This window comes from Mycobacterium sp. (genome assembly GCF_965229105.1).
Classification (GTDB): Bacteria; Actinomycetota; Actinomycetes; order Mycobacteriales; family Mycobacteriaceae; genus Mycobacterium.
On sequence record NZ_OZ245858.1, the window covers coordinates 6,110,134 to 6,337,568 of the forward strand.

Here is a 227,435-nt window from a genome sequence, read left to right on the forward strand (position 1 = left end):
TCTCGGCCATCCCCAGCGCCACCGACACCACCGACGCACCTGCGGCGTCGATCCCGGTCTCGGAATGCACCCGCTTACCCACCGAGAGCGCGCGTTGCGCCAATTCGTGCAGGGTTCGTCCCACGGTGTGGTTGGCCTCGGCCGTTGCGTAGGCCCTGCGGACCTGGCCGAGTACCTGCGCTTCACCGATGACCGCCGAATCAAGGCCGGCCGTGACGGCGAACAGATGCTCGACAGCCGCCTCGGCGTACCGCACGTAGGCGTACTTGGTCAGGTCACCCAGCGGCAGGCCGCAGTGATCGGACAACACCTGACCGATGACGGAAAGACCACCGTGGAATGCCTCGACCACCGCGTACACCTCGACCCGGTTGCAGGTAGAGAGCACCATGGCCTCGGTGACCAACGGTGATTGCAGCACCTGGTCGACGATCTTGGCTTGATCGGACTCATCGGTGGACAGTTGCTCCAGAACGGAGACCGGCGCACTGCGATGCGACACCCCGAACAGCAGGACACTCACAGCGCCATCACCTAGCCCGCTCCCTTGCCGCTAAGGGTGAAGAAATATTCAGTGAAACCTGGAATCCACGGTAGCCGTTTACCAGCAACGACACCAAATTGATCGGTTCAGATTCACTCGACGTCGGGCCGCGCGGCCAGATCAGCCCGCAGCCGGGGTTCGTCGACCTCCCAATAGCTGTGCTCCACACCGTCGAGCAGCACCACCGGTAACCGGTCACCGAACTCAGCCCGTAGGGCCTTGTTGCCCGCAGCAGCTTCGGCGTCAACGTCGCGCGTGCTCAGACCGAAGCCCAGCTCATCGGCGAGGGTGACCAACTGCTCGTAGACCCGTTGACAGATGCTGCACCCGCCGCGGGTCAACAGCTCCACATGCGCGCGGCTCACGGGAAACAGTCTGTCACTTCGTGCTGACGGCCCGGCCTTAGTTAGGGTTGGAGCGCAGCAGCACTGCGCCCAGGCCGGAACGGGAGGGGGTCCGCGATGTCTTCGATTTTTGGTAGCCATACCGATGACGCGCACGGCCTCGCCGGCGAGGCCAGCGCGCGCAAGGCCTTAGAAGGGTTGGAACGCCTGGAAGACGGTGCGGCCGAACCCGAGGCACCGCCCGCCGACCTGACGGCAGCGGCCTTTTTCGACGTCGACAACACCTTGGTGCACGGATCGTCGATGGTGCATTTCGCCCGCGGGCTGGCCGCGCGCAAGTACTTCACCTACCGCGACGTCCTCGGATTCATCTATGCCCAAGCCAAATTCCAGCTGACCGGCCGGGAGAACAGCGACGACGTCGCCGAGGGCCGGCAGAAGGCGCTGGCCTTCATCGAGGGACGCCCCACTGCGGAGCTGGTGGCGCTCGGCGAGGAGATCTACGACGAGATCATCGCCGACAAGATCTGGCAGGGCACCCGCGATCTGGCCCAGATGCACCTCGACGCCGGCCAGCAGGTGTGGCTGGTCACCGCCACGCCCTACGAGCTGGCCGCGACGATCGCCCGACGCCTCGGGCTGACCGGAGCGCTGGGCACGATCGCCGAATCCGTCGACGGGGTTTTCACCGGACGACTGGTCGGCGAGATCCTGCACGGTCCGGGCAAAGCGCACGCGGTACGGGCGCTGGCGATCCGGGAAGGTCTGAACCTGCGTCGCTGCGCGGCCTATTCGGACAGCTACAACGACGTGCCGATGCTCACGCTCGTCGGTACCGCTGTCGCGATCAACCCCGACGCTGACCTGCGCGATATCGCCCGACAGCGCGGCTGGGAGATCAGGGATTTCCGGACTGCCCGCAAGGCCGCCCGCATCGGCGTGCCGTCGGCGCTGGCACTCGGTGCCGCCGGTGGCGCGCTGGCCGCGATCGCCTCGCGGCGTCACGACGGCTGAAAACCGCCCGCCGGGCCCATTCGCGATTTTTGGTAGGCTGCCGGGCTGAACAGCACTTGAAGTGTCGATCAAGGGACCACACCAACAGCATGTCCATTGCCCAAGAGATCATCGGGACGCATTTCCGCCTCGACGACCACTTTCTGGTCGGCCGGGAGAAGATCCGCGAGTTCGCGCGATCACTCAAGGACGACCAACCCATCCACCACGACGAGGCGGTGGCTAAGGAGTCGGGCTATCCCGGCCTAGTGGCATCGCTCACATTCATCGCGGTCGCCGGACGTCGGGTGCAGTTGGAGATGTTCAAGAATTTCGACGTCGGAATCAACATGGCGCGGGTGATCCACCGCGACCAGAAGCTGAAGTTCCATCGGCCGATCGTCGCCGGCGACAAGCTGTACTTCGACTCCTACCTGGATTCAGTGACCCAGTCCCACGGTGCGGTGATCGCTGAACTACGCAGTGAGGTGACCGACGAAGAGGGCAAGCCGGTACTGACCACTGTGGTCACCATGCTGGGCGAGGCCATCAGCGATGAGCACACCGATGCACAGGTTGCCGCAATTGCTTCCAGGATCGGCGGAGCATAGTGTCGGCCCCTATGACCCAGGCCAACGAGCAACCGACTGACCGCGATATGACGCCGCGGTTTGAGGATGTTCAGACGCATTACGACCTGTCTGACGACTTCTTTCGGCTCTTCCTGGATCCCACGCAGACCTACAGCTGTGCGTACTTCGAACGCGACGACATGTCGCTGGAAGAAGCGCAGTACGCGAAAATGGATCTGTCACTGAGCAAATGCGATCTCAAGCCCGGAATGACGCTGCTGGATATCGGCTGCGGCTGGGGCGCGACGATCCACCGCGCGGTGGAAAAGCATGACGTCAACGTGATCGGCCTGACGCTGAGTGAAAATCAGCATGAGCATGTGCAGAAGAAGCTGGCTAACTCCGAGGTGGTCCGCAGCTCCGGTCGCAGCGCCGAGGTCCGGCTGCAGGGCTGGGAAGAGTTCAGCGAACCCGTCGACCGAATCGTGTCCATCGGCGCCTTCGAGCACTTCGGCGATGACCGCTACGACGCCTTCTTCGAAATGGCTTATAACGCACTGCCTTCCGATGGTGCGATGATGCTGCACACCATCGTCAAGCCCAGCGACGTTGACTTCAAGGCGCGCGGGCTGCCGCTGACGATGACGAAGCTGAAGTTCTTCAAATTCATCATGGACGAGATTTTCCCCGGCGGCCGGTTACCGTTCGTATCCGACGTCGAAGAGCATGCGCGCAGGGCCGGTTTTCGCGTGGAGCGGGTTCAGCCATTGCGCCTGCACTACGCCCGCACGTTGCAGATCTGGGCGGCGGCGCTGGAGGCTCGCAAGGACGAGGCGATCGCGATCCAGTCACAAGAGGTCTACGACCGGTACATGCGCTATCTGACCGGTTGCGCCGAACTCTTCACCGAGGGCTACACCGATATCTGCCAGTTCACCCTGGTGAAGGGCTGAGCTTTCCGCCGCCCGTTTCACCTCGAACGTGAAGCTGGGCCAACCCTCGCCGCCGAATGTTCGCCTAGTTTCATTCTCGGCGATGAAAAGTTCGCCGAGGGCACCCGTCGTCGCCTCAGTCAGCCGAGGAACATGTTCCTGCGGTTGGCCAGCAGCTGGTACAGCGTCTGCTGAATGGTCTCACGCACCTGGTCGGTCAGCTCGAAGGTGACCATCGGGTCGTCAGCCGCGGAATCGTCGTAATCGGCCGTCTCGATGGGCGTCCCGAATGCGATATGCCACTTCGACGGCAACGGCACCAGCCCAAGGGGCCCGGCCAGCGGGAACATCGGTGTGATCGGGAAATATGGCAGCCCCAGCAGTCGGGCCAGCAATTTCACGTCAGCCATCATCGGGTAGATCTCTTCGGAGCCGACGATCGAGCAGGGCACGATCGGCGCCTTGGTCCTCAGCGCGGCCGAGACAAAACCACCACGACCGAATCGCTGCAGTTTGTAGCGGTCCGCGAAGTTCTTGCCGAGCCCTTTGTAACCCTCCGGGAAGACCGCGGTGAGCTCGCCACCGGCGAGCAGTCGATGCGCGTCAGCGGTGCAGGCCATGGTGTGGCCTGCCTTGCGCGCGGCCTGGCCGAGCACCGGCATGTCGAAGACCATGTCGGCGGCCAGCAGACGAAGGTCACGCTGGGTCGGATGGTGATCGTGCACAGCTACCGATGCCATCAGGCCGTCCCACGGCAACACCCCGGCATGATTGGCCACCACCAGAGCCGCACCGGTCTCGGGCAGGTTCTCGATACCGCTGACCTCAACCCGGAACCAGGATGTGAAGAAGAACCTCAGCAAAGGCAAGAAGACCGCATTGTTGAGGTGTTGGTCGAAGCCGAATTCGTCGACGACGTAATCGCCGGTGAGTCGTTTGCGTGCGAATTCAGCAACTGCGGCGATACCTAGGGCGAGGTCGTTGGGGCCGGCGTCCTCAGCGGAGGCAAAGCTTGCCGCGTTGCGGTGCTGATCGATCTCGCGGACCACCGCAGCCATCTGGTCAGCCGAGGCATGCGTATCCGGATCGGAGAGAAGTGAGGGATGCCGACGGGCCGCGTCGGCTCGCTGGCCCGCGCGTCGCGCTGCCGCCGCTCGGCTCGAATTGCCATGCAGCGGAATCACTTTCGCCTTGGACTCACCTGCCATGGCCACTCTTCCCACACCCGTTTGTATTCATTAGCTACCCACCCCAGCGCTGCGCTGCCGACACCGCGCGTTGCTCCACCGAGCGTACCCACCGTGGATCGATTATCGGAGTCAAACCACGACCGCGCACGTAATCGTCGAACGCCTCCATCGTGGTCCACTTCGGCTGATAACCCAATTCGGTGCGCATCCGAGAGGTGTCCATCACCCGGCCGTAACTCATATAGGAGAGTTGGTCGCTGTTGAGATCGGTGCCCCGAGCCTTCCTCGTCAGCGAATTCACCAGATACACCCCGAAGGTCGGCAGGGGTACCGCAAGACGGCCTGCCCGCCGGACCGCCTGGGACATCATGATGATTCCCGAGGCACCCACATTGAACGTGCCCGCCTTACCGGCGATCGTGGCCCGCTCCAGCACCCCAAGGGCATCCTGCTCGTGGAGCAGCTGCAGGCGCGCATCGCGGCCCGCCACCGTGGGCACCAACGGCCCGGCCAGGTAACGGGACAGGGCGGTGTCCATCGCGGGCCCGATCATGTTCGCCAGCCGCAGGATGGTGACCGCGATATCAGGTCGACGGCGGCCGAGTCCCCTGGCGTAACCCTCGATATCGATACTGTCGCGAGCGAAACCCTCAACCGGTGGTGTCCGACTGCTGCTGTCCTCGGTGAACATCACCGGATCGAATGCGTCGGAACCGTAGACCTCAGAGGTCGACTTCAACACCACCCGGCGCACCATCGGCGCCTTCTGGCAGGCCGCGAACAACTGCATCGCGCCCATCACGTTGATTTCCTTCAGCGTGGCCCGGCCACCGGAACGCGGGGCATATGAGGCCGCCGCGGCGTGCACCACCGTATCGACATCACCATTACGAATGACCTTGGCAATGAAGGGATTACGGATATCTGCGCGGACGAACTCAGCGCGACCCATGCGTCGCAGCAGGTCCTTGCTCGGCGCCACCGCATCCACCGCGATGACCTTGTCGATCTGCGGATTGGCCGCCAGCCGTGCTGTCAGATACCCGCCGAGGAAACGGCAGGCACCGGTGACCAACACGACTTTCGGATGATGCGGAGGGTTCCCGGGCAGGGCGCTGTCGCCATCGCGTCCTGAATCCATTCCGATAGGTTACCGGTCGGTGCACACTCAGGCGTTACCAGAAAGAAACGACCAGATGGCCCGACGGTCGCCCGGAGTGCTCCTGAAGTGCTCAACCCTCCCGGCATCGATCACCGGGCAGGGTGGCACTGAGCCGTCCGAGCCAGCCCCGCAGGGGCTACTTACCCAGTTTTCTGCGCTGGACCCGGGTGCGGCGAAGCAACTTCCGATGCTTCTTCTTCGACATACGCTTGCGCCGCTTCTTGATGACTGAACCCATGAACTTCGCTGCCTACCTACCGCTAATCGCACGACTGAACCCGGCCACCTTACCCAAGAGGTGGCCGCAAACCGAAAACAGGGCTTGGGATACCGACCGACAAACGACGCCAACGGGCGCCGAAGAGCCGGGTGAAAAGGCTAGCCAGCGTCGAAGTACGACGTTTCCAACAGGTCGTGCACCGCTTTGGCGTGCACGCGGAAGGAGCGCCCGACTCGGACGGCCGGCAGTTCACCGTTGTGTACAAGTCGGTACACGGTCATCTTGCTGACCCGCATGAGGCCAGCGACCTCCGCGACAGTGAGGAACTGAGTACGGGCGACCTGCTGGCCGTCCGGACCGCCGATGTCCCGCGCGTTCTTGCCAGCAGAATCCCGCGCCGATGGCCCGTTACTAGACGTCATCGCAACCCAATCGATAAGGCACGGCCAGTTCCAGCGGCTTCCCCACCGCTGGCACGAACGCATGCATACACGAGGAGAATAGCGGGGCAGATGGGGTTACTGCGACGGGTGTGGGGTAATCAGTTGAAAATTAGTGAACTACTCGGATGTGATTCCGAGCTGCTCTGAGCGACGCTTTGCCGCGTCCACCGCAGCGGCCACCGCAGCCCGCAAACCACCCCGCTCCAGCTCCAACAATCCGGCGGCCGTTGTCCCACCAGGGGAGGTCACGGTGGCACGGAGCTGGGCAGCAGTGGTGTCGATGCCGCCGCCGAGGCCGCCGTCCGCCGCGATTTCCCGGTTCTGATCGAGACGCTCCAGCAACATCGCGGCAGACCCTGCCATGGTCTGCACAGCCAGGTCCGTGGCGACCGGTCGGGGCAGTCCCACGGCGACCGCCGCATCGACCAACGCCTCGACTAAAAGGAAGAAATAGGCCGGGCCGGAGCCGGAGACCGCCGTGACGGCGTCCAACTGGCTCTCCGGCACGGTCAGAACACCGCCGACGCAATCGAACAGGGCCGAGACTTCCCTGAGCTGTTCGGCGGTGGCGAACCGGCCTTTGGCCAATGCGCTGACGCCGCCGCCGACCAGAGCCGGCGCGTTGGGCATCACCCGGATGACCGGGGACCCGGCGGGCAGCTTCGATTCGTAGAACGCGGTCGTGACACCGGCGGCGACGGTCACGAACACCTGCTCGACGCTGTCGGAGTCGGACTTGGCCGCCGCATCGGCGATCGCGGTGACGACGGACTCGACATCGGAGGGTTTGACCGCCACGATCACGTACGTCGCATTCTCGGCCGCGTCTACCACCGACGAGGTCACCTGCACCGAGTACGTCTCCGACAGGTACTTGGCCCGGCTGGGCATCCGTTCGGAAACGACCATGTCCTTGGCGTGTCGATCCGATCGGAGCAGGCCTGCCAACAGAGCCTCACCCATACTTCCGCCGCCGATAATCGCGATTCTGGCCATGCGGGAAACCCTATCGGTCGCCCGCGCGGGTGCAGGTTAGGGAGCGGGTACGAGTGCGAGTTGGCGGCTCTGCGCCACGACGCGGCCCTCGCTGTCGACGACGGTGTGATCCTCGTCGAACCAGTCCTGACCGATCTGCGTGGCCGTACACACCACCCGCAGCCAGCCATCGGCAGGCGCGCCACGCAGGTAGGCGGTCAGCTGGACCGTCGGCGCCCAGCCGGTGCGGCCCACCGCGAAGGTGACCGGCATCGAAATATCGCTACAGGTCAGCGCGAACAGCGCATCGGGCGCCTCGTCACGAGGCCGCACCCAGATCCGCGAGATGGGCGCCTCCCCGGTGTCAGCTCGCAGGCCGGACAGGTCCGGCCGGATATCGCAGCCGTCGGCCAGGTGGTTGATCTTGGCCAGCAGATGACCGGGGCCGATCGGCTCGATCTCCGGCGGCGGCGCCACGCTCATCCGGTCGATCACCGGATTGATCGACAGCAGCGGCGGGACGTGATGTTCGGGCGTACCCAACGTGATGGCGGCCCGCACGGCTGTTCTGTCCCCCTGCTTGAGCTCCACATCGACGAGGCTGACCTGGCGGCCCTGTTTGCGCACCGTGGTGAGAAGCTGCACCGGCCCCGGGTCGGGCGCCCACAAGAAGTTCGCGGATACGGCGATCGGCTCGGCGCTGCCTGAGCCGACTTCCCCTGTCGCCAGCGCGGCGTGGGCGGCGTTGGCGCACAGCGACAACATCACCCCGCCGTGAATCTTCGGGCCGATGGTCCAGTGCGGAGACAGGTCGCCGGTAAAGACGGGGCCCTGCGGTCCATCGGCCGCGCGCTGGAGTTTCATGGCATGGGAGAACGACGGGGAAGCCATGTGATCCTTTTGAGGGTGTTCGGCGCTTCGGGGTGTCAGCGCAGCAGGTGGGTGCGGGCGAACTGCAACGATTCGGCCAGTAAGGCCTCTCGCTCGGCCACAGACCGGGCATCGGACGTGGTGACCTCAAGGATCACATGGCCGGCGAAATCGCTCCCAGCGAGCAGCTGGCACACCTCAACGGTCGGTTGGGTGCCGCGGCCGGGCACCAGGTGTTCATCGGCGGACGACCCCAACCCGTCACACAGGTGCAGATGCACCAGACCGGAGCCCATCCGCTGCGCCATCTCCAGCGCATCGGTACCGGCCGTCGCGGTGTGGGACAGGTCAAGGGTGAAGTGCGCGTGCTCGCCGTCGAGCGGGTCGTAGGAGGGCGCGAACGCCGAGATACCCACCCCAGGGCCCCCGCCGCGGCGACGCATCCGTTCGATCGAGGACTGCCCCACCCCGAACAACCGGTCCGCCCGGAACGGGAACATGTTCTCCACGGCGACCAGGACGTCACTGGCGTCTTCCAACTCGGCGACCTGCTCGCTGAACCCCTCGGCGTAGCGCCGCTGCCAGCGAAACGGGGGGTGCACGACGACGGTCTGCGCGCCCAGTTGCTCCGCGGCGCGCACACTGCGCTCCAGCTTGGGAATGGGGTTGGCACCCCAAACGCGTTGCGATATCAGCAGGCACGGGGCATGCACGGACAACACCGGCATCTCGTAACGCTCGGAGAGCCTCTGCACCGCGTCGATATCTTGGCTGACAGTCTCGGCCCAGACCATTAGCTCGACTCCGTCGTAGCCCAGTCTGGCGGCGTATTCGAACGCTGCCTCGGTCCGGAGTGGATAAACCGAGGCAGTCGAGAGACCGACCTTGATCGCGGGACGCACGGGCTGGGAGTTCGACCGGCTAGTTCGACTGCAGTAGTGCCAACGGTCCGAGAGTCACCAGCGCACCGACCGCGACCGCGATCAGCGTGCTGGCGATGTCCTCGGTCTTGCGAACGACGCGGACACCCACCACGAGGCCGAGGATGACCAGCACCGACAGCACCAGCGCGACGATGTTGTTCCACTTCCACAACTGGTCGAAGGCGATGAACAACCCGGCGCCGAAGACGACCGCGATGATCGACTGCAGGGCGACCCAGCAGCCGCGCAGCACCAACTGTCCCTTGGACAGCTGCTCGGCATCGTCGAACACCTCGACGTCATCGTCGTCATGGACCTCGAGCGCTTCAGCGACGTCGTCGTCGTCGCCGAGATCGACCAGCAGGTCGGCATCCTCGGAGCCGCCCCGCGCCAAGTCGTCGGCGACCGTCTGGCCGCTGTAGAGCGGCCCACTGGTGGAGCGCAGATATGACTGCAGATATGACGCGTCGCCGATGCCGAGCTCATCTGGCTGGGCGTCCTCGTCGACGTCGGTGTCCTCGACCTCCCCGGCAGTGTCCAGCTCCAGGCCCAGCTGGGGATCGAGGGCGTCGGGATCGAGGGCCTCGGCATCGACGTCGGTCGCGGTGAGCTCGGCGACCGGGTCCGGGCTCATCAGCTCGGCGCCGGCGACCGCCTCCGTCCGCGGGAATCGCCCAGGTCGTGGGTAATCGCTGCGCTCCAGGGCGGTATCGCGACCGCGTCGCGGGATCGGCTGGTCGGACAGCTCAGGACGGCTCGAGGTTTTCGCCACGCTGGTGGGCGCTGACCCGTTGCTGCCGTTGCCGCGGATGGCCTCTCGGACGCCTTCGGCGACGGGTGGTTGCGGCGCCACGTCCGCTGCGGGCTCGGCCGCTTCCGGCACGGGCTCCGGCGCGACGACGTCTGCGTCGACATCCGGTTCGCTCTCGACGATCGGTATCGCGCCGGTGCGGTAGATGGGGATCTCGCCGGTGAGCTCGGCGACGGTCACCGCATCGCTGTTGCCACGACGACGTCGGCGCCGTCCCCCTCCTGGCGGGGCCGCGCCGATCGTTCCGTTCTTGGCCAGCAGTTCGGCCACGGAAATGGGCCGGGTGCTGCTGGCCCCGTCTTCAGGTCCTGTCATCGTCTGTTGCCTCTCGACCGGTTGTCACGCCGATCCGCTAGCCGGCTTCCAGCATCCCCCACCAGCGTCTCCACCAAAGCGGTTCCGTCGGCTTCGCTGTCGAGTTTGCGCAGGATCAGTCCCTCGCGCAGCGCCCAGGGGCAGATATCCACGGAATCCAAGGACAGCGCTCGCATACTCGCCTCCGCCACCAGCGCGCCGGCCACGATCTGCGGCGCGCGTTCGGCGCTCACCCCTTCCAACTCTGCACGGTCAGCCGCGGTCATCCTAGAGATGAAGGCTATGAGCTGTCTGAGACCGTTGGCGGTCAGCGTTCTTTTCACCCGCGGACCCGCCCCGGACGGCGCCGCACCGGTGAGTCGGGCCAGCGATCGGAACGTCTTGGATGTCGCGACAGCCAGGTCGGGGCTGCCCGCTTCGAGCACGACGGCGCGCGCGTCGGAGAGTTCGTTGTCGAGCCAATCGCGCAGCATCGCCACCCGGCGGCGACCGGGGGGATCATCGGGCAGCCATTCGCGGGTCAGCCGCCCAGCGCCCAGCGGTAGCGACATCGCCACCTCCGGTTCCTCGTCGACGCCGTTGGACAGCTCAAGTGATCCGCCGCCGATATCGATGTTGATGATGCGGCCCGCACTCCAGCCGTACCAGCGCCGCACGGCCAGGAACGTCAGCCTCGACTCGTCCTTACCGGAGAGGACCTGCAAGGCCACCCCGGTCTCGCCGAGTACCCGCGCCAGCACTTCTTCGGAGTTTTTCGCATCACGGACCGCCGAGGTGGCGAAGGCCATCAACTCGATGCAGCCCGAACTGGCGGCGATCTTGGCGAACTCGTCGACGGTGGAGACGAGCATGTCGGCACCCTTGCGGGTGAGCTTGCCGGAACTGTCGATCGCCTCGGCCAACCGCAGCGCGGCTTTGGTCGAACTCATCGGAGTGGGGTGGCCGCCACGGCGTGCGTCCACCACCAATAGGTGAACCGTGTTGCTGCCCACGTCAAGCACGCCCAATCGCACGGATCCCAACCCTACCGGGGAAGGTGTGCGGGTTTACCAGGAGCGCGGTGCGCAGAGACTAGCCAGGCGCGCCGCCAGTACGGCGCGGCGAATCTTCGTCTAGCGTTACCTCCCGTGGAAGCGTCCGCTACGAGCGCCTGCGCAAAGGCCAGAACATGACGTCCACACACCCCGGTGAGGTCGAACTCGACTTTCCGCGGGAGTGGGTGGAGTTTTACGACCCGGACAACGTCGAGCATGTGATCGCCGCCGACCTGACCTGGTTGTTATCCCGCTGGACTTGCGTATTCGGCACCCCGGCCTGTCAGGGCACCGTCGTCGACCGACCCGATGACGGCTGCTGTAGCCATGGTGCGTTCCTCTCCGACGACGACGACCGCGCCAAACTCGATGACGCCGTGGGGCAGTTGACGGACGAGGACTGGCAGTACCGCGACAAGGGCCTGGGCCGCAAGGGCTACCTGGAGATGGACGAATACGATGACAAGCCCAATCTTCGGACCCGAAAGTACAAGGGCGCCTGCATCTTTCTGAACCGTCCCGGTTTCGCCGGCGGTATCGGCTGCGCGCTGCACAGCAAGGCGCTCAAGCTGGGTGTCGAACCCCTGACGATGAAACCGGAAGTCTGCTGGCAGCTGCCCATCCGACGCAGCCAGGAGTGGGTGACTCGACCCGACGGGGTGGAGATCCTGCGGACCACCATCGGCGAATACGATCGGCGCGGGTGGGGTTCCGGTGGCGAAGACCTGCACTGGTACTGCACCGGTGATCCGGCCGCGCATATCGGGGCCAAACAGGTCTACCAGTCGTATGCACCCGAGCTGACCGAACTACTCGGCGAGAAGGCCTATGCCGAGCTGGCCGCAATGTGCAAGCGGCGCAACGGGTTAGGGCTGATCGCGATCCACCCGGCCACGCGCGCGGCCGACCGGCACGAACTCGACTAGTCGGGGTCAGTCCACCGCGCGCGGGTGAGCGGTCGCACGGATTGCCGGTGCCACCGGACGGCCCTGCAGCAGACCGGAGACCGAACCCGCGGCGATCGCCTGCCGGTACACCGGCAGCGCTGCCGCCACCGCCGCGATCGTCTGATCGATATCGGCATCGGTGTGCGCGGCCGAGGTGACGAACGACTGCCCGAGCACCCCGCGGCGCAGGATTTCCTGCAGGAACAGGGTGCGGTAAGCCTGGGACGGCACTCCCCCGGCGTCGCGGGTCACGTACACCAGACACGACGGTCGTCCGATGACCTCGAGGTGCTCCCCCAGCCCGGCCGCAGCGACCGCGGCGTTGACACCGTCGGCCAGCCTGCGCCCCGCCCGTTCCATCTGACCGACCGGATCGCCGGTGCGGTAGGCGGTGACCACGGCACGAAAAGCGGCAAGGGCGGACGTTTCCGGGCCGTGCGTGGTCGACAACAAAAAGACCCTGGGCCGGTCCGTGCGCAGACCGCCGAGTTCCATGTACTCGCGACGGCCCGCCAGCGCGGCGAGCGGGAAACCGTTGGCCATCGCCTTGCCCCAGGTGGACAGATCGGGCCGGACGCCGTAGATCTCCTGCGCGCCGTGCGCCGACCAGCGGAACCCGGTGATCATCTCGTCGAAGACCAGCAGGGTGCCGTACCGGTCGCACAGTGCCCGGACGCCTTCGAGGAAACCGGGTGCGGGTTCGGCGGTGGCCGTCGCCGGTTCCAGGATCACGCACGCGATATCGCCGGCAGCCAGCACCGCCGCCAGCGAGTCCAGATCGTTGTACCGGAACCGCACGGCTGCAGAGGATTCGGGGATACCACTGTTCATCGCGGTGGTGCCGATGAACCAGTCATCGGTGGAGAAGAAGGGCTGCTCGCAGATGGCGACGGTGATTCGGCCGGTCACCGCGCGGGCCAACCGCACCGCGGCAGTGGTGGCATCGGAGCCGTTCTTGGCGAATTTCACCATATCGGCGCCGGGCACCAGATTCAGGAAGTCCTCCGCGGCGGCCAACTCCAGTTCCGTTGGCCTACTGAAGTTTACGCCGCCGGCGATGGCCGCCGAGACCGCGTCGACCACCGGACGGTAGCCGTGCCCAAGGGTGACCGACCGCAGTCCCATACCGTATTCGACGTATTCATTGCCATCGACGTCCCACACCCTGGCGCCGTGGCCGCGGGTCAGGATCGGCGTGATGAACTCGGGGTACTGATCGGAGCCGCGGGCATAGGTGTGCGCGCCCCCAGGCACCAGATCATGCAGGCGGGCCTGCAGTTTGGCGGACTGCTCGAACTGTGGCGGCTCTGTCACAGCTTGCCCTCGTAGGCCAGCGCCACGGCTTCGTCGATCGGCTGCAGATCGCTGACCCGCAGGAAATCACGCAACGTCGTCCCGGTGCATTCGGAGTCGAAATTGGGCGCCTCCCGCCGGGTGACCACGTCGTCGACGTTGACCGTCCGGAAGTCGATACTGAACCGGGTGCGACCTGAGGTATTGGGCACGGTGGAATGTAACTGGTTGCCGGAGAACAACATCACCCCACCGGGTTCGGGAACCAACCGGAGCTGCGGTTCCAGCGTCAGCGGCTCCTCCGGTCGCGGTTGGTCCCGGGTGTCGGTCTTGATGTGCTGGGCCGCCGTCATCCGGCTGGTGCGGTTCCACTCGTAGTAGTCATAGCGCCGCGAGCCGTTCCTCACCCCGGCGCCCCAGTACTGAGGATGGAAGGCCATCACGTTGTCGGCGACGACGGGGAAGATCGGGATCCACCAGTTGATCTGGCTGAACGGTGCTGAATACCAGGTGTCGCGGTGTGGATGGAACGCATAGGAGATGCCCGAGGTGAGGTAGTCATCCGATGTCGAGGTCCGCAGCCGTGGCACGTCGAAGTACGTTGCCTGGCTGTCACATCCGTGCTCTTTCAACAGGGCGCGCAGACATTCCTTCGATGTCGGGTGGTGAATGAACCGCGGTTTCAGTTCGGCCAGCAGTGCCGAGAACTCCTCGACCGGCAGATCGTACTGTGCGGTCTGTGGATCCCTGGCGCCGAACGCCTCGGCGATCAGCACGCGGGCATGCTCGATCAGGGCCAGCGACGCCGGGCTGGCCGCATAGGTGATGACGTGCCCGTCGTAGAGCTGGGCGCGACGCTGCTCGTCGGTGCAGTCCGGGTTCGCGTAGACGATGGTCATATCGGTTCTCCTGGATCTCGCGGGTCAGTCCGGCCGGTCGGTGCGCAGCCGGCCGGCCAAGGCCGGATAACGTCGGCTCACTTCGTCGAACAGGTCGGGCACGGTCAGCAGGACCAGGTCGGGGTCAGCGGCAACCAGCTCACCCGGAGTGATGATCGGGATATCGGTCCCTGGCATTCGCCTGCCCTGCTTGGCTTCTGAGGCATCGGCGACACCTCGCAGCAGTGCGGTGTCCAGCCCGGCGCGGGCAAAGAGCGCAACAGCCCGAGACGCCGCCGCATAGCCGTAGACACCGCGCCCGCCGTCGCCCTCGGCACGCAGCCAGTCCCGCAGATCGACGATGTCGGTATCGGCGGCGACCTGCAGGGTGCCGAAGGCCTCCGGTGTGGTGACGCCCAGTGCCTGTTCGTCGGCGAGCAGGCGCCGCACGGTTGCCTCTGCCGGCCAGCCATCGGAATGCACAGCGGCCAACAGCACCGTGCCGCCGTAGAGGTCGAATTGCCACGCGGCGACAACCGCCATCCCGACCGCGGCCAGCTGGCGCACCAGGGTGGTCAGGGAGTAGTAAGCGAAATGTCCGTGCCGCAGCGCATTCCACTGCCCGTCGCGAATGATCGCGGTGACCGAATGGAATTGCAGCAGGAGCACACCCTCAGGTGCGGTGGCCTGCGCACGCTGCCGGAACGCCGCCCGCTGATCGGGTTCGTGCATGATGCCGAAACAGTCCAGCACGATATCGGCGGGACCGGATTGGCACCCCCGCTCGGTGTAACCCCGGTCGGTGAGCAGCGGTAGCCAGGTGCCGCCGTGGGGACTGCCGAATTCACGCACCGTCCCCCCGGGTAGCAACCCGGCGGCGGCAACCGCACTGACCGCCGTGGCGGCCTGGTCCCGCAACGCCTGTGGTTCGACACCGCGGGGTTCGTCGGCCACCGTATCGTCGTCGGCCAGCTGCGCCAGCCCGCAGGCCGGGCACAGATCCATCGCCAGTCGGTGCGCGCATTCGTGCGCACCCACCGGCTCTTCGACCAGCGGGAAATGGTCGGCGGCCGGTACCGCGCCGAGGTCGAGTACACGGTGCAGGCCCACGTGCCCGCAGGCCCGGCAGGTGCTACCCGGATCTGTCCCAACCCGATCAGTCATGGCAGCATGACCTCGTGCGCATCGAGCAGACCGAACTTGCCGACGTCGTGGTGCTCTCGCCTCAGCCGTTTTTCGACGATCGCGGATGGTTCACCCGTACGTTCGACGCCGAGATCTTCGATGGCTACCTGGGGGTGCCCGGCACGGCCGCCTCGTTCGGTCAGGATTCGCAATCCCGCTCGGGTATCGGCGTGATCCGCGGTATGCACGGGCGAGCCGGCCGAGGCGAGGCCAAACTGGTGCGCTGCGCCAACGGGGCCGTACACGATGTGCTGGTCGATATCCGCCCCGCGTCGCCAACCTTCGGCCATCAGCAGGCATTCCTGCTCGACGACAACGACTTTCGACACCTGTACGTTCCACCGGGATTTCTGCACGGCTTTCAGGCCCTGACGACCACCGCGGATGTCTGCTACCGGATCGATCGCCCCCACGACCCCAGCGAGGACCTGGCGGTGGCCTACGACGATGCGGAACTGGCGATCAGCTGGCCGCTGCCCGTCTCGGTGGTCTCGGCGCGAGATGCCGCCGCGGGCAGCTGGCGCGAACTGCTCACACAGCTGCGCTGACACGACGCATCGTCTCGTCGAGCACACCGGTTGCGCGCAGCTGCTCCAGCCGCGACAACCGCACGAACGTATCGGCGAAGTCGTCGGCGGTCAGCCCGTACGCGGTGTACCTGTCATAGAGTTCGGCCGCACCGCCGGCCACCGACCAGCTGGCTTCGTAGCCCAGTTCGGCTCGGGCCCTGGTGAAGTCGACACGGTAGGACCTCGGGTCCGAACCGGTTTCCCCGGTGATCAACAGGGTTGAGCCGGGCACCACATCGACGACGGCCTCGGCGATCTGGGCGACCGTCAGGTTGTTCATATCCGAGCCGACGTTGTAGGCCCGGCAGTTGATCACCTCGACCGGCGCACTCAGGCAGGTGGCGAAGGCCCTGGCGATATCGTGGGCGTGCACCAGGGGACGCCACGGGGTGCCGTCGGAGAGCACCCGGACCTGCCCGGTCAGCACCGCGTGCCCGACCAGATTATTCAGCACGATATCTGCCCGCAGCCTCGGCGAGAACCCGAAAGCCGTTGCGTTGCGCAGGAACACGGGCGTGAAGCCGGAATCAGCCAGCGCGATGAGATCGTCCTCGACCCGCACCTTGCTGATCGCGTACGGCGTCAGGGGATGCAGCGGCGCGTCCTCGTCGACCAGACCGTCACCCGCCGATCCGTATACCGAGCACGTCGAGGCATACAGAAAGCGGGCCACCCCGGCCTCTTTGGCCAGCCGGGCCAGCCGGACCGAGGCGTGGTGGTTGATGTCGTAGGTGATATCGGGTGCCAACGCACCGAGCGGGTCGTTGGACAACGCCGCCAGATGCACGACCGCGTCGAAACCCGCCAACTGCTCGACGGTGACATCGCGCAGATCGACGGCGAGCCCAGGCGGATCGGCCGGCGCGGGCCCCAGGATGGCTTCGCGGAAGTACCCACTGTCCAGACCGACGACGTCGTGGCCCGCATCCGCAAGGACGGGCACCATCACGGTGCCCAGATATCCCTGATGCCCCGTAACCAGAACCTTCATGCGCTCAGTTCCTCTCATTTCAGCCGACTTTCACGTGCGTGGGCGCATGCATCGCAAAATTCAGCACGGCCTTCTCCAGTACGAACGCCTCGGCGTGCGGGGCACGGCACTGCACACCACGCAGCCGCGACAAGCCGAGAAACGACAGCTCGTCGAACCAGTCCCTGCCGACCTGGCTCGGATAGTGCTTGTGTAACAGCCGGACCTTCTCCTCGGCGATCAGCGTGTCCAGCGGCTGATACACCGTCGGGTTGGGTGTGTCGGTCTCCCATTTGAGGATTTCGTAACCGAGGGTCAGCTGGTCGCGGAACTCCGTCGGCACCAGTTCGGCGAGCATCCGGTGATCCTGGTGGGCGTCGTGACGTTGTGTGCAGAAGACCACGTCGGGATCACACGACCGACGAAAGTCGGCCAGCGCATTCTTGATTCGGTCCCAATGCGCGGGTGCCCTGCCGTCGGGTAGGTCGTGCACGGTCAGCGACAGCGCGGCGCCGGGGCAAAAGGCCTGCAGTGCAGCGTGTTCCTCTGCCTCGCGGTCTGTGCCTGCACCAGAGAGCACCAGCGCGTGTACCCGCAGGCCGGGATTGGCCCGCGCCAACGTCAGCAGGGTGGCACCCATCCCGATGGCAATATCGTCGCAATGCGCTCCGAGAACAGCGATTTCGCGGATCTGGCCCGCGTGCAACCCGATCACCGGTAGGCGGGCACTGGCACAGGTGACGGCGACCCCGCTTTGTCCTGCTCCCAGAGCATCCACGGCCGGTCGCCCCGCAGATAGCCCGATTCCAGCTCGGCCCGCTCTTTGAAGGTATCGGCCGGCTTCCAGAAGCCCACGTGCTTGTACCCGTAGAGCCGATCCTGCGCGGCGAGTTTCGCACAGACGTCTTCGACCAGATCGCAGTTCTCGGTGAGCAGGTCGAGCACATCGGCACTGAGCACGAAGAACCCGCCGTTCTCCCAGATCGGCAGCCGTGCCACCGGCGTGATCTCGGTGACGGAACCCGCATCGTTGACCTCGACGCAGTGGAACGACGATTGCGGCGGCACGATCATCATCGACGCGGCCGCACCGGCAGCTTTCACCTCGTCGATCATGTCGTTTAGTGGTGCGTCGGTGAGTACGTCGGCATAGTTGGCCAGGAAATAGTCATCGCCCTCGACGAATTGGCGCACCCGACGCAACCGCTCGCCGATGGGCGATTCGGGTCCGGTGTCGACGAAGGTGATGGACCAGTCGCTGATATCGGATTGCATCAGCTCGACCTGGCCGTCGCGGATGATGAAATCGTTGGAGATCGCCTCCTGGTAAGTCAGGAAGTAGTTCTTGATGTGCGCGGCGCCGTAGCCCAGGCACAGGATGAAATCTTTGTGGCCGAAGTGGGCGTAGTACCGCATCACATGCCAGATCAGCGGCCGTGGGCCAACCATCTGCATCGGCTTGGGGATCATGTCCTCCGAGCCATTGCGCATCCGCATGCCGTAGCCACCGCAAAAGAGGACGACTTTCATTTCCCGATCTCCATCTCTTGGTGGTGCTGCGCGGAATGTAAAGCCGGCAGCGGATAGACCAGCTCGGCGCCCCATTCACCGACGTAGGCCAGCTGTGCGGTGATCTCGGTCTCGAGGTTCCACGGCAGGACGACGATCACGTCGGGCCGGTCTTTGTCGATGCGTTCGACCGGATGGATGGGGATGCGGGTGCCCGGGGTGTAGCGGCCATGTTTGTAGGGGTTGCGGTCGACGGTGTACTCGAGCAGATCGGCGCGGATACCGCAGTAGTTCAGCAGCGTGTTGCCCTTACCCGGGGCGCCGTAGCCGACGACCCGTTTGCCGGCCGCCCGCGCGTCGAGCAGAAAGCGCAACAAGTCGTGGCGCACAGCCTCGACCCGCGGGCGCAGCGCAACGTAGCCCGCGACGTCGTGCAGGCCGGCGTCTTCTTCCGCGCGCAGCACCTCGGCGACCCGCTCGGTCGGGGTGCCCACCCCGTCCGGGCGGGCCCAGAGCCGGATCGAACCGCCGTGGGTGTCGAGGGTCTCCACATCGACCACGGTCAGGCCCGCGGTCCGCAGCGCCGCGGCGGCTGACAACACGGTGTAGTACTGAAAATGCTCGTGATAGATGGTGTCGAACTGACCGAGTTGCACCAGGTTGAGCGCGTGATGGACCTCGATGGACAGCCAGCCGTCATCGGCCAGCAGAAGCCGCAATGCGCGGGTGAAGCCGAGCAGGTCCGGGATGTGCGCGTAGACGTTATTGGCGACGACGAGGTCCGCGGGACCGTGCTCGGCACGCACCATCGTTGCTGTTACTTCGTCGAGGAACGCGGTTACCGTCGGCACCCCGCGGGCGACCGCCGCCGCGCCGACGTTCACCGATGGCTCGATGCCCAGGCAGGGCACGCCGGCGGCCACCAGGTGTTGCAAAAGGTAGCCGTCATTGCTGGCTGCCTCGACGACAAAGGAGTTCTGATGCAGACCCAGCCGGTCGACGGTGGCGGTGACGAACTGATGGGCGTGGTCGACCCAACTGTCGGAGTACGACGAGAAATACGCGTACTCGGTAAAGGTGTCCTCGGGCGTGATCAGCGCGGGGATCTGCAGTAGCAAACAGTTCTCGCACAGCCGCAGGTGCAGCGGGTAGGTCTGTTCGGGCTGGTCCAGCTCGTCTTCGGTGAGGAACTTCTCGCACGGCGGGGTAGCACCGAGATCGAGAACACTCAGCAGGCGATTCGACTCACAGAGACGACACAACACGCGTAGGTCTTCACTCTCTTGACGCTCGACTCCCACTCACATGGCAGACAAACGCCCAAAGAAGAGCACCGCGCGTTCGCCAGAACGGTAGCTTAGCAATGATCTGGCTAATTGCACATTGGTAGCTAGAACTACACCTTCGTGCGGATGTTCCTCAACGCTGTACCTCGAAGTTGCCGGGGCTTAGCCCTCTAACTTGTAACCCAGTCCCCTGACCGTTACCAGGTGCACCGGATTTGCCGGATCGGCCTCGATCTTCGACCGCAGCCGCTTGACGTGGACGTCGAGCGTTTTGGTGTCGCCGACGTAGTCGGCACCCCAGACACGGTCGATCAACTGGCCGCGGGTCAACACCCGGCCGCTGTTGCGCATCAGGTATTCCAGCAGGTCGAATTCCTTGAGAGGCAGCGTGATCGGTTCGCCGTTGACACTCACAACGTGCCGCTCGACATCCATCCGAACCGGGCCGGCCTCCAACACACCGTCGGTGATACCTGCGTCGTCGGCATCGCCGCCGCGACGCAACACCGCCCGGATCCGGGCGATCAGCTCGCGCGCAGAGTAGGGCTTGGTGACGTAGTCGTCGGCACCGAGTTCGAGCCCGACGACCTTGTCGATCTCGCTATCGCGGGCCGTGACCATGATCACCGGCACGCTCGACCGCGAACGCAGCTGTTTGCATACGTCGGTGCCCGTCATTCCCGGCAGCATCAGGTCCAGCAGCACGATATCGGCGCCGGCCCTGTCGAACTCTGCCAGCGCACTGGGACCGTCACCGACAACGGTGGCCTCGAAACCCTCTTTACGCAGCAGAAAGGCCAGGGGATCGGCCAGCGACTCTTCATCTTCGACGATCAACACACTGGTCACTAAAGATTCCTCTCATCGTCCGACAGATCGTCGGTCTCCAGGTAGGCCGGGATCGACAAGGTGAATGTCGACCCGGTGCCCGGCTGACTCCACAGCCGGATGGATCCGTTGTGATTGGCGGCGACATGTTTGACGATCGCCAATCCGAGCCCGGTGCCGCCAGTCGCGCGGGAGCGCGCCTTATCGACCCGGAAGAAACGTTCGAAGACCCGCTCCTGATCTGCGCGGGCGATGCCGAGACCGCGATCGGTCACGGCGATCTCGATATTGTCGCCGCGACGGCGCTTACTGATCGACACTGTCGAACCGGGCGGCGAGTAGGCGATGGCATTGGAGATCAGATTCGCCATCGCCGTGACCAACAACGGCTGGTCCCCCAGCACTCGAAAGCCGCTCGGGGCGTCGGTGGCGACCTCGATATCGTCGTTGTCGGCAGCCACCTTGTAGCGCGAAATCGCTTCGGCAACAACAGTATCGACGTCGACGGCATCGAGATCAGGTAACCGCTCAGCACCTTGGAGCCTGGACAGTTCGATCAACTCGCCGACCATATTGCCCAGCCGACGCGATTCGGCGAGCACCTTGGTGCCGAACCGGTGCACCAGTTCGGGATCGTCGGCCGATGCCAGCAGCGCCTCGGCCAGCACTCCCATCGCACCGACCGGAGTCTTGAGTTCGTGGCTGACGTTGGCGACGAAATCGCGGCGGGTCGCTTCCATCCGGGCATGCTCGGACTGGTCGTCGACATAGACCACCGCGAACCGGCTGTCATCCTCGGTCAGTAACCGCACATGGCCACGCACCGACAACCCTGAGCGGCCCTGGCTGGCGCGTTTGCGCGGCGACAGGTCGACCTCACCGTCCTCGCCGGTGGCCAGGGTGCGCTGCGCAGCCAGCCAGGCCCGGTCGTCGAGCAGGCGATCATGCACCAGACCCAACTCCTTGGCCCGGTCGTTGATGTAGACCACGTCGCGATAGGTGTCGACGACGACGATTCCCACGGGCGAGAGCGACACGATATGGGCCAGCATCTGAGAGACCGTGATACCGGCCTGCTCTGCGGCGGCCCGTTGTCTGCGTTCGGTCAGACGGGGGGATAACCAGATGCCGACGGCGAAGCCCACCGAAACCGCCACCAGTGCGACGATCCCGGCCACCACCAGCGCCGACATCACACTCACGCGAAAAGCGTACGCATTGAGTGAACGTCATCCCAGCAGCGTGCGGCTAAAACGGGACAAGTCACAGACTCACGTGCAGGTGTTCGGGCGCCGTTCACCTGGGTTCACCCGGTGTTAGCCCCGGGCTTGCCGGAACCGGCTTATTTGGCACCCTGACTCGCTACCGCGGCCGCGCCTGCCGCCGCGGCCGCCGGGTCTAGGTAGGTGCCGCCGGCGATCCGCGGTTTCAGGTTTTCGTCGAGGTCATAGCGCAACGGAATCCCGGTGGGGATGTTCAGGCCGACGACGTCCTCATCGGACATCCCATCGAGATACTTGACCAGGGCCCGCAACGAGTTGCCGTGCGCCGCGACCAGCACCGTCTTCCCGGCCTGCAGGTCCGGCACGATCGTGCCCTCGAAGTACGGCACGAATCGCGCCACCACATCGGCCAGGCATTCGGTCAGCGGCCCGCCGCCGATATCGGCGTAGCGCGGGTCGGCGTCCTGGCTGTACTTGCTGCCCTTCTCGATGGGTGGCGGCGGGGTGTCGTAGCTGCGCCGCCACGCCATGAACTGCTCTTCGCCGTACTTGGCTTTGGTCTCTGCCTTGTCCAGACCCTGCAGCGCGCCGTAGTGCCGTTCGTTGAGCCGCCAATCGCGCACCACCGGGATCCAGTGCCGGTCAGCGGCGTCAAGAGCCAGATTGGCGGTGGTGATCGCCCGTCGCATCAGCGAGGTGTACAGCACATCGGGCAGCACGCCCTGTTCGGCCATCAGCTTGCCGCCACGCACAGCTTCGGCTCTGCCCTTATCGGTGAGATCGACATCGACCCACCCGGTGAACAGATTGAGCGCATTCCATTCGCTCTCGCCGTGGCGAAGCAGAATCAGAGTGGAGTCAGCCATGGAGAAATTCTCTCACGGCGTCGCGGGGCCGTCAGTTGAGATCAGGCGTGTCGATCAGGTGCTCGAACGCTTCCAAATTCTTCAGCGATTCCCCGCGGGACACCCGCCAGGCCCATTCCTTCTTGATCGACGTCGAGAAGCCCAACTCCAGCAGGGTGTTGAAATCGGAATCGACGGCTTCGAGCACCTGCCCCAGCACCCGGTCGATCTCATCGGAGGTGACCGAATCCAGCGACATCCGGCCGACCAGGTAGATGTCCCCGACGTTATCGAGGGTGTAGGCCACACCGTAAAGCCTGCGGTTGCGCTTGAGTAGGAAGCGGTAGACGCCTTCGAAGTTCTCGTCGGGACGTCGGCACACGAAGGCCTCCACCCGCACCGAGTGTTCGCCGATGCTCAGGATGGTGTTGGTTTTGAGCTTGCGCTCCCCCGGTAGCTCCACGATCAGGCCGGGCAGACCGCCGTGCGCCCCCTCATGCCTGGTGTACACCAGCTCGCTCTCGTCGAGGGTGTCCTCGATCCGCTGCTGGAGTGCAGAGATACTCACGCGCGGACCCCCCGACGTCGGCTCCACAACCGTGCACTGCGCCGCGCCGGTACCTCCCGGACGGGCCCGCGGTGATGGGTTCTGCCGTAGTCGGCAATGGCCCGGTCGTAGGCAGCCAGCAGCGCATCCACGGTGTGGTCCCAGGAGAACGTCGAGGCATGCTCGACCGCAGCCCGGCCCATGGCCGCGAACGCGGTGGGATCGGTAGTCAACAGCCGGTCGATATCGGCGGCCCAGCGGTCGGGATCGTGGCCGTCGACCAACGCGCCGGTGACGCCGTCGCGCACCGCGACCGGCAGCCCGCCGACGGCGGCGGCGATGACCGGGGTACCGCAGGCCTGCGCTTCGATCGCCACCAGCCCGAACGACTCGGAGTAACTGGGCACGGCCACCAGGTCGGCGGCACGGTAGACCTCGACGAGCTGCTCGCGCGATTGAGGGGGGAGGAACGTCACCCGATCGGAAATACCCAGTTCATCGACCAACTGAACCAACGTGTCCGGTGCGGCCAACCCACTGCCGGACGGGCCACCAGCGATCAGCACACGGATGCCGGGAAGTTTGGCCGCCGCCCGCAGCAGCACATCGGGCGCCTTGAGCGGTTGGATGCGGCCGACGAATGCCACCGTGGGAGTGTTCGCGTCCAAGCCGAGCGCGTCCCGCGCGGCGCGCTTGTCACCGGGTGTGAAGGTCTGCAGGTCGACGCCGGGATGTACCACGTCGATCCGGGATGGATCGGCGTGGTGCAGGGAAACCAGCTGGCGCGCTTCATCTTCGGTGTTCACGATCAGCCGATCGGCCTCGTCGACCACCTGCTGTTCACCGACCGCACGCAGCGGCGGCTCCGGTGCGTCACCGTCGGCGAGCGCGGCATTCTTGACCGCCGCCAGGGTGTGCGCGGTGTGTACCAGCGGCACCGCCCAGCGATCCCGTGCCAACCAGCCGACCTGACCGGATAACCAGTAATGAGAGTGCACGATGTCGTAATAGCCGGGCTCGTGGTTGGCCTCGGCCCGCAGCACCGCGGCGGTGAAGGCACACAGCTGGGTGGGCAGATCGTATTTGTCCAGGCCCTCGAACGGGCCGGCCACCACATTGCGCACCAGCACCCCCGGCGCCACCCGGACCACGGGGGCATCAGCCGAGGACGTGGCCCTGGTGAAGATCTCGACCTCGACGCCGCGGCGGGCGAGATGCAATGCGGTCTGCAGGACGTAGACGTTCATCCCCCCGGCATCACCGGTCCCCGGCTGCGCCAACGGCGAGGTATGGACCGACAACACGGCTACACGCACACCTCAATACTTACACTGTCAGGCGGTGGCTTCAGAGCGGGTGGCGCGTCGCATCGCCGCCAGCGGATCGGCGTAGAGGCCGCCGAGCGAGACGATCCCGGCACCGGCCTCCTGCACACGGTTGCCGAAAGTGGTGATCCGGATATCACGGGCAGGCAGATCGCACCGCTGCGCGAAGGCCGCCTCGACGAGCTCCATACCTTCTGGATACTCGGTGAAAGCCTGACCGCCGACGACGAGATCGTCGGGGTTAAGCAGATCGCGCAGCAACGCGACGGCCTCACCCAGGACGCGGGCCCGCTCGGTGAGCAGTTCGCGCGCCCGCTCGTTGCCGGCACGGGCGGCACGCAGCACAGCGGTGATGGTGGCACCCGCAGACCCGTCAAACCCTGCTGATCCCTCTGAGGGGATGATTCCTTGTCTGCGAGCCGCGGCCAGGACGGCTTCGTCACTGACTGTCGATTCTAAACGTCCTGAGCCACCGAGCAATTCGGAGAACGCGGGCAGATTGGCGATGGTGCCCGGCCCGCTGGCTGGGCTGTGCACCCGGCCGCCGATGACCAGTGCGTAGCCGACGGTCTCCCTGGCGTAGACGTACAGGCTGCTGCCAGGGGCTTTGGGATTGGACGAGATCGCGAACCGGCGCATCCCCAGGAGCAACTCGGCACCGGCCATGGCGTCGACGTGCGCGGCCACCGATACCGGCAGGCCGAGGGTTTCTGCCAACACCGGGCCGACCGGCGCCTGCGCCCAGCCCAGCCGATGGTGATCGACCTGCCCGGCGGCGCCGTCGACGGCGCCGCCGATGGCGACCCCGACCCACAGCGGCCGGCGGCGGTGCCAGCGGCTCAAATAGCGTTGCGCGCTGCCGGCCAGGGAGGCCAGCGCCGGGCCCTGCGGCCCGCGCGGGGTCGGTGTCTCGACGACGTCAAGAGTGCGACCGAAAAGGTCGGCCGCCACGATGCTGGTGGTTCTGGCACCGATGTGCACGCCGAGCGTCAGGAACGGCTCGTGGTTGACCTCGACGGGCACCCGGGGACGTCCGATGGCACCCGATACGGCCAGGTCAGCGCGCTCGCGCAGCAGGCCGGCATCCAGTAGAGCGGTGACCTGTCGGTTGACGGTGGCAATCGAGAGCGACGTGACTTGGGCGATCACATCGCGGGCGATGGGGCCGCGAAGTCTGGCGGCGGCGAAGACGCCTGCCGCGGCGCCGTCACCGATACGCAGCGACGGGGGGACGATGTGGTGCCGAACGCGCCGCACGGGCGACGGGCCTTGCGGAGTTTGGACCGGCACGGCCCGGCTTGCCGACCGCGGTTTGGCGGTGGACTTGGCCGAAATCGACGAACGGGTGGAACTGGGAGAAAAAGTTGGGGTGCTCACAGGTGTTGTCCTTAGAAGTCGGGGTGGCGGGGGCGGGCCACACCATGCGACTTGTAGGACGAAATCCCAGCGGCGTCAGGCGCGGCGAATACCGGGACAACAACACTGTCCCGTGCGCGCGCTCATGACATCCGTCAACACATCGACAAACTAGCACGGTTACTAAGGTTGACTCCATGACGACTTTTCAAGCAGATACTCGCGTCGCAGTGGTGACCGGCGCAAGCGCCGGGATCGGGGAGGCAACCGCGAGAACCCTTGCCGGCCTTGGGTTTCATGTGGTCGCGGTGGCACGTCGGGCCGACCGGATTCAGGCCCTGGCCGACGAGATCGGCGGCACCGCGGTTGTGGCGGACGTCACAGACGACGCCCAGGTCGCCGCATTGGCCGAACGCGCCGCTGCGCTCACCGGAAAGATTGACGTACTGATCAACAATGCCGGCGGCGCCAAAGGACTTGAGACCGTGGCCGAGGCCGACCTGGAGAACTGGCGTTGGATGTGGGAGACCAACGTGCTCGGCACGCTACGGGTTACCCGCGCGCTGCTGCCCAAGCTGATCGAATCCGGGAACGGCCTGATCGTCACGATCACCTCGATCGCGGCATTCGAAACCTATGACGGCGGCTCCGGTTACACCGCCGCCAAGCACGCCCAAGGCGCATTGCACCGGACACTGCGTGGCGAACTGCTCGGAAAACCGGTGCGGCTCACCGAGATTGCGCCCGGCGCGGTGGAGACGGAGTTCTCCCTGGTCCGATTCAAGGGCGATCAGAAGCGAGCTGACTCGGTGTATGCCGGGATCGACCCGTTAGTCGCTGCGGACGTCGCCGAGGTGATCGGCTTCGTCGCCGCCCGGCCGTCACACGTCAACCTGGACCAGATCGTCATCCGGCCCCGCGATCAGGCGCCGAACGGTCGGTTCAACCGCCGGGTGCAGTAGTAACCGTGGTCGCGGTGGTCGGGGTGGTCGGGGTGGTCGGGGCGCTGGTGGACGTTGTCGCCGACTCCGAGGTACCCGTGTAGGTCGGCGCGTCTGTCGGCGTCGCAGGCGCCGTGCTCGGAATGTTGGACGGCGGCTTCTGATCGGTGACCGCCGACATTGACGTCCATTCGTCCCAGGACACCGCCCAGTCCCAGATATCGCCGTCGGCGTAGGACAGGTCGATCGAGGTGCCCGTCACCTCGACCGGGTCGCCGTAGAGCGCGGAGTTGAAGTACTGCTGCGCATCGTCGGTCGAAAGGTTGATACAGCCGTTGGTGACGTTGCTGCTGCCCTGTGCGCCCGCGCTCGAGGGGTTGGCGTGGATGAACTCGCCGTTGTTGGAGATCCGGACCGCGAAGCGCTCGTGAGCGTTGGTGTAGCCCGCGGCGGGGTTGGACATGTAGAAGTCCTCGTACTTCTCCGTCACCACGTGGATACCGCTGCGGGTGATGTTGCGGGGCAGGTCGGCCTCGCCGTAGCTGCATGGGAAGTCCATGATCACGCCCTCGTCGGTGACCACCTGGATGCGGTGGCTCGACGCCTCGGCCTTGACCACCTGCCTGCGCCCGATGGCGATATCCAGCGTGGAGTCCGTGGCACCGAATGCGCCGTCACCGAACGGCACCCCGTAGAGCTTGGAGTCGACGTGCACGGTGGTGCCGGCCGGGTAGTAGTCCTTGGTCCGCCAGTGCACACGGGAACCGCCGACCTCATCAGGCAGCCAGGCCCAGCTGCCCTCCACCGGCGGGTTGGTGGTGACGGTCAGTGCACGTTCCACCGCCGCCTTATCGCTGATCGAGGCATCGAACTGCAGGATGATGGGGGCCGCCACGCCGACGGTCTGACCGTCGGAGAGCTGGAATTGGCCGTTGACGGTGGTGACCGGCAAGACCGTACTGAAGCCACCGGTGACCGGGACCGCCTTACCGTCCTGCCCGACGACCGAACCGGCCCACGTGTAGGTCCCGCCGAAACCGAGCGGTTCGGAGGTGGTGAACACCGTGCGGTCCGGGTTCAACACACCCGCCACGGGCTTGCCATCGGCATTGGTCAGGACGACCCGCTGGAACCAGCCGTCACTCACCTCGACATGCACCGGGGCCGTCGGCGCCACATCCGCAGCCGCGTTGGCGGGGGTGAGCTTCACCGTCGGGGCCGGGGGCGGGGCGGGCGGGTCGCTCAGCGTCTTCTTGACCTGCGAGCAGGCCGCGAGCGCGCCAGGCGCAGCCAGACCGAGCGCCAGCACGCCCAACGCGCGGCGCCGGGTGACCGGCGACAGGGCGGAAGGGGCGCGGACGGGTCTCACGTATACCCAAGATACGGGGCGCGGCGCTGGGCGCTAAATCCTGCTGGTCAGATCACACACCCGATGAGTACCGGTTCCGGTACCAACTCGATACCGAATGCGTCGCGAACACCGTCGCGCACCTGCCGGGCCAAGGAGATGACATCGGCGCTGGTGGCCGACCCGCGGTTGGTCAACGCCAGCGCATGCCTGCTCGACAGGCGCGCGGGCGCCCCCTGACCGGGGAATCCCTTACCGAACCCGGCGTTTTCCACCAGCCAGCCAGCAGCCAGCTTGATCTGCCCGCCGGCCGGATAGTGCGGGATCGGTCCGTCCACCCGGGCCGACAGCGCGGCGAACACCTCCGGTGTCACCACCGGGTTGGTGAAAAAGGACCCGACACTCCAGGTGTCGTGATCGGGGAGATCGAGCACCATCGCCTTGCTGCGACGCAGGCGCAGGACCGCTTCGCGGACAGCGACGGGATCGGCCCGCTCCCCGGGCTGAGCCTCGACGGCGGCGGTCAGCTCGCCATAGCGCAGCGGGGCGCTGCGGCCCGAGCTGTCCAGACCGAATTCCACCTCGAGCGCGACCGCCCGATCGGAATGCTTGAGCACACTGGTCCGGTAACCGAACCCCAATTCCGACCCGGGCACCCAGCGCACCTCTGATGTTCGCCGATCGAGAAGTCGCACGCGGGTGATGGTGTCGGCCACCTCGGCGCCGTACGCACCGACGTTCTGCACGGGGGTGGCCCCCGCGGAACCAGGGATACCGGACAGGCATTCCAGCCCACCGAGCCCGGCCGCCAGCGATGCGCTCACCACGTCATCCCAGACTGCGCCGGCCTCGGCGCGAATCAGGTTGCCGTCCACGGTGATTCCCGGACTGGCCAGGCGCACGACGGTGAGCTCCGTCAGGTCATCGGCAATCACCACGTTGGATCCGCCCGCCAGCACCAGCGGTGCATCTCCGGCACCGTCGAGTTCGGTCAGGGCGGCGACAATCTGCTCGGTGCGCACGCAGGTGATGACCCGCCTCGCCACCGGGCCCACCCGCAGCGTGGTCATCGGCGCCAGCGGCACCTGCTCGGTCACCGCCGCGCCCCCGAATAGCGAACCGGCCACGGCCGGTAACGGTAGCCTGGCCAGCTATGCCGCGATCATTCGACATCTCCGTGGACTACGGAGGCAGCGTCGAACAGGTCCACACGGCGTTCCGCGATCGGCAGTACTGGCTGGCCCGGCTCGCCGATTCCGGTGTCGACGACGCGACGTTGGATGCGTTTGCGCTCGACCCGGCAGGCATGGCCGGCGGTGTCACGGTGTCCACCACCCAGGTGTTGCGCGCCGACCGCCTGCCCGCGGTCGTCGGGCAGTTCCACCGCGGTGATCTGCGGATCGAACGGCGCGAGACCTGGAGCCCGGTCAGCACCGGACAGGCCACGGCGACCGTGGACGGTGCCGTCGCCGCAGCGCCGGTCGTACTCAACGGTGCCGCCACCCTCTCCGCGGGGGCCGGGGCCGGTGCGCGACTGGATTTTCACGTCACCGTCGAGGTCCGCATCCCGCTGGTCGGCGGCAAAATCGAGAGCCTGATCGGTAAGCAATTGGTCGACCTGGTGATCGCCGAACAACGCTTCACCACCACCTGGATTGCCGAAAACTCCTGACCCGTAAGTAAAATCAGTCGTCATGAGTCGAAGGATGGACTACACGGTCGCTTTCGACGCACCCGTGGCGAGGATCTACCAGGACATGACCAGTCGTCGGTACTGGGAAGCCTTGACCGATGCCTACCAGTGGCTGACACCGCAATCGGAGATCACGGAGTTCTCCTCTGCGCCGTCGGGTACCAAGATAGTCTTCAAACATTTTCTGCCCCGCTCGGAGCTACCGCCTGTGGTGCGGGCCGTGCTTCCGGTCGATCTGGTGGTCAGCCGAGCCCAGCATTTCGACCCGTTCGATGCCGCCACCGGCACTGCGACGGGCACCTTCCGCGCAACGGTGCCCGCCATGCCCGGCCATTTCAGCGGCCGATACTTCTTCTCCGAGACCGACGGCGGCCAGCGCAGTCAGCTGCGACTGGCCACCGAATGCAAGGTGCATATCCCGCTGGTGGGCGGCACCATTGAGTCTCTGATTCTGTCGAATATCACCATGTTGTTCGATGCCGAAGAGGCCTTCACCGCCGACTGGATCACCAGACATCACTAATCCTTCTCCTCCGCTGCGCCCGCAGGGGCCACAACGACGCCCGGTGGGTGCCATCACCCGCGGTACGACGGGCCGCAACCGGTTGCGGCGCAGCGACCGCTGGCTGGTGCATTCGCCTCGCGTGCGTGAGCTGCTGGGGTCGGCGGAGGAACCCTTGGTCGTCGATCTCGGCTACGGCGCCCTGCCGGTGACGACGCTGGAATTGGCGGCACGGCTGCGCACGGTACGTCCCGAGGTACGGGTCGTCGGGCTGGAGATCGACCCGCAGCGGGTGGCGGCAGCCCGGGCGGCGGCCATCCCACCGCGCGTCGACTTCGCGCGCGGCGGGTTCGAACTGGCCGGGCTGGCGCCGGTGCTGGTCCGGGCGTTCAACGTGCTGCGGCAATACCCTGCCGAAGCGGTCCCCGAGGCCTGGGCGACGATGCAGGCCGCGCTGGCACCACAGGGGCTGATCATCGACGGGACCTGCGATGAGCTGGGGCGGCGTTGCTGCTGGGTGCTGCTGGACCAGGCGGGGCCGATCAGCCTGACCCTGGCCTGCGATCCGCATCAGATCGAACGCCCCTCCGATCTGGCTGAGCGCCTACCGAAGGTGCTCATCCACCACAACGTGCCTGGCGCCCCGGTTCACGAGCTGCTCACGGCCGCCGATCGGGCCTGGGCCGCAGCCGCGGCGCACGGCGTCTTCGGACCGCGGGTGCGGTGGCGGGCCATGCTCACCGCTCTGCGCGACGCCGGAGTGGCGGTGGAACAGCCGCGCCGGCGGCTACGGGACGCGGTCCTGACCGTGCCGTGGTCGACGGTGGCACCCAGCGGTTCTGCCTGAGCCCTCTACGCTGGCGGTATGCGGATCGCACTTGCGCAACTGAGGTCGGGTACCGATCCCGCGGCCAACCTGCGCCTTGTCCAGGAGTACACCCTCAAAGCCGCCTCCCAGGGCGCCACCCTGGTGGTGTTCCCCGAGGCGACGATGTGCCGCTTCGGGGTGTCATTGAGCCCGATCGCCGAACCCATCGACGGGCCGTGGGCCGACGGGGTGCGGGCGGCGGCAGCACAGAACGGGATCACCGTCGTCGCCGGCATGTTCTGCCCGGCCGGGGACGGCCGCGTCACCAACACCCTGATCGCGGCGGGGCCGCAGACCGACACCTCCTACGACAAGATCCACCTCTACGACGCCTTCGGTTTCACCGAATCCCGAACCGTCGCGCCCGGTCACGAACCGGTGCTGATCACCGTCGATGGCGTCGAGGTCGGCCTCACCACCTGCTATGACATCCGCTTTCCCGAGCTGTACGTCGAACTCGCCCGCCGCGGCGCCACACTGATCACCGTCAGCGCCTCCTGGGGTTCCGGGCCGGGAAAGCTCGACCAGTGGACGTTGCTGGCGCGGGCACGGGCGTTGGACACCGCCGGGTTCGTCGCTGCCGTCGGTCAGGCGTACCCGGGCGATGAGGTGGCTACCGTCGGTCCGACCGGTGTGGGCGGCAGCCTGGTGGCGTCGCCGTACGGCGAGGTGGTCGCTGTCACGGGAGCCGATCCGCACCTCATGGTCTGCGATATCGACGTCGACACCGTCGAAAAAGCCAGGGAGACACTTGCGGTGCTCCGCAACCGCTCGGAGCTCGCTCAGGCCGATAAGGCAGAATCGCGCAGGTGACGCAACCGCCACAGGGCCCCTCCTTCCCCGGGGGGCAGGACAACCCTTCGGGATGGTCGCGCCCCACCCCGCCGACCGAGCGCATCCCTTCCCAGCCGCAGCAGCCCCCTGCACCCACCGAGCAATTCGCTCGCCCACGCCAGCCTGGGGACCCGGCCACGCAACACATCCCGCGGGCAGGCAGCCCGATGGACAACCCGACCACCGCCTACCCGACGGCCCCGGCCGGCCAGGCTCCCCCGGTACAGCCGTACCCCGACGGGCCCGCCGACGCGTCCGGCGAGAAAGGCAGCCGCTTCGGTCGGTTCGTCCGCGACCCGCTGTCAATCGTGTTGATCTTCGTGATCGTGATCGCGCTGGCCGCCGCAGGACTCCTCGGCGGCGAGCTGTACGCGCGACACAAAGGCAATTCGGTGGTGGCTTCGGCCGTGGAATGCGTTGTGCAGGACAACGCCAGCGTCTCGTTCGGGGTGACACCGCCGTTTCTGTGGCAGCACCTGACCAAGCGCTACACGAACATCTCGGTCGAAACCGCGGGTAATCAGATCCGCGAGGCCAAAGGGATGAAGGTCAACCTCGAGATCGACGATGTGCGACTGCAGAAGACCGCGGATTCCAACGGCACGATCGGCTCCTTGCAGGCGACCATCACCTGGACCTCCGAAGGCATCAAAGACACTGTGCAGAACGCTATTCCGCTGTTCGGCGGCATCGTGTCGAATGTGACCACCAACCCCAGTGACGGCACGATGGAGCTGGAAGGCATGCTCGGCAGCGTGACCGCCAAGCCGCAGGTCATCGACAACGGGTTGACCCTGCAGGTGCTGAGCGTGACCGGCCTCGGCTTGACGCTCCCGAAGGAAACGGTGCAGCCCGCGCTGGACGCGTTCACCTCCGAGCTGACCAAGAACTACCCGCTGGGTATCCATGCTGACAGCGTCGAGGTCACCGATACCGGTGTGACGAGCCACTTCTCGACGCAGAACGCCACGATCCCCGCCGGCCAGCAGAACGCCTGCTTCGCGGGGCTCTAACTCAAGCCTGAGTCAGTTCTGGTCCAGGCCGTCAAGCACGGCCCGCGTCCCGGACAGGCCGAGCCGGGTGGCACCCGCATCGAGCATCGCGACGGCATCGGCCGCGGTGCGAATGCCGCCACTGGCCTTCACGCCGAGCCGGCCTGATGAGCTGTTCACCGTCTCGGCCATCAGTGCCACGGCCGCCACGGAGGCGCCGCCGGCCGGGTGAAACCCCGTCGAGGTCTTGACGAAATCGGCGCCTGCATCAACGGCCGCGCGGCATACCGTCACCAGCGTCTGCGCATCGGAGAGGCTCAGCAGCGCCGCCGACTCGATGATCACCTTGAGGACGACACCCGGTATCGCTGACCGCACCGCGGCGATATCGAGATGTACCGCGGCGAAGTCACCGCTGAGCGCAGCACCGATATCGATGACCATATCGATCTCCGTCGCGCCCGCCTCGACCGCAAGGGCGGCTTCCTGGGCTTTCACCGACGACTGGTGCTTACCGGAGGGAAATCCGGCCACCGCGGCGACGGCCAGGCCTGCCGGGCTCAGCGATGATGCTGCGGCCACCAGCGAGGGCGAGACGCAGACCGCGTAGACGCCCAGGTCGGCAGCTTCGTTGACCAGCGTGACGATATCGGTCGCCATCGCCTCGGGTTTGAGCAGCGTGTGATCGACCAGCGCGGCAACACGGTCCCGCGTCCATGTACTCGACATGGTCAGAACGGCTCCTCGGTGCCGCCGGGGTTGCAGCCCGCGTCGATCATCGCGTCCGGGCTGACGACGGGGCGCCAGGGCTCCAGGTTCCAGCTGGTCTTGCCGGGTTGGCCGAGCTCGGCGAGCTGCCAGTGGCAGATGAATTGTTCGCGCATCCCGGGGATATCCGCATCGGGTGCATCGGCCAGCACTTCTGACCATGCTTCTTTGCCGTTGGCCGCCGTGCCGACCACCCCGCTGGCGGCGCGGCCTGCGGCTGTCGGATAGACCCGCAGGCTCGACAGATCGCCCCAGTGCACCCACTCGGTGTGGTTGATGAACGGCGGGGAGTACGTCTGGTCAGCCTGGGACCGGCCGGCCAGGGGAACCGCGATCGCGAGGGCTGATATCCCGGCAACGGAAACCGTCAGCACGGCGGTCAATACACGTCGCATGCGTCAGCGCGACTTTCCCTGGACTTCAAGCAATTTCGGTCGGACATCGACCAGGTACACCCCGGAGGCGACGGCCGCGATGGCCACGCCGGTGATCCCGAGCACCAGAGCCACCAAGATGCCTGCGCCGAGGATGATCAACCACACGGGTTTGGTCAGCTTATCGGCGGCGGTATAGGCGTCCGGCCGCTGCAGCGCCGCATGCACCACCGCGTAGAGCGCCATCACCAGAACACCCACCTGAACGACGAAAAGGACAGTACCCACAAGCTGGTTCACACCAGCAAGCCTATGCGGGTACCGTCCTGGCCGTCGAGCTCACCCTGTCGGGGGCGAGTCGAAATTACTTCTGGGTGACCTTATTGGCCGGAGCCTTCTTGACCGGAGCCTTCGTTGCCACGGGGGCCTTGGCGGCCGGGGCCTTCTTGGCGGGGGCCTTCTTGGCGGGGGCCTTCTTGATGGCGCCCTCGACCTTGCCTGCGGCATCCTCTACGGCGACCTCGGCGTCGAGGACCGCATCGTCGACCTTGCCCGGCAGCTCGATACCGACCAGCTTCGCGGCACGCTCGCCGACGGCGCGGGTCTGGGTCGCGACGGTGCCGAGGGCGTCCTGGGTCAGCTCGACGGCGGAGTCGACATAGCCCTCGGCACGCTCAGCGGCCTCTTCCAGAGCCGGCTGGCTCCGCAGTCGCTCCAGGGCGGCCTCGCCGCGCTCGACGAGCTTGCTGTAGGTGCTCTGCGCCTGGTCGGCGTAGGTCTCGGCGACCTTGCGCAGCTCTTCGGTAGTCAGCTTCTCGCGCAGTTCACCGATCTCCTTGGGCAGGTCTTCCTGCAGCTTGGTGATGCGGCCGCGGGTCTCGTCGACCGCGGTGGTGAGCTTGGCACGACGCTCGTCGGCGCGGGCGGAGGCCTCGGTGCGGGCTTCGTCGGCGCGCTCACGCAGCGTGGCGACGATCTCGTTGACGGTCGCCAGGGCCAGGTCGGCAGCGCCGACGGCAGCGAGCAGGGGGGCTTTCAGTTCTTCGATGGTCGGGTTCTCGGCCATGGTGGGACTTCCTTTCGAATGTGACAGATAGGTAAGGGTTTTTGGATCCGCTTTTTGCAGACTCAGCTGTTAGGAGACTTCGTTATTGATCAGTCGGCGTCTCCCTGGGTCGGGATGGTGGCGCTGCTATCTCCTCGATGGCGGGGATCCCCGTTTCGTCGGTGTTTATCTCGGAGGCAGCTTCGTTCTGCTGGATGAACGACGCATAGATGTCGAGCAGCACTTGCTTTTGCCGCTCGGTGATCGCCGTGTCCGTGACGATGGCGTCACGCACCTGGTTGGCCTCGCCCGGCTCGAGCATTCCGGCCTGCACGTACAGCACTTCCGCCGAGACACGCAATGCCTTGGCGATCTGGTTGAGAACCTCGGCCGACGGTTTACGCAATCCGCGCTCGATCTGACTGAGGTACGGATTGCTCACTCCAGCGTTGGTGGCCAACTGCCGGATCGAGACCTGCGCCGCTTCACGCTGCGCCTTGATGTAGCTGCCGATATCCGACGCGGCATGGGTCACCACAGCGGCAAGATTTTCGTCCTGCGGCATCGGTTTCCCCTTCGGTCTCTGGGTTGTCACTTGCGCGACAAAACCCACCGTACGTCAGGGTGCTAACTTTTGCAAGCACCCAGTTAGCGCAGGTCAGAATATGATTTGCGCCACAGAGTAGATCACCAGACCGGCGAGAGCGCCGACCACAGTGCCGTTGATCCTGATGAATTGCAGGTCCCGGCCCACGTGCAACTCGATTCGCCTGCTGGCCTCGTCGGCGTCCCAGCGCTCGATGGTCTCGGTGATGATCGCGGTGATTTCCACGCCGTAGTGCGACACCAGATGCTGGGCGCCCCGCACGATCCAGTTGTCGACCTTGTCGCGTAATTCGACATCGTCGCGCAACGATTCACCGATCAGCACAACTGAATCCGCAACTCGGGTTCGCAAGGCACTCGAGGGATCGTCGACACCTTCGAGGATCAGCCGCTTGATGGTGCGCCAGGCCGTCGCCGCGGCGGTGCTCACCTCATCGCGCGCCATCAGCTGTTCTTTGATCGTCTCGGCCTTGGCGATCGTGGTCGGGTCGTTCTGTAGATCGTCGGCGAATTCGAAGAGGAACCGGGTGGCCGACTGGCGCAGCTCATGGTTCGGGTCGCGCCGGACCTTATCGGTGAAATCCATCAGCTCGCGGTGAATGCGGTCACCGACCAAATGGTCGACAAATTTTGGGGACCAGCTCGGTGAATCCCGCAAGATCACGCGCTCGATGGTCTCCCCCGCGTTCAGCGACCACTCGAAGGCCCGGTCGCACAACAACTGGATCAGCGCCTCTTGGCGGTGCTCGGCCAGCATCGTGGCAAGCACTCGACCGACCGGCGGACCCCACTGCGGTTCGGCGATCCGCCGGACGATCATCTTGTCGATGACCTGCTGGACATCCTCGTCGCGCAGGAGTTCCACCAGTACCCGCAGCACCGTTGCCGTTTCCGCCGCGACGCGCTCGGCGTGTGCACGATCAGCCAGCCACTTGCCGAGACGGCCCGCGACGTCGGCGTCACGCAGTTTCGTCTCGATCACCGCAGGCGCCAGGAAATTTTCCCTGACAAAGGCGCCAAGACCCTCGCCGAGCTGGTCCTTCTTGCGCTTGATGATCGCGGTGTGCGGGATCGGAATGCCCAGCGGATGCTTGAACAGCGCCGTGACGGCGAACCAGTCGGCGAGCGCGCCGACCATGCCGGCCTCCGCCGCTGCCCGCACATAACCCACCCAGGGGGCCGCACCACGCGATTGCGCCCAGGCGCAGACCAGGAACACCACCGTCGCGCCGATCAGGAAACTCAGCGCCACCAGCTTCATCCGCCGCAAAGCGCGGCGACGCTCCTCGTCGGCATGCGGATCGGCACCGGCGAACGATTCCGCGAACGATCCGCGCGTCATCGCCGCTCCGGCCAACAGGGCGGGCAAGTTCGACTCCCCTACGGGAGCACCCGGTACGGAGGTGGGCAGATTCGCTGGTGATGCCACGCCTCCATCATCCGCTATCGGCAACCGGGCAACCGGGGACGACCGTCCAGTTACTGTGACCCCCTCGGCAGCCGACCTTCGCCGTCACACACACCACCAGCCGATCTGGGTCTATTATTGTGTGTAACTAGTGAATGGATATGCGCGATAGTGGCCCAGACCCAGCCCGGAACCGTCAAAATTGACGGTCGGAAGCGGCGTTGGCACCAGCACAAGGTGAACCGGCGAAACGAGCTGGTAGACGGCACCCTCGAGGCGATCCGCACCCGCGGCCGTGATGTCAGCATGGACGAAATTGCGGCGGAGATCGGCGTCTCGAAGACGGTTCTCTACCGATACTTCGTCGATAAGAACGACCTCACCACCGCGGTGATGATGCGGTTCGCTCAGACCACCCTGATCCCTAATATGGCTGCCGCGCTATCGGCAAACTCCGACGGTTTCGACCTGACCCGCGAGATCATCCGCGTGTATGTGGAGACCGTTGCCGCGGAGCCCGAGATCTACCCGTTCGTCTTCGCGAACAGTTCTGCCGCCAAGAGCAAGGTGGTGGCCGATTCCGAGCGGATCATCGCCGGAATGCTTGCGGTCGTGCTGCGACGGCGCATGCACGGGGCGGGAATGGACTCCAAGGGCGTGGAACCCTGGGCGTACATGATCGTCGGTGGGGTGCAGCTGGCCACCCACTCGTGGATGTCGCACCGCCGGATGAGTTCTGATGAGCTGATCGACTACCTGACGATGCTGACCTGGAGTGCACTGTGCGGAATCGTCGAGGTCGGCGGATCGCTGGAGAAATTCACCAACGAGCCGCACCCGACACCGGTCGTACCGCCAATGTCAGATTAGCGAAGTGACGGACTGAGCCGGCACCTTCCCGGTTAGGGTCACCGTATGGCTGATCTGCCCTCACTGTGGAACCACGAACCACATAACGTCCTCGGCTTCCGCGCGGGTGACAAGGTTGCGGATATCGATCCCAGTGCGACACCAGGTTTCAAGGGTTCCAAGACAGACGCGCCCGAATTGCAGGACGAACGCAACGAACGCTTCGCCGGCCTCCAAGAGATGCTGTACGCCGGCAGCAGGGAGGGCGACACCCGATCGATCCTGCTCGTCCTGCAGGGGATGGACACTGCAGGAAAGGGTGGGATCGTCAAACACGTTGTCGGCGCGGGCAACCCGCAGGGCATTCGATACACCAGCTTCGGGGTGCCCAGCGAGGAAGAGCGCAAGCACGACTACCTCTGGCGCATCCGCAATGCCCTGCCGACAGCAGGCCATATCGGGGTGTTCGACCGTTCGCATTACGAAGACGTGTTGGTGGTTCGCGTGCACAACCTGGTGCCGCCCGAGGTCTGGGGTGCGCGCTACGACGAGATCAACGCGTTCGAAAAAGAACTTGTCGACGCCGGGACCAGGATCGTCAAGGTGGCGATGTTCGTCTCCCTCGACGAGCAGAAGAAGCGGCTGACCAAACGCCTCAACCGGGCGGACAAGTACTGGAAGTACAACCCGGCCGATATCGACGAACGGCTGCTCTGGCCCGCTTATCAGGAGGCGTACCAGGCTGTGCTGGACAAGACGTCGACCGACTACGCACCATGGCACGTGGTGCCGTGCGATAAGAAGTGGTACAGCCGCCTGGCCATTACCGAATTGCTGATCGAGTCGCTCAAGACGCTCGACTTATCCTGGCCTCCTGCAACTTTCGATATCAAGGCGGAGAAAAAGCGGCTCGCTTCAGCGTGACGCCGATACCGCCGAGGAACGAGGCGGTGGAGAAGTCGCGCCATCAACACTGCGTGACGCCGATACCGCCGAGGAACGAGGCGGTGGAGAAGTCGCGCCATCAGCACAGCGTGACGCCGAGCCGTTATTTGGTCAGCGTGAACTGCCCCACGTTGGTGATACCGCGCCGGAAGAAGTCCGCGCACCCGGTCAGGTACTTCATGAACCGGTCGTAAACCTCGACGGAAGTGGCCTCGATGGCGGCGGACCGGTTGGCCTGCAACTGCTCCGCCCACAGGTCGAGGGTGTGGGCGTAATGCGGGCGCAGCAGTTGGATCCGCTCGATGCTGAACCCGGCGGCCTCGGAATAGTCGACGATGTCCTCCTTGGCCGGCAACTCGCCGCCGGGGAAGATCTCCTTGCCGATGAATTGCATGAACTTCAGATCGCTGAGCGTCACTGGAATGTTGTTGTCACGGAAGAACTTCTGCGTATGCGCGAGGATCGTGTGCAGAAGCATCCGCCCATCGTCGGCAAGGCTGTCCCTGGCCTTGTCGAAAAACGCCGCATAACGCACCTTCTTGAAAGCTTCGAAGGCGCCGATGCTGACGATCCTGTCCACTTTGTCGTCGAATTCTTCCCAGCCCTGCAGTCGGACTTCGACGTGGCGTTGCGTCGGAACCTTCGCCAGTCGCGCCTTGCTGTACTCGAACTGGTTGCGGCTCAACGTAATACCGATCACGTTGACGTCGAACTTCTCGACGGCGCGCTCCAGGGCACCACCCCAGCCGCAGCCGATATCGAGCAGTGTCATACCGGGTTTCAAGTCGAGCTTGCCCAGGGCGAGGTCGAACTTGGCCACCTGGGCCTCGTCAAGGCTCATATCGTCGCGCTCGAAGTACGCGCAGGTGTAACCCATCGTCGGACCGAGGAACAGAGCGAAGAAATCATCGGATACGTCGTAAATCGATTGTGACTCTTCGTAAAAGGGCAACAGTTCTGACTCAACGTCTGACATGTACGAAAAATCCTTTGGACGCCTTCCTGCTGACGATGGCCACGGCGCCACAAAAAAACCGGCACGACGAAGAGTCGTACCGGCCACTGGTCCCCGACCTAGACCGCAGGTCTTACCGGTACGAAGTCTAACTACTCAATCGAGTAATTACCACCGCAAACAGCTGTGAATCGCGGTCAGTACGTGTAGAAACCCTTGCCCGACTTCTTGCCGAGCTGCCCTGCCTCGACCATCCGCAGAAGTAACGGCGGCGGAGCAAAGTTCGCGTCCTTGTACTCGTCGTACATCGAATCCGCAATCAGTTTCATCGTGTCCAGACCGATCAGGTCCGAGAGGCGTAGCGGACCCATCGGGTGCGACAGTCCGGCGACCACAGCGGTATCGATATCGTCCACCGTTGCCACACCGGCCTCGGCCATCCGAATAGCCGACAGCAGATACGGAACGAGCAGCGCATTCACGATGAACCCCGAGCGGTCTCCGCAGCGCACGACCTTTTTACCGAGGGTGTCTGCCGCGAAGGTCTCGACCCGGGCCAGCGCGGCATCACTGGTGACGAGCGTGCTGATCAGCTCGACCAGCGGCAGAACTGGCACGGGGTTGAAGAAGTGCAGCCCCAACACGCGACCCGGATTCTTGGTCGCCGCGGCGATCTTCATGATCGGGATACTGGAGGTGTTCGAGGCCAGGACCGCGTCGGGATCGGTGATGACCTCGTCGAGTTGAGCGAAGACCTTGGCCTTGACGACTTCGTCCTCCAGGATCGCCTCGATCACCAATTGCCGGTCGGACAGGTCCGACAACGTCGAGGTAGAGGTCAGTTTCGACAGCGCGGTATCGCGATCGGCTTCGCTCAGCTTGCCCCTGCTGACCCCGCGCTCCAACGATGCGGTGATGCGGTCGCGGCCCGCCGACGCCAGCGCCTCTGTGGGTTCGAAGATGATCACGTCGACGCCGGCGCGCAAGGACACCTCGGCGATGCCCGCACCCATCTGACCGGCTCCGACGACGCCTACCCGCTCAATATTGTTCACGCTCAAGGTTGTACTCCATTCGCGAGCAGACGCAAAAGTCCCCCGACACGCCGAGGTGTGAGGGACTTCTACGTCTGCTCGCGCAGATTGGTGACTTAGTGGAACTGGCCCTCTTCGGTCGAACCCGCGAGCGCGGTGGTCGAGGAGGTGGGATCCACGGTGGTGGCGATCCGGTCGAAGTAGCCGGCGCCGACCTCACGCTGGTGCTTGGTCGCGGTGTAGCCACGCTCCTCGGCGGCGAACTCGCGCTCCTGCAGCTCGACATAGGCGCTCATCTGGTTGCGGGCGTAGCCGTGGGCCAGATCGAACATCGAGTAGTTCAGGGCGTGGAAGCCCGCCAGGGTGATGAACTGGAACTTGAAGCCCATCGCGCCGAGCTCGTTTTGGAACTTCGCGATGGTCGCGTCGTCCAGGTGCTGCTTCCAGTTGAACGACGGGCTGCAGTTGTAGGCCAGCATCTGGTCGGGGAACTCGCTCTTGACGCCCTCGGCGAACTTGCGGGCCAGCTCCAGGTCCGGGGTACCGGTCTCCATCCAGATCAGATCGGAGTACGGCGCGTAGGACTTGGCGCGGGCGATGCAGGGCTCGAGGCCGTTCTTGACGAAGTAGAAGCCTTCCTTGGTGCGCTCACCGGTGATGAACGGCTGGTCACGCTCGTCGACGTCGGAGGTGATCAGCGTGGCTGCCTCGGCGTCGGTGCGGGCGATGACGACCGTCGGAACGTCCGCGACGTCGGCCGCCAGGCGGGCCGAGGTCAGGGTGCGGATGTGCTGCTGGGTGGGGATCAGCACCTTGCCACCGAGGTGGCCGCACTTCTTCTCCGAGGCCAGCTGGTCCTCCCAGTGCGAACCGGCGACACCGGCGGCGATCATGGCCTTCTGCAGTTCGTAGACGTTGAGCGCGCCACCGAAACCGGCTTCACCGTCGGCGACGATCGGGGCCAGCCAGTTCTCCACCGAGCGGTCGCCTTCGACCTTGGCGATCTGGTCGGCGCGCAGCAGCGCGTTGTTGATGCGACGGATGACCTGCGGCACCGAGTTGGCCGGGTACAGGCTCTGGTCGGGGTAGGTGTGACCGGACAGGTTCGCATCACCGGCGACCTGCCAGCCGGACAGGTAGATGGCCTTGAGGCCGGCGCGGACCTGCTGCACGGCCTGGTTACCGGTCAGCGCACCCAGGGAGTTGACGTACTCCATATCGTGCAGCTGCTCCCAGAGCACCTCGGCGCCGCGGCGGGCGAGCGTGGACTCCTCGACGACGTGTCCCTGCAGGGCGACGACGTCTTCGGCGGAGTAGGTGCGCTCGATACCTTTCCAGCGGGGGTTGGTGTTCCAGTCGTGCTGGATCTGTTCGGGGGATTTGGGGGTGCCAACGGTCGACATGCGGGCCGTACTCCTTGCGTTCTTGGCTGTGTACTTGTTCAAGTCGCTGGAGCGCTGCCGGGATCACCGGGTTGTTAACGTCGAAGCGACTTCACGGGTGTGCTATCTACACAGTGCCACCGCGTATATACGCAGGTCCAGTCGTTTCGATTGCCAATTTTCGCAACGGGATTCGCCAAACTTGCAAATGTTGCGAAGGCCACTGACGACTTAACCGGTTCAGTAGCTACCGGCCGGTAACATCATCGGCGCAGGTCAGCCCGCAGAAATACGGGACACTTGTACTGTTAGAGCGCGAACAGCGACGCGATGGCTTTGGTCTCTCCGCCGACCGCATATGTGAGCGTCGTAACAACGCGATCGGTCAGGTCCGCACCGAACTTGTCGGTCGAACCAGCCGGATGCACATGGGAGAGGATTTCCAGCTTGTCCCCCAGCGCCACCGGGGCATCGTGTTCGAGCGTGACGCGGAATGGGCCCGTGAGCAGTTCCGGGTGTGAGAACAGGTAGTCCTCGATGACCGTCCAATACACCGAATTGTTCATATGGTCGAAGAGATCGATATCGGACACGCGCACCGGGTATTCGCGCACTTCCTGCGCGTCGTCGCGACTGCCCGCCGCTAGATAGGCCTTCCACCGCAGTCGGTCTACTTCGGTCGTGCGCTGCAGGCCTTCCAAAAAGTCGTCAGAGATCCGCGCCGGACCTTGGGTCTCGCGGTTGATATTGATCCAGAACGCCTCGGATTCCATCAGCCCGCCCTTGCGTCCATCGATGCGGACGCGCATCTCGCACCACCGGTTCGAGGTGCCCGAGCACCAACGGCGCATCCGCAGCATGTCCTGAAACTCGATCGGACGGATCAGATCCACCATGGTCCGGCGCACGATCCACAACGGGTGGCTCTCTTCGAAGCCCAGCTCACGTAGGTGGTCTGAGCCGATGTCCTGGATGTGGCGGCAGGCCGCGTCGAACCGAAGCCGGCCGACTCGGTCGATATCCCCCACCCGCAGTGGCCACTGGCGGTCGAAGACATCGGGATGCGGGTCCGGTACCGGCATCAGCACCTTGCCAAGGCCCGTAGGGGTGGACGCTTTGGTGTTGTCGCTGCTCATCGAAAGCCCTTCTTCGGGATGCTTCGGGTGTGTCGCTTGGCATGACAAACGCGCCCACGTTCCCAGCGCGATCATGCCAAACGCCTCGGGGATATTGCCAACGTTCGTGCCAGCCGGGCTGCGCTGCCAAGAATGCGAAGACACAGTTAGCACGCGGGTACCCTGATCATCGTGTCCAAAACCTACGTAGGTTCGCGGGTACGTCAACTCCGCAGCGAACGCGGATTCAGTCAGGCCGCATTGGCGCAGATGCTGGAGATCTCGCCGAGCTACCTCAACCAGATTGAACACGATGTCCGCCCACTGACCGTCTCGGTGCTGTTGCGGATCACCCAGGTGTTCGGCGTGGACGCTACCTTCTTCGCCTCTCAGGACGACACCAGACTGGTCGCCGAACTCCGTGAGGTCACCCTCGATCGGGATCTCGACGTCGAAGTCGATATCTCCGAGATCGCCGATGTCGTGGCCGCACACCCCACCCTGGCCAAAGCCATGGTCAGCCTGCATCGGCGGTACCGGATCACCTCCGCGCAGTTGGCCGCGGCAACCGAGGACCGGTTCCACAACGGCAGCGGTAGCGGTACGGGCTCGATCACGATGCCGCACGAGGAAGTGCGCGACTACTTCTACCAACGGCAGAACTATCTGCACGAGCTCGACGCCGCCGCCGAAGATCTGACGGTCCGGATGCGCATGCACCGTGGCGAATTGGCCGGCGATCTCGCGCAGCGGCTCACCCAGGTGCACGGCGTGCGGATCGTCCGCCGGATCGATATCGGGCAGAACGTGCTGCACCGGTATGACCCGGCGACGAAAACCCTGGAGATCAGCAGCCACCTTTCCGGCGGACAGCAGGTCTTCAAGCTGGCCGCCGAGCTGGCCTACCTGGAGTTCGGCGGTCTCATCGATTCGTTGGTGACCGAGGGCAAGTTCACCAGCGACGAGTCCCGCACACTGGCGCGCCTCGGACTGGCCAACTACTTCGCGGCCGCCGCGGTACTGCCGTACGGCCAGTTCCACGACGTGAGCGAGAAGTTCCACTACGACGTCGAACGGCTTTCGGCGTACTACTCGGTGAGCTACGAGACGGTCGCGCACCGGCTCTCTACCTTGCAGCGGCCGTCGATGCGGGGTGTCCCCTTCTCGTTCGTCCGGGTGGATCGTGCCGGAAACATGTCGAAACGCCAGTCCGCCACGGGGTTTCACTTCTCCTCCGCCGGCGGCACCTGCCCGCTGTGGAATGTCTACGAGACCTTCGCCAACCCGGGCAAGATCGGGGTACAGATCGCCCAGATGCCCGACGGCCGGCATTACATGTGGGTGGCGCGCACCGTGGAGCGCCGGGCATCCCGATACGGTCAGCCGGGCAAGACATTCGCGATCGGTCTGGGTTGCGAACTGCGTCATGCGCATCGCCTGGTGTACTCCGAAGGCCTTGACCTATCCGGTGATAACGCCACCCCGATCGGCGCGGGCTGCCGGGTCTGCGAGCGCGACAACTGCCCGCAGCGCGCGTTCCCCGCTTTCGGCCGGGCACTGGACCTCGATGAGCATCGCAGTACCGTTTCGCCCTACCTGGTGAAGGAATGAGTGTGCCGCAGTGACAATGGAACCCGCGCGAATCCCCGCCAGCAGCAGTCTGCGCGACGTCGGCGTCATCAACTGGGTGATCTGCCGCCTCGGCGCCAGAGGAATCCGGGCCCCGGAGTTCCACCTGTTCAATGCGTTGGCCGCGCACAAAGCTCTGTTCTGGGCATGGCTACCGTTCTCCGGCGTGCTGCTCTACTGGGGTCGACTGTCGCGCAAGGACGCCGAGTTGGTCATCCTGCGCGTCGGGCATCTGCGCGAGTGCGAATACGAACTGCAGCAGCATCGGCGACTGGCGCGCAGTCGCGGCGTGGATGCCGCACAACAACAGCGGATCTTCCACGGGCCCGACGCTGACGGCCTGACCGAACGCGACCGAGTCCTGCTGACCGCCACCGACGAATTCGTGCTCGGCCGCGCCGTCACCGCGGCGACCTGGACTGCATTGGCGGGTTATCTCAACACCCAGCAGCTGATCGAATTCTGTTTACTGGCAGGCCAATACGACACCCTGGCCGCGACGATGAACACCCTCAAGCTGCCAATGGATTTCCCAGGCTAGACTCAGATGCTAGCTGCCACCGAACGTGGTGGTGCCACTCGGTGACACTTTGAACCCCTGCGTCTTACCGGCGAGGGTGCCGTAGCAGGCCACCCCGCCCTCGATCGCCATGCAGATGCTGCCCGGCCCGTTGATGCGATATCCAACGGGCAGTTGGCGGATGTGACCGGGATAGGCGGGCGTGCTGAACTTCGGCACATCGGTGCGGCGCATACCAACCGCTCCCGGCAACTGGACGAAGACTTCGTTCTCGCCGTTGCGGGAGCCGGGAAGCTGGCCGTCACAACCGATCTCGCCACCGCTGTAGATGACCATGCTGCAGGTCAGCCCGCCATCGGCGGTGAAGACCGGGAACATGTTCTTCGGACCGATACCGACCAGGTAGCTGTCGTCGCCGGTGACGAAATCGTTCGGGTCGGGGAAGTCGGCCGGTAGGCCGTCCGTCGCGGGACCGATACCGGTGTGATCGGCCGAGATCACCATCCACTGCGCCGCATCGCCCTTGGTGCACATGGTCATTGGCCCGTCAGCAACGGCGCACTCGAAGTCGGCGAAGGTGATCTTGTGGCCCACCGGCAGCACCGGCGCCGCGGCACCGGACGGTTTGACGAACAGCGAATTGGCCGTCGCGCGCAATCCGCGCTGCCCGACGTCGCCGGCCAGCACGATCTCGTTGACGCCGGCCGGTGTACCGGGCAACTTGCCGTCGCACCCGGCGACCCCGGTGACCGGGCGGATAGCGCAGAGCAGTCCGTCGGGTGTCTGGAAGTAGACCTCGCCACCGCCGGCGGCGCCGTCCACGAACGGATCGACCGGGGTCGACTGAAATCCGCTGAGGTCCGGTGCGCCCGTCGGTGCGGCCGCAGCCGGTGCGGCCGGCGCGATCAGCGTGAGACCGAGAATCGCCGTTGCAACAAAAATTGCCCAGCGCACGTCAGAAGTTGATCATGTGGCCGGTCAGGCCGTGGAAGCATTCCTGCAGGGCCTCCGACATGGTCGGGTGGGTGTGCACGTTGCGGGCCAGCTCCGTCGCGGTCAGATCCCACTTCTGGGCCAAGGTCAGCTCGGGCAGCAGTTCGGAGACGTCGTGGCCGATCAGGTGGCCGCCGATCAATTCACCGTATTTGGCATCGGCGATCAGCTTGACGAAACCACTCGGGTCACCGACGCCGTGGGCCTTGCCATTGGCGGTGAACGGGAACTTCGCGACGACGACGTCGTAGCCCTCGTCCTTGGCCTGCTGCTCGGTCAGCCCGAAGCTGGCCACCTGCGGCTGACAGAACGTCGCCCGGGGCAGCATCCGGTAGTCGCCGAGCGCCAACGTCTCGGCACCGGCGATGGTTTCGGCCGCGACGACGCCCTGGGCCTCGGCCACGTGCGCGAGTTGGAGCTTGGCGGTGACGTCGCCGATGGCATAGATATGCGGCACGTTGGTGCGCATGTAGTCGTCGATGCCGATGGCTTTGCGCTCGGTGACCTGCACCCCGGTGGCGTCCAGTCCGAAGCCGTCGATGTTGGGGGCGAAACCGATGGCCTGCAACACCTTATCGGCCTTGAGCTCCTCGGACTTGCCGTCCTTGCTCACGGTGACCGTCACCTCGGAACCGTCATCTTTGATCGACTCCACCTTGGTCCCGGTGAGGATCTTGACGCCGAGCTTCTTGTACTGCTTCTCGATCTCCTTGGAGACCTCGGCGTCCTCGTTGGGCAGCGCCCGCGGCAGGAATTCGACGATGGTGACGTCGACGCCGTAGTTCTTCATCACGTAGGCGAATTCCATGCCGATCGCGCCTGCACCGGCGATGATCAGCGAGCCCGGCAGCTCCCGGGTCATGATCAGCTCTTCGTAGGTGACCACGTTCTCTGACAGCGACGTGCCCGGCACCAACCGGGTGCTGCTGCCGGTGGCGATGATGGCGTTGTCGAACGTCACCGTCTCAGACCCGCCGTCGGTCAGCTTGACCGAGATGGTGCTGGCATCGGTGAACGTGCCGTACCCCGCGATCTCGGTGATCTTGTTCTTCTTCATCAGGAAATGCACGCCGGCGACGCGCCCGTCGGCGACCTTGCGGCTGCGATCGAACGCCACGCCGTAGTCAAAGGTCGCTTCGCCGCTGATCCCGAAGACCTTGGCTTCCTTGGTGAAGATGTGCGCGAGTTCCGCGTTGCGTAGCAGCGCTTTCGACGGAATACAGCCGACGTTGAGGCAGACGCCGCCCCAGTATTTCGGCTCGATGATGGCGACATTCAGACCGAGTTGGGCAGCGCGAATGGCTGCGACATATCCACCGGGACCTGCTCCGAGAACGACGACGTCATAGTGAGTCACGACTACCTACCCTAATGGTGCAACGCAACGAACGAGGACTGCTACCTAGAGAACGGTTGGCAGTTCCGTTGCGATCGCAGTTCCGCTGCGTTTAAGGCGTGACCCAACCGAACACGTACATGCCGTACAGCGCAGCCGCTGCCACCCCGGACGCAAACGGCGCCGACATCACCGCGATCGAGGTGGCCGACAACATCGGCCGGTCCGGCACCATCGAGACCAGCAGCGCGGCCACCGCGCAGACCAGCACGTAGGTCAGCACAGCGAAATCGGGCCACGTTTTGTCGAGCGCCTGGTACCACCAGTAGTAGAACCCGACTCCCGCAGCGGCCGCCAGGATCCACACGCCGAGCAGCACCAGGCCGAACTTCCAGCGCTTCACATACTGGTACTGACCGGGTACCGCGACGGGATGCGCAGCGATGAGCTGCGGTTCCGGCGCGCTCGTGAACTCCTCGGACCAGCTGACCGGGTCCGCCGATGAGTCAAAGCGCCAGGGGTTGTAGTCCGGATCCTGCGGCGGCTCCGGGTCACGTTCGGGCTCTGCGGTGGTCAACGGCTGCGGATGCGGTCCGGTATCGAAGATCGGCGGCCAGTGCGCTTCGGTCAAGGGCATCGACTCGGTGTCAAGACGCTCAGGCACCGTGCACCACCTCGATCAGGACCAGCACCGCGAACCAGCCCGGCGCAAACGCCATCAGGAACGCACCGAGCGCGGTGACCCAGCGCTGACCGGCGATCGCGACCAGCAATAGACCTAGAACGCTGGGCACGCCGAGCACCAGCGCGATGACCATATCCGGGCGGATCGACGCTTGGATCAACAGCGTGCTGACCACAGCTGCCACGACGCCGACGGCAGCGCCCACCAGCATCGAACTGGTCAGCCACCACGCCCTCGGTAGGGGAATCACACCGCCGACGGTACGGGCGAACCGCGCCCGTCACCCCACCCAAAGCGGTGTGACGCTAGGTCGTTATCTGATCGGTACCGGGCATACATCGGCGGCCTCGGCCACCACCCCAGCGCGCGGAGCCGCCGGCCGAACGCCCTCGACATACTGCGCCCCGGTCACCGGCGGAACCCCTGTGAGCTGCTCATTCTCGGCGTCGGTGTACGCGCGGCCCCGAGACAGGAAGCGCTTACCCTCCGGCGCTTCCAGGCTGAATCCACCACCGCGGCCGGGCACCACGTCGATGACGAGCTGGGTGTGTTTCCACGCCTCGAACTGTGGGCCGGAGATCCACACCGGCACACCGTCGGGCTGCCTCTGTCCTGTCACGTCCAGCAGTCCGAGCAGGATGTCGCGATCGCCGACGAGGAAATCACCGTCGGGATAGCACATCGGCGACGAGCCGTCACAACAGCCGCCGGACTGGTGGAACATCACGGCGCCGTGGCGCTGCTGCAGGGTCGCCAACAGATCGGCGGCGGCCTGCGTGATCAGGGCGCGTGGTGGTATCTCGGTGATCGTCAGAAGAATCCCTGCGCCTTATCGCTGTAGGACACCATCAAGTTCTTGGTCTGCTGGTAATGATCCAGCATCATCTTGTGGTTCTCGCGGCCAATTCCGGACTGCTTGTAACCACCGAACGCCGCATGCGCGGGATACACGTGATAGCAGTTGGTCCAGACCCGGCCGGCCTTGATATCGCGGCCCGCCCGGTAGGCGGTGTTGCCGTCACGGCTCCAGACGCCTGCGCCCAATCCGTAGAGGGTGTCGTTGGCCTGCGCCATCGCGTCGTCGTAATCGCTGAACGACGTGACCGCGACGACCGGTCCGAAGATCTCCTCCTGGAAGATCCGCATCTTGTTGTGGCCCTCGAAGATCGTCGGCTGCACGTAGAACCCGCCGGAGAGATCGCCGCCCAGCTCGGCCCGCTCCCCACCGGTGACGACGCGGGCGCCCTCGTCTTTGCCGATCTCGATATAGGACAGGATCTTTTCCAGCTGGTCGTTGGAGGCCTGCGAGCCAACCATGGTCTCGGTGTCGAGCGGGTCGCCTTGGCGAACCGCTTTGGTGCGGATCGCGGCCTGGGTGAGGAACTCGTCGTAGATATCGGCCTGGATCAAGCTGCGCGACGGGCAGGTGCAGACCTCACCCTGGTTGAGGGCGAACATCGTGAAACCTTCCAGCGCCTTGTCCTGGAAATCGTCCACCTCGCTCATCACATCGTTGAAGAAGATGTTGGGGCTCTTGCCGCCCAGCTCCAAGGTGACCGGGATCAGGTTCTGGCTGGCGTACTGCATGATCAGCCGGCCGGTGGTGGTCTCACCGGTGAAGGCGATCTTCGCGATCCGGTTGCTCGACGCCAGCGGTTTGCCTGCCTCGAAGCCGAATCCGTTGACCACGTTGACGACACCGCCGGGCAGCAGATCACCGATGAGCGACATCAGGTACAGGATCGAGACGGGAGTCTGCTCGGCCGGTTTGAGGACGACGGCGTTCCCGGCGGCCAGTGCGGGCGCCAGCTTCCACACCGCCATCAGAATGGGGAAGTTCCACGGGATGATCTGCCCGACCACACCGAGTGGCTCGTGGAAGTGATAGGCGACGGTGTCCTCGTCGATCTGGCTCAGCGAGCCTTCCTGGGCCCGCAACGCTCCGGCGAAATAACGGAAATGATCGATGGCCAAGGGGATATCGGCGTTGAGCGTCTCGCGGATCGGTTTGCCGTTATCCCACGCTTCGGCCAGGGCCAGCGCTTCGAGATTGGCCTCCATGCGGTCCGCGATTTTATTGAGGATCAACGCTCGCTCGGCAGGTGCGGTCTTGCCCCAGGCCGGGGCGGCGGCATGGGCGGCGTCGAGCGCCTTGTCCACATCGGACTCATCTGAGCGCGGCACCTCGCAGAACACCTGACCGGTGACCGGTGTCGGGTTCTCGAAATACTTGCCTGCGGTGGGCGCTACCCATTGGCCGCCGATGTAGTTGGCGTATCTCGATTCGTAGGACATCAACGCTTCCGCGGACCCTGGACGCGCATAAACGGTCATGAATCACTCCTGCCCCTCGACACCGGATATGACGGTGTAACACAGATCACACTACGCCCGCGGACACAATGGTGGACATGCCCGATCAACTGCGTGATGACCCCTATCTCTGGCTCGAAGATGTCACCGGCGATGCCGCACTGGGGTGGGTGCGCGCACATAACGAACCGACGCTGGCGGAGTTGTGCGACGACCAGTTCGAACAGATGCGCGCCGAGGCGCTGGAGGTCCTCGACACCGATAGTCGGATTCCGTATGTGCGCCGTCGCGGCGAGCACCTGTACAACTTTTGGCGCGATGCCAGCAATCCGCGCGGACTGTGGCGGCGGACCACGCTGGAGTCCTACCGGACCGATGAGCCGCAGTGGGACGTGGTCATCGACGTCGATGCCCTTGCCGCCGCCGACGATACGAACTGGGTCTGGGCGGGCGCAGATGTGATCGAACCCGAGCTCACCCGCGCCCTGATCAGCCTGTCCCGTGGCGGTTCGGATGCCGCGATTGTTCGCGAGTTCGACATGCAGACAAGGGAATTCGTGTCAGACGGCTTCGAACTGCCGGAAGCCAAGAGCGATGTCACCTGGGAAGACGAAGATACCGTGCTGGTGGGCACCGACTTCGGGCCCGGCTCGCTGACCGACTCGGGCTACCCGCGGGTGGTCAAGCGCTGGCGCCGCGGTCAGCCGCTGGAGGCGGCCGAAACCGTATTCACCGGCGCCAACACCGATGTCAGCGTCGGCGCCGGGGTGGACCGCACACCGGGCTTCGAACGCATCACGCTGGTGCGCGCCACGGATTTCTTCAACCATGAACTGTACGAACTGCGTGCCGGTGAGCTCATCCGCATCGACGCACCCACCGATGCGGGTATCTCGATTCACCGCGAGTGGATCCTGATCAGGCCGAAGAGCGAATGGTCCGTCGGGGCCACCAGCTACCCGGTCGGCGCCTTGCTGGCCGCGAACTACGACGACTTCCTCGCCGGCACCGCAACTCTCACCGAGGTGTTCACTCCCGATGCGCACACGTCGTTGGAAAGTTATGCCTGGACCCGCGACCGACTGATTCTGCTGACGTTGCACGATGTGGCCAGTCAGGTCGACGTCGTCACACCGGGTTCATGGGACCGCGAACCCGTGCCGGGGATACCGGCGAACACCAATACCGTGATCGTCGCGACCGACGACCTCGGTGACGAGATCTTCGTGGATTCCAGCGGTTTCGACAGCCCGTCGCGGCTCCTGCACGGTGTCGCCGGCGGCGAGCTGACCGAGATCAAGTCCGCGCCCTCGTTTTTCGACGCCGCCGATATCGAGGTGTCCCAGCATTTCGTCGCCTCACTGGACGGCACGATGATCCCTTATTTCGTTGTGGGGCAACGCGATAAGGCCGGGCCGGGACCGACGCTACTCGGTGGGTACGGCGGCTTCGAAAATTCCTCGACACCGGCCTATGGCGGCGTACTGGGTCGGCTGTGGCTGACCAGGGGCGGCACCTACGTGCTGGCCAATATCCGTGGCGGTGGCGAGTACGGTCCGTCGTGGCACACCCAGGCGATGCGTGAGGGCAGGCACAAGGTGGCCGAGGACTTCGCCGCGGTGGCAAAGGATCTGGTCGACCGCGGGGTGACCACGGTGGACCAGCTGGCCGCCCAGGGCGGCAGCAACGGCGGGCTGCTGATGGGGATCATGCTGACGAAGTACCCCGAACTGTTCGGAGCGCTGGTCTGCCAGGTCCCGCTGCTGGATATGAAACGCTTTCACCTGCTGCTGGCCGGGGCGTCCTGGGTCGCGGAATACGGCGACCCCGACAATCCCGATGATTGGAAATTCATCGCCGAATACTCGCCGTACCAGAACATTTCGGCCGATGCCGAATACCCGGCGCTGTTGATGACCACCTCGACGCGAGATGACCGCGTGCACCCCGGGCATGCCCGCAAGATGACCGCGGCACTGGAGGCCGCCGGGCACACGGTGCGGTACTACGAGAACATCGAAGGCGGCCACGCCGGCGCGGCCGATAACGCCCAGACCGCGTTCAAATCGGCGTTGAGCTATTCGTTCTTGCACCACACCATCGGTAACCGGACGGAGTGATCAAAAACTAATCCTTGCGCCGCAACGAACCCAGCAGTGCCACAAGGACTCCGAACACCACCAACCCGGCGCCCGCGGCCAGCGTGAGGTTCAGATACTGATGCAGGCTGCCCATGGCATGACCGACCAAAGCATCGGCGAGCCGGCGGATATCGCCACTGGTGTTGTTCAGCGCGTTGTTGATATAGCGCCGGCCGATCTCCAGGCCGGCCCAGCCGGCCGCACCGACCATCAACGCCGACACACCGAGAGCCGCCAACGCCTTACCCCTGGCGCGGGCAGCCGCCAACGTCAGAAGGGTGAAGATGCCCGCGCACACCGTCGCCGCCACGCTCACCCACGGGCCCCAGCGACCGATCTGTTGCAGCTGTCCCGGCCGTAGTGAATCGGGTGCGTTATCGGTCAGCGGTACCTCCAGGGTCGACGGCGCGCTGATCCCGAAATCCTGCAGCGTCTGCTGGAAGGAGCTGTCGGCCAGCATCGGCGACAGGTCGACCTCCCAGGGTCCCGAGGCGTCGGACTGGGCGACGGCGTCGGTGAACATCCACCGGTGCGCGATCCGGTTCAGCGTCGCGAACTGGCCGGGAAAGGAGTCGCCGCGGGTGTAACCGGTGACCGCCGCGCTGAGCAGATCGGCGCGGGTGTCGTAGCCGCTCGTGCTGGAAAGTCTGACCAGTTGGCTGGTCAACTCCGCGGCCATTGCCTCCTGCACCGCCGGATCGGCCGCCGCGTCCTGTGCGAGCCGCGCATAGCCGTCCGCGTCGACCACATTCTGCTGGGCCCAGGCGGCAGGCACGGCCACGGCCAACAGCACCGTCGTCAGCAGCCACAGCAGCGCAGTCAGCACAAAACGCACGGACTGGCTCCTATCTGGACGTGACCCGTCTGCCCGGGGCCGCGCAGACGGACCAGACAGGTCAGTCGGACAGGGCGCGTCCCACGATCAGCGGATCGGCGTGGCCGACCACATCATGATCTTTGTTGTCGTAGTCGAACTTACCGAGCACGTAGCGCATGGCGTTGATCCGGGCACGCTTCTTGTCATTGCTCTTCACCACGGTCCACGGCGCGATGTCGGTATCCGTCTGCGCGAACATGTCTTCCTTGGCAGCGGTGTAGTCATCCCATTTGTCCAGCGAAGCCAGATCCGTCGGCGAGAGCTTCCACTGCCGCACCGGGTCGACCTGGCGGATGGTGAACCGCGTGCGCTGCTCGTGCTGGGTCACCGAGAACCAGAGCTTGGTCAGGCTGATGCCGTCATTGACCAGCATCTGCTCGAACAGCGGCGCCTGGCTGATGAACTCGGCATGCTGATCGGGCGTGCAGAACGACATCACCCGTTCCACTCCGGCGCGGTTGTACCAGGACCGGTCGAACAGCACGATCTCGCCGGCCGCCGGCAGGTGGTTGACGTAACGCTGGAAATACCACTGGGTCCGCTCGCGTTCAGTGGGCTTCTCCAGCGCGACGACGCGCGCCCCACGCGGATTGAGGTGCTCCATGAACCGTTTGATGGTGCCGCCCTTACCCGCAGCGTCCCGGCCCTCGAACACGATGACGTGCCGCAACCCGTTGGTCTGGCTCCACTTCTGCAGTTTGAGCAGCTCGATCTGCAACAGCCGCTTCTGCTCCTCATAGATCGAGCGAGGCATGCGCTCGTCGTAGGGGTAGTTCTCCCGCCAGGTGTCGATGACCTGACTGCCCGGCTGCAGGAGCAGCACAGGATCGTCATCGTCGTCATCGCGGACGGTGTACTTCTGGTTAGCCTCTACGAGCAGCACGGGCACAAGGTAGCGAGCGCCGGGTACATCCGGGTGAAACTGAAGTGAACGAACGGTGTCGGCTAGCGGCCCGCTAGGAGTGCGTGCCCTTGAGGATCCGACGGGGTCGGGAAAGCGCCATCTTGGTCATCAGCTTGTTCATCCGGGTCAGTGCTTTGAGCGAGTTGTTGTAGTAGTTCCCGCCGGCGCCTGCGCTGGTCCGCGGCACCACCACGGTCTCCTGACGGCAGAACTTGCGAACACCGTCGGCGCCGCCGAAGCGGGCACCGATCCCCGATGTCTTCCAGCCACCCATCGGGGCCGTGGTGCACATCAGGTTGGAGATCACGTCGTTGATGTTGACGGCGCCGCAATCTAGTTGCACGGCAATGTCTTTGGCGCGGTTCACATCCTTGGAGAATATCGCCGCGCTCAAACCGTAGGGACTGTCGTTGGCCAGTCGCACCGCCTCGGCGACCGAGGCGACTTTCATGATGGGCAGCGTCGGGCCGAATGTCTCCTCGGTCATCGCCGCCATCGAATGGTCGACATCGACCAATACCGTCGGCGGGTAGAAGCTGCCCGCACCGACGGGGCGCTTGCCACCGGTGAGTGCCCTGGCCCCGGCGGCGACCGCCTCGTTGACGTGGCGCTCGGTGACGGCGACCTGACCTTCATCGATCATCGCGCCCAGGTGAAAGCCCTCACCCGCGCCCACCTCGAGCGCCTTGACGGCGCGCACCACGGCCTCGACGAAGGCGTCGTACACCGGGGCCAGCACGTAGACACGCTCGGTCGATACGCAGGTCTGGCCGGCATTGAACATCGCGCCCCACACTGCGGCGTTCGCCGCGAGTTCGATATCGGCATCCTCGAGCACGATCAGCGGATCCTTACCGCCGAGTTCCAGGCTGACCGGTGTGAGCCGGCGCGCGGCGCGTTCCATCACCTTGGTGCCGGTGGCGCTGGAGCCGGTGAACTGGATGTAGTCGGCGACGTCGATGACCGCCTCGGAGACCTCGCGGGCGCCCTGTGCCAGTGCCAGTACGGCGGGGCCACCGCACTCCTGCCAGCCGCGCAGCAGTACCTCAGCGGTCAGCGGTGTGCGCTCGGACGGTTTGAGGAGAACGGCGCTGCCCGCGGCCAGCGCACCGATGGCATCCATCAAGGCGTTGGCCACCGGGTAGTTCCACGGGGCGATGATGCTCACGATGGGCCGCGGGCGGTAGTAGACGGTGATCTTCTTGATCGCCAGGAACGGCAACGCCGCCGGCCGGGTCTCGGGCGCGAGCGCCTTTTCCATCGTCTTGATGTAGTACGACAGGATCATGATCGCCATCGGCACTTCCTGCGCCGCATCGACGGCGGATTTGCCGGTCTCCTTGATCAGCAGCCGCTCGATCTCGTCGCGGTGCTCGCCCAACCACGTCGCGTAACCCGCCAGCACCTTGGCGCGCCCCTTGGGGCCGCGCTGTTCCCACCCGCGCTGCGCAACGCGCAGAGCCGCCGCGATGGCGGGCACCTCGGCGGGGTCGGTCCAGGTCACCTGACCGGCCACCGCACCCGTCGCAGGGTTGAGGATGGTGGCAGACGCGGTCTTTGTCGCTGCGGCGTCCGACGAGGAGACTTCTGGCGTGGCAGTCATAGGGCCATCGTAACCAGGGGTTGTGACGCACGTCTCGGCGGGTTTGACACCCGTCAACTTTTCGCTGACCTCAGGCGGGAGCGATACCCCTGATGTAGGCCGCCGCGCCGAGGTGCTGGGCGCAATCGTCGATCACGCTGACCAGGCGGGCACTGACCGTCACCGCTGGGGTCCACCGGGTGTCGATCACCCGCTCGAGTTCTTCCGACGTCACCTTCGTCACGTAGTCCATCGTCATGGCGTGCACGGCCTGGTAGTACCCCGCCAGCATCTCGGCCGAGGCATGCACCTTGCCCGCAGCGTCGGCGTCATGCCCGTAGCCCGTATCCCCGTCGGGCAGATCGAGTCCGAACCGCTCCACCCAGCCGTCGTCGGTCCACACCTGCGCCACCTTGGCCAACTCGGCGACCTGGAAATCCTGCACCCGAGCGCTGTGCCACAGCAGCCAGGCGATGCTGTTGGCGTCGGTCGCGGGGCGATAGGACGACACCTCGTCGGTCAACCCGTCGGTGAGATCGGTGACGTGCTCGATCAACCGGGTGAAGGAATCACGGAGCAGTTCCTGGGCGGACGAATCAGCAGAAGCCATGCGGTCGACGCTACGCGGGAGCGTCTAGTTGGGCCCGCCGCCATGGAAGACCGCCTCGACGTTGTTGCCGTCCGGATCGCGGACGAACGCCGCGTAATAGCCCGGGTGGTACTCCGGCCACAGTCGCGGTTCGTGCAACGGTTCGACGCCGAGGGCGAGCGCGGTGTGGAAAAACGCCTGCACCGCTTCCGGGTCCTTCGCGATGAACGCGGTGTGCACCTCCCGGTTCGGGCCAGACGCCTCTCCCGCGCTGGCGTCGGCGATCCAGAACGAGGGCTTCCCGTCGCTGCCATAGCCGACCGCCACCCCGACGTCCATCTGCCGGGAGAAGCCCAGCACGTGGAGAACCTTGTCGTAGAACTCCGTCGACTTGGCCCAATCGCTGCAGTTGATTCCGAAGTGATCGATCACACGCTCATCGTAGATTCGGGGTATGACATCTGACCCCGGAGTCGCCGCGGCGACGACATTCGACCTCTTGATTCGCGGCGGGACCATCGTCGACGGCCTCGGCGGCGAGCCGTACATCGGTGACGTCGCAGTAGCGGACGGACTCATCGTGGCTGTCGGGTCCGTGCAGGGGACTGCGGCCCGCGAGATCGACGCGACGGGCCTGTTGGTCACCCCGGGGTTCGTCGACCTGCACACCCACTACGACGGTCAGGCGATCTGGTCGGAGCGGATGACACCCTCGTCGGCGCACGGCGTCACGACCGCAGTGATGGGCAACTGCGGCGTCGGATTCGCCCCGTGCCGTGCCGAGGACCATGACGTGCTGGTCGACGTGATGGCCGGCGTCGAGGACATCCCCGGCGTGGTGATGGTCGACGGGCTGCCGTGGAATTGGGAGACGTTCCCCGAGTTCCTGGACGCGGTGGATGCCGGTAAACGCGATATCGATGTGGCGGCGTTTCTGCCCCACTCACCGCTGCGGGTTTACGTGATGGGCCAACGAGGGGTGGACCGCGAACCGGCGACCACCGAAGACCTGGCCCTGATGCGCAAGCTGGCCGCCGAGGCGATTCAGGTTGGCGCCCTTGGCTTTGCGTCGTCGAGGCTGACCATCCACAAGACCGAGAGCGGGCAGCCGATTCCCAGCTACGAGGCGGGCCACGACGAGATCGAGGCCATCGCCCGCGGCGTCGACGACGCCGGCGGCGGGTTGATCCAGTTCGTCCCCGACCTGTTGGCGAAGGACTACGAAGGGGCGTTGCAAGCAGTGTTCGACGTGGCGGCCGATGTGGGTCTGCCCGTCACGTTCACCCTGGCGATCGGTAACGCCGGCCCCCCACTGCATCTAGATGCGTTGCGGATGGTGGAGAAAGCCAACGGAAACGCCGGACCCGACGGACCGCAGATCACCGCCCAGATCTTCCCTCGGCCGATCGGCCTGGTGATCGGGCTGGACCTGTCCGGCAACCCCTTCGTGACCTACCCCAGCTACCAGGACATCGCGCATCTACCACTCGCCGAACGCGTGGCCGAGATGCGCAAACCCGAAGTGCGCGAACGTATTCTGGCCGACAAGCCGGGCAGCAACGGACATCCGCTGATGTTCGCCTCCCAGGCCTGGGATTACATGTACCCCCTTGGCGATCCGCCCAACTACGAGCCCTCCCCCACCGACAGCATCGGCGCCCGCGCCCGCGCCCGCGGTGTCGACCCACTGGCAGAGGCCTACGACCGCTGCCTCGACGATGACGGTCACGCCATGCTGCTGGTGACCTTGGCCAACTTCCGCGATGGTTCCCTTGACACCGTGGGCGAGTTGCTCCTGCGCGACGATGTCGTACTGGGCCTGGGCGACGGTGGTGCCCACTACGGAATGATCTGCGATGCGAGCTTTCCCACGTTCCTGCTGGCACACTGGGCCCGCGATCGGGCCACCGGCCGGCTGACGGTCGCCCAGGCCGTGCGCGAATTGACCTCGGTGCCTGCCAAGGTCGCGGGACTGGCCGACCGAGGCCGAATTGCATTGGGCTACAAGGCTGATCTCAACGTCATCGACCATGCGGGCATGCGGGTGCACCGGCCCGTCATCGCCAACGACCTGCCCGCAGGCGGGCGGCGCTTGGATCAGGCGGCCGACGGTTACGTCGCAACCATCGTCTCTGGTGAGGTGATCGCCGAGAACGGCGTGCCCACCGACGCCCGGCCCGGCAAGCTGGTCCGCGGCAGGCAGGCGGCACCTGTCTAATCGACATGACATAGATAAATTTCGACACAGTGTCGATTTAGGGCTATGGTCGCCCCATGGCCACGAAGACCTTTTTCATCACCGGAGTCAGCAGCGGGCTCGGACGTGCGATAGCGGCAGGCGCACTGGCCGCAGGGCACACTGTCGTCGGCACCGTGCGCAACGCGGACGACGTCGCACCGTTCGAGGCCCTCACCCCCGGGCGCGCTCACGGCCGGTTGCTCGATGTGACCGATGACCAGTCGGTGTTCCGCTGCGTCACAGACATCGAGCAATCAGTCGGCCCGGTCGATGTCGTAATCGCCAATGCCGGTTACGGATTGGAAGGGGTCTTCGAGGAGACGTCCCTGTCCCAGCTACGCGCTCAGTTCGACACGAATGTCTTCGGCGCCGCAGCCACCGTTCAGGCGGTGTTGCCGTATATGCGCAAACGTCGGCGCGGCCACATCATGGCGGTCACCTCGATGGGTGGGCTGATGACCGTGCCGGGACTGTCCGGGTACTGCGCCAGTAAGTACGCGCTGGAAGGCTTGCTGGAGAGCATCGGCAAGGAGGTCGCCTCGTTCGGTATCCACGTGACAGCCATCGAGCCCGGCTCTTTCCGGACCGATTGGGCGGGCCGCTCGATGGTCCGCGCCGAGCACACCATCGCCGATTACGACGCGGTGTTCGCGCCGATCCGTCAGGCGCGCCTGGCCGCGAGTGGTAATCAGCTCGGCGATCCGGCAAAAGCGGCCGCGGCGGTGTTGCAGATCGTCGACGCCGTCGATCCGCCCAAGCATCTGCTCCTGGGCTCCGATGCCCTGCGCCTGGTCGCCGCGGGCCGTCAAGCAGTCGACGCGGATATCGTCGAGTGGGAATCCCTCTCGCGCAGTACCGACTTCGCTGACGGACACCAGATCGCCGCCAGTTGACCCGCCGACGAACAGCCGCGCCACGCAAGGGAGACCTGCGTGAGTCGGCCATCCTCGACGCCGCCGAGCGGCTGCTGAGCTCACCCGGTTACGACGCCATGACGATTGCGGATATCGCCGAAGCCGCGGGCATCACCCGCGGCGCGCTGTACTTCTACTTCGGCTCCAAACAGGAGGTCATCACCGAACTGTTCGCGCGGACAGTCGTCGTGCTACACGAAAAGTCCCGTGCCGCAGCGAAAGACGCAGCGAGCGGACCGCAGGCCATCGAGACCGCGATGCTGCGCACCGAGGCGTTGTGGCGCGAGCACGGTGTGGTCATGCGGACCGCCATCGACCTCGCGGCCACCATTCCCGAGCTCGACAGGCTGTGGAGTGACACCGCGGACATCTTCATCGAGGCGATCACCGCGGTCCTGGAACACATGGGCGTCCCGGCCGGCCAAGGCCCAAACGAATCGTCGGCGATCGCCAAGGCGCTGTGCTGGATGATCGAACGGAATTTCTACCAGGCCTCACGGGTATCGGCCGCCGAACTGACCCGGGCCCGTGAGACCTGCACCGCGATCTGGCGGCGAGCTGCCCGTACCGACTGATCCGGCAGGGCCGGATGCGACGATGCTTGCATGGCACAGACATCCAACCCGGTGGCGCGGGTCGCGCCGCTGCCAACCCCGTGGAGCGATGAGGACGCTGCGGGGATCGCACGGTGGGGTCACCCCGATCGGACCTACGAGCCCCTGCTGCTGGTGCGCTGCCTGCAACGGCACCCGAAGCTGGCGAATCGGCTTCGCGCACTGGGTGAATCGCTATATACCGAGGCGAAACTGCCGCCGCGGTTACGCACCATCGCGATTCTGCGGATCTGCGCGCTGGTGGGCTGTGCCTACGAGTGGGGCGGCCAGGCGGCGTTCTGGGGTCCGATCGCCGGCGTCAGTGACGACGAATGCGACGCACTGGTCACCGGTGACGACCCCGGCTGGGGCGCCTCGGAACGCACACTGATCGCTGCGGTCGACGAGGTAGAACGCACCGCAAGCCTGGCCGAGCCCACCTGGACTGCATTGGGCGAGCACCTCGATGACGAGCAGCGGATGGAACTGCTGATCGCCGTCGGTTGGTATCGGACCATCTGCACGCTGTGTAACGGGCTCGCACTGCCGGTGGAGGGCTGGATGCGATCCTGGCCCGAGTCAGCGCTTTAAGGCGGGATGCTGTTTTGCCAACAGCGGCAGCAGGATTCGCCGCGGCATGAGCTCGAACAGATGGGCGCTGATACGACTCGGGAGACCGGGAATGACGCTGCCCCGGTCGTTGTCGAGCGCGTCGACGCCCGCCTTGGCGACCGCACGCGAGGGCATCCACATGAATTTCGGAAACGCTGCGGCGAACGTCTTCTCGTCCATACCCGCCGATTGCAGAAACTCGGTGCGCACCGGCCCGGGGTGCAGCGTCGCGGCGGTCACGCCGGTGCCCGCGAGTTCACCGCGCAGTCCGTCGGTGTAGTTGCGCACGAACGCCTTGGTGGCCGCGTAGCCGGCCTGACCGGGGAAAGGCTGGAAGCCGGCGGTAGAGCCGACATTGAGGATCGCCCCGCGTCCGCGTGGCACCATCTGCTGCACCGCACGCGTCGTCAGATCGATGACGGCCTCCACGTTGACCCGCACCTGCGCGATCTCGTCGTCGACGGGTGAGTCGGCGACCGCGCCCATGGTGCCGATTCCGGCGTTGTTGACCAGGATGTCGACGGTCAGGCCGCGACGACCGACCTCGTCGAACAGGTCGGCACGCGCGGCGGGGTCGGCGACATCACAGGCGATGACCTCGACCCGGACCGGGCCGCCGATCTCAGTGGCCAGCTCGGCCAGCTTGTCGGCGCGACGGGCGACCAACGTGACGCCGTACCCGCGCGATGCCAGTTCGCGCGCGATATCGGCGCCGATCCCCGATGATGCACCGGTCACGATGGCCGTCGAGGTCGCTGAGGGCGGTGGGAGAGCCATCGCTTGAACGTACCTCGCCCGCCGAGGTCTAACCTCGACCCCATGAGCGTGAAGGTGGATCTGGAGCACCTCGCAGACGCACTGGCCGATTTCGCGTTCGCCTACCTGGTGACGGTCAGCGACGACTATCGCGCGCGCACCGTTGCGGTGCACCCGGTGCTGCGCGACGGCGTCCTCGACGTCGGGCCGGTCGGCGGGGGTACGCGCAAGAACCTGGCCGGCCATGACGGCGTCACGCTGCTGTGGCCGCCACGCGAACCTGGCGGGTACACCCTGATCGTCGACGGGCACGGTCTACCCAGCGCCGACGACGCGCCGCTGCAGATCGCCCCGAGCCACGCCGTTCTGCACCGACCCGCCACGCCGAACTCCCCGCCGTCGGCGACCGGCTGCGGCGACGACTGCGTCCCGTTGGCCTGAGCCGAACTTCTCGCGTGGCGGGTCCGCTGACCCGGTCTTACGATCGCAGCGATGACGCAATCCACGTACCGCATCGATCCGGTCACGGATCTTCCTTTCGCGCGGGAATTCATGGCGGCACCGGTGGGGCTCCACAGCCCGGGCCTGCAACGCGTGCTGAATGTGCTGCGGGGTGAACCGCTGGCCGGCAAATATGTGCTGGTCGAAATCACCCCACACCGGCGATGGCAGCTGGCCCGTTTGACCGGTGTGCGCGGCACGCCAGTTCCTCTGTTGGACACCGTTTTCGACGACCTGTTGACGGCGGAGCGGACCGTGTTCACACTGCGCTGGAAAGAACATGTCGGCGCCGACCTCGTCCTCGATGACGCACCATGCTGACGCTCACCGGGTACAGCGACCTGCTCTACTGTCGCCCCGGCGATACGGTCGACTTCAAGGTCAATTGCTCGGCCGCCCCGCAGTATCGTGCCGATATCGTCCAAATCATCTGCGGCGACACCAATCCCGAGGGCCCTGGCGTCAAGGAGATCGTCGTCGACACCCCGGCCAACGGCGTTTACCCGGGGCGAGCGCAGGACATCAAGGCCGGCTCGTATGTGGCGGTACCGGACGCGCCGGCGTTGCAGGTGACGAGCTTCGCGCTGGCGACCTACATCTGGCCGACCACACCGGACAAGGGCGAACAGGGCCTGATCACCAAGTGGTCGGGCTCGACGGGTTTCGCGTTAATTGTCGACACCTCGGGCAGTGTGGCCCTGAAACTCGCTGACGGCGAACAGGTTTGCGTCATCTCTGTCGGAACACCGATGCAGGCCCGGCGCTGGTACCGCGTCGGCGCCAGTTTCGACGCCGCCGCAGGCACCGCGACGGTGTTCCAGCTCCCGCTGGAACCGGTGCCGGGGATCGATGACGCAGGCACTGTCGAGGCCCCTGTCCAGTGTCAGCCGGGGCAGACCTCGGCGCCGTTGCTCATCGCGGCGTTCGCCGGCCCTTCGGCGGTGTTCAACGGCAAGATCGACAGCCCGCGGATCTGGCGGGATCCCGGCGCCGGTGACCTGGTCGGCGCCTGGGATTTCAGCGCGGAGATGTCGTCGCAGACCGCCCTCGACACGTCGGCCAACCAGTTGCACGGCGCGATCGTGAACTTCCCAGCCCGGGCGATGACCGGCTGGAACTGGACCGGCGAGCAGATGGATTTCAAACAGGACCCCTCCCAGTGGGGCGCACTGCATTTCCACGACGACGATATCTACGACGCGGGCTGGGACACCGATTTCACACTCACCATTCCCCCGACGATGACCAGTGGGCTGTATGCCGCGCGACTGCGCTGCTGCGGCGCCGCAGAACATGAGGAGTACATCCCGTTCACCGTCGGCCCCACCCCCGGCAACGAGCAGCGAGTCGCACTGATCCTGCCGACGGCGAGCTATCAGGCCTACGGCAACGATCATCTGGGCACCGACGGCGGCAACGGCGAGCTGCTCAACAACATCCTCAATGTGCTGACACCGCCCGATCTGTTCCTCAATGAGCACTGGGAGTACGGCGGTTCGCTCTATGACGAGCACTCCGACGGCAGCGGCATCTGTTACTCGTCGCGGCTGCGGCCGCTGCTGCAGATGCGACCAAAGGTGCAATGCCTACTCGGCGGGTTCGGTGGGTCCAAGCTGTGGCAATTCAACGCCGACACCCACATCGTAGACTGGTTGCACGCCAAGGGTTTCGGGGTCGACATCTATACCGACGAGGAACTGCACCACGTCGGCTATCCGCTGCTGGAGCCGTATGCGGTGGTGCTGACCGGGTCGCACCCCGAGTACACCTCCACCGAGATGTGGGATGCCGTGCACACCTACACCCATCGCGGTGGTCGGCTGATGTACCTCGGCGGCGACGGCTTCTACTGGCGGATCGCCTATCACCGCGTCCATCCCGGCATCATCGAACTGCGTCGCGCCGAGACCGGCGTGCGGGCCTGGGCGGCGAATCCCGGTGAGTACTACCAGGACTTCGACGGCCGCTACGGGGGGCTGTGGCTGCGACAGGGGCGTGCGCCGCAGAAACTCCTCGGCGTCGGATTCTCCTGCCAAGGGTTCGACGTGTCGTCGTACTACCGGCGCCAACCAGACAGCTTCGCCCCGGAGATGGCATTCGTCTTCGACGGAGTGGGCGACGACGAATTGATCGGGGATTTCGGATTGATCGGCGGCGGTGCCGCAGGACTCGAACTGGACCGCTCCGGTGCGGATCTCGGGACGCCACCCAACGCCTACCTCCTGGCCTCCTCCGAGCGGCACACCAATGCCTACTATCTGGTGCCCGAGGAATTTCTGGAAACCGGTCCGGCCCTCGGGGCTGACGAAAACCCCAATGCGCGAGCCGATCTGGTGTTCTTCGAGACACCGGAGGCCGGCGCGGTGTTCTCGGTCGGCTCGATCGCCTGGGCGGGCAGTCTGTCGCCGAACAATTACGACAACAACGTCTCTCGGATCACCGAGAACGTGCTTCGCCGGTTCCTCGACCTCAGCCCGTTCACCTGAGCCGCGACTCGAGCGTCAGCCTAAGTCAACACTCGGCGGCGAGCGTGAGCCTAAGTCAACACCCGGCCAGGCCGGCCGGCGACAAGCACGAAAAAGCCCGGCCCCGCTGATGCGGGACCGGGCTTCTTTCGCGTGAGTAGGACTTAGAAGTCCATACCGCCCATGCCACCGGTCGGGTCGCCCGCGGGAGCGGACGCCTTCTCCGGCTTGTCGGCAACGACGGCCTCGGTGGTGAGGAACAGCGCCGCGATCGAGGCTGCGTTCTGCAGCGCCGAGCGGGTGACCTTGACCGGGTCGGCGACGCCGGCCTTGAGCAGGTCCTCGTACACGCCGGTTGCAGCGTTCAGGCCGTGGCCGGCGGGAAGGTTCGAGACCTTCTCGGCGACGACGCCCGGCTCCAGGCCAGCGTTGAAGGCGATCTGCTTCAGCGGAGCCGACAGCGCCACGCGGACGATGTTGGCACCGGTGGCCTCGTCACCCTCGAGCGTGAGCTCCTCGAGAGCAGGAGCCGCCTGCAGCAGAGCCACGCCGCCACCGGCGACGATGCCCTCTTCGACAGCAGCCTTGGCGTTGCGGACCGCGTCTTCGATGCGGTGCTTGCGCTCCTTGAGCTCCACCTCGGTGGCAGCTCCGGCCTTGATCACCGCAACACCGCCGGCCAGCTTGGCCAGGCGCTCCTGCAGCTTCTCACGGTCGTAATCGGAGTCGCTGTTCTCGATCTCGGCGCGGATCTGGGCGACACGGCCCTGGATCGCGTCGGCATCGCCGGCACCTTCGATGACAGTGGTCTCGTCCTTGGTCACGACGATCTTGCGCGCCTGACCAAGCAGCGTGATGTCAGCGGTCTCCAGGGAGAGGCCGACCTCTTCGCTGACGACCTGGCCACCGGTGAGGATGGCGATGTCCTGCAGCATGGCCTTGCGGCGGTCACCGAAGCCGGGGGCCTTGACGGCGACCGACTTGAAGGTGCCACGGATCTTGTTGACCACCAGGGTGGAAAGGGCTTCGCCCTCGACATCCTCGGCGATGATCAGCAACGGCTTGCCGGACTGGATGACCTTCTCCAGCAGCGGCAGCAGGTCCTTGACCGTCGAAACCTTCGACGAGACGAGCAGGATGTACGGATCCTCGAGGATCGCTTCCTGGCGCTCGGCGTCGGTGACGAAGTAACCCGAGATGTAGCCCTTGTCGAAGCGCATGCCTTCGGTGAGCTCCAGCTGCAGGCCGAAGGTGTTCGACTCTTCGACGGTGATGACACCCTCGTTGCCGACCTTGTCCATGGCCTCGGCGATCAAATCACCGATGGTCTGGTCGCCAGCCGAGATACCGGCGGTGGCAGCGATCTGCTCCTTGGTATCGATCTCCTTGGCCGATGCGAGCAGGGTCGAGGTGATCTTCTCGACAGCCTTCTCGATACCGCGCTTGAGGCCGAGCGGGTTGGCGCCGGCTGCGACGTTACGCAGGCCTTCGCGAACCAGTGCCTGGGCCAGCACGGTGGCAGTGGTGGTGCCGTCGCCAGCGACGTCGTCCGTCTTCTTGGCAACTTCCTTGACCAGCTCGGCGCCGATCTTCTCGTACGGGTCCTCCAGCTCGATCTCCTTGGCGATGGAAACACCATCGTTGGTGATCGTGGGGGCGCCCCACTTCTTCTCCAGGACGACGTTGCGACCCTTGGGGCCCAACGTCACCTTCACGGCGTCGGCGAGGGCATTGAGGCCCCGCTCGAGGCCGCGACGGGCCTCTTCGTCGTACGCAATTATCTTGGACATTGCGAAGTGATTCCTCCGATTACGGGGTGACACGTTCTTGGGCCGGGCGCAGTGCCCGCGACGGACGACCGCAGTTGTGTACGGACTGTGGTCTCACCGTCCCGACCTAGCACTCACCGATCGCGAGTGCCAACGTCATTTTTAGCACTCGCCCATGGCGAGTGCAAGGTCGCGGTGAACTACGACGGCGGTCGAAGACCGTCCACGATGACGCTCGTCACCCGGTCAGACACGTCGTCGCCGTAATCCTGGCTGGACTTGCAGACCATCAACAGCGCCTTCACCTCAGCCACCCCGACGTCGGCGCGCACGGTGCCGGATGTCTGCGCGGCCACCAGCAGGTCGGCGAGCACACCGAGGAACTCCGCCTCGGCATCCGAGGTCGCCGAGGCGACGTCGATTCCGTAGCTGGCCAGCGCGTCGAACAGGCCGTGGTCGGTTTTGGCCGACCGGACCATCTCGCGCAGGAACGCGAACAGCGCCTCACCGGGCCCCTCAGACGTCACCAACGCGCGTCCGTCGTCGACGATGCGGCGCACCCGGTCGGCGAACACCGCCTCGAAAAGCGCATCTTTGGTGGGGAAATGCCGGTAGACGGTGCCCGCGCCGACGCCGGCCCGACGGGCGATCTCGTCAATGGGGACCGCGAGTCCTTCTGCGGCGAATGTCTCGTAGGCAACCTCGAGGACCCGCGCCCGGTTCCGGAGTGCGTCGGCGCGAAGGGGCCGAACGGGTTGAGACACCTCACGCCTTCCGCATCGCGTTGACAAAACGGGGCGCGCGTTCCGTATAGTCGAATCTATCCGGGGCGCCCGCTCCGTTTTCATTCTAGACAGGACCTTCCATGACTGACTGGACCTCTGCCGACATCCCTGATCAGACCGGCCGTACCGCGGTCATCACCGGCGCCAACACCGGGTTGGGCTTCGAGACCGCCAAAGCACTCGCCGCCAAGGGCGCGCACGTCGTACTGGCCGTCCGCAACCTCGACAAGGGCAAATCCGCCGCCGACCTGATCGCCCGGCGTCACCCCGGGTCCGCAGTGTCGCTGCAGGAACTCGACCTCACGTCGCTGGCATCGGTTCGGGACGCAGCCGAGCAGTTGCGCGCCGACTACGACCAGATCGATCTGCTGATCAATAACGCCGGGGTGATGATGACCCCGAAGTCGACCACCAAGGACGGTTTCGAGCTGCAGTTCGGCACCAACCACCTCGGGCATTTTGCGTTCACCGGCCTGCTGCTGGACCGGCTCATCGCCACCGCGGGCTCGCGTGTGGTGACCGTCAGCAGCATCGGGCACCGCTTCGGCCGCATCCGGTTCGACGACTTGGCCTCCGATCGCAGCTACAACCGGCTGAGCGCCTACGGCCAGTCCAAACTGGCGAATCTGCTGTTCACCCACGAGCTGCAGCGCCGGCTGATCGGCACCGACACCATCGCGGTCGCCGCCCACCCCGGGGGGTCGAGCTCGGAGCTGTCGCGCTACCTACCCGGCATCATCCAGCTGGTCTTCCGCCCACTCGAGCAGGGCACCGATATGGGTGCACTACCCACCCTGCGCGCCGCGATCGACCCGGCCGCGCTGGGCGGGCAGTACTACGGTCCGAGCGGCCTCTTCGAGATGAACGGTTATCCCAAGGTGGTGGCGTCCAGCGACCGCTCGCACGACACCGAGACCCAGCGCCGGCTGTGGGCCGTCTCCGAGCAGCTGACCGGCGTGACCTTCCCGATCCGGGTCACCGCTGACTAGCTTCGATTTATCGTGGTCGCCATGTCATTCGCCGGACCTGGCTATCCACCACCGCGCTACACCGGCGACAGCGGTGAGGTGAGTGCATCACTGCGTCGTGGTGACAGCCCGCCGGACTATTCATCGTGGGGTGTCGACTATCACTACTTGGCGACGCAGCAGTCCACCGACGGCGATTTCGGCCTCTACCGCGTCGACCTCGCCCCGAATGCGGGCGGACCGGGACCGCATTTCCACCGCTCGATGTCTGAATCGTTCTTCGTGCTCTCGGGCCGGATGCGGCTGCACAACGGGCACGATTGGGTCGACGGCGCAGCCGGTGACTACCTCTACGTGCCGCCGGGCGGCATCCACGGCTTCCGCAACGAGGCCGATGAGCCGGCATCGATCCTGATGTTGTTCGCACCCGGCGCTCCGCGGCAGGCGTACTTCGAAGGGTTTCCGGCCCTGGCTGACATGACCGATGACGAGCGGCGCCAGTTCTTCATCGACCACGATAATTTCTACCTCTGATCCGAACACGGCTCAGGGACACGCCGGGTGAAGATGCGCCGACGTAACTCCTTCGCCTAGGCTGCTTTTCGGTCTGGGGCTTTCGATGACGGGCCTAATCTAAAAGCAGGTGAGGAGTCGCGGGTGCGGGCTGATGCAGCGCCCAGCACCCAGGCGTTGCGGAGCTGGCAGCGGCGAGCGCTGGTCAAGTACCTGGCTGCCAAACCGCGGGATTTCCTGGCCGTGGCCACCCCCGGATCCGGCAAAACCACCTTCGCCCTGCGCCTGGCGGCCGAACTGCTCAACGAACGCACCGTCGAGATGGTCACCGTCGTCGTGCCGACCGAGCACCTCAAGGTGCAGTGGGCCGCAGCGGCCGCCGCCAACGGGATCGCACTGGACCCCAAGTTCAGCAACTCCAACGCGCAGACCTCATCGGAGTACCACGGTGTCGTCGTCACCTACGCGCAGGTGGCCAGCCACCCCAGCCGGCACCGCGTCCGCACCGAGAACCACAAGACGTTGGTCATCTTCGACGAGATCCACCACGGCGGTGACGCCAAGAGCTGGGGCGAGGCCATCCGGGAGGCATTCGGCGACGCCACCCGACGGCTGTCGCTGACCGGGACCCCGTTCCGCAGCGATGACAGCCCGATCCCGTTCATCAACTACGCCCCCGGCCCCGACGGGTTGATGCGCAGCCAGGCCGACCACATCTACGGCTACTCCGAAGCGCTCGCCGACGGCGTGGTCCGACCGGTGATGTTCATGGCCTACTCGGGTGAATCCCGATGGCGGGACAGCGCAGGGGAAGAACACGCCGCCCGGTTGGGCGAACCGCTCAACGCCGAGCAGACCGCGCGGGCGTGGCGCACGGTCCTCAACCCGGCCGGTGAGTGGATGCCCGCCGTGATCGCCGCCGCCGACAAACGCCTGCAGCAGAAGCGGCAGCACGTGCCCGACGCCGGCGGCATGATCATCGCCACGGACCAGACAGCGGCCAGGGCGTATGCGCAGCTGCTGCACACCATCACCGGTGAGGCGCCGACGGTGGTGCTCTCCGACGACCCCGGCTCCTCGGACCGGATCACGGCGTTCTCCAAGGGCGACAGCCGGTGGCTGGTCGCGGTCCGCATGGTCTCCGAAGGTGTCGACGTGCCCCGCCTGTCGGTCGGCGTCTACGCCACCAGCGCGTCGACGCCGCTGTTCTTCGCGCAGGCGATCGGCCGCTACGTGCGGTCGCGCCGCCCCGGGGAGACGGCCAGCATCTTCTTGCCGTCGGTACCCAACCTGTTGCTGCTGGCCAGCGAGCTGGAGGCGCAGCGCAACCACATCCTGGGCAAACCGCATCGGGAAACCCAGGGCGACGAGTGGGATGACGAGCTCCTCGCAGACGCTCAGAAGACCAAATCCGAAGGCGATCTCGACAACGGGTTCGAGATGCTGGGCGCCGACGCCGAACTCGATCAGGTCATCTTCGACGGGTCCTCATTCGGGACGGCCACCCCCTCGGGGAGCGACGAGGAGGCCGATTACCTCGGCATACCGGGGCTGCTCGATGCGAGCCAGATGCGGGATCTGCTCGGGCGGCGCCAAACCGCGCAGCTGGAAAAGCGCACCGCCTCGGGTGAACAGGTGCCGAGTTCTACCCACGGTCAATTGCGGGACCTGCGCAAGGAGCTCAACGCGCTGGTCTCGGCCACCCATCACCGGCTCAACAAGCCGCACGGCTGGATCCACAACGAATTGCGCCGAATCTGCGGCGGCCCACCCGTCGCCGCAGCCAACAGCGATCAGCTGCGGGAACGGATCGAAGCGGTCCGAAAGCTGGCCCGCGAAAGCTGACCGTCTGCGAGTATCTGCAGGTGAATCCTGTCCGTTTGGTTATCGCGGCCGTCATGGTGATGGGCACGGTTGTGATGGGCACGCCGATCGCGACAGCCGACGATCCCTGCCCCGATGTCGAGCTGGTCTTCGCCCGCGGTACCGGCGAGCCTCCTGGGCTGGGCCGCGTCGGCGACGCCCTGGCCACTGCCTTGGCGCCGATGCTGGGCGGTCGGAGCTTGGGCACCTACGCGGTGAACTATCCAGCCAGCTACAACTTCCTCTCGACCAGGGACGGCGCCAACGACGCCGCCGCGCGTCTGGCCGATATGGCCAACCGCTGCCCGGGCACCCGGATGGTGCTCGGCGGCTTCTCCCAAGGCGCGTCCGCGGTGTCCATGCTGGCCGGGGTGGCGCCGATCGGGGATCGCATCGGCAGCATCGGTTCGGCACCTCCGCTCCCACCGGTGCTGGCGGGCACCGTCGCTGCGGTCGCGGTGTTCGGGAATCCGGGTGCCAGATTTGGTTCACCGCTATCGAGCACCGGCCAGTTCGCCGGGAGAGCCATCGATGTGTGCAGCGCCGGTGATCCGATCTGCTCCGAGGGCCGCGACCGGTCCGCGCACAGCAACTACGAGCTCCCGCCCTATCCCGGACAGGCAGCGGGTTTCATCGCCGGACGGGTATAGCTGGTTGGTGTGACCGTCATTGCACTCGATACCGCCACCGCAGACACACTGGCCGATCTGTACCGGCAGCTGCACAGCGACCCCGAGCTTTCGCTGCACGAACACCAGACTGCGACCCGCGTCGTAACCGCGCTCGCCGGTACAGGATTGGAGATCACACCCGGTGTCGGCGGCACCGGTGTGGTCGCGGTCCTGCGCAACGGCGACGGCCCGGTGGTGATGCTGCGCGCAGATATGGACGCGCTCCCGGTCGCCGAGGACACCGGTCTGCCGTACGCGAGCACCAAGGTCACCGTCGACGACTCCGGACACCGGCAGCCCGTTGCCCATGCGTGCGGCCACGATATGCACGTCGCCTGCCTGGTCGGGGCGGTGCAGGCGCTGGCGCGGTTGCGCACGCAGTGGGCGGGCACCGTCGTCGCGGTATTTCAGCCGGCCGAGGAGCTGGCCTGCGGTGCTGCGGCGATGATCGACGACGGCATCTTCGACCGGTTCCCGCGTCCGGATATCGTCCTCGGCCAGCATGTCGGGCCGTTACCGGCCGGCGTGATCGGCTACGGGCAGGGACCGATGATGGCGGCCGCCGATTCGGTGCAGGTCACCCTGCACGGCCGAGGTGGGCACGGTTCGCAACCCGAGACCACGATCGACCCCGTCGTGATGGCCGCCGCGGTGGTGCTGCGACTGCAGGGCATCGTCGCCCGCGAGGTGGCGTCGGGCGAACGCGCCGTCGTCACCGTCGGGCGTCTGCAGGCCGGCACCAAGGAGAACATCATCCCGGAGACCGCCGAACTCGGGATCAACATGCGGTCCTATTCGGAGCTGGTGCGTGAGCAGGTCAAGGCCGCGATCGAGCGCATCGTGCGGGCCGAGGCGGCGGCGAGCAACGCCCCGAAACCGCCGGATTTCGACTGGGACATCAGCAGCCCGGTGCTGATCAACGATCCGGCGGCGACGGCAACGACGGTGGCCGCGTTCGAACGGGATTTCGGCGCGGCACGAGTGATGCAGCTGCCCCCGATAGCCGCCAGCGAGGATGTGGGCCTGTTCGGCGACACCCTCGGCGTTCCGACGGTGTTCTGGTTCTGGGGTGGCGTCGATCCCGAGGTCTTCGCCGAAGCGGCTGCCCGGGGACAGTTTCCGACCGGGAATCACTCCCCGCAGTTCGCCCCACAGCTCGAACCGACGCTGACCACCGGCGTGCAGGCGCTGACCACGGCCGCGCTGACCTGGTTGGGCCCGGCCAGCCAATCGTCGGGTTAGAGGCCCAGCAGCTCCGGCAGATCCGCGATCGAGTCGATCACGTTATTGGGCTGCATCGCGAATTCGTCTGCGGCCCAACGGTCCAGCGTGTCTTGGCGGAATTTACCGGTGCGCACCAGCACCCCGGTCATCCCGACCACCTGGGCAGCCAGCACGTCGTTGTTCAGATCGTCTCCGACCATGTACATCTCATCGGTCTCCACCCCGAGGCGCGCGGCCGAGGCCAGAAATCCCTCGGGCGCAGGCTTGCCGACGGCGGTGGCCTTTCGGCCCGAAACTTCTTCCATCCCAAGCAGATACATACCGGTATCGATCCGAAGACCATCGGTGGTCGTCCATGACGTGCTGCGATGCATGGCCACGACCGGCACGCCTTGGGCCATCCAGTCATAGACCCACGACAACGTCACGTGATCGTATTCGGGACCGGCCCCGCCGAGCAGCACCACGTCGGGCGCATCGGGCATCGGCCCGCCTTTGGTGTCCACCGAGGCCAGGATGTCGATGCCAGGCATATCGTCGGCGATGTTGCCGCTGTTCACCAGGAAACAGCGGGCCCCGGGATAGCGGTCGCGGACGAAGTCGGCGGTCAGCACCGCCGCGGTGATCACCTCATCGGGGGTGACGTCCATCCCGGCCTCGGCCAGCAGCCCGGCGATCTGCACGCGGGTCCGCGTGGTGGTATTCGTCAGATACGAGCGGGCGATCTGGTTATCTGCCAACGTCCGTAGCGTCTCTCGAGCCCCGGGTATCGGCTTCCACGAAGTCACCAGGACACCGTCGATGTCGAAAAGCACTCCACCGGTCGCCATGGTGCGACAGTAAACGCACGAGGTCGGTGCGCAACTTGGGGGAGCTATCTAACAAAGGCGCGCCCCGTGCGACCACGCACAGTCCGCGACCCACGGCGAAGCCTGCGCTGCCACTGCCCACGCCGATTCCACCGGGATATCCACCACCCGGTAGCTCTTGGTACCCGCCGCCGTGGCTGCCACCAGGGTGGCCACCCCCGCCCGACGCTGGAACAGCGTCTGACGCACGGTCCAGCCGATGATCCCGGCTGCTGCGATGCAGTCCCGCCGGCGTTCCACGCTGCCGGCGCGGGCGACCAGCCAGTCGCGGTCCACCCGGTGCCCGAGTGCGCGAACCCGGTCGGCGGCCAGGAGCGCGCAGCAACCCGCCAGAACCAACCACGCCGGCCACACCCACAGCGGTACTCCCGATCGCAGCGCGAGCGCTACCAGCCCGACCGCGATGAGCAGCGGCACCACCATCGCGCGGGTCCAGCGGCGGCGCGCCGCTGCCGGACCGTGCGGCCGCAGGGGCGCGGTAACGGCGTCGGCATCGCCGATCAACTCGGTCAGCACCCGCGCCGCGGCATCGGCCGGGCAGGGCGGCAACAGCAGCGACGACTCCCCCGCCCCGTTCACCCCCGTCATCACCGCATCGAGTCGGGCCCCGCCGAGCGCCCGCACCAGCAGCGGCTCCCGCAGGGTCCCGCCGCGCAGTCGGCGCATGTCGTAGGTGTGCTCGCGAACCCGCACCAACCCGTGCCGCAGATGCAGGGTGTCGCCTCCTGCGCCGGGTCGGCGGGTCAGGACCAGGTTGCCGAAGGTGACCAGTGAGCGGGCGACCGACAACACCACCGAGGCCACCACGATCACCGTCACCACGACCGCGGCACTCACCGCCACCCCGAACCGCTGCGCGGCGTCCAGCCCGGATTCGGCGATATGTGAGCGCCAGAACCGCGGGCCGAACCCGGTTTGATACAGCAGCCCGACGGCGGCGGCGATCATCACCAGACCGGAGAAACTCAGCGGGCTGTACCGCAACCATGACGGTGCCCACCGGGCCAGCTCTGCCTCCCGATCGTCGGTTGCCGCGCCGTCTGGCACCGCGGTGGCCAACAGGATCGCCCGCAATCGCGATACTTCACCGACAGGTACCGCGTCGAGTTCAAAGCTGTTGTCGCCCTTGCCTTCCTGCCCGGTACTGACGCGCAACACCGTTAGACCGAGGAGGCGGTGCAATAACCGGGCATCGGTCTGCACCGAGCGAATCCGGTTGCGCGGCAACGTAAGTGCATTGCGTTGCAGGACCCCGGTGCGAAGTTGCACAGTGCCGTCGTTGGCGTCACCGTCGATCCGGTAGCTGGTGGTGAACCAGCGCGCGATACCGAACCCGATAATCACCGCCAGCCCCAGCAACGACCACAGCGGGTTGTTGGTGGCCGAGCCCAGCACGATCGACCCGATCAGCAACGGCAACTGGCGCAGTACCTCGTGCACGGGGTGGACCAGCAGCATCCGCGGGCTCAGCCGCTGCCAGGCCTCCGGCTGCACGGTCATGTTCCTTCGTCGGTGGTGCGGGCGGCGATATCGGTCAGCCAGGCCGCGATATCGTCGGCGACCGCCGAATCCAGCGCCACGATGTGCACCGCACCTGCCGACGAAGCCGTCGTCACCGTCACATTGGCCAGGCCGAACAGTCGATCCAGCGGCCCGCGGTAGGTGTCGACGGTCTGCACCCTCGAGATCGGCGCGATCCGGCGCTCCTGGATCAGCCAGCCTGTCCTGGTGTAGACGGCGTGGCCGCTGATCTCCCAACGGTGCACGCGGTAGCGCCACACCGGCACCACCCCGATGCCGATCACCGCACCGAGCACGGTCAGCGCACCCAGCACACCGTGCAGCCACAGAACGCGCTGATCGACGGCGATCCAGATCAGCTGCGCACCGGCGAGGACGCACCACGGGATCGCTGCGCCGAGAGCCCAGACCATCGGCGCCTTGCGGCTGGGCCGATGTGCGGGATCGACCAAAGTGACCATGCCTTCATGGTCTCAGGAGATCGTCGGGACCAACCCACCCTCCGCCCGGATCGCCGCACCGTTGGTGACCGCGGACAGCGGGCTCGCGAGATAGGCCACCAGCGAGCCGATCTCGTCGGCTTCGATGAGTCGCCTGATCAGCGACCCCGGCCGGGCCTTCTCGAAGAACGCAGCCTCACGCTCGGGCTCCGGGGCGTCTTTGTTATCGACAACCGTTCGGATGAACTCGACGATGCCCTCCGAGCGGGTCGGCCCCGGCATCACCGAGTTGACGGTGACGCCGGTACCTGTGGTCTGCTCGGCCAGCCCGCGCGAGATCGCCAGTTGAGCGGTCTTGGTCATGCCGTAGTGGATCATCTCGCCGGGTGGCATCAGCGCGCTCTCGCTGGCGATGAAGATGACGCGGCCCCAGTCGCGGTCCAGCATCCGCGGAAAGTAGTGCCGGGACAGCCGAACCCCGCTGAGCACGTTGACCTCGTAGATCTGCAGCCAGTCCTCGTCGGTGATCTCGGTGAACGGTTTGGCCTCGTAGATGCCCAGGTTGTTGACCAGGATGTCGACATCAGGCACCGCGTCGATCAGGGTGGCCGCACCGGCGGCTGTCCCCGGGTCGGCAAGCACCTGCCGGACCGAACCGAGTTGCGCCACCTCGGCAGCCGCCGCGTCCAGCTTGTCCTGGTTGCGGCCGGTGATGATCACCGCGGCACCCTCGGTCGCCAACTTCTTCGCGATGGCCAACCCGATGCCCGCTGTCGACCCCGTTACCAGCGCTGTCTTTCCGGTCAACTGCAAATCCATGGGATGCCTTCCGTATCGTTTTCAGACATGACCGCCAACAAGTGGACCGAAGCTGATGTTCCCGACCAGAGCGGACGGGTAGCCATTGTCACCGGCTCCAACACCGGCTTGGGCTACGAGACCGCCAGGGTGCTGGCCGCCCGCGGAGCGCACGTCGTCCTCGCCGTCAGAAAAGTCGAAAAAGGCCAGGCGGCGGCGGCAAAGATCACCGACCTCAGCCCCCGCGCAGATATCAAAGTCCAGCCGCTGGATGTCAGCTCGCTGCAGTCGGTGCGCACCTCCGCCGAGGAGATCAAAGCCGCCTATCCCCGGATCGACCTGCTGATCAACAACGCCGGCGTGATGTACGTCCCGAAGCGGGAACTCACCAAAGACGGTTTCGAAATGCAGTTCGGCACCAACCATCTCGGGCCGTTCGCGCTGACCGGGCTGCTGCTGGATCACCTGCTGCCGGTGCCCGGGTCACGGGTGGTGATGGTCGCCAGCATGGCTCACCGCATCCGCGCCGCGATCCACTTCGACGATCTGCGGTGGGACCGCAGCTATGACCGGGTAGCCGCCTATGGACAGTCCAAGCTGGCCAACCTGTTGTTCACCTACGAGCTGCAACGCCGGCTGGCCGCCAGGAACGAACCGACCATTGCCGTGGCTGCCCACCCCGGCATCTCCGATACCGAGCTGACGCGCCATCTGCCGCAGATCATCCTGCCGGCCTACAACCTGCTCGCCCCACTGGTCACCAACAGCGCCGCGATGGGGGCGCTCCCGACGCTCCTCGCGGCGACCGATGCCTCCGTGCAGGGGGGCCAGTACTACGGCCCCGACGGCTTCCAGGAACTGCGCGGCTACCCCAAGCTGGTGACGTCGACGTCGCAGTCGCACGACGAGGGCCTGCAGGAGCGGCTGTGGACCGTCTCCGAGGAGCTGACCGGCGTCACGTTCCCGGTCTGAGATGCGCACTGTCGAAGAGCACCAGCGCGTCGTCGCCGGGCTGATCACACCGCGCGCGGCGACGTCCCTGCCCCTGCCCGACACTCTTGGCCTGGTGTTGGCCGAGGATGTCGCGGCCCCCATGTCGCTGCCCGTCTTCGACAATTCGGCGATGGACGGTTACGCGGTCCTGGCCGACGATATTGCCGACGCCTCACCCGATCATCCGGTGAGACTGCCTGTCGCCGAGGATATTCCGGCTGGCCGGACCGATGCGTTGACGCTGCGACCCGGTACCGCGCACCGCATCATGACGGGTGCGCCGCTGCCCACCGGGGCGACGGCGGTGGTGCCCGTGGAGGCCACCGACGCGGGCACCGAGACGGTCGAGATCCGCACGGCGGCCGCGGCCGGTCAGCATCTGCGGCATGCCGGTGAGGATGTCACCGCGGGAACAACGGTCCTGCGAGCCGGTCAGGTCGTGTCCCCCGCGACGCTGGGCCTGGCCGCCGCACTCGGGCTTGGCGAACTCACCGTGTGGCCGCGCCAGCGGGTGCTGGTGATGTCGACGGGCACCGAACTGGTGGGCGCGGGCACTGCACTGCAGCCCGGCCAGATCTACGAATCCAATGCGGTCATGCTCGCCGCTGCGGTGCGCGACGCCGGCGGCGAGGTGATCGCCGCGCCGATGGCCAGTGACGATGTCGACGAGTTCCGCGCGGCACTGGCGGCCCACGTTGGCAGTGCTGATCTGATCATCACCACCGGCGGTGTCAGCGCGGGCGCCTACGAGGTGGTCAAGGATGCCCTCGGCGCCGGTACCGACGATCAGTCGGTCGAGTTCGTCAAGGTCGCGATGCAACCGGGTATGCCCCAGGGCGCGGGACACGTCTCCGGTGTCCCGATCATCACGCTGCCCGGTAACCCGGTCAGTGCTCTGGTGTCCTTCGAGGTGTTCGTCCGGCCCGCGTTACGGGCCGCGATGGCGTTCCCGAACGCGGCGCGTCCGGTGCGGGAGGCGGTGCTGACCGAAAAGCTGGCCTCACCGCGCGGGAAACGCCAGTTCCGTCGCGGGGTGCTCGCCACCGAGGCGGGCACCGTCACCAGTTATGGGCCACCGGCGTCCCATCACCTGCGCTGGCTGGCGTCGGCCAACGCGTTATTGGAGATCCCCGAGGACGTCACCGACGTCGACGCGGGCGCGACCGTACGGGTGTGGGACCTTTCGGGATAGCGGTCTACATAGAATGGCCGCGTGGCCAGACGCCCCCGCACGTCCGAAGCAAACCATCTGGTGGAGCTGGTCCGCTCCACGATCCCCCCGATGCACCCCGCCGGCCTACCGTTTGTCGGTGCCAGCCTGGCACTGACCCTGGCCGGTCGTAAGCACCGCTGGTTGCGCACGCTCGGCCTGGTGTCAGCGGGCGCGCAGGCTGCGTTCTTCCGCCATCCGCACCGGGTACCGCCGACCCGGCCCGGTGTCGTCGTCGCTCCCGCCGACGGCCAGGTGTGCCTGATCGAAAATGCCGTGCCGCCGCCCGAGCTGGGCCGGGGCACCACACCGGTTCCGCGGATCAGCATCTTTCTTTCCGTCTTCGACGCTCACGTGCAGCGCGCCCCCATCGGCGGTGAGGTGATCAACGCGGTGCACCGGCCCGGCTCGTTCGCCTCAGCCGATCTGCCCGTCGCGAGCGAAGAGAACGAGCGCAACAGCGTCGTGATCCGCAGCCCAGAAGGTGTCGAGATCATTGCCGTGCAGATCGCCGGGCTGGTGGCCCGCCGCATCATCTGCGAGGTCAACGTCGGCGACAAGGTCGCCATCGGTGACACCTACGGGCTGATCCGGTTCGGTTCCCGCCTGGACACCTACCTGCCCGAGGGGGCCAACGTGCTGGTCAGCGTCGGGCAGCGGGCCACCGCGGGCGAAACCGTCATCGCCGAGCTCCCGTGACCAAACCGAAGCCCGGCGGCAAACGGCCCCCGTCGCGAGGCTTGCGCATCCTGCCCAGTGCGACCACCGTGCTGGCCATCTGTGCGGGCCTGACATCGATCAAATTCGCCCTCGACGGTCAGCCGCACATCGCGTTGGCGCTGATCGGTGCCGCCGCCGTGCTCGACGGTATCGACGGCGGTATCGCCCGCGCCCTGGACGCCCAGTCCAAGATGGGCGCGGAGATCGACTCGTTGGCCGACGCGGTGAACTTCGGCGTGGCGCCCGCGCTGGTGGTCTATGTGACGCTGCTGCCGCACTCCCCGGTCGGGTGGATCGTCGTGCTGATCTACGCCGTCTGCGTGGTGCTGCGGTTGGCCCGGTTCAACGCCCTGCTCGACGACGACACGCGGCCCGCCTACACCAGGGAGTTCTTCACCGGGATGCCCGCGCCGTGCGGTGCCGTCGGCGCGATCGGCCCGCTGGCAGCGTTCCTGCAGTTCGGCCACGGCTGGTGGACGTCGTGGTGGTTCGTCTCGCTCTGGCTGGTCGCGAACGCGGCCCTGTTGGTCAGCCGCGTGCCGACCATCGCGCTCAAGGCGATCTCGGTGCCGCCCAATGCCGCACCCCTGCTGCTGATCCTCGTTGCCGTCGCCGCGGCGGGGCTGCTGCTGTTCCCGTATGTCCTGGTGTTGCTGATCATCATCGGCTACGTCTGCCTGATGCCGTTCACCATCTACAGCCAACGCTGGGTCGCGGCCAGACCCGAGACCTGGGATGTGAAACCGAAACAGCGACGCGCCATCCGGCGGGCCCAGCCGAACCGGCGTTCGGTGGCCCGGCTGGGTCTGCGTAAGCCGGGCGGGTAGCGGTGCCCACCCAGCTGAGCCTGACCGCCAGGCTCAACACGTCAGCGCTCGACAACCGGCGCGGTGTCATCCGGCTGCATCCCGAGGCCGTCGCCGCGCTGGGTCTGCGGGAGTGGGATGCGGTGGCCCTGACCGGTGCCCGTACCACTGCCGCTGTGGTGGCCCTGGCCGGCGCGGACATCCCCGCGGGCACGGCGCTGCTGGACGATGTGACGTTGTCGAACGCCGGTCTGCGTGAGGACGCGCAGGTGATCGTGGCCCCGGTGACGGTGATGGGGGCCCGTTCGGTGACAGTGACGGGGTCGAAGTTGGCCAGCGGTTCGGTACCCGCCGCCACGCTGCGCCAAGCCCTGCTCGGCAAGGTGGTGATGGTCGGCGACACCATCTCACTGCTCCCCCGCGACCTCGGCCCCGGCACGTCGACATCGGCCGCCAGCGCCGCATTGGCGACCGCGGTCGGTATCACCTGGACATCGGAGCTACTGACGGTCAGCGGTGTCGACCCGGCCGGCCCGGTCAGCGTGCAACCCAACTCGATGGTCAGCTGGGGTAACGGTGTCGCGGTCGCCACCAACCCGACGCCGATGCAGGGTTCCGCGGCGGTGTCCGAAACTCCAGGTCCGACAATAACTTTCGATGATCTCAAAGGCTCTCACGCGCAGGCGGCCAAGCTGACCGACTGGCTCAAACTCGCCCTCGACGAACCGCAACTGCTCGAAACTCTCGGTGCCACAGCCAATCTCGGCGTACTCCTGTCTGGCCCGCTCGGCGTCGGCAAGGCGACACTGGCCCGCGTAGTCTGCGCACACCGTCACCTCGTCGAGCTCGACGGGCCCGAAATCGGCGCGCTCGCGGCACAGGACCGGCTCAGCGCCGTCGCATCCGCGGTGGCCGGGGTGCGCGAGCGCGGCGGGGTGCTGTTGATCTCCGATATCGACGCGCTGCTGCCGTCATCACCGGAGCGGCCACCAGAACCGGTGGCCACCCTGATCCTGACCGAACTGCGCACCGCCGTCGCCACCCGCGGCGTGGCCTTCATCGCCACCTCGGCCGTCCCGGACGCCCTCGACGCCCGACTACGGGCACCGGACCTGTGCGATCGCGAACTCGGCCTGAGCCTGCCCGACGGCGCGACCCGCAAACACCTGCTCGAAGTGCTCCTGCGATCGGTGCCGTCGACCGACCTGGATCTGGAGGAGATCGCCGGGCGCACACCTGGTTTCGTCGTGGCCGACCTGCAGGCCCTGGTCCGGGAGGCCGCACTGCGGGCGGCGTCGCGCGCCAGCACCGACGGTAAGCCGCCGATGCTGGCCCAGGAGGATCTGACCGGCGCGCTGACAGTTATCCGGCCGCTGTCCCGCTCGGCGACCGAAGAGGTATCCGTCGGCTCGGTCACGCTGGCCGATGTCGGCGATATGGTCGCCACCAAACAGGCACTGACCGAAGCGGTGCTGTGGCCGCTGCAGCATCCCGATACCTTCGCCCGTCTCGGTGTCGACCCGCCGCGCGGTGTGCTTCTCTACGGCCCGCCCGGGTGCGGTAAGACCTTCGTGGTTCGCGCCCTGGCCAGCACCGGCCGATTGAGCGTGCATGCCGTCAAGGGTGCTGAGTTGATGGACAAGTGGGTGGGCTCATCGGAGAAGGCGGTCCGCGAACTGTTTCGGCGGGCAAGAGATTCCGCGCCGTCGCTGGTGTTCCTCGACGAGATCGACGCGTTGGCACCGCGGCGCGGGCAGAGCTTCGATTCCGGGGTGACCGACCGCGTGGTCGCCGCGTTGCTCACTGAGCTCGACGGTGTCGATCCGCTGCGCGATGTCGTCGTGTTGGGCGCCACCAACCGGCCCGACCTGATCGATCCGGCACTGCTGCGTCCGGGCCGGTTGGAGAAGTTGGTGTTCGTCGAGCCTCCCGATGCACAGGCCCGTCGCGACATCCTGCGTACCGCAGGCAAATCCGTGCCGCTGGCGCCCGATGTCAACCTCGATACGTTGGCCGACGAACTCGACGGTTACAGCGCCGCCGACTGCGTGGCGCTGCTGCGGGAGGCCGCATTGACGGCGATGCGGCGGTCGATCGACGCCGCGGACGTCACCGCCGACGATGTGGAGAAGGCGCGCGAGGCGGTCCGTCCGTCGCTGGATCCCGCGCAGGTCGCCGCGCTCAAAGCCTTCAGCGACAACCGGTAACGCCGGCGATCTCGCACCGACTGTGTAGGAAGCCGTCGCTACTTCGCCGAATTATCGACGGCTTCCTGCACCGTCGGCGATGACGCACGGCGAGCGTGAACTTTTTGACACCGAAGTCGCCGGCAGAGGTCCCCACGTAGACTGACAGTCACACAACCAACCAACGCCATCCATAGCCTTAGAGGCTGACACCCCGTTGTGCGCCGTCGCCAGCGCTCATCGAGACCGCATCGGAGTGCCATGCTTGCCGTCCTGATCGCGCATGCGGTCGCCGCGTTAGTCGCGCCGCTGCTCGTCAAGCGGTGGGGCCAAACTGCGTTCTATCCGTTGGCGCTCGTGCCGCTGCTGTCCCTGACCTGGGTGGTGGCCAACTGGCCCGAGGACCAGTCCGACGATCACTCGTTGAGAATCAACTGGGTCCCCGGGTTGTCGATGGACATCGACCTGCGATTCGACACCCTCGCCGCGATCATGAGCGTTTTGGTGTTGGCCATCGGGGCCCTGGTCCTCTTCTACTGCGCCGACTACTTCCACCACCGTGACGGACATACCGAGAAGCGACTGCCCAGCTTCGCCGCCGAACTCGTGGCCTTCTCCGGCGCCATGTTCGGACTGGTGGTCAGCGACAACATGCTGCTGCTCTACCTGTTTTGGGAGCTCACGACCGTGCTGTCGTTCCTGCTGGTCGGGCACTACGCCGAACGCGCCGCCAGCCGCCGCGCGGCCACCCAGGCGCTGCTGGTCACCACCGCGGGTGGGCTGGCGATGCTGGTCGGCATCATCATCCTCGGCCAGTACAGCGGCAGCTATCTGCTGTCGGAGCTGGTCGCCCACCCCCCGACCGGGATGGCCATCAACGTCGCGCTCGTCCTCGTGCTGATCGGCGCCCTGTCCAAATCCGCGATCGTCCCGATGCACTTCTGGCTGCCCGGCGCGATGGCCGCACCGACTCCGGTGAGCGCGTATCTGCACGCCGCGGCGATGGTCAAGGCCGGTGTCTACCTGATCGCCCGGCTGACCCCCGGCTTCGCCGACGCACCGCCATGGCGACCCGTCATCGTCGTCCTCGGTCTGGCCACGATGTTGCTTGCCGGGTGGCGCGCGATCCGCGAATACGACCTCAAACTCATCCTGGCGTTCGGCACGGTGAGCCAGCTCGGCCTGATCACCGTGCTGGTCGGGTCCGGCGGCGGTGACCTGATGTTGGCCGGGCTGACCATGTTGTGTGCGCACGCCATGTTCAAAGCGGCGCTGTTCATGGTGGTCGGCATCATCGACCACGCCACGGGCACCCGCGATATCCGCCGCCTGGCCTGGTTGGGCCATCGCGCACCCGCGCTGTTCGTCATCGCCGCGGGCGCCACGGCGAGTATGGCCGCGCTGCCACCGTTCCTCGGCTTCGTGGCCAAGGAAGCCGATTTCGAGACGCTGATGCACAGCGAGTCCTTGGGCCCCTTCGCCCCCTATGTGCTGGGCGCCATCGTCATCGGCTCGGTGTTCACCACCATTTACAGCCTGCGGTTTCTCTGGGGTGCGTTCGCGCGCAAAGGTCTTGCCGAACCCAGCAACCGGGTGGCCGAGCTGCACCGGCCGACGTGGTCGTTCCTGACCGCCCCGGCCATCCTGGCGGCGGCCGGGCTGGGTTTCGGCCTGGTGCCCAGTGCTTTGGAGAACGCTCTGGACGGCTACGCCGAATCGGTACCCGGCGGAGCGACCTATCACCTGGCGTTGTGGCATGGCTGGAACCTGCCGCTGCTGTTATCGGCGCTGGTGATCGCCGCAGGCACCGCGGTGTTCTTCATCCGCCGCAGGCTGCCCCGCACCAAGGTCGGCTACCTGCCGTTGGGCAACGCCGACCGCTTCTACGACCAGACCCTGCGCTACCTGGACTACCTGGCCTTCAAGCTCACCGGCACCACCCAGCGCGGTTCGCTACCCGCGACTCAGTCGGTCATCCTCGCCACCCTGGTGCTGCTCCCGGTTGGGGCACTGACCCTGGGTGCGCATGACCGCCCGCAGTTCCAACTGTGGGATTCACCGCTACAACCGATCGTCGGCGTGCTCATCGTCACGGGCGCCCTCGGGGCGGTGGTCCTGCGCAACCGGCTGGCGGCGGTGCTGATGGTCGGGTTGACCGGCTACGGCAGCGGCATCATCTTCGCCTTCCACGGCGCCCCCGATCTGGCGCTGACCCAGTTTCTCGTCGAGACGCTGACGCTGGTGATCTTCGTGCTGGTGCTGCGCACCCTGCCTGCCGAAGCCGATGCCGCCAATATGCACCGCTTCCGGCTCCCGCGGGCGCTGCTGGCGCTGGCGGTCGGCGCGACGGTCACGACACTGGCCAGTCTCGCGATGGCCGCCCGGACTGGCACTCCGATCGCCGATCTGCTGCCGGACGCCGCGTACTACCGCGGCCACGGCTCTAACACCGTCAACGTGTTGCTCGTCGATATCCGCGCCTGGGACACCCTCGGGGAGATATCGGTGCTGCTCGTCGCTGCCACCGGCGTCACATCGCTGGTGTTCCGGCACCGCAGGTTCGGCACGGCGCCCCGCGTTCCGGCCACCACCACACCGGCCGGCCAACCCGATATCGGTCCGGTCTTCGCGCCGTCGGCCAACATCGCCTACAGCCCCGCCGTCGGTGACACCACCTGGTTGCGGGGTAGCGAATACCGCGATCCCCGTCATCGCTCCCTGGTAATGGAAGTGGCGACCCGGATCATCTTCCCGCTGATCATGGTGTTGTCCGCATACTTCTTCTTCACTGGCCACAACACCCCAGGCGGTGGTTTTGCCGGCGGCCTGACCGCCGGGCTGGCCCTGGTCCTGCGCTATCTGGCCGGCGGCCGGTACGAACTCGGCGAGACCCTGCCGTTGGATGCCGGCAAGATCCTCGGGGTCGGGCTGGGCCTGTCGGCGGGTACCGCCGTGGCGTCGCTGTTCCTCGGGGCGCCGGCGTTGTCCTCCGCGGTGATCAACATCGACATCCCACTCTTGGGCCCGGTCAAACTCGTCACCGCGTTGTTCTTCGACCTCGGGGTGTATCTGATCGTCGTCGGCTTGGTGCTCGACGTGCTGCGCAGCCTGGGCGCGCGCATCGACGAAGAGAACGCGATGATACAAAGCGTCAAGGCGGGCGCCCGATGACCACCTACCTGGTGCCGCTCGTCCTGATCGGAGCCCTCACCAGCTGCGGGGTGTACCTGCTGCTGGAGCGCAACCTGACCCGGATGTTGTTGGGGCTGCTACTGATCGGCAATGCACTGAACCTACTGATCCTCACCGTCGGTGGCACCTCGGGCAATCCGCCGGTCCGCGGACGGACCAGCGCAGGCGAGACCACCACCGCAGATCCGTTGGCGCAGGGCATGATCCTGACCGCGATCGTAATCACGATGGGGATAGCCGCGTTCGTGCTGGCCTTGACCTACCGGTCCTATCGACTCACCACGGTCGAGGAAGTCGACAACGACGCCGAGGACGCCAGGGTGTCGAACCTGTCCGATATCGACACCGAAGCTGTGCCGGAGGAAATCCGGCGCGAGATGTACCCCGATACCGATGCCCCCGACGAGCTCGACGCGCTGCCCGGGCATGAGGGGTCCCGGTGACGCTGGCTGCGGTGCTCACGCCGCTGCCCGTGCTGATCCCGATGATCGCCGCCGCGGCGACGTTGATCGCCGGCCGTCGACCACGAGCTCAGCGGCTCATCACGTTGGTGGCGCTGTCCGCCGTGGTGGTGGTGTGCGCGGCGCTGGTCTATCTCGCCGACCGCGACGGCACGCTGGCCCTTCAGGTCGGCGGCTGGGGTGAGAGCGAACCCGGGATGGGGCCGCTCGGCATCACCCTTGTGGTGGACCGACTTTCGGCCCTGATGCTGCTGGTCTCCGCCGTGGTTCTGCTGGCCGTGGTGTTCTACGCCATCGGGCAGGGCATCCGCGACGGAGACGACCGGCAGCCGGTGTCGATATTCCTGCCCACCTATCTGGTGCTGTCCGCCGGTGTGTGCAACGCATTCCTGGCCGGCGACCTGTTCAACCTCTACGTCGGGTTCGAGGTGCTGCTGTCGGCGAGCTTCGTGCTGCTGACCATCGGCGCCAGCAAGGAAAGGGTCCGCGCAGGCATCTCGTATGTGATGGTGTCGATGGTGTCGTCGCTGGTGTTCCTGTTCGGCATCGCCTTGGTCTACGCGGCCACCGGCACGCTGAACATGGCCGAGATCGCGGTCCGACTCGATGACATCAGCTCCGGTACCCGCAGCGCACTGTTTGCCGTGCTGCTGGTCGGTTTCGGTATCAAGGCCGCGGTGTTCCCGCTCTCGGCCTGGCTGCCCGACTCCTACCCCACCGCACCGGCTCCGGTCACCGCGGTGTTCGCGGGCCTGCTGACCAAAGTCGGTGTGTACGCAATCATCCGAGCACATTCGCTGCTGTTCCCCGGCGGGGGCCTTGACCCGGTGCTGTTGGTCGCCGCCCTGCTGACGATGGTGGTCGGCATTCTCGGCGCCATCGCGCAGAGCGATATCAAACGGCTGCTGTCGTTCACCCTGGTCAGCCATATCGGCTACATGATCTTCGGGATCGCCCTGTCCAATCAGCTCGGCATGTCGGGGGCGATCTACTACGTCGCGCACCACATCATCGTGCAGACAACGCTGTTCCTGGTGGTCGGCCTGATCGAACGGCAGGCGGGGGCCTCCACCCTGCGGCGCCTCGGCGGGTTGGCCGCGGCGAGTCCGCTGCTGGCGTTCGTCTTCCTCATCCCCGCTCTCAACCTCGGTGGCATTCCTCCTTTCTCGGGTTTCATCGGCAAGGTGGCACTACTGCAAGCCGGCACCGAAAGCGGTTCGGTGTTGGCGTGGATCCTGGTCGGCGGGGCCGCCGCCACCAGCCTGCTGACGCTGTATGTGGTGGCCAGGGTGTGGTCGAAGGCGTTCTGGCGGGCACGGGTCGACGCCCCGGAAGGCGACCTGTCCGCGGCCGCGCCGTCGGCCCTGCTCGACGATATCGACGACGACGTGACTTTCGACGACCGCGACGACGTCGGGCGGATGCCAATCGGGATGGTGGCGCCGACGCTTGCACTGCTCGGCGTCGGCCTGGCGCTGACGGTGTTCGCGGGGCCGATCTTCGGTTACGCCGAACGCGCCGCCGAGCAGGTGCTCGACCGAGGTGAATACATCTCCGCGGTGTTGGATTCAGGGGTGTTGGATCCAGCGGTGTTGGCGCCGGCGGGAGGCACGAAATGAGGCGGCTCACTCTGCGGCTGTGGGTGCTGGCCTGGCTCACCCTGGTCTGGATCCTGTTGTGGGGCAACATCTCTGCTGCGAACATCCTGTCCGGGCTGGCGATCGCCCTGGTGATCACCGTCCTGCTGCCGCTGCCGCCGGTTCCGGTGCAAGGCAAGGTGCATCTGGTGAGCCTGCTGAACCTGATCGTGCGGGTGTCGTGGTATCTGGTGGTCTCCAGTACCCAGATCGCGTGGCTAGCGATCCGGCCGGGCCCGCCGCCGATCAACGCGGTCCTGCGGGCGCAGCTGTCCATCAAATCCGATCTGGTGCTCGCCTTGGCGGTCAACATCATCACCCTGATCCCCGGGTCGATCGTGTTGGAGATCGACCAACGGCGCCGGCTGATCTACGCCCACGTGATCGACGTCGGCTCGCAACGGTCGGTGGAGAATTTCTACGCGCAGATCAATCGGGTGGAACAACTGCTGATCAAGGCATTCGAACGCGACAGCGAGTGGCGGCCGTCCCCGCAGGTCGAGTCGACCCAGGATCTGGACGACGAGCAGGGAGCGGATCGCGCATGACTATCGTCTGGATGATCGCCGCGGTGATGCTGATCGCCGCGGGGGCCATCACCATGTTTCGACTTTTGGCGGGGCCGAGCACGTTGGACCGTCTGGTCGCTCTCGATACCATCGTCGCCGTCACCATGTGCGCCATCGGCACGTGGGCGGCCTACAGCCTGGATACCACGGTGACCTACAGCCTGGCCGCACTGGCGTTGATCAGCTTCGTCGGTTCCGTCAGCGTCGCGCGATTCCGCGTTCCCGATACCGGTGAGGGCGGGCAGCCACGATGAACATCTTCGACCTTGTCTCCGCGGTACTCATTCTCGGTGGGTCAGCGCTGGCTTTGACCGCGGCCATCGGTATCGTCCGCTTCCCCGACACGCTGTCGCGTATGCACGCGGCGAGTAAGCCGCAGGTGTTGGGTCTGCTGCTGGTACTGGCCGGCGCCGCGATCCGGTTACGCGGCCACCCCGATGTCGGCATGCTCGTCCTGACCGGAATGTTCACCGTGATCACCGCACCGGTGGTCGCGCAGCGCGTCGGCCAGCTGGCCTACCGAGAGCAGAACGTCCGCGATGATCTATTGAGCGACGATATCCGCGACTACACCCCGCCGGCATCGTCGCCGGAGGACAGCTGAAACTCCACCATCGCCGCGACGGTCTCCACCGCTTCGCGCATGGCGACCAACCGCAGGATGGGCGAGGGCGCCGCCAGCACCGCATACCGATCGGCCGCACCCATCGGGATCCGGGCGGCCAACGCGTACAAGCGTTCTCCCGGCTCATCGGGCATTCCGGGATCCAGTAGCGTCTCCCGGCCACCGAGGGAGAGCCCGCGGGCGTCGGCGATCCGCTCGAACAGCGCCCAGATCCGATCCTCCAGGTCGCCGATCTCGGCGGCGCCGATCAGGCCCGGCTCGTCGGGCCACGCCTCGATGACGGCCCGCGGGTAGGGATCATCGGAGAGCCATTCGACCACTCGGATCCGTTCGGAGACCGGGCATCTGAGCCGGTACTTACCGTCGCCGTAGTCTTCGTGCTCGGCGATCCTGACCAGCACCCCCACATCGCAGCGCTGGTCGCCGCCGCCGACCTCGCGGCCACGTTCGATCAGCACCACCCCGAAGGTCTCTTCACCAGCCAGGCAGTCGCGCACCAACTGCGAATAACGAGGCTCGAAGATCCGCAGGGGCAGCTCGTCACCGGGCAGCAGGACAGATTCCAGCGGAAACATGGGAGCGATCACATCCGGCCCATCACAACATCTTTGACATATGCCGACGGGGTGGCGATCGAGCAGAGCATATCGGCGACGGAGACCCACATTTCGGGGTCCTCGTCGATCATGATGTTGTCCTTGCCGAGCACCTTCATCAGGGCCAGCTTCGCGTCGGCATTCATTCCGGCGTAGTCCCCGCAGGTGGCATCGGCATCTGCCGGTGCAACGTCACCTGGCCCGGTCGTGCGGGTGGGACCTGTCGTCCGAGTGGGAATAGGCGTCGACGGAGCCGGACCGCTGGTGCGTGACGGGCGACTGCTGGTGGTGGCGCTCGGTGACAGGGGCACGCCGGTCTGCGCCGGATCGGCCAGCGGTGTGCCAGTGATGGTTTCAGAACAACCCACCACGACGGCGGCGATCAGGGCCAGACCGCCCAGCGCGGCCGGGATGCGACGAACCCTCCCGGTCGCCTCAGACATGGAGTTCCTCCACCAAAGCGTCCACCACGGCCCGCAGGTCACCGTCGTGTTCCTCGGCCACCCGGCGCTGCCGCTGATAGGAGGCACCCAGGCGCGGGATATCGGCGACGTTGGCCAGCTCGTCGGCGCAGTGCAGTGACCGCGCCACCGGCTCGAGGCGGTTCAGCAGTTCGTCAAGATCATCGGTGACCAGTCGTTCGTTACTGTCCGCGTCCAGGATGATCACCGCGTCGAGGCCGTAACGGGCTGCGCGCCACTTGTTCTCCTGCACGTGCCAGGGCGGCATGGTCGGTAGCGCCTCACCGGCGTCGAGCCGGCGGTCCAAGTCCACGATCAGGCAATGGGTCAGCGCGACCAGCGCACCGAGCTCACGGATGTTGGAGACCCCATCGAATATCCTGACCTCGATCGTGCCGAGGTGTGGCGAAGGCCGGATATCCCAACGGATCTCGTTGATGTGGTCGATGATGCCGGTTTTCTTCTGGTCCGATACGAAACCCTCGAACTCCGGCCAGGTCTGGAACTGAAACGGCAACCCGGCGGTGGGCAACTGCTGGAACATCATCGCCCGGTTACTGGCGTATCCGGTGTCCTGGCCGTCCCACCACGGCGAGGACGCGGACAGGGCGAGCAGGTGCGGATAGTGATTGAGCAGCGAGGTGATGATCGGCATGACCTTGTGCGCCGAGGACACCCCGACGTGGACGTGCACACCCCAGATCAGCATCTGCCTGCCCCACCACTGCGTGCGGTTGATCAATTCCGCGTAGCGCAGGCCCTCGGTCAGCTTCTGGTCCTCCCACTCCGCGAAGGGGTGGGTACCCGCACAGAACAGTTCCATCCCGCGGTCGTGCACCACCTGTTTGACGGTGTGCAGGGTGCCGGCCAGATCTGCCATCGCGTGACCGGCGTTCTCCGAGATGCCGGTGACGATCTCAATGGTGTTGCGCAGCAGTTCCTTGTGCACCTTCGGGTTCTCACCGAGTTCGGCAATCACCGCGGCCGCCTCGTTGCTCAGGTCGCGGGTGACGGCATCGACGAGGGCGAACTCCCACTCGACGCCGACGGTCGGCCGATAGGATCCGGCGAAGTCGATATGCGCCGGTTTGCGCTGGAGGGGACCGCTAGCTGCCGATAACACCGCACGCGACCCGCTTACCGGCGTCGCCGGTAGCCATCGTGGTCTCGTCTGGACCGGGGGTCCCGTTGACCTGCTGGTAGCGCTCGGGTGGGATGTTCGCGAAGTTGTCGGCGTTCTCATGGATGACGATGGCGGTCTTGGCGCCGGCCGTCAGGTCCTCTTCAGTGAACGCATCGGTGGTGGTGACCAATCGCGCCGTACCGTCGCCACGGACCTGCAGTGAGGCCAGGTCGCCACTGGCGGGATGCGCGCTGTGCCCTGGCACCTGGAAATGTCCACCGGCGGAGAGGAAGTCACCGGGTGCGCCGCCGGCCGGGGCAACGGAATTGGCCTCACACTTGCCGACCGAGTGGATGTGCAGGCCGTGGAAACCGGGCGCGAGCTTGCCGGTGCCCGTGGTTTCGACAGTCACCTGGGCGTAGCCCGGGAAGAACTCGAACGTCGCCGTGGCCACTTCGGTACCGTCGGCAGCCTTGATCGGGCTGACCAGCTTCTGCTCACTGCCGGTTCCGGTCTCCGCTGAGCCCTGGTCGCCCTCGGCGCCGCTGGCCGCGGGTGCGGGCGATCCGGTCCAGATGGGCGGGTTGGTCCCTGGCGTCGTCGCGACGGGCTCGTACGGAGTGCACGCGCTCAATACGACGACCGGGACGGCGAACAGAACGGCAGCGGCAATTTTCCCAGAACGGCTGGCGAGCTTGACCATGCGCAGAGCCTAACCTGTGACCACCACGATGACGCCCGGAGGCTGCTCAGCCACTTCCGGTGTCCGTGGTTCGACCGGAGCTTCCAGGAGTCGGCCCACTGCCTCGGCGGCCGCCTGCTCGCCTTCCGCCTCGCCGAAGTAGACCGTGGTCGCGGTGACTCCCGGCAGCGCCAGGTTGCCGACCTCGGCCACATTCCAGCCGCCGTCGCGCAGTCGGGTGGCGGTGCGATCCGCGACACCAGCTTGTTCGGAGATGTTGAACACGCGGACCTCGGTATTGGCTGCCTCCGGCGGCGGGGTGACCGAGGTCGTCGCGGGTGCCGCGGTTGCCGAAGAGGTCGTCACGGCCGGCACCGAGGAGTCACCGTCGCCGGAGTCGCTATCGGAGCCCATCGCCTGAAAGCCGACGAGAAGAAACACAATGCCCAGGAACAACAGCACCATCACCATGGCGCGCAGTGGTAGCCCGGAAGAGTCGGGAACGCGCTCGTTCATTTGGCCCACCCTATCGGTGGCTGCCGATTCGGCGAAAAACGACGCTCGATCGATATGAGCACAAACTCAGGAAAGATCCTAGGAAAGATCGAAGCCCAGTCGGCGGGCGGCACGTGCCTTCTGCCTACTGGCACGCAACCTGCGCAACCGCTTGACCAGCATCGGATCTGCTGCCAGCGACTCCGGCCGGTCCACCAGGGCGTTGAGAACCTGGTAATACCGTGTGGCCGACATCGAGAACAGTTCCTTGATGGCTTCTTCTTTGGCTCCGGCGTACTTCCACCATTGCCGTTCAAACGCAAGGATGTCGTGTTCACGACGGGTCAGCCCATCGGTGAGCTCAGCGTCATCCCCCGACCGCTCAGCTCTCGCCATGGCGCCGTCCATATTGCTCCCTTGGCCTTTCGCAAGCCCGAATGACATCGCGTGTCCGCAGCGAGTATTGAACCACGTACGCAACAGATGGGACGGCACCCGAGCCCGCGCGTCGGCTGACTTAAGATTGCCGACCATGGCAGTCGTACCAATTCGGATCGTGGGAGATCCTGTTCTGCACACCGCAACCAATCCGGTGCCGGTCGGAGCCGACGGTTCACTGCCGGCCGAGGTCACCGAGTTGATCACCGATCTCTACGAAACCATGGACGCCGCATACGGAGTCGGCCTGGCGGCCAATCAGATCGGCGTGCCGTCACGGGTGTTCGTCTATGACTGCGCCGATGAGCGCGGGCAGTCGACGCGCCGTCGCGGCGTGGTCGTCAATCCGGTCCTGGAAACCTCCGACGTTCCCGAGACGATGCCCGATCCCGAGGACGACGACGAGGGCTGCCTGTCGGTGCCCGGCGAATCGTTCCCGACGGGCCGCGCGACATGGGCCAAGGTGACCGGACTCGATGCCGACGGTAAGGAGATCACCCTCGAGGGCACCGGTCTGTTCGCCCGGATGCTGCAACACGAGACGGGCCACCTCGATGGTTTCCTCTACCTGGACCGGCTGGTCGGCCGCAACGCCCGCGCCGCCAAGAAGACGGTGAAATCCAACGGCTGGGGCGTCCCCGGCTTGTCGTGGTTACCCGGTGAGGGACCTGACCCGTTTGGCCACTAGCCCCGAGCTACCGTCCGTCGGCAGCCGCGTAAGCATCCGATACCGGCTGGTGAGCGGCCTGACCGACGTGGTCGGCCATCTCGAGGCGGTGACGCCGCGGGTGCTGGTGCGCACCAAATCCGACGGTGTCGTCGAGGTCACGCCGAAGGACATCGTCGCGGTGCGCGAGCTATCCCATCGACCGGTCCGCGCGTCGGAAATCCGGGCCCTTGAGCATGCGGCGGCACTCGCCTGGCCGGGAACCGAGCAGCAGTGGCTGGCGGGCTGGTTCCTGCGGTCCGGCACCGTCGCAGGCGCGACTTATACGAGCCGGGCGAACTCGGCTATCCCCCTTGATTTCTCGGCGGCACTGGCGGACCTACCCGAGGTGGTCGACTGGTATCGCGAGCGCGGGCAACCCGCCTGGCTGGCGGTGCCCGAGCGGCTGCTGCGGGTCAGCGCCACCGGAATCAAACCCACCCGGGTGATGGTGCGCGACGTGCCCGAGCTCGCCGATGTGCCTGCGGTGGCCCTGGCCGCGCAACCCGACGCCAGTTGGCTGGCCATCTATCACCGTGATGTGCCAGCCGAGGTGCTGACCGCGGTCATCGACGGTGACGTGGTCTTCGCGACGGTGCCAGGAGCTGCGGTCGGGCGTGGGGCGGTGACGTCCGCACCGGACGGCACCCGCTGGCTCGGCATCTCCTCGGTGCGGGTGGCGGACGATCACCGCAGGCAAGGCCACGCCACAACGGTGTGCGCGGCGCTGCAGAGCTGGGGTGCACAGCGCGGCGCGCAGCAGGTGTATGTCGAGGTGCTGGCCGATAACACCCCGGCGATCGCACTGTATGAGGCGATGGGTTTCCGGCTGCATCACAGCCACCGCTACGTCGCGGCCGAGTCGGTACTGGGCCCTACTCTGTAGCCGTGTCTGACAACCGCGCGACTGACGACTCCCTGCGACTTGCCACCTGGAATGTGAACTCGATCCGCACCAGGATTGACCGGGTGATCGACTGGCTGGCCCGCGCCGACGTCGACGTGCTGGCCATGCAGGAGACCAAGTGCACCGACGCGCAGTTCCCCACCATGCCGTTCGCCGCATTGGGTTACGAGGTGGCGCATGTCGGGGTCAACCAGTGGAACGGCGTGGCGATCGCCTCGCGGGTCGGTCTGGACAATGTCGAGGTCGGCTTCGACGGGCAACCGACCTGGAGCAGTAAGCCCGACCAGGCGGCGGCCGCCGAGGCGCGGGCCATCGGCGCCACCTGCGGTGGGGTGCGGGTCTGGAGTCTGTATGTGCCCAACGGCCGCACCCTGGACGACCCTCACTATCTCTACAAGTTGGAATGGCTTGCCGCGCTCCGTAATACCGCAGCGGGCTGGCTCAGCGACGATCCCAGCTCACCCATCGCACTGGTCGGCGACTGGAACATCGCACCCACCGACGAGGACGTCTGGGATGTCACCAAGTTCGACGGCAGCACCCACGTCTCGGCAGCGGAGCGGGCCGCGTTCACCGCGATGGTCGACGCCCAATTCGCCGATGTGGTGCGGCCTTTCACCCCTGGTCCCGGGGTGTACACCTACTGGGACTACACCCAGCTGCGGTTTCCCCGCAAGGAGGGCATGCGGATCGACTTCATCCTCGGCTCCCCCGAGTTGGCGCAGCGCGTCGTGCACGCCGAGATCGCCCGCGATGAGCGGAAACCCGGTAAGAAAGGCACCCCGGCACCCAGCGATCACGCGCCGGTACTGGTGGACCTGTCCCGCTAAGCGGGCCCTGGCTTCACCCCGATGGTGATCAGGTCGCTCACCAGCTGGGTCCACGCGGGTCGCCGGACCCGATGCTGATCGCTGATCTCGAAACCGGCGTCTTTGAACAGTGTCCGCATATCCGCCGGTGACGGATTGTGCGCGGGATTGCTCAGGTTGGCCGAGAGGAACTGCAGCGGTAGCAGTTGCCGCGGGCTGATGGTGGCTACCGCCGCCACCCCACCGGGGGCCAACACCCGGTGGAATTCCCGCAGGGCCGCGGGCTGGTCGAAGAAGTGAAACGCCGAGGTGGTGACGACCGCGTCGAGGAAGCCGTCTTCGAACGGCAACTGTTCGGCCGGGCCCTTCATCCACCGCACGTCAGCGGAGCGCCGCCGGGCCTGGGCCAACATCCCATCGGACATATCGACGCCGTAGACCTCGTCGGGTCCGATTTCGCGTCGGATCCGGTCGGCGAGAATGCCTGTGCCGCACGCGATATCGGCGATCCGACGGGATCCGTGCTTCTGCAGTGCCGCGATTGCCTCGTCTTGGGCCGGACGGTACACCAGGCGTTGCAGGCATGCCTGGTCGTAGGCGGGGGCGGCGAAACTCCAGAACTTGGTGACAGCTGAGTTGAATCCGCGACGCTGCACTGTAGTCATGGCATCCACTGTAGGAGCGGCACCCGTTTGATCTGGTCAGACACCATCAGGCGTCGTTATCGGCCCCCGGCGCCGTCGCATACTTACCCGGATTGAACAGCGATGCCACCGCACCGATCAGCATCATCACCGCCGCCGCGATGAACACCACCGTCAGGCCGGAGTGGAACGGCGCGGTGATCAATTCCGGGAAGAATGTCTTGCCGGTCAGTACCTCGACATTCACTCCGGGCTGATTCAGGGCACCCGACGGAGCCAGCAGTTCGGCGATCGGGTTGTATCCGAGGAACGCCGCGAACAGGCTGCCCACCGGCGGCAGGTTGGCCACATCGTTGGCCACGGATGCCGAAACCCCCTGTGCCTGCAGGCCGGTGCTCAACGCCGACGGCAGGGTGTTCGACAATCCGATGATCATCAGCGAGAAGAACACGCCGATCGACAGCGACGAACCCGCGTTGAAGAACGTCGCCCGCACTCCTGATGCAGCGCCGCGCTGCGCGGCGGGGACGCTCGACATGATGGCCGCGGTATTGGGCGAGGTGAAGATGCCGCCGCCGAGGCCGTTCAGGAAGGCCAGGGCAGCGAAGATCGCGTAGTTGAAGTTGACCGGGATCAGCACCAGGCCCACGAATGTGGCCGCCATCAGCAGCATGCCGCCGACGGTGAACGGTCGGGCGCCGTAGCGGTCCGAGAGCAATCCGGCGATCGGTCCGGCCACCAGGAACCCGATGGTGATCGGCAGCAGATAGATGCCCGCCCACAGCGGGGTGGATTCAAAGCTGTAGCCGTGCAGCGGAAGCCAGATGCCTTGTAACCAGATGATCAGCATGAACTGCAGACCGCCGCGACCCATCGACGACATCAGCCCGGCCAGGTTGCCCATGCCGAACGAGGCGGATCTGAACAACCGGATGTCGACCATCGGCGAATCGACGTGCAATTCGATGAAGCAGAACGCCACCAGCGCCAGCAGTCCGAACGCGATCGACCCGAATACCCACGGATTGGTCCAGCCGGTAGTGGAGTCGCCGTAGGGCTGGATGCCGTAGGTGATGCCGACCAGCAGCACCGTCAGGCCGATACCGAACGACAGGGTGCCCGCCCAGTCCAGCCGACCGGGCGTGCGGACCCCGAGTTCTTTGAGCGACCGGATGCTCCAGATGGTGCCGAGGATGCCGATCGGCACGCCGACCCAGAAGATCGCCTTCCAGTGCCACTCGGAGAGAAAACCGCCGATCAACAGGCCCAGAAAAGACCCGGCGACCGCGGCGACCATGTTCACCCCCAGCGCCATACCGCGCTGCTTGGCGGGGAAAGCGTCCGTCAGGATCGCCGACGACGACGCCATCAGCATCGCGCCACCGATGCCCTGGAACACCCGCCAGGCGATCAGCCAGATCGCCCCGCCGTCGAGTGACATCGGGTCGAACGACAGCGCCACGGCACCGATGGTGAACACCACGAAACCGAGGTTGTAGATCTTCACCCGGCCGAACATGTCGCCGAGGCGGCCGAACGGAACCACCAGCACCGCCGTCACCACCAGATAACCCATCAGCATCCACAGCAGATAGCTGACGTTTCCGGGGGCCAGCGGGTTGAGCCCGATACCGCGGAAAATCGCCGGGAGCGAGATCAGCACGATCGAGGCGTTGATGGTGGCCAGCAGGGTGCCCAAGGTGGTGTTGGACAGGACGACCCACTTGTAGTGGGGGTGATCGTGGTCCATCCGGACCCGGCGCCCGGCAGTGACGTCCTCCGCCGTGTTCGGGTCTGGCTGCGTGGTCGCTTCGCCCTCTAAGCCCTGGCTCTTCGTCATCGCGGTCTCAGTCGGCCCAATCTCGCTAGTCATCCGGGTGTGCAGAACGCACCTCTCGGTGCGCAGGATTCACATATGTTAGCTATACAAACCTTCGCTGGGCAATTCCATTCCCCCACCCCGCCCCGCCCCACTGCTGCGCTAGGTTGAAGCACGAAACGTTGAAGCACGAAACAACGCGGGAGCGCACACCAGGGCGCTGAGAGGACGGCCGGGGCCGTCGACCGTCCGAACCTGACCGGGTTATGCCGGCGTAGGGAGCAATAGGTGAATGTGCTGCCGCTGAGCCCATCGGGCCAGACGCCACTGCGGGTGATGACCATCGCCGGTTCCGATTCCGGCGGGGGCGCTGGTATTCAGGCTGACCTGCGCACCTTCGCGATGCTCGGAATGCACGGCTGCGTCGCCGTCACCGCCGTGACGGTGCAGAACTCCATGGGCGTCAAGGCTTTCCACGAGATTCCGCTCGATATCATCGCCGGCCAGATCAGTGTGGTGGCGTCCGATATCGGCATCCAGGCCGCCAAAACCGGCATGCTGGCCTCGTCGGAGATCATCGGGACCGTCGTGGAGACCTGGCAGACCGACGTTCTCGGGGCGGCATCTGGCCCCGTTCCGCTGGTCGTCGACCCTGTCTGCGCATCCATGCACGGCGATCCGCTGCTGCACCCGTCGGCGTTGAATTCGATTCGCAGTCAACTCTTCCCGCTGGCCACCCTGGTGACACCCAATCTCGACGAGGTGCGACTACTGGTCGATATCGATGTCGTCGATGAGGGTTCCCAGCGCGACGCCGCGCAAGCGCTGCATGCCCTCGGTCCGCAGTGGGCACTGGTCAAGGGCGGGCACCTGCGGTCGTCGACGATGAGCCCGGATCTGCTCTATAACGGCACCGATTTCTACGAGTTCGACGCCGAGCGCATCAACACCACCCATGATCATGGTGCGGGCGACACGCTGGCGGCGGCCACGACCTCCGCACTCGCGCATGGTTATTCGGTGCCCGACGCCGTCGCATTCGCGAAATCCTGGGTCACCGAGTGCATCCGCGCGGCCTATCCCCTCGGCCACGGCCACGGCCCGGTGTCGGCGTTGTTCCGGTTATCGCAGTGAGCGCGGACGTGGCTGGCAGGTTTGCCGAGATCGCTGGGGTCGTGCATCAGCCCGCCGGCGAACCGGTCGGCGTGGTGCTGCTCACCCACGGCGCAGGCGGCAGTCGGGAGTCGCCGTTGCTGGTCCGGATCTGCGATGAGTGGGCCGGGCGCGGCTGGCTGGCGGTCCGCTACAACCTGCCGTTCCGCAGGCGGCGCCCCAAGGGCCCCCCGTCGAACTCGGCGGCCAGTGACCAACAGGGCATCCACGAGGCGATCGAACTCGCCCACACTGTCAGTCCCGGCCCAGTCCTAGCGGGCGGGCATTCCTACGGCGGGCGGATGACCTCGATGGTTGCTTCCCGAGGAGAGGCCGACCTCGCGGCGCTCACCTTGTTCTCATATCCGCTGCATCCGCCCGGCAAGCCCGAACGCGCGCGCACCGAACACCTGGCCGATCTCACCGTGCCCACCGTCTTCACCCATGGCACCGCCGACCCGTTCGGCACCATCGACGAGATCACCGCGGCGGCGGCGGTGATCGCGGCGCCGACGACGATCGTCGAGGTCACCGGGGCACGCCACGACCTCGGTTCCAAGACCCTTGATGTGCCCAAACTCGCAGTTGACGCAGCCCTAATCCTTACTCGGCGGTAATGTACGGTTCTTACATGACAGCGGAGCATTCGGCCGCCTTCGATGCGTTGATTGTCGGCGCCGGTTTCGGCGGCATCGGAGCGGCGATCCAACTCAAACGCCTCAAGATCGACAACTTCGTCATCCTTGACCGTGAGGACGACCTCGGCGGCACCTGGCACGTCAATCACTATCCCGGCCTGGCCGTCGACGTCCCCACCACCACGTATTCGTACTTTTTCGAGCCGAACCCGAACTGGTCTCGGCTGTTCTCCACCGGCGCGGAAATCAAGCAGTACGCCGACGACGTCGCGGATAAGTACGACGTCCGACGGCATATCCGGTTCAACGCGAAAGTCGAAGGCGCGCGATGGGACGAAGAAGCCAAGCTCTGGCGGGTGAGCCTGGCCGACGGTGAAACGCTGAGCACCCGGTACCTGATCACCGCCACCGGTTTCCTGTCGCAGCCGGCCTTCCCGGATATCGCCGGGATCAACGATTTCGCCGGCAAGGTCATCCACACCACCGACTGGGATGACAGCTATCGCGCCGACGGCAAGCGGGTCGCGATCATCGGTACCGGCGCCACCGCGGTGCAGCTGATCCCGGAGCTCGCGAGAACGGCTGCGGACCTGACGGTGTACCAGCGGACCGCCATCTGGGTGGTGCCCAAGATCGACATCCGATTCTCCGAGCGCGCCAAACGACTGTTCGCGAGGGTGCCGCTGGTTCAGCGGGCGATCCGCTGGTTCACCGACACCCTGTACGAGGGTTTCGCTACGGTGGCGCTGCAGGACCGGAAGCTGCATCGGCTCAGTGTCGCCGCTGGTGATCTCGCCAAAATGCAACGATTCGCCTCGATCCGCGATAAGTCGTTGCGGGACAAGCTGACCCCGGACTACGACTTCGGCTGCAAGCGGCCATCATTTTCCAACAGCTACTACCGCACCTTCACCAAACCGCACGTCCACCTGCAGACCGACGGTATCGACCACATCCAGTCCGACGGCATCGTCAACGCCGACGGCACCAAGACCGACATCGACACCTTGGTGCTGGCCACCGGTTTCGACCTCTGGGAAGCAAACTTCCCGGCCATCGAGGTGATCGGCCGCGAAGGCCGCAATCTCGGAAAGTGGTGGCGCGACACCAGGTTCCAGGCCTATCAAGGCGTGTCGATGCCGTTCTTCCCGAATTTCCTGAGTCTGGCCAGTCCGTACGCCTTCCTCGGCTTGAACTTCTTCAACGCTATGGAATACCAGATGAAGTTGATGGACCGGCTCTTCACGGAGGTGAAGCGTCGCGGCGCGACCACCTTCGAGGTGACCGAGGAAGCCAACACCCGATATCTGGACCGAATGACCGAACTGATCGGCGAGTCGTTGTGGATCAACGGCAATTGCTCGTCGGCGCGTTCCTATTATTTCAATCCCAGCGGGGAGCCGTCGCTGCTGCGCCCGATGGGGACAAGCACCGCGGTACGCGAGGCGATGAGTTTCCCACTGAGCGACTATCAGATCTCCTGAACCGAAAGGCTTTTGAATGACTGCCGCAGCTGCAACCGCCGTTCCCACCGCCAAGCGCAATTCGCGCCTGCTCCAGATCGGCGGCCTTGTGCTCGCCGGTACCGGCGTGGCCCATTTCGTGAAGCCCGAGCTGTTCGAGGGAATCACCAAGCAGGCGTTTCCGCGGAATACCCCCACGCACCTCCGCATCAACGGCGGCCTCGAAACGGCAATCGGACTCGGGCTGGCTGTTCCCAGCGCGCGCAAGTTCGCGGTCATCGGCGCCATCGGATACGTTGCCTACCTCGGTGCCAACGTCGCCAGGAACGCTAGGTAGCCCTAGCCGCAAAGCCGGCGATGATGCGGTCACACACCGCATACATCTCTTCGCGCGCATTCTCGGGATCGTCTGCGCGCGAGACATACAACGCGGCCTCGTCCAGCGCGGCCAACAGCACATGAGCACTGGCGCGTACCGGCTGCTCCGGTAGTGATCCGTCGGCGACCCCTTGGGTCAGCATCGCCTCGATGACACCGAGACCGTATTTGACGCCCACCTCCCGCCAGCGCTCCCAACCCAATACCGACGGTGCGTCGATCAGCACGATCTGCTGCACGTGCGGTGCCGCGCACAGGTCGAGGAACAACCGGGCACCGAGCCGCATCGCTTCGATCGTCCCGGCCGGCTGCGCGTCCGCGATCCCGGTGGCGACCCCGGTGACCAGTTCGGCCTCGACGTCCTCGTAGACGGCGGCGAACAGCTCGGTTTTATCGGCGAACTGATGATAGAGGGCACCGCGGGTGACCCCGGCGGCGTCACCGATCGCCTGGGTAGACACCTCACTGAAGCCCTTGCTGGCGAACAACTTCCGCGCGGCAGAGGTCAACACCGCGCGGGTGGCTGCGGTGCGTTCCGCCTGGGTACGACGAACGGGAGGGTTGACTTTCATACAGCGTGTACGTAACTTTCATACTCAGAGTTTGTAAGTTCGCGAAAGGATAGCCGATATGCCACCCGACGTCGTGCACAAAGTCACGCTGCCACAGGCCGTCATCGATTACCGCATCCTTGGCCCCGCCGAGTCAGCCCACCCGCCGGTACTGTTCGTGCACGGCGCCCTCGTCGACCACCGCCTTTGGCTGACAGTGGCACAACGTCTGGCGCAGCAGGGATTTCGCTGCATTCTGCCGGACTGGCCGCTGGGCTCGCACACTACGCCGGTGACCCAACGCTCCGCCCTGTCACCGGCCGGGGTGGCGGAGATGATCCACGACTTCCTGGTCGAACTCGACTTCGACGATGTCACGTTGGTCGGTAACGACACCGGCGGCGGCCTGTGTCAGTTCCTGGTCGACGCGCATCCAGAACGCATCGGTCGACTGGTGCTGACCAACTGCGACGCATTCGACAAATTCCCACCGTTCCCGTTTGACATGGTCTTTGCGCTGTTACGCGGGCCGAAATCCATCCGTGCGCTGATGACGATGATGGGCCCGGCGCCGATCCGGCACTCCCCACTCGGCTACGGCCTGCTGGCAGGCAATCCCGATCCGGCGCTGACGGCGTCGTGGCTTGCCCCGTCGCGCAACGACTCCCGGATCGCCGGCGACCTCGCCACACTGGCGCGAGGCATTGCCGCCACCGATCTGATCGAGGTCTCCAGCCGGCTGTCACGGTTCACCAAGCCGGTGACCCTGGTGTGGGGCCTGGGTGACCGGTGCTTCACCCCGACGCTGGGCCGCAGGCTGGCCGCACTGTTCCCGAACTCCACCTTCACCGAGGTGCCCGGGGCCCGCACCTTCGTGGCGCTCGACGAACCCGCGGCCGTGGCCGATGCGGTGGCGCGAATATCGGGGGTCGGCGTCGCCATCTGATCCAGCCCCGGCCGATCACCTGAGCGTGCTATCAGTTGACGGGTGAGCGCACCCCTGGCGCGGCGGCTTGGCCCGGTCGACGCCGTCACGATCGGGCTTGGATCGATGATCGGCGCGGGGGTGTTCGCCGCGTTCGCGCCCGCAGCGGCCGCTGCCGGCTCCGGGCTGCTGATCGGGCTGGCGGTCGCGGCGGTGGTCGCGTACTGCAATGCGATGTCCTCGGCGCGCCTGGCCGCCCGCTATCCCGAGTCCGGCGGCACCTATGTCTACGGCCGGGAACGCCTCGGTCCCTTCTGGGGCTATCTGGCGGGCTGGGCGTTCATTGTCGGAAAAACCGCCTCATGTGCGGCGATGGCTTTGACCGTCGGGGCGTATGTGTGGCCGGCGCAGGCCCGCGCGGTGGCCGTGGGGGCGGTCGTCGTGCTGACCGTGCTGAACTGTTTCGGCGTTCAGCGCTCCGCACTGTTGACCAGGGTGATCGTGGCCGCCGTCCTTGCGGTGCTGGCTGCGGTGGTGGTCGGGATTGCGCTGTCGGGTGTCGGCGATTCCACCCGCCTCGATATCGGCGGCGAGGTGGGCGCAGGCGGGGTGCTGCAGGCGGCGGGCCTGCTGTTCTTCGCGTTCGCCGGGTATGCGCGCATCGCCACCCTCGGCGAGGAGGTCCGCGACCCCGCCCACACCATTCCGCGGGCGATCCCGGTGGCCTTGGGTATCACCCTCGCGGTCTACGCCGCTGTCGCGGTGGCACTGCTGGCCGTGCTGGGCAATGGCGGCCTGGCGGTGTCCACGGCGCCGCTGACCGATGCCGTCCGAGCCGCCGGCCTGGCCTGGTTGGTCCCGGTTGTCCCGGTCGCAGCGGCCTTGGCGGCGCTCGGCGCGCTGCTCGCGCTGATCCTTGGCGTTTCCCGCACGACGCTGGCGATGGCGCGCGACCGGCATCTGCCCCACCGATTGGCAGAAGTACATGCGGGGGTGCCGCGCTACGCCGAGATCACCGTCGGAATCATGGTGGCGGTGCTCGCCGCCACCTTGGATCTGCGAGGGGCCATTGGCTTTTCGTCGTTCGGCGTGCTCACGTACTACGCGATCGCCAACTGCGCGGCATGGGACCTGCGGCGCGGCCTGATCCCCGTCGCGGGCCTGCTGGGCTGCGCGATTTTGGCCTTCTCGCTGCCACTGACCTCGGTGGTGACCGGTGTGGCCGTGCTCGCCGCTGGTGCGCTGGTCTATCTGGTCCGGGCGAAATTGCACAGGTGAAACTGGACAGTTTGAACTGTCTAACCTAGGCTCTTGAGAGTGCAGAGAGTCAGCGATTCATCGGTGCGCGCCGCCCGGGATCTACGGGTGATGTTCTCCCGACTACGCCGACGACTGAAGGAACTCGCTACCGACGAGGACCTGACGCCGTCACAGACAGCGGTGTTGATCCGTCTCGTCAAGGACGGACCGGCATCGACAAGCCAGCTGGCCGGCGCCGAACGCGTACGCCCGCAGTCCATGGCGGCCACCCTGGTTGGGCTCGACAGGCAGTCGCTGATCTATCGCACCCCTGACCCCGATGACGGGCGTCGCCAACTGATCGCGCTGACCGCAGAAGGTCAGCGTCGCGCACAGAGCGATCGCCAGGTTCGTGACGAGTGGCTGGTTCGCGCGATGCAGGACCAGTTCACCGAAGTCGAACGCGGGGTCATCCTCGAAGCGCTCACCCTGCTGGAGCGAATCACCGATTAGCAAGGAGCACAAGCACTATGGAATTAGGCGTGCACTACATCGATTTTCTACCCGGCGACCCGACGAAACTCGCGCCCACCCTGGCCGCGACGGCCCAGGCCGCCGAACAGTCCGGCGCGACGATGTTCACCATGGCCGACCACTTCTTCCAGATGGAAACTGTCGGGCGGGCCGATGACCCATTCCTGGAGGGCTACACCTCACTGGGCTTTCTGGCCGGTAAGACCGAGCGCATCGCGTTGACGATGCTCGTCACCGGCGTCACATATCGCTATCCCGGAATTCTCGCGAAAACCGTTGCCACTCTTGATGTTCTCTCCAGCGGGCGATCGATGTTCGGTATCGGCGCGGCCTGGTACGAACGCGAGCACCTGGCGCTCGGTGTGCCCTATCCACCGCTGCGCGATCGGTTCGAAATGCTCGAAGAGACCCTGCAGATCTGCGCGCAGATGTGGAGTGACAACGACGGGCCGTACCAGGGCAAGCACTACCAGCTCGTCGAGACAATCTGTGTACCGCAACCGATCCGGCGACCACCGGTACTCATCGGCGGCGACGGCGAGAAGAAAACGTTGCGGCTGGTCGCCCAGTATGCCGATATCTGGAACACCACCACGATGGACCCCGACGTAGCTGCACACAAGGTTGACGTCCTGAACCGGCATTGCGACGACGTCGGCCGCGACCCCGCCACCATCCGTAAGACCGTCGGCCTGTTCATCGACCCGTTCTCGGGCGACGGCGCCTTCTTCCGGACGGCCGAGAAATTCGCCGCACTCGGGTTCGATCTGGCCAACGTCGGGCCGTATCCGGGTGACCCGGACCCGGTGGGCTACGCGCGGCGACTGGGCGACGAGGTGGTGCCTCGGTTAGCCGAACTGGGCTAGTCAGGCCACCAAAACGCCTGCGGCCCCGGCCATGTGGTCGAGCACCGCCGCCGCCGCTTTGTCCGCGTCACCCGATTCGATGGCGTCGACGATCTCATAGTGTCGCTTGGCATCCATGTTCTTGATCGCCCGGTCGACCCCGGCGAACATGATCGACATCCGGATGCTGCCTTCCAGCGATGACCACGAGTGCAACAACGTCTCGTTGCCGGTCAGCTGGCACAGCGTCCGATGGAATTTGAGATCTGCCTCGATGCGGTCCTCGAGGTTGGCGGCCGCCCACTTCTCCATATCGGCAACGGACTGCCGCAGTGCGGCCACAGCGGCGGCCCGATCCGATCGGGTGGCCAGTTCGCGCGCGGCCAGGGATTCCAACGCCGCCCGGACGTGGAAGATATCGCGGATTTCCTTGGCGTCCAGGTGCCGGACCGACAGCCGGCCACGGGCTCCCGCCGAAATAAGTCCCTCTTGCTGCAACTCGCGCATGGCCTCACGCAGGGTGCCGCGGCTGATCTGCAACGCCTCGGAGAGTTCGGTCTCCACCAGGTGCGTGCCGGGCGCCAGTTGTCCGGTGGTGATGGCCCGTCGCAGCGCGCTCAGCGCCTGTTGCCGCAGGCTGGTCTTCTCCAGGCGCAGCAGTGGCGTCGCTTCGACGGACATTGGGCGCTCCCTGACTGTCAACATTTCTTTGTCAACATTGGATGCTACAGGCGGTCCAGCACCGTCGCGACGATCCGCGGCGTCGACAGGCCGTAGCGCTCGTGCAGGGTGGGCAGAGCGCCAGCGGCAAGAAACTCATCCGGTAGCCCGATCGGCGTGATCTGACGGCCCAGTCCTGCCCGCACACTGGCCGACGCCACCGTTTCGAATAGCCCGCCGACCACGGTGTGGTTCTCACACGTCAGCACCAGGCGATCGGTGTCGACCTCGGCAAGCACAGTTTCGGCGTCGAACGGCTTGATGGTCGGCGTGTGCACGACGGCGACATCCACGTGGTGCGTGGCCAGCGCGGCCGCGGCCTGCAGCGCGCGCATCGTCATCAGCCCGCTGGAGATCAGCACCACGTCGGCGCCGCCGCGCAGCACCTTGGCCTTGCCCAGTTCAAAGGTGTAGTCGTACTCGTCGAGCACGGTCGGGACCTGCCCGCGCAGCAGCCGCAAATAGGTGGGGCCCGGACTGGCCGCCAGCTGGGGCACGGCTTGGGAGATATCGACCGAATCGCAGGGGTCGACGATCGTCAGGCCGGGCATGCCGCGGAAGATCGCGATGTCTTCGGTGGCCTGATGCGACGGGCCGTAACCGGTGGTCAGACCGGGCAGGCCGCCGACGATGTTGACGTTCAGTCCGGGTTCGGCGATGTCGAGGCAGATGAAGTCATAGGCACGCCGGGCGGCGAAGACCGAATAGGTCGAGGCGAAGGGCACCAGGCCGACCTCGGCCATCCCCGCGGCCGCGCCGAACAGCAGCTGCTCGGCCATGCCCATCTGGAAGAACCTGTCGGCATGCGCTTGGGCGAAGATGTGCATATCGGTGTACTTGCCGAGGTCTGCGGTCAGCCCCACGATGCGCTCGTCGGCCTGGGCCGCGGCGACCAAGGCATGCCCGAACGGCGCCGATGTGGTGCGTTGCCCCGGGTCGGCGAACGAAGCGATCATCGCCGACGTGCGCAGCGGTGCAACGGTACTCATACGGAAACCCTCTCGTGTCCTGCGGTCAGTTGGTCGCGGCAGACCTGCCATTCGTCGGCGTCGATGCGCATGAAATGGGCCTTCTCCCGATTCTCCAGCAGCGGAACGCCGGCGCCAACCTTGGTGTCGCACAGGATGATCGACGGCACGCCGACCGATTCTCCTGTGATATCGCCAAACGCATCCAGCAGTGCATCCACGTCGTTGCCGTCGACGCGTTGGACATGCCAGCCGCAGGCGGTCCACTTATCGGCCACCGGTTCGGTGCGCAACACACCTTCGGTCGGCCCGTCGGCCTGCAGTGCGTTGATATCCACCATCGCGATCAGGTTGCCGAGCCGATGATGACTGGCCCCCATCGCAGCTTCCCAGGTGGAGCCCTCGTCGAGTTCGCCGTCGGAGAGGAAGTTGATCACCCGCGCGTCGCTGCCTTGGTGGCGCAGGCCGAGCGCCATCCCGACCGCGACCGTCAGGCCATGGCCGAGCGAGCCCCCGGAGATCTCCATTCCCGGTGTGTAGCTTGCCATTCCGGACATCGGCAACCGAGAGTCGTCGGAGCCGTAGGTGTCGAGCTCCTCGACGTCGATGATCTTCGCTTCGGCCAGCGCCGCATACAGCCCGATCGCGTAGTGCCCGGTGGACAACAGGAACCGGTCGCGACCTTCCCAATGCGGGTCATCAGCCCGGTAGCGGAGTTGGTGGGCGTAGACGCTGGCCAGCATGTCGGCGGCGCCGAGTGCCTGACCGACATAGCCCTGTCCCTGCGCCTGGCCCATGTCGAGCACGTGGTGGCGCATCCGGTAGGCCGCCTCGCGCACTGTGCGGGAGGCGTTCTCGTCCGGCATCAGATTGCCGCTGCGTGCGAACGGGGAGTACTGGCGGCCGCCTCGGCGGCCAGCTGACGCTCCCGCGGCCCCCAGGTCTCACGGGTGGCCAGCGCGGCCCACAACCCGATCGCGCCGTAGGTACTGAACAGCAGTGCCGGGCCGATCCAGCCGAACTGGACGAACAGCAGCGTGGTGATGAACGGGGTGAACCCGGACACCATCGCCGAAATCTGGTATGCCAGTGAGGCTCCCGATGCACGCGTGTTGGCATTGAACAGTTCGGGGAACCAGCCACCCTGGGCACCCGCCATGGCGTTCTGACAAACACCGTAGGCCACCGCAAACGTCGCGATGATCAGGATGAACAGCCCGGTATTGACAAGGAGGAACATCAGTACGCCGAACGGAATCGCAAAGGCCGTGACCCAGATGTAGACAGGCCTGCGGCCGATCTTGTCGGTGAGTCGCGCCCAGCCCATGGTGGCAAAGATGCCGATCGCCGATGCGATGCACAGCGCGGTCAGCGTTTCGGTCTTGGTGGCCAACTCAGCACCCTTGAGATAGGAGATCATGTAGGTGATCGACACGGCGTAGCCGGCGGTCTCCGCAATGCGAAGGCCGATGCCCCGCACGATGTTTCGCCAATCCTTCTTGACGACCTCGACGATGGGCGAGCGAACGATGTTGCCCTCTTCTTTGACGTCTTCGAACACCGGCGATTCCGGAACCCGGGCCCGGATGATCAGGCCCACCGCCACCAGCACGATGCTGGCCAGGAAGGGAACACGCCAGGCCCAGTCGCCGCCGAGATGCACACTGACCAGGAAGACCAGGTTGGCCAACAGCAGTCCGACCGGGAAGCCGGCCTGCACGATGCCGGTGTACTTGCCCTTCTGCTTCCAGGGCGCGTGCTCGTAGGCCATCAGGATTGCGCCACCCCATTCGGCGCCGAATGCCAGACCCTGGATGATGCGGACGGTGACCAGCAGGATCGGCGCGGCGATGCCGACCATGGCGTAGGTGGGCAGCAGACCGATCGCGAACGTCGCCAGACCCATCAGGATCAGTGAGGCCACCAGCACCGGTTTGCGCCCGACCTTGTCGCCGAGGTGCCCACCGATGATGCCGCCGAGTGGGCGGGCCAGGAAACCTACGCCCAGGGTGGCGAACGCTGCGAGCGTGCCTGCCACTGGGCTCTGACCCGGGAAGAAGGCGGTGCCGAAGTACAACGCGGCCGCGGTGCCGAACCCGATGAAGTCGTACGTCTCGATGACGGCGCCGACGCCGGAGCCGATTGCCACGCGGCGGGCGTCCTTGGTGCCGTGCACCGGACCTCGCATCTTCAGAGCGTCATCGCCCATGAGCCGATCCTTTCAACTACCGAGGGATAAGTCACTGTCGACGGTCAACAGTGAGTTGCATCTCCGAGTGTGACTCCGCGCACACCTTAATGTCAACAGTCGACATATTTTGACTGGCATCAGTTGACTGTTAACAGTGATATGGATACGGTGTGGTTGTCGTCACACCCGCATCGCTTGAGTCGAGGAGCCTGATCGATGGCTGAAACCGCGTTTCACACCCGACTGGGTTGCTCGACGATCAGCTTTCGGCATCTCGAGCTGTCCCAGGCGCTGGAGACCATCGCCGCCCTGGGGTTCTCCGAGATCGACCTCGGGGCGTTGCCGGGCGTATGCGACCACGTGCCGTATGTGCTCGACACGGCGGCGGTGGCCACGGTGGCTGCCACGGTGTGCGCATCGGGCCTGCGGGTGCGCTCGATCAACGGCGATATCGGCGATCTCAACGAGCCGCTCGCCGCGGGTGCCCGGGCCGACCGCGAGGCACACCTGCACATGCTGGTCGCTCTGGCAGCCAGCACGGGTGCACAGGCACTTGTGCTGCCGTGCGGGGGGCTTGACCGGACGCCGATCTCGCACCTGGACGACGACCTCGACCGGGTGGCCGCCGAGTTGGCCAACGCCGCCGCCGTCGCTGCCGAGCACGCCGTGGCGCTGTGGACCGAATCACTGCATTACTACCGGCTGTGCTGCGATATCGAACGCGCCCAACAGCTTTCATCCCGACTACCAGACCGAGTCGGCATCGTGATGGACTTCAGCCATATCGTCGCCTCTGGTGGTGACCCAGCGGACTTTGTGCAGCGTTTCGGACCCAGCATCGCGCACGTGCACATTCGCGACGCGGTACCCGGGAACATCAACCTGTCCGTGGGCAACGGCCAGGTCGACTTCGCTCACGGCCTAAAGGCCCTCGCAGATTCCGGGTACGACGGGCACTTCTCGCTCGAATTGGAAACTCGCGATATCACCCACGACCAGCGCCCCGCCGCGACTGCCGCCGCGGGACACCTGATCACAGAACTCGTTTGACGACACAGCTTTTCCACCCATCGACCAAGGAGCACCCCATGTCCAACATCCAGCGCACCGCCGTCATCACCGGCGCCACCTCTGACCGCGGGATCGGCGTCACCGTCGCGCAGCGCTACGCCCGCGAGGGTTGGGCGGTGGTCATTCTTGACCTCGACGGCGAGAAATCCGCCAAAGTCGCCGCTGAGATCGGCAACCAGTTCGCCGTGCCTGCCTTCGGCTGTGCGATCGATGTGACCTCGGAGGATTCCGTCGCATCCGCGCAGGGCGCCGTCGCGGCCGAGGTGGCCTCGGGCAACCTGCCGCCGGTGGGCGCAGTGGCCAACATTGCCGGCATCACATCGCCGGTGCCGTTCCTGGAGACGACGCTCGAGCTGTGGAACACGGTGATGGCCGTCAACGCCACCGGCACCTACCTGGTCACCAGGGCCTTTCTGCCCGCAATGATCGACCAGGGCTGGGGACGCATCGTCAATATGTCGTCAGTGAGCGCCCAACGCGGCGGCGGCGTGTTCGGGAAAGTGCCGTATTCGTCGGCCAAGGCTGCAATCCTCGGCTTCACCAAGGCGTTGGCCCGCGAAATCGCCGATACCGGCGTCACCGTCAATGCCGTCACTCCCGGCGCGGTCGATACCAATATCCGGGTCGGCGCCACCGATGAGTCGGAAGCCGCTCTGGCCGCGGGCATTCCGATCGGGCGGACCGCGACCACCGAGGAGATCGCGGCAGTCATCACCTTCCTGTCCAGCAAGGACGCCAGCTACCTGACCGGAACCACGGTGGACATCAACGGCGGCAGCCACATCCACTGATCCAGTTCGCGGTGCGCACAACGCGCAAATGGTGTGTAGTCGAACACCGTGATGCCGTTGAGCTGGAAACCGGTCGAATCGAAAGCCGAACCCGACTTCGTCGTCGCACCCGACGAGCGGCTGAGCTGGCCGAGAACCATCGGCATCGGCGCTCAGCATGTGGTGGCGATGTTCGGAGCCACCTTCCTGGTGCCGGTGTTGACCGGTTTCCCGCCGGCCACCACCTTGCTGTTCTCCGGTATCGGGACCCTGCTTTTCCTTCTCATCACCGGCAACCGCCTGCCGAGCTACCTGGGGTCCAGCTTCTCGGTGATCGCTCCGGTGACCGCGGCGGTGGCCTCGAACGGCGCCGGCAGCGCGTTGGCGGGGTTGGTTGCTGTCGGACTGGTGCTGATTCTGATCGGTGTGACCGTGCACCTCGTCGGCACCCGCTGGATCGACCTGATCCTGCCGCCCATCGTGACCGGCGCGATCGTCGCGTTGATCGGCTTCAACCTGGCACCGGCAGCCAAGAGCAATTTCGAAAAGGGTCCGGTGGTCGGGGTTGTCACGCTGCTGCTGCTTGTCGGCGCACTGGCTTTCTTCCGCGGCATTGTCGGCAGGTTGGCGATCTTCCTTGCCGTGGTGCTCGGCTATCTGCTGGCGCTGGCCCTTGGCGATGTGGACACCTCGGCGATCGCCTCGGCCGGCTGGCTGGGACTGCCGGAATTCCAGACGCCGACGTTCTCGCTGTCGGTGCTGCCGATGTTCCTGCCCGCCGTGATCGCGTTGGTCGCCGAGAACATCGGGCACGTCAAGTCGGTCGGTCAGATGACCGGTGTCGACACTGACCCGCTGACCGGTCGCGCCCTGGCTGCCGACGGGGTGGCCACCGTCCTGGCCGGCTTCGGCGGCGGGTCGGCCACCACGACCTACGCCGAGAACATCGGCGTCATGGCGGCGACTCGGGTCTACTCGACCGCCGCGTACTGGATCGCCGGCGTCGTTGCCATCGCATTGTCGTTGTGCCCCAAGGTCGGCGCCACCATCTCCGCCATCCCGCCGGGTGTGCTCGGTGGTGCGACCATCGTGCTGTACGGGCTCGTCGGCGTGCTCGGTGTCCGCATCTGGCTGACGAACCATGTCGATTTCTCGCTGCCCGTCAATCAGATGACCGCGGCCATCGCGCTGATCATCGGGATCGCCGACTTCACCTGGCAGATCGGCACTCTCACCTTCACCGGCATCGCGCTGGGATCGATCGCCGCCCTGGTCGTCTATCACGGCATGCGCCTACTCGGCGTGCTGCGCGGCGGTGTCACGGATCGTCCTCGCCCAACTGCTCTTCCGGAGAATCGGCCAACAACTCCTCCGGATGGTGTAGTCGGTTGACTTGGGGTGGGCCGGTGCCGTCGGTCCAGGCCAGCCGTCCTTCGTCGGTGACGGTCGAGGTGTACTCGCCGCGGGCCTCGGCCTGATTGGTCGCAGGGCAGGCGAAGAACAGTGCGTTGGCGTTACCGGGGCCGCCGGGAACCCAGGCCGGGGCATGATGCACCTCGCAGCCATACCCAGGCACGGTGCAGTTCGGGCCCGTACAGCCTCGGTCGCGGGCATAACAGATGATCCGCTGATCCGCCGTGGCCAACCGCTGCCCCCGAGCCAAATACAACGGCCGATTCGAATGGCCGTCGAATACCGCCAAAAACGGGATCGCCCCGGATGCCATCCGGAGAAAATCGCGCATCGGCAAGCTGGATCCGCCCCCGGTCACCGCCGGCGCCGGCATCGGTATCGACGGGTCGGTTGCGGCCTGGGCGGCCTGCTGCACCGCCTCCAACGTCGTCGTCACGATCACCGTCACCGGCAACCCGCGGTGCTGACCCAGGTTCCCCGATTCCAGCGCGGTCCGCATCCCCCAGGCAAACGCGTCATGGCACCGCTGTGCCGGTGTGCGGGTGTCGGTGGCGGCACCGACCACAGTCTGCTTCGAATCGGGTACATGATGCCCGGGCCGTACCGCGGCACTGATCGCCTCGAAATACGCCCGCGCCTCCGGAGTCAGATGCCCGGACAGTGCGCTCATCCCGTCGGGGCCTTGGCGGCCCATCGTGAGCCCCCGGCGGGCCGCCCGGTCCCGGTCATCAAAATGCCCATCCGGGTTGAGCTTGGTATCAATAGCCCGTCCGACTGTCGCGACGAACGCCGAATCCTGTGTGACAGCGTGCTGGACGAGTTTCTTCTCCGCCCAGCCCCGGTCGGCGTCAGACACCGCTGCCGGTAACCGGTTCAGCGCCGTCAACACCGCGCCGATATGGTCCTCACCGACCTGCCCGGCGGCGACCGCTTCAGCCAGCCGTGGCACCTCCGGGTCCAGCACCTCCCCAGCCAGGGTGCGTCGCGAACCAATCCGGGCGGCCACCGTCGCCCGGCGCCCCACCTCACCCCGCGACACCCGCAGCCGGGTCGCCAACCGCTCCTTGATCCCCGGCCTCGCCGCTTCATCGGGCGGGTCGAACAGCTCCCCGACCATCCGATACGACAAACCCCGGTTCAACCGCTCCTGGGTTTCCAACCGAGCGGCAACCTCTAACCGAAACCCATGCCCCACCAGATCCGTCGAGGTCGACCGCAACACCGCATACGCGTCATCAACCGCATCCAAAGCGGCGACCACACACTCCTGGGCTGACGACGAATCCATCCCCCAAAACTATTCGAACACCCGTTCGACCAACAGCCCCGAAACCCGAGATTGTGGATAAAACCACGAGTGGGGATAACTCCCCAAATCGGACAAGAACCAGCTACGGCCCCATCGCGGTGCGATGCCGCAACTCCGGTGCGGGCACCCCGTTGACTCCCTCGATCGAGGTCGCATACGTACCAACGGCGAACGCCACGCCGGAGCCCATCACGGCCAGGGCGTCGCGGTTGAGCGCCGCCAGGGTGTCGCGGGGCGTGCGGAAGTTCGGGTCGAACGGCACCCCCGGTTTACCTCCCCACAGCCGTGCCTGCGCATTCGTCTTCTGCTGCGCCGACCCGGTCGTCATTCCGCCGACCGGCACCCCGGCGGTCAGGAATGGGCTGTAATCCACCCCGGCCACCAGGGGCATATCGGCGGGCCGCTTACCGGCAAGGTTCAGATAGCCGGCCAACGTGCGCTCGACACCTGCAGACCCGACCGGAACGTCATCGGCACTGACATCGGGACTGGCCGGACCGGACTGATCACCGTCGTAGGTGAAGTACCCGGCGTTGGGTGAGCCGAGCAGATCGAAGTTCAGGTAGAGCGCAATGTCGTTGAGCTCGTCGCGGCTGAGCCCGAAGACATAGTTCAACGATCCACCGATGCGCTGCTCCTCTGCGCCCCAGAACGCGAACCGCACCGCATTGGTCACCTCCGGCGATGAGCCGAGCTGCAGCGCGGTCTCCAGTTCCGCCGCGACACCTGAGCCGTTATCGTTGATACCCGGGCCGCCGGTCCCACCGTCGAGGTGGGCACCCACCATGACGACATTCTTTGTCGAGCCGGTCTTGGTCTGCGCCAACACATTTCGGGAAATTACTTTGACGGTCCGGTTGTCCAGCACCAGCCTCACCGGCGCGCTGGCCTTGCGCAACGCGGCACCACCGTCATTGCCCGCGACAGCGACCGGTATCTTCAGATTCTCGTAATAACCTCGGACGAAAAGCCCTGGCGGACTGCCATTTCGGCCACCTGCGCTGATCACCACCAGCGCCGCCGCACCCTTGGCGACAGCCGCATTCTGCTTTTCCACGATCGAGCAGCCGGCGTCGTCGACCACTGCCACCCCACCGCGCGGCGGCGTGGCGCCATAGTCGGCGGCGGAGCAACCCGCCGGCTTGGTCGGCTTGAGTACCGGCCCGCTGATCCCGCCCGCCGGAGTCTGCAGGAGCAATGAAGCCTGGTCCACCTGATAATTGCGGCCACCCACCGTCAACGTCGGCCGCCCGGGCGTCAGCGTCTGCAATCGCTCGAACTGCGGTGTCTGTACATCGAAACCCTTGTCCTGCAATGCTTTCACGACATAGTCGACGCTGGCCCCGAATCCAGGTGTGCCGTCGTCGCGGTTACCGCCGTTGGCATCGGCGATCTCTTGGAGCTTCTGCAGATGCCCGACCATACCGTCGATGGTCACCTTGGTGGCCAGGGAATCGGAGAGCCGGACCGGCGCCATGGCTTGTGTCGATTCCGCCGGTTGCGACGAACACGCCGCGAGCAGACAGATCAGAAAAAGTACTGCGATTAACGGGTGGCGCCTCACGCGAACAGGTTAACCGCGCACGCCCGGGATGGCCGACGAACCACCGGGCGCCAAGGTCACGGTTGCGACGCTGTCACGATGTGCCGCGTGCGGTCGTCCCTGGCCGGCATGCCATTGCGGCCACCGAGTTCCTGCGCGTAGAGCCCCACCACATAGCCCACGCCTGAACCCTGAATACCGAGGGCGGTTTTGTCGATGTGCTCGATGGTGTCGGTGGCCTGGTGGTAGTTCGGGTCGAACGGCTTTCCGGCGGTCCCGCCCCAGAGTTGAGCCTGTTCGGCGGACATATCTTCCTCGGCACCGGCGAACAGCCCGCCAGCCGGGATGCCGGCCTTGGTGAACCCGTCGTAGTCTGAGCGACCGTCGAAAGACGTGTCCTGCGCGGTCTTGCCTGCCGTCTTCAGGTACTCGACCAATGTGCGTTCGATACCTGCTGCCCCCTCCGCGATCCGCGCGGTCGGCGCGTCCCGCCTCGGCGGCGCCGACTGGTCACCGTCATAGGTGAAATACCCCGGATTCGGCGAGGCCAGCATGTCGAAATTCAGATACAGGGCGATATCGCGGAGTTGGTCGATGTTCAGCGATTCGATGTACTTCTCGGAACCGACGGTGCCGAGTTCTTCTGCACCCCAGAACGCGAATCGGACGGCGTTGCGCACCTGCGGCGCGCTACCCATCTGCAGAGCGGTCTCCAGCACCGCGGCCACGCCTGACCCGTTGTCGTTGATTCCCGGCCCCTCCGGAACGGAGTCCAGGTGGGCGCCTGTCATCACGACGTTGTCGGTGGATCCCGTCGTGGTCTGCGCGATCACGTTGCGGGCAATGAGGTTTCGGACGTTGGCGTTGATCTTGAGGGTGGCGGTGCCGCGTTTGGTGCGCAGCTGCGCGCCATCGGCCTTGGTGACGCTGACGACGGGGATCGTGACGGTGGCGCTCTCGCCCAGAGTGCCGCCCATCGTCTTCTCGTCGACGTTGTCGACGACAATCATCGCCACAGCACCGCGTTCGGTTGCCGCGGCCAATTTCTGCGTGAACGGACAGATTCCCCGGTCGACCACTACCACAGCGCCCCTGGCAGGCAGTCCGTCATAGTCCGATGCCGAACAGCCAGGGGTGTCATCCACCGGCGCGAGTACCAATGGCGCGCTCACTCCGTCGGGCGGGGTGCCCAGGCTGTACTCCAGTGCGCGGGTGGTGAAGGTGGCGCCGTCGATGGTGAGCGTGCCGGGATCGGCGGTGAACACCTTGACGTCGAATTCGGGGGTTTGCACGTCGAAACCCTTGGTGCGCAGCTCGCCTGCGACGTAGTCGACACTCGCATCGAACCCCGGTGTGCCGACGGCCCTGGTCCCCTTGTTGGCGTTGGCGATGTCCTGCAGCTTCTGCAGGTGCCCCATCATCGCGTCGGCGGTGACCTGTTTTTGCAGTGCGCTGCCGTACTCGCTGGCCTCGGGCGTCACCGTGACCGGCTGCGCGGACGGTGCCGCCCGGTTGCAACCACCGAGGACGCCCACCACGGTGAGGATGGTGAGGATAGTCAGTGTTGTGCGCCGCATTGGCTCCACGTTAGCCGTCTATGGAATGTGCACGGCACGGCCTGCTCGCTAAACGCTCGCCATAAATCGATTGCCAACGGCTTTGCTGTGCTGGCATCCTTCCTCCCGGCTCCAATTGGGGAAACAGGTGTAGCGGGGTACCGCGATCACTTCTGTGCGTTGCTTCAGGAGCCACTGGCACGGGTCATAGAAAACCCTGAGGTTCGATTCCTCACTCATCACGAGATACCGCCTCCGGAATCCCACGTCCACCGGCTCTGCGGTGTGCGCACGCTGGTTCAGGTGCGCGACACCCCGCCGGTGCGCGTGCCCGGGGGCGGTATCCCCGAGCAATAGCACTAACCCGGAAAGGAGAGCACAACAATGTCCATGTTCACCCGGCTGACCGTTGCGGTCGGCCAGTGCGCACTGGTGTACCGCGACGGCAAGGTCGAGCGTGTCCTCTCGCCGGGTTCGCACCGGCTGTTCGGCCAGGCGTCGACGGCGTTCGTCGAGATGCGTGAGCGGCTGTTCGGGCTGGCCCCGCAGGAGGTGCTGACCTCCGACGCGGTGTCGCTGCGGGTGACTGTCATGCTGCGGATCGCCGTCACCGATCCGGTGACCTTCACCGAGAACGCGGCCGACCCCGTAGCTGCGGTGTACCTGGCCGTGCAGATTGCCCTGCGCGACAACGTTTCCGCAGTCACCGTCGAGGACGTCATGCGACGTAACGACCGGATCGACGGTGACGTCCTACTGGCCGCGGCCAGGGCGGCGGGCGAGCGCAACGGTATCGACGTCCGGGAGGTGTTCGTCAAGGACGTCATCGTTCCGAACGAGATCCGCTCGGCAGCAATGGAGCTGGTCACCGCGAAGGCACGTGGTGCCGCACAGCTGGAAGCGGCGCGCGCGGAGACCGCAGCACTGCGGGCGCTGGCCAATGCTGGCCGACTGCTGGATGCGCACCCCGCGCTGGCTTCACTGAAGGCGATCCAGGCGGTGCCGTACGGCTCGAGGGTCACGCTGTCGATCGGTGCCCCGGTCACCGATGTCGAGCCCGCCCAGGACGAGTAAAGGTGCGACGGGCACCGCCGCCATCAGCGGCGGTGGTGTTCGTCGTCTGGGGCAGCAAGACTGGGCGCCATGGCGAAGTCAGCGAAGCGAGTGGTGTTCATCCGGGCTGTCAATGTGGGCGGGGCGAAACTGCCGATGGCACAACTCCGTGAGCTGGCCACTGAACTCGGCGCCACCGACGTGTCGACGTACATCGCGTCGGGCAATCTGCTGTGCACCCCGCCGGGCAAAGCGGCCGATTTCGACCGCGCACTCGAAGCCGCCATCACCGCGAAGTTCGGCTTCTCGCGGGAAGTCATCAGCCGCACGCCCCCCGAGCTACAAGCGGCATTGGACCATCATCCGTTCGAGGTCGTCGAGGACCGATTTTCCTACGTGTACTTTCTGGTAGCCAAGCCAACTGCGAAGGCCACCAAAGATTTTCATGCGATGACATTCGGCGGCGACGAGTTCAGGGTGATCGGCAACGAGCTACACATCCGCTATAGCGACGGCGCAGGCCGATCGGACCTGGACGCCAAGGCGATAGCAAAAGCGTTGGGCGTTCAGGGCACCGGACGAAACCTGAACTCGGTACGCAAGCTTATTGCGCTGGCTTCTGATCAGGCCTGAGCAGGTCAACCACCAGATCCGCGACCGCCCGCATCCCCGCCGCGTTCGGGTGGAACGGCGCGGGCCTGCGGTTGAGAAGTGCTGCAACGACGCTACCTGCGCCCACCGTCCACGGCTCCGTGGACCAGGCATGGTGCGCGCTACTGGCCGTGCTGGCCCGCACGATCTCGCACCCGGACGCCGCAGCCGCCGACTCGGTGATCTCCGCCAGCCGGCCGGCGATGTAGCGGCCGAGATCAGCCTCGGCCGTCGTCAACGGAGGCGCCGGTTCCCCAGCCGGCGGTAACAGCGTCAGATAGTCGACGAACACCACCCGCGCCTGCGGAGCCCTGGCCCGGACCGTCTCGCCGACCGCCCGCAGACTGGCTTCGACGACGCTGAGCGCCCGATCACGGGCATCGCGGTCGAGCGCCCCACGAATACTGCTGCCCACCAACGGAATGCGGCGCAGAACCCGAGGCAGGCCGGCGGCCAGCAGCGCGGGTACATACCCGACGTCGTTACCGCCGATGGTCACGGTCACCAGCGATTCCGTCCCGTCCAGCACGCCGACCTGTGGTGGCGAGCCGTGCTGCGGTTCGGTGAGCAGGTTCGCCGTCGTCGCACCGGAATAGGTGACATCGACGAGGTCCAGTTCGAGTACGCGGGCGATCAAATGCGGATAATTGCGTCCTGACCGGGCCGCGCGAATCGGCGAACCAGGCACTCGCGGTGCAATTCCCGGACCGGCGGCCATCGAGCTACCCAGCGCGACGTAGCGTCCCTTCACCACGCGGGAGCCGGACTGGACGCCTGCGCCCAGAATCGCTTCGGGATGCGGCCGGCCTGGCGGGCCAGATATCCGGCGGTGACCGCCGAGGCCATCGCGGCCGCCATCGTCGGCGGGTCGGCGGCGCGGGTAACAGCACTGGCGAGAAGTACGGCGTCACAACCCAGTTCCATCGCCAACGCGGCATCGCTGGCGGTGCCGATCCCAGCGTCGAGCACGACGGGCACCCCTGCGGCTGAAGTGATCATCTCGATATTGTGCGGGTTGGCGATGCCAAGACCGGTGCCGATCGGTGACCCCAGCGGCATCACCGCAGCGCAGCCGGTGTCTTCGAGTCGACGGGCCAGCACCGGATCGTCGGTGGTGTACGGCAGCACCACAAAACCGTCATCAACGAGTTGTTCTGCGGCACGGATCAATTCGACGGCATCGGGCAACAGGGTGCGTTCGTCGGCGATCACTTCGAGTTTGACCCAGTTGGTCTGCAGCGCCTCGCGGCCGAGTTGAGCGGTCAACACCGCCTCCGCCGCACCGCGGCAGCCCGCGGTATTGGGCAGCGCGGCGATGTTGAGTCGGTTCAGCAGCTCGAGCACCCCGGTACCGCCTTGCGCATCGACGCGGCGCATCGCGACCGTGGTGAGCTCGGTACCGGAGGCGATCAGTGCCTCTTCGAGCACCGCAAGGTTGGCCGCGCCACCGGTACCCAAGATCAGCCGTGACCCGAACGTCCGGCCTGCGATGGTCAGCCGCGCGTCAGCCACCCTGCACCGCCGTCACGACCTCGATCCGAGCGCCAGCGGAAAGCGTTCTGGTCCAATCAGATCGGGGCAGCACCGTCCAGTCGAGCGCAACCGCGATACCCTTCTGCGGGATACCCAGCCGGTCCAGCAGGCCGGTCACCGTGGTGTGGTCGTCCACCTGCATCTCTTCGTCGTTGACGATCACTTTCATACCGGCGCCTCTTCCTTTCGTACTGCGGTCAGTTCGCCTCGGAGTTCCACGAAGATCCGCTCGGCGGTCCACGGCGCCAACAGGAAACCCGACCGACCATGTCCAGCGGCCACCAACGTCCGGTCGTCGAGCCTGCCGACCAGCGGCATATTGTCCGGGGTCATCGGCCGCAGCCCGGCCGCAGATTCGGCGAGTTCGTACTCCCCCAGCGCCGGAAGTACAGCGCACGCATCATCGAGCAGTTCCCGCACCCCGGCCACCGTGGGGGCGGTATCGCGACCGTGCTCGTACTGCGTGGCGCCGACCACGACACCGTCGGCCCGTGGCACCAGGTACACCTGCCGGCCGTGCACCCTGGCTCGAATCACCCGGCGCGGCATGGGCATACAACCCGTGCGCCAGCGCAACCGCAGCACCTCACCCTTGACCGGCCTGATCGGCAGCCCTGGCCACAGAGTGGGCGCGTCGATACCGTTGGCGATCACCGTGCTCTGCGCCGACACGTGCGCCAGGTCGTCGACCGGACCCGCCCATTCGACGCCGAGCTGTTCACACTGGGTGGCCAACGCCGCCACCACTGCGCGGTTATCCACCGCCAACTCCGTCGCCGCCACAAAACCATGCCGAATACCTTGGGCCAGAAGCGGTTCCAGATCGCGGGCGGAGGTGGTCAACGACACCGGCTGCCCCTGCGACGCCAGCCAGTCACCGACCGTGCGCAGATCCGCCGCGTCTGCACGGTCGAGCGCCACCACCAGTGATTCGCGCGCGGTGATCACATCGGGCGGCAGGCCATCGAGGTAACTGCCCGGCCCCTCTGCCCGCCATAACGCCAGCGACTCCAGGCCGATACGAAGCAGGGTTTCTTCTCCCGGCCAGGCTTCGCTGTGCGGCGCGAGCATGCCACCGGCCACCCATGACGCGCCCGGCGCGCCCGAGCGGTGCACCCGCACCGACCAGCCCGCCTGCGCCGCGCGGCGTGCGATGGACAACCCGATCACACCGCCGCCGATGACGGCGAGCGTTCCGGGCGGGCCGGGTACTGGCATTTCCTGTGCTCCCTTCGCCGGCATGACCCGGATCAGGTGTGACGGTAAGGGCCGGTCGGACCCATTCTCAGCCCCGCTCCCGGGGCTCCCGTGCTGTCGTTCTTCTACCCTACTCAGGTGCCATCAACTGCGTTCCCCTTCGACCGCCTCCTGACCGCCCGGCTCTACCTGTGCACCGATGCCCGCCGCGAGCGCGGCGATCTCGTCGAGTTCGTCGATGCGGCGCTGGCCGGCGGCGTCGACATCATCCAGCTGCGCGACAAGGGCTCGGTCGGTGAGCACCGGTTCGGCCCGCTGGAAGCCAAACAGGAGCTTGAGGCACTCGCGGTTCTCCGAGACGCCGCCCGACGCCACGGTGCGCTGGTCGCGGCGAACGACCGGGCCGATATCGCCAGGGCCGCGTCCGCCGATGTGCTGCACCTTGGCCAGGACGACCTTCCGCTGCAGGTAGCGCGCGATATCGTCGGGGCGCGCCCAGTGCTAGGGCGGTCAACGCACGCCCTTCCAGAGGCCAGGCACGCAGTCACCGAGGCGGTCGACTATTTCTGTGTCGGCCCGTGCTGGCCGACGCCGACCAAACCGGGCCGCGCGGCGCCGGGACTGGATTTGGTGCGCGCCGTGGCAGCTCTGAACCCGCCGAAACCGTGGTTTGCCATCGGCGGTATCGACGAGCAGCGGTTACCCGAGGTGCTCGACGCCGGCGCGACCCGCGTGGTGGTGGTGCGCGCCATCACCGCCGCGGACGATCCACGGGCCGCCGCTAGCCGTCTGGCTGCAGCCCTGCCAGCAGTGGGATAGTCGCGGCGAGCTCGCGTAGCCGCTGCCAACTGGCGGCGAAGCCGGGGTGCAGCGGCAGTTCGGTGACCTCATCCTCGGCCACCCAACGCAGCTCGGAGCTCTCCCGGTTGGGCACGGTGTCGACCTGCGTGGGCACGTCGGCGATCACCGTCGTATAGGTCCAGGCCGTCCCGGCGACCTCGGCGGTCACCACACTGATGCGAACCGTGAGTTGGTCGGCCGACAGACCGGCTTCTTCGTGCGCCTCGCGCACGGCGGCCTGCTCGACGGTTTCGTGGCTGTCCCTGGCGCCACCGGGTAAGCCCCAGGTGCCGCCTTGATGACTCCAGGCAGCCCGGTGTTGTAACAGCACCGCGCGGGATCCGTCAGGCCGCGGCGCCCGCAACAACAAGCCCGCCGCGCCGTGGCGGCCCCAATAATGCGCGCCGGTTTCGGACAGCACCCACCCGTCTCCGTCGCCATGCACGCGTCCAGAATAAGCGGCCCAACGCTGGACCGCCTGCAGTCCGGCGACACCCCGCTCTGCACGTACTTGTCGATCCAGCCCCATCTGTCACAGAAAACCTCTTAGAATTCGCTTATAGAGTTTTGGGCAGCTTCGGGGGCGAGCTTCTCGGAGTCGAGCGCGGGACGACGGAAGGTAGGTCCGCACAGGTGACGGTCGAGCTGGCGCACCCGTCGACCGAGCCGCTGGCGTCCCGGTCACCTGCCGAACCTGCGCACCCCAGATGGTGGTTCATCTGGACCACGCCGGGCCGAATCTTGGCGATCGGCATGATTCTGGCCGCGCTGGGCGCGTCGAGCGCGTTTGCAACGTCGACCACCATCGACCACCGCCAGCAGGCGCTGACCACCGTGCTGAATCACACCGAGCCGCTGGCCTTCGCGGCCGGCCAGCTCTACACCACGCTGTCGGTGGCCGACGCCGCCGCCGCCACCGCATTCATCGCCGGCGCCGAACCCAGACCCGTGCGTCAGCGCTACGAACAGGCCATCACCGATGCCGCGGTGGCCCTGACCAGGGCATCCAGTGGGCTGACCGACGAGCCCATGCAGGAACTTCTCGGCCGGATCAATTCTCAGCTGGCGATCTACACCGGTCTGGTCGAGACCGCCCGGACCAATAACCGGGCAGGCAATCCGGTGGGCTCGTCGTATCTGTCGGAAGCCTCATCGCTGATGCAGGACAAGATCCTGCCCGATGCGCAACGGCTGTACGAGGAGACCTCCGCGCGGGTGGACTCCGAGACCACTGCCTCGACTCGCATTCCGACTCCGGTGATTCTGGTGATCACCACGACCATCGTCTTCGGTGCGTTCGCGCACCGCTGGCTGGCCCGCCGGACCCGGCGCCGGGTGAACATCGGTCTGATCGCCGGCGGGTTGGCCATCATGATCATGGTGATTTGGGTCGGTTCGGCCCTGGCCATTTCGACGGCGGGCAGCCGCAGCGCGAAGGACACGGCCGCCGAATCGCTCAAGACCATCACCAATCTTGCGATCACCGCGCAGCAAGCCCGGGCCGACGAAACCTTGTCGTTGATCCGCCGCGGCGACGAAGACGTCCGTAAACAGTCGTATTACCAACGCATCGACACCATGCAGCAGCAGTTGGCCGCCTACCTCGATCGGCACGACGCCATCGACACCACTGATCTCAAGAATGCCGACGCATTGCTGACCAAATGGCGCTCCGCCGATGAGCGGATCAACGCCTACATCGCCGTCGGGAACTACCAGGCGGCCACCCAGGTAGCCCTGGGTACCGGCGAGGACGATTCGACCCCGGCGTTCGACAAACTCGAGGCGGCACTGACCAGCGGGATCCAGGAGAGCCGCACCCAGTTACGCGGTGACATCCTCAACGCCCGACGGGTGCTGTCCGGAACCACAGTCGGCGGTGTGGTGTTGAGTCTGGGCGCCGCGGTCGCGGTGGCGCTGGGTCTGTGGCCGCGAATGAGCGAGTACCGATGAGCGCCGGCCTCAGGAAGATTCTCAGCGTCCTGGCGCTGTCCACGCTGCTGCTCACCGGCTGCGGCCAGGCAGCGTCGGTGACGCCGGAACCGGGTGTGACGATCTCCCCGCCGACACCTGAGGGCATGCAGGAGATGTCCCCACAGGTCCCCGCACCGCCGGATCCCGCGGCCACCGAATGTGACCGAACCGCCAGCCTGCGCCCCTTTCCCACCAAGGCCGAGGCCGACGCCGCCGTGGCCAACATTCGCAATCGCGGCAGGCTGATCGTCGGGCTCGACATCGGGAGCAACCTGTTCAGCTTCCGGGACCCGATCACCGGTGAGATCACCGGTTTCGACGTCGATATCGCCGGTGAGGTGGCCCGCGATATTTTCGGCACCCCCTCACAGGTCGAGTACCGAATCCTGTCATCGGCCGACCGGATCACCGCGCTGCAGAACAACCAGGTCGATATCGTCGTCAAGACCATGAGCATCACCTGCGAGCGCCGCGAGCTGGTGAACTTTTCGACGGTGTATCTGACCGCCTACCAACGGATCCTGGCTCCGCGCGATTCGCCGATCACCCAGGCTTCCGACCTGTCCGGTAAGCGGGTATGCGTGGCCAGGGGCACCACCTCCCTCAAGCGGATCCAGCAGATCACCCCCGCCCCGATCATCGTCTCGGTGGTGACCTGGGCGGACTGCCTGGTCGCCCTGCAGCAGCGCCAGGTCGACGCCGTCTCCACCGATGATTCGATCCTGGCCGGGCTGGTGGCACAGGACCCCTATCTGCATATCGTCGGCCCCAGCCTGAATCAGGAGCCGTACGGCATCGGTGTCAACCTGGACAACACCGGGCTGGTCCGGTTCGTCAACGCCACCTTGGAACGCATTCGCCGCGACGGCACCTGGAACACGTTGTACCGCAAGTGGTTGACAGTGCTTGGACCTGCTCCGGCACCGCCTAGTCCCCGGTACGTGGACTAGGCGGCCACGATGGGCGGACCCGAAACAGACGACGACACCGACCGCGATCTGGATACCGATAGCGCTGTCGATACCGATACCGATACCGATACCGATACCGATACCGATACCGACGCTGAGGCTGACTGCCCGGGAACACAGCCTGCGGAGATCATCTTCGATTCTGCGTCCACCCTGCGTCCGATGGCCACTCAGGCCATCTTCCGGCCCAACTTCGACGATTCCCAAGGCGCCTACGTCACCAGCGCCGGGACCGAGCCGCAGGACCACGCCACGACGGTGACCCGCGCCATCTCGCCGACCCGGCGACTCGGCGGCGGGCTCGTCGAGATCCCGCGGGTCCCCGAGATCGACCCGCTGACCGCGTTGATGGTGAATCCGGTGGTCGCCGAATCGAAGCGGTTCTGCTGGAACTGCGGGCGCCCGATCGGGCGGTCCAGTACCGACGGTAAGGCGCTGTCCGAGGGCTGGTGCCCGCACTGCGGCAGCGCGTATTCGTTCCTACCGCAGCTGGGCCCCGGCGATATGGTCGCCGACCAGTATGAGATCAAAGGCTGTGTCGCACACGGTGGATTGGGCTGGGTGTACCTGGCAGTCGACCACAACGTCAACGAACGGCCGGTGGTCTTGAAGGGACTGGTGCACGCCGGCGACGCCGAAGCGCAGGCCATCGCGATGGCCGAGCGGCGCTTCCTGGCCGAGGTCGTTCACCCGTCGATCGTCAAGATCTTCAACTTCGTCGAGCATCCGGACAGCCACGGTGAAACCGTCGGCTACATCGTGATGGAGTATGTCGGCGGAACATCCCTCAAGCAGGACCAGGGCACGCGGCTACCCGTCGCGCAGGCGATCGCCTACATGCTCGAAATCCTGCCCGCCCTCGGCTATCTACACTCCCTCGGGCTGTGCTACAACGACCTCAAACCCGAGAACATCATGCTCACCGAGGAGCAGCTCAAACTGATCGACCTCGGTGCGGTTTCGCGCATCAATTCGTTCGGATACCTTTACGGCACACCGGGTTACCAGGCTCCGGAGATCGTGCGAACCGGCCCGACGATTGCCACCGATATCTACACGGTCGGTCGCACCCTGGCCGCACTCACCCTCAAACTGCGTACGCACAAGGGCCGCTACGCCGATGGCCTGCCCGAGGACGATCCTGTCCTGACCACCTATGACAGTTTCGGCAGGCTGCTGCGGCGGGCCATCGACCCGGATCCGCGGCGTCGCTTCGCCAGCGCCGACGAAATGTCCGGGCAGCTACTCGGTGTGTTGCGCGAGGTGGTGGCCACCGACAGCGGCTTTCCCCGGCCCGGCCTGTCCACGGTGTTCAGCCCGTCGCGCTCCACATTCGGCGTCGACCTGCTGGTCGCCCATACCGATGTCTACCTTGACGGACAACCACATTCGGAAAAGTTGACTGCTGCTGAAATCGTCAGCGCGCTGCCCGTGCCGTTGGTCGACCCCGCCGATGTCGGCGCCACCATCCTGAGCGCGAACGTGTTGAGTCAACCCGTGCAGACGCTGGACTCGTTGCGCGCGGCGCGGCACGGCGCGCTGGACTCAGAGGGTATCGACCTGGCCGAATCGGTGGAGCTGCCACTGATGGAGGTCCGCGCACTGCTGGATCTCGGCGATGTGGCCAAGGCCACCCGCAAGCTCGATGAGCTGACCGAACGGATCGGCTGGCGCTGGCGACTGGTCTGGTTCCGCGCGGTCTCCGAACTACTCACCGCCGACTATGACTCGGCGACAAAGCATTTCGCCGAGGTGCTGGACACTCTGCCCGGCGAGCTGGCACCGAAACTGGCGTTGGCCGCCACCGCCGAGCTGGCGGGCTCTGCCCACGAGGAGCGGTTCTACCGCACAGTGTGGGGTACCGACAACGGGGTGATCTCGGCAGGTTTCGGCCTGGCCCGCGCCCAGTCCGTCGACGGCCAACGCGAGGCCGCTGTCAAGACGCTGGACCAGGTACCGCCCACCTCAAGGCATTTCACCACAGCGCGGTTGACCAGCGCCGTGACCCTACTGTCGGGCAGGTCCATCAACGAGGTCACCGAACAACAACTGCGCGATGCCGCCAGGCGCGTCGAGGCACTGCCGGATAGCGAGCCCCGGGTGCTGCAACTGCGCGCACTGGTGCTGGGTACCGCGATGGACTGGATCACCGATCACGAGGCCAGCGCCAATCACATCCTCGGCTTCCCGTTCACCGCGCACGGTCTGCAGCTGGGTGTCGAGGCCTCACTGCGGGCGTTGGCCCGGGTGGCACCCACCCAGGCGCACCGCTATGCGCTGGTCGATCTGGCCAATACGGTCCGCCCGACCAGTACCTTCTAATTCCCCGCGAGCAGTCGCAAACAACCCCCGCCAACCGGCGTGTCGCTGGACGTCTACGTCTGCTCGCGGGGAATCAGAGGAAGTACAGCCGACTCAGCGAGACCGAATCCGCTGGCGCCGAGACGATCGGGGCATCATCAAGGGTGACCAATCCCGTATCAGCGGCCACCCGGACCGCCCCGGTGCGGTTGTTGTGCACCATCTGTGCGGGCCCGATTCCCCTGGTACCGCGGACCCCGACCCTGCGCCGCCTGGTGGTCAGCAGATCCGTACTGCCTCCGGCGGCGGCCTGGCTGACGAACGCCACTGACAGATCGGCGGGTGTGGCACCATGCCCGCCGAAGAGTGGGCCGTACACCAGCGGCTGGGCCCGGTCGATGGAGGCGTTCGGATCACCGGTGACTCCGTAGGCGGGGAAGCCGGCCTTGAGCACCAATTCGGGCTTTGCGCCGAAGAATTCGGGCCGCCACAGCACGATATCGGCGAGCTTGCCCACCTCCAGCGAGCCGATCTCATGTGAAAGACCATGGGCGATCGCGGGATTGATGGTCAGCTTGGCGATATAGCGACGAACCCGGTCGTTATCGTGCCGCTCAGCCCCCTCTCCATCGTGTAGAGCACCCAGATCCGCCTTCATCTTGCCGGCCATCGCAAACGTCCGGCGCACCGTCTCCCCGGCGCGGCCCATCCCCTGGGCGTCCGATGACGTGATGGGGATGACACCGAGATCGTGCAGGACGTCCTCGGCGCCCATCGTCCCGGCCCTGATCCGGTCGCGGGCCATCGCGGTGTCACCGGGCAGGTCGGCCTTGAGCCCATGCGAGGTCATGATCATGTGGAAGTGTTCAGCGGTGGCATCGCGACCAAATGGCAGGGTCGGATTCGTCGAGGAGCCAATGACATTCGATTCCCCGGCGAGTCGCAAGACGTTCGGCACGTGCCCGCCGCCGCATCCCTCGATGTGATAGGCGTGGATGGTCCGCCCGCCGAGCACGGCCAAGGTGTCCTCGACGGACAGGCATTCGTTGAGCCCGTCGGTGTGCAGCGCCACCTGGACGTCGTATTCGTCGGCCACCGTCAGTGCCGTGTCGAGGGCGCGCGTGTGGGCACCGAGGTCCTCGTGCACTTTGAAGCCGCTCGCACCACCTTCGACCAGCGCCTCGATCAGCGGCCCCTCATCGGATGACGAACCGCGGCCGAGGAATCCGATGTTCACCGGCCACGCATCGAAGGATTTGAACGCGTGTCGAAGCGCCCACGGCGAGTTCACCCCGACACCCCAGACCGGGCCGAACTCCTGGCCGATGATCGTCGTGACACCGGAGGCCAGCGACGCCTCCATGATGCGCGGGGACAACAGATGTACATGGGTGTCAACGGCACCGGCGGTGGCGATCAGGCCTTCGCCGGAGACGATCGTCGTCCCCGTTCCTACCACCACCTCGACACCGTCGAGGGTATTCGGATTCCCCGCCCGACCGACCGCGGCAATACGGCCGTCCCGAATTCCGATGGACACCTTGCGAATTCCCAGTATCGCATCGATCACCAGGACGTTACTGATCACCACATCGCAGGTTTCGCGAACCGTGGTGGCCAACAGGTGCAGGCCGTCGCGGGCGGTTTTCCCGAACCCGACCAGAAACTCGTCACCGGGTTGCGATGAGTCGTCCTCGACTTCGATGATCAGCCCGGTATCGCCAAGCCGGACCCGGTCTCCCGTGCGGGGGCCGTAGGTCGCGATGTAGTCGTGCGCACCGTAGTCACTCATCGCCGGCTCCCAGGTACCCACATTCCCGAGCCCGATGCAGCGCTTCGTCTTTGGCTCCCGGTGCATCCAATGGGCCGTCGACCAGTCCGGCGAACCCGATCGCGATCCGTGCCCCACCGATCGGCGTCAACTCGACCTCGGCGGTGGCGCCGGGATCGAAACGGACCGAGGCGCCTGCGGGAATCGCCGCCCGCCTGCCGTAGGCCGCGGCGCGATCGAAGGACAACCGCGGATTGGCCTCGAAAAAATGAAAGTGGGACGTCACACTGATCGGCACGGATGAGGTGTTGGTGACCGAAAGCAACACCACATCAACGGCTTCGGGCATCGGCATCGGACCGGGTAGCGCCGCGCCAGGGGCGTCGGAACCCAGCGAACCGCCGCCGAACGGATCCGTCAGAACCACCAGGCGGGTGCCGTCGTCAAAGAGCGCCTCGACATCGACGGAGGTGACGATGTCCGGCACCCCTGGCAGGACGTCATCCGGGCCGAGCGCCGCCTGTCCGGCCGCCATCGCATCGACGAGGCGGGCACCATCGCGAGCCGCCTCGCAGATGGTGTCGGCGATCAGCGCCGTCGCCTCCGGCACGTTCAGGCGCAGCCCGCGCGCTCGGCGTTCACGCGCGAGTTGTGCCGCGGTGAACAGCAGCAGGCGGTCGCGTTCGCTCGGAGTCAGCCGCATCAGGAGATCACGCCGCCTCGAGCACCTGTAAGCATGCCCGCGCGATCGCCAACTCCTCATTGGTCGGGATGACCAGCACCGTGATCGGTGATTTGTCGGCGGAGATGAGCCGGGCGCCGCGGGCCGGGCTGTCGTTGAGATGCTCGTCGAGTTCAATCCCCAACGGCGCCAGCCCCGTCAGCGCATCGCGGCGCACGGCCGCGTCGTTCTCGCCAATACCTGCGGTGAAGGTGATGACGTCGGTGCTACCGAGCACCGCCAGGTACGCGCCGATGTACTTGCGTAACCGATGGATGTAGACCTCGTAGGCCAGCCGGGCGGCCTGATCACCGCCGGCTATCTGCTTGTGCAGAGCCCGGAAATCGGTCTCGCCGCCCAGCCCGCGTATTCCCGCGTTTCGGTTGAGCATCGAGTCGATCTCCTCGACAGTCATCTGCGCCGTCCGCTGGAGATACCCGAACAGCCCAGGGTCGACGTCACCGCTGCGGGTGCCCATCACCAGACCTTCCAAAGGGGTCAGACCCATCGACGTGTCGACGGCTCGACCGCCGACGATGGCCGTCGCCGATGCACCGTTACCCAGATGCAGCACTATCTGATTCAGGCTCTCCAACGGAACCCCGAGGAACTCGGCCGCCTGCCCACTGACGTACTGATGTGAGGTGCCGTGAAACCCGTACCGGCGGATATGCCACCGCTCGGCGATATCACGGTCGATCGCATAGGTCGCCGATGCCGGCGGCAGGTCATGGAAGAACGCGGTGTCGAAGACCGCGATGTGCGGGACATCCGGCAGTAACCGGCACGCCACCTCGATACCCAGCAGCGCAGGCGGGTTGTGCAGGGGCGCCAGCGGGGACAGCTCCTGCAACTTCTCGATCAGCGCATCATCGACCACCGTGGGTCGATAAAACTTCTGACCACCGTGGACCACCCGGTGTCCCACCGCGGCCAGACCCATCGCCACCAGGTCGGTGCCCGACTCGGCGAACAGCTCGAAGACGGCCCGTAGCGCCGCATCGTGGTCGATGATCGGGTCATCGCGGTGCAACTCACGGTCACCGGTTTTCAGGGTGGCCGACGATACCTCGTCGCCGATCCGCTCGACGATGCCGTGTGCCAGCGATGCACCTGAATTCGGCTCCACCAGCTGATATTTCAGCGACGACGAGCCCGAGTTGAGCACTAAGACGGTGTGAGTCATACCGTCTGAGCTTGAATCGCGGTGATGGCCACGGTGTTGACGATATCGGAGACCAACGCACCCCGGGACAGGTCGTTGACCGGCTTGTTCAGCCCTTGTAACACCGGGCCGATGGCAACCGCGTTGGCACTGCGCTGCACTGCCTTGTAGGTGTTGTTGCCGGTGTTGAGGTCGGGGAAGATCAGCACCGTGGCCCGGCCCGCGACCGGCGAATCAGGCATCTTGGTGGCCGCGACCGACGGTTCGACGGCGGCGTCGTATTGGATCGGCCCTTCAACCAGCAGCTCCGGTGCCCGCTGGCGGACGAGTTCGGTGGCGGCGCGAACCTTATCGACATCGGCCCCGGTGCCCGAGCTGCCGGTCGAGTAGGACAGCATCGCCACCCGCGGTTGAATACCGAACTGGGCGGCGGTCTGGGCGCTGCTGATCGCAATATCGGCGAGCTGCTCGGCGGTGGGGTCTGGAACGATCGCGCAGTCCCCGTAGGCGAGCACCCGGTCGGCCAGGCACATCAGGAAAATGCTCGACACTGTAGAAACACCCGAACGCGTCTTGATGATCTCGAACGCGGGCCGCACCGTATGCGCGGTGGTGTGCACGGCGCCGGAGACCATCCCGTCCACCAGATCGTTGTGGACCAGCATGGTGCCGAAGTACGACACGTCATGGATGATCTCGCGGGCCTGCTCGACGGTGATGCCCTTCTTATGGCGCAGTTCCGCGTACTGCTCGGCGAAGGTGTCGCACAGCTCACTGGTACGGGGATTGAGCACCACGGCATCGGAAAGATCGACACCCAATTCGGCAGCGCGGGCGCGTACCTCCGGCTCGTCGCCCAAAATCGTCAGGTCGGCGACGCCGCGCTGCAGCAGCCTGCCCGCCGCTTTCAGGATGCGGTCGTCCTCGCCCTCGGGCAGCACTATCCGCTTGCGGTCGGAGCGAGCCTGATCCAGCAGCTGATACTCGAACATCTGGGGCGTCGTCACCGTCGGGATCGGAATCGCCAGATGGTCGAGTAGGCCTTCGATATCGACGTACCGTTCCATCAGCTCGATCGCGGTATCGATCTTGCGCTGCGAGTTGACCGTCACCCGACCACGCGCAGATGCCACCGCACTAGCGGTTTCGAACGTGCCCAGGTCGGTCGCGACGATAGGCAGTCGCAGGCGCAGCCCATCCACCAGTGCGGCGATCGCCGGGTGCAGTTCGAGTCCGCCGTTGAGGATGACAGCAGATAAGGAGGGAAACCCCTCCGCCGCGTGCGCACTCATCACCGCAAGCACGACATCGGATCGGTCGCCCGGCGTCACCACCGCCACACCCTCGGTCAACCGTTCCAGGACGTGTTCGGCGGTCATACCGGCAACCAGCACATCGAGCACCTCACGACCGAGTAACGCCTCATCGCCCTTGATCAGCGTGCCGCCGACGGCGGCCTGCAGGTCCGCGACCGACGGCGCGTCCAGCAGGGCGTCCTCGGGCAGCACGTAGGACGTCGGCTCGAATCGGCGCAGTGCATCGGCGACCTCGGCCAGCTGCGCAGGGGCACACCGGTTGGCCACCACCGCGGCGGTGTGAGCGTGTTGAGACCCGAGTTCGGCCAGACATAGTTCGACAACCCCGGCGACCTCCTCGGGGGTGCGGCCCTGGGCCCGGACCGCGAGCACCACCGGGGCGCCGAGATTGACCGCGATCCGCGCATTGACGCTCAGCTCACTAGGGCTGGCGACGTCGGTGTAATCGCTGCCGACGATCAATACCGCATCACACTGGTCGGCGACGTTGTGAAAGCGGTCGACGATATCGGCGATCGCGGCATCGGAGTCCTCGTGCAGCCGCTGATAACTGACCCCCACGCACTGGTCATAGGGCAGTCCGGCCGTCGTATGGGCCAGCAGAAGTTCGAGGATGTAGTCAGTGGACTCGCCGGCGCGGGTGATCGGCCGAAACACGCCGACCCGGGCCACACTGGCAGTCAACCGATGAAGGATGCCGAGCGCGATCGTCGATTTTCCGGTGTCACCTTCTGGCGAAGCGACGTATACGCGAGCGGATGAGCTATTGCCGTCGTGCACCCGACAAGCTTCCCCTACATAGCCCTGTCAGGCCAGACGACATCCACCAATGGCACCAATTATTTGCTGTATATGACGATATGGACGGAATACTCGACAAAAAGTCCATGCTTTACGGGCGCGGCAATTTGCCAAACACGCGCGTGCCGGATAATCTCCTTCCCGCGGGAGTTCCACCCACTCTTCTCACGCCGAGTGCGGATGCGGACTCGATCGCCAGGTTTTTCTTGCGGAGGTTTGCATGGCTGTCACCGAAGTCGTTGGTAGCGGAACTGAAACTGCGACACACGAGAATGTTCTGGCGTCCGTCGGTGACTCCAGATTGGCGTTCTGGTGGCGGACCGCAGCGGTGGCCGCATTGTTCTGCGGCGCCTATGGCGCGGTTTTCCTTCGGGTAATCACCGAGTCCTTCAACGGATCTCGGGCCGCATTCCTTGTCGTGGCTCCGATATTGGTCCTCACGGCCGCCACCGGCTACCGCACACCCCCGCGGGGTGTCGGCGACAACGAGTCGGACTGGATTGTCGCGGCGCTGACCGGTGTCGCGGGATTCACGATGATCGCCCTGGTGACGAACCGCTTCCCGACGCTGGCCGGCATGTGGCGCCTCGAGCTGGTCGGCGGCCTGGTCTGGGTCGCCTGCGCAGGCATGGTGATCTTCAGCGTCCGGCACGTAGTGCGAATGTGGCAGGTGTGGCTGTTCGCATTGGTATGTGCCACGACGGTGCCCTATCTGTTGGCCACGTCCGCCCTCGGTGGATCCGATACCGCCGCCGTTGTGGTTGCGGCAATATTCGGCACGTACGCCGTCTACATGGCAGGTGGCAGGACACGACAGCTGTGGCGGTTCACCGCCGCTGCGGTGTATCTCGTCATCGGCGTAGGCGCAGCCATCGCGCTGACCCCGATTCTCGGCCTGACGGTCACGATCATCATCGTCGCCGGCGTTGTCCCGGTGTTGACAGCGTTCGGTCTCTACCATTTCACCGAATGGACCGGTAATCACCGCACCGGCGCCGTGAGCGTGGGTTTCCACCCCCTCTCGATCAAGTCACTGCTGGCGCTGGCCTTCATCGCCGCCGCCCTGCTGTCCATCCATCTGCCTGCGAGTGGCCCGCCTGCGCCGCAGCTGGCCGCTATTGACTGGACCGAGCGCAGCGGCCTCGGCCAGCAGACCGACTACCCGTTCGTCACCCGTTTCCTCGGACCGGACGCCACGCTGACCCGACTCGATGTTCCCGCCACACCGGGCCGGCCCGCCGCCGCCGTCGACATCCTGTCGGCCCCCAATCTCGCAGTCCTACAGGACTATTCAGACGCCATCTGGTACCCGACGGCCAAACCCGTCAACTACCGGCCCGCATCGGTGGATATCGAGCTTCCGCCGGGGGCACGCACCGCCCACAGCGATGCGGACGCGGCCTCAGACGGAGCCGGCACCGACTGGTACGCCCTGACCTGGCTGTGGCAGACCGGTAACGCATACCAGCGGGTGACCGTGGTGGTCAGCCAAAATGCCGATGGGACGAGTGTCGTTGCACCGCAACCCCTGACAGTGTCGGATAACTTCGCCGGTCCGCTGGCCTGGATCGCCCGCCAGCAGGCCGACGACGTTGGCCCGGTCGCTCCCGAGGTCGTCGACCGCGCCATCGAAGTGAGCCAGCTGCTCCTGCGCGCGAGTGGTTCATCCGTTGCCTGATACGCCAGGCGGGAGCCTGCTCGCCCCCAACTTCTCCGCCCGTACCGCACTTGGTCGCAATTCACTGTTCCGCCTCGCCGCGGTCATCGCTGCCGTGGCCGCCCTGATGGCGCTTTTCCCGCACGCCGTGTTGCCCACGATCACCACGATCGTCGCCACGCTCTACGTGGCGTCCACACTCGACCGAAACTGGTTGCTACTGCGGGGTCTTCATTCTCCGTCTCAGGTACACATCACCGACGAAGAGGCGCTGGCGATCCCGGATGAGGACCTTCCGGTGTACACGGTTCTGTTGCCCGCCTATGACGAACCGTCCATCGTGGAAAATCTGATCAACGGCGTCGGCAAGCTCATCTATCCCGCGGACAAACTTGAAGTACTGCTGCTCATCGAGGAAGACGACCTGGCCACCCAGCTGGCCCTCGACGGTCTGCCGCTGCAGACGGTTCGGGTCGTCCTGGTTCCCGACAGCCTGCCCAAGACCAAACCCAAAGCCTGCAATTACGGAATGGCGCTGCCCGATCTTCGCGGTGAGATGGTCACCATCTACGACGCCGAGGACGTGCCCGATCCCTTGCAGCTGCGCAAGTCGGTGGTGGCCTTCCGTCGGGCCCCGGCCAATATCGGCTGCATTCAAGCCCGCCTGGGCTACTTCAACGAAAAACAAAACCTGCTGACCCGCTGGTTTGGGCTCGAGTACGACCAGTGGTTCAGCCTGGTGCTGCCGACTGTCGAGGCAGCCAACGGCGTTGTTCCACTGGGTGGTACGTCCAACCACATGCCCGTCTCGGTCTGGCGGGCGATCGGTGGTTGGGACGAGTTCAACGTCACCGAGGATGCCGACCTGGGTGTCCGGCTGGCGCGCCACGGGTACCGCACTCTGATCCTCGACTCCATCACGCTCGAAGAAGCCAATTCCGATGTGGTGAACTGGATCCGGCAACGGTCACGGTGGTACAAGGGTTACCTGCAGACGATGATCGTCCATTTCCGGCACCCGGTACGACTGCATCGCGAGATCGGTACGAAGGCGATGTTGCGTCTGGTCAACATGACCGGTGGCATTCCGATCACGAATGCGTTCAACTTGCTGTTCTGGTTCACCATGTTGGCCTGGATCAGCGGACGTCCGACAATCGTCGGCATGTTCTTCCCGCCCATTCCGTACTACATCTGCCTGGTGCTCTTCCTGATCGGAGCTCCCACATCGATTTTCGTGGGGCTGATAGTCACCAAGGCGCTGGGCAAACCACACCTCTGGTGGGCGGCCCTGCTGGCTCCTCTCTACTGGATTTTGCAATCAGTCGCCTCGATCAAGGCGATTTACCAGCTCATCTTCCGGCCGTTCTTCTGGGAGAAAACCGTCCACGGCCTTACCCAGCCCTCCTCTGGCCTGGAAAGCGTTACTAGGTAGGAATTTGATGATCAAGCGCGTAGCAATGCTGGCGGCTGTCGTGGCCCTGATTGCCGTACCGCTGGCCCCGGATCTGCCACAGGCACGAGCAGACGACGAGGCCACGACCGAGGGCGTGACCGACGTCGCGGTCAGCACCGGTACCACCCCGGAGATCATCTGGAACCAGCTCGGCCTGTCCAACGATATCCAGCTGGTCGGCACCAACCAGAACACCGATGTCGGCGTGCCGGTTCCCCAAGGCGTGATTCCGACGCTGCTCACCGGTCAGATCGGCTCGGTGGTGAATGTCCGCAACGGGCGCGTCGACATCCTCGATTCCCGCCAGGTGTATCTCGGAAGCATCGCTGCTCCTTCGGATTTGACGACCACCCGGTTCGCCATCGATATCTCACCTGCCCAGGTCGTCGACGGGATCGCCAAGCTGAGCTTCGTCCTGCGCGATGACAGCGCTCCGGCTGACAGTTGCTCGCAGGCTTCGTCGGTGTCGTTGAGCGGCCTGGCGAACACCTACTCGGGACCAACTCCCAACCCGCGCACCGTGGCCGATTTCCTGCCCGGTTATCTCGACCAGATCGTCATCCGGGTCGGGCCGAATCCGTCCCATGATCAGCAGCAGGCCGCGCTGGACCTGGTCGCCAAGCTCACCCATCTGTATCGCCCGATGCCCGTCCGGATCGATGTGGACACCACAGCGGATCCGCCGACACCCGCGCCTGAGGGACTGTCGCGGCGCGTCATCGAGATCCGCGACGGGGGCGAGCCTGCCCTCACCGTCGAGGGCGCCGACACCCCGTTGGCACTCCTGGCGATCACAGGTAGCGGCGCAGGCCTACTCCAGCAGGTGGACATGTTCGCCGACCGCCGGGTCAAGCTTGCCCAAACCCCCTCGGCCTCAGTCACTTCGGCAACGGACACCGAGCGACCCTCCACCGAGTCGATGACCTTCGGAGAACTGGGTATGTCGGGCCAGGTGACCGTCCAGGGCACCACGACGTTGTACAGCGGCTTCGACGTCGACGCATTCTCCGTCGGGTCCATCGATACCGCGAAGATCCATCTGCTGGCCAAGTACACGCCCGTCGTCGGTGGCGACGCGACGGTGCTGGTGCGCTCGGGCAGCGCGATCATCGCCTCCCATGTGCTGGACAACTCGGGCAAACTCGATATCACCGCCACGATTCCCGCTGATGCCATCCGCTCCAATGTCGGTATGGCGCTGGAGATCCGCTACGTGCCCAAGCAGCAGTGCGCGCCGCTATCGGATCGGATCACTTTCGAGCTGGATTCCGGATCCACCGTCACCGTCGTGCCCGGCATGAACAATCGTGGCGGATTCCCGATCCTGCCGATGGCATTTACCCCCGACTTCAACGTCACCGTCGACTCGCCCGACCAAATTCGTTGGGCCGCACAGGCGATCAACCTGATGGGCCAGCAGTCCACGGTGGTGATGCGGCCCAACGTGACATCGTTCGCCGAGGCCGCCACATCCGGGACCGCCCTGCTGACCGTGGCGACCGGCGACGAACTGTCAGATGCCGGAATGACCCCGCCGCTGCTACCCAAACAGGACACCAACGTCGCCATCAACGGCACCCCGATCACCGATGTCGACCTCAACGGCTCGGTCGGTGCGGTGCAGACCTTCTCCAACAAGGGCCGCATGGTGCTGGCGATCCTGCACACCGGTGACTGGACGCTGGTCGATCGCACCTTCGATTACATCCGCAGCCTTGACGGCCGGTTCTCCTCACTGACCGGCGACGTCGTGGCCACCGGTGCATCCGGTGACACCCTGAATCTCACTCTGCGCGAGGGCGGGCCGATGCCGCATCAGCCCGACGCGGGTGAGGGCTGGAAATGGTGGGCGATCACGACCATCGCTGTCGGGGTGATCGCCATCGTCGGGGCCGCCGTGGTGCTGTTGCTCCGCCGCCGACGCAGCACCGCCGGTGCGGCGCCCGCGCCACGCCACGGCGAGAGTTCGTGACTGTTGTCGAGCTGACCTCGACGGTCAGCGCCCCGGCCGCTGACGGTGATCGACTGGACGGCCCCCCACCGGTGCGGTCGCGCTGGTGGGGGGTGGCGCTCTTCGTCTTCTTCACCGCTGTCTACGGCGGCGTCGGTACGCTGCTGACGCTGCGCTACGGCCTGATCGATGCCGACGGCATCAGCCGGGTGGCCAACAGCGGTTATGTTCTGATGAGCCGGGATCCGCACCTGTCCGCGATCGGCTTCGTCTGGAACCCGTTGCCGAGTCTGGTCGAAATCCCGCTGCTGCAGTTCAGCCACTGGTGGCCCGAACTGAGGACCCAGGGCCTCGCCGCCGTCATCCAGAGCGCCCTGTTCATGGCGGGGGCGGCGCTCATGGTGCGCCGCATCGCGCTGGACCGGGGCCTCGGTGCGGGTTGGCGTTGGCTGGCGATCGCCTGCTTCGCGCTGAACCCGGTCATCGTCATCTACGGCGGCTCAGGCATGAGCGAGGCCGCCGAAACCTTCACCACCTTGTGGTGTGTCCGGTATCTGCTGCTGTGGCTGGAGTCGAAACGCGTCGGCGACCTCGCGTGGGCCGGCGTCGCGCTCGGTGTCGGCTACCTCGCGCGGTACGAGGTCGCCGTCACGGCTTGTGGTGTCGCCGTGTTGGTCGCTGTCGTCGAGTTCCTGCGCACACACCGCGAGTCGCGAGTTTCCAGTGCCATCCTGAGCGTGATCATCGCCCTGTTTCCCTTCGGCGTTGCGTTCGTCGTCTGGGCGGTCACCGGCTGGATCGTCAACGACACCCTGTTCGCCACCTTGACCTCGAAGTACGGCAACGGCAGTCAGATCGCCGAATCCATCTCGCGCAGCGTCGTATTGGCGCAGGCCGGTGACGAAAGCTGGTCGCTGATCGCCGCGCGACTGCTGGCCATGCAACCGTTCGTCGGCATCGCGGTGGTCCTCGCCGTGGTCACGGCCATGTTCCGCAAGACGTTCGACACGCTGGTCCCGGTGGCGGTGTTCGGCCCGGTGCTGGCCTTCGCGGCCTGGGGACAGCACACGTCGACCACCTTTGGCTGGTTCCGGTTCTACCTGCTGGCGATCCCGCTGGTGGTGTGCGTGGCGATGGCATGCTGGGCACCCATCGGCCAGATCGCACCCACGCGTTGGCGGGCCGGCAGCCCTGAAGCCAAGGCGGGTGCGGTGCTGCTCTGCGCGTCGCTACTCATCGGCATCCCGGTCACCGCGAAATCGATGCTGAACCAGGACATCGGCAATCAGCAGCTCCAGTTCGGCCTCAAATCGCTGCTGGATCCCGAGAACAACCGGCCCGAGGACCAGTGGTACCGGCGAATGCTCAACAACGAGCGACTGCTGGCCGGGTACCTGGACAACAAGCACCTGCCCGACGGCTCGGTGCTGATGGACACCTTCCACGGCTGGGGCATCTGGTTGGCCAGTGACGACCCCAAACAGTTCGTGGTCACCAGCGACTACGACTTCCGGGCAGCGCTGAACCGGCCGTGGGACTTCGGCATCCAGTACATCGTCGACAGCAACCCCGCGCACAGCGCCGCCAACGCGGTGAACCTGCGTTACCCAAGCTTCTGGTACGACGGTGCCGGTATCGCCACGATGGTGTACAGCGGCCGCGGCGACACCGGCGACGAACGCTGGCGGGTCTTCAAGGTCGCCAAGCCGACCTCGAAGGCCGACCCGACATCATCACCCGAGCTTGCGAAGCCTGGGGGCTAGATCCTTTTCGAACAGTTCCAGGAAGCGGCGCTGATCGTGGCCCGGCGCGTGGAACACCAGGTGATTCAGGCCCCAATCGACGTAGTCCTTGACCTTCGCTACGGCTTCGTCGGGATCTGAGGAGACGATCCAGCGCTTGGCGACCTGCTCGATGGGCAGCTCGTCGGCGGCCTTCTCCATCTCCAGTGGATCGTGGATATTGGTCTTCTGCTCGGCGGTCAACGACAGCGGCGCCCAGAACCGGGTGTTCTCCAGTGCCAGTTCGGGATCGGTGTCATAGGAGATCTTGATCTCGATCATCCGGTCGATGTCATCCGGGTTCTTACCTGCCGCCTCAGCGCCCTCGCGCATCGCGGGGATGAGCTTGTCCTTGTAGAGCTCTTCGCCCTTACCCGAGGTGCAGATGAACCCGTCGCCCGCACGCCCGGCGTATTTGGCCACCTGTGGCCCGCCCGCGGCGATGTAGATGGGGATCCCGCCCTCGGGCACGTCGTAGATGGAGGCACCCTTGGTCTTGTAGTACTCACCGTCGAAATCGACGCGATCACCGAGCCACAGCTCACGCATCAGTCGGACCGATTCGCGCAGCCGCGCGTAGCGCTCCTTGAACTCGGGCCACTCGCCGGTGAAACCGGTCGCGATCTCGTTGAGGGACTCGCCGGTGCCGACACCGAGGAAGATCCGGTCCGGGTACAGACACCCCATGGTCGCGAAGGCCTGCGCGATCACGGCAGGGTTGTAGCGGAACGTCGGCGTCAGCACCGACGTGCCGAGCTGCAGGCGCTTGGTGCGCTCGCCGACCGCGGTCATCCATGCCAGCGAGAACGGCGCATGGCCACCCTCGTGCCGCCAGGGCTGGAAGTGATCGCTGACGGTGGCGCTGTCCATCCCGTGCGCTTCCGCAGCGACCGCCAATTCAACGAGCTCCCGAGGGGCGAACTGCTCCGCCGACGCCTTGTATCCCAATTTGAGTTCAGCCACGGTTCTTTTCTACTCCTGTCTCTAGACTGCCCGGATGGCAGCTGCGCATGGTGGCCTCGAACAGGTCACCGATCTCGTTCACGTCGCCAAGACCGACCTGGTGAACTGGACGGTGATTGCCGACGATGACGGCGTCATCCTGATCGATTCCGGATTTCCCGGCCAACGCGCCGACGTGCTGGCATCGCTGAAAGAACTCGGTTACGACGCCGGCGATGTCGGGGCAATCCTGTTGACGCACGCCCATATTGACCATTTCGGCTCTGCCCTCTGGTTTGCCCAGCAGTGCGGAACACCGGTGTACTGCCATGCCAAAGAGGTGGGGCACGCCAAACGTGAATACCTCGAACAGGCGTCGCCTGTGGACGTGGCCAGACATGCCTGGCAGCCGAGGTGGCTCAAATGGTCTATCGATATCAGCCGCAAGGGCGCCTTCACCCACGGCGGCATCGCGTCCGCGCAGGCGCTGACCGAGTCGATGGCCGCGCAGCTGCCCGGCCACCCGATGGCGATCCCCACCCCCGGCCACACCGGTGGGCACTGCTCGTATGTGGTCGACGGCGTCCTCGTCAGCGGTGACGCGCTGGTCACCGGTCATCCGATCTCGTCGCATCGCGGGCCCCAACTGCTGCACCGGGTGTTCAACCACAACGAGAGCGACTGCGTGCGTAGCCTGGCCGCGCTGGCCCTGCTGGACACCGATGTGCTCATCCCCGGCCACGGCGATGTGTGGCGGGGCCCGATCCGGGAACTGGCCGAGCAGGCTGCTGTCCCGAGGTGAGGGTTTCGCGCAGCGTCATGCCGGGATAAGCGGTGCGGAAGACCCCACGTTCCTGCAGCAGCGGCACCACCAGGTCGACGACCTCGTCGAGCCGATCCTGCGGCACGATGAACCCGTCACAGGCGTCGGACTGGACGACGCGGTCGATCCGCTCGGCTATGTCGGCGGTGTCCTCCCCCACCACGAAATCGAACGGCGCAAACACGGTGGGCTGATCACCGTTGCGGCCGTGGGCGATCGGTCCAGCTGGCGACTCGGCGATGACCGCATCGGGCAGCTCGGCACCGAGGCCGGCCTCGGAGTCACCGCTGACCACCAGCACCGGGTGTCCCTGCGGGCCGGCGGGCAGGGTGGCCATCCCCCGAACGTCCGACCGCTCGACTGAGTGAATCCGGTTGGGGTCTAGGTAGATTCCGGTGTCCAGATCGGCCAGGACCGCGTCGGTCTCCCAGCTGCTGAAGAACGCGCGGACCACGTCGGCGAACTCACAAACCCCGAACTCATGGGCCGGTCGGGTCAGCTGCCAGCCGGCGCGACCGGCGGACAGATGATCGAGGGTGGCTAATTGCCGGGACACCTCGAACGGTTCGTTGACCGTCGGATCGACACTGCCGACCAGCCCGATGTGCTCGGTGACTGCGGCCAGCGCGGCCAACACCGCAAAGGTGCCGGGCGAGGCGACCACGACGAAGTCGAACAGACCCCGCTCGGCAACCAGGGCCGCACCCGCATCAGAGCCGATGGTTGCCGCCAGATGAATCTGCTTGCGACCCTTGGGCTCCCGGATACTCAGTGGCCCAGCCCCCAGCGCTCGGCAATCAGCTGGTGACTTGCCAGCCGGTCGGCTTGGCGGTGGGTCACCGAGGTGATGACCAGTTCGTCGGCGCCACTGACCCGCGCCAATGCGTCGAGTCGGTGCGCGACCTCGTCGGGGTCCCCGACGAACTGGCTGGCGGTGCGGTCCTTGACGGCCAGCGCCTGTTCTTCGGTCAGCGGTTCGCAATCATCGGGATCCGGGTAGGGCGCGGCGCCACCACGGGCGCGGATGGCATACACCCACTGACCGTACGAGGACGCCAGATGATGTGCGGTGGCGGAGTCCTCGGCGACGACGACGTCGGCCGAGGCCACCACATAGGGTTCGGCCAGGAACGCCGACGGCCGGAAAGCAGACCGGTATGCCTGCACCGCCTCCAGCGCAGTAGCCGGGGTGATGTGATAGCTGGCGACAAACGGCAGGCCGCGTTCACCCGCGACCTGCGCGCTCTGACCCTTTGTCGAGCCGAACACCCATGGCACCAGGCCGCTGTGCTCTCCCGGAACCGCATGTAGCTCAATACCATTGACGGCGTAGCTGCCATCGATCATGGCGAGAATATCGCCGATCTGCTCACCGAAGTCAGGTGAGGTGGCGTCGGGCTGTTGCAGGACCGACATGGCCGCACGCATCCGGTCGCTGGACAGTTGCGCACCGATATTGAACGGCGGCGGGATGACCACACCGTCGACCTCACGCCATTCCCGTGGCGGTTTCGGTGGGCGCGGTTCGGCTGGTCGATCTTGGGATGCCTTCTGGACCTGTGCCCGCCGCTGGCCGGACCGCCCCACCCCGAGGTCAATCCGCCCCGGATAGAAGGCCGCGAGCATCCCGAAACTTTCGGCTACCGCGATCGCGGTGTGGTGACCGAGCTGCACCGCGGCGGCGCCGACGTGAATAGTGTTGGTGGCGGCCGCGATCTGTCCGATCAGGACTGTGGGCGCCGAACTGGCGACGGCGACGAAATGGTGTTCGGCGATCCAGAACCGGCGATACCCCCAGTCCTCGGCTCGCCGAGCCAGCTCGACGGTATTGCGTAGCGCAGTCGCCGGGTCGCTACCCGCGCTGATCGGTGCGAGATCAAGTATCGACAGCGGGACGTTCATGATCGGCTCATCTCACATCTGTTGTGCGGTAATGGTAGGCCCAGTCGCGTCCGCAGGTTTTCGTCGTCGCGGTAAGCAGTCCGGAAGCGCCCCGACTGCGCCAGCAAGGGCGCCACCTCGTCGACGATGATGGGCAGATCGGTGGCGTGCACGGCCGGTCGCAACCGCACGCCTGCCACGCCGATTTCGTGCCAGCGCAGAATAAGCTCCACCACCTGTGCCACCGTGCCATCGACAATGGCGGCATCGGAGCCGAAATCTGTATCCCCGCCGAAGGTCACCACGATATCGGCGTACACCAGGGGCGCACCGGGCAATTGGTCGATGGCGGCCAGAATGCTCCGCAGATCGTCATCGTCGCGTGGCGTGACGAACACCAGATCGCTGACTGCGGCGGCGAATTCGTATACCCGCTGGGCGTGCGCGAGGGCTGCGACCACGGGTTGGCCCTGCGGGCTTGGCCCACCGTCCCAGTGGCCCCGCACCGCGTTGACGAAATCAGTTGCCTCGTCGAATAAGTCGGATGGCCGGTGGTGACGGCCGAAGAGGGCTGCCTCATGGGCCGATGAGCTGACCCTGGGTTGCCAACCGGCGCGGCCGTGGGACACGACGTCCAGCGCGGCGATCCCGTCGGCGATGCGGGTCGGTTCGGTATGTGTCACCGTCGCCACCGGGATCAGGCCGATCCGACTGGTGGCGGGGGCGACATAGGAGGCCACCAGCACCGCGTCCGCACGCCCGGCCCGCCGACCGGGACTGAGTTGTTCCCGGCGACCGGGCTGCGGGGTCAGTGCGTCATCGATGCTCAGAAAATCCAGCAGGCCCCGTTCGGCCGTTGCGGCCAGCTGTGCCCAGTAGTGCCCGGCCAGCACCGACCCCGCGGCCGGATCGCGGGCCAGCGTCTTACGCCACGCCTGGCGATGCCAGCCGTAACCGTCCAAGGCGACCGCCAGGTGCACAGTCATCACCTAAGGGTCTAACGCACCGTCATCGGCTGCATTCCGGGTCGGGCATTTACTCACGGTGAGTTGAAGGCCCAGAGCCTGCACTAACCCCTCTCGCGGCGCTTTGCACCAAAACTTGACACGTGTAAAGTTTCGCCGCATGGACAATATTCGCGGTAAGACCATCGCCATCACCGGTGCCGCTCGCGGTATCGGATACGCCACGGCGAAAGCACTGCTGGCGCGTGGTGCACGTGTGGTCATCGGCGACCGCGACGTCGCGGTTCTCGAATCCGCGGTGGCCAGTCTGGGCAGGTCAGGCATGGTATCGGGGCATCCCCTCGATGTCACCGACCGAGAATCCTTCGAGACGTTCCTGGACAAGGCTCGTACCGATGGGGACGGCCACATCGACGTGTTGATCAACAACGCCGGCGTGATGCCCGTCGGACCGTTCCTCGACATGTCCGAAGGCGCGATCCGCAGTTCGATCGAGGTCAATGTCTACGGTGTGCTCACCGGTTGCCAGCTGGTGCTTCCGGAGATGGTGCGACGCAGGCGCGGGCACATCATCAACATCGCCTCGATGGCAGGCATGGTCGCTGTCCCCGGTCAGGTGGTCTACGCAGGCAGTAAGTTCGCCGTCGTCGGGCTGTCCACCGCGTTGGCCGACGAGTTCGAGCCACAGGGTGTCAACGTCACAACCATCATGCCCACCTTCACCAACACCGAGCTGATCTCCGGCACCGAAACCACCTCCGCCACCAAACCGGTGCAGCCAGAGGACATCGCCGCCGGGATCGTCAAGGCGCTCGACAACCCCAAGCGCACCCACCTTTCGGTGCCGGGACCGTTGCGGTTCACCGCCTCGCTGACCGGGATGCTGCCGCCCCGGGCGCGCCGCTACCTGAACAAGAAGATGGGTACCGACCGGGTTTTCCTGACGTTCGACCGGGCCGAGCGCAAGCAGTACGAAGACCGTGCGCAGGCCGCGCAGGGTGTGCTGGAGGATTCGCAGGGTTAAGCCCGGCGGCCAGATTCCTGGCAGCACTAGCTCCCCAGCGCGTCATCACATGATGACGCCGCACAGTCGCACACCCCCGCTGAGCGTCGTAGCTGTCTTACATTTTGTAGTACGCTTCTCTGATGGCTGACACCATTACTTTCCGACCTGACGAGGACGCCTCGCGAGCGCTTGCGGCACTAACCAGCGATGGAACGCCGGTATCTGCAGCTGTCCGGGCAGCCCTCATCGACGCGGCTCGGCTCAAGGCTGCCGCACGTCTCCGCGCCGAAGCGGAGGAATTAGCAGCTGACGAAGCGGACCGCGCCGAGTCCGCGCAGGTGCTTCGCGATATGGAGACCCTGCGTGCGTGGTGAGGTGCATCGGTTGAACGCCCCGCGAGGTGTTCGCGGCCGCGAACAGTCTGGCACCCGATTTGCCGTGGTTGTTCAATCCGACGATCTACCACTGTCAACGTGGCTGGTCGCTCCCACATCGACTTCAGCACGTCACGCGAGCTTCAGGCCGGAGGTCGAGATCGAAGGCCGCACAACCAAAGTCCTTGCCGAACAGACTTCGGCGGTTGACCCTGCCCGCCTCGGCCCGAGCGTGGGCTATCTCAGTCGGGACGAGATCCGTCGAGTTGACGCCGCGCTTCGTCTCGTCCTTCAGCTATAGCAGTGCGCCGCTAGCCCTGCCAGCCCAATCGCATGATCCGGGCCAGATCGTGGCGCGAGGTGGCTCCGACCCGTTGACAGGCGCGCAGGATATGGCCCTCGACGGTGCGCACCGAGCACACCAGCCGATCGGCAATATCCTTGTTGGACAACCCGGCTGCCACCATCTCGGCCACCTCGCGCTGACGGCCCGTCAGCGGTGTCGGCGATACCGGACTGCGGGTCGCCGGAGTACACAACCCGCCACATTCGGCGACCAACTGGCTGGCCACCGACCCCGCGAAGAGTCCACGGTTGCGCTGCTGGCCGCCGGTGAAGGCCACCGCCGCCTGCGCAGCCGCATCGGCTGCGGTGGCCCGGTCGCCGATCACCCGATACGCCTCCGACGCCGCGAGCAGGCCCTCCCCGTCGCTGGCCAGGAGTGACTCGGCATGTCCGGCAACCGCATTGGCCAAAGCCAGATCCAGCTCGCCGGCCAGCTCCCTGGCCCTGGCAGCCACCACCGGCAGCACATCCGGTACCCCCCACTGCGCTGCGGCCTGCAGACAGGCCAGCTCATGGGTGGGCTGGCCACGATGCCGCGCGATCTTCGCCTCGTCGAGCACCGTCGCGGTCGCCTCGGCCAACGAACCGTTGGCCGCCTGCACCCAACCGGTCGCCAGCGCCAGACCGGTCTGCATGAACAGCGCCTCCGGTTTCACCCGTGCCCGGGCCTGCACCAGCATGTCCGTCGCGGCTTCCGATTCCCCCAGCTTGGCGTGCGCCTCGGCCAGGGCGAACGTACAGGCAGGGCCCAAACCCGTTGTCACGCCGTGATTTTCGGCGCCGGCCAGAGCCTCATGTAGCTTCTTGACCGCGGCAGGAAGATCGCCGCGCATCAGCTCGGCCACGCCGGTGAGGAAGACCAGGTTCGCGTACGCCAGCCCCGGCATATCCTCAGCCAACGCCGAGAGCCGGGCAGCGGCCGAGTGGCACTGCTCGATCCGGCCGGTCAGCCGGCAGGCGCGCGCATAGACTCCGCCGAACCAGAACCGCATATGTGATGCCTCATAGGACGTACTGGCCCGGTCCAGCGCGGCGAGAGCCACCTGCCCGATATCGTCGGCGTGTCCCAGCGCGCCGCACGCCATCAGTAGCGCCACCGAGGCCAACATCGCGTCGAGGTCCGAGAGCGCATCGGATGCCAGTGCGGCCCTTGCCTTTCGCTCAGCATCATCGCAGCGGGCAAAGAAGGCATCAACACACGCTTCGACCGCGTAGCGGACGGCGCGTTGCTCATCGGTTTCCGCGCCCTGGGCCAGGGCCGCCAGATTCTCGGCGGCTTCGGCGGGCCGCCCGAGCATCCAGACCAGGTTCGCCGCCCGCAGGCACACCCACCGGTGCCGTTCGGCGACCTCCCCGCTGTCGGTCAGCCCGCGCAGCAGTTCCTCTGCCTGCTCACCAGCACCGGCCAGGAATCGGTTGACGGCCAGGGTCTTCACCGCATCGGTGGACCCGGCGGCGGCCGCCGCTGTGGCGAACCGTTCGGCCAGGTCGAGGTCGAGCAATGTCATCGTGTGCCGTGCCGCGTCCAGATACAGGTCAGCGTCGGGTGGCAAATTCGATTCCAGCGTCAGAAGGGCCCGGCGGACAGTGGTCTGCGGGTCGTGATCGGCGTCCTGGCCCATCCGCTGCGCCAGGCTGCCGCGCACCTTCGACAGGTACAGCTCGCCGACATTCGCGCGGCGCAGTTCCCCGAACAACGGGTGTGCCAGGCGGGCGGCGAGGGCGGAGCCGGTGCGCTCGACGGTCACCAGATGCATCTGTTCGGCGCTCTCCAGGTGCTCCCTGCCCACCAGATCGCACAGCACATCGACATCGAGCGGCTCGCACTGCGACAGGGTGTCCACCACCACCGCCAGCTCCGGCGGTAACCGGTCGAGCTGGTTGCCGACCAGATCGCTCATCGACTGCGAGACAGCCACATCACCGTCCCATAGCCACACCCCGGCGACCTGCCGCATCCGGCCCGCCGCCACCTGATCGTTGAGCAGCTGTCGGAGAAATAGCGCATTTCCGCCGGTGAGACGCCAGAACCGTTGCGAACTACGAGCATCGACGGGACCCTCCAGCACGCTTTCCACCATCGCCATGGTGGACTCCGGCGCCAGTGGTTCCAGATCGAGTCGAGCCAGCAGCCCGTCCTTCCAGAGCGCTTTGACCGCGTCCGGCTCCTGCCCGCCGGTGCGAACCGTCACGACCAGACGCGCCTCCCTGGTCTGGGCAAGTTGGTGCACGACATGCGCGGAGAACCCGTCGAGCAGATGGGCGTCGTCGATACCGATCAGCATCCGGCCCTGACGTTGCTGTGCGACAAGCGCATTGATCACCCGCCGGACCGTCGGCGCCGGTTCCGCCGCTCCCCGCTCAGGCCAGCCCTCCCCGATCGACGCGGTGAACGCACCGAGGGGGATGGGACGCGCGGACGCCGTCCCGACGATCCAGTTCGTCTTGGTCCCTGCCGCGGCGGCCTGGGCCAGCAACTCACGAGCCAGCCGGGTTTTGCCGACTCCAGCCGCCCCCGCGATCACCACACCCGAGTAGTTGCCGACCCCACTGAGCGCCCGGCGTAAGGTCGCCAGTTCTACATCCCGCCCCATCAGCGCATTCCCGCTGGTCACGGGCCGATCATAACGTGATCCAGCTCACTGGGCGGCGCTATAGCCGACTAGGTGGTGATCGTGGCAGCGGTCGAGAACTCCGAGGTGTCGCCGGTTGCACTGGTGGCGGTGACGGTGATGAACCCGCCGGTGGCGACCCAGTCGGGGGCGGTGATGGTGACATCGCTCTGCCCCTGCAGTCCGGTCACCGTATCCACCAGCTGTTGTCCCTGAACCGGGCCGACCGCTGGGCTGGGTGTGTAGAACACCTGCACCGTGTACAGGCCGGAGTTCGGCGGTTTGACGGTGAAAGTCACCGTGAGGTTGGTGCCGTCCAGAACTGCGGACTGCAGCTCCGGCGCCGGCTGGCCGTTGTTGCCTCCGGACTGCAGATGGATACCCAAGCCGTTCGTGCCGCCGTTGCCGTAGATGGAGTTCGACAGAATCTGGTTACCGGTACCCGTACTGACCACCACACCGTCGGAAGCGTTGTTGATGATGACGTTGTTCTCGATCAACGCGTCGGTGGTTCCGTTGAGCTGAACTCCGTTGGCGCCGTTGCCGCTGATCGCGAAATCCGTGATCGCCGAGGCTGTTGATTGTCCGATGACGACGCCGCTGTCGGTGAAGTTCGCGATCAGGCCGCCCCCGGTGAAGGTGGCGGTCACGCCATCCCCAATGGACAGGCCCTTGTCGGCGGAGTAGCCGAGATTGCCTGCCAGAGCGACATAATGGGGCGCGACGACGGTAGCCGTGCCGCTCGTTGTGAGAGTGAGTCCGCCAAGCGGGTTGGTCACGCCGATGTCGCCGTCGAGCGTGGCCGTCTTGCCTGCGCCGGGTGTCAGAGTGAGCTGGTAGCCGCGGCCGGATTCAGAGTCGATGCGGTCACTGAAGGTGATGTCGCCACCTGCCACACTGACCGGCCCCACCAGGGTGGCCGCGCCGCCCGCCGTGAACGACCCGTCGGTCACCGAGTACAAGCCGTTGAGAGACACGGCGTCGCCGTAGGTCTGGCTGCCGGTGGTCGCCACCGACGCGGATTTGGTTGCCCCACCCGCGTCGGTCGTCAGACTGGCCAGTTCCCCCAGACTCCCCACCTCACGCACGAATGTCGTTGTGCCACCTGTATTTACCGTCAAAGCAGCGGCACCGGCGGCGGCACCGGCACCGGCACCGGCATCGACGGTGCCGGCGAAGGTCACGTCCCCGCTGCCGGCTTTGACGACGGTACTGCCGAGCAGGGTCGTCACACCGCCGACGGCGAAGTCACCGCCGTCGGTGGTGTAGGTACCGGCCAGATTCGCAGCCTGCCGGTAGGTCTGGGAGCCGGTCGTGGTCACCGACTGCAGCGACACCGTCGCCTGTGCCCCGGTAGGCCGCAGCCAGATGACTTGGTCCGCGATGTCGAACATGACATCGAAGTCGTTGTACAGGTTGAGTCCGGTGTTGACGTTCTGAATGCCGCCGGGCTCGCCCTGCTGATAGTTGACGAGGTTGACCGATCCGTTGTCGCCGGCGACGAATGTCCAGGTCAGCGGCTCACGACCCATCGCGGTCGGGAACTCCGCGATGAAGGTTGTGCCCGACTTCAACTGCCCGTTGTCGTTATAAGGATCTCCGCCCAGCCCTTTGATTCGTACTCCCGTCGACGGCGCGCCGCTGTCGATCAGGGACGGCAGGGTGGAATCGACCCCTATTTGTTGTGCCGGCTGATCCCCCTGCTGGGCAGAGTAGCTGGGCGAGAAGCCAAACCAACTCAGCACCGGATAGCCGGACACCGGGTAGGTTCCGCCGCCCGTCGCCGGCGTCACCGGGACGGCATAGGTGAACTGATCACGCAGGGCATCGGTGACACCGACGGTCAGCTGCGGTTGGACACCGATCGGTCCGAGTTGCACCAGGAATCCACTGGAGAGGTTCCCGGGAAGCTGAAATAGCGGGTTTGCCAAAGGATCTGCCAAACCGGGGACCGTCAGCGTGTTGAACGACGCTCCGAAATCGCCGAAGAAGTGATCTTCGACCGGCGGGGCGTCGGGGTTGGTGAAGTCAAAGATAGTGCTCGTATTGGCATTTCCACCAGTGAGGATGGCGGCGATCTGGATAGGGCCGGTGGACACCGTATGCGAGCCCTGGCCGAGGGTGATGGCGGTGTTGGCGACGACGCCGTTGTAGTAGTTGCCCGACGAATAGCCCTCGGAGACCCCGGTGGACGTCAGCGGCGTGTCTTTCCAGAACGCCGAGTTGTAACCGGCGAAGAACGCAACCCCGCCGGTGTCGAATTCGTAGAGTTGTGACGGATTATTGCCAATGGCCACGTCGATGCCGTACTTGACCTGCGCTTGGCCGGAGGTGCTGAACTCTGGAAGGTAGTGCAGCGGAATGGTTACCGTGTCGGCGGACTGCTGGATGACCAGCGGGGCGATGCCCTGGGTGAGCAGACTGGCCAGCGGAGTCATCCCGCCGACAGCCGCCTCAAATGTGGTCGTGCCCAACGCCGTCACACTCAGCGACTCTTTGCCCGCTCTCGCCGCGTCCACCGTGCCGCCGAACGTGACATTCTGGTTGCCAGCCTCGACGGAGACGTCGTTGGCAAGGATCACCGGTGCGTCGATCTCCACGCCTTGCATGCCTCGCACGGCATCGCGCAGTGTCAGGGTGTCGCCGTTGCTCACCGCCAAGGTCACCGTGCCGAGCACGGACGCACCGGCGCCGAACCGGACGGCGTCGATCTGGGCTGTGGTCAGGTTCCCCACCATCTGCCCGGAGGCCAGGACGACGCCGGCGCATCCCGCGTTGCCAGGATTGCCCACCGCGACCGTCGTCTGAGCGCCCGTGGTGAATACGGTGGCGCGGAAGAATGAGGGATCACCCGATATCTCTAGCGAGGAGCCGTTCTGACGGACGTAGGCGACGCTGCCGGTGTTGACCGCGATGGTGAGGGAATTGCCGACCTGGCTGGCCGTGACGCCCTCCGGCACGAAGAACAGCGTGCGGCGGATCAGCACCAACGCTCCGGTGACGATGTCCGATATCGGGTTGGCCGGGAAGGAGGACAACCCGGTGAAGGCCGAGTTGAACAGATGGTTGACGGCTGCGGTGAATGCCTGGTCGGGCGAAGTGGCCGTCGCGCCCCAGCACACCACGCAGCCGGCGTTACCGATTGACGACGCGGTGGATGCGCCCGACGCTGATAAGGCCCGCGGCGCAAATTGCGCCGACCGGGCCTGCGCCCGGGCCGCTGACCGGAGGTCAGCGGTGTCCGCCGGTGCGGCGGCGGTGACTCGCCGGGCCACCACCTCCGCGGGTGCGCTCAGTCGCGAGCGCGGTTGAGTGGCCGCACCGGAGGGGACTCGTCTACCCGTCGCCGACGCGCGCGAACGTTGGGCGGTCGCCGTTGTGCGGGCCTGCGCGCCGCGGGCAGCGCTGCTGGCAGACTGCGCCTTGCCATGCTGGGCCGCCGGACCCGTTGACGCGGCGGATGAGTCGGTATCGGGGGAATCGGCCGCGGCTACCGCAAGCTGCGGCCCGGCGAAGGTCATTCCCAACAAAAACGCGGCCGCTCCGGCCCGAGCGACATGATTCGCCACTAGCCCACTCTCCCTCGGGTTCCGACCCCGTATCGACACGTGAAGCGTAACGACACTTGCCGGTCCGATCAGTGGATTCGCAGCCGAATTTCTCATCGGGTGTCCGAGCGCCGCGCTTTTCGACGTCCCGCCGTGAGCGGCGGGCTCGCATACGTCGAAGACCTTTAGATCAGCTGGTGCGATAGCCCCGCAGCCCTCGGCCGGCGAAGCGTCACGATGCGGGTACGGCAAGCCAGTGGGTAGTTCCTTCGATGATATCGATTGTCAGCGTGGGCAATTCGGCACCGGGACCATCATGGGTGCCCGTATCCTGAACGGCACTCCGCCGGTGTCGACCTAGCGCACGGATTCCCTTCTGCTGGTGAACAGTTCGACGAGCAGGTGAATACGGGCGGAGGCGTAGTCAGGGCGCAGCCGGTCGGCACGGCCGAGGGTGACCAGTCCGTGCAACGCGGCGAACAACACCTCGCTGAGCGTCTCGGCATCCTGGTCGTCGGCGACCAGGCTGACTGCTTGGCGCAGTTCACTGAACGCCGCCGTCAGCTGAGGCGGTGTGTCCTGGGCAGCGAAGCGCAACGTCGTCGCGCGGGTGAACATGGCGTCGTACACCGCCGGGTTGTCACGAGCAAAGTCGAGATAGGCGTGGGCAATCCGGGTCAGGACATCGCCGGTCTCACCGGGCTCGCTGCGGGCGGCCCGAGTCGCCTCGCCGAGCTCCACGAACCCGTCGAGGGCAACCGCATCAGCAATGCGGTCCATGCCGGCGAAGTGTTTGTACAAGACAGGCTGGCTGTATTCGATTTCGGTGGACAACCGCCGGGTGGTGACGGCATCCCAGCCCTCGGCCTCGGCCAGTCTGCGAGCCCTGTCGATGATCAGCCGGCGGCGGGCAGCCCGCTCACGCTCACGTCGATCCTCGATGGCCATGCCCGAAGGCTATCACTGCTAGATGTGTTAGCGCTGCTATTGACACGTTCCAGGGCTCGGAGTTAGCGTTGCTAGCACCTAACCCCGAAGGGAACCCGCCATGAACCTCAACCTGCTCACCCATGCCGCCGCCCCGATCTCGGTGATGGGCCAGCGTGCATCGATATGGGGACCGGCCGATGCCGGCGCCAGGGGTGCTCGGGACAACAGCCGGTGTGCTAACCGTGGCGCTGGCTGTGGTGGCCACATTGCTGAATGGACTTGCGTTGCAAGCACAGTGGGGCCGGATCATCGGCGCCCGCGCGCTGCTACAAGCCTGGCGGTGACCGGCTCGTGCGTGTCCCTGACGATCTGACGCGCCCCACCCCAGGCCCGCACTCGCCCAAATCAACGAATCAGGAAGCAGCATAAGATGTTTCAGCTCAGGATCTACACCCTTCGATCGCCAGACGCTCTGCAGCGTTATGCAACCGTGCACTGGGCCCGGCACCTGGCAACCTTCGCCACGTTCGGGATTACCACCCACGGCGTATGGACCGAACAGGATGGCGGCGCGCATCGACTCGTCGCCCTGGTCCGCTACCCACCCGGCGTCGACCCCGAAGAGATCACCCGGGAGGTCATGGCCAGCCCGGGATTCGCCGCCGACATGGCCGGTTTCGATTTCGCCGAGATCATCGACGTACAGGCCGTCCTGCTAGATCCGACGCCGTTCTCCCCAATCCACTAACGAACCTGGAGTGCGCGATCTGACCATCACCACAATCGATTACGGCCCGCTGGACTCATCGCCGCGGCACCATCGCGGCTCGATCGACCGCACGTGATCAACCTCTTCGGAATCGGCGGCGGTCCATGGACGATCGGACCCAACGGCACGATTGGGTCTGGGGATGGAGATACCACCACCCCGCGTCCGTGCGTCGTCTAATAGGTGCACCGCCCGATCTCAGCGACCGAGTTCGCGCCCGGCGTGGCAGCGGGCAACTCCACCGCCTACGGGGTCTCCCAGCAGATACTGGCGGACCCGCCACGAACGCTCCGCCGATGAACTTGGACCGGTGCACGGCCATGAATGCCATCCTCGACACGTTGGCCCATCGATCGATAGACGCACTCGCACCTGATCGCGCACGCCTGGAACCCGACCCGGCGGCGAGTATCGCTCCGCAACGTCCACCGGCCGACCACGCTCACCGCAGTCTAGTGACCTAGCGAGCTAGACCCGTCAAGCAACGTCGAGGTTTGGGCGCGATAACCCACGCCACAGGACGCGGTTAATCTCGTTGGCGATGCGCACCGCACCTTCCGGGGAGCCGGGGGTGAGCCATCGGTGAGACCCTAGCGTCATGCCGATGTAGCCCAGCGCAAGAACATGCGAATCGCAACTTCGGAACTCCTCAACGGCGACTCCGCGATCGATCACATCGCGAATCTGTTCGTAGACAAAGGCTTCCGCACGACGAATCTCGTCAACCTGGTCTTTAGTGAACCACTCACCGATGTAGGGGCTCTCCTGAAAGTACACGGCAGCACCGTCGGGATCGGCGGCAATGACCTGTAACAAATTGACGGTGCAGCGCTGTAATACCAACCGGGGAGCAGAGTTCGGGTCGGACCGCACCGCTGACATCGTCGCCGATGCGACCTGCCCGTAGATGTCGAAGAGCAACAGTGACTTGCGGGCGTAGTAGTAATAGAGCGTCGCCTTGTTGAGGCCAGCGGAGTCTGCGAGGTCGTCCATGCTGGTGCCGTGAAAACCGCGCACGGCAAACATTTTCCTTGCCGTGCAGAGGATATGTTCTCGCCGTTGCCGACCGACCGAAGTGAGCGGCCGTGAGATCGCCACGGCGAAATCGGGTTTGCTCATCAAGGGCAAGACCTAGAGGTCACTCAGATAACTTCGCAAGAATTGCACTTAACATAAAAAATGATCGTGACCACGGTCAGCTCAACGCCTGATCCAGATCCGCCAGCACGTCGTCGGTGCTCTCGAGGCCGACCGAAATGCGCACCACACCGTCACCGAGGCCGATCGCGGCCCTGCCCTCCGGGCCCATCGCCCGATGGGTGGTGGTGGCCGGGTGGGTGATCAAGGACTTGGCATCGCCGAGGTTGTTCGAGATGTCGATGAGCCGCAATTTGTCGAGCACCTCGAACGCCCGCTGCTTACCGCCGCCGTCGGGGGCGTCGAGATCGAACGTCACGACGGTGCCACCCCCGGACATCTGCCGCTTGGCCAGGTCGTACTGCGGGTGCGACGGCAAATACGGGTAACGCGCCCACCGCACCGATGGGTGGTTCTCCAGGAACTCCGCCACTTTCAGGGCAGAGGCAGTGCTGTAGTTGACCCGCACCGCCAGCGTCTCCAGACCCTTGAGCAGTGTCCAGGCGTTGAACGCGCTCATCGCCGGACCCGTGTGTCGCATCAGCGTCTGCACCGGCCCTTCGATGTACTCCTTGGTACCGAGGATCGCCCCGCCGAGCACCCGACCCTGCCCGTCGATGTGTTTGGTGCCCGAGTAGACGACGACATCGGCACCGAGCGGCATGCCCTGCTGTAGTAGTGGCGTGGCAAAGACGTTGTCCAGCACCACTTTCGCGCCGGCGGCGTGCGCCAGTTCGCTGACCGCGGCGATATCCACCAGCGATTGCATGGGATTGGACGGGGTCTCGAAGAACACCGCCTGGGTGGGCTTGCTCAGGGCCGCTTCCCACTGGGTCAGGTCTTCACCATCGACGAAGACGGTCTCCACACCCCAGCGCGGCAGGATCTCGTTGCACACCACAAAGCATGAGCCGAACAGACTGCGGGCGGCCACCAACCGGTCCCCGGCCTTGAGCAGGGCACCCAATGCGGTGAACACCGCGGCCATCCCCGATGCGGTCGCGAACGCCGCCGGGGCGTCCTCGATGAGGCGCAGTCGCTCCTCGAACATCGAAATGGTCGGGTTGCCGTAGCGCGAATACACGTAGCGGTCGATATCGCCGGTGAAGGCCTTCTCGGCGTCAGCGGCCGAAGAGTAGACGTACCCCGAGGTCAGATACATCGCCTCGGCGGTTTCCTCGAAGCCTGAGCGCAACAGCCCGCCGCGCACACCGATGGTCGCCTGGCTGACACCGTCGGGCAGCGGCTTGGGGACCCGAACCGACGGCTTGCCCTCGGCGTTGGTGTCGGTCATGACTGCTTCCAGGGCAGACCGATGGCCCGCCACCCCGTGGCGCCGCGGTGACCGCTCTCATCGAGGTTGCCCTCGAACCCGTCGAGCACGTTGTAGGACGGTGCGATACCCGCTGCCGTGGCCGCTTCGGCAGCACCGATGGATCGGTTACCGGAGCGGCACAGAAAGATCACCGGCCGCTCGCCCGCATCATCGTCGGCTGCGACGCCAGCACTGGTCAGGTCGGCGACGAAGTTCTCATTGCGTCGGCCGTCGGTGCTGTTCCATTCGATGTAGACGACTTCACGGTCAAGGCTGGCCAGATCCGCCACCCCCACAAAGCGCCATTCCGCTTCGGTGCGACAGTCCACAAGTACCGCAGCGGGATTGTCGCTGAGCAACTTCCATGCCTGTTCTGGCGTGATATCTCCGGCGTAACTCACGTCCGCATAGTCGCACACCTAGAGCGCGCCGGGCGAACAGACCTTCCATGCCCCATCCTCGCGGACAAACGTCATCGGGGTGTCGATCTTGATGTCCTTGGCCTTGTCGAAGTGGTACACCACGGTGCCCGTCGCATGGTCGCCGTCGATGGCCACCCCGGTCACGCCGTCGACGTACCGCGCGCCCCGGCCGGCGAGCGAATCTCGTTGTCTGGCAGCCATCTCAGCCTCGGTCCCGACGACCGCAGCACAGGTGTACTGCTGCAGATCGGTGTAATTCTGCCGTTGCAGCGCGTCGTTCTGAGCCACTGCGGCCCTGGCGACCCGATCCGTCTCCGCCATGCCGTCGTCGCTGGTGAGCGCAAAAATACCGATACCGATCAGGACGACGACAATGATCACCAACGCCGCCAGGAACGGCAGCGGGCTGGAGCCGTCGGAGTCCTCGGAGCGGCCGATCACTGTTCCTTCCCTGCCGGCCACACGCTGCGCAGCGCGGTCGAAGCCTGCCGCACCCGGTCCCGCGCGGTCGTCACATCGGGCGCTGTCGCCAGCGCCAACCCCAGCCGTCGACGCAACACACTGAACCCGGACCGAAAAACGGTGCGGTGGGCGAACACGCGGATATCGGTTTCCGGCACCCGCAGCGCCTCGGCCAACGCGTCCTGCAGCGCCGCTTCGGTGTGCCCGGCCTCGGCACCGCCGTAAATCACCTCGGCCGCACCGGGCGAGATCATGATGGTGTCCACCGGCAGGCCAAGGATGGCCCTGGCATGCAACTCGAACACACTGAGCCGCTGCGACCGCAGTGTCACCAGGCCGGTATCTCTCGGGTGCCCCTGGATATCCGAGAAATAGACCTCGTCCCCACGGACCAGAAGCTCCACCCCGAACACCCCTCGGCCTCCGAGTGCGTTGACGATCCGCGCCGCGATCGAGCGGGCCGCGTCCAACGCCGCCTGGCTCATCTGCTGCGGTTGCCACGACTCGAGAACAAGTTCACCTGTGAAGCCCTCAACCCGCCGGTGCCCGATGGGTTCGCAGAAGTGCAGTCCCCCCTGCGGATCGTTGGTGCGGACCGTCAGCAGGGTGACCTCGTAGTCGATCTCGACGACCGTCTCGGCCAGCACGCGGTTGTGGGTGAGCCCCCCTGCAGATATCGCCAGGTCCCAGGCCGGCTGCACGTCATCGGGTCGCAGCAGCACCGACTGTCCCTCGCCGGGTAGCGCCACCAGCGGCTTGACCACCAAGGGGAAACCGGCATGCTCGGAGATCGCCGTCAGCTCGTCGACCGAACCGGCGAACCAGAACGGCGCGGTCGGCAATCCCAGCTCATCGGCAGCGAGCCTGCGCAACCCCTCCCGGTCCAGGGTGAGTCGAGCGCTGCGGGGGCTTGGCACCACCTCGGTCGCACCGCTGTCGGCGGCCGCGGCCAAGGCATCGGCGGCCACCGAATCCGTTGCGGGCACCACATAATCCGGGGCCAGCCGAGTGATCAGCGCGGCCACCTCGTCGGGGTCGGTCAGCTGCGCCACCGCGGTCTCGTCGGCCACGCCGTGCGCCGGGGCGTCCGCGGACGCGTCGACGGCGATCACCTCGGCGCCGAGGCGCTGAAACGCGGTGACCAGTTCACGACCCAGTTCACCCGCGCCGAGCAGCATCACCCGCGGGCCGCGCCGGGGCGATTCCTGCGGCTCGGCCTCATTGTCGGGCTCGTCGGCAGCGATCTCGGCGGACTCCGTCGTGTCCTCGTCGGTCATGCACTCAGCTCCAGGTCGACATAGCACCAGCGCCAGCCCTCACCAGGCTCTATCGAACGCATCACGGGATGGTCGGTCTCGTGGAAATGGGCGGTGGCGTGCCGGTGCGGACTGGAATCGCAGCAGCCGACATGACCGCAGGTCAGACACATCCGCAGGTGCGCCCAGCTGGATTCGCCGATCTCCGCGCACTCCTGGCAGCCGGGGCTGCGTTGCGCGGGTTCGTCCGCGCCGACGGCCGCGCTGAGATGTTCACAGCCGATTACCGGGGCGGGCGAGACCTTCCGCTGCCGTGTGCGCCTCAACGTGGGCACCTGGTGCGGGAATCCTGCATGCTGCTCACGAGGTTGCGTCCATCGACAGACATCTGTCCAAGGATAGGTGCCGTCCCGACCCAAGCCCCGAGGGAGGTTTGACCGCGTGAATGCCGAGCTGTTGGCCGTGTTGGTGGCCGCTGTCCTGTTATCGGCGTTGGCCCGACGGTTCAATCTGTCCTCGCCGCTGGCGCTGGTGGTGGCAGGACTGCTCGTGGGACTCATACCCGGGGTGCCCGCGGTCGCCCTGGAGCCGGACCTGGTGCTGTTCGTCGTCCTGCCGCCCCTGCTGTGGTCGGCGGGTCTGGAGAGCTCGTATCTGAATATGCGGCGCAATATCCGGGCGATCGGACTGTTGGCCGTCGGGCTGCCACTGGCGACGACGTTCGCGGTGGGCTTCGTCGCGTTCCACACCGTGCCGGATCTGACCGTGGCCGGGGCATTGACCCTCGGCGCAATCGTCGCGCCACCCGATGCGGTCTCGGCGACGGCGATCGGCCGCAGGCTCGGCCTACCGCGGCGGATGATGACGCTGCTCGGCGGCGAGAGTCTGCTCAACGACGCCACCGCGCTGACCGCCTACAAGGTGGCGCTGGCGGCGGCGATCGGCGCCGCCTCGAGCTGGGGGCACGGCCTGGCCACCTTCGGACTGGCCGTCGTCGGGGGCGTCGCGGTAGGCGGTGTGCTCGGCAAGCTCATCGTCTACATCCGGGCCCGGCTCGATGACCCGCTGGTGGAGAGCGCGATCGGGTTGGTGGCGCCGTTCATCATCTACCTGCTCGCCGAGGAGATCCACGGTTCCGGCGTGCTCGCCGTGGTGGTGGCGGCGCTGTTCCTCGGGCAGCGTTCCACGCGGGCGGGTTATGCCACCCGGTTGCAGGACGACGCGGTTTGGCGGGCCCTGCAGCTGGTACTGGAATCGTTCGCGTTTCTGCTGATCGGATTGCAGCTACCCAAGGTGGTCAGCGAGCTCAAAGGGATTTCGTTCTCGGTGCTCGCGATCTCGTCGGTTGCCGTCCTGGCGACGGTGATCGTGGTCCGGATCGTCTGGCTGTTCTTGTTCGCCTACCTGCCGCGACTGATGTTCGCCCACATCAGGGAACGCGAACCAGCACCCACCGCCGCGCAGGTGTTCGTGATCGGCTGGGCCGGGATGCGGGGGGTGGTGTCACTGGCCGCCGCGTTCGCGGTGCCGATGACGACGCTGTCCGGGGCGCCGTTTTCGGGACGACCGCATCTGGTTTTCCTGACCTTCGTGGTGGTGATCGGCACGCTGCTACTGCACGGCCTGACGTTGCCGTTGTTGATCCGCAAGCTCGGGATCCGGGGCGATGAGGCCCATACCGATGTGGTCAGGGCCGCCGCGGCGCAGACCAGGGCAGGTAACGCGGCGGCCAGCCGGCTCGACGAACTGATCGCCGCGCAGAAGGAAACCGGCCAGCCCACCGACGTGTACGACCGTGCCGCGGAAGTGTTGCGCCGCTGGAACACTCGCCGCGGTGACGCCGCCTGGGAACAGTTGGGTCGGGCCGAGGACGATATCGGCGAGAGCCCGGCGACAGTGTTCCGCAAACTGCGACTGGAGATGTTGGCCGCCGAACGGGAAGTGCTCATCAAGGAGCGCGACGAAGAACGCATCGACGATGAGGTGTTGCGGTCGCTATTACACGGCCTCGATCTCGAAGAGGCCACGCTGAACCGGGACTAGTCGAACCGACTCCATCGAGTCAGCACTCAGAGCGAGTATTTTCCGTATTTATCGCGCTGAGTTCTGACTCGATCGCTATCGGGACTAAACCACGCCCAACTCTTTTTCGAACGTCCGCATCGCCGCGGTAAGAGCCGCGAACACCCGGTGCGCGGCGGCTAAATCGGCATCAGGCAGATCAGCCAGGGCGTCGCTGGTGTGCTCGCCCAGCGGAGTGAAAAATGCTCGCGCGACGGCCATGCCGTGATCGTCGTAGCGCAGGATCACCTTGCGGCGGTCGGCTGGATCGGATTCCCGACGGATGTGGCCGGAGGAGATCATCCGCTCCACCAGGTAGGTGATGGCCGCCCCGGACACCCCCATCCGCCTGCGGAGTTCACCGGAGGTCAGCGGCGCGCCAGCACTGTCGGCCACCATGATGTGCACCAGCGCGCGGAAATCGTTGGTACCCAAATCGTGGAGACCTGCAAAGACCCGGCCGATCTGTTCGGACTCAGCAGATAACGCGCGAACGTCGGCGGTGATCAGCGCCTCCAGCCCAACGCGGTCGGTCATGTGGTCGAGCATATCGGCTCGCACGCGGATTATTCACTTGATTAATAGTTAAGCATTTGAAATATTAGAGGCATGAGCTGGAACCGACTCGCCACTGTCGTGAGCGCACCGCGCTCCTGGGTGCTGGCGCTACTCGTCACCCTGGCATCCGGACTACTGATTGCGCTGATCGGCAGCGACGCCTCAGCACAACAGTCACCGGTGTCACTACCGCCGTCTGCGGACTCGGCCAAGGCTGCCGCACAGCTCAAGACGTTTCCCGGCGGCGACCGCGCCCCCGCCATCCTCGTGGTCACGCGCACAGACGGCGCGGCGCTGACCCCTGCCGACCGGGCGGCCGCGCAGGATGCCTTCACCCGGATGGCGGCCACCGCACAGGCACCGCCGGGTGCACCGTTGGTGGTGTCCACCGACGGGCAGGCAGCGCTGGCCGCTGTGCCCATGCGCTCTGACCTGTCGGGCTTTGCGCTCAACGACGCCGTCACCGCACTGCGCGACGCGGCGACTCAGGGCCTGCCCGGCGATCTGCGCGCCGAGGTGACGGGCGGCCCAGCGTTTGGTGCCGATATCGCCAACGCCTTCGCGGGCGCGAATGTGACGCTGCTCGCGGTAACCGCGGCGGTGGTGGCATTGCTGCTGATCCTGACCTACCGCTCCCCCGTGCTGTGGCTGGTGCCGCTGACGGTGATCGCATTCGCCGATCGCGTCGGCGCCGCGGTGGGTGGTCCCATCGCGACCGCGGCGGGTCTGACGGCCGACGGATCCACCGCCGGTATCACCAGCGTGCTGGTATTTGGCGCGGGCACCAACTACGCATTGCTGCTCATCTCGCGCTATCGCGAAGAGCTGCACCATAATTCGGACCATCGGGCGGCATTGCGCAGTGCGGTGCTGGCCGCGGGCCCGGCAATCGTGGCCAGTAACGCCACCGTCGTGCTCGCATTGCTCACGCTGCTGTTCGCCTCATCGCCGAGCACCCGCAGCCTTGGCCTGCAGGCCGCTTCGGGACTGCTTGTCGCAGCACTGTTTTCGCTACTGGTCCTGCCCCCGCTGCTCGCCCTGTGTGGCACCCGGCTGTTTTGGCCGTTCATCCCCCGCCAGGGCACGGCGGATCTGACCGAGAGCGGGGCATGGCATCGCATCGCCGCCGGTGTCGCCCGCAGACCGGGCCGGGTGTTGATCGCGTCCTTCGCGGTGCTGGCCGTGTTGGCGTGCGGCTTGTTCGGCGCACACATCGGGTTATCGCAGACCGAGCAGTTCCGCGTGAAAGCCGAATCGGTCACCGGATTCGACACTCTCTCTGCCCATTTCCCCAGCGGGCTGACCGACCCGGCACATGTCATCGGCGCCAGCTCCCAGGCTCCGCAGCTGACCCAGGCCATCAAGGCAACCCCCGGGGTGGTGTCGGCCACCCCCGCCGGGGACAACGGCGCCGGTCTGACGCAATGGTCGGTCGTCATCAAGGATGCCCCCGCCAGTGATGGCGCCTTCGAAACGATTGCTGGGCTTCGCGATTCGGTACAGCAGGTGGATCCGGCCGCACTAGTGGGAGGCTCGGACGCGCAGGCTCTCGATGCCCGCGACGGCGCGGCGCGCGATCGGTTGATCATCGTCCCGGCGATCCTGGTGGTGGTGCTGGTCGTGCTCTTCATCCTGTTACGCGCCGTGATCGCACCGCTGGTCTTGGTGGGTGTCACGGTGCTGAGCGCGCTTGCCGCCCTCGGGCTGGGTGACTGGGTCAGTCAGCACCTGTTCGGTTTCCCCGCCATGGACAACAGCACACCGCTGTTCGCGTTCCTGTTCCTGGTGGCCCTCGGCGTCGACTACACGATCTTCCTGGTCACCCGGGCGCGGGAGGAAACCCGTGAGCACGGCACGACCGGCGGCATCATCCGGGCCGTTTCGGCCACCGGAGCCGTGATCACCAGCGCCGGTATTGTGCTGGCCGCGGTGTTCTGTGTGCTCGGTGTGCTCCCGCTGATCGTCCTCACGCAGCTCGGCATCATTGTCGGTCTCGGCATCCTGCTCGACACGTTCCTGGTGCGGACGGTCGTCATCCCGGCGCTGTTCACCATGATCGGGCCGCGGATCTGGTGGCCCGCCACGGTCGAGACGCCGGCGGGCCGGCACCGAGGCTAACGTGTGAGGCGTGGTGAATGTGCGGGCAGATCGCGATATGTGCATCGGCGCCGGGATGTGCGTGATGACCGCGGAGGCCGTTTTCGACCAGGACGATGACGGCCTGGTGGTGGTGCTCACCGACGAGATTCCCGACGATGAGCTCAAGCGGGTCAGCGACGCCGTCCGGTTGTGTCCGTCGGGGGCACTAAGTTTGGCGGACTGACTCCGGGTCGTCATGGTGTGGGAGGTCGATGACGCCGGCCCGGACCAGCACCAGCAGACTGACCACCAGTACCCAGATCGGGAAGGCCAGCGCGATCCACATGCTGATATCGCTGACGATCAGCAGCCCGATGGCCGACGCGTAGGTCACCAGCACCAGCCAGCGCGGCATCAGCCCGGTCCGTAGCCAGATGGTGGCCAGCGACATCATGAACACCGCGCCCATTCGCAGCGCATACGTCTTGGTCAGGGCCAGCAGCGTCATCCGGCCGAAGGTAGCCACCGCGGAGGTGTGGTCCCCGTCAATGACGCCAGCGCTGGCGACCAGCCCGGCACCGACCGCTGACGCAGCGAAGATCATCGCCAGGAACAACAGACCGCTGCCGATGAACACCGTCGAGAAGAACTTGTCCTCGAACGTGCCGAACCCGTCGCGCACGACGCCGATGAACCACAGAAAGCTGATCCCGGCGAACGGCATCAGGATCGTCGAGATCTTGATCCTGGTGCTGCCGACGTCGAGCCACTGCGATCCGGGCGCAGCGCCCTCAGGGAGCGCCGTACGAATCAGGATCAGCGCCGTCGCGAACAGGACCGCGAACAACACACCCGCGAACGCGGCCGCCCTGGGCGTGGTGAGTCTGCGCACATGCCGGTCCGCGCCGTCGGGGGTCACGACGCCATGGTCGCAGGCTTACGGCTGACCGGGCAGTAGGCGCACCATCAAGCCGTTGCTTTCGGCCAGCAGCGTGCCCTCGGGGTCACGCAACTCGGCGTTGACGAACGCCTTGCGTCCCTCCGCTTCGCGGATCCAGCCGGTGGCGGTCAATTCGGTGTCGATCGGCGTGACGTTGCGGTAGTCGACATGCAAAAACGCGGTCCGGCTGATCGGCCGGCCCGCGGCGTGGATGACCATGCCGAAGACGGAATCGAACAGCAGCGGCAGTACACCGCCGTGCACCGCGTTGTTACCCCCGACGTGATAACGACTGAACTGCACGCGCAGCGCCACACCGTCGGCCTCGAACTTATCGACAAACCATGGCGGCATCAGCAAGCTGCCCGCACCGGGCAGACTGGGGACCCGGTTGGCCGGACCGATACCTTCAGCGACTTCGAACGGATCCAACTCGGCGACAAGCTCTTCGACGCGGTCCGCGGCATCGGTCCAGACGTCCTGGGTGGGATCTGTCGACACGGCAAGGTCCTGCAACCGCCGCATGGCCGCCAGGAACCGGCCGAAACCCGGTCCGGGGTCCGCCGCCTCGAAAACCGGGAAGCCGCCGTGCCGGTCGTATTCGGGGTCGACGCGACGCGGGTCGAGGCCGTAATCGGTCACGTAGATGGGGCCAGGATGTCACGGCGCACGATGGTCTGATCGCGGCCAGGACCCACTCCGATACACGAAACATGTGCGCCGGCAAGCTCTTCGAGCCGCAGCACATAGTCGCGCGCCTTGGCAGGCAGCTCGTCGAAGGTGCGGCACGCGCTGATGTCTTCCCACCAACCAGGCAGCTCTTCATAGATCGGTTGGGCGCGGGTGATGTCGCTCTGGGTCATCGGCATCTCGTCGGTGCGCTTACCGTCGACCGAGTAACCGACACAGATCGGCACCGTCTCCAGGGAAGACAACACGTCGAGCTTGGTCAGGAAGTAGTCGGTGATGCCGTTCACCCGGGTCGCGTAGCGGGCAATGACAGCATCGAACCAGCCGCAGCGCCGGGCCCGGCCGGTGGTCACGCCGACTTCACCGCCGGTCTTGGACAGGTACGCGCCGAACTCGTCGAACAGCTCAGTTGGGAACGGACCGGAACCCACCCGCGTGGTGTACGCCTTGAGGATCCCAAGGACCGTGGTGATCCGGGTCGGCCCGATTCCCGATCCGACGGACGCCCCGCCTGCGGTCGGATTCGACGACGTCACGAAGGGGTAGGTGCCGTGGTCGACGTCGAGCAGCGTGCCCTGGGAGCCCTCCAGCAGCACCGTCTCACCCTTTTCGAGGGCGGTGTTGAGCAGCAGCCGGGCGTCGGCGATCCGGTGCTTGAAACCCTCGGCCTGGGCCAGCAGGGTCTGCAGCACCTCGTCGGGGTCGAGCGCCTTGCGGTTGTAGATCTTGACCAGCACCTGGTTTTTGAACTCCAGGGCGCCCTGGATCTTCTCCGCGAGCAACTTCTCGTCCAGCACGTCAGCGACCCGGATGCCGATGCGGGCGACCTTGTCCTGGTAGCAGGGGCCGATACCGCGACCGGTGGTGCCGATCTTCTTGCTGCCCGCGTAGCGCTCCACCACCTTGTCGATGGCGACGTGGTACGGCATCAACAGGTGCGCATCGGCCGAGATGAGCAGCCCGGAGGTGTCGACCTGCCGGTCCTCCAGCCCCTTCAACTCGGTCAGCAGCACCCCTGGGTCGACGACCACGCCGTTGCCGATCACGTTGGTCACCCCGGGCGTCAGAATGCCCGACGGGATGAGGTGCAACGCGAAATTCTCCCCATTTGGGAGCACAACAGTGTGACCGGCGTTGTTACCGCCTTGATAGCGCACAACCCACTGCACGCGTCCACCGAGTAGATCGGTGGCCTTACCTTTTCCCTCGTCGCCCCATTGGGCGCCGATCAGGACGATTGCCGGCATGGCATCTCCGCTTCGATCTGCGCTTAATTTGTATCCAGCCGGTGAGCTACCTTATCCGACCTAGACCTTCCCGGTAGCCAAGGAGCTGCAGTGACCATGGCAGATCCCCGCGCGGACGTCGTCGTGTTGCGGTTCGGCGCCCGCCGGCTGGCCCGCGCGCTGGCCGGACTACCTGTCGTTGCGGTCACCGATCCGGCCGAGATAGATGCCGCCGCCGCGACCGCCGGGCGGGTGATCGTGGTGGGTACCGATGCCGACTTGGCCACGGTGCTGACGCGGTTGCTGCGCACTGACCGCCTCGGCGTCGAAGTGGCCCACCTGCGCCGACGGGTGGGTGCGCGCAGAGCGCGAACCGGTACCGCACAACGGATTCCGTTGATCCGCGACGAGACCGCGCAGGTGCTCGTCGGTGCCGCGTACTGGCGGCCCCCCGATGAGGCGGCCACGATCGAAGGCGAGGGTGTCGTCGATGACACCGTCCTGTTCGACGGTGCGGTCACCGGTGTCCGGATCGAGCCGATCCCGACGGTGCCGGGGCTACGGGCGAGGGTGTTGACGTCCCGGCTGCGCCCGAAACGGTGGGTGACCGGCCGAGCCGCACAGTTGGGCACCACCGGCGCGTTGGTGGTGCGTGACGGGGTCACGGGACCGCGCGCGGTGCGCCGCTCGACGTTCTACCGGCATACCGAGGGCTGGCTGCGCGTCTCCTGAGGGGTGACACACCGGTAGTTTCGTGAGGTGAGCATCCGGTCCATTCACCAGTCGGTCCGCCCGAGCCCGATTTTCCTGGCCATCGTCGCGGTCACCGCGCTCGGAGGTGTGCTGGCATGGCTGGCGGCCGCGACCCCGACGCCGCTGGCGTATGCCGGGGTGTTCATCTTCGTGATCGCCGGCTGGGTGGTGTCGCTGTCCCTGCACGAGTTCGGGCACGCCTTCACCGCGTGGCGGTTCGGCGACCGGGATGTGGAAATCCGCGGTTACCTGACGCTCAACCCCCTGAAGTACTCCAACCCGTTGCTGTCGTTGGCGTTACCGCTGGTGTTCATCGCGCTCGGCGGGATCGGCCTGCCCGGCGGGGCGGTCTACCTGCGGACATCGTCGATGACCAACCGGCAGCGCACGCTGGTGAGCCTGGCCGGACCGTTCGCCAACCTGGTTCTTGCGGTGCTGTTGTTGGCGCTGACCCGGCTGTTCTACGACCCGGCGCACAGCGTGTTCTGGGCCGGGATGGCTTTCCTGGGCTTTCTGCAGATCACCGCGCTGCTGCTGAACCTCTTGCCGATCCCGGGGCTGGACGGCTACAGCGCGCTGGAACCGCATCTGAGCTATGACACCCAGCGGGCCCTGAACGGATTCAAGCAGTGGGGTTTTTTCATCCTGTTCATCCTGCTGATCGCACCGCCGCTGAATCAGTGGTTCTTCTCGATCGTCTACTGGTTCTTCGAGCTGTCGGGTGTGCCCGCGTTTCTGTCCGGCGCCGGGAGCCAGCTCACCAGGTTCTGGTCGGCCTGGCTTTAGATCTGGCCCCCACCCATTCGGACATACGTCGATGCCGCTTCGGCGCGATTGGTCGCATGCAGTTTCCGCAGAACCCGTTTGACGTGGCATTTGACGGTGCCCGCCGAGATCACCAGCTCGTCGGCGATCTGCTGATTGGTCCGGCCGTTGGCCATCAGCCGCAGCACCTCCACCTCGCGGCGGGTGAGGATCGCGTGCGCCCGGGACGCGGCTTCCGCGAGTGACCGCGTGGCCTGACTGCGCTCGACGGGTTCGACCTTGCGCAGTTCGAGGTCGGCGTCTTGGAGCGCCTGCACCGCTTCGTCGGCGGATGCCAGCGCCCGGCGCACCTCCTCCTGCTGACGGCGCATCCGCTCCAACAGCACAGTGCGTTCGAAGGCGTAGCCGAATCCCTCGGCGAACGCCCACACCGTGTCGCGGTCGATCTCGTCGACCGTGCGACCCGAATACAACCGATCGGCGTGCAAAAACCCGATCACCTTCCCGGTCGGCATCACCGGTGCCGCCACATAGGAATGGGTCAGCGAGAAATCGACGATCGGCCGGTTGACCCGCGGATCGTTACGGGCGTCCCGGACGATCGCCGGGGCATGCCTGCGGATCATCTGGGTTTCCAACAGCATGTGGTCCAGCGGCGGCGCCACCGATTGCGCGAAGGCGACCATCTTGTCGGCGCCCTCGGTATCGGCCCCGAAGTAGGCGGACTCCATCACCATCCGGCCTTCGTGAACGCGAAAGAGCACCGCCCGGTCGAAACCACACGATTCGACGAGCTCCCTGGTGGCGCGGTCGACGATCTTGGCCACCTCGTCGACCACCCGTAGCTTGCTCAGCGCTTCCTGAACCTGCAATAGCGCCAACGTCCGCCGCCGGGCACCGTCCTCGATCAGCTCCCGCTCCAGCAGTGACAGATCCAGGACCGCTTCCAGCGCGGCAAGGGCCTCGTCTTTGCCGACGAAGTCGGTTCCGGCCGCCTCCAGTGCGGTGCGCACCACGGTGGCGTTGACGTCGACGGCCTCGGCCACTGACTGGACCGGATCTTCGGCCGGTTCGACGCCGCTGTTCTCACAGGCGTCGGCATAGCGGCGCCGAACGGCGCTGAACGGGCCGGGCCGCGATGCCCAGCCGGGATGGTTTCCGTCGATGAGGGTCATGATGGGCCGATCGTCCCACCGCGCGGACGACGGCGTAACCGAACTGCACGCAGATTCCGCCCGGACGGGATCAGGAGTGCTCCCCATCGGGATATCGACCCGTTTCCGCCGCTGTAACAGGCTGATCGGCATGCCATTGACCCATCTGCCCCGCCTGTGCGAACCGGCGGGTATCGCCGATCCGTATCCCCTCTACGAGGAATTGCGCGACCTGTCCCCCGTCGCCGGATACCGCGACTGGCCACCCGGCACAGTGCCCGGTCTCGACGAACCGGTGACCGCCTGGGCGTTGTTCCGCTACGACCAGGTCTTCGAGGCGGCGAAGGACAGCGCGACATTTTCCTCGCGTGACCCGATCCAGGAAGCGTCGTCGGCGCCGAGCCTGATGCTGGTCAACACCGACCCCCCGCTGCACACCGCCGAACGCAAACTGGTCAGCCAGGCGTTCTCCCCGCGTCGTGTCAAACGTCTCGGCGGATGGCTCGACGAGCTGATCCCCCGGCTACTCGATGAGCTCGGCGACGGTGAAACCGATGTGATGGCGTTCGCCGCAGAGGTGCCCACCAGGGCGATGGTCCGACTGCTCGGCCTCGAAGACGGCGATCACGTCCGCTTCAAACGCTGGGCGAACGCTTTCATGCTGTCCTCGTCGATGAGTCCCGACGAGCGGATGGCCAGTAACCAGGAGATGGTCGCGGCCTTCACCGCACGGCTCGTCGAACACACCGAACGGCACGACAGCAACGCTGACGACGCCGACGCCGAAGGCGCCGATGACCTGATCTCGGCGCTGCTGCGCGCCGAGGTCGACGGTCAGCGGCTCACCGCGGAGGAGATCGTCCGGTTCTGCGTGACGCTGGTGGTGGCGGGCAGCGAGACAACGACCTATCTGATCGGCAATCTGTTGCACGCATTGGCGACCGAGCCCGCGGTCACCGCACGACTGCGCGCCGACAGGTCGCTGTTGAACACCTTCGTCGAAGAGACGATGCGCCTCACCGGCCCTCCCCAGCGCTTGTTCCGGATCGCGACCCGAGATGTCGAGATCGCGGGATCGCTTATCCGCGAAGGTGATTGGGTAGCACTGTTCTTCGGATCCGCTAATCGAGACCCCGCGGTCTTCGACCACCCCGACCGCCTTGACCTGGACCGGCCCAATATCCGTGCGCAGCTTTCCCTGGGGCATGGTCTGCATTTCTGCCTCGGTGCCGCGCTCGCCCGTCTTGAGGTGATCGCGCTATTGAACGCTGTACTCGACCGGTTCGGCACGATCGCGCTGGGCGACGGTGCCAGCGTCAAACAGCAGGCCAGCCTGTTGACCCACGGCTACACCCAGCTGCCGCTGGTGCTCAGCCGATGACCAGCAATGCGACAACCAGTGTCGAGGCCCGCAATATCGCTGCCACCAAACTCATCTATGCCGCGATTCCCCGGGGCGATCTCGATACCGCGCTGAGCCAGATGGACCCCGATATCCGGATCACCTACTACGGCACACCGCAGATCCCGTACGCCGGGGACTTCGAAGGGATGTCCGCCGCCATCGACTTCTTCACCATCGTCGGAACCACCGTGGCCATCCTGGACCTGCAGGCCTGGACGTTCATCGCCGACGGTGACCAGTTGGCGACGTGGGGATGGATGCGCTTTCGACGCCTGGAGACCGGATTCGAGTGGGAATCGGAATTCGCCCACATCATCACGCTGCGCGACGGGCGCTGGTTGCATTTTCGGGACTTCATGAATTCGGCGCTGACGCACAACGCTTTTGCCTAGTCCGGGAGGCAGTGTGCGCCGGGGGCGGCATCGGACCCCTCACCCGCGATGTGCGTTTCCGCAATCGCGACCGATGCCACACCCGGCTTCAGCGACATCGGCACCCCCCTGCACCGATACCGCCACACTGCGTTACAAACATACATGTGTGTATGTAAGGGCGCCAGCCCAGTAGGCGAAAAATTAGATCTTGGTTAGGAGCGGGTGGCGATCCACGCGTTGATCGAGTCGTCGGCGGCCCGGCGCAGACCGGGTTTGGCCCGTTCCCATCGGCGGCGGGCGCGCGTCGGATCGGCGTCGACGAAGGACGAGATCAGGATGCCGCGCAGCGTGTCCATCACGGTGTAGAGGAACTGCACCATCGGCTTCTTGACCTCGTCGGGAACGTATTCCGCGACCGCAACGAAAACTGCACCCACCACTGTGCCCTCGACCTTGGCCACTTCGGCCCGCAGCGTGGGGTCGGTCCGGCCGGCAACCCACAGTTCCACGATGGGAATGAACATCGCGTCGGTGTGGATGTCCCAGACAATATCGAGGATGGCCTCCAGCGGCTCCTGTGCGCGCGCCATCCTGAGTCCGTACTCGGGAACGACGGTGGCCGTGCGGGTGGTGGCCAGATGCTGGATGGCGGCGAGCATCAGATCATCTCTGGAACCGAAGTGATGAACCTGCGCCCCGCGGGTCAAGCCTGCCATCTCCGCAACGCGCGGGGTCGTGGTGCCCGCGTAGCCGTACTTCACCAGACATTCGATGGTGGCTTCGAGCAGGCGGGTTCGCGTTTCGGCGCTGCGCTGCGCCTGACTGCGTCGCGGCGCGTGGGTCGTCACGCGCTGCACCCCCGAGTTCCCACGCCCTGACAATACAGTTTTGTGCGAATACAGCCGGTACAGCGGATTTCGGGTAGAGCGTCTTGCAATATATGCGGTTTTGCGCATATATTGCGGTGATGGGTGCGGGACACGATCACAGCCACGGCGGCGCGGATACCCGCGTCAGCCGGATGCTCATTGCCGCGGGCATTTTGACTGCCTTTTTCCTTCTGGAGCTGACCACCGCGCTGGCCATCAACTCGATCGCACTGCTGGCCGACGCCGGTCACATGCTGACCGACCTGGTTGCCATGTTCATGGGGTTGACAGCGGTCCTGCTGGCCAAGCACGGGCCTGCGTCGACGGCCAGGACTTACGGCTGGCACCGCGCGGAGGTGTTCACGGCGGTCGCCAATGCGGTGCTGCTGCTGGGCGTGGCCGGTTTCATCCTCTATGAGGCGTTCGAGAGGATCGGCGACGCGCCCGAGGTGCCCGGCGTCCCGATGATCGTCGTGGCCACCGCGGGCCTGGTCGCCAACGCCATCGTCGTCTTGCTCCTGCGGTCCCAGTCGGAGAGCAGCCTTGCCGTCAAGGGTGCCTACATGGAGGTCGTCGCCGACACCGTTGGCAGCGTCGGAGTACTGATCGCCGGCATCGTCACCGTCACGACCGGTTGGCCCTACGCCGACGTTGTGGTTGCCGTGCTGGTCGCGCTGTGGGTCCTGCCACGGGCGATCGCGCTGGCCCGGTCGGCGCTGCGCATCCTGTCCGAATCCTCACCCAGTCACATCGATGTCGACGAGCTTCGGACCGCGCTGGGCGCGGTGCCCGGCGTCACCGAAGTCCACGACCTGCACGTCTGGACCCTGGTGCCGGGACGCGATATGGCTACCGCGCATTTGACGGCCGGCGGCGACTCCGCACGGGTGTTGACCGAAGCCAGAGCCATCCTGTCCGCACGCGGATTGGAACACGCGACCGTCCAGGTCGAGCCGCCGGAAAGTGCCGACGACTGCCACGCGCACAACTGTTAGGCAAGCCCCAGCGCGCCGCGTGCCGCCGGATCACAATCGTCGAGCAGATCCAGACACCGTTGGTATTCATCGGTCTCGCCGATCGCGTCGGCGGCCTTCGCCAGTGTCGCGACACAGCGGAGAAATCCGCGGTTCGGCTCGTGCGAATACGGCACCGGGCCGAATCCCTTCCACCCGTTGCGTCGGAGCTGGTCGAGTCCGCGGTGGTACCCGGTGCGGGCGTAGGCGTAGGCGGTGATGACCTTGTCTTCCTCCAGCGCCTGCTCGGCCAGCACGGCCCACGCGATCGACGCCGTCGGGTGCGCCGCCGCGACGATCGCCGGATGCTCGTTGGCGAGCAGTTGTTCTTCGGCCTCGCTGTCACCAGGCAAGAAAACCGGCTGCGGTCCCAGGAGATCACCCATGCGCGTCATGGTGACCATTGTGACGGTCACGTGTCCCGCGCTCCTCACCGGCTCGTCGGCTGGGCGCCCGGTCACGACGTTAGGCTCACGCCGCTAGGCTCTGAAGACGCGTAGCAGCCACTTTTCAAGTGTCGATCCGGGGAGGACAGCAGTACCGATGTCGAATCCAACAGGACCCGACCGGGACGGCGATCCGGAACGGACGCCCAGCCTGGAAAACGGCGCAGAAGACGGCGACGCCGACGCGGCCACCGAGGTCACCGAGGTCCATGCCGACCCGCCGACCGAGGTATTTCCCGCCGGCGATGAAACGCCGGCGGAGCCGACTGTCGCCTCGGGAGAGCGCCGATTCACTGCACCGTCGGGGATGGATGCCGGCTCGACGCAAATCATCGATCGCGCGCCCGAACCGGCCACCGAGATCTTCAACGTCCCGGACGATGCGACTGGACCCACCCAGTTCCCCGATGCCGAAGCAGCCAAAAATGCTGCCCCGCAAGCGATTCCACCCCGGGTGGACGTCGCGAAGCCACCCGCCAAGCGACGCAGTTGGGGTTGGGTGGTTGCCGTCCTACTGGTGATCGCCGCCCTGGTGGCGGTCGCCGTGCTGGTGACGGTGCTCCTGACCCGCAAGAGCACGCCGGCCGCGTCCCAGGAAGATCGGGTGCGCCAGACCATCCAGGGCTTCGACACCGCCATCCAAACCGGTGACCTGGCCACCCTGCGCAGCATCACCTGCGGTGACACCGCGGCCAGCTACAACAAGTACGACGACCGGCAGTGGAGCGATACCCACAGCAGGGTCGCGGCGGCCAAACAGTATCCGGTGGTGGCCAGCGTCGATCAGGTGATCGTCAACGGCGAACACGCCGAGGCCAACGTGACCACCTTCATGGCCTTCGACCCCGCGACGCGATCAACCCGCAGCTTCGACCTGCAGTTCCGCGATGAGCAGTGGAAGATCTGCCAGGCACCGGGCAACTGACCTGCGAAGTTCTTACCGAAGCATTACTCGCTACTCCCCGCCGCCTTATATTGCGCCGATAACTTCATAGTCATGCTGATCGACGTTCGCTGGCTCGGGTTCCGTCTCTTCCACCGTCACAAGGCCGCGCGCTAACCTGCGATTTCGGCGCGCAAACCCGCGTCACCGCGGGTCAGCGCGCACAAGCCGCTGCTCTTCTAGCCTGCCGACACACTCCGGCCTGCGCTGTGCAGGTCATTGCACGCCTCGATAACCCGCTCGGTCATTCCCGCTTCTGCCTTCTTCAGGTAACTGCGCGGGTCATATGCCTTTTTGTTGCCGACCTCGCCATCCACCTTCAGCACGCCGTCGTAATTGCTGAAGAAATGGCCCGCGATCTGGCGGCTGAAGGCGTACTGCATATCGGTGTCGACGTTCATCTTGACCACGCCGTACTTCAGCGAATCCTCAATTTCGGACTTCAACGAGCCCGAACCGCCGTGGAAGACGAAGTCGAACGGCTGCGATCCGGCGGGCAGGCCCAGCTTGGTGGCCGCCACCTTCTGCCCTTCGGCCAGCACCTCCGGCTTCAGCACGACGTTGCCCGGTTTGTAGACGCCGTGGACATTGCCGAACGTCGCGGCCAGCAGATACCGGCCCTGCTCGCCGATACCGAGTGCGTCGACGGTCTTCTCGAAATCTTCTGCGCTGGTGTAGAGCTTGTCGTTGATCTCGGCCTCGACGCCGTCTTCTTCGCCGCCGACCACACCGATCTCGATCTCCAGGATGATCTTCGCGGCCGCGGCGATCTTCAGGAGTTCCTTTGCGATGGAAAGGTTCTCGTCGATCGGCACGGCTGAACCGTCCCACATGTGCGACTGGAACAACGGGTTCTTACCCGCCGCGACCCGCTCGCCCGAGATCGCCAGCAGCGGTCGGACATAGGTGTCCAGCTTGTCCTTGGGGCAGTGGTCGGTGTGCAGAGCGACCGTGATCGGGTACTTGGCGGCGACGACGTGCGCGAACTCGGCGAGGGCGACCGCGCCGGTCACCATGTCCTTGATACCCAGGCCGGAACCGAACTCCGCACCACCGGTCGAGAACTGGATGATGCCGTCACTGCCAGCGTCTGCGAAACCCTTGATCGCCGCATTGATGCTCTCCGAGCCGACGGCGTTGACCGCGGGGAATGCGAAAGAGTGTTCCTTGGCACGGCCCAGCATCTCGGCGTAGACCTCGGGCGTGGCGATGGGCATGGATGTTCCTCTCGGCTGATCAGCTCGGTGTCGCAAGCAGTATCTCAAGAACCGCGCCAACATCGCAGCCCAGTCCACCAGCCCGGTATGTTGGGGCGTCATGACCAGCACCACCCTCGCGCTCATGCCGGATTTCCTGGACCCGCTGACGCTCATCGGATACTTCGGTACCTGGGCCCTGGTGGGTCTGCTGGTGGTCATCTTCGTCGAGTCCGGGGTGCTCTTCCCGGTGCTCCCCGGTGACACCCTGCTGTTCGTCGCAGGCATGCTCGCCGCAGGCACCGCCGCCCAGCCCGGCGGTGATCAGATCAACTTCCAGCTGTGGCAGCTGCTGGTGTTCATCCCCATCGCCGCCATCCTCGGCGGACAGGTCGGCTATTTCATCGGACGCAGCATCGGCACCTCGATGTTCAAACCCAACGCCAGGTTCCTCAAACAGCGCTACCTCGACGAAGCGCACCTGTTCTTCGAGCAGCGCGGTCCGTTCGCCATCGTGCTGGCCCGGTTCGTCCCCATCGTGCGCACGTTGGCGCCGATCACCGCAGGCGCCGCAGGTATGAAGTACGCGGTCTTCACCCTGTACAACGTCGTCGGCGCCATCGTGTGGGGCGTCGGCCTTGTGCTGCTCGGTTACGGTCTCGGCCAGTTCGAGATCATCCAGAAGCTGCTCGAACCGATCTTCATTCTGATTGCGTTGATCTCGGTCGTCCCGTTGTTCCTCGAATGGTTGAAGCGGCGCCGGGCCGCTAAGGGCACCACGCCAGCAGACGGTGAGCCGACCGCCGAGCAGGCCTAGTACCCGACGTTCTCCACCTGCGAGTTGGCCCAGCCCGTCGACACACTGCTCGACACCGCACGGACCCGGGCATACAGCTCAGCGGTGCTCTCGTAGAACGGCTCCGAGTCTTCGACTTTGGCCCGGGGCACGATGACACCGGTGACGAAGGAATTCGGCCCGATGTGTCGCGCACCGAACTGAAAGCTGTTGTCGGTCAACACCAGATCATCGCTGAAGGTGTCGTCGTCCATCACCCGGATCTGGATGTTCATCAAGCCCTTGTCCACCTTGCGGACATCGGCTTCGGTCATCAGGATCGTGCCTCCGACCGTGAGGTTCACATCCTGATTTGCATTGCGCGGCGCCACATAGATCCACGCGCCCACCATTTTCGCCATCGTCTTCTCCCCTGTTTTCACGATGCTTGTGCACCGTGACGACAAGTGTTGGCGCTGGAGTCGGGCAGGACGCGCGTAGCGGGCTACCTGTTGTGACGGCTTAGAACAGCACCTTCGCCAGTTCACGCAGTGCGGGCCGCGGATCGAGCATCGGGTTGTCGCCGAGCACCTGCAGGACGACGTGGTCGGCGCCGGCGTCGAGATGGGCGGTCACCTTTGCCGCCGCCTCCTCCACCGATCCCATGCCGACCAACGCCCGGGCTAGCCGGTCGGAGCCACCCTTGACCAGATCGGTCTCTTCGTCGAAACCCTGGCGCAGCCAGGAATTGCGGTAGTTCGGCAACCCGCTGTAGACGTCGAGATGGCCGTGCGCCCAAGCGAGTTGTTCCTCGGCAGTACCGCCGACGGCGACCGCCTGCTCGGACACCACCCACTTGCTGTCTCCCAAGATCTCCCGGGTGACGCGGGTCTGCTCGGGCAAAACCAGATAGGGGTGGGCGCCGTCGGCGGCGCTACCTGATAGCTCGATCATCTTCGGGCCAAGCGCGGCCAGCAGTCTGGTGGGCCGCCCGACACCCGGTTCGATCATGTCCGAGACAGCGGCCATCTTCTCCAGGTACGTGCGCATGGTGGCCAGTGGTTTGGCGTACACCCCACCCATGCCGTATTCGACCAGCGGCGCATGGCTGACCCCGAGGCCGAGGACGAAGCGACCGGGATGGAGCGCGGTCAGGGTGCGCCCACCAGTCTCGGCGGCCGATGGCAGCCGAATGTGGATATTGGCGATGCCAGTACCGACGACGAGCCGTTCGGTAGCGGCAAGGAATGCTGCGGACTGGGTCAAGGCTTCCTTGCCGACCACCTCGGGCAGGAACAGTGACCCGAAGCCGAGCTCCTCGATCTCACGGGCCACCTCCTGCGCGTCGATGATCGACCAGGTCTCGCTGGCCCACCACACGCCGATGCGGGAAGGAAAGTCGATGCGGGCGCGCGCTTCAGAAGTCACGACTGTGATGCTATGCGCCCACGGCGACGAACATTTCACGCAGGCCGCTCAACGAGTGCGCGGGCATCAGCACATCGCAGTACGGCAGCGCCGCGGCCATCGAACCGGCCAGCGGTCGGTAGTCGGGTGCGGCGGCGCGCGGATTGAGCCACACCACGCGGTGGGCGCGACGACGCAGCCGCGCCATCGCGTGGCCGAGTACCTCCGGCGGATCGGAGTCCCAACCGTCGGACGCGATGATGACGATCGCACCGCGCAACGCGTTACCGTGCGGCGCGGTCAACATGGCGGCCACGCTGCGACCCAGGTGCGTGCCGCCGTAGCGGTCGCCGACTTTGGCGTTGGCCCGTGCCAGCGCCACCTCGGCCGAGCGATGCGACAGCACCGATGTCAACCGGGTCAGCGACGTCGAAAAGGCGAATACCTCAGGCCGGATGGTGGCCCCACGCAGTACCGTCGCCCGCATCAGGTGCAGATAGATGGTCGCATACGGCTGCATGGATCTGCTTACGTCGCAGAGGAATACGATCCGCCGCGGACGTTGCCGCCGGCGCATCCGGACCAGCCGGACCACCTCCCACCCGGTGGTCCGCGATGCCCGCATCGTCTGGCGCAGATCGATCCTGGTGCCGTGCCTGCTGAGTTCACGCCGCAGGCTGCGGCGCCGCGGCCAGGACGCGGACGCCTTTTCCAGCCAGGTACCGATCAGACGCAGATCCCCCTCGTCGAACGTCTCGAAGGCATCATCGGCGCGGGCGATCAGTCGGCTTGGCAAGGCGTCCGGGATCGCGATATCGGTATCGGATAGCTCAGAAAATTCCGCGGCGGCGATCGAGGTGGGCCGGGTAACCCATGGCAGACCGCTGCCATCCAGTGTGGGGCCCTGCGCACCGCGCACCCCGGGCACCGATGCCGCGGCCGACCCCAGCGGAGACTTCATGCCCACCGGATCCAGCCCCAACACCGCGTCGGCGAACACCTCGGCGAAAACGGCGTCGAAGCGCGGCAGGTCCTCGACTCGGTTGACCAAGGTCAGACGCGCAGCCCAATACAGCTCGCGCTGCCACACCGGCGTCAGGTAGTCCAGTGCCGCAACGAATCCCGATGCCCCGCTGGCCGCTACGGTCACTCCGCCAGATCGCAACCGGGCCACCAGGGCGACCGCGAAGGCTGCGCGGTCCACACCGCGCAGCATGATCGGGGCAGTCATCTGCCCGCGCGTGCTCCCTTTCGGGCGATCAGCGCGACGATGACAGCCACCACGACTGCGGCTACCGCAACCGGTAGGTACTTCTTGATTGCCGTGCCGCCCGCGAGTTCCAGCAAGTCGATCGGAGCGGCTTCGGGTTGCGGTGACACCTGCAACGGAATGACCGGTGTCGGTTCCGCGGCATCCTCGGCGGGCGCCGCCGTGGCGGGGACAGCCGGTGCGTTCTCGGCGGCCAGTTTGGCCTCAAGCGATTCCACGAACTGCCCGAGCAGCTTCTCCGAAACTTGCTGCAACATACCGCTGCCGAACTGAGCCAGCTTGCCGACCACCTTCAGATCGGTGTCGACGGTGACCCGGGTCCGGTCGCCATCCTCGTGCAGAATGGCGGTGACGGTGGCCGCGGCGTTGCCGGTGCCGCGGGACTCTTTGCCCTTGGCGTCGATGACGGCCCGGTAGTTCTCGCGGTCGCTTTCGACGAATCGCACCTTGCCGTTGAACTCACTGGTCACCGGCCCCACTTTGATCTTCACCTTGCCGAGAGTGTCGTCACCCTCGTGTCCGGTCATCGTGGCACCTGGCATCAGCGGGATCACTTGCTCCAGATCGTTGAACAGCTCCCAGGCCTGACCTATCGGCGCTGTGACGGTGAACTCGTTGGCGATCTTCATGTGGTTCTTCCTTTCCTGTACGCGACCCCGCCGTTACGGCGAGCTGTATTCGACGAACGCGTCGGCGATCACGTCGTGGTCATCGGGGGTTTTGGCCAGCGCGCCAAGGCTGGCCAGGGCGTGCTGGGTCTGCGCCGCCACCAGGTCGGTCACCTTCAGTGCGACGAGCGCTGCCACCCAGTCAATGGTTTCGGCGACCCCTGGCTGCTTGTCCAGGTCGAGTTTCCTTGCCGCACCTACGAACTGAGTGGTCTGTTCGATGAGAGCCGTGGTGGCGCCAGGAACAGTACGCCGCACGATTTCCGCGGCGCGCGCTGGATCCGGGTAGTCGATCCAGTGGTAGAGACAACGCCGGCGCAGGGCGTCGTGCAGGTCACGACTGCGGTTGGACGTGAGGACCGCGATCGGTGGTCGCTCCGCAGTGAAGGTGCCCAGTTCGGGCACCGTCACCGAAGCTTCACCAAGGAATTCCAGCAGCAGCGCCTCGAATTCGTCATCGGCACGGTCGATTTCGTCGATAAGCAGCACCGGCGGGTTGTCACCCCGGTACCGCACACACTGCAGGATCGGCCGGTCGATCAGGTAGGCCTCGGTGTACAGGTCCGATTCTTCGATACCTGCGCCACGCGCCTCGGCCAATCGAATCGCCAGCAGTTGACGCTGATAGTTCCAATCGTAGAGGGCCTCCGCCGCGGTGAGCCCTTCGTAACACTGCAACCGGACCACCGGTGAACGAAGCACCTTGGCAAGGGTCTTCGCCGCCGAGGTCTTGCCGACGCCAGGTTCCCCCTCCAACAGCAGTGGCCGACCGAGGGCGGTAGCCAGGTAGAACGCGGCGGCCGTGCCCGCATCGAGGAGATGATCGTGGGCGTCGAAACGATGCACGACATCATCGACATCGGTGAACGTGCTCGGCGTCATCCGCCAGCCTGCGTCGCAACAAAGGAAGCCCGACAGCCCGGACCGCAGAACCAGTAGTCAGCGCCGGCCACATGCAGATGTTCGGCGCCGGAGACCACGGCGACCGACATTCCGCAGACCGGGTCGACCGCCTCGTCCACCACATGCGCCGCACGGATCGGGATGTCCAGGCCGTCGACGCGGATCGCCGCGATCACCTCTGCCACCACTGACACGGCGATCTCGGCCGGTGTCTTCGCCCCGATCGGCAGGCCGACCGGAGTATGCACCCTGGCCCGCTCCTGGTCGGAGAGCCCCAGCCCGTCCAGCACCGAGGCACCACGAATTCTGCTGGCCACCAACCCGATATAACCGATGCCTGCGTCGAGAGCCGCTCGGACCATCTCGCCTTCTGGCCCACCGTGACTCGCGATCACGATCGCCGTCGCAGCGGCCAGGTCAGCGCCGGCCAGGTCATCCACCGAATCGCCACCGACCACGTCATAGCCCAGGACCGTGCAGATCTCGACCAGTGCGGCGGCGATGGGTGTCGCACCGTGCACCCGGATCAGGGGCGCAGGCACCTGGGGCACCAGAAAGATCTCCAACGCACCACCGGAGAGACACGGGTTGACCACGACACATGCGCCGGGCGCCTCCGGGAAGGCCACATCCCCGTCGGGGAGCACCCGCAGCAATACGCTCTCATTGGTCTGTAGCGCGCCCAGCGCCGCCTTCCGGACGGAGTTCTGCGCACACTGCCCGCCGACAAATCCTTCGATTGTGCCGTCGGACAACATGATCGCTTCATCGCCCGGATGCGCGGAGGTGGGTGGTTGCGCGCGCACGACGGTGGCGTGCACGAACGGGGTTCGGGTCCCGCGTAGCTGCGCAGCGCGCTCCGTCATCGTCATATCTGATCTCATATCGGCGGGGTGGCGCGGCCTTGCATCGCCTCCCACACCCTCGATGGGGTCAGCGGCATATCCGCGTGCCGAACCCCGAACGGCGCCAACGCATCCACCACGGCGTTCACCACGGCCGGCGGGGAGCCAACGGTGGCCGATTCGCCGACGCCTTTGGCTCCGATCGGGTGGTGCGGTGACGGTGTCACGGTGTGCCCGGTCTCCAGGTGCGGCACCTCCATGGCGGTCGGGATCAGGTAATCCATCAGCGATCCGCCCAGGCAGTTGCCGTCATCGTCGAAGGCAATCATCTCCATCAGGGCCATCCCGATCCCGTCGACGATCCCGCCGTGCACCTGGCCTTCGATGATCATCGGGTTGATCCGGGTGCCACAGTCGTCGACAGCCAGGAAGCGGCGCACCGTGACCACCGCGGTGCCGGGGTCGATATCGACAACGCAGAAGTACGCCCCGTACGGGTAGGTGAGATTCTCCGGGTTGTAACAGATCTGGGCATCCAGGCCGCCCTCCAGCCCCTCGGGGAGGTCGCCGGCACCGTGGGCCTTCATCGCGATGTCCTGGATGGTCACCGAGGCGGTCGGATCGCCCTTCACATGAAAGGACCCTTTGTCCCATTCCAGGTCGGCGACGCTGGCCTCCAACATTCCCGAGGCGATGATCTTCGCCTTGTCGCGGACCTTGCGGGCCACCAGTGCCGCGGCCGCACCCGATACCGGGGTGGAGCGACTTCCGTAGGTGCCCAGGCCGAACGGGGTCTGGTCGGTGTCACCGTGCACCACGTCGATATCTTCCGGCGGGATACCGAGCTCTTCGGCGACGATCTGCGCGAACGTCGTCTCATGGCCCTGTCCCTGGGTCTGCACCGATAGCCGCACCACCGCCTTGCCCGTCGGATGCACCCGCAGCTCGCACCCGTCGGCCATGCCAAGGCCCAGGATGTCCATATCCTTGCGCGGGCCTGCGCCGACGGCCTCGGTGAAGAACGACATGCCGATGCCCATCAGCTCGCCGCGGTCACGCTTCTCGGCCTGCTCACGGCGCAACTCGTCGTAGCCGATCATGTCCATGGCCAACCGCATGGTGGTCTCGTAGTCGCCCGAGTCGTATTCCCAGCCGGTTTTGGATTTGTACGGAAACTGCTCCGGTTTCAACAGGTTTCGCAGGCGCAGCTCAGCTGGATCGATCTTCATCTCATGCGCCAGACAGTCCACCAGGCGTTCGACGAAATACACGGCTTCGGTGATACGGAAGGAGCAGGCGTACGCCACGCCGCCCGGGGCCTTGTTGGTGAACACCGCCGTCATATGGCAGTACGCGGCCTCGATGTCGTAGCTGCCGGTGAACACCCCGAAGAAGCCGGCCGGGTACTTCAGCGGCGATGCCACGCAGTTGAAGGCACCGTGATCGGCCAGCACGTTGGAGCGGATCGCGAGAATCTTGCCGTCTTTGGTCGCGGCGATATCGCCGACCATGATGTAGTCGCGGGCGAAACCGGTGGACGTCAGGTTCTCGCTGCGGTCCTCCATCCACTTGACCGGCTTGCCGAGGATCAGCGAGCCGACGATCGCGCACACGTACCCCGGGTAGATGGGCACCTTGTTGCCGAACCCGCCGCCGATATCGGGGGCGATGACCCGGATCTTGTGCTCGGGCAGTCCGGCCACCAATGCGTAGAGCGTCCGGTGGGCATGCGGAGCCTGGGTGGTCGACCACAGGGTGAGCTTGCCGCTGATCGGGTCGAGATCGGCTACCGCACCACAGGTTTCCATCGGAGCGGGATGCACCCGCGGGTAGATGATCTCCTGGGTAACGACCACATCGGCCCTGGCGAACACGGCGTCGGTGGCAGCCGCATCACCGGTTTCCCAGTCGAAACAGTGATTGTCGGCCTTGCCTTCGAGGTCGGTCCGGATGATCTCGGCATCCGGTGCCAGGGCTTGGCGAACATCGACAACGGGTTGTAGTGGTTCGTAATCGACGTCGATCAGTTCCAGCGCGTCACGCGCGGAGTAGCGGTCCTCGGCGACGACGAACGCCACCTCCTGGCCCTGGAATCGGACCTTGTCGGTGGCCAGCACCGCCTGCACGTCGTTGGACAGGGTCGGCATCCAGGCCAGACCCTTTTCGGCCAGATCGGCCCCGGTCACCACGGCCTTGACCTTCGGATGTGCAAGGGCGGCAGAGACATCGATGCCGGTGATCTTGGCGTGCGCGTACGGCGAGCGCAGGATCGCCAGGTGCAGCATGCCGTGCAGATTGATGTCGTCGACGTAGTTGCCCTTGCCTCGAATGAAGCGCGGATCTTCCTTACGCAGCATCCGGCCGTAGCCACAGGGCTTCTTGTCGTTATCGGCCCGATCGTTCTCAGACGGCGGCCGAACCTCGGTCGTTGTCATCACTTGCTCCCGGCTTCGATGAGGTGATCGCCGGCGTCGCCACCGAGGGTGTCCTCGGTCTGAGCCTCGGGGGCGAAGTCGTCGCGCCCTGCCCTGGCCGCCCATTGGATGGACCGGACGATCGTGGTGTAGCCGGTGCACCGGCAGATCTGGCCGGAGATGGCTTCGCGGATGGTCTCCTCATCCGGATCGGGTATCCGGTCGAGCAATGCGCGGGCGGTGATCATCATGCCGGGGGTGCAGAACCCGCACTGCAGGCCGTGGCACTGCATGAACCCCTCCTGCACCGGGTCCAGCTTGCCGTCCACCTCCATGCCCTCGACCGTTCGAACGTCATGACCGGAGGCCATCGCGGCGAGCATCGTGCAGGACTTCACCGGCTCACCGTCGACGCTGACCACACACGTGCCGCAGTTCGACGTGTCGCAGCCCCAATGTGTTCCGGTCAGGCGTAGCTGATCGCGGAGAAAGTGCACGAGCAGCAGTCGCGGCTCGATGTCGGCGCTGACCGAATCACCGTTGACTGTCATGTTGACCTGCATTAAAGCTCCTTTTAATTCCCTTGCGGGACAGGCGCATTGCGCACCCGTTCCACAGACGTGCGCAGAGTGCGGATGGTCAGTTCGGACGCCAGATGGCGTTTGTAGTCAGCGCTGCCGCGCATATCGGAGACCGGCTCGCAGGCTTGCGCTGCGGCTCGACCCGCCTCGGCGAAGGTGGCCTCCGTGGCCGGCCGGCCTGCCAGTGATTCAGCCAGCGCTCGCAGACCCTCGGTATCAGGGTTGACCGCGGTCAGACCCACCCGACCGGCGACTATCGTGCCCTGGTCGGCATCGAGGGTGACCGCGGCACCTGCGGCGGCGACCGCCCAATCCCCGACTCGGCGTTCCACTTTTGCATACGCACTAGACATGTTGTGCCGGATGGGAATCCGCACTTCGATCAGCATCTCGTTGTGCGCCAGCGACGTCTCGTAGGGACCCTCGTGGAAATCATCGATCGAGATCTCCCGCTGGCCGGCGGGGCCGCGGGCCACACAGACCGCGTCGAGCACCATGCAGACCGTCGTGAGGTCCTCGGCCGGGTCGGCCTGACACAGCGAGCCGCCGACAGTGCCGCGATTGCGTACCACCGGGTCGGCGATCACCTTTTCGGCGTCACGGAAGATTGGGAGCACCGCGGCCAGCGCGGCGGAATCCAGGACTTCGCGATGCCGGGTCATCGCCCCGAGGCGCGCGATCGTCGGGTCGGTAACGATGTAACCGAGCTCTCCGGCGAGGTCGTTGATGTCGACCAGGTACTCCGGGTTGGCGATCCGCAGCTTCATCATCGGCAGCAGGCTGTGACCGCCGGCGACGAGCAGGGCACCGTCACCGAGGCGGTCAAGCAGACCCACGGCGTGCTCCACGCTGGTTGCGCGTTCGTACTCGAATGGGCCGGGAACTTGCATGTGACTGGCCTCACATCTTCTGGGAAGGGAGCCCCAGTGTTGGCCGGTGTCACCGATTGGTCAATAGCCGGTTAAGGAATCGCTTAACTGGCTATGTTGCTGCAGGTGATGGTGGATACGGCCCGGTACCTCGGCCAATGGACGACCCCCACCGCCCCACCTGCGGGCAATGATCTCGGCCGCGATCGACACCGCCGTTTCCTCCGGCGTCCTGCCCCCGAGGTCCAGTCCGATGGGACTGGACAGCCGGTCCAGTTCGGTGTCGGTCAGCCCCGCCTCCCGCAGCCGAAGCAGCCGGTCGTCGTGGGTACGACGAGAGCCCATCGCGCCGACATAGGCGACCTCGGGCAACCGCAGCGCGACCTCGAGCAGCGGGACGTCGAACTTCGGGTCGTGGGTGAGCACGCAGATCACAGTCCGCGCGTCGATGGCGCCGGCGTCGGCTTGGGCAGCCAGGTAGCGGTGCGGCCATTCCACGACGACCTCGTCCGCCGTCGGGAACCGGGCCGACGTCGCAAACACCGGTCGCGCGTCGCACACCGTGACCCGGTAGCGCAGGAACGATCCCTGCTGTGCAACGGCCGCGGCGAAGTCGATGGCGCCAAATACCAGCATGCGGGGTCGGGGTGCGTAACTGGCGACGAAGATCTCCATGCCGACGCCACGACGCTGCCCGTCAGGCCCGTAGGTCAGCACCCCGCTGCGGCCGGCCGCCAGCAAGCCGCGCGCGTCGTCGGTGACAGCCGAATCCGCGCGCGGAGATCCCAGCGCACCACTGACGTCGTCACCCCGGATGACCAGTCGCCGGCCGACCCAGGCCGCGTCCTCGTGGGCGATCACCGTCGCGATGGCTGCGGGCCGGTGATTCACGATGTCATCGGCGAGATCCGCAAGTTCGGGAAAGGTGTTCTGCGACACCGGCTCAACGAAGATATCGATGGTCCCACCGCAGGTCAGACCGACCGCGAAGGCGTCATCGTCGCTGACACCGTAGCGCTGCAGTACCGGCGCACCAGTGGTCGTCACCTCGGTGGCCAACTCGTAGACGGCACCCTCGACGCAACCGCCGGAAACCGATCCGCTGACCGTGCCATCGGGTGCGACGACCATCGACGCACCCGGCAACCGCGGGGCCGAGGAATACGTCCGCACGACGGTCGCGAGGCCCGCCGTGCCACCGGCACGCCAAACCGCCATCACATCACCAAGCACGTCCCTCACGAAATCAAACGTAGGCTCATTTTGTGACACCGGCACAACTTCGCGCGTACTCAGCGGTGGTCCGACTCGGTTCGGTGCATGCGGCGGCAGCCGAACTAGGCATGTCCGACGCAGGTGTCTCGCTGCATGTCACCCAGCTGCGCAAGGAACTCGACGACCAGCTGTTCACCAGGACTGGAGCCGGACTGGCCTTTACCCCGGGCGGTTTGCGGCTGGCCAGCCGGGCCATCGAGATACTGGGCCTGCAACGGCAGACGGCGATCGAGGTGACCGAGGCCGCGCACGGCAGGCGACTGCTACGGATAGCGGCGTCAAGCGCGTTCGCCGAGCATGCGGCGCCCGGCCTGATCGAGCTGTTCTCGTCGCGCGCCGATGACCTGTCGGTGGAGCTGAGCGTGCACCCGGCCAGTCAGTTTCGCTATCTCATCGAATCCAGGGCGGTCGACGTGGCGCTGGGTCCCGCCAGCGCCGTCCCCGCCGACGGCACCGACACCATCGCGGCCCGCCCGTTCCTGAAGTACCAGATCATCACGGTGGCCGCACCGGACAGTCCGCTCGCGCAGTCGGCGGCTACGCCCGCTGCGACTAAGCCCTCGGCGACCCTGCTCCGCGAACAGATGTGGATGCTGGGGCCGTCCGCGGGCAGCGTCGATGGTGAAATCGGTTTGATGCTAAACAAACTCGGCATTCCCGAGGAGCACCAGCGGATCTTCCAGAGCGACGCCGCGGCACTGGAGGAGGTCCAGCGAGTCGGCGGTGTCACGCTGTCGGTCGGCTTCGCAGTCGGCAAAGACCTGTCGGCGAAACGACTGACCCATATCAAGGGCCCGGGTCTACAGACGGAGGGCGAGTGGGTGGCATTCACGCTGCCGCCTGCCTCGCGACAGCCCGCAGTCTCAGAACTGGTGCGATTCATCACCACACCGCGTTGTACGCAGGCGATGATCCGCGGCACCGGTGTCGGCGTCACCCGTTTCAAGCCGAAAGTCCATGTGACGCTCTGGAGTTAGCGTCACGACCGATGCAGAGCGAGGCACGAGCGATGAGGAGGAGTGGCGCAATCGGACTAAAGCTCTCTGCCCTCTTCGAGTGCGCGGATCAGGCTGGCCGCGTCCCACGGACCCTTGTGTCGTCTACCGTTGACGAAGAACGTCGGCGTTGAGTTCAGATCCATCAGCTCAGCGTCCTGGGCGTCGTCTTCCACCCGGTGCAACACCTTCGACGAGCGCAGATCTTCGTCGAACTTCGAGATATCGCAACCCACCCCGTCGGCGTAACGGTAAATGTGCTCCCACTCCAGGTAGTCCTGGAATTCGAACATCGCCGTGGCCATCTCGAAGAACTTGCCCTGCATGGCCGCAGCCTCGCTCGCCCGCGCGGCATCCATGGCCCGCGGATGCACTTTCTCCAAAGGCAAATGGCGCCAGACGTATTGGAAGTCGTCGCCGAAGTGCGCGCGAACCTCATCGATCGATCCGGTGGCCCGGCTGCAGAACGGACATTCGAAATCGCCGTATTCGACCAGCGATATCGGCGCATCTGGGCGACCTCTGATGTGGTCACGGGCCGGATCGACCGGCCGCAGCAGATGACCGCCGACCATGACCGGTGGGCTCAGCCGGTCGGTGATGCGGAAGATGGCCCAGCCCAACAGAAATGCCAGTACCGACGCGGCAAGCACCCCGACCCGGGCAGCATCCTGTTTGGCCGGATCCTCGATGGCCAGGTCGATGATGAACAGCGAAATGGTGAAGCCGATACCGGATAAGGCCGCACCGCCTGCGACCCGCCGCAGGGTCAACCCTGGCGCCAGCTCGCCCAGCCCGACGGCACGGACCAACGCGGTCGCCCCGGTGATACCGATCAGTTTGCCGATAACCAGGCCCGCGATGATGCCCCAGGTCAGCGGCGACCGGACGGCCGCGGAGACCGTGTCATGGTCCAGTCGGACTCCGGCGTTGGCCAGTGCGAACAGCGGCAGGACGACAAACGACACATACGGGCCGAAGCCGGTCTGGAGCCGCTCGTTGATCGAAATGGATTCCCGCAGGCTGCGGGTGGCCGCCCTGGCGTATTCGGAGTTCGGTGACTGACGGAAAGCTCGGATCACCTCCACCGCACCCTCCACGCGATTGCGCTGCGGGGTGAACACCGGAATGAGCAGCGCCACACCGACACCAGCCAAGGTGGGGTGCACCCCACCGGAGAACAACGCCAGCCATAACGCGAAGGCCAACACCGAGTACGCCGGGCCCCGGCCGGCGGGCAAGTGTCGCACCAGGGCGATAGCGGCCAGCAGCGCCGCCGCGACAATCAACGGCACCATCTCGATGTGATCGGAATAGAACAGCGCGATCACCAGCAGCGCGCCAACGTCGTCGACGACCGCCAAGGTCAGCAGGAAGGTGCGTAATCGGGCCGGATACTTCGGGCCGATGACCGCCAACGCCCCGACCAGGAACGCGGTATCGGTGGAAATCACCACGCCCCAGGCCTGCGCGTCGGCGCCGCTGGGGTTGAACAACAGGAAGACGATCGCAGGCAGTGTCAGCCCCGCGATAGCCGCGATCACCGGTACCGAGGCTCTGGCCCGGTCGGTCAGTTCACCGATGGTGAACTGACTGGTGACTTCGAGGCCGACGATGAAGAAGAAGAACGCCATCAGACCGTCGTTGACGAGCGCCTTGACAGTCAGTTCGGCGTGCAGATCACCGAACGTGACGCCGACCGGGGTGCTCCAGAACTCGACATAGGTCTGCGCCCACGGCGAATTGGCCCAGCCGATTGCGGCGATCGTGAACAGCAGCAGCAGCGCGGCACCGATGTTCTCGCCATTGCGGGGTGCGGTGGGATCACGACCAAAGCGGCTGGGTAACAACCGAATCAGGCGAGGCCCGGCCCCGGAGGTGGTGTCTTCGGCGGGCGGCTCCGTCACGGGGGGCGGTACCCGCTGAACCCAGCGAGCAACTCTGGGCGGTCGACGGCACTCGACGACACCACCAGATCGGGTTCTGCCCCCAGCAGGATGCGTTTGATCGGTATCTCCAGGCGCTTACCCGTCATGGTCCGTGGGATACCTGGCACTCCGATGATCTCGTCGGGTACATGCCGCGGCGATGCACCCGTGCGGATCGCAGCGGCGATCTTGTTCTTCAGATCGTCGTCGAGTTCCGCTGGGCCGTCCGGGCGCTCCGCCAGCGACACGAAAAGTGGCATCCAGTAACCACCGTCGTCCTTCTCAACCCCCACGACGAGGCAGTCCTGCACCTCCGGCATCCGCTCCACCGCGTTGTAGATCTCCGCACTCCCCATCCGGACCCCACCGCGGTTGAGGGTGGCATCGCTGCGGCCGTGCACGACGACGGACCCGCGGTCGGTGATGGTGAGCCAGTCGCCGTGGCACCAGACGCCGGGATATTTGTCGAAATAGGCGTCGCGGTAACGGGATCCGTCGGGATCATTCCAGAAGAACACCGGCATCGACGGCATGGGCTCGGTCACGACAAGCTCACCGGCTTCGCCGATCACCGCGCGGCCATCGTCGGCGCGGGCCTCGACCGCGGCGCCGAGCGCCAGACACGACAGCTCGCCCGCGACCACCGGCACAATGGGGCTGCCGCCGATGAATGCTGTCACCACATCTGTTCCGCCACTGCAGGACTGGACTGGGATCTGGCGGCCGACGCCGTCCTGTATCCAGCGGAAACCGGAGGCGGGCAGGGGTGAACCAGTCGATCCGACCGAGCGCAGCGACTCCAGCGGATAGCCACCCTGTGCCGGGATCCCCGGGTGCAACTCTTCTTTCGCGCAGGCCAGAAAGTAGCCCGCTCCCCCGCCGAGCACGGTGACCTGGTGATCGGCGGCCACCTGCCACAAGCTGTCGGTATGGGGGTAGGTGGGGCTACCGTCGTAGAGCACGATCGTCGCGCCGACCAGCAGCCCACCCACCAGGAAGTTCCACATCATCCAGCTGGTGGTGGACTGCCACAGAAACCGGTCGCCGGGTTTCAGATCTACCTGCAGGCTGAGGTATTTGAGATGCTCGAGCAGGACCCCGCCGTGCCCATGCACGATGCCCTTCGGTGTGCCGGTGGTCCCGGAGGAGAACAGCACCCACAGCGGATGATCGAAAGGTACTGCGTTGACGTCTAATTCGGCGTCATCGTGGATTGTGTGTGCCCACGGCGTGACGTCCTCGCCGACCTCCAGACCGATCCTCGGTACCACCACGGTGGCTTTGAGGGTCGGGAGCTGGGCGCGGATCTCGGCGAGCTCGCCGCGCTTGTCCCGGTTCTTTCCGCCATAGACGGAGCCGTCAGCGGCCACCAGCACCGTGGGTTCTAGCTGTGCGAGCCGGGACACGACGCCATCGACTGCGAGATCGGGATTACACACCGCCCAGGTGGCGCCGACGGCCGCCGCACCGAGCAACGCGACGACGGCCTCGCCGATATTCGGCAGGTAGCCGACCACCCGGTCCCCAGGCTGCACGCCGATGCCGCGCAAATACGCTGCGAAGGAAGCAGTTTCGGCCCTCAACCGGTCCCATGACCAGTCGGCGGAACCGTCTTCGCCGACTGCTATCAACGCGGGCCGATCCGCGGTGGCATGTCGGAAAACCTGGTTCACATAGTTCAGCGTTGCCCCCGGAAACCATTGAGCGCCCGGCATTTCGCGCGTACCAAGTGGCTTGTCGGCTGGCGTGTCCGCCTGCACATCGAAGAATTTCCAGATCGATTCCCAGAACCAGCCGATATCGCTGACCGAGGCTTCCCACAGTTCGGTGTAGTCGGCATAGTCGCCGCGCCCGGTATCGCGCAGCCAGTCCATGAACCGGGTGATATTGGCCTGCGCAACGGTCTGGATATCAGGTGTCCAACCGCCGTGGTCACTCATCGGTGTCGATCGCTCCATTCTCTACGGCGTTTTTCTCTGCGGCTTTTTTCTCTAAGGCATAAGCCGCTTCCATCAGCATCCAGCCCGATAACTGCACCGACAGATCGCGTTCGGGGACTTCTGACGCGTTGACCGCACCTTCGACGAACTCGGCTTCTTTCCCGCCCGCGACGGGGAGCACTGCGGCCCGGTCCCAGAAGGGACCGAACAGCGGCAGCCCGTCAACGGTCTGGCGGTAATCCCATGCCGACTGCGCAGACGTCAGCACGATGGTGCGCGCCGTATCGCGGGCGGCGACATCCTCGGCGCTATCCCCGGGCAGCGATGTCGCCACCAGTGCGAGATAGCGCGCCGTGACGCCGCCGAACAGGCCGCCGTCACCGCCGCCGGTTCCCTTGAGCACACCGTCGGGCGCCATCTGCTCACTGATTGCGGCAACGAGGCGGTGCACCCGCTGCGCGTGCCGCTCGTCAACGGTGCGGACGGCCAGTTCGGTCTCGAGCCCGACGACCACGCCCTGACAGTAGGTGTACTGGGCCCGTACCAGCGAGCCCGCCTTGATCCCGTCGAACACCAGATGAGTGTCTGGATCGATCAGATTCTCGTCGATCCAATCGGCCATCTGCTGGGCGCGCCGCAGCCGGTCGTCATAGCGGGCCAGGAAGATCCCGGCCGGCCCGTTGGCCGGGGCGTTGAAGAACTGGTCCTGCTTGCGCCATGGGATGCCGCCGCCGTCCTCGGGCACCCAGGCGTTGAGGAACTGTTCGGCGAGTTTCTGGCACGCGCCGGGCTTCTCGACGCCGACGAGGCGGCCGGCACGTTCGATCGCCAATGCCAGCCACGCCATATCGTCGTAGTACGCGTTGATCCAGGATCCGTTGTTACGCAGTCGGTGCGAGCGGATCTGCCGGACAATGCTGGCCACCCGCTCTGGCTTCGGATCGCGGACCTGCGCATCGATCAGACAGTCGAGCAGATGTGCCTGCCACCAGTAGTGCCACGTCAGGAATCGCTTGTCGCGCTTGGTCGGCGGCCACGCCACGACGCCGAGCTGCGTACCGGGCAGTGCCCATAATTTCTTGAGATGTCGCGCAGCGATGGCGGCCTCAGCAGAGGCCGCACGGTTGCCCCATACCTGATCCATATCGCCATATCCTGCCCTACCAGGCGTGGCCGAGGTCACCCCATTGCCGGATCCAGCTGTGCATCGCTATCCCGGCGGCGACGGAGGCGTTCATGCTGCGGGTAGAGCCGAACTGCGCGATCGACACGATGAGTTCGGCGCCGGTCCTGGTCTCTTCGCTGATACCGGGCCCCTCTTGACCAAAGACCAGCAGGGTGTTGCGCGGCAGTGGCGTCTCCTCAAGTCGCACCGAGCCCGCCACGTTGTCGACCGCCACCACCGCCAGGCCCGCATCGACGGCAAAGCTCAGGAGTTCAGCGGGAGTGTCATGGTGGCGCAGTCGCTGGTAGCGGTCGGTCACCATGGCACCGCGCCGATTCCAGCGGCGCCGGCCCACGATGTGCACGGTGTCGACGGCAAAGGCGTTCGCGGTCCGGACCACACCGCCGATATTGGCGTCATTGCCGAAGTTCTCGATCGCGATGTGCAGGCTGTGGCGGCGGTTGTCGATATCGGCGATGATCGCCTCGCGGGTCCAGTACCGGTAGGCGTCGACGACATTGCGGGTATCGCCGTCGCGCAGCAGTTCAGGGTCATAGCGCGGGTCCTGAGGAGCCGGGCCATCGTGCTCGGTTTCCCACGGCCCGACCCCATTCGACGGTCCCCATTCCGAGGGGCCCGACTCGGAGGGAACTGGCTCGGCGGGGCCTGGCTCGCTCACTTGGTCCAGACCGCCGCATGGGTACCGATCACTGACACGGTGGCATACAACAGCGCCCCGTTGATCTCACCCTGCGTGCACAACGATGCCTCCACGTGCACCGAATCCAGCGAGGCGTCCGGCAACACCAGGACCGACGAGCCATAGGCCAGGCAGGCGGGATTCAGCCCCGGCGGAGGCAGCGTCGGCGCCACCACCAGCATGAGTGGGCCGCCCCGGCGGGTCGAATCGTCTCGGTACTCCGACACCACGGCGTCCGCGCGCAGGCCGAGCAACATGTAACCGTTGCCGGTGAACGCCGCGGCGTCACCAAGGCTCGCCGGGGACAATTGGGTGCCGTCGGCACGCCAGGCGTCCAAGCTCGTCGTGCTGACGATCAGGCCCGTGTCGTTGACGTTCGTCGGCGGCACACCGACCGGATATGCGGCGGCGTAGGCAACCGCAGTGGCCGGTATCCGCTCGTGCGGCGAGTACGCGTAGACACCACGGACTTGCGATTGGTCCCGGATCGGCCCGATGCACACGGTGCCGCTCAGCCGGTCAGCCGACGGTGTCTCCAGCGGGGCGATATCGCTGCCCTGCACGTCGGCACAGCTGCCGATACCGGTCGCCTCGATCGGGTGGGCCAGCGATCCGTACAGACCGAACCGGATGTCTTGGGGTTTGGCCCGCGGCGCCGACGGATCCGAGGGTGCGGCGTCGACATCGATCAGAACGTGGTCGGCCTCGAATCGCAGATTGGCCACCGAGATGTTCCATCCCAGTACCGACACGGATTCGCCGATCTTGGCGGCTGTGGCGCCAAACGGATCGGCCGCGGTGGTATCGCTGGAGCAGCCAAGCAGAGTCAGCGACAGGACGGCGACGAGCGCGATGGCACCCCGAAGCGCCTTGGGGACTCGTTCGGCGTGCACTCCAACTCCAGTTCCGATGGGTCTCCGATGGGTCATGAGAGACGAACTCCGTTGCTGCACTGTACGTCGCGACCACTTCAGCTACGCACGGCGCTACTGAAGAGTAACTTCGCCACGATCGCACGTCCTCGACAGAAGACCCCACCACCGGTCGATGGCGGACCTCCGCGTACCGGGCGGATGAGCAAAGAAATTGGGATCCCGAATCCGCCGAGACGCGACGCGCGCATGGCTATCGGCGTGCCCGCCAGGCGAATAACCGCACGGAGGCCCACTCGTGGCGAACGTGCACCCGCGCAAGTACCGGTTGTTACGTTCTCGAGACCGCCAGCGACATCCCCGATGCACGCACACTCAGTGACTTCATCGACAGACGAATCAACGACCCCGCTAATAATCTTGAACCGCTCAGAGATTGCTGTGACCCACCCCTGACGGGGGGTGATATGGGCTGTCATGACCCATAGCACACCGGATTGTATGCAAATCGCGGGTGACCTAGCAGGCAGTACTGCCGGAAATGCCCTTGATCAGGGCGAACGTCGCTGTAAACGGCACAATTCGCGAGATAATTGGAACTGCTTATTAGCACATGCGGGGGGCACGCAAACCCGGGTCGGTCACCACGACAGGCCTGCAGTACCGGTCAGACGGCACACTAAAGAATAGGAACGACAGTGAACGCTCCTCTCGCCTACGCGCGCGAGCACACACTCGATCTCACCACCAGCCCGCGCTGGTGGGACGCCGAATCGGAGTGCACACTCGTCCTCGCACAGCCGCGGACAGAGCCCGAACTATGGGACGAATACGTCGACGGCGCCGTGCACAGCTACCAAAAGTACGGCGCCCAGGACGCGCTCGATATGGACCAGCTGCGCTGCGGCGAAGACACCATACTATTCTTCGCCGCCATCGACGCGGAAGGACACGTCGTTGCCGGCCTGCGGGCAAAGGGCCCGCTGACATCCGCTGACGATTCACACGCCGTCGTCGAGTGGGCGGGGCAACCGGGTCTGCCTGCGGTCCGCAAAATGATCGACGACCGCATCCCGTTCGGTGTCCTGGAGATGAAAACCGCCTGGGTGACCCCTGACCGCTCGCGCCATCATTCGCTCGCCCGCGTCCTGGCCCGCTCGGCATCACATGCGATGACGCTGTTGGATATTCAGTTCTGCATGGCCACCGCGGGTGCTCACGTGCTTGGTCGCTGGCGTTCCTCGGGAGGTGTGGTGGCCGAACACATTCCGCCGACGCCGTACCCCGACGAGCGCTACGAAACCCGGATGATGTGGTGGGACCGCCGAACCTTCACAAAATTCGCGGAGCCCGAACAGGTTTCGAAGATGCTCGCCGAATCGCGGGCGCTGAGCAGAATGGCATTCGCCGACGAAGGCTCGAACTCGTTCTTTCGTGGCCGCGGCGCGGTCGCCGGGCGGGCGGGCATCGACGCGTTTAGTGAGCTGGCATAATTAACTCCGGCCACAATTCGCTTCACACCGCTGCCAACTGTTGGGAAAAATGACCTCTGAGCTGTCCGCCGAGTCCGATATCGCAGCGTCGATCGCGCAGCTATTGGACGAGGACGTCCCTGGCGACCGCGAGATCCTGCAGGAACTCAGAGCCGATCCCCGGATCGAATTCATCGACAACCGGGCCGATCAGGTGCAGTGCCTGCGGGAACTTCAACCTGCGCCAGAACCGGAACTCCTGGCGGAGCCGACCCGGTGGGCCTACTACCCGTGGCGCCGTTGCGTCGTCGGAGTGCTCGGTCCGCAGGCCTTCCGACGGGTGCGGCTGGACCGCAACAGAAATCTGATCACCGCCGCCGAGCAGGTTCGCCTCGGTGCATTTCGCGTCGGAGTCGTAGGGCTGAGCGTGGGTCACGTCATCGCCCACACGCTGGCCGCCGAAGGGGTGTGCGGTGAACTGCGGCTCGCCGATTTCGACACCCTCGAACTGTCCAACCTCAATCGGGTGCCCGCCACCGTCTTCGACCTCGGTATCAACAAAGCCACCATCGCTGCCCGCAGAATCGCTGAACTCGACCCGTACCTGACGGTCACCGTCGAGCCATCCGGCCTGACGCCCGATAACCTCGCCAGTTTCCTCGACGGCCTCGATATCGTTGTCGAGGAATGTGACTCGTTGGATATGAAGGCGATGGTCCGCGAAGCGGCACGGCAACGACGCTTGCCGGTGCTGATGGCCACCAGCGACCGCGGGCTGCTGGATGTCGAGAGGTTCGACCTGGAGCCGACGCGACCGATCCTGCACGGCTTGCTCGGCGAGATGGACTGGTCGCTGTTGTCAGGTCTGTCGAGCCGCGACAAGGTGCCCTATCTGCTCAGGTGTCTGGAGATCGCCCAGTCCTCACCACGTGCCGCGGCATCGATGGTCGAGGTGGGTAACACGTTGTCGACGTGGCCGCAGTTGGCCAGCGAAGTGACCCTCGGCGCCACCGCCGTCACTGAAGCCGTCCGACGCATCGGGCTCGGCGAGCCGCTGCCGTCCGGCCGCGTCCGCATCGACCTCACCGAAATGTTCGGCCACCTTGAGCAGCCGCGCATCCCTGAAGAACCCGTGGCCGCACCCGAGGACGGTGCGCAATCCGCCGGATTGAGTCCGCTCGACGTCGTGGCCGCCGCGGCCCTGCGGGCACCGTCGGCAGGTAACGCTCAACCGTGGCATATCGGCAGCGATGAATCGTCGGTGACCATCAGCCTCGCCCCCGAGCACACCTCCGCAGTGGATATCGCCTTCCGGTGCAGCGCGGTGGCGGTCGGGGCCGCCGCTTTCAATGCCAGGGTTGCGGCAGCCGCACACGGGCTCCTCGGCCCACTCCTGTACGAGGACAACGCAGACGCAACCGGTGGCGTGGCGCCGTTGCGAGCGGTGCTACATCGTGGCGATGGCGATGAGCCCAGCCTGGCCCGCCTGTACCCGGCAGTGCTCAACCGCGAGACGAACCGCAGACACGGGGGTTCGGAGTCGATCGACCAGCACACCGCGGACATTCTGGCCGGGGCGGTCAGCGGCGAAGGCGCGCGGTTGACAATGTTGACTACCAGGGCGGACATCGACCAGGCGGCAACCATCGTCGCCGCAGCGGACCGCATCCGTTTCCTGACCCCTCGCCTGCACGCTGAGATGATTCACGAGTTGCGTTGGCCCGGCGATCCATCGCCCGATTCCGGAATCGACGTCGACAGCCTCGAGCTACACGCCAGCGACCGTGCGGTGCTGGATATCCTGCGCCGCCCCGATGTGATGGCCAGCCTGGCCGAATGGGACGCCGGGGCCGCGCTTGGCGATGACGGTCGTGATCGCATTCAAGCGAGCTCTGCGCTGGCAGTGATATCGGTTGACGGCGACACCCTGGCTGACTACGCCCGCGGCGGATCAGCCGCCGAAGCGGCGTGGGTGGTCGCCGAGGAGCGCGGTCTGGTGGTGCAGCCGGCCTCCCCACTTTTCCTGTTCGCCCGTACCGACGACGACCTTGAGCGGCTGTCGCCGCCCTTCGCCTCAGCACTGCGCGAACTGCAACACGCATTTCATGAGTTGGTGGGCGTCGTGAGCGGTGAATCGCCGGTGCTCATGCTTAGGTTGGCGTACGCCGCACCGGCATCGGTACGCAGTCGCCGACGCCCATTAGCACCCGTCCCCCTAGCGTTGGGCTGACCAGAATGCCGGAGCAGAATCCGCCACGAAGCCTTGATCTCGTCGTGACGGCAGCGGCCACCAAGTTGATGACCGCAACAACGGTCAACTCGGCCGAGGTCATGCAGAGCGTGCTCGCCGACCTCGTCGAGGTATTCGGCCTCGACCACAGCTTTGTGCGCTACAACGACCACTCGGTGCGGGCGTCCATCTTCGTTGCGGAGTGGCCGGCGCGGATGGGAGTGCCCGATCCCGATCCGATCGGCGTCGTGTACTTCGAGGATGCCGACCCCGTCTTTGCCCTCTGCGAAAACCAGAAGTCCCCGATCGTGTTCCGCCCGGAGCCGGAGACCGACGACTATCAGAAGCTGATCGAGGATTCGGGCGGTTTCGTCAGCACGCTGGCCGCGGTCCCCCTGCTCTCCGGTGATGTCACCACCGGCGTGCTGGGTTTCGTGAAATTCGCCGACCGCGAGTGGCAACCCAACGAGATCAACGCCGTCGAAGCGGTCGCCTCGCTGATGGCCCAGGTACAGGCACGCTGCGCGGCCGAAGACCAGCTGCGCTACCTCGCCGAGCATGACGATCTCACCGGGCTGCACAATCGTCGGGCGCTGCTGGCGGAGCTGGACAAGCGGTTGGCGGCCGGTAAACCAGGCCCCGTCGCTGCGCTGTTCCTCGACCTGGACAGGCTCAAGGCGATCAACGATTACCTGGGTCACAATGCGGGCGACCGATTCATTCGGGCCTTCGCCGAACGACTACAACGCGGAACCGCAGACGACTATCTGATCGCCCGTTTCGGCGGCGATGAATTCGTCGTCATCCCTGGCACACCCCTGGATGCGGCGCAGGCAGAGGCACTCGCCGGCGAGCTCCAGTCGATATTGCGCGAGCGAGTCTCGATCGATGGCGAGACGCTCACCCGCACGGTCAGTGTTGGTGTCGCACTGGGTGTTCCGGGCCGCGACACAGCCTCGGATCTGTTACGCAAGGCGGATCAGGCCGTGCTCACCGCCAAGAGCGCCGGCGGTAACAAGATTGCGGTGTTCTCCGAAGACATGTCCCTGCGCAGTGCGTTCCGCAACGATATCGAGCTACACCTGCGGGATGTCATCGAGACCGGCGCCCTGGTACTGCACTATCTCCCCGAGATAGATATGCGCACCGGCGAGGTTCTCGCTACCGAGGCGCTGGTGCGCTGGGAGCATCCGACCCGCGGGTTGCTGTATCCGGATTCGTTCATCGGTGTAGCCGAATCCATCAATCTCGCAGGCGAATTGGGCCGGTGGGTAGTCCGGGCGGCCTGTGCCGACTTCAGTGCGTGGCGATCCCGCGGGGTCGGCCGAAATGCCGTGCTGAGATTGAATGTATCCCCGGTTCAACTGGTCGCCGAGGGTTTCGTGCGTGAAGTGGCGGCCACCATCGCCGAGTTCGGCCTGGCCGGCGAATCGGTATGTCTGGAGATCACCGAAAGCGTTGTGGTGTCGGATATCGAGACCACCCGGATCACCCTGGCCGCGCTGAAAGAGGTGGGTGTCCAGATCGCTATCGACGACTTCGGCACCGGATACAGCGTGCTGTCGCACCTGAAGTCGCTGCCCGTGGACACCCTCAAGATCGACAAGTCATTCGTCCGCGATCTCGGCACCAACGCCGGCGACCTGGCGATCGTCCGCGCGGTGATCGCTCTGGCCGACGCATTCGGTCTCCAACTGGTGGCCGAAGGCGTCGAAACCGAAGTGGGGGCTCGCACGCTGATGCAGCACGGCTGCCACCGCGCCCAGGGTTATCTCTTGTCACGCCCACTCGAAGCCGACGCGATGGAAGCGCTGCTGGCGCAGCGGCGGATCGTGCTGCCGTTCCCGGCACCATTGCCGACCGCGCCGTAGCTCAGCGCGTGAGCGGTGTGGCCAACAGCTCTAACCGGGCGAACCGACTGGCAGCGCGGGTCACGAGGGCCACAGCCACCGAAGCGGCGTCTTCCAGGCCTTCGGTGGGTGCGGTCGGGGTCAGTGTGCTGGCTCCGGTCGCCATGATCACGCCACGTTTGGCCCGGATGGCGCGAGCTCCGCTCGGAGTCTCGATCATCGCACCGACAACCTGCCCGGCATCATCGAATACCAAGCGCTGCAACATATTCGACGATGATTCGTCGATGCCAAGCTGTCCGGCCCGAGATGTCAGCCAATGGTCAAGACCTTCGGTGAGCTCACCGTTCTCGACGTCGATGGTGCCCACCACGGCGGCCTCCAGCGTCGCGCCAGCGCTGGCATAGGTGGCGGTCATCGCGGGATGGGCGAGGTCTGTGTAGAGCAGTCCGTACGGCGAAGCCAAGCAGCGGTCGGACCAGTCGCGCAGTGCGGAGCCGAAGAAGGTGGCGATGCGACCTCGCCCAGTCCCCCGCTCCAGCGGACCTTCGACGGTTCGCACGGGCACCTGGTTGGGTACCGCGCAGCGAACCAGCGGCCCGACATCCTCGGTCAGGGCATCGAGATACTCGATCGTCTCAGCGTCAGCAATGCCCAGCCGGCCTGCCAGACTGTTGGCATCCGCGCCGTCACCGGTGCCCGCGTCGGCGAAGAACACCGTCATGCCGCCGCGTTCGGCCCCGATGGCCGCCGCCAACGCGCCGGCACCGCGCCCGATGCAGACGATGTCGACAACATCGTCCCAATCGATATCGCCCGGTTCGGAGACGACGTCATTCACCGGGGTGGCGGTGTACTTCGTCGTCGGCCCAGCGGGTTCCGGCCGGTATCCGGCACGTCTGCCCTTAGCCCCGCGCTCGGCGCCCAGTTCCAGATCAGCCCATTTCAGTTCGGACTTTTTCGGCTGGCTATACGACACGGCGTGCTGACCGTTGACTTCCCGCACCGTGTTCACCTTCGCATTTCCCCACGACGACGACGAACCAAGAGTTCTCACGTGGGCGATCTTACATACTTTTCGGCTGTTTTCTACAGATGCGGATGACTTACAGTATTTTCATAGTGAGTCTCACAGCTATTTGCTGCAGCTCAGGCACCTGCGAACGATAAGGAGGAGGGCTCGATGGCTTCGAACCTGCCGCCACAGACGTGACGCACCCCACAGATTCCGCCCGCGAGCAGATTCTGCGGGCCGCGGCACACCAATTCGCCAGCCGGTCCTACAGCCTGGTCAGCTTGGACGACATCCTGCGTGAAGCCGAGGTCACCAAGGGCGCGATGTACTTCCACTTCCGCTCCAAACATGCGCTGGCTGTCGCACTTATCGACGCCCATAGCGACGTGATGCGCACCACTATCACGGAATTGCTGGCCAACAAGCTGTCCGGCCTGGAGACCATGATCGACATCTGCTTCAACCTGGCGATGCAGGAGATCACCGACGACGTCGCGAAAGCGTCCCTGCACCTGTTGGAAGCCATCGGTCGCACCGATGATCTGCAATCCAAGCGGCTTTCCGAGTGGGTCGCCGGCTGCAGCGAGATAGCCCAGCGCGCCATCGAAGAAGGCGATCTACTCGAGACGGCCGAACCGGCCGACGTCAGCAGGCTGATGGTCGGGCTGTATGCCGGCATCCGCCAGGTGAGCAATCTCGATGACCATGACGAGTACCTGCGCAATATCCAGTCCGCATGGCTGCAGATGCTGCCGGGTGTGGTTCGGCCCGACCGGCTCGGCTATTTTGCGCAATTTGTGCGCCGGCGGACCGCCGTCGCGATCAGAAACATCAACCGTTGATAGCCTTGCTTTTCACGGGATTCCGGAGGTCTAAGGACAATGGCGCGGCAGGCCAGGTCAGAGGCCACCAGACGCAGGATCCTCGACGCAGCCGTTGACCTGTTCAGTGAGGTGGGGTTCTCGTCCACCAGCCTGGGTGACATCATCGAGCGCGCGGAGTTGACCAAGGGCGCGCTCTATTACCATTTCGACTCCAAGGAATCGGTGGCGTTAGCGATCATCGAACACGCGGTAGTCGAGATCACGGACCTCGTCACGACCATCTGCGCATCCGCCTCCCCCGCCCTGGAAAATCTGATCCACGCCTCGTACGCCGTCGCCGATGTCGCAACCACTAACGCCATGGTCCGCACTGGCGTCCGGGTTGCCCGTGCGCTCGGCGAATTCAACGATGCAGTCACCCACTCCTACGGCGATATCCTTACGTTGATTGCGGCAGAACTGGTGACCGCCCAGTCTGACGGTGACCTGCGCAGTGGACTTCCCGCGGAGGCGGTTGCCGAGACACTCCTGGCCGCATATCTGGGCGCCGAGCTGCTCACGGGGAACGCCGCCAGTGCGGACCTGTTCCGCCGCATCACGCGGATCTGGGAGATCGTGCTGCCGGCGATCGCCGAACCGGACTCATTGGAGTTCCTGAAGCAGTTCCTGTCGCGCGAAGCGCTCCGACACGGTCAGACCACGCTGAACCTGGACTGAAGGACAAATCAGACTTCGTCGACCCAGAGCTGTTCGGTCAGATCCTGAAATACCGCCAGCACAATCCGATCATCGCCGCGCAGCAGCGCCGACCGACTCATATTGGCGCGGACGGTGGACCCGTCGCTGTGAGCCAGCTCGACGACGAGGTCGGCATGTGCGCGCAGCACCGTGACAGGCGAGCCCTCTTCGGGCATGGTGTGGAAGATCTGGTGGAAACTTTGAGTCTGCACCGTCTCGGTGGAGTGCCCGAGCATCTCGCTGAACGCGCTGTTGGCGAACAAGATCTCGCCTTCTTCGGCGATGGCCAATACCGGCACCGGAAACCGTTCCAGGACAACGAGAGCGGGTAACTGGCGGAGCGTCTCCATCGGCGACTGCGACGCCGGTCCGCGCTTTCGCCGGTCGGTGGTACCGGCCGCCTGGTCGGTGTCACTCACCGTCTAGCCCAAGATCGCTCAGCCCCAACACGCTGCGGTAGAGCAGCCCCTCGGCCTCGATCACCTCGGCGGCGCCGGTCGCGCGGTCCACGACGGTCGCCACCCCGACGACATCGCCACCAGCCTCACGAACCGCACGGACCGCTGCCAGCGGCGACGCCCCGGTGGTACTGGTGTCCTCGACGACGAGCACGCGTTGGCCCGCGACGTTGAAGCCTTCGATTTGGCGTTGCATGCCATAGGTTTTCGCCGATTTTCGAACGACGAAGGAATCGATCGGCCGTCCTGGCGCATGCATGATGGCCGTGGCGACCGGATCCGCGCCGAGGGTGAGTCCGCCCGCGGCAGAAAAATCCCAGTCGCTGGTGAGCTCACGCATGAGTACGCCGATCAACCGGGCGGCACGGTGGTGCAGGGTGGCCCGGCGCAGATCGACGTAGTAATTGGATTCCAGGCCCGACGACAGCACGACGCGGCCACGAACCACTGATAGTTGCCGTACCAGCTCGGCCAGCTCGCCGCGGTCGGCAGAGGTCAACTCACCCACCCGAACAGCCTAGCTAGCGCTGATAGTGCGGAGCCTGGCGGCCATTGCGAGGTGGCGGCGTGCGCCGGACCGGTTCTGGACGACCGGCTTCGCGTCGGACGGCTTCCGGCCGGACCTGCGGTGTGTCGGCGCGGCCTGGCGGCAGCTCCGCACGGCTAGCTGGAGCCAGCGGACGACCGGGCGAGGCGTTGCGGCGAGTCGGGGCTCCGATGGCCGCCTGTTCCGGGGGCAGCACCCGCAGCAGGTCGTTGAACTGCCTGACGGTGCGCAGCCCCTCGTCCCACTGAGCGCGACTGCTACTGATCGGCATGCTGATCAGCGTCCAGTTCTCTTCGTTCCACATGATCTCGGCGCAGTCCGGCGCGGTGTGCGCGAACGTGACCATGCGCCGGTCGCAGGCGCGTCGGGCGGCATCGAGGTTGGTGGAGTACACCATCCGCGGGCCGATGGCGCCGAGCAGCCAGACGTCGCTCTCTCGGGGTTCTTTGATGCCCTTGAGGCGTAGGTCCACGACGACGTTGGTGCCGACCTTGCGGTGCAGCGCAATGACGGTGGCGACTTCTTCGAGATCGAAGATGAACACCGCTTCACCGCGGATCTGTCCGAGCACCACGTTGCGGGCGGGGATATCACCAACGGTCGACATCACGCCGCGTTTCCAGCGCTTGAGGATCTCGTCTGACTCGGGCTCGTAGTCGAAACCATGCGAGCGCGCCCATGACTTACGACGACGTCCAAGCCCGCGACGCCGATCGAGGTCAAAATAAAGCAGTACCGCCGCACCCACGAAACTGAGTGCGGACAGTGTGAACCAGAGCGGGACCATTGGACACAGCCTAACCGTTGACTGCCGGTATATGAGAATGGCAGCAGGTCACAACCGCGTTACACCCGCTCTGGTTCACCTGCATCAGCTCAGGGCCAGGCTCTCGCCGTCCGCGGTGGCGTCCACGGTGACGGTATCGCCGTCGTGCACCTCACCTGCGAGCAGCTTCTTGGCCAACTGGTCGCCGATCGCCTGTTGCACCAGCCTGCGCAACGGACGTGCCCCGTAGATCGGGTCGAAACCACGATCGGCCAGCCACTTCTTCGCCGCGAGCGACACCTCGAGCCCGAGGCGGCGCTGTGCCAGCCGCTTCTGCAGCTGCTCCAGCTGAATATCGACAATCCGGACAAGTTGATCCGGATCCAGCCCGTCGAAGATCAGTACGTCGTCGAGCCGGTTGATGAACTCGGGCTTGAACGCTGCGCGGACCGCCGCCATCACCTGCTCATGCGAGCCGCCCGACCCGAGGTTGGACGTCAAGATGAGGATGGTGTTGCGGAAGTCGACAGTGCGACCTTGACCGTCGGTCAGCCGGCCCTCGTCGAGGACCTGCAGTAGCACGTCGAACACATCCGGGTGCGCCTTCTCGACCTCGTCGAACAACACCACCGTGTACGGGCGGCGCCGAACGGCCTCGGTCAGCTGACCACCCTGGTCATACCCGATGTACCCGGGCGGCGCACCGACCAACCGAGCCACCGAGTGCTTCTCGCCGTACTCGCTCATGTCGATGCGGACCATCGCGCGTTCGTCGTCGAACAGGAACTCCGCGAGCGCCTTGGCCAGCTCGGTCTTGCCAACACCGGTCGGGCCGAGGAACAGGAATGACCCCGTCGGCCGGTTGGGATCGGCAACGCCGGCCCTGGTCCGTCGCACCGCATCGCTGACCGCTTGCACGGCCTTTCGCTGACCCACGACCCTTTTGCCGAGCTCTTCTTCCATCCGCAGCAGCTTGGCTGTCTCGCCTTCGAGCATCCGGCCGGCCGGAATGCCGGTCCATGCCGAGACCACGTCGGCGATATCGTCGGGACCGACCTCTTCCTTGAGCATCAGCTGGGTCTGGGCCTGCGCGGTCGGCAGTGCGGCATCGAGTTTCTTCTCGACCTCCGGAATCCGGCCGTACCGCAGTTCGGCGGCCTTGGCCAGATCGCCGTCGCGTTCAGCCCGGTCAGCTTCACCACGCAGGGTGTCGAGCTGTTCTTTGAGGTCGCGGACGATATCGATGGCGTTCTTCTCGTTCTGCCACCTCGTCGTGAGCTCCGCTAGCTTTTCTTTGTAGTCGGCCAGTTCCGCACGCAGCTTCGCCAACCGTTCGACCGAGGCCGCATCTTCTTCCTTGGCAAGGGCCATCTCCTCGATTTCGAGGCGACGCACCAGGCGCTCGACCTCGTCGATCTCGACGGGGCGGGAGTCGATCTCCATCCGCAGGCGCGACGCGGCCTCGTCGACGAGGTCGATGGCCTTATCGGGCAGGAAGCGGCTGGTGATGTAGCGGTCGGACAGGGTCGCGGCGGCTACCAGCGCCGAGTCGGTGATCCGGACACCGTGGTGCACCTCGTAGCGATCCTTGAGACCGCGCAGGATCCCGACGGTGTCTTCCACCGATGGCTCACCGACCAGCACCTGCTGGAACCGGCGCTCCAGGGCGGCGTCCTTCTCGATGTACTTGCGGTACTCATCGAGGGTGGTCGCGCCAACCAGGCGCAGCTCACCGCGGGCCAGCATGGGCTTGATCATGTTGCCGGCGTCCATCGCCGACTCACCGGTCGCACCGGCACCGACGATGGTGTGCAGCTCATCGATGAACGTGATGATCTGCCCGGCCGAGTTCTTGATGTCGTCGAGGACGGCCTTGAGCCGCTCCTCGAACTCACCGCGGTACTTGGCGCCGGCCACCATCGAACCCAGATCGAGGGAGACGACGGTCTTGCCCTTGAGGCTCTCCGGCACGTCGCCTTCGATGATGCGCTGGGCCAGACCTTCGACGATCGCGGTCTTGCCGACACCGGGCTCGCCGATGAGCACCGGGTTGTTCTTGGTGCGCCGGCTCAAAACCTGCACAACACGACGGATCTCGGTATCGCGACCGATGACCGGATCGAGCTTGCCCTCGCGGGCCGCAGCCGTCAGGTCGGTGGAGTACTTCTCCAGCGCCTGGTAGGTGGCTTCAGGATCGGGGCTGGTCACGCGGGCGCTCCCACGAACCTTGACGAACGCCTCACGCAGGGCTTCCGGTGATGCACCGTGGCCGGTGAGCAGCTTGGCCACGTCGGAGTCCCCGGTCGCCAGGCCGAACAACAGGTGCTCGGTGGAGACGTATTCGTCGTCCATCTCGGTGGCCAGTTGTTGCGCGACGGTGACCGCGGCCAGTGATTCCCGCGACAGAGGCGGCGTCGAATTGGCGCCGCTGGCCGACGGGAGCCGTTCGACGAGCCGCTCCGCCTCGGCCCGGATGATCGCAGGGTCAACGCCGACCGCCTGCAGCAGGGGCGCGGCGATGCCGTCGTTCTGCGTCAGTAGTGCCATCAGTAGATGTGCGGGCCTGATTTCCGGGTTACCCGCGGCGGTCGCCGCCTGTAACGCCGCCGTCAGCGCCGCCTGTGTCTTCGTGGTCGGATTGAACGAGTCCACGACGCCTCCATTCAGTCTAGAAAATGCTTGTCGCGATCTATAACGTCGACAAGGTTGAGTCTGTTCCGCTCAAGTCTAGCCTATTTCCAGCGCCTGATCGCCGCATTTGCGCGTCCCCCTCGATACAAGCCCACGGGCCGGGAGGCGCACCAGGGTCGTAGGTCACCAGCAGCCAGTACTCCCGCTATATCCAAGCGCCGGCTCTCCTCCTCTAGCGACTCAGCACCGGGTCTCCCGAGCGTTTCGTCTCCAACCGGTGCCATGTCCACCAGAACAACAGCGCCGAAAGCACCGAACCCGCCGCGGCCAACCACTGGGAACCGAGGAAGAGATACCACCGGGTGGGCTGGTCGTTGATGCGCGCTGACACTGCATGCAGCGCCGCAACCATGCCGAGCACCAGGCATGCGGCGCCGACGATCCCCACCAGCGCGACAAACACCGTGCGCAGCGTGTAGCGCGCGGCCGCAGGCGACACCACCGCACGGATGCGGCCGGTGCGAGCCAGGAAATGAGATGCCATGCAGGCCACGATCAGGGTTACCGCGTCGGCGGCCAGCGTGTCCGACAATCGGTGCGCACCGATGATGACCGTGTAGGCGCCGATACCGACCGCCCAGGTGAGCGCGAAGAACATGGCCACACCGCGAAATCGGTACGGCATCACGATCAAGGTGGCAAAGAGCAGCGCCATCGCCGCCGTGGTGTGACCGCTGGGCAAGGTGTTCTCCGCGAAGACCCCGCGGATCGGACGCAGGTCCGGCCGTGTCAGCAGGTGGTACTTCAACACCTGGGTGACCGCTTGGCTACCGAAAATCACCGCCATCCCGACGACTGCGAGCCACAGTTGCCGACGTAGCAAGCCGATGACGCCGACGATCACCGCGGCGGACACCTGCGAGGTGACCGTGATGGTGTGGAACTGTCGCAGCGCAACTCGATGCACATCCGGATCGACCTGATCGGCGCCGCGCAAGGCCGCATCCTCGAGCGCCTGGCCCAGGCCCGTGCGCACAGCCAGCAGATAAACCATCGCCCCGACGGCCAGCGCGGCCAGCGTGACCACCGTCCAGCGCCGTCGCGCGCGAAGCAGTCGCCGACTGCCATCCAGCACGCCGCGATTCCCAACGCTCGCCACGGCGAAGCCCCCTCTTCGACCCGGACCGACGCGGTCAGATTACCAGCGAACCTGACCGCCGAAAGGACTCAATTCGAACATATGATCGAATGATGGGGAAGCTGCCGTCGATCGGATACAACGGCCAACCGCTGCGCGAGCCGTTGCGGGTGGTGCGCCCGCCCATCACCGTCCTCGTCGACCTGACCGTGCTCTTCCCCCGCGCCCCGCACCGAAACGGCCGATACCATCCGCACGGCCTACAGATGCACAAAGTCGTCGAGGCCGCCCTGAGCTGCTGGGGGATCTGCGAACAGGGCGACTGGTGGGGTTTGGTCACCTATGACATCGCCTACGGGTCCAAGCACAAATCCGTGACGCACTGGGTGCCCGCGTGGACGCTGCTACCCAAGGTTCAGAAGCGTTAGGGCAGCTCGTCAGCGAGCAGTTGAGCCAGGTGGATGCCACGGCGGTCGGTCAGATCATCCAGCTGGGTGCGGCAGGAGTAGCCGTCGGCCAGGATTGTCGCCGCCGGTTGGGCTGCGCGCACCGCAGGGAGCAGCTGCTGTTCGGCGACGGCAACAGACACCTCGTAATGGCCTTTCTCGACACCGAAATTACCCGCCAGACCGCAACATCCGCCCACGCGCGTCACATCGGCGCCGGCGGCGCGCAGCAGCGTCGCATCCGGACTCCAGCCCATCACCGAATGGTGATGGCAGTGCGGTTGGGCAATCACCTGCCTGCCCGCCAGTGACGGCGGCGCCCAGCCCCGCTCGGTCAGCAGCTCGGCCAGGGTGCGGGTACTGGCTGAGACGTGTTCGGATTCCGGTCCACCCACGAGTTCGACGGCCTCGGACCGCAGCACCGCCGTGCACGACGGTTCCATCCCCACGACGGGAACACCACGGCGTGCGCTCGACGCCAGCGTCGCGACGGTCTTGCCGAGCACGCGTCGTGCCGCGTCGAGCTGGCCGGTCGAGATCAAGGTCAGCCCACAGCATTGCTGTTTGGCCGTCAGCGTCGGCCGATAACCTGCCGCATGCAGGACCCGCACGGTCGCGATACCGACTTCGGGCGCGAAGTAGTTGGTGAACGAATCGACGAAGAGGACCACTTCGTCTCCACCGGTGAATGTTTCGGCATGGTTGGCGAACCAGGAGCGGAATGTCCTGGGGGCGAACGGCGGGATGGTTCGCCTGCTGTCCACCCCGGCGACCGCGAGTGCAGCGGGCCCGACCAGCGGTAGTTTCAGCGCCGCATTCGCCAATTTCGGTGCGGCACTGGCCAATTTGGCCCAACGCGGTAACCAGCCGAGTGAATAGTGCGCCGCGGGCCTGATTCGCCGACGATAGCTCTGATGCAGCACTTCGGCTTTGTAGGCCGCCATGTCGACCCCGGTCGGACAGTCCGATGCGCAGCCTTTGCAGGACAAGCACAGGTCGAGCGCCTCGTGCACCTCAGGGGACCGCCAGCCGCCGGTGACGTCGGTGCCATTGATCATCTCCTGCAGGATCCGAGCGCGCCCACGGGTCGAGTCCTTCTCTTCGCGGGTCGCCGCGTAGGACGGGCACATCACCTCACCGGTCGCGCTGTTGTCGGCCCGGCACTTCCCCACCCCGGTGCACCGGTGCACAGCCTGGGTGAAATCGCCGCCGTCATGCCGGTAGGCCAGCGCCAGGTTGGTGCGCAACGACGGTGCAGCGGGTACCCGCAGATCGGCGTCGAACGGTCGCGGGTCGACGATCACGCCGGGGTTGAGCAGGTTATCCGGGTCGAAGGTGTGCTTGACCGCGGCCATCAGCGCGATGGCCTCGGGCGAATACATCAGCGGCAATAGTTCGCTGCGGGCGCGGCCGTCGCCGTGCTCGCCCGAGAGCGATCCGCCGTACCCGGCGACCAATGTTGCTGCCGCCATTAGGAATTCGCGGAATATCGCGGTGCCACCCGGCTTGTCCAGGGGAAAGTCGATCCGGACGTGCATACAGCCGTCGCCGAAGTGACCGTAGGGCATTCCGGTGACACCGAAATTGGCCATCAGGGCATCGAAGTCACGCAGGTAGTCGCCGAGTCGATCAGGCGGAACCGCGGCGTCCTCCCAGCCGGCGTGGGCAGGCCTACCAACCGGGCTACGGGCCGACAGGCCGGCCCCGTCGGCCCGGATCCGCCACAGGGCGGCAGCCCGAATTGGGTCCTGTACCACCAGGGAATCCATTGCGCCGCAACTTTGTCCGACGCGTTCCGCATTCGCCAGCGCCTCGGCCAAGGTGTCGCCGACCACTTCGATGAACACCCAAGCCGCGCCACTCGGCAGAGGCGGGACCGCGCCGGGGCCCTTGCGTTCGCGGACCACCTCGACGATCCGCGAATCGATCCCCTCACAGGCCGTCGGGCGATGCTCGAGGATCGACGGCGTCGCATCGCCGGCCGCGGCGATATCGGGGTAACCGAGGACCACGAGAATGCTGTGGGCCGGGTCGGCCACCAACCGCACGGTGGCCTCGGTGCACACCCCGAGCGTGCCCTCGCTGCCGACGAGAAGGCGTGCGACGTCAAACCTGTTCTCCGGCAACAGATGTTCGAGCGAATAACCCGACACCTGGCGACCGAACCGGCCGAATTCGGTGCGGATGGTGGCAAGCCCGGAGCGGGTGACGGTGGCTAGCTGCTCCAACATCGGCGAGGCAGGTGGGCCGACGGACGCATCCAGTCGCAACTCCTCACCGCGCGCAGTCAGTATCCGCATCGCCGCGACGTTGTCCGAGGTCCGGCCGTAGCCAAGCGCGCGCGAGCCGCAGGCGTTATTGCCGATCATGCCGCCGATCGTGCACCGGGTGTAGCTGGAGGGATCGGGACCGAACCGCAGGCCGGCGGGTGCCACCGCCTGCTGCAGCACGGACTGCACCACCCCCGGTTGCACGACCGCGGTATGCGATTCCGCGTCGATGGACAGCACCCGGTTCATGTACCGACTGAAATCCAGCACCACTCCTGCGCCGACAGCATTACCCGCGATCGATGTGCCTCCCCCGCGTGCGGTCAGCGGTATCCCCTCGCGCCGGCAGGCCTCCAGGGTCGCTGCCACCTCATCATGATCAGCTGGGAAGACCACTGCCGCGGGCGTGACGCGGTACAGGGACGCGTCCGACGAGTACGCCGCACAAGTGGTGCCGTCGTCGCGCACATCCTTGATACCCGCGCTGCGCAGGACATTCCGCAACGCCTCGGTCCGGATCATTCGTAGCATGCTACACGCTTCGTAGCATGCTACGAAGCGTGTATTTTTGTTACAGTGCGTCGATGGCCGACGCACAGCTGGAGCTCACTTCGCTGCCATTCGCGCCTGGTAGGCGAGCCGAGCAGGTGATGGACGCGGTCCGCGCCGCACTCGATAACGGGGTGATGCGGCCCGGTGTGAAGTACTCGGTCTATCAATTATCCGAGGCGCTGGGCGTGTCCCGCACCCCCGTCCGAGATGCCCTGCTGCGCCTGGAGGAAGTCGGGTTGATCCGCTTCGAGGCCCGTCAGGGATTCCGCATCCTGCTGCCCGACCCCCGTGAGATCGCCGATATCTTCGCGGTCCGCCTTGCCCTGGAGTCGCCTGCCGTCGCGCGTGCGGCCACGGTGTGCGACGCCGCACTCACTGCCCGCCTGCGCGACCGGATGGAACTGCTGGGCGCCGCGGCAGCCACAGGGGACGAACACACCTTCGCCCAACACGATCTGCTGCTGCATGACGACATCCTCGAAGCCGCAGCCAATTCCCGCGCCAGGGAGATCATTCGGTCCCTGCGCGAATCAACCCGCCTGCTCGGTGCCAGCACCGCCGAACGGTCCAGAAGCCTGCACGAGATCGACTCCGAGCATCTGCCCATCGTCAGCGCGATCATCGCCAACCAACCCGAACGGGCGGTCGATGCAATGCGCAGCCACCTGACCACCACTGGACGCCTGTTGGTCGCACAGGCCATCCGCGATCAGGGCGCCGACCTCGACACCGATACCGTGTGGGCGCAGGCCGTTGCGCCGACTGTGTAGGAAGTCGTCGCGAATCCAGCGACTATTCGACGAAAACCTACACAGTCGACGAGTACTTAGGAAGTCATCGCTCGCCAAAATCCCAGTACTGCAAGTACTTCACCGTTGCGAAGATCAGCAGAGTGACCACATAACAGGCGATGATCACCAGGGCGCCGATCGAGCTGGTCCGCCGGTCCGCGCCGTCCACCGGGTCGAGCCAGCGGCTGAACGGTCGCGACGCCCACGGCATCAGCCACCAGGTCATCAGTGTGACGCTGGTGACCTGACTGAGCCACATCGCCAGCCACGGCGGCGCACCGAGATGGTCGAGCACCGGACCGAGGAATCGCGACAGGACCATGACCGTCGGGTAGAGCACCAACAACAGGATCATCGCGGACTTCCAGTCCGGCGTCATGATCGTCATACCGTTTTGGGTGCGCACCGTGGTCGCGAACGGAGTGGTCGACGATACCGGCGCGAATTCCTTGGTCAGGCTGGACCGTAACTCGCCGAGCACCTCGTCGCGCTCGCGGGACTGCAACCACACCGATAGCTGCGCCTGCGTGCGGAACCGGACCACCGACAGCCACTCACCTCCGGCCGGTGGCGGAAACAGCGAGGTTCCGTCGTAGCCGGGGAAGCCCGCGCTCGCCTCGGCCAGCTCAAGTTGAATCGCCAAAAAGTCGTCCTGTTTGCCCGCCGCAACGCTGTGCCGGAACGCGCTGGTACCAGGCGGTGGGGCCTGGCCATTGACGATCACCAAATCGGTTGTGCTACTCCAATAACCGCGAGCTTCTCCGGCGGAGACGATCGCCACCCGATCAGGTCCGTCCAGCCAGGCATGCAACTGATCTTCGGTCTCGAAGGTGACCGCGACGGCCCAGTCGAAGCGCCGGCCGTCATGCACCGATGACGTGGCGGTACAAAAGCCCGCCGCGGTGCGGGCAGATGCGATCAGCTCGGCAAGCCACGCCTCGAAGCCCTCGGCATCATCGACCGGGTGGAAGACGGTGACCGCTGTCGACACTTCTGGCGATTTCACAGCGGACGCTAGTCGGCCGTCACCGGGCGGCCCTGGACGTAGACCTGCGCGATGGAGCTCTCACGGATACCCATCAGCAGTCCGAACAACGTCTGGTCCCTGGCCAGTTCGGGGTTCTCGGCACGCACTGCATTGGCCAGCGAGGCGCCGAGGGCGGACGTCTCAGCCGCGTCGATCACCACGAAATCCGCCTCCTTACCGATATCGAAGTTACCGAATCGGCTTTCCATATCGAGTGCCCGTGCGCCGGCGAGTGTTCCGATGAACAGCATCTCGGCGGGATGCATCGACACACCGTCATCACCCGGCTCGGAGATGTGCACCTTGAAGGCGTCACCGAGGACCCGTGGGATCAGCCATTCATCACCACCACCGAAATCCGTTCCCGCAGAAATGTTCACGCCGGAGGCAACGGTGCGCTTCCACGGCATCGTCCCCGAGCCGAGGAACAGCTGCGATACCGGGCAGTGCGATATCGAGGTACCGGTTTGGGCCATCCGCTCCAATTCGACGTCCTGGCAGTGCACGCAATGCGCCAGAATCGTGCGCCGACCCAGCAGGCTCTTACCTCCGACAGCAGAGCCGGGCAGGAACTTTCCGTCGTAGGTATCCAGGTAGGTGTCGACCTGGTACACCTCCTTGGTGCTGTCGACCTCGCCGGTCCCCGGCCGGTTGTTCTCGTTGAGGTGGCTGTGGACGTACACGCCCCGGTCGCGTACCGAGTCGTACAGGTCGCCAAGGTTTTTCAGAGTTTCGGTGGTGACCGACAGCGAGAACCGCGGGACGATCGCGACATGCAGCAGCGCAGTGTCCGGGTTACCGGTGTCGGCACCGTGCCACTTGTCGATCTCTTCGCGGGTCAGCCGAATGGCATCCTCTTCCGATGTCAGCAGCGGCTGCGCGGTCTCACCGCCGACAGTCTGGATACCTCGCCCGCTGACCATCCGCAGACCGCGGCGCCGCGTCTCGGCGAACAGGGCCTCCTGTGCGTGCGGAAACGCCGAACCGAAGACCATGGCAGCGGTGGTTCCCGCCGCCACGCGACGGTCACAGAATTCGACGGCAGCGGCCTGCGCGAATTCCTCGTCGGCGAACTTCGACTCCGAAGGGAAGATGCACAGGTTCAGCCACTCCAGCAGTTGGCCACCGCCGTAGGAGTCGCCTGCGTAGGTCTGCGGGAAATGAATGTGGGTGTCCACGAAACCTGGTAGCAGAAATCCGGGCCGATGATCGAGCACGGTTGCGTCCTGATACTGCGCAGGTAGCGCCGCCCGTTCACCGCAGTAGATGATCAGCCCGGCGTCGTCGATCACCAACGCACCGTCGGCAATCGAGACCAGTGCGGCAGCGGCCTCGGTGAGCAACGGGCTACCGGCGATATGGAACACGTGCCCGAGGTGAACCTGACTCACAGCAACTCCCGCACGGTAGAGAAGACAGAACCGCAACCCCGGTGCACCGGTGCACCCATCACCCCAGGACGGTTCGACCATACCTATCGACCCCACCACGGGCGCGACGAACTAGTCGACGCGAACGAAGAATCGGCAAACCACAACGCTGCCAGCGGCCGAGTAGCCTATTCTCGGCCGGGTCACCGTGAGTTCGCTGTGATGACGATGTGCCAACGCATGGGGGCCGGAATGGACCTGAACACCATCACCGAGGTCGTCCGAGCGCCTGCCGATCCGCCAGGCGCTCAGTGGCGCTACGGTGACGCATGGCTGGCCGGCGGAACGTGGTTGTTCTCTGATCAGCAGCCAGATCTGCGCCGGCTCATCGATTTGGCGCCACTGGGCTGGAACGACGTCGTCGTGGTCGACGATGGGTTGCAGATCGGCGCCACCACGACAATCCATGACCTCTATACGTTCGCCGCTCCCGTTGAGTGGCGGGCCCGCGGATTGTTTGCTGCCAGCTGTGAAGCGTTCCTGGCCTCGTTCAAGGTGTGGAATTCCGCAACGGTGGGCGGCAATATCTGCATGGCGCTGCCTGCCGGTCCGATGATCACGCTGACAGTCGCGCTCGAAGCCACCTACACGCTGCTCGCGCCGGACGGTACCGAACGCACCGTGCCTGCCGTCGATTTCGTGACGGGAAACCACCAGACGATCCTGGCGCCCGGCGAGCTGCTCCGCCATATTCACCTACCACTGCGGGCATTGCGAAAGCGCTACACGCATCGTCGCTTCACTCTGACGCATATGGGTCGGTCCACGATTTTCATGATCGCCACCCAGAGTCCGGGGACAACCGATCTGCTGCTCACCATCACCGCAGGTACCACCAGGCCGGTCCAGCTGGCGTTCGATACCGTTCCCGACGCCGACACCATGGCCCAGACCCTCGCGGCGATACCCGATGACCTGTGGTTCGACGACCCGAACGGAACTCCCGACCACCGTAAGCACCTCGCGCACCACTACGCCCAGGAGATTCGCGATGAGCTACACGGTTAACGGGCAAGACTTCGAGGCCGAACCCCGGCCCGGGCAATGCCTGCGCACCTATCTGCGGTCACTGGGTTGGCACGGTGTCAAGAAAGGTTGTGACGCAGGCGATTGCGGTGCGTGCACCGTGTGGTTGGACGGTCAGCCCGTGCACAGTTGCATCACTCCCGCGTTTCGCGCCGACGGTCGCGAGGTCACCACGATCGAAGGCCTTGGCACACCGGACAATCTGCATCCAATGCAGCGGCAGTTCCGCGACGCACCTGGTTTCCAGTGTGGCTTCTGCACCGCTGGGATGATCATGACGGCGGCCACCTTCACCGACAGTCAGAAGGATAATCTGCCGCGGGCATTGAAGGGAAACCTCTGCCGCTGCACGGGCTATCGCGCCATCGAGGACGCCGTCAACGGCGTATCGGCGATCGAGGAAGCCAAGCCGGGTCAGGCTGTCGGCACCAGTGTCGGTGCGCCGGCAGCCACCGGGGTGGTGACGGGCACCGTCGAGTTCACCATGGACACCGAGGTGGCCGGGATGCTGCACCTGAAGGTGCTGCACTCGCCGCACGCGCACGCCCGCATCGTGTCGATCGACACCACCGCGGCGCTGGCTGTCCCCGGTGTGCACCGCGTCTACACCTGGAAGGACGTGCCGCGGCGCCGCTTCAGCACCGCGATCCATACCGATCACCTCGTCGACCCCGACGACACCTACATCCTGGACAACGTGGTTCGCTTCGTCGGTCAGCGCGTGGTGGCGGTCCTGGCCGATTCGGCGGGGGCGGCCGAGGAGGGCTGCCGTCAGGTCCACGTCGAATACGATTTGTTGCCAGCTGTTTTCGACCCGACCGAGGCGATGGCTGACGGGGCGCCCCAGTTGCATGGGTCAGCAGATCAGTTCGTGCGGGATCCTCAGCGCAATATCCTGCTCGAACTGCACGGCGAAATCGGCGACGTGGAATCGGGTTTCGCCCAAGCCGACGTCATCCACGAAGGCACGTATTTTTCGCCGCGGGTCCAGCATGCGCATCTGGAGACCCACGGCGCGATCGCCTGGACACAGGATGGCCGGCTGCATGTGCGTACCAGTTCGCAGTCACCGTCGATCGCCAAAGTCAAACTCGCACATCTATTTGCGCTGCGCCCCGACCAGCTGCGGGTGTTCTGTGCCCGTGTCGGCGGCGGCTTCGGCGGCAAACAGGAGCTGATCGCCGAGGATCTGGTCGCCTTGGCCGCGCTCGACACTGACCGGCCGGTGTGTTGGGAGTACACCAGAGAAGAAGAGTTCACCACCGCGTCACCGCGCCATCCCATGCGCATCAGCGTTAAACTCGGCGCGAAAGCCGATGGCACGTTGACCGCCGTCGAGTTCCGCAACGTGTCCAATACCGGCGCGTACGGCAATCACGGCGGCGAAACGTTATTCGCCGGAGGCGCCGCTGTCGCGCTGTACCGTTGTGCCAACAAGAAATTCGACGCCTGGTCGGTATACACCAACACCGTACCGAGCGGTGCGCTGCGCGGGTACGGCATGACCCAGCCCGCTTTCGCGGTCGAGTCGGCCATCGATGAGCTGGCGCTCGCGCTCGGGATGGACCCGCTGGAAGTGCGCAGGCGTAACGTCGTGCGTCCGGGTGACGCCCTGCTGGGTATCGACGACCACCCCGATGATGTGGCGTTCACCGAGGACGGCCTCGGTGCGTGCATCGACCTGGTCGAGCAGGCACTGGCGCGACACGCTGCCCAGACCGATGACAACCTCGGCGAGGACTGGTTGATCGGCACCGGTACGGCAAGCTCCATCCACGAGACGGCGCCGCCGACGGATCACATCTCCGAATGCTGGGCCACGCTGCGCGATGATGGGATCTACGACATCGCCGTGGGTACAGTCGAATTCGGCGAGGGGACCTCCACCGCACATGTGCAGATCGCGGCGACAAAACTCGGGACGACGCCGGCCAGGATCAACCTGATCCAGTCGGATACCGATCGGACCGGATTCGATACCGGGGCTTTCGCCAGTGCCGGTCTGTTCGTGGCCGGCAATGCCGTGCAGAAAGCGTCGACCGCGCTGGCCGACCGCATCCTGGCCTTCAGCGCATCGCATACCGGAGCCGATGTCAACGATTGCGCCATGGATGACGACGGGGTGCTGTGTGGTGAGCAGCGACTGTCGCTGATCGACATCCTGGCCGCGGGACGCGCCCGCGGTATCCGATTCACCGAGGCCCGCAAGGCATACGGATCACCGCGGAGTGTCACCGCCAACACTCACGGCTTCCGAATCGCCGTGCACCGCATCACCGGTGAGATACGCATCCTCTACAGCGTGCAGGCCGCGGACCCGGGGGTGGTGATCAATCCCGCGCAGGTGCGCGGCCAGATCGAGGGCGGGGTGGCCCAAGGCATCGGTTTCGCGCTGACGGAGAACTTCCACGTCGACGACACCGGAGTGATGGTCAACCCGAACCTGCGCAATTACCGGATCCCGACGTTCGCCGACATCCCGCGGACCGAGGTTCTGCTTGTGGAAACCCTTGATTCGGTGGGTCCGATGGGTTCCAAGGGGATGGCCGAATGCTGTATCAACCCGGTGGCACCCGCCTTGGCCAACGCACTGCAGGATGCGACCGGCGTACGCTACCGCGAACTACCGTTGACACCGGAGCGGATCTACGCGCGCCTCGGCCTACCCGGAAAGACCCATGGACGAGAAAAAGCCGACTGACAACGCGGCGACAGTCATCATCGGGCAGCGGGTACGCGAAGGATCCGAGCAGGACTTCGAACGCTGGCAGCGGGATATGAACAGCGAAGCCGCCAAGTATCCCGGCTTCATCGGTGCCGAGATCAACCCCCCGACCGCTGTGCAGCCCGACTGGATCGTGATCTACCGCTTCGACTCGGTCGCCCACGTGCAGGCCTGGATCAATAGTTCCACCCGGCAATCCTGGCTGGCCAAGGGCAAGCCGTTCGTCGCAGGCCCCGGCACACAACAGGTGATCGGTGGTGGCGCCCGCGCGACGGACCCGCTGGTCACCGTCGTCGTCACCCACCGGGTCGCCAAGGAAAACGTCGAGGATTTCCTGGCCTGGCAGGACCGACTCCATTCGGCGGAAAGCACATTCGAAGGTTTCCGCGGTACCGAACTCTTTCGCCCCGTCGAAGGCGTGCAGGACGAGTGGACGGCGCTGTACCGCTATGAGACCGCTGACGACCTGGACAAGTGGCTGGTCTCCAAGGAGCGCCAGGCACTGCTCGCCGAAGGCGAGAAGTTCTCCGATTTCCACTCCAGGACCATCGACAATTCGTTCGGCAGCTGGTTCGCGTTCGAGGACAACGGAGCCGAAGCGCCACCACCATCGGATACCAAGACCTCGATTGCCGTGTGGGTGGGGCTCTATCCCACCGTGGTCCTGCTGACCTTGGCGACCTGGCCGCTGAAACTGCCGATCTGGCTGGGCATGCTCGTCGGCAACCTGCTATCCAGCTTCGCGATGAGCTTTCTGACCATGCCCTACTACGTCAACCCGCTGCTGAAGCACTGGCTGCGGCCGCCGCCGGGTGTGTCTGCGGCCAAGTCCAATTGGCGCGGTATCGGCATCGTGGTCGCGGTGATGGCGTTCTGGGTGGTGGTGTTCTATTTGGTCACCGAGGTCTTCTGGCACCTCGGCGGTTAGCGCCCGGCCAGCGGAGCCGCCCCTGTCACACCAGGCACCGGCGGCAGAGTGCCGATCAGCGTAGGCGTCAGCGTCTTCGCGTCAGGCGCCGCCCGCCCCAGTCCGTACTTGCGCACTTCGGAACCCCCGCCGATCAGCAGATCCGCACCCATGGTGGTACTTGTGGTGGCGACAGTGACGCCGCCGGGAAACGGTGCAAATGAGGCTGTTTGGGCGAACTGGACCGCGTCGGTGTGATGGTTCGGGCTCTCCAGATACATCTCCGGTTGACCGTCCAGCAGCGATCCCGTCGACCACACCCGCACGGTGCCGTCGCCGGCCACCTGGCCGGTCACGATGCTCTTCGCGCCGCCCTCGACGCCGGCGACCCAGCCGGTCGACAGTGTGGTGCCGCCGGTGTATCCCTCGTCGTAGGCCAGGAATTCCGAGGTCATCACCGGTTCGTTGGGCTTGCGGGTGTGCTCGGGCACCGTGCCGTTCGCGATCGCCCGCGCCGTCGGGGTGTACAGGTCGTAACGCCAGGTCCGGACCCGGGAGCTGTCCCCGGCGCCGGGAGCTGTCACGATGGTCTCCCGCCCGGACCCGGCGTCGACCATGCCCGTTGCGACGCTCACCCCGGACTGCGAGCCGGGATACGGCGTGAAGGCGGAGAACACGTCGGGCGCCTGACCCGCGTCGCCTGCCAGCTTCGACGAGAACACCTTGATCTGCGACTCCATCCCGGGGCCCGAGCCGACGATGATGTTGTCGGCCAACGCGTTTCCGTCGATATCGGCACCCGCGACGTTGACGCCGCCGGTGAAGTCCTCGTCGAACGGTGCGAACCGGGTGATCTCAGTCTTGAACAGCCCGTCCTTGGTGTTGTTGCCGTCGTAGACGGCGACCTCGGGTGCGACACCCTTGCCGGTGCCCGCGACGAGGTCGAGGATGCCGTCACCGTTGACATCCGCCATCGCCACCGACGGGGTGCCCTCGAAGTCCGGGAACGGGTAGACGGTCTGCAACACCTTGTCGCCGTTGGCATCCCGTACCTGTACCGACGCGGGCTTGCCGGTGGAGCCGGGCACCGCGACCGCGTAGGTCGACACCTCGGGGATGACGTTGATCAGCGCCATCAGGCCGTTGTCTTCGTGGTTGAGGCGGTGGCAGTGGATGACGTAGGTGCCCGGGTACTCCAGGAACTCCTGACGCAGGGTCAGGATCGCCGGCGTGCTGACGACGTGCATGTCGTTGAAGACCGGTGCAGGCACGTTGACGTTGTCGACGCCCCACGGTTCGATACCGGTCTTGCCCCGGTTCGGGTCGTCGATCTCCATCACTTGAAAGTCGTTGACGTGGATGTGCATTGGATGCGCGTCGTTGTTGAAGTTGGTGATCTTCCATTCCTCGACGGAGTTCAGCCGCGGCTGGATCAGCGGGACGTTCGGGAACCCGGCGGGGTCGAACATGTAGATGACGGCCTTGGGGTCGTTGCTGCTGGCCTTGTCGCCACCGATGGTGTCGACGATCGTCATCTCCCGCTTGACCGCGGGCGTCATCACCGCCGTGTCCACGAAGGAGGTGTATGCGTCCAGGTTCTGGCCCGGTTCGAAGGCGGTCGTCTGACCCGACCCGCTGGTGTCGGGCGTCGCGTGGATCAGCGTCTGGGTGGGGAAGACGAAGAATCCGTCGGCGAAGCTCATGTACTTCGGATCCACGGTGAGCGTGCCCAGCACGGCGGGGGTGTGCTCGGTGCCGTTGTTCGTGTACACCACGCCGGGAAGTGTCAGCGGCTTCGCTCCGGGGTTCGGCGGGAAGTCCAGAACCAGATCGCCTTCTTTGGGCATCGTGACCGCAATCGCGTACCGCGATCCGGGCGGGATGCTCAGCGTGGTGCCGTCGCCGTAGACGGGCCGCTGCACCTGCGTGTAGGGGTTGCCGTCCTGGCCGACGATCGAGAACTTCGGATGGTTTCCGGTGGCGGTCTCGGTCAATCGGACTGTCATGTAACCGATGTCGCTGATGTTGGCCACCGCCCAGATCTCCGTCTGGCCAGGCTTGATCTTCAGCTCGGGCTGGAACTGGCCGTTGACGGTGAACTGCACATCGCGCTCGTTGTCCGGCAGCGCCTCGTTCTCGGGGATCTTGAGCGTGGGACTGTCAAAACTCATCAGGTTCGGCGGGATGAACTGGGTCTGGCCGCGGTTGTTGTGCGGCGACAGCGGTCCGGCCCACCACGGGGTCAGGTATTGGGAGCCCATGCTGGTCTGGGCGATGTTCACCGGCGCCAGGCTCGGCTGATAGGTGCCGTCCGCCAGCTGGTTGCCCTCCGGCGGTGTGAGCGTACTGACGAACTGCGGCCAGCTGTAGTTGTTGAGCTCGTGTCCCTTGCCTTTGCGGTCGAAGACGTAGTTGTACTGAAAAGCCATGTCGCGCACGGGGATGTTGTTCTTGGTGACCAGCGGTAGATTGCCGTCGGGTCGCCCGATCTCCAGCAGGCCGGCCAGCCCCGCATAGGTCTGCTGGGTCGTCATCGTGTGGCGGTGGCTGTGGTACCAGTACAGCCCGTTGGGCATGTTCTTGGGCACTTCGTAGCTGTAGGTGTTGCCCATCCCGGCCGGGATCGACAGCAGCACATTGTCGGCATTGCCCGACGGGCTGACGTGCAAGCCGTGGGTGTGCAGGTTCAGCGGCGCCTCGGTCAGCTGCGGCGGGTAGATGGGCACTTCGCCGCCCTTGGGAGTGAAGGCCGGATCGTAGAAGTCCTTGATCGTCAGACCTTGGAGGTCGTTGTCGAAGTGCACGATCAGGCGCTCACCGGGATCGACCCGCAACGTCGGGGCGGGATAGAGGTTGTCCCCCTTGGTCGACCCGTCGGAACTGGTGCCCTTGATGAGGTCGAATCCGAAGACCAGGAAGCTGTCGACAGGCTCTTTGACGGTGTCGAGGTTGACGGTGCCCTGATGCGCCGAGAGTCGCACCTCAAGCACACCGTCCTTGCTGGACAGCCGGATCGGCTCCTTGAACGGCTGCGGTTTACCGTCGGGACCCGCGTTACCGCCTGGCGGTGACGACTGGTGGACGACACCGGACTCGCGGGAGCCACAAGATGTCATCGAGACGATCAGCAGCAGGACCGCAGCGATGATCGAGACCTTGCGGAGAAGTTTCACCGGGTAACCATCTCTCAGATTGCCGTCTCTTGCGCCGACAGCGCCGACGGCACCTATCCGCAGGGGGCTGCGCTCGCGTGGGGGCTGAGTATATCCACGGCGTTGCGCGGACGGTTGGTTTCAGCAAACGATTCTCCAGCCCCGCCGGGGCGAGTCGGGTTCAAGGCGTCGCATTCCCGCGCCGGAACGGCTACGTTGCTCCTGTGTCAGCAGGCTGGGGCTCGGAACTTGCCGAGCTCATCCCCCTCGCCCTCGTCGTCGCGCTGTCCCCGCTGTCGATCATTCCGGCAGTCCTGATCCTGCATACGCAGCGTCCACGGCCGACCGGTCTGGCCTTTTTATTGGGCTGGCTGCTCGGGCTGTTCGGACTGACGACATTGTTCATCGGGATATCCGGCTTGCTCGGCGGGATGGGCGGTAAGCCGCCGGACTGGGCATCATGGCTGCGGATCGCGATCGGTGCGGCGCTCATCGCATTCGGGGTGTTCCGCTGGCTGACGCGCCACAGCAAACCGCACCAGATGCCGGGCACCCGCCATATCACCGAGGCGGGCCCAGCGAAGGCGTTGATCATCGGCGTGCTGCTGACCATCGTGAATGTCAAGGTGCTGTTCATCTGCGCGGCAGCAGGTTTGGCGATCGGCACGGCGGGCCTCGAGGGGCACCAGACGTGGGTGGCGGAGATCTTCTACGTCGTGATCGCCGCATCGACGGTCGCACTGCCGATTCTGGCCTACGCAGTTTCCGGGGATCGGTTGGACCCGACGCTGGTCAAGCTCAAGGGCTGGATGGAGAAACACAACTCCGCCTTGGTGGCGATGATCCTGATCGTGATCGGCTTGCTGGTCCTCTACAAGGGCCTCCACGGCCTCTAACCTAAAATCACCCCTGTGGGATTGGAAGATGGCGAAGCGCTGACCTTTTTGCGCTCTGCGATTACCCCGCTGAGCGGGTCCGACGCCATGATCAGCAAGTTTTATACCTGTTGGTTTGCCATCGACGGGTCGGTGCGCGAAATGTTCCCGGCCGATATGGCCGAGCAGCGGGCCGTGTTCACCCGCGCGTTGGACTGGGCGTTGGCTGAGTTCATCGCCCAACGCGCCGATGAGCCGATCGCGTTCCTGGCCCAACTCGGACGTGACCACCGCAAGTACGGGGTCACCCACCAGCATTACGAAAGCCTCGCGGAGGCCCTGTACGCAACTCTGACGGCCAACCTGCAGGAGGAGTGGTCCGGCGCTGTCGACGAGGCGGCACGCCAGCTCATCAACCTTGTCACTGGCGTGATGAGCGGCGCCGCCGACGCCGAAGACGGGCCCGGTTGGTGGGAGGGCACCGTCGCCGAGTTTCACCGGGTGTCCAGGGACCTGGCGGTGGTCCGGCTGTATCTGGACCAGCCCCTGCCCTACCACCCGGGCCAGTACGTCAATGTCGAGGTCCCCCAGGTCCCCCGTCGATGGCGGTACCTGAGCCCAGCGATTCCCAGCCAGGCAGACGGCGCCATCGAGTTCCACGTTCGCGGGGTGTACGGCGGCATGGTCAGCAATGCGATCGTCGCCGAGACACGAGTCGGTGACCGCTGGCGGTTATCGAGCGCGCACGGCGGGCTCGAAGTGGATCGCGATGGCGGTGATGTGTTGATGGTGGCGGGCAGCACCGGCCTGACACCGCTGCGCAGCATCATCATGGATATGACCCGGTTCGGGGTAAATCCGCGAGTGCATCTGTTTCTCGGCGCCCGCTACCCGTGCGAGCTCTACGACCTGCGCACCTTGTGGGAGATCGCGTCGAGTAATCCGTGGTTGTCGGTGACGCCGGTATCGGAGTATTCGACGGATCCGCCGTGGGCCGCCGACTATCCCGATGTCCAGCCGCCGCGCGGTATGCACGTGCGGCAGAAGGGACTGCTGCCTGAGATCGTGACCCGATACGGCGGCTGGGGCGATCGGCAGATTCTCATCTCCGGCGGGCCGCAGATGATTCGGGCCACCAAGGCCGCGTTGATCGCCAAAGGCGCAGCGCCGCAACGTATTCAGCACGACCCACTCGAGCTTTAACCGCGGAAGGCTTCCGTCATGTCTGAATACCCGGTCGTCACACTGTCAGACCCGTCGTCGTCGATGACTGCCACCTGGGTCCCGCTGGCGGGCATGATCTGCACCTCGCTGGCCGAAGGCGGAGTCGAGTACCTCGGGCAGCGCCGCGGCCTGGATGCGTACATCGAAAACGGTAAAACGATGGGCATCCCGATCCTCTATCCGTGGGCAAACCGCTTGAGCGCCAACACCTATGACGTCGACGGCGCGGTGGTCACCTTGACCGCGGGTGCCGGCGGCGTGCGCACCGACGCGCACGGCGCACCCATGCACGGGGTGCTGGCGGCCGATCCTGGCTGGCTGGTTACCGCACAGTCGGGCAATCACGTCACTGCGGTGCTGGATTTCGGGGGCACACCGCGACTGCTGGCGTCGTTCCCGTTCCCGCATGTGCTGACGCTGACGGCGACGCTGGCTGATCGCACACTGACCGTCGAGACCACCGTGTTGGCCACCACCGCTGCCGCTGTACCGCTGTGTTTTGGTTTTCACCCGTATGTGCAGTTGCCGGGCGTGCCCCGGCAGGAGTGGCGCCTCGATACACCGGCGATGCGTCATCTTCCGGTGGACGAGCTGGGGCTGCCGACCGGCGCAGGAAACGAATGGGCCGGCGGCAGTGCGGTACTGGCCGATACCGACTTCGATGACGGTTTCGACCAAGTACCGGAGGGCGCGGTTTTCGCCATCTCCGCCGCTGACCGCCGGATCGAGGTGAAGCTCGAAAAGGGTTATCCCGCAGCACAGATCTTTGCACCGCCCAGCGACAATCTGATCGGACTCGAGCCGATGACAGCACCCACCGACGCATTGCGGCGCGGCGGGTACCGGGTGGCGGCACCGGGCGAACCGGACACCACCCGGTTCTCGATCCGAGTCAGGTAGCTATCGTCGACTGCGGGGCTGCCAGACCACCAGAGCAGTGCTCTTCGCCGGCGGCGTGACGTCACGGCGCTTCTCGGCCCGCAGTTCGTCGACCTCGTCGGCCAGCTCCATCAGCCGAGACTTGAGCGCCTCGACCTGATTGGTCAACTCGATGATCCGTTTGATACCAGCAAGATTGACGCCTTCATCCTGCGAGAGACGTTGCACCTCGCGCAGCAGATCGACATCGCGCTGCGAATACCGTCGCCCACCGCCCGAGCTACGCCGCGGACTGACCAGCCCAAGCCGGTCATAGGTCCGCAGCGTCTGGGCGTGCATCCCGGCCAACTCGGCGGCCACCGAGATCAAGAAGGTCCGGGCATCTTCACGAGCGTCACCAGTGGAACTCATAGCCGATTCCCGGCCCATCCTGCCCGTGGGTCGAATCCGCTGGCCCGCTCGGCGGCCTGGTAGGCCTCAAGCGCTTCCAGTGCGGGGCCTTCCAGGCTCGGCGGCACCGCCACCTTCACGGTGACCAACAGGTCGCCGTGCCCTCCACTGCGCTTGGGCACTCCCCTGCCGCGCACCCGAAGAATTCGGCCGTCAGCGGTGCCCTTGGGCACCCGCACGCCAACCTTGCCTTCCAGCGTCGGCACCGAAAGCGTTGTGCCCAAAGCCAGTTCGTGGAAACTCACCGGAACGGTCACCGTCAGGTCATCACCGTCGCGACCGAACACCTTGTCGGGTCGGACGTGCACAGTGACGTACAGGTCACCCGACGGAGCGCCGCGCAAACCTGCTTCACCCTGCCCGGCGAGCCGGATCCGCTGACCGTCCTCGACACCCGGTGGAATGCGCACGTTGATGGTGCGCGACCGCGTCGTGACTCCGGTGCCTCTGCACTCGTCACAAGGGTGCTCGATGATCGACCCGCTGCCCCGACATTCGGTACAGGGCTCGGAAAACCCGAACGCACCCTGGTTTCGGTTGACCACGCCTGCGCCGTTGCAATTCGGGCACACCTTCGGGCTGGTTCCCGGTCGAGCACCACTGCCATGGCAATTGGTACACGGCGCCGGGCTGGTGAGCCGAAGCGGCATCGCCACACCCTTGGTGGCTTCCAGGAAGTCGAGTTCGGTCTCGGTTTCCAGGTCGTTGCCCCGTCGGGGCCGCGTCGGCCGCGGCTGGGCGCCGCGACCGAAGAGGCCACCGAACAGGTCTCCGATATTGTTGCCGCCGGTCTGACCGGCCGCATCGAAGAGATCGTTCAGGTTGAAATCCGCGCCGTCACTGCCGGCGCCGAAACCACCAAAGTTGCCAGCAGGGTTCGCCCCTGCCCGTCGCCCGAAGCCCCCACCGGCGAACAGCCGGCGGGTCTCGTCATATTCCTTACGCTTGGCATCGTCGGAGAGCACGCTATGCGCCTCCGAGACGCGCTTGAAACGTTCTTCAGCGCTTGGATTATCCGGGTTTTTATCGGGGTGCAGCTCGGAGGCCAACTTGCGGTAGGCCTTCTTGATCTCGTCGGTGCCGGCATCAGATGGGACGCCGAGCTCCTTGTAGAAGTCTTTTTCAACCCATTCTCGTTGGGCCATGCAGCGTCACCTCCTTACCTGTCCACTGACGTAATTACTCTGATTCTGGGCCCTGCGCAGCGCCTGCGCCGTCTCCTGCGGCCGTGTCGGGTTCCTCCACGGCATCAACGACTCCGACCATTGCATGGCGCAGAAGATGATCACCCAGTTTGTAGCCTTGCCGCATCACGGTCCCGAGCACCGGTTTCGACCCGTCACCCTCATGCTGCACAGCCTCGTGCAACGAAGGATCGAAATCGTCTCCTTCGGCGCCGAACGATGTCAGACCGAGGCCGTTCAGTGCGGTGGTCAGTTTGTCGGCGACACCGCGTAGCGGGCCGGACTCCAGATCACCATGACTGCGGGCCCGCTCCAGATCATCGAGCACAGGCAACAATTGGGCAACCACCGCTGCCTTGGCCCGGTCCGTGGCCGCCTGCTGGTCGCGTAGCGCCCGTTTGCGGTAGTTGGAGAAGTCGGCCTGCACTCGTTGCAGGTCGGCAAGCAGCTCCGAGGCCTTGTCACTCTCCTCGGCGGTCTCGCCCGCGAACTCCCCCGGCGCCGGCCCGCTGGGGGCCGGCCCGGAGGCGCTCTCGCGTACTTCGCCCGTTTCCGGATCGATACGCCGTTTATCGGTCACGGTCACCGGTTCGGGTTTGGCTGCGTCATACCCGGAGGTCACTTCTTCTCCTGGTCATCCTCGTCGTCGACCACTTCGGC

General features: G+C 65.6%; 221 protein-coding genes, 1 pseudogene and 2 riboswitches (2 of these 224 only partly in view). Of the genes and pseudogenes, 93 read left to right on the forward strand and 129 right to left on the reverse strand.

The genetic code is table 11. From position 1 onward, the window contains the following. Positions 1 to 523: the 5' end (the start) of a glutamyl-tRNA reductase gene (locus tag ADBZ9O_RS28855; RefSeq protein ID WP_526526728.1), read on the reverse strand. The gene continues 848 nt to the left of window position 1, outside the view; the window shows 523 of its 1,371 coding nt (coding positions 1–523); the start codon lies at positions 521 to 523; its stop codon lies off the left edge, out of view. Between the two features lie 113 nt (positions 524 to 636). After that, on the reverse strand, positions 637 to 909 hold the full coding sequence (locus tag ADBZ9O_RS28860; protein WP_526526730.1) for a glutaredoxin family protein: 273 nt from the start codon (positions 907 to 909) through the stop codon (positions 637 to 639). A 96-nt stretch (positions 910 to 1,005) separates the two neighbouring features. On the opposite strand from ADBZ9O_RS28860, the gene ADBZ9O_RS28865 reads away from it, so the two are divergent. From ADBZ9O_RS28865 to ADBZ9O_RS28875, 3 genes are all read left to right on the forward strand, one after another. Then, entirely contained in the window at positions 1,006 to 1,902 is an 897-nt protein-coding gene (locus ADBZ9O_RS28865; RefSeq protein WP_526526732.1) for an HAD family hydrolase, read from the forward strand. Positions 1,903 to 1,991: 89 nt separating this feature from the next. Continuing rightward, positions 1,992 to 2,492 (forward strand): FAS1-like dehydratase domain-containing protein, encoded by a 501-nt coding sequence (locus tag ADBZ9O_RS28870; RefSeq protein ID WP_526526734.1) that lies wholly within the window; start codon positions 1,992 to 1,994, stop codon positions 2,490 to 2,492. Positions 2,493 to 2,503: 11 nt separating this feature from the next. Beyond that, positions 2,504 to 3,406, forward strand: a complete 903-nt coding sequence (locus ADBZ9O_RS28875) for a cyclopropane mycolic acid synthase family methyltransferase (RefSeq protein WP_526526736.1) — start codon at positions 2,504 to 2,506, stop codon at positions 3,404 to 3,406. 119 nt (positions 3,407 to 3,525) lie between these two features. Here the strand turns inward: ADBZ9O_RS28875 and ADBZ9O_RS28880 are convergent, their stop codons facing one another. From ADBZ9O_RS28880 to ADBZ9O_RS28920, 9 genes are all read right to left on the reverse strand, one after another. Beyond that, positions 3,526 to 4,608 carry a lysophospholipid acyltransferase family protein gene (locus ADBZ9O_RS28880; protein ID WP_526526738.1) on the reverse strand — a complete coding sequence of 361 codons (1,083 nt, stop codon included), beginning with the start codon at positions 4,606 to 4,608 and terminating at the stop codon, positions 3,526 to 3,528. A 19-nt stretch (positions 4,609 to 4,627) separates the two neighbouring features. After that, a complete protein-coding gene (locus tag ADBZ9O_RS28885) occupies positions 4,628 to 5,716 on the reverse strand; it encodes an SDR family oxidoreductase (protein WP_526526739.1) in 1,089 nt (362 codons plus the stop codon). Positions 5,717 to 5,873: 157 nt separating this feature from the next. Further along, entirely contained in the window at positions 5,874 to 5,975 is a 102-nt protein-coding gene (locus ADBZ9O_RS28890; protein WP_003402602.1) for a 30S ribosomal protein bS22, read from the reverse strand. A 140-nt stretch (positions 5,976 to 6,115) separates the two neighbouring features. Further along, positions 6,116 to 6,379 carry a helix-turn-helix domain-containing protein gene (locus tag ADBZ9O_RS28895; RefSeq protein WP_526526741.1) on the reverse strand — a complete coding sequence of 88 codons (264 nt, stop codon included), beginning with the start codon at positions 6,377 to 6,379 and terminating at the stop codon, positions 6,116 to 6,118. A gap of 138 nt (positions 6,380 to 6,517) precedes the next feature. Further along, the gene (gene proC, locus ADBZ9O_RS28900; protein WP_526526742.1) at positions 6,518 to 7,396 is read right to left on the reverse strand and encodes a pyrroline-5-carboxylate reductase; all 879 of its coding nucleotides are present in this window, start codon (positions 7,394 to 7,396) and stop codon (positions 6,518 to 6,520) included. Between the two features lie 36 nt (positions 7,397 to 7,432). Then, complete coding sequence (locus ADBZ9O_RS28905) at positions 7,433 to 8,266, reverse strand: acyl-CoA thioesterase (protein WP_526526744.1); 834 nt, start codon at positions 8,264 to 8,266, stop codon at positions 7,433 to 7,435. A 35-nt stretch (positions 8,267 to 8,301) separates the two neighbouring features. Next, positions 8,302 to 9,147, reverse strand: a complete 846-nt coding sequence (locus tag ADBZ9O_RS28910; RefSeq protein WP_526526746.1) for a sugar phosphate isomerase/epimerase family protein — start codon at positions 9,145 to 9,147, stop codon at positions 8,302 to 8,304. A 19-nt stretch (positions 9,148 to 9,166) separates the two neighbouring features. Continuing rightward, positions 9,167 to 10,294 carry an Rv0497 family membrane protein gene (locus ADBZ9O_RS28915; RefSeq protein ID WP_526526747.1) on the reverse strand — a complete coding sequence of 376 codons (1,128 nt, stop codon included), beginning with the start codon at positions 10,292 to 10,294 and terminating at the stop codon, positions 9,167 to 9,169. Next, positions 10,291 to 11,307, reverse strand: a complete 1,017-nt coding sequence (locus ADBZ9O_RS28920; RefSeq protein WP_526526748.1) for a Ppx/GppA family phosphatase — start codon at positions 11,305 to 11,307, stop codon at positions 10,291 to 10,293. The genes ADBZ9O_RS28915 and ADBZ9O_RS28920 overlap by 4 nt, the downstream gene beginning before the upstream one ends. Positions 11,308 to 11,462: 155 nt before the next feature. On the opposite strand from ADBZ9O_RS28920, the gene ADBZ9O_RS28925 reads away from it, so the two are divergent. Further along, positions 11,463 to 12,254: a DUF3109 family protein gene (locus ADBZ9O_RS28925; protein ID WP_526526750.1), complete on the forward strand. Its 792-nt coding sequence runs from the start codon at positions 11,463 to 11,465 to the stop codon at positions 12,252 to 12,254. 6 nt (positions 12,255 to 12,260) lie between these two features. On the opposite strand, the gene ADBZ9O_RS28930 is transcribed toward ADBZ9O_RS28925, so the two are convergent. Genes ADBZ9O_RS28930 through ADBZ9O_RS28940 form a run of 3 tightly spaced genes read right to left on the reverse strand, consistent with a single transcriptional unit; the run spans position 12,261 to position 15,610 of the window. Then, positions 12,261 to 13,589, reverse strand: coding sequence for a glutamate-1-semialdehyde 2,1-aminomutase (locus tag ADBZ9O_RS28930; RefSeq protein ID WP_526526751.1), 1,329 nt, complete (start codon positions 13,587 to 13,589; stop codon positions 12,261 to 12,263). Continuing rightward, positions 13,586 to 14,467 carry a phytanoyl-CoA dioxygenase family protein gene (locus ADBZ9O_RS28935; RefSeq protein ID WP_526526752.1) on the reverse strand — a complete coding sequence of 294 codons (882 nt, stop codon included), beginning with the start codon at positions 14,465 to 14,467 and terminating at the stop codon, positions 13,586 to 13,588. Before ADBZ9O_RS28935 ends, ADBZ9O_RS28930 begins: the two co-directional genes overlap by 4 nt. Positions 14,468 to 14,491: 24 nt before the next feature. Then, positions 14,492 to 15,610 carry a methyltransferase domain-containing protein gene (locus ADBZ9O_RS28940; protein ID WP_526526754.1) on the reverse strand — a complete coding sequence of 373 codons (1,119 nt, stop codon included), beginning with the start codon at positions 15,608 to 15,610 and terminating at the stop codon, positions 14,492 to 14,494. A 14-nt stretch (positions 15,611 to 15,624) separates the two neighbouring features. Here ADBZ9O_RS28940 and ADBZ9O_RS28945 point away from each other — a divergent pair, with 14 nt between their 5' ends. After that, positions 15,625 to 16,179, forward strand: coding sequence for a dTDP-4-dehydrorhamnose 3,5-epimerase family protein (locus ADBZ9O_RS28945; RefSeq protein WP_526526755.1), 555 nt, complete (start codon positions 15,625 to 15,627; stop codon positions 16,177 to 16,179). On the opposite strand, the gene ADBZ9O_RS28950 is transcribed toward ADBZ9O_RS28945, so the two are convergent. The 10 genes from ADBZ9O_RS28950 to ADBZ9O_RS28995 form a co-directional block, all read right to left on the reverse strand. Further along, positions 16,163 to 17,191 (reverse strand): NAD-dependent epimerase/dehydratase family protein, encoded by a 1,029-nt coding sequence (locus tag ADBZ9O_RS28950; protein ID WP_526526757.1) that lies wholly within the window; start codon positions 17,189 to 17,191, stop codon positions 16,163 to 16,165. The two genes, ADBZ9O_RS28945 and ADBZ9O_RS28950, sit on opposite strands and share 17 nt — an antisense overlap. Positions 17,192 to 17,210: 19 nt before the next feature. Then, positions 17,211 to 17,885 carry a PIG-L deacetylase family protein gene (locus tag ADBZ9O_RS28955; RefSeq protein ID WP_526526759.1) on the reverse strand — a complete coding sequence of 225 codons (675 nt, stop codon included), beginning with the start codon at positions 17,883 to 17,885 and terminating at the stop codon, positions 17,211 to 17,213. Continuing rightward, positions 17,882 to 18,700: a sugar phosphate nucleotidyltransferase gene (locus ADBZ9O_RS28960; protein WP_526526760.1), complete on the reverse strand. Its 819-nt coding sequence runs from the start codon at positions 18,698 to 18,700 to the stop codon at positions 17,882 to 17,884. Before ADBZ9O_RS28960 ends, ADBZ9O_RS28955 begins: the two co-directional genes overlap by 4 nt. Further along, a complete protein-coding gene (locus ADBZ9O_RS28965; protein WP_526526762.1) occupies positions 18,697 to 19,944 on the reverse strand; it encodes a class I SAM-dependent DNA methyltransferase in 1,248 nt (415 codons plus the stop codon). Before ADBZ9O_RS28965 ends, ADBZ9O_RS28960 begins: the two co-directional genes overlap by 4 nt. A 183-nt stretch (positions 19,945 to 20,127) precedes the next feature. Further along, entirely contained in the window at positions 20,128 to 20,814 is a 687-nt protein-coding gene (regX, locus tag ADBZ9O_RS28970) for a two-component sensory transduction protein RegX (RefSeq protein ID WP_526526764.1), read from the reverse strand. Next, the gene (locus ADBZ9O_RS28975; RefSeq protein WP_526526766.1) at positions 20,814 to 21,995 is read right to left on the reverse strand and encodes a sensor histidine kinase; all 1,182 of its coding nucleotides are present in this window, start codon (positions 21,993 to 21,995) and stop codon (positions 20,814 to 20,816) included. Before ADBZ9O_RS28975 ends, regX begins: the two co-directional genes overlap by 1 nt. A gap of 140 nt (positions 21,996 to 22,135) precedes the next feature. Continuing rightward, positions 22,136 to 22,882, reverse strand: a complete 747-nt coding sequence (locus ADBZ9O_RS28980) for a phosphoglyceromutase (protein WP_526526768.1) — start codon at positions 22,880 to 22,882, stop codon at positions 22,136 to 22,138. A gap of 31 nt (positions 22,883 to 22,913) precedes the next feature. Further along, the gene (locus tag ADBZ9O_RS28985) at positions 22,914 to 23,429 is read right to left on the reverse strand and encodes a YbjN domain-containing protein (RefSeq protein WP_526526769.1); all 516 of its coding nucleotides are present in this window, start codon (positions 23,427 to 23,429) and stop codon (positions 22,914 to 22,916) included. Beyond that, positions 23,426 to 24,724 carry a D-inositol-3-phosphate glycosyltransferase gene (gene mshA, locus ADBZ9O_RS28990; protein WP_526526771.1) on the reverse strand — a complete coding sequence of 433 codons (1,299 nt, stop codon included), beginning with the start codon at positions 24,722 to 24,724 and terminating at the stop codon, positions 23,426 to 23,428. The genes ADBZ9O_RS28985 and mshA overlap by 4 nt, the downstream gene beginning before the upstream one ends. 18 nt (positions 24,725 to 24,742) lie before the next feature. After that, the gene (locus tag ADBZ9O_RS28995; RefSeq protein ID WP_526533618.1) at positions 24,743 to 26,023 is read right to left on the reverse strand and encodes an ROK family protein; all 1,281 of its coding nucleotides are present in this window, start codon (positions 26,021 to 26,023) and stop codon (positions 24,743 to 24,745) included. A 263-nt stretch (positions 26,024 to 26,286) separates the two neighbouring features. On the opposite strand from ADBZ9O_RS28995, the gene ADBZ9O_RS29000 reads away from it, so the two are divergent. Continuing rightward, positions 26,287 to 27,051 (forward strand): SDR family NAD(P)-dependent oxidoreductase, encoded by a 765-nt coding sequence (locus ADBZ9O_RS29000; protein ID WP_526526773.1) that lies wholly within the window; start codon positions 26,287 to 26,289, stop codon positions 27,049 to 27,051. Here ADBZ9O_RS29000 and ADBZ9O_RS29005 read toward each other — a convergent pair. Continuing rightward, positions 27,032 to 28,399 carry an Ig-like domain-containing protein gene (locus ADBZ9O_RS29005; protein WP_526526775.1) on the reverse strand — a complete coding sequence of 456 codons (1,368 nt, stop codon included), beginning with the start codon at positions 28,397 to 28,399 and terminating at the stop codon, positions 27,032 to 27,034. The genes ADBZ9O_RS29000 and ADBZ9O_RS29005 overlap by 20 nt on opposite strands. 47 nt (positions 28,400 to 28,446) lie before the next feature. After that, a complete protein-coding gene (locus ADBZ9O_RS29010) occupies positions 28,447 to 29,505 on the reverse strand; it encodes a UDP-N-acetylmuramate dehydrogenase (protein WP_526526777.1) in 1,059 nt (352 codons plus the stop codon). Between the two features lie 26 nt (positions 29,506 to 29,531). On the opposite strand from ADBZ9O_RS29010, the gene ADBZ9O_RS29015 reads away from it, so the two are divergent. Genes ADBZ9O_RS29015 through ADBZ9O_RS29035 form a run of 5 tightly spaced genes read left to right on the forward strand, consistent with a single transcriptional unit; the run spans position 29,532 to position 33,288 of the window. Further along, positions 29,532 to 30,050: a DUF2505 family protein gene (locus ADBZ9O_RS29015; RefSeq protein WP_526526778.1), complete on the forward strand. Its 519-nt coding sequence runs from the start codon at positions 29,532 to 29,534 to the stop codon at positions 30,048 to 30,050. Positions 30,051 to 30,072: 22 nt separating this feature from the next. Beyond that, on the forward strand, positions 30,073 to 30,594 hold the full coding sequence (locus ADBZ9O_RS29020; protein ID WP_526526780.1) for a DUF2505 family protein: 522 nt from the start codon (positions 30,073 to 30,075) through the stop codon (positions 30,592 to 30,594). 43 nt (positions 30,595 to 30,637) lie between these two features. Next, positions 30,638 to 31,420 carry a class I SAM-dependent methyltransferase gene (locus tag ADBZ9O_RS29025; protein WP_526526782.1) on the forward strand — a complete coding sequence of 261 codons (783 nt, stop codon included), beginning with the start codon at positions 30,638 to 30,640 and terminating at the stop codon, positions 31,418 to 31,420. An 18-nt stretch (positions 31,421 to 31,438) separates the two neighbouring features. Next, a complete protein-coding gene (locus ADBZ9O_RS29030; RefSeq protein WP_526526784.1) occupies positions 31,439 to 32,254 on the forward strand; it encodes a carbon-nitrogen hydrolase family protein in 816 nt (271 codons plus the stop codon). Continuing rightward, complete coding sequence (locus ADBZ9O_RS29035; protein WP_526526786.1) at positions 32,251 to 33,288, forward strand: LmeA family phospholipid-binding protein; 1,038 nt, start codon at positions 32,251 to 32,253, stop codon at positions 33,286 to 33,288. Before ADBZ9O_RS29030 ends, ADBZ9O_RS29035 begins: the two co-directional genes overlap by 4 nt. A gap of 12 nt (positions 33,289 to 33,300) precedes the next feature. On the opposite strand, the gene deoC is transcribed toward ADBZ9O_RS29035, so the two are convergent. The 6 genes from deoC to ADBZ9O_RS29065 all read right to left on the reverse strand — a co-directional run bounded on the left by deoC (position 33,301) and on the right by ADBZ9O_RS29065 (position 37,402). Then, entirely contained in the window at positions 33,301 to 33,996 is a 696-nt protein-coding gene (gene deoC, locus ADBZ9O_RS29040; RefSeq protein WP_526526788.1) for a deoxyribose-phosphate aldolase, read from the reverse strand. Between the two features lie 2 nt (positions 33,997 to 33,998). Continuing rightward, positions 33,999 to 34,430 (reverse strand): DUF2599 domain-containing protein, encoded by a 432-nt coding sequence (locus ADBZ9O_RS29045; protein ID WP_526526790.1) that lies wholly within the window; start codon positions 34,428 to 34,430, stop codon positions 33,999 to 34,001. 3 nt (positions 34,431 to 34,433) lie between these two features. Further along, a complete protein-coding gene (locus ADBZ9O_RS29050; RefSeq protein WP_526526792.1) occupies positions 34,434 to 34,709 on the reverse strand; it encodes a DUF2516 family protein in 276 nt (91 codons plus the stop codon). Between the two features lie 64 nt (positions 34,710 to 34,773). Then, positions 34,774 to 35,475 (reverse strand): heparin-binding hemagglutinin, encoded by a 702-nt coding sequence (locus ADBZ9O_RS29055; protein ID WP_526526794.1) that lies wholly within the window; start codon positions 35,473 to 35,475, stop codon positions 34,774 to 34,776. An 82-nt stretch (positions 35,476 to 35,557) separates the two neighbouring features. Further along, complete coding sequence (locus ADBZ9O_RS29060; RefSeq protein WP_526526796.1) at positions 35,558 to 36,019, reverse strand: helix-turn-helix domain-containing protein; 462 nt, start codon at positions 36,017 to 36,019, stop codon at positions 35,558 to 35,560. A gap of 93 nt (positions 36,020 to 36,112) precedes the next feature. Continuing rightward, on the reverse strand, positions 36,113 to 37,402 hold the full coding sequence (locus tag ADBZ9O_RS29065) for a DUF445 domain-containing protein (RefSeq protein WP_526533620.1): 1,290 nt from the start codon (positions 37,400 to 37,402) through the stop codon (positions 36,113 to 36,115). Between the two features lie 234 nt (positions 37,403 to 37,636). Between ADBZ9O_RS29065 and ADBZ9O_RS29070 the strand changes: the two genes are divergently transcribed. Together ADBZ9O_RS29070 and ADBZ9O_RS29075 are read left to right on the forward strand one after the other, a co-directional pair. Continuing rightward, positions 37,637 to 38,338 (forward strand): TetR/AcrR family transcriptional regulator, encoded by a 702-nt coding sequence (locus ADBZ9O_RS29070; protein ID WP_526533622.1) that lies wholly within the window; start codon positions 37,637 to 37,639, stop codon positions 38,336 to 38,338. A gap of 45 nt (positions 38,339 to 38,383) precedes the next feature. Further along, a complete protein-coding gene (locus ADBZ9O_RS29075; protein WP_526526798.1) occupies positions 38,384 to 39,241 on the forward strand; it encodes a polyphosphate kinase 2 family protein in 858 nt (285 codons plus the stop codon). A gap of 124 nt (positions 39,242 to 39,365) precedes the next feature. On the opposite strand, the gene ADBZ9O_RS29080 is transcribed toward ADBZ9O_RS29075, so the two are convergent. The 4 genes from ADBZ9O_RS29080 to ADBZ9O_RS29095 all read right to left on the reverse strand — a co-directional run bounded on the left by ADBZ9O_RS29080 (position 39,366) and on the right by ADBZ9O_RS29095 (position 43,769). Beyond that, positions 39,366 to 40,238, reverse strand: coding sequence for a cyclopropane mycolic acid synthase family methyltransferase (locus ADBZ9O_RS29080; RefSeq protein ID WP_526526800.1), 873 nt, complete (start codon positions 40,236 to 40,238; stop codon positions 39,366 to 39,368). A gap of 176 nt (positions 40,239 to 40,414) precedes the next feature. Then, a complete protein-coding gene (locus ADBZ9O_RS29085; protein WP_526533624.1) occupies positions 40,415 to 41,230 on the reverse strand; it encodes a 3-hydroxyacyl-CoA dehydrogenase family protein in 816 nt (271 codons plus the stop codon). A 137-nt stretch (positions 41,231 to 41,367) separates the two neighbouring features. Beyond that, positions 41,368 to 42,654 (reverse strand): isocitrate lyase, encoded by a 1,287-nt coding sequence (gene aceA / locus ADBZ9O_RS29090; RefSeq protein WP_526526801.1) that lies wholly within the window; start codon positions 42,652 to 42,654, stop codon positions 41,368 to 41,370. Positions 42,655 to 42,941: 287 nt separating this feature from the next. After that, complete coding sequence (locus ADBZ9O_RS29095; RefSeq protein ID WP_526526803.1) at positions 42,942 to 43,769, reverse strand: acyl-[acyl-carrier-protein] thioesterase; 828 nt, start codon at positions 43,767 to 43,769, stop codon at positions 42,942 to 42,944. 171 nt (positions 43,770 to 43,940) lie between these two features. On the opposite strand from ADBZ9O_RS29095, the gene ramB reads away from it, so the two are divergent. Both ramB and ADBZ9O_RS29105 read left to right on the forward strand, forming a co-directional pair. Next, positions 43,941 to 45,359 carry an acetate metabolism transcriptional regulator RamB gene (ramB, locus tag ADBZ9O_RS29100; RefSeq protein WP_526526804.1) on the forward strand — a complete coding sequence of 473 codons (1,419 nt, stop codon included), beginning with the start codon at positions 43,941 to 43,943 and terminating at the stop codon, positions 45,357 to 45,359. Positions 45,360 to 45,375: 16 nt separating this feature from the next. Continuing rightward, on the forward strand, positions 45,376 to 45,918 hold the full coding sequence (locus ADBZ9O_RS29105; RefSeq protein ID WP_526533626.1) for a carboxymuconolactone decarboxylase family protein: 543 nt from the start codon (positions 45,376 to 45,378) through the stop codon (positions 45,916 to 45,918). Between the two features lie 9 nt (positions 45,919 to 45,927). Here the strand turns inward: ADBZ9O_RS29105 and ADBZ9O_RS29110 are convergent, their stop codons facing one another. The 6 genes from ADBZ9O_RS29110 to adh all read right to left on the reverse strand — a co-directional run bounded on the left by ADBZ9O_RS29110 (position 45,928) and on the right by adh (position 51,245). Beyond that, positions 45,928 to 46,851, reverse strand: coding sequence for a hypothetical protein (locus ADBZ9O_RS29110; protein ID WP_526526806.1), 924 nt, complete (start codon positions 46,849 to 46,851; stop codon positions 45,928 to 45,930). A 1-nt stretch (position 46,852) separates the two neighbouring features. Next, positions 46,853 to 48,247, reverse strand: coding sequence for a dihydrolipoyl dehydrogenase (gene lpdA / locus ADBZ9O_RS29115; RefSeq protein WP_526526808.1), 1,395 nt, complete (start codon positions 48,245 to 48,247; stop codon positions 46,853 to 46,855). A gap of 91 nt (positions 48,248 to 48,338) precedes the next feature. After that, positions 48,339 to 48,890 (reverse strand): hypothetical protein, encoded by a 552-nt coding sequence (locus ADBZ9O_RS29120; RefSeq protein WP_526526810.1) that lies wholly within the window; start codon positions 48,888 to 48,890, stop codon positions 48,339 to 48,341. After that, positions 48,883 to 49,161, reverse strand: coding sequence for a putative holin (locus tag ADBZ9O_RS29125; protein WP_526526811.1), 279 nt, complete (start codon positions 49,159 to 49,161; stop codon positions 48,883 to 48,885). The genes ADBZ9O_RS29120 and ADBZ9O_RS29125 overlap by 8 nt, the downstream gene beginning before the upstream one ends. Positions 49,162 to 49,224: 63 nt before the next feature. After that, on the reverse strand, positions 49,225 to 49,719 hold the full coding sequence (locus ADBZ9O_RS29130; RefSeq protein ID WP_526533628.1) for a DUF779 domain-containing protein: 495 nt from the start codon (positions 49,717 to 49,719) through the stop codon (positions 49,225 to 49,227). 2 nt (positions 49,720 to 49,721) lie between these two features. Further along, positions 49,722 to 51,245, reverse strand: a complete 1,524-nt coding sequence (gene adh / locus ADBZ9O_RS29135) for an aldehyde dehydrogenase (RefSeq protein WP_526526812.1) — start codon at positions 51,243 to 51,245, stop codon at positions 49,722 to 49,724. Positions 51,246 to 51,322: 77 nt separating this feature from the next. Between adh and ADBZ9O_RS29140 the strand changes: the two genes are divergently transcribed. Then, entirely contained in the window at positions 51,323 to 53,344 is a 2,022-nt protein-coding gene (locus ADBZ9O_RS29140) for a prolyl oligopeptidase family serine peptidase (RefSeq protein ID WP_526526813.1), read from the forward strand. A 7-nt stretch (positions 53,345 to 53,351) separates the two neighbouring features. Here the strand turns inward: ADBZ9O_RS29140 and ADBZ9O_RS29145 are convergent, their stop codons facing one another. From ADBZ9O_RS29145 to ADBZ9O_RS29165, 5 genes are all read right to left on the reverse strand, one after another. Beyond that, complete coding sequence (locus tag ADBZ9O_RS29145) at positions 53,352 to 54,200, reverse strand: hypothetical protein (protein WP_526526815.1); 849 nt, start codon at positions 54,198 to 54,200, stop codon at positions 53,352 to 53,354. Between the two features lie 61 nt (positions 54,201 to 54,261). Continuing rightward, the gene (ppk2, locus tag ADBZ9O_RS29150) at positions 54,262 to 55,131 is read right to left on the reverse strand and encodes a polyphosphate kinase 2 (protein WP_526526816.1); all 870 of its coding nucleotides are present in this window, start codon (positions 55,129 to 55,131) and stop codon (positions 54,262 to 54,264) included. A 67-nt stretch (positions 55,132 to 55,198) separates the two neighbouring features. After that, positions 55,199 to 56,749, reverse strand: coding sequence for an aldehyde dehydrogenase family protein (locus tag ADBZ9O_RS29155; RefSeq protein WP_526526817.1), 1,551 nt, complete (start codon positions 56,747 to 56,749; stop codon positions 55,199 to 55,201). Positions 56,750 to 56,819: 70 nt separating this feature from the next. Then, positions 56,820 to 57,338, reverse strand: a complete 519-nt coding sequence (locus ADBZ9O_RS29160; RefSeq protein WP_526526819.1) for a mycothiol transferase — start codon at positions 57,336 to 57,338, stop codon at positions 56,820 to 56,822. Between the two features lie 24 nt (positions 57,339 to 57,362). Continuing rightward, a complete protein-coding gene (locus ADBZ9O_RS29165; RefSeq protein ID WP_526526821.1) occupies positions 57,363 to 57,749 on the reverse strand; it encodes a VOC family protein in 387 nt (128 codons plus the stop codon). Positions 57,750 to 57,771: 22 nt separating this feature from the next. Here ADBZ9O_RS29165 and ADBZ9O_RS29170 point away from each other — a divergent pair, with 22 nt between their 5' ends. The 4 genes from ADBZ9O_RS29170 to ADBZ9O_RS29185 are packed head-to-tail and all read left to right on the forward strand — an operon-like array spanning position 57,772 to position 61,654. Continuing rightward, positions 57,772 to 59,535: an N-acyl-D-amino-acid deacylase family protein gene (locus ADBZ9O_RS29170; RefSeq protein WP_526526822.1), complete on the forward strand. Its 1,764-nt coding sequence runs from the start codon at positions 57,772 to 57,774 to the stop codon at positions 59,533 to 59,535. A gap of 56 nt (positions 59,536 to 59,591) precedes the next feature. Beyond that, positions 59,592 to 60,449, forward strand: coding sequence for an SDR family oxidoreductase (locus ADBZ9O_RS29175; RefSeq protein ID WP_526526824.1), 858 nt, complete (start codon positions 59,592 to 59,594; stop codon positions 60,447 to 60,449). After that, positions 60,446 to 61,045, forward strand: a complete 600-nt coding sequence (locus tag ADBZ9O_RS29180; RefSeq protein WP_526526826.1) for a TetR/AcrR family transcriptional regulator — start codon at positions 60,446 to 60,448, stop codon at positions 61,043 to 61,045. The genes ADBZ9O_RS29175 and ADBZ9O_RS29180 overlap by 4 nt, the downstream gene beginning before the upstream one ends. 51 nt (positions 61,046 to 61,096) lie before the next feature. Continuing rightward, positions 61,097 to 61,654, forward strand: a complete 558-nt coding sequence (locus ADBZ9O_RS29185) for a carboxymuconolactone decarboxylase family protein (RefSeq protein WP_526533630.1) — start codon at positions 61,097 to 61,099, stop codon at positions 61,652 to 61,654. On the opposite strand, the gene ADBZ9O_RS29190 is transcribed toward ADBZ9O_RS29185, so the two are convergent. Beyond that, a complete protein-coding gene (locus ADBZ9O_RS29190) occupies positions 61,643 to 62,452 on the reverse strand; it encodes an SDR family NAD(P)-dependent oxidoreductase (RefSeq protein WP_526526827.1) in 810 nt (269 codons plus the stop codon). The genes ADBZ9O_RS29185 and ADBZ9O_RS29190 overlap by 12 nt on opposite strands. A 42-nt stretch (positions 62,453 to 62,494) precedes the next feature. Here ADBZ9O_RS29190 and ADBZ9O_RS29195 point away from each other — a divergent pair, with 42 nt between their 5' ends. The 3 genes from ADBZ9O_RS29195 to ADBZ9O_RS29205 are packed head-to-tail and all read left to right on the forward strand — an operon-like array spanning position 62,495 to position 65,418. Further along, positions 62,495 to 62,872 carry a pyridoxamine 5'-phosphate oxidase family protein gene (locus ADBZ9O_RS29195; RefSeq protein WP_526526829.1) on the forward strand — a complete coding sequence of 126 codons (378 nt, stop codon included), beginning with the start codon at positions 62,495 to 62,497 and terminating at the stop codon, positions 62,870 to 62,872. A 51-nt stretch (positions 62,873 to 62,923) separates the two neighbouring features. Further along, complete coding sequence (locus tag ADBZ9O_RS29200) at positions 62,924 to 63,253, forward strand: N,N-dimethylformamidase alpha subunit family protein (RefSeq protein WP_526526831.1); 330 nt, start codon at positions 62,924 to 62,926, stop codon at positions 63,251 to 63,253. Then, the gene (locus ADBZ9O_RS29205) at positions 63,247 to 65,418 is read left to right on the forward strand and encodes a N,N-dimethylformamidase beta subunit family domain-containing protein (protein WP_526526832.1); all 2,172 of its coding nucleotides are present in this window, start codon (positions 63,247 to 63,249) and stop codon (positions 65,416 to 65,418) included. The genes ADBZ9O_RS29200 and ADBZ9O_RS29205 overlap by 7 nt, the downstream gene beginning before the upstream one ends. A 143-nt stretch (positions 65,419 to 65,561) precedes the next feature. On the opposite strand, the gene groL is transcribed toward ADBZ9O_RS29205, so the two are convergent. After that, positions 65,562 to 67,187 (reverse strand): chaperonin GroEL, encoded by a 1,626-nt coding sequence (gene groL / locus ADBZ9O_RS29210; protein WP_526526833.1) that lies wholly within the window; start codon positions 67,185 to 67,187, stop codon positions 65,562 to 65,564. A 179-nt stretch (positions 67,188 to 67,366) separates the two neighbouring features. Then, positions 67,367 to 67,930 carry a TetR/AcrR family transcriptional regulator gene (locus ADBZ9O_RS29215; RefSeq protein WP_526526835.1) on the reverse strand — a complete coding sequence of 188 codons (564 nt, stop codon included), beginning with the start codon at positions 67,928 to 67,930 and terminating at the stop codon, positions 67,367 to 67,369. A 101-nt stretch (positions 67,931 to 68,031) separates the two neighbouring features. Between ADBZ9O_RS29215 and ADBZ9O_RS29220 the strand changes: the two genes are divergently transcribed. From ADBZ9O_RS29220 to ADBZ9O_RS29240, 5 genes are all read left to right on the forward strand, one after another. After that, positions 68,032 to 68,940 carry an SDR family oxidoreductase gene (locus tag ADBZ9O_RS29220; protein ID WP_526526837.1) on the forward strand — a complete coding sequence of 303 codons (909 nt, stop codon included), beginning with the start codon at positions 68,032 to 68,034 and terminating at the stop codon, positions 68,938 to 68,940. A 21-nt stretch (positions 68,941 to 68,961) separates the two neighbouring features. After that, positions 68,962 to 69,453 (forward strand): cupin domain-containing protein, encoded by a 492-nt coding sequence (locus ADBZ9O_RS29225; RefSeq protein WP_526526839.1) that lies wholly within the window; start codon positions 68,962 to 68,964, stop codon positions 69,451 to 69,453. Positions 69,454 to 69,576: 123 nt separating this feature from the next. Next, on the forward strand, positions 69,577 to 71,277 hold the full coding sequence (locus tag ADBZ9O_RS29230; protein WP_526526840.1) for a DEAD/DEAH box helicase: 1,701 nt from the start codon (positions 69,577 to 69,579) through the stop codon (positions 71,275 to 71,277). A 59-nt stretch (positions 71,278 to 71,336) separates the two neighbouring features. Continuing rightward, positions 71,337 to 71,945: a cutinase family protein gene (locus ADBZ9O_RS29235; RefSeq protein WP_526533632.1), complete on the forward strand. Its 609-nt coding sequence runs from the start codon at positions 71,337 to 71,339 to the stop codon at positions 71,943 to 71,945. Positions 71,946 to 71,954: 9 nt separating this feature from the next. After that, a complete protein-coding gene (locus tag ADBZ9O_RS29240) occupies positions 71,955 to 73,208 on the forward strand; it encodes an amidohydrolase (RefSeq protein ID WP_526526842.1) in 1,254 nt (417 codons plus the stop codon). On the opposite strand, the gene ADBZ9O_RS29245 is transcribed toward ADBZ9O_RS29240, so the two are convergent. The 4 genes from ADBZ9O_RS29245 to ADBZ9O_RS29260 are packed head-to-tail and all read right to left on the reverse strand — an operon-like array spanning position 73,205 to position 76,839. Then, positions 73,205 to 74,020 (reverse strand): HAD-IIA family hydrolase, encoded by an 816-nt coding sequence (locus tag ADBZ9O_RS29245; protein WP_526526844.1) that lies wholly within the window; start codon positions 74,018 to 74,020, stop codon positions 73,205 to 73,207. The genes ADBZ9O_RS29240 and ADBZ9O_RS29245 overlap by 4 nt on opposite strands. Positions 74,021 to 74,068: 48 nt before the next feature. Continuing rightward, positions 74,069 to 75,559 carry a PH domain-containing protein gene (locus ADBZ9O_RS29250; protein ID WP_526526845.1) on the reverse strand — a complete coding sequence of 497 codons (1,491 nt, stop codon included), beginning with the start codon at positions 75,557 to 75,559 and terminating at the stop codon, positions 74,069 to 74,071. Beyond that, positions 75,556 to 76,041 carry a PH domain-containing protein gene (locus tag ADBZ9O_RS29255; protein ID WP_526526847.1) on the reverse strand — a complete coding sequence of 162 codons (486 nt, stop codon included), beginning with the start codon at positions 76,039 to 76,041 and terminating at the stop codon, positions 75,556 to 75,558. Before ADBZ9O_RS29255 ends, ADBZ9O_RS29250 begins: the two co-directional genes overlap by 4 nt. A 12-nt stretch (positions 76,042 to 76,053) precedes the next feature. After that, positions 76,054 to 76,839, reverse strand: coding sequence for an SDR family NAD(P)-dependent oxidoreductase (locus ADBZ9O_RS29260; protein ID WP_526526849.1), 786 nt, complete (start codon positions 76,837 to 76,839; stop codon positions 76,054 to 76,056). A 27-nt stretch (positions 76,840 to 76,866) separates the two neighbouring features. On the opposite strand from ADBZ9O_RS29260, the gene ADBZ9O_RS29265 reads away from it, so the two are divergent. The 11 genes from ADBZ9O_RS29265 to ADBZ9O_RS29315 all read left to right on the forward strand — a co-directional run bounded on the left by ADBZ9O_RS29265 (position 76,867) and on the right by ADBZ9O_RS29315 (position 89,196). Further along, positions 76,867 to 77,790 carry an SDR family oxidoreductase gene (locus ADBZ9O_RS29265; protein WP_526526851.1) on the forward strand — a complete coding sequence of 308 codons (924 nt, stop codon included), beginning with the start codon at positions 76,867 to 76,869 and terminating at the stop codon, positions 77,788 to 77,790. Position 77,791: 1 nt separating this feature from the next. Further along, a complete protein-coding gene (gene moeA / locus ADBZ9O_RS29270; protein ID WP_526526853.1) occupies positions 77,792 to 79,003 on the forward strand; it encodes a molybdopterin molybdotransferase MoeA in 1,212 nt (403 codons plus the stop codon). A 21-nt stretch (positions 79,004 to 79,024) separates the two neighbouring features. Beyond that, positions 79,025 to 79,720, forward strand: coding sequence for a phosphatidylserine decarboxylase (locus ADBZ9O_RS29275; RefSeq protein WP_526526855.1), 696 nt, complete (start codon positions 79,025 to 79,027; stop codon positions 79,718 to 79,720). Further along, complete coding sequence (locus tag ADBZ9O_RS29280) at positions 79,717 to 80,568, forward strand: CDP-alcohol phosphatidyltransferase family protein (protein WP_526526857.1); 852 nt, start codon at positions 79,717 to 79,719, stop codon at positions 80,566 to 80,568. Before ADBZ9O_RS29275 ends, ADBZ9O_RS29280 begins: the two co-directional genes overlap by 4 nt. 2 nt (positions 80,569 to 80,570) lie before the next feature. Next, positions 80,571 to 82,754 (forward strand): AAA family ATPase, encoded by a 2,184-nt coding sequence (locus ADBZ9O_RS29285; protein ID WP_526526859.1) that lies wholly within the window; start codon positions 80,571 to 80,573, stop codon positions 82,752 to 82,754. Positions 82,755 to 82,994: 240 nt separating this feature from the next. Then, entirely contained in the window at positions 82,995 to 85,904 is a 2,910-nt protein-coding gene (locus ADBZ9O_RS29290; RefSeq protein WP_526526861.1) for a Na+/H+ antiporter subunit A, read from the forward strand. Next, on the forward strand, positions 85,901 to 86,368 hold the full coding sequence (locus ADBZ9O_RS29295) for a Na(+)/H(+) antiporter subunit C (protein ID WP_526526863.1): 468 nt from the start codon (positions 85,901 to 85,903) through the stop codon (positions 86,366 to 86,368). Before ADBZ9O_RS29290 ends, ADBZ9O_RS29295 begins: the two co-directional genes overlap by 4 nt. A 41-nt stretch (positions 86,369 to 86,409) precedes the next feature. Further along, positions 86,410 to 88,005 (forward strand): Na+/H+ antiporter subunit D, encoded by a 1,596-nt coding sequence (locus ADBZ9O_RS29300; protein WP_526533634.1) that lies wholly within the window; start codon positions 86,410 to 86,412, stop codon positions 88,003 to 88,005. Next, positions 88,002 to 88,571 (forward strand): Na+/H+ antiporter subunit E, encoded by a 570-nt coding sequence (locus tag ADBZ9O_RS29305; protein ID WP_526526865.1) that lies wholly within the window; start codon positions 88,002 to 88,004, stop codon positions 88,569 to 88,571. The genes ADBZ9O_RS29300 and ADBZ9O_RS29305 overlap by 4 nt, the downstream gene beginning before the upstream one ends. After that, a complete protein-coding gene (locus ADBZ9O_RS29310; RefSeq protein WP_526526866.1) occupies positions 88,568 to 88,846 on the forward strand; it encodes a monovalent cation/H+ antiporter complex subunit F in 279 nt (92 codons plus the stop codon). Before ADBZ9O_RS29305 ends, ADBZ9O_RS29310 begins: the two co-directional genes overlap by 4 nt. Further along, on the forward strand, positions 88,843 to 89,196 hold the full coding sequence (locus ADBZ9O_RS29315; protein ID WP_526526867.1) for a cation:proton antiporter: 354 nt from the start codon (positions 88,843 to 88,845) through the stop codon (positions 89,194 to 89,196). The genes ADBZ9O_RS29310 and ADBZ9O_RS29315 overlap by 4 nt, the downstream gene beginning before the upstream one ends. On the opposite strand, the gene ADBZ9O_RS29320 is transcribed toward ADBZ9O_RS29315, so the two are convergent. From ADBZ9O_RS29320 to napA, 6 genes are all read right to left on the reverse strand, one after another. After that, positions 89,160 to 89,792 carry an LON peptidase substrate-binding domain-containing protein gene (locus ADBZ9O_RS29320; RefSeq protein ID WP_526533636.1) on the reverse strand — a complete coding sequence of 211 codons (633 nt, stop codon included), beginning with the start codon at positions 89,790 to 89,792 and terminating at the stop codon, positions 89,160 to 89,162. The two genes, ADBZ9O_RS29315 and ADBZ9O_RS29320, sit on opposite strands and share 37 nt — an antisense overlap. Positions 89,793 to 89,800: 8 nt before the next feature. Next, the gene (locus tag ADBZ9O_RS29325) at positions 89,801 to 90,256 is read right to left on the reverse strand and encodes a hypothetical protein (RefSeq protein WP_526526869.1); all 456 of its coding nucleotides are present in this window, start codon (positions 90,254 to 90,256) and stop codon (positions 89,801 to 89,803) included. Beyond that, positions 90,249 to 91,397 carry a glutamate--cysteine ligase gene (locus ADBZ9O_RS29330; protein ID WP_526526870.1) on the reverse strand — a complete coding sequence of 383 codons (1,149 nt, stop codon included), beginning with the start codon at positions 91,395 to 91,397 and terminating at the stop codon, positions 90,249 to 90,251. The genes ADBZ9O_RS29325 and ADBZ9O_RS29330 overlap by 8 nt, the downstream gene beginning before the upstream one ends. Next, positions 91,381 to 92,100, reverse strand: coding sequence for a superoxide dismutase[Cu-Zn] (sodC, locus tag ADBZ9O_RS29335; RefSeq protein ID WP_526526872.1), 720 nt, complete (start codon positions 92,098 to 92,100; stop codon positions 91,381 to 91,383). Before sodC ends, ADBZ9O_RS29330 begins: the two co-directional genes overlap by 17 nt. 9 nt (positions 92,101 to 92,109) lie before the next feature. Further along, complete coding sequence (locus ADBZ9O_RS29340; RefSeq protein ID WP_526526873.1) at positions 92,110 to 92,595, reverse strand: LytR C-terminal domain-containing protein; 486 nt, start codon at positions 92,593 to 92,595, stop codon at positions 92,110 to 92,112. Between the two features lie 78 nt (positions 92,596 to 92,673). Next, positions 92,674 to 92,982, reverse strand: coding sequence for a nucleoid-associated protein NapA (gene napA / locus ADBZ9O_RS29345; RefSeq protein ID WP_526533638.1), 309 nt, complete (start codon positions 92,980 to 92,982; stop codon positions 92,674 to 92,676). A 124-nt stretch (positions 92,983 to 93,106) separates the two neighbouring features. Between napA and ADBZ9O_RS29350 the strand changes: the two genes are divergently transcribed. The 3 genes from ADBZ9O_RS29350 to ADBZ9O_RS29360 are packed head-to-tail and all read left to right on the forward strand — an operon-like array spanning position 93,107 to position 95,455. Next, positions 93,107 to 93,700: a peptide deformylase gene (locus ADBZ9O_RS29350; protein ID WP_526526875.1), complete on the forward strand. Its 594-nt coding sequence runs from the start codon at positions 93,107 to 93,109 to the stop codon at positions 93,698 to 93,700. A gap of 49 nt (positions 93,701 to 93,749) precedes the next feature. Next, positions 93,750 to 94,604 (forward strand): N-acetylglutamate synthase, CG3035 family, encoded by an 855-nt coding sequence (locus ADBZ9O_RS29355; protein ID WP_526526877.1) that lies wholly within the window; start codon positions 93,750 to 93,752, stop codon positions 94,602 to 94,604. Between the two features lie 32 nt (positions 94,605 to 94,636). Next, positions 94,637 to 95,455 carry an exodeoxyribonuclease III gene (locus ADBZ9O_RS29360; protein WP_526533639.1) on the forward strand — a complete coding sequence of 273 codons (819 nt, stop codon included), beginning with the start codon at positions 94,637 to 94,639 and terminating at the stop codon, positions 95,453 to 95,455. Here the strand turns inward: ADBZ9O_RS29360 and ADBZ9O_RS29365 are convergent. Further along, positions 95,452 to 96,099, reverse strand: a complete 648-nt coding sequence (locus ADBZ9O_RS29365; protein ID WP_526526879.1) for a class I SAM-dependent methyltransferase — start codon at positions 96,097 to 96,099, stop codon at positions 95,452 to 95,454. The genes ADBZ9O_RS29360 and ADBZ9O_RS29365 overlap by 4 nt on opposite strands. A 46-nt stretch (positions 96,100 to 96,145) precedes the next feature. Next, on the reverse strand, positions 96,146 to 97,918 hold the full coding sequence (locus ADBZ9O_RS29370; RefSeq protein WP_526526881.1) for an MFS transporter: 1,773 nt from the start codon (positions 97,916 to 97,918) through the stop codon (positions 96,146 to 96,148). Between the two features lie 168 nt (positions 97,919 to 98,086). Continuing rightward, positions 98,087 to 98,195, forward strand: a riboswitch (TPP riboswitch). Here ADBZ9O_RS29370 and thiD point away from each other — a divergent pair. The 4 genes from thiD (at position 98,186) to ADBZ9O_RS29390 (ending at position 101,487) form a co-directional block, all read left to right on the forward strand. Further along, entirely contained in the window at positions 98,186 to 99,031 is an 846-nt protein-coding gene (thiD, locus tag ADBZ9O_RS29375; protein ID WP_526526882.1) for a bifunctional hydroxymethylpyrimidine kinase/phosphomethylpyrimidine kinase, read from the forward strand. (Overlaps the previous riboswitch by 10 nt.) Before the next feature lie 8 nt (positions 99,032 to 99,039). Continuing rightward, a complete protein-coding gene (locus ADBZ9O_RS29380; protein ID WP_526526884.1) occupies positions 99,040 to 99,666 on the forward strand; it encodes an alpha/beta hydrolase family protein in 627 nt (208 codons plus the stop codon). A gap of 14 nt (positions 99,667 to 99,680) precedes the next feature. Next, a complete protein-coding gene (locus tag ADBZ9O_RS29385) occupies positions 99,681 to 101,171 on the forward strand; it encodes a flavin-containing monooxygenase (protein WP_526526886.1) in 1,491 nt (496 codons plus the stop codon). A 16-nt stretch (positions 101,172 to 101,187) separates the two neighbouring features. Continuing rightward, positions 101,188 to 101,487, forward strand: coding sequence for a DoxX-related protein (locus ADBZ9O_RS29390; protein ID WP_526526888.1), 300 nt, complete (start codon positions 101,188 to 101,190; stop codon positions 101,485 to 101,487). On the opposite strand, the gene ADBZ9O_RS29395 is transcribed toward ADBZ9O_RS29390, so the two are convergent. After that, positions 101,480 to 102,100 carry a TetR/AcrR family transcriptional regulator gene (locus tag ADBZ9O_RS29395; protein WP_526526889.1) on the reverse strand — a complete coding sequence of 207 codons (621 nt, stop codon included), beginning with the start codon at positions 102,098 to 102,100 and terminating at the stop codon, positions 101,480 to 101,482. The genes ADBZ9O_RS29390 and ADBZ9O_RS29395 overlap by 8 nt on opposite strands. A 73-nt stretch (positions 102,101 to 102,173) precedes the next feature. Here ADBZ9O_RS29395 and ADBZ9O_RS29400 point away from each other — a divergent pair, with 73 nt between their 5' ends. The 4 genes from ADBZ9O_RS29400 (at position 102,174) to ADBZ9O_RS29415 (ending at position 105,643) form a co-directional block, all read left to right on the forward strand. Next, entirely contained in the window at positions 102,174 to 103,025 is an 852-nt protein-coding gene (locus ADBZ9O_RS29400; protein ID WP_526533640.1) for an alpha/beta fold hydrolase, read from the forward strand. 105 nt (positions 103,026 to 103,130) lie between these two features. Next, on the forward strand, positions 103,131 to 104,282 hold the full coding sequence (locus ADBZ9O_RS29405) for an amino acid permease (protein WP_526533642.1): 1,152 nt from the start codon (positions 103,131 to 103,133) through the stop codon (positions 104,280 to 104,282). Between the two features lie 90 nt (positions 104,283 to 104,372). Beyond that, entirely contained in the window at positions 104,373 to 104,756 is a 384-nt protein-coding gene (locus ADBZ9O_RS29410) for a MarR family winged helix-turn-helix transcriptional regulator (RefSeq protein WP_526533644.1), read from the forward strand. 17 nt (positions 104,757 to 104,773) lie between these two features. Further along, entirely contained in the window at positions 104,774 to 105,643 is an 870-nt protein-coding gene (locus ADBZ9O_RS29415) for an LLM class F420-dependent oxidoreductase (RefSeq protein WP_526526891.1), read from the forward strand. Here the strand turns inward: ADBZ9O_RS29415 and ADBZ9O_RS29420 are convergent, their stop codons facing one another. Genes ADBZ9O_RS29420 through ADBZ9O_RS29435 form a run of 4 tightly spaced genes read right to left on the reverse strand, consistent with a single transcriptional unit; the run spans position 105,644 to position 109,519 of the window. Further along, positions 105,644 to 106,303 carry a GntR family transcriptional regulator gene (locus ADBZ9O_RS29420; RefSeq protein ID WP_526526893.1) on the reverse strand — a complete coding sequence of 220 codons (660 nt, stop codon included), beginning with the start codon at positions 106,301 to 106,303 and terminating at the stop codon, positions 105,644 to 105,646. A gap of 44 nt (positions 106,304 to 106,347) precedes the next feature. Further along, positions 106,348 to 107,331, reverse strand: a complete 984-nt coding sequence (locus tag ADBZ9O_RS29425; RefSeq protein ID WP_526526894.1) for a transketolase family protein — start codon at positions 107,329 to 107,331, stop codon at positions 106,348 to 106,350. Further along, positions 107,328 to 108,176: a transketolase gene (locus ADBZ9O_RS29430; protein WP_526526896.1), complete on the reverse strand. Its 849-nt coding sequence runs from the start codon at positions 108,174 to 108,176 to the stop codon at positions 107,328 to 107,330. The genes ADBZ9O_RS29425 and ADBZ9O_RS29430 overlap by 4 nt, the downstream gene beginning before the upstream one ends. Then, entirely contained in the window at positions 108,176 to 109,519 is a 1,344-nt protein-coding gene (locus ADBZ9O_RS29435) for an MFS transporter (RefSeq protein ID WP_526526898.1), read from the reverse strand. The genes ADBZ9O_RS29430 and ADBZ9O_RS29435 overlap by 1 nt, the downstream gene beginning before the upstream one ends. 198 nt (positions 109,520 to 109,717) lie before the next feature. Here ADBZ9O_RS29435 and ADBZ9O_RS29440 point away from each other — a divergent pair, with 198 nt between their 5' ends. From ADBZ9O_RS29440 to ADBZ9O_RS29450, 3 genes are read left to right on the forward strand one after another with little or no spacing between them, the layout of a single operon-like run. Beyond that, the gene (locus ADBZ9O_RS29440; RefSeq protein ID WP_526526900.1) at positions 109,718 to 110,551 is read left to right on the forward strand and encodes a sugar phosphate isomerase/epimerase family protein; all 834 of its coding nucleotides are present in this window, start codon (positions 109,718 to 109,720) and stop codon (positions 110,549 to 110,551) included. Between the two features lie 38 nt (positions 110,552 to 110,589). Beyond that, complete coding sequence (locus tag ADBZ9O_RS29445) at positions 110,590 to 111,363, forward strand: SDR family NAD(P)-dependent oxidoreductase (RefSeq protein ID WP_526526901.1); 774 nt, start codon at positions 110,590 to 110,592, stop codon at positions 111,361 to 111,363. 51 nt (positions 111,364 to 111,414) lie between these two features. Further along, the gene (locus ADBZ9O_RS29450; protein WP_526533646.1) at positions 111,415 to 112,734 is read left to right on the forward strand and encodes a uracil-xanthine permease family protein; all 1,320 of its coding nucleotides are present in this window, start codon (positions 111,415 to 111,417) and stop codon (positions 112,732 to 112,734) included. On the opposite strand, the gene ADBZ9O_RS29455 is transcribed toward ADBZ9O_RS29450, so the two are convergent. From ADBZ9O_RS29455 to ADBZ9O_RS29465, 3 genes are all read right to left on the reverse strand, one after another. Then, positions 112,661 to 114,043: a DUF222 domain-containing protein gene (locus tag ADBZ9O_RS29455; RefSeq protein ID WP_526526903.1), complete on the reverse strand. Its 1,383-nt coding sequence runs from the start codon at positions 114,041 to 114,043 to the stop codon at positions 112,661 to 112,663. The genes ADBZ9O_RS29450 and ADBZ9O_RS29455 overlap by 74 nt on opposite strands. 103 nt (positions 114,044 to 114,146) lie before the next feature. Beyond that, positions 114,147 to 115,628 (reverse strand): M28 family peptidase, encoded by a 1,482-nt coding sequence (locus tag ADBZ9O_RS29460; RefSeq protein WP_526526905.1) that lies wholly within the window; start codon positions 115,626 to 115,628, stop codon positions 114,147 to 114,149. Positions 115,629 to 115,684: 56 nt separating this feature from the next. After that, the gene (locus ADBZ9O_RS29465; RefSeq protein ID WP_526526907.1) at positions 115,685 to 117,184 is read right to left on the reverse strand and encodes a M28 family metallopeptidase; all 1,500 of its coding nucleotides are present in this window, start codon (positions 117,182 to 117,184) and stop codon (positions 115,685 to 115,687) included. 363 nt (positions 117,185 to 117,547) lie between these two features. Here ADBZ9O_RS29465 and ADBZ9O_RS29470 point away from each other — a divergent pair, with 363 nt between their 5' ends. Further along, entirely contained in the window at positions 117,548 to 118,237 is a 690-nt protein-coding gene (locus ADBZ9O_RS29470; protein ID WP_526526909.1) for a slipin family protein, read from the forward strand. Between the two features lie 69 nt (positions 118,238 to 118,306). Next, a complete protein-coding gene (locus ADBZ9O_RS29475; protein WP_526526910.1) occupies positions 118,307 to 118,849 on the forward strand; it encodes a DUF1697 domain-containing protein in 543 nt (180 codons plus the stop codon). Here ADBZ9O_RS29475 and ADBZ9O_RS29480 read toward each other — a convergent pair. The 4 genes from ADBZ9O_RS29480 to thiO all read right to left on the reverse strand — a co-directional run bounded on the left by ADBZ9O_RS29480 (position 118,821) and on the right by thiO (position 121,618). After that, entirely contained in the window at positions 118,821 to 119,585 is a 765-nt protein-coding gene (locus ADBZ9O_RS29480) for an SGNH/GDSL hydrolase family protein (RefSeq protein WP_526533648.1), read from the reverse strand. The genes ADBZ9O_RS29475 and ADBZ9O_RS29480 overlap by 29 nt on opposite strands. A gap of 29 nt (positions 119,586 to 119,614) precedes the next feature. Next, on the reverse strand, positions 119,615 to 120,379 hold the full coding sequence (locus ADBZ9O_RS29485; protein ID WP_526526911.1) for a thiazole synthase: 765 nt from the start codon (positions 120,377 to 120,379) through the stop codon (positions 119,615 to 119,617). Beyond that, on the reverse strand, positions 120,372 to 120,569 hold the full coding sequence (thiS, locus tag ADBZ9O_RS29490) for a sulfur carrier protein ThiS (protein ID WP_526526913.1): 198 nt from the start codon (positions 120,567 to 120,569) through the stop codon (positions 120,372 to 120,374). Before thiS ends, ADBZ9O_RS29485 begins: the two co-directional genes overlap by 8 nt. Further along, complete coding sequence (thiO, locus tag ADBZ9O_RS29495; RefSeq protein ID WP_526526914.1) at positions 120,566 to 121,618, reverse strand: glycine oxidase ThiO; 1,053 nt, start codon at positions 121,616 to 121,618, stop codon at positions 120,566 to 120,568. Before thiO ends, thiS begins: the two co-directional genes overlap by 4 nt. Further along, positions 121,611 to 121,720, reverse strand: a riboswitch (TPP riboswitch). Its footprint overlaps the gene before it by 8 nt. A gap of 15 nt (positions 121,721 to 121,735) precedes the next feature. Between thiO and thiE the strand changes: the two genes are divergently transcribed. Next, a complete protein-coding gene (gene thiE, locus ADBZ9O_RS29500) occupies positions 121,736 to 122,416 on the forward strand; it encodes a thiamine phosphate synthase (RefSeq protein ID WP_526526916.1) in 681 nt (226 codons plus the stop codon). Here the strand turns inward: thiE and ADBZ9O_RS29505 are convergent. Then, a complete protein-coding gene (locus ADBZ9O_RS29505) occupies positions 122,379 to 122,882 on the reverse strand; it encodes an NUDIX hydrolase (protein ID WP_526526918.1) in 504 nt (167 codons plus the stop codon). The genes thiE and ADBZ9O_RS29505 overlap by 38 nt on opposite strands. Before the next feature lie 188 nt (positions 122,883 to 123,070). Here ADBZ9O_RS29505 and glnX point away from each other — a divergent pair, with 188 nt between their 5' ends. From glnX to ADBZ9O_RS29520, 3 genes are read left to right on the forward strand one after another with little or no spacing between them, the layout of a single operon-like run. Then, positions 123,071 to 124,390: a protein kinase G-activating protein GlnX gene (glnX, locus tag ADBZ9O_RS29510; RefSeq protein ID WP_526526919.1), complete on the forward strand. Its 1,320-nt coding sequence runs from the start codon at positions 123,071 to 123,073 to the stop codon at positions 124,388 to 124,390. Further along, complete coding sequence (locus ADBZ9O_RS29515; RefSeq protein ID WP_526526921.1) at positions 124,387 to 125,361, forward strand: glutamate ABC transporter substrate-binding protein; 975 nt, start codon at positions 124,387 to 124,389, stop codon at positions 125,359 to 125,361. Before glnX ends, ADBZ9O_RS29515 begins: the two co-directional genes overlap by 4 nt. A 9-nt stretch (positions 125,362 to 125,370) precedes the next feature. After that, positions 125,371 to 127,704: a serine/threonine-protein kinase gene (locus ADBZ9O_RS29520; RefSeq protein WP_526526922.1), complete on the forward strand. Its 2,334-nt coding sequence runs from the start codon at positions 125,371 to 125,373 to the stop codon at positions 127,702 to 127,704. Between the two features lie 73 nt (positions 127,705 to 127,777). Here the strand turns inward: ADBZ9O_RS29520 and ADBZ9O_RS29525 are convergent, their stop codons facing one another. The 4 genes from ADBZ9O_RS29525 to pta are packed head-to-tail and all read right to left on the reverse strand — an operon-like array spanning position 127,778 to position 133,436. Further along, positions 127,778 to 129,475 (reverse strand): urease subunit alpha, encoded by a 1,698-nt coding sequence (locus ADBZ9O_RS29525; RefSeq protein ID WP_526526924.1) that lies wholly within the window; start codon positions 129,473 to 129,475, stop codon positions 127,778 to 127,780. Next, positions 129,468 to 130,157 (reverse strand): urease subunit gamma, encoded by a 690-nt coding sequence (gene ureA, locus ADBZ9O_RS29530; RefSeq protein WP_526526926.1) that lies wholly within the window; start codon positions 130,155 to 130,157, stop codon positions 129,468 to 129,470. Before ureA ends, ADBZ9O_RS29525 begins: the two co-directional genes overlap by 8 nt. A gap of 7 nt (positions 130,158 to 130,164) precedes the next feature. Further along, the gene (locus ADBZ9O_RS29535; protein WP_526526927.1) at positions 130,165 to 131,361 is read right to left on the reverse strand and encodes an acetate/propionate family kinase; all 1,197 of its coding nucleotides are present in this window, start codon (positions 131,359 to 131,361) and stop codon (positions 130,165 to 130,167) included. Then, positions 131,358 to 133,436 carry a phosphate acetyltransferase gene (pta, locus tag ADBZ9O_RS29540; protein WP_526526929.1) on the reverse strand — a complete coding sequence of 693 codons (2,079 nt, stop codon included), beginning with the start codon at positions 133,434 to 133,436 and terminating at the stop codon, positions 131,358 to 131,360. The genes ADBZ9O_RS29535 and pta overlap by 4 nt, the downstream gene beginning before the upstream one ends. 241 nt (positions 133,437 to 133,677) lie before the next feature. On the opposite strand from pta, the gene ADBZ9O_RS29545 reads away from it, so the two are divergent. Genes ADBZ9O_RS29545 through ADBZ9O_RS29560 form a run of 4 tightly spaced genes read left to right on the forward strand, consistent with a single transcriptional unit; the run spans position 133,678 to position 140,284 of the window. Then, a complete protein-coding gene (locus ADBZ9O_RS29545) occupies positions 133,678 to 135,135 on the forward strand; it encodes a hypothetical protein (RefSeq protein WP_526526931.1) in 1,458 nt (485 codons plus the stop codon). Continuing rightward, entirely contained in the window at positions 135,128 to 136,549 is a 1,422-nt protein-coding gene (locus ADBZ9O_RS29550) for a glycosyltransferase family 2 protein (RefSeq protein ID WP_526526933.1), read from the forward strand. The genes ADBZ9O_RS29545 and ADBZ9O_RS29550 overlap by 8 nt, the downstream gene beginning before the upstream one ends. 7 nt (positions 136,550 to 136,556) lie before the next feature. Next, positions 136,557 to 138,542, forward strand: a complete 1,986-nt coding sequence (locus ADBZ9O_RS29555) for a hypothetical protein (RefSeq protein ID WP_526526934.1) — start codon at positions 136,557 to 136,559, stop codon at positions 138,540 to 138,542. After that, on the forward strand, positions 138,539 to 140,284 hold the full coding sequence (locus ADBZ9O_RS29560) for an ArnT family glycosyltransferase (RefSeq protein WP_526526936.1): 1,746 nt from the start codon (positions 138,539 to 138,541) through the stop codon (positions 140,282 to 140,284). Before ADBZ9O_RS29555 ends, ADBZ9O_RS29560 begins: the two co-directional genes overlap by 4 nt. On the opposite strand, the gene fgd is transcribed toward ADBZ9O_RS29560, so the two are convergent. Beyond that, positions 140,255 to 141,265: a glucose-6-phosphate dehydrogenase (coenzyme-F420) gene (gene fgd, locus ADBZ9O_RS29565; protein WP_526526938.1), complete on the reverse strand. Its 1,011-nt coding sequence runs from the start codon at positions 141,263 to 141,265 to the stop codon at positions 140,255 to 140,257. The genes ADBZ9O_RS29560 and fgd overlap by 30 nt on opposite strands. Before the next feature lie 34 nt (positions 141,266 to 141,299). On the opposite strand from fgd, the gene ADBZ9O_RS29570 reads away from it, so the two are divergent. After that, positions 141,300 to 142,046 (forward strand): MBL fold metallo-hydrolase, encoded by a 747-nt coding sequence (locus ADBZ9O_RS29570; RefSeq protein ID WP_526526940.1) that lies wholly within the window; start codon positions 141,300 to 141,302, stop codon positions 142,044 to 142,046. 298 nt (positions 142,047 to 142,344) lie between these two features. On the opposite strand, the pseudogene ADBZ9O_RS29575 reads toward ADBZ9O_RS29570, so the two are convergent. The 3 genes and pseudogenes from ADBZ9O_RS29575 to ADBZ9O_RS29585 form a co-directional block, all read right to left on the reverse strand. Further along, positions 142,345 to 142,839, reverse strand: a pseudogene (locus tag ADBZ9O_RS29575) (LLM class flavin-dependent oxidoreductase); the annotation flags it as partial. Further along, entirely contained in the window at positions 142,836 to 143,969 is a 1,134-nt protein-coding gene (locus ADBZ9O_RS29580; RefSeq protein ID WP_526526942.1) for an LLM class flavin-dependent oxidoreductase, read from the reverse strand. The pseudogene ADBZ9O_RS29575 and the gene ADBZ9O_RS29580, both read right to left, overlap by 4 nt. Next, positions 143,966 to 144,937: an LLM class flavin-dependent oxidoreductase gene (locus ADBZ9O_RS29585; RefSeq protein ID WP_526526944.1), complete on the reverse strand. Its 972-nt coding sequence runs from the start codon at positions 144,935 to 144,937 to the stop codon at positions 143,966 to 143,968. The genes ADBZ9O_RS29580 and ADBZ9O_RS29585 overlap by 4 nt, the downstream gene beginning before the upstream one ends. Before the next feature lie 136 nt (positions 144,938 to 145,073). Here ADBZ9O_RS29585 and ADBZ9O_RS29590 point away from each other — a divergent pair, with 136 nt between their 5' ends. The 3 genes from ADBZ9O_RS29590 (at position 145,074) to ADBZ9O_RS29600 (ending at position 146,594) form a co-directional block, all read left to right on the forward strand. After that, entirely contained in the window at positions 145,074 to 145,937 is an 864-nt protein-coding gene (locus ADBZ9O_RS29590; protein ID WP_526526946.1) for an SDR family NAD(P)-dependent oxidoreductase, read from the forward strand. A 122-nt stretch (positions 145,938 to 146,059) separates the two neighbouring features. Beyond that, complete coding sequence (locus ADBZ9O_RS29595; RefSeq protein ID WP_526526948.1) at positions 146,060 to 146,293, forward strand: hypothetical protein; 234 nt, start codon at positions 146,060 to 146,062, stop codon at positions 146,291 to 146,293. A 1-nt stretch (position 146,294) separates the two neighbouring features. Beyond that, positions 146,295 to 146,594, forward strand: a complete 300-nt coding sequence (locus ADBZ9O_RS29600; protein ID WP_526533650.1) for a type II toxin-antitoxin system PemK/MazF family toxin — start codon at positions 146,295 to 146,297, stop codon at positions 146,592 to 146,594. 10 nt (positions 146,595 to 146,604) lie between these two features. Here ADBZ9O_RS29600 and ADBZ9O_RS29605 read toward each other — a convergent pair whose 3' ends face one another. The 3 genes from ADBZ9O_RS29605 to ADBZ9O_RS29615 all read right to left on the reverse strand — a co-directional run bounded on the left by ADBZ9O_RS29605 (position 146,605) and on the right by ADBZ9O_RS29615 (position 153,746). Then, positions 146,605 to 149,253: a helix-turn-helix transcriptional regulator gene (locus tag ADBZ9O_RS29605; protein ID WP_526526950.1), complete on the reverse strand. Its 2,649-nt coding sequence runs from the start codon at positions 149,251 to 149,253 to the stop codon at positions 146,605 to 146,607. 47 nt (positions 149,254 to 149,300) lie between these two features. Further along, positions 149,301 to 152,819 carry a beta strand repeat-containing protein gene (locus ADBZ9O_RS29610; protein WP_526526952.1) on the reverse strand — a complete coding sequence of 1,173 codons (3,519 nt, stop codon included), beginning with the start codon at positions 152,817 to 152,819 and terminating at the stop codon, positions 149,301 to 149,303. Between the two features lie 336 nt (positions 152,820 to 153,155). After that, complete coding sequence (locus ADBZ9O_RS29615) at positions 153,156 to 153,746, reverse strand: TetR/AcrR family transcriptional regulator (protein WP_526526954.1); 591 nt, start codon at positions 153,744 to 153,746, stop codon at positions 153,156 to 153,158. A 179-nt stretch (positions 153,747 to 153,925) separates the two neighbouring features. Between ADBZ9O_RS29615 and ADBZ9O_RS29620 the strand changes: the two genes are divergently transcribed. After that, complete coding sequence (locus ADBZ9O_RS29620) at positions 153,926 to 154,072, forward strand: hypothetical protein (RefSeq protein WP_526526955.1); 147 nt, start codon at positions 153,926 to 153,928, stop codon at positions 154,070 to 154,072. 86 nt (positions 154,073 to 154,158) lie between these two features. Further along, entirely contained in the window at positions 154,159 to 154,476 is a 318-nt protein-coding gene (locus tag ADBZ9O_RS29625) for an NIPSNAP family protein (RefSeq protein WP_526526957.1), read from the forward strand. Between the two features lie 498 nt (positions 154,477 to 154,974). On the opposite strand, the gene ADBZ9O_RS29630 is transcribed toward ADBZ9O_RS29625, so the two are convergent. From ADBZ9O_RS29630 to ADBZ9O_RS29655, 6 genes are all read right to left on the reverse strand, one after another. Further along, complete coding sequence (locus ADBZ9O_RS29630) at positions 154,975 to 155,616, reverse strand: TetR/AcrR family transcriptional regulator (RefSeq protein ID WP_526526959.1); 642 nt, start codon at positions 155,614 to 155,616, stop codon at positions 154,975 to 154,977. 76 nt (positions 155,617 to 155,692) lie between these two features. Continuing rightward, a complete protein-coding gene (locus tag ADBZ9O_RS29635) occupies positions 155,693 to 156,928 on the reverse strand; it encodes an O-succinylhomoserine sulfhydrylase (RefSeq protein WP_526526961.1) in 1,236 nt (411 codons plus the stop codon). Next, complete coding sequence (locus ADBZ9O_RS29640) at positions 156,925 to 157,350, reverse strand: rhodanese-like domain-containing protein (protein ID WP_526526963.1); 426 nt, start codon at positions 157,348 to 157,350, stop codon at positions 156,925 to 156,927. Before ADBZ9O_RS29640 ends, ADBZ9O_RS29635 begins: the two co-directional genes overlap by 4 nt. 18 nt (positions 157,351 to 157,368) lie before the next feature. Continuing rightward, positions 157,369 to 157,809 carry an Rv0361 family membrane protein gene (locus tag ADBZ9O_RS29645; protein WP_526533652.1) on the reverse strand — a complete coding sequence of 147 codons (441 nt, stop codon included), beginning with the start codon at positions 157,807 to 157,809 and terminating at the stop codon, positions 157,369 to 157,371. Next, entirely contained in the window at positions 157,809 to 159,110 is a 1,302-nt protein-coding gene (purT, locus tag ADBZ9O_RS29650) for a formate-dependent phosphoribosylglycinamide formyltransferase (RefSeq protein ID WP_526526964.1), read from the reverse strand. The genes ADBZ9O_RS29645 and purT overlap by 1 nt, the downstream gene beginning before the upstream one ends. Further along, the gene (locus ADBZ9O_RS29655) at positions 159,107 to 159,415 is read right to left on the reverse strand and encodes a UBP-type zinc finger domain-containing protein (protein WP_526526965.1); all 309 of its coding nucleotides are present in this window, start codon (positions 159,413 to 159,415) and stop codon (positions 159,107 to 159,109) included. The genes purT and ADBZ9O_RS29655 overlap by 4 nt, the downstream gene beginning before the upstream one ends. Positions 159,416 to 159,530: 115 nt before the next feature. Between ADBZ9O_RS29655 and ADBZ9O_RS29660 the strand changes: the two genes are divergently transcribed. Next, complete coding sequence (locus tag ADBZ9O_RS29660; protein WP_526526967.1) at positions 159,531 to 161,132, forward strand: Na+/H+ antiporter; 1,602 nt, start codon at positions 159,531 to 159,533, stop codon at positions 161,130 to 161,132. An 84-nt stretch (positions 161,133 to 161,216) separates the two neighbouring features. Here the strand turns inward: ADBZ9O_RS29660 and ADBZ9O_RS29665 are convergent, their stop codons facing one another. Further along, positions 161,217 to 161,687: a MarR family winged helix-turn-helix transcriptional regulator gene (locus tag ADBZ9O_RS29665; protein ID WP_526526969.1), complete on the reverse strand. Its 471-nt coding sequence runs from the start codon at positions 161,685 to 161,687 to the stop codon at positions 161,217 to 161,219. Positions 161,688 to 161,759: 72 nt separating this feature from the next. On the opposite strand from ADBZ9O_RS29665, the gene ADBZ9O_RS29670 reads away from it, so the two are divergent. Then, positions 161,760 to 163,826: an MMPL family transporter gene (locus tag ADBZ9O_RS29670; RefSeq protein WP_526526971.1), complete on the forward strand. Its 2,067-nt coding sequence runs from the start codon at positions 161,760 to 161,762 to the stop codon at positions 163,824 to 163,826. Positions 163,827 to 163,839: 13 nt separating this feature from the next. Then, positions 163,840 to 164,031 (forward strand): ferredoxin, encoded by a 192-nt coding sequence (locus ADBZ9O_RS29675; RefSeq protein ID WP_526533654.1) that lies wholly within the window; start codon positions 163,840 to 163,842, stop codon positions 164,029 to 164,031. Here the strand turns inward: ADBZ9O_RS29675 and ADBZ9O_RS29680 are convergent. From ADBZ9O_RS29680 to ADBZ9O_RS29690, 3 genes are read right to left on the reverse strand one after another with little or no spacing between them, the layout of a single operon-like run. Beyond that, positions 164,014 to 164,706, reverse strand: coding sequence for a hypothetical protein (locus tag ADBZ9O_RS29680; RefSeq protein WP_526526973.1), 693 nt, complete (start codon positions 164,704 to 164,706; stop codon positions 164,014 to 164,016). The two genes, ADBZ9O_RS29675 and ADBZ9O_RS29680, sit on opposite strands and share 18 nt — an antisense overlap. 18 nt (positions 164,707 to 164,724) lie before the next feature. Next, complete coding sequence (locus tag ADBZ9O_RS29685; protein WP_526526975.1) at positions 164,725 to 165,369, reverse strand: PaaI family thioesterase; 645 nt, start codon at positions 165,367 to 165,369, stop codon at positions 164,725 to 164,727. Then, positions 165,366 to 166,664, reverse strand: a complete 1,299-nt coding sequence (locus ADBZ9O_RS29690; RefSeq protein WP_526526976.1) for an adenylosuccinate synthase — start codon at positions 166,662 to 166,664, stop codon at positions 165,366 to 165,368. Before ADBZ9O_RS29690 ends, ADBZ9O_RS29685 begins: the two co-directional genes overlap by 4 nt. Positions 166,665 to 166,760: 96 nt before the next feature. On the opposite strand from ADBZ9O_RS29690, the gene ADBZ9O_RS29695 reads away from it, so the two are divergent. Together ADBZ9O_RS29695 and ADBZ9O_RS29700 are read left to right on the forward strand one after the other, a co-directional pair. Continuing rightward, positions 166,761 to 167,375 (forward strand): peptidase M50, encoded by a 615-nt coding sequence (locus ADBZ9O_RS29695; protein ID WP_526526978.1) that lies wholly within the window; start codon positions 166,761 to 166,763, stop codon positions 167,373 to 167,375. 27 nt (positions 167,376 to 167,402) lie between these two features. Continuing rightward, on the forward strand, positions 167,403 to 168,182 hold the full coding sequence (locus ADBZ9O_RS29700; protein ID WP_526526979.1) for a site-2 protease family protein: 780 nt from the start codon (positions 167,403 to 167,405) through the stop codon (positions 168,180 to 168,182). On the opposite strand, the gene ADBZ9O_RS29705 is transcribed toward ADBZ9O_RS29700, so the two are convergent. Next, a complete protein-coding gene (locus tag ADBZ9O_RS29705) occupies positions 168,179 to 169,336 on the reverse strand; it encodes a LuxR C-terminal-related transcriptional regulator (protein ID WP_526533656.1) in 1,158 nt (385 codons plus the stop codon). The two genes, ADBZ9O_RS29700 and ADBZ9O_RS29705, sit on opposite strands and share 4 nt — an antisense overlap. Before the next feature lie 130 nt (positions 169,337 to 169,466). Between ADBZ9O_RS29705 and ADBZ9O_RS29710 the strand changes: the two genes are divergently transcribed. Together ADBZ9O_RS29710 and ADBZ9O_RS29715 are read left to right on the forward strand one after the other, a co-directional pair. Beyond that, positions 169,467 to 170,696 (forward strand): cytochrome P450, encoded by a 1,230-nt coding sequence (locus tag ADBZ9O_RS29710; RefSeq protein WP_526526981.1) that lies wholly within the window; start codon positions 169,467 to 169,469, stop codon positions 170,694 to 170,696. Beyond that, positions 170,693 to 171,112, forward strand: a complete 420-nt coding sequence (locus ADBZ9O_RS29715; protein WP_526526983.1) for a nuclear transport factor 2 family protein — start codon at positions 170,693 to 170,695, stop codon at positions 171,110 to 171,112. Before ADBZ9O_RS29710 ends, ADBZ9O_RS29715 begins: the two co-directional genes overlap by 4 nt. A 194-nt stretch (positions 171,113 to 171,306) precedes the next feature. On the opposite strand, the gene ADBZ9O_RS29720 is transcribed toward ADBZ9O_RS29715, so the two are convergent. Further along, positions 171,307 to 171,951: a TetR/AcrR family transcriptional regulator gene (locus ADBZ9O_RS29720; protein WP_526526985.1), complete on the reverse strand. Its 645-nt coding sequence runs from the start codon at positions 171,949 to 171,951 to the stop codon at positions 171,307 to 171,309. Between the two features lie 110 nt (positions 171,952 to 172,061). Between ADBZ9O_RS29720 and ADBZ9O_RS29725 the strand changes: the two genes are divergently transcribed. Further along, positions 172,062 to 172,958 carry a cation diffusion facilitator family transporter gene (locus tag ADBZ9O_RS29725; protein ID WP_526526987.1) on the forward strand — a complete coding sequence of 299 codons (897 nt, stop codon included), beginning with the start codon at positions 172,062 to 172,064 and terminating at the stop codon, positions 172,956 to 172,958. Here the strand turns inward: ADBZ9O_RS29725 and ADBZ9O_RS29730 are convergent. After that, positions 172,955 to 173,371: a DUF3151 family protein gene (locus ADBZ9O_RS29730; protein WP_526533658.1), complete on the reverse strand. Its 417-nt coding sequence runs from the start codon at positions 173,369 to 173,371 to the stop codon at positions 172,955 to 172,957. The two genes, ADBZ9O_RS29725 and ADBZ9O_RS29730, sit on opposite strands and share 4 nt — an antisense overlap. Before the next feature lie 148 nt (positions 173,372 to 173,519). Here ADBZ9O_RS29730 and ADBZ9O_RS29735 point away from each other — a divergent pair, with 148 nt between their 5' ends. Beyond that, on the forward strand, positions 173,520 to 174,347 hold the full coding sequence (locus ADBZ9O_RS29735) for an Rv0361 family membrane protein (protein ID WP_526526988.1): 828 nt from the start codon (positions 173,520 to 173,522) through the stop codon (positions 174,345 to 174,347). A gap of 197 nt (positions 174,348 to 174,544) precedes the next feature. On the opposite strand, the gene fbaA is transcribed toward ADBZ9O_RS29735, so the two are convergent. Continuing rightward, on the reverse strand, positions 174,545 to 175,582 hold the full coding sequence (gene fbaA, locus ADBZ9O_RS29740) for a class II fructose-bisphosphate aldolase (protein ID WP_526526990.1): 1,038 nt from the start codon (positions 175,580 to 175,582) through the stop codon (positions 174,545 to 174,547). A gap of 100 nt (positions 175,583 to 175,682) precedes the next feature. Between fbaA and ADBZ9O_RS29745 the strand changes: the two genes are divergently transcribed. Next, entirely contained in the window at positions 175,683 to 176,378 is a 696-nt protein-coding gene (locus ADBZ9O_RS29745) for a VTT domain-containing protein (protein ID WP_526526992.1), read from the forward strand. Here the strand turns inward: ADBZ9O_RS29745 and ADBZ9O_RS29750 are convergent. From ADBZ9O_RS29750 to ADBZ9O_RS29795, 10 genes are all read right to left on the reverse strand, one after another. Continuing rightward, entirely contained in the window at positions 176,375 to 176,758 is a 384-nt protein-coding gene (locus ADBZ9O_RS29750; RefSeq protein ID WP_526526993.1) for a hypothetical protein, read from the reverse strand. The two genes, ADBZ9O_RS29745 and ADBZ9O_RS29750, sit on opposite strands and share 4 nt — an antisense overlap. A gap of 100 nt (positions 176,759 to 176,858) precedes the next feature. Continuing rightward, positions 176,859 to 177,764 (reverse strand): LLM class F420-dependent oxidoreductase, encoded by a 906-nt coding sequence (locus tag ADBZ9O_RS29755; RefSeq protein WP_526526995.1) that lies wholly within the window; start codon positions 177,762 to 177,764, stop codon positions 176,859 to 176,861. A gap of 10 nt (positions 177,765 to 177,774) precedes the next feature. Beyond that, positions 177,775 to 178,974 carry a vWA domain-containing protein gene (locus tag ADBZ9O_RS29760; RefSeq protein ID WP_526526997.1) on the reverse strand — a complete coding sequence of 400 codons (1,200 nt, stop codon included), beginning with the start codon at positions 178,972 to 178,974 and terminating at the stop codon, positions 177,775 to 177,777. Beyond that, positions 178,971 to 179,642 (reverse strand): SRPBCC family protein, encoded by a 672-nt coding sequence (locus ADBZ9O_RS29765; protein WP_526526999.1) that lies wholly within the window; start codon positions 179,640 to 179,642, stop codon positions 178,971 to 178,973. The genes ADBZ9O_RS29760 and ADBZ9O_RS29765 overlap by 4 nt, the downstream gene beginning before the upstream one ends. A 33-nt stretch (positions 179,643 to 179,675) precedes the next feature. Further along, positions 179,676 to 180,563, reverse strand: a complete 888-nt coding sequence (locus tag ADBZ9O_RS29770) for an ATP-binding protein (RefSeq protein WP_526527001.1) — start codon at positions 180,561 to 180,563, stop codon at positions 179,676 to 179,678. After that, complete coding sequence (locus tag ADBZ9O_RS29775; protein WP_526527003.1) at positions 180,560 to 181,456, reverse strand: XdhC family protein; 897 nt, start codon at positions 181,454 to 181,456, stop codon at positions 180,560 to 180,562. Before ADBZ9O_RS29775 ends, ADBZ9O_RS29770 begins: the two co-directional genes overlap by 4 nt. 8 nt (positions 181,457 to 181,464) lie before the next feature. Further along, positions 181,465 to 183,864, reverse strand: a complete 2,400-nt coding sequence (locus tag ADBZ9O_RS29780) for an aerobic carbon-monoxide dehydrogenase large subunit (RefSeq protein ID WP_526527005.1) — start codon at positions 183,862 to 183,864, stop codon at positions 181,465 to 181,467. Continuing rightward, the gene (locus tag ADBZ9O_RS29785) at positions 183,864 to 184,406 is read right to left on the reverse strand and encodes a (2Fe-2S)-binding protein (RefSeq protein ID WP_526527007.1); all 543 of its coding nucleotides are present in this window, start codon (positions 184,404 to 184,406) and stop codon (positions 183,864 to 183,866) included. Before ADBZ9O_RS29785 ends, ADBZ9O_RS29780 begins: the two co-directional genes overlap by 1 nt. 11 nt (positions 184,407 to 184,417) lie before the next feature. Further along, a complete protein-coding gene (locus tag ADBZ9O_RS29790) occupies positions 184,418 to 185,314 on the reverse strand; it encodes an FAD binding domain-containing protein (RefSeq protein WP_526527009.1) in 897 nt (298 codons plus the stop codon). A 60-nt stretch (positions 185,315 to 185,374) separates the two neighbouring features. Continuing rightward, positions 185,375 to 186,535, reverse strand: coding sequence for an XdhC family protein (locus tag ADBZ9O_RS29795; protein WP_526527010.1), 1,161 nt, complete (start codon positions 186,533 to 186,535; stop codon positions 185,375 to 185,377). 23 nt (positions 186,536 to 186,558) lie between these two features. Between ADBZ9O_RS29795 and ADBZ9O_RS29800 the strand changes: the two genes are divergently transcribed. Then, the gene (locus ADBZ9O_RS29800; protein ID WP_526527012.1) at positions 186,559 to 187,545 is read left to right on the forward strand and encodes a LysR family transcriptional regulator; all 987 of its coding nucleotides are present in this window, start codon (positions 186,559 to 186,561) and stop codon (positions 187,543 to 187,545) included. A gap of 56 nt (positions 187,546 to 187,601) precedes the next feature. On the opposite strand, the gene nhaA is transcribed toward ADBZ9O_RS29800, so the two are convergent. From nhaA to ADBZ9O_RS29825, 5 genes are read right to left on the reverse strand one after another with little or no spacing between them, the layout of a single operon-like run. Then, the gene (gene nhaA / locus ADBZ9O_RS29805) at positions 187,602 to 189,422 is read right to left on the reverse strand and encodes a Na+/H+ antiporter NhaA (protein ID WP_526533660.1); all 1,821 of its coding nucleotides are present in this window, start codon (positions 189,420 to 189,422) and stop codon (positions 187,602 to 187,604) included. Positions 189,423 to 189,466: 44 nt separating this feature from the next. Then, the gene (locus ADBZ9O_RS29810) at positions 189,467 to 191,431 is read right to left on the reverse strand and encodes an acetoacetate--CoA ligase (protein WP_526527014.1); all 1,965 of its coding nucleotides are present in this window, start codon (positions 191,429 to 191,431) and stop codon (positions 189,467 to 189,469) included. Next, on the reverse strand, positions 191,424 to 192,575 hold the full coding sequence (locus ADBZ9O_RS29815) for a glycoside hydrolase family 76 protein (RefSeq protein WP_526527016.1): 1,152 nt from the start codon (positions 192,573 to 192,575) through the stop codon (positions 191,424 to 191,426). The genes ADBZ9O_RS29810 and ADBZ9O_RS29815 overlap by 8 nt, the downstream gene beginning before the upstream one ends. A 16-nt stretch (positions 192,576 to 192,591) precedes the next feature. Next, positions 192,592 to 193,275, reverse strand: coding sequence for a TrmH family RNA methyltransferase (locus ADBZ9O_RS29820; protein ID WP_526527018.1), 684 nt, complete (start codon positions 193,273 to 193,275; stop codon positions 192,592 to 192,594). Then, positions 193,272 to 194,189, reverse strand: a complete 918-nt coding sequence (locus tag ADBZ9O_RS29825) for a hypothetical protein (protein ID WP_526527020.1) — start codon at positions 194,187 to 194,189, stop codon at positions 193,272 to 193,274. The genes ADBZ9O_RS29820 and ADBZ9O_RS29825 overlap by 4 nt, the downstream gene beginning before the upstream one ends. A 677-nt stretch (positions 194,190 to 194,866) precedes the next feature. Between ADBZ9O_RS29825 and ADBZ9O_RS29830 the strand changes: the two genes are divergently transcribed. Genes ADBZ9O_RS29830 through ADBZ9O_RS29840 form a run of 3 tightly spaced genes read left to right on the forward strand, consistent with a single transcriptional unit; the run spans position 194,867 to position 199,741 of the window. Further along, on the forward strand, positions 194,867 to 195,661 hold the full coding sequence (locus ADBZ9O_RS29830) for a hypothetical protein (protein ID WP_526527022.1): 795 nt from the start codon (positions 194,867 to 194,869) through the stop codon (positions 195,659 to 195,661). 49 nt (positions 195,662 to 195,710) lie between these two features. Next, positions 195,711 to 197,870 carry an Rv1355c family protein gene (locus tag ADBZ9O_RS29835; protein ID WP_526527024.1) on the forward strand — a complete coding sequence of 720 codons (2,160 nt, stop codon included), beginning with the start codon at positions 195,711 to 195,713 and terminating at the stop codon, positions 197,868 to 197,870. Positions 197,871 to 197,875: 5 nt separating this feature from the next. Beyond that, on the forward strand, positions 197,876 to 199,741 hold the full coding sequence (locus ADBZ9O_RS29840) for a bifunctional diguanylate cyclase/phosphodiesterase (protein ID WP_526527026.1): 1,866 nt from the start codon (positions 197,876 to 197,878) through the stop codon (positions 199,739 to 199,741). A 1-nt stretch (position 199,742) separates the two neighbouring features. Here ADBZ9O_RS29840 and ADBZ9O_RS29845 read toward each other — a convergent pair whose 3' ends face one another. Beyond that, positions 199,743 to 200,777: a hypothetical protein gene (locus ADBZ9O_RS29845; RefSeq protein ID WP_526527028.1), complete on the reverse strand. Its 1,035-nt coding sequence runs from the start codon at positions 200,775 to 200,777 to the stop codon at positions 199,743 to 199,745. Positions 200,778 to 200,929: 152 nt separating this feature from the next. Here ADBZ9O_RS29845 and ADBZ9O_RS29850 point away from each other — a divergent pair, with 152 nt between their 5' ends. Next, positions 200,930 to 201,577 carry a TetR family transcriptional regulator gene (locus ADBZ9O_RS29850; protein WP_526527030.1) on the forward strand — a complete coding sequence of 216 codons (648 nt, stop codon included), beginning with the start codon at positions 200,930 to 200,932 and terminating at the stop codon, positions 201,575 to 201,577. Positions 201,578 to 201,616: 39 nt separating this feature from the next. Next, positions 201,617 to 202,276 (forward strand): ScbR family autoregulator-binding transcription factor, encoded by a 660-nt coding sequence (locus ADBZ9O_RS29855; protein ID WP_526527032.1) that lies wholly within the window; start codon positions 201,617 to 201,619, stop codon positions 202,274 to 202,276. Between the two features lie 8 nt (positions 202,277 to 202,284). Here ADBZ9O_RS29855 and ADBZ9O_RS29860 read toward each other — a convergent pair whose 3' ends face one another. The 5 genes from ADBZ9O_RS29860 to ADBZ9O_RS29880 all read right to left on the reverse strand — a co-directional run bounded on the left by ADBZ9O_RS29860 (position 202,285) and on the right by ADBZ9O_RS29880 (position 207,858). Continuing rightward, positions 202,285 to 202,647 carry a PAS domain S-box protein gene (locus ADBZ9O_RS29860; RefSeq protein WP_526533662.1) on the reverse strand — a complete coding sequence of 121 codons (363 nt, stop codon included), beginning with the start codon at positions 202,645 to 202,647 and terminating at the stop codon, positions 202,285 to 202,287. A gap of 61 nt (positions 202,648 to 202,708) precedes the next feature. Then, positions 202,709 to 203,254 carry an orotate phosphoribosyltransferase gene (gene pyrE / locus ADBZ9O_RS29865; protein WP_526533664.1) on the reverse strand — a complete coding sequence of 182 codons (546 nt, stop codon included), beginning with the start codon at positions 203,252 to 203,254 and terminating at the stop codon, positions 202,709 to 202,711. Positions 203,255 to 203,276: 22 nt separating this feature from the next. Continuing rightward, on the reverse strand, positions 203,277 to 204,089 hold the full coding sequence (gene ttfA / locus ADBZ9O_RS29870; RefSeq protein ID WP_526527034.1) for a trehalose monomycolate transport factor TtfA: 813 nt from the start codon (positions 204,087 to 204,089) through the stop codon (positions 203,277 to 203,279). A gap of 84 nt (positions 204,090 to 204,173) precedes the next feature. Further along, positions 204,174 to 206,720, reverse strand: coding sequence for an ATP-dependent chaperone ClpB (gene clpB, locus ADBZ9O_RS29875; RefSeq protein ID WP_526527036.1), 2,547 nt, complete (start codon positions 206,718 to 206,720; stop codon positions 204,174 to 204,176). 211 nt (positions 206,721 to 206,931) lie between these two features. Next, a complete protein-coding gene (locus ADBZ9O_RS29880; protein WP_526527038.1) occupies positions 206,932 to 207,858 on the reverse strand; it encodes a phosphatase PAP2 family protein in 927 nt (308 codons plus the stop codon). Positions 207,859 to 207,950: 92 nt separating this feature from the next. Between ADBZ9O_RS29880 and ADBZ9O_RS29885 the strand changes: the two genes are divergently transcribed. After that, positions 207,951 to 208,265 carry a hypothetical protein gene (locus tag ADBZ9O_RS29885; protein ID WP_526533666.1) on the forward strand — a complete coding sequence of 105 codons (315 nt, stop codon included), beginning with the start codon at positions 207,951 to 207,953 and terminating at the stop codon, positions 208,263 to 208,265. Here ADBZ9O_RS29885 and ADBZ9O_RS29890 read toward each other — a convergent pair. Continuing rightward, positions 208,262 to 211,084 (reverse strand): FAD-binding and (Fe-S)-binding domain-containing protein, encoded by a 2,823-nt coding sequence (locus ADBZ9O_RS29890; protein WP_526527040.1) that lies wholly within the window; start codon positions 211,082 to 211,084, stop codon positions 208,262 to 208,264. The two genes, ADBZ9O_RS29885 and ADBZ9O_RS29890, sit on opposite strands and share 4 nt — an antisense overlap. Positions 211,085 to 211,137: 53 nt before the next feature. Here ADBZ9O_RS29890 and ADBZ9O_RS29895 point away from each other — a divergent pair, with 53 nt between their 5' ends. Beyond that, positions 211,138 to 211,875 (forward strand): GntR family transcriptional regulator, encoded by a 738-nt coding sequence (locus ADBZ9O_RS29895; RefSeq protein WP_526527042.1) that lies wholly within the window; start codon positions 211,138 to 211,140, stop codon positions 211,873 to 211,875. Positions 211,876 to 211,939: 64 nt separating this feature from the next. On the opposite strand, the gene ADBZ9O_RS29900 is transcribed toward ADBZ9O_RS29895, so the two are convergent. After that, positions 211,940 to 212,902, reverse strand: a complete 963-nt coding sequence (locus ADBZ9O_RS29900; protein ID WP_526527044.1) for an antibiotic biosynthesis monooxygenase — start codon at positions 212,900 to 212,902, stop codon at positions 211,940 to 211,942. An 8-nt stretch (positions 212,903 to 212,910) separates the two neighbouring features. Beyond that, complete coding sequence (locus tag ADBZ9O_RS29905; RefSeq protein ID WP_526527045.1) at positions 212,911 to 214,314, reverse strand: amidohydrolase family protein; 1,404 nt, start codon at positions 214,312 to 214,314, stop codon at positions 212,911 to 212,913. 231 nt (positions 214,315 to 214,545) lie between these two features. Here ADBZ9O_RS29905 and ADBZ9O_RS29910 point away from each other — a divergent pair, with 231 nt between their 5' ends. From ADBZ9O_RS29910 to ADBZ9O_RS29920, 3 genes are read left to right on the forward strand one after another with little or no spacing between them, the layout of a single operon-like run. Then, positions 214,546 to 215,361 carry an FAD binding domain-containing protein gene (locus tag ADBZ9O_RS29910; RefSeq protein ID WP_526533668.1) on the forward strand — a complete coding sequence of 272 codons (816 nt, stop codon included), beginning with the start codon at positions 214,546 to 214,548 and terminating at the stop codon, positions 215,359 to 215,361. Continuing rightward, on the forward strand, positions 215,345 to 218,080 hold the full coding sequence (locus ADBZ9O_RS29915; protein WP_526527047.1) for a molybdopterin-dependent oxidoreductase: 2,736 nt from the start codon (positions 215,345 to 215,347) through the stop codon (positions 218,078 to 218,080). Before ADBZ9O_RS29910 ends, ADBZ9O_RS29915 begins: the two co-directional genes overlap by 17 nt. Then, positions 218,058 to 219,032, forward strand: a complete 975-nt coding sequence (locus ADBZ9O_RS29920) for an antibiotic biosynthesis monooxygenase (RefSeq protein WP_526527049.1) — start codon at positions 218,058 to 218,060, stop codon at positions 219,030 to 219,032. The genes ADBZ9O_RS29915 and ADBZ9O_RS29920 overlap by 23 nt, the downstream gene beginning before the upstream one ends. Here ADBZ9O_RS29920 and ADBZ9O_RS29925 read toward each other — a convergent pair. Further along, complete coding sequence (locus ADBZ9O_RS29925) at positions 219,029 to 222,127, reverse strand: multicopper oxidase family protein (RefSeq protein ID WP_526533670.1); 3,099 nt, start codon at positions 222,125 to 222,127, stop codon at positions 219,029 to 219,031. The two genes, ADBZ9O_RS29920 and ADBZ9O_RS29925, sit on opposite strands and share 4 nt — an antisense overlap. A gap of 260 nt (positions 222,128 to 222,387) precedes the next feature. Here ADBZ9O_RS29925 and ADBZ9O_RS29930 point away from each other — a divergent pair, with 260 nt between their 5' ends. From ADBZ9O_RS29930 to ADBZ9O_RS29940, 3 genes are read left to right on the forward strand one after another with little or no spacing between them, the layout of a single operon-like run. Beyond that, entirely contained in the window at positions 222,388 to 223,059 is a 672-nt protein-coding gene (locus ADBZ9O_RS29930; RefSeq protein ID WP_526527051.1) for a GAP family protein, read from the forward strand. Positions 223,060 to 223,074: 15 nt separating this feature from the next. Then, positions 223,075 to 224,241 (forward strand): FAD-binding oxidoreductase, encoded by a 1,167-nt coding sequence (locus ADBZ9O_RS29935; protein ID WP_526527053.1) that lies wholly within the window; start codon positions 223,075 to 223,077, stop codon positions 224,239 to 224,241. Positions 224,242 to 224,259: 18 nt separating this feature from the next. Then, the gene (locus tag ADBZ9O_RS29940) at positions 224,260 to 225,162 is read left to right on the forward strand and encodes an aldose 1-epimerase (protein ID WP_526527055.1); all 903 of its coding nucleotides are present in this window, start codon (positions 224,260 to 224,262) and stop codon (positions 225,160 to 225,162) included. Here the strand turns inward: ADBZ9O_RS29940 and ADBZ9O_RS29945 are convergent, their stop codons facing one another. The 4 genes in view from ADBZ9O_RS29945 to dnaK are tightly spaced (at most 34 nt apart) and all read right to left on the reverse strand, a layout consistent with a single transcriptional unit that may run on beyond the window. Continuing rightward, positions 225,163 to 225,552, reverse strand: coding sequence for a heat shock protein transcriptional repressor HspR (locus ADBZ9O_RS29945; RefSeq protein ID WP_526527057.1), 390 nt, complete (start codon positions 225,550 to 225,552; stop codon positions 225,163 to 225,165). Further along, positions 225,549 to 226,736 carry a molecular chaperone DnaJ gene (gene dnaJ / locus ADBZ9O_RS29950; RefSeq protein WP_526527059.1) on the reverse strand — a complete coding sequence of 396 codons (1,188 nt, stop codon included), beginning with the start codon at positions 226,734 to 226,736 and terminating at the stop codon, positions 225,549 to 225,551. Before dnaJ ends, ADBZ9O_RS29945 begins: the two co-directional genes overlap by 4 nt. A gap of 34 nt (positions 226,737 to 226,770) precedes the next feature. Further along, positions 226,771 to 227,397, reverse strand: coding sequence for a nucleotide exchange factor GrpE (gene grpE / locus ADBZ9O_RS29955; protein WP_526527060.1), 627 nt, complete (start codon positions 227,395 to 227,397; stop codon positions 226,771 to 226,773). After that, positions 227,394 to 227,435 carry the 3' portion of a molecular chaperone DnaK gene (gene dnaK / locus ADBZ9O_RS29960; RefSeq protein WP_526527062.1) on the reverse strand. Its footprint extends 1,821 nt past the window's final position, so 42 of the gene's 1,863 nt are visible here — the last part of the coding sequence; the start codon falls outside the window, past its right edge — the gene reads right to left on this strand; its stop codon occupies positions 227,394 to 227,396. Before dnaK ends, grpE begins: the two co-directional genes overlap by 4 nt.

Excerpts from the sequence above, each read along its gene's own strand:
- ADBZ9O_RS28865 (WP_526526732.1), top strand. The coding sequence starts at position 1,006 with ATGTCTTCGATTTTTGGTAGCCATACCGATGACGCGCACGGCCTCGCC.
- ADBZ9O_RS28870 (WP_526526734.1), top strand. The coding sequence starts at position 1,992 with ATGTCCATTGCCCAAGAGATCATCGGGACGCATTTCCGCCTCGACGAC.
- ADBZ9O_RS28875 (WP_526526736.1), top strand. The coding sequence starts at position 2,504 with ATGACCCAGGCCAACGAGCAACCGACTGACCGCGATATGACGCCGCGG.
- ADBZ9O_RS28885 (WP_526526739.1), bottom strand. The coding sequence starts at position 5,716 with ATGGATTCAGGACGCGATGGCGACAGCGCCCTGCCCGGGAACCCTCCG.
- ADBZ9O_RS28890 (WP_003402602.1), bottom strand. The coding sequence starts at position 5,975 with ATGGGTTCAGTCATCAAGAAGCGGCGCAAGCGTATGTCGAAGAAGAAG.
- ADBZ9O_RS28895 (WP_526526741.1), bottom strand. The coding sequence starts at position 6,379 with ATGACGTCTAGTAACGGGCCATCGGCGCGGGATTCTGCTGGCAAGAAC.
- proC (WP_526526742.1), bottom strand. The coding sequence starts at position 7,396 with ATGGCCAGAATCGCGATTATCGGCGGCGGAAGTATGGGTGAGGCTCTG.
- ADBZ9O_RS28905 (WP_526526744.1), bottom strand. The coding sequence starts at position 8,266 with ATGGCTTCCCCGTCGTTCTCCCATGCCATGAAACTCCAGCGCGCGGCC.
- ADBZ9O_RS28915 (WP_526526747.1), bottom strand. The coding sequence starts at position 10,294 with ATGACAGGACCTGAAGACGGGGCCAGCAGCACCCGGCCCATTTCCGTG.
- ADBZ9O_RS28925 (WP_526526750.1), top strand. The coding sequence starts at position 11,463 with ATGACGTCCACACACCCCGGTGAGGTCGAACTCGACTTTCCGCGGGAG.
- ADBZ9O_RS28935 (WP_526526752.1), bottom strand. The coding sequence starts at position 14,467 with ATGACCATCGTCTACGCGAACCCGGACTGCACCGACGAGCAGCGTCGC.
- ADBZ9O_RS28940 (WP_526526754.1), bottom strand. The coding sequence starts at position 15,610 with ATGACTGATCGGGTTGGGACAGATCCGGGTAGCACCTGCCGGGCCTGC.
- ADBZ9O_RS28950 (WP_526526757.1), bottom strand. The coding sequence starts at position 17,191 with ATGAAGGTTCTGGTTACGGGGCATCAGGGATATCTGGGCACCGTGATG.
- ADBZ9O_RS28960 (WP_526526760.1), bottom strand. The coding sequence starts at position 18,700 with ATGAAAGTCGTCCTCTTTTGCGGTGGCTACGGCATGCGGATGCGCAAT.
- ADBZ9O_RS28980 (WP_526526768.1), bottom strand. The coding sequence starts at position 22,882 with ATGGCTGACTCCACTCTGATTCTGCTTCGCCACGGCGAGAGCGAATGG.
- ADBZ9O_RS29000 (WP_526526773.1), top strand. The coding sequence starts at position 26,287 with ATGACGACTTTTCAAGCAGATACTCGCGTCGCAGTGGTGACCGGCGCA.
- ADBZ9O_RS29015 (WP_526526778.1), top strand. The coding sequence starts at position 29,532 with ATGCCGCGATCATTCGACATCTCCGTGGACTACGGAGGCAGCGTCGAA.
- ADBZ9O_RS29020 (WP_526526780.1), top strand. The coding sequence starts at position 30,073 with ATGAGTCGAAGGATGGACTACACGGTCGCTTTCGACGCACCCGTGGCG.
- ADBZ9O_RS29030 (WP_526526784.1), top strand. The coding sequence starts at position 31,439 with ATGCGGATCGCACTTGCGCAACTGAGGTCGGGTACCGATCCCGCGGCC.
- deoC (WP_526526788.1), bottom strand. The coding sequence starts at position 33,996 with ATGTCGAGTACATGGACGCGGGACCGTGTTGCCGCGCTGGTCGATCAC.
- ADBZ9O_RS29045 (WP_526526790.1), bottom strand. The coding sequence starts at position 34,430 with ATGCGACGTGTATTGACCGCCGTGCTGACGGTTTCCGTTGCCGGGATA.
- ADBZ9O_RS29055 (WP_526526794.1), bottom strand. The coding sequence starts at position 35,475 with ATGGCCGAGAACCCGACCATCGAAGAACTGAAAGCCCCCCTGCTCGCT.
- ADBZ9O_RS29060 (WP_526526796.1), bottom strand. The coding sequence starts at position 36,019 with ATGCCGCAGGACGAAAATCTTGCCGCTGTGGTGACCCATGCCGCGTCG.
- ADBZ9O_RS29065 (WP_526533620.1), bottom strand. The coding sequence starts at position 37,402 with ATGACGCGCGGATCGTTCGCGGAATCGTTCGCCGGTGCCGATCCGCAT.
- ADBZ9O_RS29075 (WP_526526798.1), top strand. The coding sequence starts at position 38,384 with ATGGCTGATCTGCCCTCACTGTGGAACCACGAACCACATAACGTCCTC.
- ADBZ9O_RS29080 (WP_526526800.1), bottom strand. The coding sequence starts at position 40,238 with ATGTCAGACGTTGAGTCAGAACTGTTGCCCTTTTACGAAGAGTCACAA.
- ADBZ9O_RS29085 (WP_526533624.1), bottom strand. The coding sequence starts at position 41,230 with ATGGGTGCGGGCATCGCCGAGGTGTCCTTGCGCGCCGGCGTCGACGTG.
- aceA (WP_526526801.1), bottom strand. The coding sequence starts at position 42,654 with ATGTCGACCGTTGGCACCCCCAAATCCCCCGAACAGATCCAGCACGAC.
- ADBZ9O_RS29095 (WP_526526803.1), bottom strand. The coding sequence starts at position 43,769 with ATGAGCAGCGACAACACCAAAGCGTCCACCCCTACGGGCCTTGGCAAG.
- ADBZ9O_RS29105 (WP_526533626.1), top strand. The coding sequence starts at position 45,376 with ATGGAACCCGCGCGAATCCCCGCCAGCAGCAGTCTGCGCGACGTCGGC.
- adh (WP_526526812.1), bottom strand. The coding sequence starts at position 51,245 with ATGACCGTTTATGCGCGTCCAGGGTCCGCGGAAGCGTTGATGTCCTAC.
- ADBZ9O_RS29140 (WP_526526813.1), top strand. The coding sequence starts at position 51,323 with ATGCCCGATCAACTGCGTGATGACCCCTATCTCTGGCTCGAAGATGTC.
- ADBZ9O_RS29155 (WP_526526817.1), bottom strand. The coding sequence starts at position 56,749 with ATGACTGCCACGCCAGAAGTCTCCTCGTCGGACGCCGCAGCGACAAAG.
- ADBZ9O_RS29160 (WP_526526819.1), bottom strand. The coding sequence starts at position 57,338 with ATGGCTTCTGCTGATTCGTCCGCCCAGGAACTGCTCCGTGATTCCTTC.
- ADBZ9O_RS29170 (WP_526526822.1), top strand. The coding sequence starts at position 57,772 with ATGACATCTGACCCCGGAGTCGCCGCGGCGACGACATTCGACCTCTTG.
- ADBZ9O_RS29175 (WP_526526824.1), top strand. The coding sequence starts at position 59,592 with ATGGCCACGAAGACCTTTTTCATCACCGGAGTCAGCAGCGGGCTCGGA.
- ADBZ9O_RS29190 (WP_526526827.1), bottom strand. The coding sequence starts at position 62,452 with ATGGCTCTCCCACCGCCCTCAGCGACCTCGACGGCCATCGTGACCGGT.
- ADBZ9O_RS29195 (WP_526526829.1), top strand. The coding sequence starts at position 62,495 with ATGAGCGTGAAGGTGGATCTGGAGCACCTCGCAGACGCACTGGCCGAT.
- ADBZ9O_RS29200 (WP_526526831.1), top strand. The coding sequence starts at position 62,924 with ATGACGCAATCCACGTACCGCATCGATCCGGTCACGGATCTTCCTTTC.
- ADBZ9O_RS29205 (WP_526526832.1), top strand. The coding sequence starts at position 63,247 with ATGCTGACGCTCACCGGGTACAGCGACCTGCTCTACTGTCGCCCCGGC.
- groL (WP_526526833.1), bottom strand. The coding sequence starts at position 67,187 with ATGTCCAAGATAATTGCGTACGACGAAGAGGCCCGTCGCGGCCTCGAG.
- ADBZ9O_RS29220 (WP_526526837.1), top strand. The coding sequence starts at position 68,032 with ATGACTGACTGGACCTCTGCCGACATCCCTGATCAGACCGGCCGTACC.
- ADBZ9O_RS29225 (WP_526526839.1), top strand. The coding sequence starts at position 68,962 with ATGTCATTCGCCGGACCTGGCTATCCACCACCGCGCTACACCGGCGAC.
- ADBZ9O_RS29235 (WP_526533632.1), top strand. The coding sequence starts at position 71,337 with ATGGGCACGGTTGTGATGGGCACGCCGATCGCGACAGCCGACGATCCC.
- ADBZ9O_RS29245 (WP_526526844.1), bottom strand. The coding sequence starts at position 74,020 with ATGGCGACCGGTGGAGTGCTTTTCGACATCGACGGTGTCCTGGTGACT.
- ADBZ9O_RS29250 (WP_526526845.1), bottom strand. The coding sequence starts at position 75,559 with ATGACCGTGCAGCCGGAGGCCTGGCAGCGGCTGAGCCCGCGGATGCTG.
- ADBZ9O_RS29255 (WP_526526847.1), bottom strand. The coding sequence starts at position 76,041 with ATGGTCACTTTGGTCGATCCCGCACATCGGCCCAGCCGCAAGGCGCCG.
- ADBZ9O_RS29260 (WP_526526849.1), bottom strand. The coding sequence starts at position 76,839 with ATGGATTTGCAGTTGACCGGAAAGACAGCGCTGGTAACGGGGTCGACA.
- ADBZ9O_RS29265 (WP_526526851.1), top strand. The coding sequence starts at position 76,867 with ATGACCGCCAACAAGTGGACCGAAGCTGATGTTCCCGACCAGAGCGGA.
- moeA (WP_526526853.1), top strand. The coding sequence starts at position 77,792 with ATGCGCACTGTCGAAGAGCACCAGCGCGTCGTCGCCGGGCTGATCACA.
- ADBZ9O_RS29290 (WP_526526861.1), top strand. The coding sequence starts at position 82,995 with ATGCTTGCCGTCCTGATCGCGCATGCGGTCGCCGCGTTAGTCGCGCCG.
- ADBZ9O_RS29295 (WP_526526863.1), top strand. The coding sequence starts at position 85,901 with ATGACCACCTACCTGGTGCCGCTCGTCCTGATCGGAGCCCTCACCAGC.
- ADBZ9O_RS29300 (WP_526533634.1), top strand. The coding sequence starts at position 86,410 with ATGATCGCCGCCGCGGCGACGTTGATCGCCGGCCGTCGACCACGAGCT.
- ADBZ9O_RS29305 (WP_526526865.1), top strand. The coding sequence starts at position 88,002 with ATGAGGCGGCTCACTCTGCGGCTGTGGGTGCTGGCCTGGCTCACCCTG.
- ADBZ9O_RS29310 (WP_526526866.1), top strand. The coding sequence starts at position 88,568 with ATGACTATCGTCTGGATGATCGCCGCGGTGATGCTGATCGCCGCGGGG.
- ADBZ9O_RS29315 (WP_526526867.1), top strand. The coding sequence starts at position 88,843 with ATGAACATCTTCGACCTTGTCTCCGCGGTACTCATTCTCGGTGGGTCA.
- ADBZ9O_RS29320 (WP_526533636.1), bottom strand. The coding sequence starts at position 89,792 with ATGTTTCCGCTGGAATCTGTCCTGCTGCCCGGTGACGAGCTGCCCCTG.
- ADBZ9O_RS29325 (WP_526526869.1), bottom strand. The coding sequence starts at position 90,256 with ATGTCTGAGGCGACCGGGAGGGTTCGTCGCATCCCGGCCGCGCTGGGC.
- sodC (WP_526526872.1), bottom strand. The coding sequence starts at position 92,100 with ATGGTCAAGCTCGCCAGCCGTTCTGGGAAAATTGCCGCTGCCGTTCTG.
- ADBZ9O_RS29340 (WP_526526873.1), bottom strand. The coding sequence starts at position 92,595 with ATGAACGAGCGCGTTCCCGACTCTTCCGGGCTACCACTGCGCGCCATG.
- napA (WP_526533638.1), bottom strand. The coding sequence starts at position 92,982 with ATGGACGGCGCCATGGCGAGAGCTGAGCGGTCGGGGGATGACGCTGAG.
- ADBZ9O_RS29350 (WP_526526875.1), top strand. The coding sequence starts at position 93,107 with ATGGCAGTCGTACCAATTCGGATCGTGGGAGATCCTGTTCTGCACACC.
- ADBZ9O_RS29365 (WP_526526879.1), bottom strand. The coding sequence starts at position 96,099 with ATGACTACAGTGCAGCGTCGCGGATTCAACTCAGCTGTCACCAAGTTC.
- ADBZ9O_RS29370 (WP_526526881.1), bottom strand. The coding sequence starts at position 97,918 with ATGACGAAGAGCCAGGGCTTAGAGGGCGAAGCGACCACGCAGCCAGAC.
- ADBZ9O_RS29385 (WP_526526886.1), top strand. The coding sequence starts at position 99,681 with ATGACAGCGGAGCATTCGGCCGCCTTCGATGCGTTGATTGTCGGCGCC.
- ADBZ9O_RS29390 (WP_526526888.1), top strand. The coding sequence starts at position 101,188 with ATGACTGCCGCAGCTGCAACCGCCGTTCCCACCGCCAAGCGCAATTCG.
- ADBZ9O_RS29395 (WP_526526889.1), bottom strand. The coding sequence starts at position 102,100 with ATGAAAGTCAACCCTCCCGTTCGTCGTACCCAGGCGGAACGCACCGCA.
- ADBZ9O_RS29405 (WP_526533642.1), top strand. The coding sequence starts at position 103,131 with ATGATCGGCGCGGGGGTGTTCGCCGCGTTCGCGCCCGCAGCGGCCGCT.
- ADBZ9O_RS29410 (WP_526533644.1), top strand. The coding sequence starts at position 104,373 with ATGTTCTCCCGACTACGCCGACGACTGAAGGAACTCGCTACCGACGAG.
- ADBZ9O_RS29415 (WP_526526891.1), top strand. The coding sequence starts at position 104,774 with ATGGAATTAGGCGTGCACTACATCGATTTTCTACCCGGCGACCCGACG.
- ADBZ9O_RS29420 (WP_526526893.1), bottom strand. The coding sequence starts at position 106,303 with ATGTCCGTCGAAGCGACGCCACTGCTGCGCCTGGAGAAGACCAGCCTG.
- ADBZ9O_RS29425 (WP_526526894.1), bottom strand. The coding sequence starts at position 107,331 with ATGAGTACCGTTGCACCGCTGCGCACGTCGGCGATGATCGCTTCGTTC.
- ADBZ9O_RS29430 (WP_526526896.1), bottom strand. The coding sequence starts at position 108,176 with ATGCCGGACGAGAACGCCTCCCGCACAGTGCGCGAGGCGGCCTACCGG.
- ADBZ9O_RS29435 (WP_526526898.1), bottom strand. The coding sequence starts at position 109,519 with ATGGGCGATGACGCTCTGAAGATGCGAGGTCCGGTGCACGGCACCAAG.
- ADBZ9O_RS29440 (WP_526526900.1), top strand. The coding sequence starts at position 109,718 with ATGGCTGAAACCGCGTTTCACACCCGACTGGGTTGCTCGACGATCAGC.
- ADBZ9O_RS29445 (WP_526526901.1), top strand. The coding sequence starts at position 110,590 with ATGTCCAACATCCAGCGCACCGCCGTCATCACCGGCGCCACCTCTGAC.
- ADBZ9O_RS29450 (WP_526533646.1), top strand. The coding sequence starts at position 111,415 with ATGCCGTTGAGCTGGAAACCGGTCGAATCGAAAGCCGAACCCGACTTC.
- ADBZ9O_RS29455 (WP_526526903.1), bottom strand. The coding sequence starts at position 114,043 with ATGGATTCGTCGTCAGCCCAGGAGTGTGTGGTCGCCGCTTTGGATGCG.
- ADBZ9O_RS29465 (WP_526526907.1), bottom strand. The coding sequence starts at position 117,184 with ATGCGGCGCACAACACTGACTATCCTCACCATCCTCACCGTGGTGGGC.
- ADBZ9O_RS29470 (WP_526526909.1), top strand. The coding sequence starts at position 117,548 with ATGTCCATGTTCACCCGGCTGACCGTTGCGGTCGGCCAGTGCGCACTG.
- ADBZ9O_RS29475 (WP_526526910.1), top strand. The coding sequence starts at position 118,307 with ATGGCGAAGTCAGCGAAGCGAGTGGTGTTCATCCGGGCTGTCAATGTG.
- ADBZ9O_RS29480 (WP_526533648.1), bottom strand. The coding sequence starts at position 119,585 with ATGGCCGCCGGTCCGGGAATTGCACCGCGAGTGCCTGGTTCGCCGATT.
- thiS (WP_526526913.1), bottom strand. The coding sequence starts at position 120,569 with ATGAAAGTGATCGTCAACGACGAAGAGATGCAGGTGGACGACCACACC.
- thiO (WP_526526914.1), bottom strand. The coding sequence starts at position 121,618 with ATGCCAGTACCCGGCCCGCCCGGAACGCTCGCCGTCATCGGCGGCGGT.
- ADBZ9O_RS29515 (WP_526526921.1), top strand. The coding sequence starts at position 124,387 with ATGAGCGCCGGCCTCAGGAAGATTCTCAGCGTCCTGGCGCTGTCCACG.
- ADBZ9O_RS29520 (WP_526526922.1), top strand. The coding sequence starts at position 125,371 with ATGGGCGGACCCGAAACAGACGACGACACCGACCGCGATCTGGATACC.
- ADBZ9O_RS29525 (WP_526526924.1), bottom strand. The coding sequence starts at position 129,475 with ATGAGTGACTACGGTGCGCACGACTACATCGCGACCTACGGCCCCCGC.
- ureA (WP_526526926.1), bottom strand. The coding sequence starts at position 130,157 with ATGCGGCTGACTCCGAGCGAACGCGACCGCCTGCTGCTGTTCACCGCG.
- ADBZ9O_RS29535 (WP_526526927.1), bottom strand. The coding sequence starts at position 131,361 with ATGACTCACACCGTCTTAGTGCTCAACTCGGGCTCGTCGTCGCTGAAA.
- ADBZ9O_RS29545 (WP_526526931.1), top strand. The coding sequence starts at position 133,678 with ATGGCTGTCACCGAAGTCGTTGGTAGCGGAACTGAAACTGCGACACAC.
- ADBZ9O_RS29555 (WP_526526934.1), top strand. The coding sequence starts at position 136,557 with ATGATCAAGCGCGTAGCAATGCTGGCGGCTGTCGTGGCCCTGATTGCC.
- ADBZ9O_RS29570 (WP_526526940.1), top strand. The coding sequence starts at position 141,300 with ATGGCAGCTGCGCATGGTGGCCTCGAACAGGTCACCGATCTCGTTCAC.
- ADBZ9O_RS29580 (WP_526526942.1), bottom strand. The coding sequence starts at position 143,969 with ATGAACGTCCCGCTGTCGATACTTGATCTCGCACCGATCAGCGCGGGT.
- ADBZ9O_RS29590 (WP_526526946.1), top strand. The coding sequence starts at position 145,074 with ATGGACAATATTCGCGGTAAGACCATCGCCATCACCGGTGCCGCTCGC.
- ADBZ9O_RS29595 (WP_526526948.1), top strand. The coding sequence starts at position 146,060 with ATGGCTGACACCATTACTTTCCGACCTGACGAGGACGCCTCGCGAGCG.
- ADBZ9O_RS29615 (WP_526526954.1), bottom strand. The coding sequence starts at position 153,746 with ATGGCCATCGAGGATCGACGTGAGCGTGAGCGGGCTGCCCGCCGCCGG.
- ADBZ9O_RS29620 (WP_526526955.1), top strand. The coding sequence starts at position 153,926 with ATGCCGGCGCCAGGGGTGCTCGGGACAACAGCCGGTGTGCTAACCGTG.
- ADBZ9O_RS29625 (WP_526526957.1), top strand. The coding sequence starts at position 154,159 with ATGTTTCAGCTCAGGATCTACACCCTTCGATCGCCAGACGCTCTGCAG.
- ADBZ9O_RS29630 (WP_526526959.1), bottom strand. The coding sequence starts at position 155,616 with ATGAGCAAACCCGATTTCGCCGTGGCGATCTCACGGCCGCTCACTTCG.
- ADBZ9O_RS29635 (WP_526526961.1), bottom strand. The coding sequence starts at position 156,928 with ATGACCGACACCAACGCCGAGGGCAAGCCGTCGGTTCGGGTCCCCAAG.
- purT (WP_526526964.1), bottom strand. The coding sequence starts at position 159,110 with ATGACCGACGAGGACACGACGGAGTCCGCCGAGATCGCTGCCGACGAG.
- ADBZ9O_RS29665 (WP_526526969.1), bottom strand. The coding sequence starts at position 161,687 with ATGACCGACCGCGTTGGGCTGGAGGCGCTGATCACCGCCGACGTTCGC.
- ADBZ9O_RS29670 (WP_526526971.1), top strand. The coding sequence starts at position 161,760 with ATGAGCTGGAACCGACTCGCCACTGTCGTGAGCGCACCGCGCTCCTGG.
- ADBZ9O_RS29690 (WP_526526976.1), bottom strand. The coding sequence starts at position 166,664 with ATGCCGGCAATCGTCCTGATCGGCGCCCAATGGGGCGACGAGGGAAAA.
- ADBZ9O_RS29695 (WP_526526978.1), top strand. The coding sequence starts at position 166,761 with ATGGCAGATCCCCGCGCGGACGTCGTCGTGTTGCGGTTCGGCGCCCGC.
- ADBZ9O_RS29705 (WP_526533656.1), bottom strand. The coding sequence starts at position 169,336 with ATGACCCTCATCGACGGAAACCATCCCGGCTGGGCATCGCGGCCCGGC.
- ADBZ9O_RS29710 (WP_526526981.1), top strand. The coding sequence starts at position 169,467 with ATGCCATTGACCCATCTGCCCCGCCTGTGCGAACCGGCGGGTATCGCC.
- ADBZ9O_RS29715 (WP_526526983.1), top strand. The coding sequence starts at position 170,693 with ATGACCAGCAATGCGACAACCAGTGTCGAGGCCCGCAATATCGCTGCC.
- ADBZ9O_RS29725 (WP_526526987.1), top strand. The coding sequence starts at position 172,062 with ATGGGTGCGGGACACGATCACAGCCACGGCGGCGCGGATACCCGCGTC.
- ADBZ9O_RS29730 (WP_526533658.1), bottom strand. The coding sequence starts at position 173,371 with ATGACGCGCATGGGTGATCTCCTGGGACCGCAGCCGGTTTTCTTGCCT.
- ADBZ9O_RS29735 (WP_526526988.1), top strand. The coding sequence starts at position 173,520 with ATGTCGAATCCAACAGGACCCGACCGGGACGGCGATCCGGAACGGACG.
- fbaA (WP_526526990.1), bottom strand. The coding sequence starts at position 175,582 with ATGCCCATCGCCACGCCCGAGGTCTACGCCGAGATGCTGGGCCGTGCC.
- ADBZ9O_RS29745 (WP_526526992.1), top strand. The coding sequence starts at position 175,683 with ATGACCAGCACCACCCTCGCGCTCATGCCGGATTTCCTGGACCCGCTG.
- ADBZ9O_RS29750 (WP_526526993.1), bottom strand. The coding sequence starts at position 176,758 with ATGGCGAAAATGGTGGGCGCGTGGATCTATGTGGCGCCGCGCAATGCA.
- ADBZ9O_RS29760 (WP_526526997.1), bottom strand. The coding sequence starts at position 178,974 with ATGACTGCCCCGATCATGCTGCGCGGTGTGGACCGCGCAGCCTTCGCG.
- ADBZ9O_RS29765 (WP_526526999.1), bottom strand. The coding sequence starts at position 179,642 with ATGAAGATCGCCAACGAGTTCACCGTCACAGCGCCGATAGGTCAGGCC.
- ADBZ9O_RS29770 (WP_526527001.1), bottom strand. The coding sequence starts at position 180,563 with ATGACGCCGAGCACGTTCACCGATGTCGATGATGTCGTGCATCGTTTC.
- ADBZ9O_RS29775 (WP_526527003.1), bottom strand. The coding sequence starts at position 181,456 with ATGACGATGACGGAGCGCGCTGCGCAGCTACGCGGGACCCGAACCCCG.
- ADBZ9O_RS29780 (WP_526527005.1), bottom strand. The coding sequence starts at position 183,864 with ATGACAACGACCGAGGTTCGGCCGCCGTCTGAGAACGATCGGGCCGAT.
- ADBZ9O_RS29785 (WP_526527007.1), bottom strand. The coding sequence starts at position 184,406 with ATGCAGGTCAACATGACAGTCAACGGTGATTCGGTCAGCGCCGACATC.
- ADBZ9O_RS29790 (WP_526527009.1), bottom strand. The coding sequence starts at position 185,314 with ATGCAAGTTCCCGGCCCATTCGAGTACGAACGCGCAACCAGCGTGGAG.
- ADBZ9O_RS29810 (WP_526527014.1), bottom strand. The coding sequence starts at position 191,431 with ATGAGTGACCACGGCGGTTGGACACCTGATATCCAGACCGTTGCGCAG.
- ADBZ9O_RS29815 (WP_526527016.1), bottom strand. The coding sequence starts at position 192,575 with ATGGATCAGGTATGGGGCAACCGTGCGGCCTCTGCTGAGGCCGCCATC.
- ADBZ9O_RS29835 (WP_526527024.1), top strand. The coding sequence starts at position 195,711 with ATGACCTCTGAGCTGTCCGCCGAGTCCGATATCGCAGCGTCGATCGCG.
- ADBZ9O_RS29840 (WP_526527026.1), top strand. The coding sequence starts at position 197,876 with ATGCCGGAGCAGAATCCGCCACGAAGCCTTGATCTCGTCGTGACGGCA.
- ADBZ9O_RS29855 (WP_526527032.1), top strand. The coding sequence starts at position 201,617 with ATGGCGCGGCAGGCCAGGTCAGAGGCCACCAGACGCAGGATCCTCGAC.
- ADBZ9O_RS29860 (WP_526533662.1), bottom strand. The coding sequence starts at position 202,647 with ATGGAGACGCTCCGCCAGTTACCCGCTCTCGTTGTCCTGGAACGGTTT.
- ttfA (WP_526527034.1), bottom strand. The coding sequence starts at position 204,089 with ATGGTCCCGCTCTGGTTCACACTGTCCGCACTCAGTTTCGTGGGTGCG.
- ADBZ9O_RS29885 (WP_526533666.1), top strand. The coding sequence starts at position 207,951 with ATGGGGAAGCTGCCGTCGATCGGATACAACGGCCAACCGCTGCGCGAG.
- ADBZ9O_RS29890 (WP_526527040.1), bottom strand. The coding sequence starts at position 211,084 with ATGCTACGAATGATCCGGACCGAGGCGTTGCGGAATGTCCTGCGCAGC.
- ADBZ9O_RS29895 (WP_526527042.1), top strand. The coding sequence starts at position 211,138 with ATGGCCGACGCACAGCTGGAGCTCACTTCGCTGCCATTCGCGCCTGGT.
- ADBZ9O_RS29910 (WP_526533668.1), top strand. The coding sequence starts at position 214,546 with ATGGACCTGAACACCATCACCGAGGTCGTCCGAGCGCCTGCCGATCCG.
- ADBZ9O_RS29915 (WP_526527047.1), top strand. The coding sequence starts at position 215,345 with ATGAGCTACACGGTTAACGGGCAAGACTTCGAGGCCGAACCCCGGCCC.
- ADBZ9O_RS29920 (WP_526527049.1), top strand. The coding sequence starts at position 218,058 with ATGGACGAGAAAAAGCCGACTGACAACGCGGCGACAGTCATCATCGGG.
- ADBZ9O_RS29925 (WP_526533670.1), bottom strand. The coding sequence starts at position 222,127 with ATGACATCTTGTGGCTCCCGCGAGTCCGGTGTCGTCCACCAGTCGTCA.
- ADBZ9O_RS29940 (WP_526527055.1), top strand. The coding sequence starts at position 224,260 with ATGTCTGAATACCCGGTCGTCACACTGTCAGACCCGTCGTCGTCGATG.
- ADBZ9O_RS29945 (WP_526527057.1), bottom strand. The coding sequence starts at position 225,552 with ATGAGTTCCACTGGTGACGCTCGTGAAGATGCCCGGACCTTCTTGATC.
- dnaJ (WP_526527059.1), bottom strand. The coding sequence starts at position 226,736 with ATGGCCCAACGAGAATGGGTTGAAAAAGACTTCTACAAGGAGCTCGGC.